The 219535-nt window shown below is 71.6% G+C and carries 232 protein-coding genes and 5 tRNA genes (1 of these 237 cut by a window edge); 99 read left to right on the forward strand and 138 right to left on the reverse strand.

The features are described 5' to 3' along the window. Positions 1-440: 440 nt before the first annotated feature. Genes rpsQ through rpsJ form a run of 11 tightly spaced genes read right to left on the reverse strand, consistent with a single transcriptional unit; the run spans position 441 to position 5667 of the window. On the reverse strand, positions 441-725 hold the full coding sequence (gene rpsQ, locus ACM9LD_RS04645) for a 30S ribosomal protein S17 (RefSeq protein ID WP_126196445.1): 285 nt from the start codon (positions 723-725) through the stop codon (positions 441-443). Continuing rightward, positions 722-952, reverse strand: a complete 231-nt coding sequence (rpmC, locus tag ACM9LD_RS04650; RefSeq protein ID WP_013128010.1) for a 50S ribosomal protein L29 — start codon at positions 950-952, stop codon at positions 722-724. The genes rpsQ and rpmC overlap by 4 nt, the downstream gene beginning before the upstream one ends. Next, positions 952-1368, reverse strand: a complete 417-nt coding sequence (gene rplP, locus ACM9LD_RS04655) for a 50S ribosomal protein L16 (RefSeq protein ID WP_224647303.1) — start codon at positions 1366-1368, stop codon at positions 952-954. The genes rpmC and rplP overlap by 1 nt, the downstream gene beginning before the upstream one ends. Before the next feature lie 4 nt (positions 1369-1372). Next, complete coding sequence (gene rpsC / locus ACM9LD_RS04660) at positions 1373-2182, reverse strand: 30S ribosomal protein S3 (RefSeq protein WP_068522668.1); 810 nt, start codon at positions 2180-2182, stop codon at positions 1373-1375. A 2-nt stretch (positions 2183-2184) separates the two neighbouring features. After that, the gene (gene rplV / locus ACM9LD_RS04665; protein ID WP_068522669.1) at positions 2185-2583 is read right to left on the reverse strand and encodes a 50S ribosomal protein L22; all 399 of its coding nucleotides are present in this window, start codon (positions 2581-2583) and stop codon (positions 2185-2187) included. Continuing rightward, the gene (gene rpsS, locus ACM9LD_RS04670) at positions 2583-2864 is read right to left on the reverse strand and encodes a 30S ribosomal protein S19 (RefSeq protein ID WP_068573204.1); all 282 of its coding nucleotides are present in this window, start codon (positions 2862-2864) and stop codon (positions 2583-2585) included. The genes rplV and rpsS overlap by 1 nt, the downstream gene beginning before the upstream one ends. A gap of 14 nt (positions 2865-2878) precedes the next feature. Next, positions 2879-3715, reverse strand: a complete 837-nt coding sequence (gene rplB, locus ACM9LD_RS04675) for a 50S ribosomal protein L2 (protein WP_415675606.1) — start codon at positions 3713-3715, stop codon at positions 2879-2881. Further along, positions 3716-4027: a 50S ribosomal protein L23 gene (gene rplW / locus ACM9LD_RS04680; protein WP_068522672.1), complete on the reverse strand. Its 312-nt coding sequence runs from the start codon at positions 4025-4027 to the stop codon at positions 3716-3718. It abuts the gene before it with no gap. After that, the gene (rplD, locus tag ACM9LD_RS04685; protein ID WP_415675607.1) at positions 4027-4680 is read right to left on the reverse strand and encodes a 50S ribosomal protein L4; all 654 of its coding nucleotides are present in this window, start codon (positions 4678-4680) and stop codon (positions 4027-4029) included. Before rplD ends, rplW begins: the two co-directional genes overlap by 1 nt. Beyond that, on the reverse strand, positions 4677-5342 hold the full coding sequence (gene rplC / locus ACM9LD_RS04690) for a 50S ribosomal protein L3 (protein ID WP_415675608.1): 666 nt from the start codon (positions 5340-5342) through the stop codon (positions 4677-4679). Before rplC ends, rplD begins: the two co-directional genes overlap by 4 nt. Before the next feature lie 19 nt (positions 5343-5361). Next, positions 5362-5667, reverse strand: coding sequence for a 30S ribosomal protein S10 (rpsJ, locus tag ACM9LD_RS04695; RefSeq protein ID WP_003938093.1), 306 nt, complete (start codon positions 5665-5667; stop codon positions 5362-5364). A gap of 364 nt (positions 5668-6031) precedes the next feature. On the opposite strand from rpsJ, the gene ACM9LD_RS04700 reads away from it, so the two are divergent. The 3 genes from ACM9LD_RS04700 (at position 6032) to ACM9LD_RS04710 (ending at position 8397) form a co-directional block, all read left to right on the forward strand. Beyond that, positions 6032-7045 (forward strand): alpha/beta hydrolase family protein, encoded by a 1014-nt coding sequence (locus ACM9LD_RS04700; RefSeq protein ID WP_415675609.1) that lies wholly within the window; start codon positions 6032-6034, stop codon positions 7043-7045. A gap of 38 nt (positions 7046-7083) precedes the next feature. Then, the gene (locus ACM9LD_RS04705) at positions 7084-7566 is read left to right on the forward strand and encodes a hotdog fold domain-containing protein (RefSeq protein WP_415675610.1); all 483 of its coding nucleotides are present in this window, start codon (positions 7084-7086) and stop codon (positions 7564-7566) included. Positions 7567-7686: 120 nt separating this feature from the next. Next, positions 7687-8397, forward strand: coding sequence for a chymotrypsin family serine protease (locus ACM9LD_RS04710; protein WP_415675611.1), 711 nt, complete (start codon positions 7687-7689; stop codon positions 8395-8397). Positions 8398-8400: 3 nt separating this feature from the next. On the opposite strand, the gene ACM9LD_RS04715 is transcribed toward ACM9LD_RS04710, so the two are convergent. Next, positions 8401-9795: a serine/threonine-protein kinase gene (locus tag ACM9LD_RS04715; protein ID WP_415675612.1), complete on the reverse strand. Its 1395-nt coding sequence runs from the start codon at positions 9793-9795 to the stop codon at positions 8401-8403. A gap of 130 nt (positions 9796-9925) precedes the next feature. Next, the gene (locus tag ACM9LD_RS04720; protein WP_415675613.1) at positions 9926-11023 is read right to left on the reverse strand and encodes a CaiB/BaiF CoA transferase family protein; all 1098 of its coding nucleotides are present in this window, start codon (positions 11021-11023) and stop codon (positions 9926-9928) included. A gap of 33 nt (positions 11024-11056) precedes the next feature. On the opposite strand from ACM9LD_RS04720, the gene ACM9LD_RS04725 reads away from it, so the two are divergent. Next, on the forward strand, positions 11057-11668 hold the full coding sequence (locus tag ACM9LD_RS04725; RefSeq protein ID WP_415675614.1) for an alpha/beta hydrolase family protein: 612 nt from the start codon (positions 11057-11059) through the stop codon (positions 11666-11668). Here ACM9LD_RS04725 and ACM9LD_RS04730 read toward each other — a convergent pair. Next, positions 11653-13140, reverse strand: coding sequence for a flavin-containing monooxygenase (locus ACM9LD_RS04730; RefSeq protein WP_415675615.1), 1488 nt, complete (start codon positions 13138-13140; stop codon positions 11653-11655). The genes ACM9LD_RS04725 and ACM9LD_RS04730 overlap by 16 nt on opposite strands. A 94-nt stretch (positions 13141-13234) precedes the next feature. After that, positions 13235-13987 (reverse strand): M50 family metallopeptidase, encoded by a 753-nt coding sequence (locus ACM9LD_RS04735; RefSeq protein WP_415675616.1) that lies wholly within the window; start codon positions 13985-13987, stop codon positions 13235-13237. Positions 13988-14109: 122 nt separating this feature from the next. On the opposite strand from ACM9LD_RS04735, the gene ACM9LD_RS04740 reads away from it, so the two are divergent. Together ACM9LD_RS04740 and ACM9LD_RS04745 are read left to right on the forward strand one after the other, a co-directional pair. Beyond that, positions 14110-15132: a 2Fe-2S iron-sulfur cluster-binding protein gene (locus ACM9LD_RS04740; protein WP_415675617.1), complete on the forward strand. Its 1023-nt coding sequence runs from the start codon at positions 14110-14112 to the stop codon at positions 15130-15132. After that, positions 15132-16247: an alcohol dehydrogenase catalytic domain-containing protein gene (locus ACM9LD_RS04745; protein WP_415675618.1), complete on the forward strand. Its 1116-nt coding sequence runs from the start codon at positions 15132-15134 to the stop codon at positions 16245-16247. Before ACM9LD_RS04740 ends, ACM9LD_RS04745 begins: the two co-directional genes overlap by 1 nt. A gap of 1 nt (position 16248) precedes the next feature. Here the strand turns inward: ACM9LD_RS04745 and ACM9LD_RS04750 are convergent, their stop codons facing one another. Then, positions 16249-17067: an SDR family oxidoreductase gene (locus ACM9LD_RS04750; RefSeq protein ID WP_415675619.1), complete on the reverse strand. Its 819-nt coding sequence runs from the start codon at positions 17065-17067 to the stop codon at positions 16249-16251. Between the two features lie 98 nt (positions 17068-17165). Between ACM9LD_RS04750 and ACM9LD_RS04755 the strand changes: the two genes are divergently transcribed. Both ACM9LD_RS04755 and ACM9LD_RS04760 read left to right on the forward strand, forming a co-directional pair. Continuing rightward, entirely contained in the window at positions 17166-17324 is a 159-nt protein-coding gene (locus tag ACM9LD_RS04755; RefSeq protein WP_415675620.1) for a DUF5302 domain-containing protein, read from the forward strand. Positions 17325-17521: 197 nt separating this feature from the next. Then, on the forward strand, positions 17522-18337 hold the full coding sequence (locus ACM9LD_RS04760; protein WP_415675621.1) for a hypothetical protein: 816 nt from the start codon (positions 17522-17524) through the stop codon (positions 18335-18337). A gap of 7 nt (positions 18338-18344) precedes the next feature. On the opposite strand, the gene ACM9LD_RS04765 is transcribed toward ACM9LD_RS04760, so the two are convergent. The 9 genes from ACM9LD_RS04765 to ACM9LD_RS04805 all read right to left on the reverse strand — a co-directional run bounded on the left by ACM9LD_RS04765 (position 18345) and on the right by ACM9LD_RS04805 (position 26569). Continuing rightward, positions 18345-18704, reverse strand: coding sequence for a DUF732 domain-containing protein (locus ACM9LD_RS04765; protein ID WP_415675622.1), 360 nt, complete (start codon positions 18702-18704; stop codon positions 18345-18347). 177 nt (positions 18705-18881) lie between these two features. Continuing rightward, the gene (gene tuf, locus ACM9LD_RS04770; RefSeq protein WP_146434931.1) at positions 18882-20072 is read right to left on the reverse strand and encodes an elongation factor Tu; all 1191 of its coding nucleotides are present in this window, start codon (positions 20070-20072) and stop codon (positions 18882-18884) included. Positions 20073-20195: 123 nt separating this feature from the next. Then, positions 20196-22301 (reverse strand): elongation factor G, encoded by a 2106-nt coding sequence (fusA, locus tag ACM9LD_RS04775; protein ID WP_415675623.1) that lies wholly within the window; start codon positions 22299-22301, stop codon positions 20196-20198. An 85-nt stretch (positions 22302-22386) separates the two neighbouring features. Then, a complete protein-coding gene (gene rpsG / locus ACM9LD_RS04780; protein WP_068522691.1) occupies positions 22387-22857 on the reverse strand; it encodes a 30S ribosomal protein S7 in 471 nt (156 codons plus the stop codon). Continuing rightward, entirely contained in the window at positions 22857-23231 is a 375-nt protein-coding gene (gene rpsL, locus ACM9LD_RS04785; protein ID WP_068522692.1) for a 30S ribosomal protein S12, read from the reverse strand. The genes rpsG and rpsL overlap by 1 nt, the downstream gene beginning before the upstream one ends. 343 nt (positions 23232-23574) lie before the next feature. Further along, complete coding sequence (locus ACM9LD_RS04790) at positions 23575-24453, reverse strand: DNA-3-methyladenine glycosylase family protein (protein WP_415675624.1); 879 nt, start codon at positions 24451-24453, stop codon at positions 23575-23577. A gap of 9 nt (positions 24454-24462) precedes the next feature. Continuing rightward, positions 24463-24858 (reverse strand): DUF5313 family protein, encoded by a 396-nt coding sequence (locus ACM9LD_RS04795; protein WP_415675625.1) that lies wholly within the window; start codon positions 24856-24858, stop codon positions 24463-24465. A 50-nt stretch (positions 24859-24908) separates the two neighbouring features. After that, the gene (locus ACM9LD_RS04800; protein WP_415675626.1) at positions 24909-25691 is read right to left on the reverse strand and encodes an ABC transporter permease; all 783 of its coding nucleotides are present in this window, start codon (positions 25689-25691) and stop codon (positions 24909-24911) included. Continuing rightward, positions 25688-26569: an ABC transporter ATP-binding protein gene (locus ACM9LD_RS04805; RefSeq protein WP_415675627.1), complete on the reverse strand. Its 882-nt coding sequence runs from the start codon at positions 26567-26569 to the stop codon at positions 25688-25690. Before ACM9LD_RS04805 ends, ACM9LD_RS04800 begins: the two co-directional genes overlap by 4 nt. Positions 26570-26676: 107 nt before the next feature. Here ACM9LD_RS04805 and ACM9LD_RS04810 point away from each other — a divergent pair, with 107 nt between their 5' ends. Next, positions 26677-27582, forward strand: a complete 906-nt coding sequence (locus tag ACM9LD_RS04810; RefSeq protein WP_415675628.1) for a hypothetical protein — start codon at positions 26677-26679, stop codon at positions 27580-27582. Between the two features lie 36 nt (positions 27583-27618). Here ACM9LD_RS04810 and ACM9LD_RS04815 read toward each other — a convergent pair whose 3' ends face one another. After that, a complete protein-coding gene (locus ACM9LD_RS04815; protein WP_415675629.1) occupies positions 27619-27906 on the reverse strand; it encodes a DUF2277 domain-containing protein in 288 nt (95 codons plus the stop codon). Between the two features lie 31 nt (positions 27907-27937). Next, positions 27938-28855, reverse strand: a complete 918-nt coding sequence (locus tag ACM9LD_RS04820) for an FAD-dependent oxidoreductase (protein ID WP_415675630.1) — start codon at positions 28853-28855, stop codon at positions 27938-27940. A gap of 131 nt (positions 28856-28986) precedes the next feature. On the opposite strand from ACM9LD_RS04820, the gene ACM9LD_RS04825 reads away from it, so the two are divergent. The 3 genes from ACM9LD_RS04825 (at position 28987) to ACM9LD_RS04835 (ending at position 32318) form a co-directional block, all read left to right on the forward strand. Continuing rightward, a complete protein-coding gene (locus ACM9LD_RS04825; protein ID WP_415675631.1) occupies positions 28987-29583 on the forward strand; it encodes a DUF1269 domain-containing protein in 597 nt (198 codons plus the stop codon). Between the two features lie 25 nt (positions 29584-29608). Further along, positions 29609-30442, forward strand: a complete 834-nt coding sequence (locus tag ACM9LD_RS04830; protein WP_415675632.1) for an acyl-[acyl-carrier-protein] thioesterase — start codon at positions 29609-29611, stop codon at positions 30440-30442. 118 nt (positions 30443-30560) lie between these two features. Continuing rightward, on the forward strand, positions 30561-32318 hold the full coding sequence (locus ACM9LD_RS04835; protein ID WP_415675633.1) for an MFS transporter: 1758 nt from the start codon (positions 30561-30563) through the stop codon (positions 32316-32318). A gap of 1 nt (position 32319) precedes the next feature. On the opposite strand, the gene fdhD is transcribed toward ACM9LD_RS04835, so the two are convergent. The 6 genes from fdhD to ACM9LD_RS04865 are packed head-to-tail and all read right to left on the reverse strand — an operon-like array spanning position 32320 to position 38261. Continuing rightward, positions 32320-33156: a formate dehydrogenase accessory sulfurtransferase FdhD gene (gene fdhD, locus ACM9LD_RS04840; RefSeq protein WP_415675634.1), complete on the reverse strand. Its 837-nt coding sequence runs from the start codon at positions 33154-33156 to the stop codon at positions 32320-32322. 41 nt (positions 33157-33197) lie between these two features. Further along, positions 33198-33953 (reverse strand): MerR family transcriptional regulator, encoded by a 756-nt coding sequence (locus ACM9LD_RS04845; protein ID WP_415675635.1) that lies wholly within the window; start codon positions 33951-33953, stop codon positions 33198-33200. Between the two features lie 9 nt (positions 33954-33962). Continuing rightward, on the reverse strand, positions 33963-35447 hold the full coding sequence (locus tag ACM9LD_RS04850; protein ID WP_415675636.1) for a flavin-containing monooxygenase: 1485 nt from the start codon (positions 35445-35447) through the stop codon (positions 33963-33965). 17 nt (positions 35448-35464) lie between these two features. After that, on the reverse strand, positions 35465-36388 hold the full coding sequence (locus ACM9LD_RS04855; RefSeq protein WP_415675637.1) for a ferritin-like domain-containing protein: 924 nt from the start codon (positions 36386-36388) through the stop codon (positions 35465-35467). 38 nt (positions 36389-36426) lie between these two features. Further along, complete coding sequence (locus tag ACM9LD_RS04860) at positions 36427-37281, reverse strand: SDR family NAD(P)-dependent oxidoreductase (RefSeq protein WP_415675638.1); 855 nt, start codon at positions 37279-37281, stop codon at positions 36427-36429. Then, complete coding sequence (locus tag ACM9LD_RS04865) at positions 37281-38261, reverse strand: alpha/beta hydrolase fold domain-containing protein (protein WP_415675639.1); 981 nt, start codon at positions 38259-38261, stop codon at positions 37281-37283. The genes ACM9LD_RS04860 and ACM9LD_RS04865 overlap by 1 nt, the downstream gene beginning before the upstream one ends. 87 nt (positions 38262-38348) lie before the next feature. On the opposite strand from ACM9LD_RS04865, the gene ACM9LD_RS04870 reads away from it, so the two are divergent. Beyond that, positions 38349-39410: a 2Fe-2S iron-sulfur cluster-binding protein gene (locus ACM9LD_RS04870; protein WP_415675640.1), complete on the forward strand. Its 1062-nt coding sequence runs from the start codon at positions 38349-38351 to the stop codon at positions 39408-39410. Positions 39411-39432: 22 nt separating this feature from the next. On the opposite strand, the gene ACM9LD_RS04875 is transcribed toward ACM9LD_RS04870, so the two are convergent. The 7 genes from ACM9LD_RS04875 to ACM9LD_RS04905 all read right to left on the reverse strand — a co-directional run bounded on the left by ACM9LD_RS04875 (position 39433) and on the right by ACM9LD_RS04905 (position 42789). Then, the gene (locus tag ACM9LD_RS04875) at positions 39433-40371 is read right to left on the reverse strand and encodes an LppP/LprE family lipoprotein (protein WP_415675641.1); all 939 of its coding nucleotides are present in this window, start codon (positions 40369-40371) and stop codon (positions 39433-39435) included. Between the two features lie 98 nt (positions 40372-40469). Then, a complete protein-coding gene (locus tag ACM9LD_RS04880; protein ID WP_415675642.1) occupies positions 40470-40658 on the reverse strand; it encodes a hypothetical protein in 189 nt (62 codons plus the stop codon). Between the two features lie 257 nt (positions 40659-40915). Further along, on the reverse strand, positions 40916-41401 hold the full coding sequence (locus ACM9LD_RS04885) for a DUF6264 family protein (protein ID WP_415675643.1): 486 nt from the start codon (positions 41399-41401) through the stop codon (positions 40916-40918). A 78-nt stretch (positions 41402-41479) separates the two neighbouring features. Further along, positions 41480-41553, reverse strand: a tRNA-Phe gene (locus ACM9LD_RS04890). A 42-nt stretch (positions 41554-41595) separates the two neighbouring features. Next, positions 41596-41672, reverse strand: a tRNA-Asp gene (locus ACM9LD_RS04895). A 25-nt stretch (positions 41673-41697) separates the two neighbouring features. After that, positions 41698-41770, reverse strand: a tRNA-Glu gene (locus tag ACM9LD_RS04900). 167 nt (positions 41771-41937) lie between these two features. Beyond that, positions 41938-42789, reverse strand: coding sequence for a sigma-70 family RNA polymerase sigma factor (locus ACM9LD_RS04905; RefSeq protein WP_415675644.1), 852 nt, complete (start codon positions 42787-42789; stop codon positions 41938-41940). Between the two features lie 78 nt (positions 42790-42867). On the opposite strand from ACM9LD_RS04905, the gene ACM9LD_RS04910 reads away from it, so the two are divergent. From ACM9LD_RS04910 to ACM9LD_RS04920, 3 genes are read left to right on the forward strand one after another with little or no spacing between them, the layout of a single operon-like run. After that, positions 42868-43248, forward strand: coding sequence for a DoxX family protein (locus tag ACM9LD_RS04910; protein WP_415675645.1), 381 nt, complete (start codon positions 42868-42870; stop codon positions 43246-43248). 40 nt (positions 43249-43288) lie between these two features. After that, entirely contained in the window at positions 43289-43615 is a 327-nt protein-coding gene (locus ACM9LD_RS04915; RefSeq protein ID WP_415675646.1) for an ArsR/SmtB family transcription factor, read from the forward strand. After that, positions 43612-44106, forward strand: a complete 495-nt coding sequence (locus tag ACM9LD_RS04920) for an SRPBCC family protein (protein ID WP_415675647.1) — start codon at positions 43612-43614, stop codon at positions 44104-44106. The genes ACM9LD_RS04915 and ACM9LD_RS04920 overlap by 4 nt, the downstream gene beginning before the upstream one ends. A gap of 56 nt (positions 44107-44162) precedes the next feature. On the opposite strand, the gene ACM9LD_RS04925 is transcribed toward ACM9LD_RS04920, so the two are convergent. From ACM9LD_RS04925 to ACM9LD_RS04940, 4 genes are all read right to left on the reverse strand, one after another. Beyond that, positions 44163-44732 (reverse strand): YdeI/OmpD-associated family protein, encoded by a 570-nt coding sequence (locus ACM9LD_RS04925; protein ID WP_415675648.1) that lies wholly within the window; start codon positions 44730-44732, stop codon positions 44163-44165. 7 nt (positions 44733-44739) lie between these two features. Beyond that, positions 44740-45003, reverse strand: a complete 264-nt coding sequence (locus tag ACM9LD_RS04930) for a hypothetical protein (protein ID WP_415675649.1) — start codon at positions 45001-45003, stop codon at positions 44740-44742. Further along, entirely contained in the window at positions 44996-45310 is a 315-nt protein-coding gene (locus ACM9LD_RS04935) for a FitA-like ribbon-helix-helix domain-containing protein (protein ID WP_415675650.1), read from the reverse strand. Before ACM9LD_RS04935 ends, ACM9LD_RS04930 begins: the two co-directional genes overlap by 8 nt. Positions 45311-45515: 205 nt before the next feature. Beyond that, positions 45516-45588: transfer RNA gene (locus tag ACM9LD_RS04940), tRNA-Lys, on the reverse strand. Positions 45589-46133: 545 nt separating this feature from the next. Here ACM9LD_RS04940 and ACM9LD_RS04945 point away from each other — a divergent pair. Next, a complete protein-coding gene (locus ACM9LD_RS04945) occupies positions 46134-46355 on the forward strand; it encodes an HNH endonuclease (protein ID WP_415675953.1) in 222 nt (73 codons plus the stop codon). Here the strand turns inward: ACM9LD_RS04945 and ACM9LD_RS04950 are convergent. After that, positions 46333-46752 (reverse strand): VOC family protein, encoded by a 420-nt coding sequence (locus ACM9LD_RS04950; RefSeq protein ID WP_415675651.1) that lies wholly within the window; start codon positions 46750-46752, stop codon positions 46333-46335. The two genes, ACM9LD_RS04945 and ACM9LD_RS04950, sit on opposite strands and share 23 nt — an antisense overlap. Positions 46753-46852: 100 nt before the next feature. Between ACM9LD_RS04950 and ACM9LD_RS04955 the strand changes: the two genes are divergently transcribed. After that, positions 46853-48079, forward strand: a complete 1227-nt coding sequence (locus ACM9LD_RS04955; RefSeq protein WP_415675652.1) for a glycosyltransferase — start codon at positions 46853-46855, stop codon at positions 48077-48079. Here ACM9LD_RS04955 and ACM9LD_RS04960 read toward each other — a convergent pair. From ACM9LD_RS04960 to ACM9LD_RS04975, 4 genes are read right to left on the reverse strand one after another with little or no spacing between them, the layout of a single operon-like run. Next, positions 47993-49063 (reverse strand): ABC transporter ATP-binding protein, encoded by a 1071-nt coding sequence (locus ACM9LD_RS04960; protein WP_415675653.1) that lies wholly within the window; start codon positions 49061-49063, stop codon positions 47993-47995. The genes ACM9LD_RS04955 and ACM9LD_RS04960 overlap by 87 nt on opposite strands. A gap of 45 nt (positions 49064-49108) precedes the next feature. Beyond that, on the reverse strand, positions 49109-50425 hold the full coding sequence (locus ACM9LD_RS04965; RefSeq protein ID WP_415675654.1) for an ABC transporter substrate-binding protein: 1317 nt from the start codon (positions 50423-50425) through the stop codon (positions 49109-49111). A 38-nt stretch (positions 50426-50463) separates the two neighbouring features. Continuing rightward, positions 50464-51243 (reverse strand): carbohydrate ABC transporter permease, encoded by a 780-nt coding sequence (locus ACM9LD_RS04970; protein ID WP_415675954.1) that lies wholly within the window; start codon positions 51241-51243, stop codon positions 50464-50466. Positions 51244-51293: 50 nt separating this feature from the next. Further along, positions 51294-52226 carry a carbohydrate ABC transporter permease gene (locus ACM9LD_RS04975; protein ID WP_415675655.1) on the reverse strand — a complete coding sequence of 311 codons (933 nt, stop codon included), beginning with the start codon at positions 52224-52226 and terminating at the stop codon, positions 51294-51296. Between the two features lie 192 nt (positions 52227-52418). On the opposite strand from ACM9LD_RS04975, the gene ACM9LD_RS04980 reads away from it, so the two are divergent. From ACM9LD_RS04980 to phoU, 8 genes are all read left to right on the forward strand, one after another. Beyond that, entirely contained in the window at positions 52419-52700 is a 282-nt protein-coding gene (locus tag ACM9LD_RS04980) for a hypothetical protein (protein ID WP_415675656.1), read from the forward strand. Next, positions 52697-53650, forward strand: coding sequence for an ABC transporter ATP-binding protein (locus ACM9LD_RS04985; RefSeq protein WP_415675657.1), 954 nt, complete (start codon positions 52697-52699; stop codon positions 53648-53650). The genes ACM9LD_RS04980 and ACM9LD_RS04985 overlap by 4 nt, the downstream gene beginning before the upstream one ends. Beyond that, positions 53647-54477 carry an ABC transporter permease gene (locus tag ACM9LD_RS04990; RefSeq protein WP_415675658.1) on the forward strand — a complete coding sequence of 277 codons (831 nt, stop codon included), beginning with the start codon at positions 53647-53649 and terminating at the stop codon, positions 54475-54477. Before ACM9LD_RS04985 ends, ACM9LD_RS04990 begins: the two co-directional genes overlap by 4 nt. Continuing rightward, positions 54474-55628 carry a sensor histidine kinase gene (locus ACM9LD_RS04995; protein ID WP_415675659.1) on the forward strand — a complete coding sequence of 385 codons (1155 nt, stop codon included), beginning with the start codon at positions 54474-54476 and terminating at the stop codon, positions 55626-55628. The genes ACM9LD_RS04990 and ACM9LD_RS04995 overlap by 4 nt, the downstream gene beginning before the upstream one ends. Then, a complete protein-coding gene (locus ACM9LD_RS05000; protein ID WP_415675660.1) occupies positions 55625-56263 on the forward strand; it encodes a response regulator in 639 nt (212 codons plus the stop codon). The genes ACM9LD_RS04995 and ACM9LD_RS05000 overlap by 4 nt, the downstream gene beginning before the upstream one ends. 156 nt (positions 56264-56419) lie before the next feature. Continuing rightward, entirely contained in the window at positions 56420-57406 is a 987-nt protein-coding gene (locus ACM9LD_RS05005) for an acyl-ACP desaturase (protein ID WP_415675661.1), read from the forward strand. A 130-nt stretch (positions 57407-57536) separates the two neighbouring features. Then, entirely contained in the window at positions 57537-58739 is a 1203-nt protein-coding gene (dusB, locus tag ACM9LD_RS05010; RefSeq protein WP_415675662.1) for a tRNA dihydrouridine synthase DusB, read from the forward strand. A 65-nt stretch (positions 58740-58804) separates the two neighbouring features. Further along, entirely contained in the window at positions 58805-59467 is a 663-nt protein-coding gene (gene phoU / locus ACM9LD_RS05015) for a phosphate signaling complex protein PhoU (protein ID WP_212553810.1), read from the forward strand. Between the two features lie 69 nt (positions 59468-59536). On the opposite strand, the gene ACM9LD_RS05020 is transcribed toward phoU, so the two are convergent. The 7 genes from ACM9LD_RS05020 to ACM9LD_RS05050 all read right to left on the reverse strand — a co-directional run bounded on the left by ACM9LD_RS05020 (position 59537) and on the right by ACM9LD_RS05050 (position 66419). Beyond that, complete coding sequence (locus ACM9LD_RS05020; RefSeq protein WP_415675663.1) at positions 59537-60676, reverse strand: FHA domain-containing protein; 1140 nt, start codon at positions 60674-60676, stop codon at positions 59537-59539. 49 nt (positions 60677-60725) lie between these two features. Beyond that, positions 60726-61502 (reverse strand): phosphate ABC transporter ATP-binding protein PstB, encoded by a 777-nt coding sequence (gene pstB / locus ACM9LD_RS05025; protein ID WP_415675664.1) that lies wholly within the window; start codon positions 61500-61502, stop codon positions 60726-60728. A gap of 17 nt (positions 61503-61519) precedes the next feature. Next, positions 61520-62434, reverse strand: a complete 915-nt coding sequence (pstA, locus tag ACM9LD_RS05030; protein ID WP_415675665.1) for a phosphate ABC transporter permease PstA — start codon at positions 62432-62434, stop codon at positions 61520-61522. Continuing rightward, the gene (gene pstC, locus ACM9LD_RS05035; protein ID WP_415675955.1) at positions 62431-63339 is read right to left on the reverse strand and encodes a phosphate ABC transporter permease subunit PstC; all 909 of its coding nucleotides are present in this window, start codon (positions 63337-63339) and stop codon (positions 62431-62433) included. Before pstC ends, pstA begins: the two co-directional genes overlap by 4 nt. Positions 63340-63555: 216 nt before the next feature. Continuing rightward, complete coding sequence (gene pstS / locus ACM9LD_RS05040; protein ID WP_415675956.1) at positions 63556-64641, reverse strand: phosphate ABC transporter substrate-binding protein PstS; 1086 nt, start codon at positions 64639-64641, stop codon at positions 63556-63558. A 167-nt stretch (positions 64642-64808) separates the two neighbouring features. Next, the gene (mshD, locus tag ACM9LD_RS05045) at positions 64809-65684 is read right to left on the reverse strand and encodes a mycothiol synthase (RefSeq protein WP_415675666.1); all 876 of its coding nucleotides are present in this window, start codon (positions 65682-65684) and stop codon (positions 64809-64811) included. Beyond that, the gene (locus tag ACM9LD_RS05050) at positions 65685-66419 is read right to left on the reverse strand and encodes a winged helix-turn-helix domain-containing protein (protein WP_415675667.1); all 735 of its coding nucleotides are present in this window, start codon (positions 66417-66419) and stop codon (positions 65685-65687) included. Positions 66420-66529: 110 nt separating this feature from the next. On the opposite strand from ACM9LD_RS05050, the gene ACM9LD_RS05055 reads away from it, so the two are divergent. From ACM9LD_RS05055 to ACM9LD_RS05100, 10 genes are all read left to right on the forward strand, one after another. Beyond that, complete coding sequence (locus ACM9LD_RS05055) at positions 66530-67345, forward strand: LmeA family phospholipid-binding protein (RefSeq protein ID WP_415675668.1); 816 nt, start codon at positions 66530-66532, stop codon at positions 67343-67345. A 71-nt stretch (positions 67346-67416) separates the two neighbouring features. Beyond that, a complete protein-coding gene (locus ACM9LD_RS05060; protein ID WP_369123335.1) occupies positions 67417-67500 on the forward strand; it encodes a putative leader peptide in 84 nt (27 codons plus the stop codon). A gap of 132 nt (positions 67501-67632) precedes the next feature. After that, positions 67633-68460: a sulfurtransferase gene (locus ACM9LD_RS05065; protein WP_415675669.1), complete on the forward strand. Its 828-nt coding sequence runs from the start codon at positions 67633-67635 to the stop codon at positions 68458-68460. A gap of 11 nt (positions 68461-68471) precedes the next feature. Then, positions 68472-68777 (forward strand): DUF1416 domain-containing protein, encoded by a 306-nt coding sequence (locus ACM9LD_RS05070; RefSeq protein ID WP_415675670.1) that lies wholly within the window; start codon positions 68472-68474, stop codon positions 68775-68777. Positions 68778-68921: 144 nt separating this feature from the next. Further along, positions 68922-69965, forward strand: coding sequence for an alpha/beta fold hydrolase (locus ACM9LD_RS05075; protein ID WP_415675671.1), 1044 nt, complete (start codon positions 68922-68924; stop codon positions 69963-69965). Between the two features lie 83 nt (positions 69966-70048). Then, positions 70049-70582 carry a methylated-DNA--[protein]-cysteine S-methyltransferase gene (locus tag ACM9LD_RS05080; RefSeq protein WP_415675672.1) on the forward strand — a complete coding sequence of 178 codons (534 nt, stop codon included), beginning with the start codon at positions 70049-70051 and terminating at the stop codon, positions 70580-70582. Continuing rightward, positions 70579-71049, forward strand: coding sequence for an RNA polymerase sigma factor (locus ACM9LD_RS05085; protein WP_415675673.1), 471 nt, complete (start codon positions 70579-70581; stop codon positions 71047-71049). Before ACM9LD_RS05080 ends, ACM9LD_RS05085 begins: the two co-directional genes overlap by 4 nt. After that, on the forward strand, positions 71046-71648 hold the full coding sequence (locus tag ACM9LD_RS05090; RefSeq protein WP_415675674.1) for a methylated-DNA--[protein]-cysteine S-methyltransferase: 603 nt from the start codon (positions 71046-71048) through the stop codon (positions 71646-71648). Before ACM9LD_RS05085 ends, ACM9LD_RS05090 begins: the two co-directional genes overlap by 4 nt. Then, positions 71645-72343 carry a 2OG-Fe(II) oxygenase gene (locus ACM9LD_RS05095; RefSeq protein ID WP_415675675.1) on the forward strand — a complete coding sequence of 233 codons (699 nt, stop codon included), beginning with the start codon at positions 71645-71647 and terminating at the stop codon, positions 72341-72343. Before ACM9LD_RS05090 ends, ACM9LD_RS05095 begins: the two co-directional genes overlap by 4 nt. A 1-nt stretch (position 72344) precedes the next feature. Then, complete coding sequence (locus tag ACM9LD_RS05100; protein WP_415675676.1) at positions 72345-73013, forward strand: alpha-ketoglutarate-dependent dioxygenase AlkB family protein; 669 nt, start codon at positions 72345-72347, stop codon at positions 73011-73013. 8 nt (positions 73014-73021) lie between these two features. On the opposite strand, the gene ACM9LD_RS05105 is transcribed toward ACM9LD_RS05100, so the two are convergent. From ACM9LD_RS05105 to ACM9LD_RS05125, 5 genes are read right to left on the reverse strand one after another with little or no spacing between them, the layout of a single operon-like run. Further along, a complete protein-coding gene (locus tag ACM9LD_RS05105) occupies positions 73022-73645 on the reverse strand; it encodes a nucleoside/nucleotide kinase family protein (RefSeq protein ID WP_415675677.1) in 624 nt (207 codons plus the stop codon). After that, positions 73627-74460, reverse strand: a complete 834-nt coding sequence (locus ACM9LD_RS05110; RefSeq protein WP_415675678.1) for a PfkB family carbohydrate kinase — start codon at positions 74458-74460, stop codon at positions 73627-73629. The genes ACM9LD_RS05105 and ACM9LD_RS05110 overlap by 19 nt, the downstream gene beginning before the upstream one ends. Continuing rightward, positions 74450-75244: an ATP-binding cassette domain-containing protein gene (locus ACM9LD_RS05115; protein ID WP_415675679.1), complete on the reverse strand. Its 795-nt coding sequence runs from the start codon at positions 75242-75244 to the stop codon at positions 74450-74452. Before ACM9LD_RS05115 ends, ACM9LD_RS05110 begins: the two co-directional genes overlap by 11 nt. Then, positions 75241-76230: an ABC transporter permease gene (locus tag ACM9LD_RS05120; protein WP_415675680.1), complete on the reverse strand. Its 990-nt coding sequence runs from the start codon at positions 76228-76230 to the stop codon at positions 75241-75243. The genes ACM9LD_RS05115 and ACM9LD_RS05120 overlap by 4 nt, the downstream gene beginning before the upstream one ends. Further along, the gene (locus tag ACM9LD_RS05125) at positions 76197-77201 is read right to left on the reverse strand and encodes a substrate-binding domain-containing protein (protein ID WP_415675681.1); all 1005 of its coding nucleotides are present in this window, start codon (positions 77199-77201) and stop codon (positions 76197-76199) included. The genes ACM9LD_RS05120 and ACM9LD_RS05125 overlap by 34 nt, the downstream gene beginning before the upstream one ends. Before the next feature lie 133 nt (positions 77202-77334). Between ACM9LD_RS05125 and ACM9LD_RS05130 the strand changes: the two genes are divergently transcribed. Both ACM9LD_RS05130 and ACM9LD_RS05135 read left to right on the forward strand, forming a co-directional pair. After that, on the forward strand, positions 77335-78354 hold the full coding sequence (locus tag ACM9LD_RS05130) for a LacI family DNA-binding transcriptional regulator (protein ID WP_415675682.1): 1020 nt from the start codon (positions 77335-77337) through the stop codon (positions 78352-78354). A gap of 115 nt (positions 78355-78469) precedes the next feature. Then, positions 78470-79117: a heme-binding beta-barrel domain-containing protein gene (locus tag ACM9LD_RS05135; protein ID WP_415675683.1), complete on the forward strand. Its 648-nt coding sequence runs from the start codon at positions 78470-78472 to the stop codon at positions 79115-79117. A 207-nt stretch (positions 79118-79324) separates the two neighbouring features. Here the strand turns inward: ACM9LD_RS05135 and ACM9LD_RS05140 are convergent, their stop codons facing one another. Further along, positions 79325-80011 carry a DUF899 family protein gene (locus ACM9LD_RS05140; RefSeq protein ID WP_415675684.1) on the reverse strand — a complete coding sequence of 229 codons (687 nt, stop codon included), beginning with the start codon at positions 80009-80011 and terminating at the stop codon, positions 79325-79327. Positions 80012-80060: 49 nt separating this feature from the next. Further along, positions 80061-80594, reverse strand: a complete 534-nt coding sequence (locus ACM9LD_RS05145) for a pyridoxamine 5'-phosphate oxidase family protein (protein ID WP_415675685.1) — start codon at positions 80592-80594, stop codon at positions 80061-80063. A 54-nt stretch (positions 80595-80648) separates the two neighbouring features. Between ACM9LD_RS05145 and ACM9LD_RS05150 the strand changes: the two genes are divergently transcribed. After that, on the forward strand, positions 80649-81245 hold the full coding sequence (locus ACM9LD_RS05150) for a TetR/AcrR family transcriptional regulator (RefSeq protein ID WP_415675686.1): 597 nt from the start codon (positions 80649-80651) through the stop codon (positions 81243-81245). Between the two features lie 58 nt (positions 81246-81303). Here ACM9LD_RS05150 and cydC read toward each other — a convergent pair whose 3' ends face one another. The 6 genes from cydC to ACM9LD_RS05180 all read right to left on the reverse strand — a co-directional run bounded on the left by cydC (position 81304) and on the right by ACM9LD_RS05180 (position 89531). Beyond that, entirely contained in the window at positions 81304-82869 is a 1566-nt protein-coding gene (gene cydC, locus ACM9LD_RS05155) for a thiol reductant ABC exporter subunit CydC (protein ID WP_415675687.1), read from the reverse strand. After that, positions 82862-84466 carry a thiol reductant ABC exporter subunit CydD gene (gene cydD / locus ACM9LD_RS05160; RefSeq protein WP_415675688.1) on the reverse strand — a complete coding sequence of 535 codons (1605 nt, stop codon included), beginning with the start codon at positions 84464-84466 and terminating at the stop codon, positions 82862-82864. Before cydD ends, cydC begins: the two co-directional genes overlap by 8 nt. Next, a complete protein-coding gene (gene cydB / locus ACM9LD_RS05165) occupies positions 84459-85493 on the reverse strand; it encodes a cytochrome d ubiquinol oxidase subunit II (protein ID WP_415675689.1) in 1035 nt (344 codons plus the stop codon). Before cydB ends, cydD begins: the two co-directional genes overlap by 8 nt. A gap of 9 nt (positions 85494-85502) precedes the next feature. Beyond that, complete coding sequence (locus tag ACM9LD_RS05170; protein WP_415675690.1) at positions 85503-87008, reverse strand: cytochrome ubiquinol oxidase subunit I; 1506 nt, start codon at positions 87006-87008, stop codon at positions 85503-85505. Positions 87009-87224: 216 nt separating this feature from the next. Next, the gene (locus ACM9LD_RS05175) at positions 87225-88607 is read right to left on the reverse strand and encodes an amino acid permease (RefSeq protein ID WP_415675691.1); all 1383 of its coding nucleotides are present in this window, start codon (positions 88605-88607) and stop codon (positions 87225-87227) included. Between the two features lie 60 nt (positions 88608-88667). Next, positions 88668-89531, reverse strand: a complete 864-nt coding sequence (locus ACM9LD_RS05180) for an aminodeoxychorismate lyase (protein ID WP_415675692.1) — start codon at positions 89529-89531, stop codon at positions 88668-88670. An 80-nt stretch (positions 89532-89611) separates the two neighbouring features. Here ACM9LD_RS05180 and ygfZ point away from each other — a divergent pair, with 80 nt between their 5' ends. From ygfZ to ACM9LD_RS05195, 3 genes are all read left to right on the forward strand, one after another. After that, a complete protein-coding gene (gene ygfZ, locus ACM9LD_RS05185) occupies positions 89612-90640 on the forward strand; it encodes a CAF17-like 4Fe-4S cluster assembly/insertion protein YgfZ (RefSeq protein WP_415675693.1) in 1029 nt (342 codons plus the stop codon). After that, on the forward strand, positions 90637-91275 hold the full coding sequence (locus tag ACM9LD_RS05190; RefSeq protein ID WP_415675694.1) for an MOSC domain-containing protein: 639 nt from the start codon (positions 90637-90639) through the stop codon (positions 91273-91275). The genes ygfZ and ACM9LD_RS05190 overlap by 4 nt, the downstream gene beginning before the upstream one ends. A 135-nt stretch (positions 91276-91410) precedes the next feature. After that, positions 91411-91611: a DUF3073 domain-containing protein gene (locus tag ACM9LD_RS05195; protein WP_068533291.1), complete on the forward strand. Its 201-nt coding sequence runs from the start codon at positions 91411-91413 to the stop codon at positions 91609-91611. A gap of 71 nt (positions 91612-91682) precedes the next feature. Here ACM9LD_RS05195 and purM read toward each other — a convergent pair whose 3' ends face one another. Both purM and purF read right to left on the reverse strand, forming a co-directional pair. Next, positions 91683-92759: a phosphoribosylformylglycinamidine cyclo-ligase gene (gene purM / locus ACM9LD_RS05200; RefSeq protein ID WP_415675695.1), complete on the reverse strand. Its 1077-nt coding sequence runs from the start codon at positions 92757-92759 to the stop codon at positions 91683-91685. Positions 92760-92827: 68 nt separating this feature from the next. Next, the gene (purF, locus tag ACM9LD_RS05205; RefSeq protein WP_415675696.1) at positions 92828-94390 is read right to left on the reverse strand and encodes an amidophosphoribosyltransferase; all 1563 of its coding nucleotides are present in this window, start codon (positions 94388-94390) and stop codon (positions 92828-92830) included. Positions 94391-94522: 132 nt separating this feature from the next. Between purF and ACM9LD_RS05210 the strand changes: the two genes are divergently transcribed. Further along, positions 94523-94876, forward strand: coding sequence for a sterol carrier family protein (locus tag ACM9LD_RS05210; protein WP_102103408.1), 354 nt, complete (start codon positions 94523-94525; stop codon positions 94874-94876). 3 nt (positions 94877-94879) lie between these two features. Here the strand turns inward: ACM9LD_RS05210 and ACM9LD_RS05215 are convergent, their stop codons facing one another. Next, positions 94880-95917: a LacI family DNA-binding transcriptional regulator gene (locus tag ACM9LD_RS05215; RefSeq protein WP_415675697.1), complete on the reverse strand. Its 1038-nt coding sequence runs from the start codon at positions 95915-95917 to the stop codon at positions 94880-94882. A gap of 127 nt (positions 95918-96044) precedes the next feature. On the opposite strand from ACM9LD_RS05215, the gene ACM9LD_RS05220 reads away from it, so the two are divergent. Together ACM9LD_RS05220 and ACM9LD_RS05225 are read left to right on the forward strand one after the other, a co-directional pair. Continuing rightward, the gene (locus ACM9LD_RS05220; protein ID WP_415675698.1) at positions 96045-97505 is read left to right on the forward strand and encodes a purine-cytosine permease family protein; all 1461 of its coding nucleotides are present in this window, start codon (positions 96045-96047) and stop codon (positions 97503-97505) included. Positions 97506-97508: 3 nt separating this feature from the next. Then, positions 97509-99128 (forward strand): amidohydrolase, encoded by a 1620-nt coding sequence (locus tag ACM9LD_RS05225; RefSeq protein ID WP_415675699.1) that lies wholly within the window; start codon positions 97509-97511, stop codon positions 99126-99128. Positions 99129-99144: 16 nt separating this feature from the next. On the opposite strand, the gene ACM9LD_RS05230 is transcribed toward ACM9LD_RS05225, so the two are convergent. Then, positions 99145-99858, reverse strand: a complete 714-nt coding sequence (locus ACM9LD_RS05230; RefSeq protein WP_415675700.1) for a hypothetical protein — start codon at positions 99856-99858, stop codon at positions 99145-99147. A gap of 142 nt (positions 99859-100000) precedes the next feature. On the opposite strand from ACM9LD_RS05230, the gene ACM9LD_RS05235 reads away from it, so the two are divergent. Further along, positions 100001-101509: a glutamate-cysteine ligase family protein gene (locus tag ACM9LD_RS05235; protein WP_415675701.1), complete on the forward strand. Its 1509-nt coding sequence runs from the start codon at positions 100001-100003 to the stop codon at positions 101507-101509. A gap of 2 nt (positions 101510-101511) precedes the next feature. Beyond that, positions 101512-102087: a putative glycolipid-binding domain-containing protein gene (locus ACM9LD_RS05240; RefSeq protein WP_415675702.1), complete on the forward strand. Its 576-nt coding sequence runs from the start codon at positions 101512-101514 to the stop codon at positions 102085-102087. 21 nt (positions 102088-102108) lie between these two features. Here ACM9LD_RS05240 and ACM9LD_RS05245 read toward each other — a convergent pair whose 3' ends face one another. Further along, complete coding sequence (locus ACM9LD_RS05245; protein ID WP_415675703.1) at positions 102109-102648, reverse strand: DUF4334 domain-containing protein; 540 nt, start codon at positions 102646-102648, stop codon at positions 102109-102111. 40 nt (positions 102649-102688) lie between these two features. Continuing rightward, positions 102689-104035, reverse strand: a complete 1347-nt coding sequence (locus ACM9LD_RS05250; RefSeq protein ID WP_415675704.1) for a TIGR01777 family oxidoreductase — start codon at positions 104033-104035, stop codon at positions 102689-102691. Positions 104036-104130: 95 nt separating this feature from the next. On the opposite strand from ACM9LD_RS05250, the gene ACM9LD_RS05255 reads away from it, so the two are divergent. The 6 genes from ACM9LD_RS05255 (at position 104131) to ACM9LD_RS05280 (ending at position 109497) form a co-directional block, all read left to right on the forward strand. Beyond that, positions 104131-105393, forward strand: coding sequence for an NAD(P)/FAD-dependent oxidoreductase (locus tag ACM9LD_RS05255; RefSeq protein ID WP_415675705.1), 1263 nt, complete (start codon positions 104131-104133; stop codon positions 105391-105393). A 14-nt stretch (positions 105394-105407) separates the two neighbouring features. Beyond that, on the forward strand, positions 105408-106130 hold the full coding sequence (locus ACM9LD_RS05260; protein ID WP_415675957.1) for a DUF1365 domain-containing protein: 723 nt from the start codon (positions 105408-105410) through the stop codon (positions 106128-106130). Continuing rightward, positions 106127-107413 (forward strand): class I SAM-dependent methyltransferase, encoded by a 1287-nt coding sequence (locus ACM9LD_RS05265; RefSeq protein WP_415675706.1) that lies wholly within the window; start codon positions 106127-106129, stop codon positions 107411-107413. Before ACM9LD_RS05260 ends, ACM9LD_RS05265 begins: the two co-directional genes overlap by 4 nt. 82 nt (positions 107414-107495) lie before the next feature. Beyond that, a complete protein-coding gene (locus ACM9LD_RS05270; protein WP_415675707.1) occupies positions 107496-108092 on the forward strand; it encodes a lipocalin family protein in 597 nt (198 codons plus the stop codon). 86 nt (positions 108093-108178) lie between these two features. After that, a complete protein-coding gene (gene sigK, locus ACM9LD_RS05275; RefSeq protein WP_415675708.1) occupies positions 108179-108745 on the forward strand; it encodes an ECF RNA polymerase sigma factor SigK in 567 nt (188 codons plus the stop codon). Next, complete coding sequence (locus ACM9LD_RS05280) at positions 108742-109497, forward strand: anti-sigma factor (RefSeq protein ID WP_415675709.1); 756 nt, start codon at positions 108742-108744, stop codon at positions 109495-109497. Before sigK ends, ACM9LD_RS05280 begins: the two co-directional genes overlap by 4 nt. 44 nt (positions 109498-109541) lie before the next feature. Here the strand turns inward: ACM9LD_RS05280 and ACM9LD_RS05285 are convergent, their stop codons facing one another. Then, positions 109542-110459: an MBL fold metallo-hydrolase gene (locus ACM9LD_RS05285; RefSeq protein WP_415675710.1), complete on the reverse strand. Its 918-nt coding sequence runs from the start codon at positions 110457-110459 to the stop codon at positions 109542-109544. Positions 110460-110484: 25 nt separating this feature from the next. After that, positions 110485-111312 (reverse strand): SAM-dependent methyltransferase, encoded by an 828-nt coding sequence (locus ACM9LD_RS05290; protein WP_415675711.1) that lies wholly within the window; start codon positions 111310-111312, stop codon positions 110485-110487. Positions 111313-111385: 73 nt separating this feature from the next. On the opposite strand from ACM9LD_RS05290, the gene ACM9LD_RS05295 reads away from it, so the two are divergent. After that, positions 111386-112705, forward strand: a complete 1320-nt coding sequence (locus tag ACM9LD_RS05295; RefSeq protein ID WP_415675712.1) for a diguanylate cyclase domain-containing protein — start codon at positions 111386-111388, stop codon at positions 112703-112705. Here the strand turns inward: ACM9LD_RS05295 and ACM9LD_RS05300 are convergent. From ACM9LD_RS05300 to ACM9LD_RS05320, 5 genes are all read right to left on the reverse strand, one after another. Then, complete coding sequence (locus tag ACM9LD_RS05300; RefSeq protein ID WP_415675713.1) at positions 112675-114069, reverse strand: amino acid permease; 1395 nt, start codon at positions 114067-114069, stop codon at positions 112675-112677. The genes ACM9LD_RS05295 and ACM9LD_RS05300 overlap by 31 nt on opposite strands. Then, positions 114069-116336: a phosphoribosylformylglycinamidine synthase subunit PurL gene (gene purL / locus ACM9LD_RS05305; protein ID WP_415675714.1), complete on the reverse strand. Its 2268-nt coding sequence runs from the start codon at positions 116334-116336 to the stop codon at positions 114069-114071. Before purL ends, ACM9LD_RS05300 begins: the two co-directional genes overlap by 1 nt. A gap of 22 nt (positions 116337-116358) precedes the next feature. Further along, the gene (cysC, locus tag ACM9LD_RS05310; RefSeq protein ID WP_415675715.1) at positions 116359-118191 is read right to left on the reverse strand and encodes an adenylyl-sulfate kinase; all 1833 of its coding nucleotides are present in this window, start codon (positions 118189-118191) and stop codon (positions 116359-116361) included. Continuing rightward, entirely contained in the window at positions 118191-119105 is a 915-nt protein-coding gene (gene cysD / locus ACM9LD_RS05315) for a sulfate adenylyltransferase subunit CysD (protein ID WP_415675716.1), read from the reverse strand. Before cysD ends, cysC begins: the two co-directional genes overlap by 1 nt. A gap of 83 nt (positions 119106-119188) precedes the next feature. Next, the gene (locus ACM9LD_RS05320; RefSeq protein WP_415675717.1) at positions 119189-120109 is read right to left on the reverse strand and encodes an IclR family transcriptional regulator; all 921 of its coding nucleotides are present in this window, start codon (positions 120107-120109) and stop codon (positions 119189-119191) included. Positions 120110-120201: 92 nt separating this feature from the next. Here ACM9LD_RS05320 and ACM9LD_RS05325 point away from each other — a divergent pair, with 92 nt between their 5' ends. Genes ACM9LD_RS05325 through ACM9LD_RS05340 form a run of 4 tightly spaced genes read left to right on the forward strand, consistent with a single transcriptional unit; the run spans position 120202 to position 123861 of the window. Then, positions 120202-121365, forward strand: a complete 1164-nt coding sequence (locus ACM9LD_RS05325) for a hypothetical protein (protein WP_415675718.1) — start codon at positions 120202-120204, stop codon at positions 121363-121365. Continuing rightward, positions 121365-122144 (forward strand): SDR family oxidoreductase, encoded by a 780-nt coding sequence (locus tag ACM9LD_RS05330; protein WP_415675719.1) that lies wholly within the window; start codon positions 121365-121367, stop codon positions 122142-122144. Before ACM9LD_RS05325 ends, ACM9LD_RS05330 begins: the two co-directional genes overlap by 1 nt. Continuing rightward, positions 122137-123294, forward strand: a complete 1158-nt coding sequence (locus ACM9LD_RS05335) for a sulfotransferase family protein (RefSeq protein ID WP_415675720.1) — start codon at positions 122137-122139, stop codon at positions 123292-123294. Before ACM9LD_RS05330 ends, ACM9LD_RS05335 begins: the two co-directional genes overlap by 8 nt. A 27-nt stretch (positions 123295-123321) precedes the next feature. After that, complete coding sequence (locus ACM9LD_RS05340) at positions 123322-123861, forward strand: SecDF P1 head subdomain-containing protein (RefSeq protein ID WP_415675721.1); 540 nt, start codon at positions 123322-123324, stop codon at positions 123859-123861. Between the two features lie 38 nt (positions 123862-123899). On the opposite strand, the gene ACM9LD_RS05345 is transcribed toward ACM9LD_RS05340, so the two are convergent. Further along, positions 123900-125327, reverse strand: coding sequence for a cation:dicarboxylate symporter family transporter (locus ACM9LD_RS05345; RefSeq protein WP_068522793.1), 1428 nt, complete (start codon positions 125325-125327; stop codon positions 123900-123902). A gap of 18 nt (positions 125328-125345) precedes the next feature. Between ACM9LD_RS05345 and ACM9LD_RS05350 the strand changes: the two genes are divergently transcribed. Together ACM9LD_RS05350 and ACM9LD_RS05355 are read left to right on the forward strand one after the other, a co-directional pair. Continuing rightward, the gene (locus ACM9LD_RS05350) at positions 125346-126899 is read left to right on the forward strand and encodes a sensor histidine kinase (protein WP_415675722.1); all 1554 of its coding nucleotides are present in this window, start codon (positions 125346-125348) and stop codon (positions 126897-126899) included. Beyond that, on the forward strand, positions 126896-127582 hold the full coding sequence (locus ACM9LD_RS05355; RefSeq protein WP_068522795.1) for a response regulator: 687 nt from the start codon (positions 126896-126898) through the stop codon (positions 127580-127582). The genes ACM9LD_RS05350 and ACM9LD_RS05355 overlap by 4 nt, the downstream gene beginning before the upstream one ends. Here the strand turns inward: ACM9LD_RS05355 and ACM9LD_RS05360 are convergent, their stop codons facing one another. The 10 genes from ACM9LD_RS05360 to ACM9LD_RS05405 form a co-directional block, all read right to left on the reverse strand. Further along, positions 127583-129124 carry an ABC transporter substrate-binding protein gene (locus ACM9LD_RS05360; protein ID WP_102102816.1) on the reverse strand — a complete coding sequence of 514 codons (1542 nt, stop codon included), beginning with the start codon at positions 129122-129124 and terminating at the stop codon, positions 127583-127585. It abuts the gene before it with no gap. Continuing rightward, positions 129121-130674 (reverse strand): ATP-binding cassette domain-containing protein, encoded by a 1554-nt coding sequence (locus tag ACM9LD_RS05365; protein ID WP_415675723.1) that lies wholly within the window; start codon positions 130672-130674, stop codon positions 129121-129123. The genes ACM9LD_RS05360 and ACM9LD_RS05365 overlap by 4 nt, the downstream gene beginning before the upstream one ends. Beyond that, on the reverse strand, positions 130671-131462 hold the full coding sequence (locus ACM9LD_RS05370; RefSeq protein WP_415675724.1) for an ABC transporter permease: 792 nt from the start codon (positions 131460-131462) through the stop codon (positions 130671-130673). The genes ACM9LD_RS05365 and ACM9LD_RS05370 overlap by 4 nt, the downstream gene beginning before the upstream one ends. Further along, complete coding sequence (locus tag ACM9LD_RS05375; RefSeq protein ID WP_415675725.1) at positions 131459-132412, reverse strand: ABC transporter permease; 954 nt, start codon at positions 132410-132412, stop codon at positions 131459-131461. Before ACM9LD_RS05375 ends, ACM9LD_RS05370 begins: the two co-directional genes overlap by 4 nt. 74 nt (positions 132413-132486) lie before the next feature. Then, on the reverse strand, positions 132487-134364 hold the full coding sequence (locus ACM9LD_RS05380; protein WP_415675726.1) for an SDR family oxidoreductase: 1878 nt from the start codon (positions 134362-134364) through the stop codon (positions 132487-132489). A 79-nt stretch (positions 134365-134443) separates the two neighbouring features. Continuing rightward, positions 134444-135481, reverse strand: coding sequence for a proline racemase family protein (locus tag ACM9LD_RS05385; protein ID WP_415675727.1), 1038 nt, complete (start codon positions 135479-135481; stop codon positions 134444-134446). Next, a complete protein-coding gene (locus ACM9LD_RS05390; RefSeq protein ID WP_415675728.1) occupies positions 135468-136562 on the reverse strand; it encodes an alcohol dehydrogenase family protein in 1095 nt (364 codons plus the stop codon). Before ACM9LD_RS05390 ends, ACM9LD_RS05385 begins: the two co-directional genes overlap by 14 nt. A 96-nt stretch (positions 136563-136658) precedes the next feature. Beyond that, positions 136659-137207 carry a hypothetical protein gene (locus tag ACM9LD_RS05395; protein WP_415675729.1) on the reverse strand — a complete coding sequence of 183 codons (549 nt, stop codon included), beginning with the start codon at positions 137205-137207 and terminating at the stop codon, positions 136659-136661. Then, positions 137194-139032 carry an alpha/beta fold hydrolase gene (locus ACM9LD_RS05400; protein ID WP_415675730.1) on the reverse strand — a complete coding sequence of 613 codons (1839 nt, stop codon included), beginning with the start codon at positions 139030-139032 and terminating at the stop codon, positions 137194-137196. Before ACM9LD_RS05400 ends, ACM9LD_RS05395 begins: the two co-directional genes overlap by 14 nt. A 55-nt stretch (positions 139033-139087) precedes the next feature. After that, on the reverse strand, positions 139088-139282 hold the full coding sequence (locus tag ACM9LD_RS05405) for a hypothetical protein (protein WP_068522804.1): 195 nt from the start codon (positions 139280-139282) through the stop codon (positions 139088-139090). 305 nt (positions 139283-139587) lie between these two features. Between ACM9LD_RS05405 and dinB the strand changes: the two genes are divergently transcribed. Together dinB and ACM9LD_RS05415 are read left to right on the forward strand one after the other, a co-directional pair. Beyond that, positions 139588-140799 carry a DNA polymerase IV gene (dinB, locus tag ACM9LD_RS05410; RefSeq protein ID WP_415675731.1) on the forward strand — a complete coding sequence of 404 codons (1212 nt, stop codon included), beginning with the start codon at positions 139588-139590 and terminating at the stop codon, positions 140797-140799. 75 nt (positions 140800-140874) lie between these two features. Then, positions 140875-143085: a molybdopterin-dependent oxidoreductase gene (locus ACM9LD_RS05415; RefSeq protein WP_415675732.1), complete on the forward strand. Its 2211-nt coding sequence runs from the start codon at positions 140875-140877 to the stop codon at positions 143083-143085. A gap of 1 nt (position 143086) precedes the next feature. Here the strand turns inward: ACM9LD_RS05415 and ACM9LD_RS05420 are convergent, their stop codons facing one another. Further along, positions 143087-144559: an amino acid permease gene (locus ACM9LD_RS05420; RefSeq protein ID WP_415675733.1), complete on the reverse strand. Its 1473-nt coding sequence runs from the start codon at positions 144557-144559 to the stop codon at positions 143087-143089. Positions 144560-144751: 192 nt separating this feature from the next. Between ACM9LD_RS05420 and ACM9LD_RS05425 the strand changes: the two genes are divergently transcribed. From ACM9LD_RS05425 to ACM9LD_RS05435, 3 genes are read left to right on the forward strand one after another with little or no spacing between them, the layout of a single operon-like run. Beyond that, positions 144752-146221 (forward strand): MFS transporter, encoded by a 1470-nt coding sequence (locus ACM9LD_RS05425; RefSeq protein ID WP_415675734.1) that lies wholly within the window; start codon positions 144752-144754, stop codon positions 146219-146221. 9 nt (positions 146222-146230) lie between these two features. Next, on the forward strand, positions 146231-147001 hold the full coding sequence (locus tag ACM9LD_RS05430) for an SDR family oxidoreductase (protein ID WP_415675735.1): 771 nt from the start codon (positions 146231-146233) through the stop codon (positions 146999-147001). Between the two features lie 11 nt (positions 147002-147012). Next, positions 147013-148044, forward strand: coding sequence for a zinc-binding dehydrogenase (locus tag ACM9LD_RS05435; RefSeq protein WP_415675736.1), 1032 nt, complete (start codon positions 147013-147015; stop codon positions 148042-148044). Positions 148045-148066: 22 nt separating this feature from the next. Here the strand turns inward: ACM9LD_RS05435 and ACM9LD_RS05440 are convergent, their stop codons facing one another. Genes ACM9LD_RS05440 through purS form a run of 3 tightly spaced genes read right to left on the reverse strand, consistent with a single transcriptional unit; the run spans position 148067 to position 150251 of the window. Then, positions 148067-149344: a M18 family aminopeptidase gene (locus tag ACM9LD_RS05440; RefSeq protein WP_415675958.1), complete on the reverse strand. Its 1278-nt coding sequence runs from the start codon at positions 149342-149344 to the stop codon at positions 148067-148069. Continuing rightward, on the reverse strand, positions 149341-150015 hold the full coding sequence (gene purQ, locus ACM9LD_RS05445; RefSeq protein ID WP_224649714.1) for a phosphoribosylformylglycinamidine synthase subunit PurQ: 675 nt from the start codon (positions 150013-150015) through the stop codon (positions 149341-149343). Before purQ ends, ACM9LD_RS05440 begins: the two co-directional genes overlap by 4 nt. Then, positions 150012-150251: a phosphoribosylformylglycinamidine synthase subunit PurS gene (gene purS, locus ACM9LD_RS05450; protein WP_224649716.1), complete on the reverse strand. Its 240-nt coding sequence runs from the start codon at positions 150249-150251 to the stop codon at positions 150012-150014. The genes purQ and purS overlap by 4 nt, the downstream gene beginning before the upstream one ends. A gap of 82 nt (positions 150252-150333) precedes the next feature. Here purS and ACM9LD_RS05455 point away from each other — a divergent pair, with 82 nt between their 5' ends. Beyond that, positions 150334-150978: an MBL fold metallo-hydrolase gene (locus tag ACM9LD_RS05455; RefSeq protein ID WP_415675737.1), complete on the forward strand. Its 645-nt coding sequence runs from the start codon at positions 150334-150336 to the stop codon at positions 150976-150978. Between the two features lie 10 nt (positions 150979-150988). On the opposite strand, the gene ACM9LD_RS05460 is transcribed toward ACM9LD_RS05455, so the two are convergent. Together ACM9LD_RS05460 and ACM9LD_RS05465 are read right to left on the reverse strand one after the other, a co-directional pair. Next, positions 150989-151687: a DUF2334 domain-containing protein gene (locus ACM9LD_RS05460; RefSeq protein WP_415675738.1), complete on the reverse strand. Its 699-nt coding sequence runs from the start codon at positions 151685-151687 to the stop codon at positions 150989-150991. Positions 151688-151755: 68 nt separating this feature from the next. Further along, positions 151756-152247, reverse strand: a complete 492-nt coding sequence (locus ACM9LD_RS05465; protein ID WP_224649725.1) for a glutathione peroxidase — start codon at positions 152245-152247, stop codon at positions 151756-151758. 82 nt (positions 152248-152329) lie between these two features. Here ACM9LD_RS05465 and ACM9LD_RS05470 point away from each other — a divergent pair, with 82 nt between their 5' ends. Both ACM9LD_RS05470 and ACM9LD_RS05475 read left to right on the forward strand, forming a co-directional pair. Next, entirely contained in the window at positions 152330-152824 is a 495-nt protein-coding gene (locus ACM9LD_RS05470) for a MarR family winged helix-turn-helix transcriptional regulator (RefSeq protein ID WP_415675739.1), read from the forward strand. Then, on the forward strand, positions 152821-154428 hold the full coding sequence (locus ACM9LD_RS05475; RefSeq protein ID WP_415675740.1) for a DHA2 family efflux MFS transporter permease subunit: 1608 nt from the start codon (positions 152821-152823) through the stop codon (positions 154426-154428). Before ACM9LD_RS05470 ends, ACM9LD_RS05475 begins: the two co-directional genes overlap by 4 nt. Before the next feature lie 60 nt (positions 154429-154488). Here the strand turns inward: ACM9LD_RS05475 and ACM9LD_RS05480 are convergent, their stop codons facing one another. Genes ACM9LD_RS05480 through ACM9LD_RS05490 form a run of 3 tightly spaced genes read right to left on the reverse strand, consistent with a single transcriptional unit; the run spans position 154489 to position 157970 of the window. Beyond that, positions 154489-154983, reverse strand: coding sequence for a hypothetical protein (locus ACM9LD_RS05480; protein ID WP_415675741.1), 495 nt, complete (start codon positions 154981-154983; stop codon positions 154489-154491). 9 nt (positions 154984-154992) lie between these two features. Further along, the gene (locus tag ACM9LD_RS05485; protein ID WP_415675742.1) at positions 154993-157083 is read right to left on the reverse strand and encodes a S9 family peptidase; all 2091 of its coding nucleotides are present in this window, start codon (positions 157081-157083) and stop codon (positions 154993-154995) included. Beyond that, on the reverse strand, positions 157080-157970 hold the full coding sequence (locus tag ACM9LD_RS05490) for a phosphoribosylaminoimidazolesuccinocarboxamide synthase (RefSeq protein ID WP_415675743.1): 891 nt from the start codon (positions 157968-157970) through the stop codon (positions 157080-157082). The genes ACM9LD_RS05485 and ACM9LD_RS05490 overlap by 4 nt, the downstream gene beginning before the upstream one ends. 100 nt (positions 157971-158070) lie before the next feature. Here ACM9LD_RS05490 and ACM9LD_RS05495 point away from each other — a divergent pair, with 100 nt between their 5' ends. Beyond that, on the forward strand, positions 158071-159021 hold the full coding sequence (locus ACM9LD_RS05495; protein ID WP_415675744.1) for a DUF559 domain-containing protein: 951 nt from the start codon (positions 158071-158073) through the stop codon (positions 159019-159021). Positions 159022-159078: 57 nt separating this feature from the next. Here ACM9LD_RS05495 and purB read toward each other — a convergent pair whose 3' ends face one another. The 3 genes from purB to purD all read right to left on the reverse strand — a co-directional run bounded on the left by purB (position 159079) and on the right by purD (position 162470). Beyond that, on the reverse strand, positions 159079-160506 hold the full coding sequence (purB, locus tag ACM9LD_RS05500; protein WP_415675745.1) for an adenylosuccinate lyase: 1428 nt from the start codon (positions 160504-160506) through the stop codon (positions 159079-159081). Positions 160507-160540: 34 nt separating this feature from the next. Further along, a complete protein-coding gene (locus tag ACM9LD_RS05505) occupies positions 160541-161143 on the reverse strand; it encodes a TetR/AcrR family transcriptional regulator (protein ID WP_415675746.1) in 603 nt (200 codons plus the stop codon). Between the two features lie 88 nt (positions 161144-161231). Beyond that, on the reverse strand, positions 161232-162470 hold the full coding sequence (purD, locus tag ACM9LD_RS05510; protein WP_415675747.1) for a phosphoribosylamine--glycine ligase: 1239 nt from the start codon (positions 162468-162470) through the stop codon (positions 161232-161234). A gap of 39 nt (positions 162471-162509) precedes the next feature. Here purD and ACM9LD_RS05515 point away from each other — a divergent pair, with 39 nt between their 5' ends. Continuing rightward, positions 162510-162911 carry an HIT family protein gene (locus tag ACM9LD_RS05515; RefSeq protein ID WP_415675748.1) on the forward strand — a complete coding sequence of 134 codons (402 nt, stop codon included), beginning with the start codon at positions 162510-162512 and terminating at the stop codon, positions 162909-162911. A 6-nt stretch (positions 162912-162917) separates the two neighbouring features. On the opposite strand, the gene ACM9LD_RS05520 is transcribed toward ACM9LD_RS05515, so the two are convergent. From ACM9LD_RS05520 to ACM9LD_RS05535, 4 genes are all read right to left on the reverse strand, one after another. Next, complete coding sequence (locus tag ACM9LD_RS05520; protein WP_415675749.1) at positions 162918-164324, reverse strand: sensor histidine kinase; 1407 nt, start codon at positions 164322-164324, stop codon at positions 162918-162920. Between the two features lie 6 nt (positions 164325-164330). Then, positions 164331-165014 carry a response regulator transcription factor gene (locus ACM9LD_RS05525; RefSeq protein WP_415675959.1) on the reverse strand — a complete coding sequence of 228 codons (684 nt, stop codon included), beginning with the start codon at positions 165012-165014 and terminating at the stop codon, positions 164331-164333. 94 nt (positions 165015-165108) lie between these two features. After that, positions 165109-165435, reverse strand: coding sequence for a GNAT family N-acetyltransferase (locus tag ACM9LD_RS05530; protein WP_415675750.1), 327 nt, complete (start codon positions 165433-165435; stop codon positions 165109-165111). Beyond that, complete coding sequence (locus ACM9LD_RS05535) at positions 165432-166436, reverse strand: pirin family protein (protein WP_415675751.1); 1005 nt, start codon at positions 166434-166436, stop codon at positions 165432-165434. The genes ACM9LD_RS05530 and ACM9LD_RS05535 overlap by 4 nt, the downstream gene beginning before the upstream one ends. Before the next feature lie 18 nt (positions 166437-166454). Here ACM9LD_RS05535 and ACM9LD_RS05540 point away from each other — a divergent pair, with 18 nt between their 5' ends. Continuing rightward, positions 166455-166919 carry a carboxymuconolactone decarboxylase family protein gene (locus tag ACM9LD_RS05540; protein ID WP_415675752.1) on the forward strand — a complete coding sequence of 155 codons (465 nt, stop codon included), beginning with the start codon at positions 166455-166457 and terminating at the stop codon, positions 166917-166919. A gap of 73 nt (positions 166920-166992) precedes the next feature. Here ACM9LD_RS05540 and ACM9LD_RS05545 read toward each other — a convergent pair whose 3' ends face one another. Then, the gene (locus tag ACM9LD_RS05545) at positions 166993-167358 is read right to left on the reverse strand and encodes a hypothetical protein (RefSeq protein WP_415675753.1); all 366 of its coding nucleotides are present in this window, start codon (positions 167356-167358) and stop codon (positions 166993-166995) included. A gap of 269 nt (positions 167359-167627) precedes the next feature. Here ACM9LD_RS05545 and ACM9LD_RS05550 point away from each other — a divergent pair, with 269 nt between their 5' ends. Both ACM9LD_RS05550 and ACM9LD_RS05555 read left to right on the forward strand, forming a co-directional pair. Then, the gene (locus ACM9LD_RS05550; RefSeq protein WP_415675754.1) at positions 167628-168467 is read left to right on the forward strand and encodes an alpha/beta fold hydrolase; all 840 of its coding nucleotides are present in this window, start codon (positions 167628-167630) and stop codon (positions 168465-168467) included. Positions 168468-168604: 137 nt separating this feature from the next. Then, on the forward strand, positions 168605-168898 hold the full coding sequence (locus ACM9LD_RS05555; RefSeq protein WP_415675755.1) for a hypothetical protein: 294 nt from the start codon (positions 168605-168607) through the stop codon (positions 168896-168898). A 23-nt stretch (positions 168899-168921) separates the two neighbouring features. Here the strand turns inward: ACM9LD_RS05555 and ACM9LD_RS05560 are convergent, their stop codons facing one another. The 3 genes from ACM9LD_RS05560 to ACM9LD_RS05570 are packed head-to-tail and all read right to left on the reverse strand — an operon-like array spanning position 168922 to position 170761. Beyond that, positions 168922-169410 (reverse strand): GNAT family N-acetyltransferase, encoded by a 489-nt coding sequence (locus ACM9LD_RS05560; RefSeq protein ID WP_415675756.1) that lies wholly within the window; start codon positions 169408-169410, stop codon positions 168922-168924. Positions 169411-169419: 9 nt separating this feature from the next. Beyond that, complete coding sequence (locus ACM9LD_RS05565; RefSeq protein ID WP_415675757.1) at positions 169420-169830, reverse strand: VOC family protein; 411 nt, start codon at positions 169828-169830, stop codon at positions 169420-169422. 52 nt (positions 169831-169882) lie between these two features. Further along, positions 169883-170761, reverse strand: coding sequence for a crotonase/enoyl-CoA hydratase family protein (locus ACM9LD_RS05570; protein WP_415675758.1), 879 nt, complete (start codon positions 170759-170761; stop codon positions 169883-169885). A gap of 41 nt (positions 170762-170802) precedes the next feature. On the opposite strand from ACM9LD_RS05570, the gene ACM9LD_RS05575 reads away from it, so the two are divergent. Then, a tRNA-Thr gene (locus ACM9LD_RS05575) sits at positions 170803-170877 on the forward strand. A 13-nt stretch (positions 170878-170890) separates the two neighbouring features. Further along, positions 170891-171058 carry a hypothetical protein gene (locus ACM9LD_RS05580; protein WP_415675759.1) on the forward strand — a complete coding sequence of 56 codons (168 nt, stop codon included), beginning with the start codon at positions 170891-170893 and terminating at the stop codon, positions 171056-171058. Between the two features lie 33 nt (positions 171059-171091). On the opposite strand, the gene ACM9LD_RS05585 is transcribed toward ACM9LD_RS05580, so the two are convergent. Next, positions 171092-172798: an aldehyde dehydrogenase family protein gene (locus tag ACM9LD_RS05585; RefSeq protein ID WP_415675760.1), complete on the reverse strand. Its 1707-nt coding sequence runs from the start codon at positions 172796-172798 to the stop codon at positions 171092-171094. 166 nt (positions 172799-172964) lie between these two features. Between ACM9LD_RS05585 and ACM9LD_RS05590 the strand changes: the two genes are divergently transcribed. The 6 genes from ACM9LD_RS05590 to otsB all read left to right on the forward strand — a co-directional run bounded on the left by ACM9LD_RS05590 (position 172965) and on the right by otsB (position 179583). After that, positions 172965-174161, forward strand: a complete 1197-nt coding sequence (locus tag ACM9LD_RS05590; protein WP_415675761.1) for a PucR family transcriptional regulator — start codon at positions 172965-172967, stop codon at positions 174159-174161. A 92-nt stretch (positions 174162-174253) separates the two neighbouring features. Beyond that, the gene (locus ACM9LD_RS05595) at positions 174254-175588 is read left to right on the forward strand and encodes a flavin monoamine oxidase family protein (RefSeq protein WP_415675762.1); all 1335 of its coding nucleotides are present in this window, start codon (positions 174254-174256) and stop codon (positions 175586-175588) included. Positions 175589-175724: 136 nt separating this feature from the next. Beyond that, entirely contained in the window at positions 175725-177152 is a 1428-nt protein-coding gene (locus ACM9LD_RS05600) for a threonine/serine exporter family protein (RefSeq protein WP_415675763.1), read from the forward strand. Between the two features lie 55 nt (positions 177153-177207). Continuing rightward, complete coding sequence (locus ACM9LD_RS05605; protein WP_170181081.1) at positions 177208-177369, forward strand: hypothetical protein; 162 nt, start codon at positions 177208-177210, stop codon at positions 177367-177369. Between the two features lie 7 nt (positions 177370-177376). Beyond that, entirely contained in the window at positions 177377-178822 is a 1446-nt protein-coding gene (locus ACM9LD_RS05610; RefSeq protein ID WP_415675764.1) for an alpha,alpha-trehalose-phosphate synthase (UDP-forming), read from the forward strand. Beyond that, on the forward strand, positions 178819-179583 hold the full coding sequence (gene otsB, locus ACM9LD_RS05615; RefSeq protein WP_415675765.1) for a trehalose-phosphatase: 765 nt from the start codon (positions 178819-178821) through the stop codon (positions 179581-179583). The genes ACM9LD_RS05610 and otsB overlap by 4 nt, the downstream gene beginning before the upstream one ends. A gap of 41 nt (positions 179584-179624) precedes the next feature. Here otsB and ACM9LD_RS05620 read toward each other — a convergent pair whose 3' ends face one another. Genes ACM9LD_RS05620 through ACM9LD_RS05630 form a run of 3 tightly spaced genes read right to left on the reverse strand, consistent with a single transcriptional unit; the run spans position 179625 to position 182693 of the window. Then, positions 179625-180470, reverse strand: a complete 846-nt coding sequence (locus ACM9LD_RS05620) for a transglutaminase-like domain-containing protein (RefSeq protein WP_415675766.1) — start codon at positions 180468-180470, stop codon at positions 179625-179627. Further along, positions 180437-181612, reverse strand: coding sequence for a L,D-transpeptidase (locus ACM9LD_RS05625; RefSeq protein ID WP_415675960.1), 1176 nt, complete (start codon positions 181610-181612; stop codon positions 180437-180439). Before ACM9LD_RS05625 ends, ACM9LD_RS05620 begins: the two co-directional genes overlap by 34 nt. Before the next feature lie 19 nt (positions 181613-181631). Continuing rightward, positions 181632-182693, reverse strand: a complete 1062-nt coding sequence (locus tag ACM9LD_RS05630; protein ID WP_415675767.1) for a UDP-N-acetylmuramate dehydrogenase — start codon at positions 182691-182693, stop codon at positions 181632-181634. Between the two features lie 24 nt (positions 182694-182717). On the opposite strand from ACM9LD_RS05630, the gene ACM9LD_RS05635 reads away from it, so the two are divergent. From ACM9LD_RS05635 to ACM9LD_RS05660, 6 genes are all read left to right on the forward strand, one after another. Beyond that, positions 182718-183233: a DUF2505 domain-containing protein gene (locus tag ACM9LD_RS05635; RefSeq protein ID WP_415675768.1), complete on the forward strand. Its 516-nt coding sequence runs from the start codon at positions 182718-182720 to the stop codon at positions 183231-183233. Between the two features lie 18 nt (positions 183234-183251). After that, positions 183252-183761: a DUF2505 domain-containing protein gene (locus tag ACM9LD_RS05640; protein ID WP_224649790.1), complete on the forward strand. Its 510-nt coding sequence runs from the start codon at positions 183252-183254 to the stop codon at positions 183759-183761. Positions 183762-183765: 4 nt separating this feature from the next. Continuing rightward, the gene (locus ACM9LD_RS05645; protein ID WP_415675769.1) at positions 183766-184533 is read left to right on the forward strand and encodes a class I SAM-dependent methyltransferase; all 768 of its coding nucleotides are present in this window, start codon (positions 183766-183768) and stop codon (positions 184531-184533) included. A gap of 127 nt (positions 184534-184660) precedes the next feature. After that, on the forward strand, positions 184661-185467 hold the full coding sequence (locus tag ACM9LD_RS05650) for a carbon-nitrogen hydrolase family protein (protein WP_415675961.1): 807 nt from the start codon (positions 184661-184663) through the stop codon (positions 185465-185467). Between the two features lie 17 nt (positions 185468-185484). Further along, positions 185485-186558, forward strand: a complete 1074-nt coding sequence (locus ACM9LD_RS05655) for an LmeA family phospholipid-binding protein (protein ID WP_415675770.1) — start codon at positions 185485-185487, stop codon at positions 186556-186558. After that, on the forward strand, positions 186555-187862 hold the full coding sequence (locus ACM9LD_RS05660) for a cytochrome P450 (protein ID WP_415675771.1): 1308 nt from the start codon (positions 186555-186557) through the stop codon (positions 187860-187862). The genes ACM9LD_RS05655 and ACM9LD_RS05660 overlap by 4 nt, the downstream gene beginning before the upstream one ends. A 43-nt stretch (positions 187863-187905) precedes the next feature. Here ACM9LD_RS05660 and deoC read toward each other — a convergent pair whose 3' ends face one another. Then, on the reverse strand, positions 187906-188610 hold the full coding sequence (gene deoC / locus ACM9LD_RS05665; RefSeq protein WP_415675962.1) for a deoxyribose-phosphate aldolase: 705 nt from the start codon (positions 188608-188610) through the stop codon (positions 187906-187908). A gap of 7 nt (positions 188611-188617) precedes the next feature. Here deoC and purU point away from each other — a divergent pair, with 7 nt between their 5' ends. After that, positions 188618-189493 (forward strand): formyltetrahydrofolate deformylase, encoded by an 876-nt coding sequence (gene purU / locus ACM9LD_RS05670; protein ID WP_415675772.1) that lies wholly within the window; start codon positions 188618-188620, stop codon positions 189491-189493. Positions 189494-189581: 88 nt separating this feature from the next. Here the strand turns inward: purU and ACM9LD_RS05675 are convergent, their stop codons facing one another. The 5 genes from ACM9LD_RS05675 to ACM9LD_RS05695 all read right to left on the reverse strand — a co-directional run bounded on the left by ACM9LD_RS05675 (position 189582) and on the right by ACM9LD_RS05695 (position 193336). Beyond that, positions 189582-190634, reverse strand: a complete 1053-nt coding sequence (locus ACM9LD_RS05675) for an alpha/beta fold hydrolase (protein ID WP_415675773.1) — start codon at positions 190632-190634, stop codon at positions 189582-189584. 24 nt (positions 190635-190658) lie between these two features. After that, a complete protein-coding gene (locus ACM9LD_RS05680; protein WP_068522851.1) occupies positions 190659-190958 on the reverse strand; it encodes a DUF2516 family protein in 300 nt (99 codons plus the stop codon). A 74-nt stretch (positions 190959-191032) separates the two neighbouring features. Continuing rightward, positions 191033-191650 carry a heparin-binding hemagglutinin gene (locus ACM9LD_RS05685; RefSeq protein WP_415675774.1) on the reverse strand — a complete coding sequence of 206 codons (618 nt, stop codon included), beginning with the start codon at positions 191648-191650 and terminating at the stop codon, positions 191033-191035. Next, the gene (locus ACM9LD_RS05690; RefSeq protein ID WP_415675775.1) at positions 191647-192027 is read right to left on the reverse strand and encodes a helix-turn-helix domain-containing protein; all 381 of its coding nucleotides are present in this window, start codon (positions 192025-192027) and stop codon (positions 191647-191649) included. Before ACM9LD_RS05690 ends, ACM9LD_RS05685 begins: the two co-directional genes overlap by 4 nt. Positions 192028-192112: 85 nt before the next feature. Continuing rightward, a complete protein-coding gene (locus ACM9LD_RS05695; protein ID WP_415675963.1) occupies positions 192113-193336 on the reverse strand; it encodes a DUF445 domain-containing protein in 1224 nt (407 codons plus the stop codon). A 167-nt stretch (positions 193337-193503) separates the two neighbouring features. Between ACM9LD_RS05695 and ACM9LD_RS05700 the strand changes: the two genes are divergently transcribed. After that, on the forward strand, positions 193504-194358 hold the full coding sequence (locus ACM9LD_RS05700) for a polyphosphate kinase 2 family protein (RefSeq protein ID WP_415675776.1): 855 nt from the start codon (positions 193504-193506) through the stop codon (positions 194356-194358). A 469-nt stretch (positions 194359-194827) separates the two neighbouring features. On the opposite strand, the gene ACM9LD_RS05705 is transcribed toward ACM9LD_RS05700, so the two are convergent. Together ACM9LD_RS05705 and ACM9LD_RS05710 are read right to left on the reverse strand one after the other, a co-directional pair. Continuing rightward, positions 194828-196057, reverse strand: coding sequence for a low temperature requirement protein A (locus tag ACM9LD_RS05705; RefSeq protein ID WP_415675777.1), 1230 nt, complete (start codon positions 196055-196057; stop codon positions 194828-194830). Positions 196058-196147: 90 nt separating this feature from the next. After that, positions 196148-196897, reverse strand: a complete 750-nt coding sequence (locus tag ACM9LD_RS05710) for an SDR family oxidoreductase (protein ID WP_415675778.1) — start codon at positions 196895-196897, stop codon at positions 196148-196150. A 123-nt stretch (positions 196898-197020) separates the two neighbouring features. Between ACM9LD_RS05710 and ACM9LD_RS05715 the strand changes: the two genes are divergently transcribed. Continuing rightward, entirely contained in the window at positions 197021-197905 is an 885-nt protein-coding gene (locus tag ACM9LD_RS05715; RefSeq protein WP_415675779.1) for a LysR family transcriptional regulator, read from the forward strand. Positions 197906-197918: 13 nt separating this feature from the next. On the opposite strand, the gene ACM9LD_RS05720 is transcribed toward ACM9LD_RS05715, so the two are convergent. From ACM9LD_RS05720 to aceA, 4 genes are all read right to left on the reverse strand, one after another. Next, complete coding sequence (locus ACM9LD_RS05720) at positions 197919-198671, reverse strand: class I SAM-dependent methyltransferase (RefSeq protein WP_415675780.1); 753 nt, start codon at positions 198669-198671, stop codon at positions 197919-197921. 35 nt (positions 198672-198706) lie between these two features. Further along, positions 198707-199654 carry an NAD(P)/FAD-dependent oxidoreductase gene (locus ACM9LD_RS05725; RefSeq protein ID WP_415675781.1) on the reverse strand — a complete coding sequence of 316 codons (948 nt, stop codon included), beginning with the start codon at positions 199652-199654 and terminating at the stop codon, positions 198707-198709. Positions 199655-199734: 80 nt separating this feature from the next. Beyond that, positions 199735-200604 (reverse strand): 3-hydroxybutyryl-CoA dehydrogenase, encoded by an 870-nt coding sequence (locus ACM9LD_RS05730; protein ID WP_415675782.1) that lies wholly within the window; start codon positions 200602-200604, stop codon positions 199735-199737. A gap of 170 nt (positions 200605-200774) precedes the next feature. Next, positions 200775-202067, reverse strand: a complete 1293-nt coding sequence (aceA, locus tag ACM9LD_RS05735) for an isocitrate lyase (RefSeq protein WP_415675783.1) — start codon at positions 202065-202067, stop codon at positions 200775-200777. Between the two features lie 403 nt (positions 202068-202470). On the opposite strand from aceA, the gene ramB reads away from it, so the two are divergent. The 3 genes from ramB (at position 202471) to ACM9LD_RS05750 (ending at position 204840) form a co-directional block, all read left to right on the forward strand. Further along, positions 202471-203871 carry an acetate metabolism transcriptional regulator RamB gene (gene ramB, locus ACM9LD_RS05740; protein ID WP_224651743.1) on the forward strand — a complete coding sequence of 467 codons (1401 nt, stop codon included), beginning with the start codon at positions 202471-202473 and terminating at the stop codon, positions 203869-203871. 88 nt (positions 203872-203959) lie between these two features. Then, the gene (locus tag ACM9LD_RS05745) at positions 203960-204484 is read left to right on the forward strand and encodes a carboxymuconolactone decarboxylase family protein (RefSeq protein WP_415675784.1); all 525 of its coding nucleotides are present in this window, start codon (positions 203960-203962) and stop codon (positions 204482-204484) included. A 2-nt stretch (positions 204485-204486) separates the two neighbouring features. Beyond that, positions 204487-204840 (forward strand): VOC family protein, encoded by a 354-nt coding sequence (locus tag ACM9LD_RS05750; RefSeq protein ID WP_415675785.1) that lies wholly within the window; start codon positions 204487-204489, stop codon positions 204838-204840. A gap of 80 nt (positions 204841-204920) precedes the next feature. On the opposite strand, the gene thpD is transcribed toward ACM9LD_RS05750, so the two are convergent. Further along, the gene (thpD, locus tag ACM9LD_RS05755) at positions 204921-205793 is read right to left on the reverse strand and encodes an ectoine hydroxylase (RefSeq protein ID WP_415675786.1); all 873 of its coding nucleotides are present in this window, start codon (positions 205791-205793) and stop codon (positions 204921-204923) included. Positions 205794-206006: 213 nt separating this feature from the next. After that, positions 206007-207389 carry a dihydrolipoyl dehydrogenase gene (gene lpdA / locus ACM9LD_RS05760; protein WP_415675787.1) on the reverse strand — a complete coding sequence of 461 codons (1383 nt, stop codon included), beginning with the start codon at positions 207387-207389 and terminating at the stop codon, positions 206007-206009. Here lpdA and ACM9LD_RS05765 point away from each other — a divergent pair. From ACM9LD_RS05765 to ACM9LD_RS05780, 4 genes are read left to right on the forward strand one after another with little or no spacing between them, the layout of a single operon-like run. Next, complete coding sequence (locus ACM9LD_RS05765; RefSeq protein WP_415675788.1) at positions 207378-209459, forward strand: prolyl oligopeptidase family serine peptidase; 2082 nt, start codon at positions 207378-207380, stop codon at positions 209457-209459. The genes lpdA and ACM9LD_RS05765 overlap by 12 nt on opposite strands. Then, on the forward strand, positions 209459-210043 hold the full coding sequence (locus ACM9LD_RS05770; RefSeq protein ID WP_415675789.1) for a hypothetical protein: 585 nt from the start codon (positions 209459-209461) through the stop codon (positions 210041-210043). The genes ACM9LD_RS05765 and ACM9LD_RS05770 overlap by 1 nt, the downstream gene beginning before the upstream one ends. A gap of 11 nt (positions 210044-210054) precedes the next feature. After that, the gene (locus ACM9LD_RS05775) at positions 210055-210369 is read left to right on the forward strand and encodes a thiamine-binding protein (RefSeq protein WP_415675790.1); all 315 of its coding nucleotides are present in this window, start codon (positions 210055-210057) and stop codon (positions 210367-210369) included. Then, positions 210366-210752 carry a VOC family protein gene (locus ACM9LD_RS05780; protein ID WP_415675791.1) on the forward strand — a complete coding sequence of 129 codons (387 nt, stop codon included), beginning with the start codon at positions 210366-210368 and terminating at the stop codon, positions 210750-210752. The genes ACM9LD_RS05775 and ACM9LD_RS05780 overlap by 4 nt, the downstream gene beginning before the upstream one ends. A gap of 15 nt (positions 210753-210767) precedes the next feature. On the opposite strand, the gene ACM9LD_RS05785 is transcribed toward ACM9LD_RS05780, so the two are convergent. Next, positions 210768-211205, reverse strand: a complete 438-nt coding sequence (locus ACM9LD_RS05785) for a DoxX family protein (protein ID WP_415675792.1) — start codon at positions 211203-211205, stop codon at positions 210768-210770. Between the two features lie 101 nt (positions 211206-211306). Here ACM9LD_RS05785 and ACM9LD_RS05790 point away from each other — a divergent pair, with 101 nt between their 5' ends. After that, positions 211307-211999: a L,D-transpeptidase family protein gene (locus ACM9LD_RS05790; protein ID WP_415675793.1), complete on the forward strand. Its 693-nt coding sequence runs from the start codon at positions 211307-211309 to the stop codon at positions 211997-211999. A 377-nt stretch (positions 212000-212376) separates the two neighbouring features. Here ACM9LD_RS05790 and ACM9LD_RS05795 read toward each other — a convergent pair whose 3' ends face one another. From ACM9LD_RS05795 to ppk2, 3 genes are read right to left on the reverse strand one after another with little or no spacing between them, the layout of a single operon-like run. Beyond that, entirely contained in the window at positions 212377-213216 is an 840-nt protein-coding gene (locus tag ACM9LD_RS05795) for an alpha/beta fold hydrolase (protein ID WP_415675794.1), read from the reverse strand. After that, on the reverse strand, positions 213213-214079 hold the full coding sequence (locus tag ACM9LD_RS05800) for a hypothetical protein (protein WP_415675795.1): 867 nt from the start codon (positions 214077-214079) through the stop codon (positions 213213-213215). Before ACM9LD_RS05800 ends, ACM9LD_RS05795 begins: the two co-directional genes overlap by 4 nt. A 52-nt stretch (positions 214080-214131) precedes the next feature. Next, a complete protein-coding gene (gene ppk2, locus ACM9LD_RS05805; protein WP_415675964.1) occupies positions 214132-215070 on the reverse strand; it encodes a polyphosphate kinase 2 in 939 nt (312 codons plus the stop codon). 87 nt (positions 215071-215157) lie between these two features. Between ppk2 and ACM9LD_RS05810 the strand changes: the two genes are divergently transcribed. Then, positions 215158-215808 carry a TetR/AcrR family transcriptional regulator gene (locus ACM9LD_RS05810; RefSeq protein WP_415675796.1) on the forward strand — a complete coding sequence of 217 codons (651 nt, stop codon included), beginning with the start codon at positions 215158-215160 and terminating at the stop codon, positions 215806-215808. A 15-nt stretch (positions 215809-215823) separates the two neighbouring features. On the opposite strand, the gene ACM9LD_RS05815 is transcribed toward ACM9LD_RS05810, so the two are convergent. The 3 genes in view from ACM9LD_RS05815 to ACM9LD_RS05825 are tightly spaced (at most 2 nt apart) and all read right to left on the reverse strand, a layout consistent with a single transcriptional unit that may run on beyond the window. Further along, positions 215824-217602, reverse strand: a complete 1779-nt coding sequence (locus tag ACM9LD_RS05815; protein WP_415675797.1) for an ABC transporter ATP-binding protein — start codon at positions 217600-217602, stop codon at positions 215824-215826. Further along, complete coding sequence (locus tag ACM9LD_RS05820) at positions 217599-219308, reverse strand: ABC transporter transmembrane domain-containing protein (RefSeq protein WP_415675798.1); 1710 nt, start codon at positions 219306-219308, stop codon at positions 217599-217601. Before ACM9LD_RS05820 ends, ACM9LD_RS05815 begins: the two co-directional genes overlap by 4 nt. Positions 219309-219310: 2 nt before the next feature. Then, positions 219311-219535, reverse strand: partial view of an isochorismate synthase gene (locus tag ACM9LD_RS05825; protein WP_415675799.1) — the final stretch only. It continues 900 nt past the right edge of the window; 225 of the gene's 1125 nt are visible here — the last part of the coding sequence; its start codon lies beyond the right edge, outside the window — the gene reads right to left on this strand; the stop codon is at positions 219311-219313.

The following is a 219535-nucleotide window of genomic DNA, read 5'->3' on the forward strand; positions in this document are numbered from 1 at the left end:
GCAACCACACTGCGCACCCGCGGCCGCCCATCCACACCCCGGACTCTAGCGGCTCAGGGCCCCACTCAGGTGGGGCCGAATGAAACCGCCCTACCGGGGCCAGATCAACTTGACATAGCCACAGGGCACTCTGCCGGGCACGATCAACCGCGCGGCCACCGTCCCGACGGTCGCGAACGCGCTGCGCGCCTACCAGGCCCGCCTGGGCGAGTACGGCGCTGCGCTGAACAACGACCGCAACGCGCGCGGTACCGGCGATCGCACGTGGCCGACCGCGAACGCCGCCGGCAAGCGCCTCAGCGCCGCGGGCCAGACCGTCTACGACGCAGTGCGCGCCGTGCGCTGACCCGGCACCGCGCGACGGTCACGCACCGGCGGACGACGAAACCCCGGCCTCCTCGCGGAGTGCCGGGGTTTCGAGTCTGTGGAGCCGGAGGGCCTTACTTGGCCTTCTCCAGCACCTCCACCAGGCGCCAGTGCTTGCTGGCGCTCAGCGGACGGGTCTCCATGATCCGGACGCGGTCGCCGACACCGGCGACGCCCTCTTCGTCATGCGCCTTCACCTTGGAGGTGGTGCGGATGATCTTGCCGTACAGGGAGTGCTTCACGCGGTCCTCGAGCTCGACGACGATGGTCTTCTCCATCTTGTCGGACACGACGTACCCGATACGGACCTTGCGGCTGTTGCGCTGCTCGGTGGTCACATTGCTTCCGTTCTCACTCATGCGGCGTCACCCTCCGGGCCCGAGGCCAGGCCGAGCTCCCGCTCGCGCAGGATCGTGTAGATCCGGGCGATGTCGGTACGCACGGTGCGCAGGCGACGGTTGTTGCTCATCTGCCCGGTGGCCATCTGGAACCGCAGGTTGAACAGCTCCTCCTTGGCCTCGCGCAGCTTCTCCACCAGCTCGTCCGCGGTGAGACCGCGAAGATCAGCGGCGACGGTGTTCGACATCAGAACTGCTCCTCTCGGGTCACGATGCGGGTCTTGCAGGGGAGCTTGTGCTGGGCGCGACGCAGGGCCTCGCGAGCGGTCTCCTCATTGGGGTAGGTCATCTCGAACAGCACGCGACCGGGCTTGACGTTCGCGACCCACCACTCGACCGAACCCTTACCGGAACCCATGCGGGTCTCGGCGGGCTTCTTCGTGAGGGGGCGGTCCGGGAAGATGTTGATCCAGACCTTGCCGCCACGCTTGATGTGCCGGTTGATGGCGATACGAGCGGACTCGATCTGACGGTTGGTGATGTAGGCGGGCTCGAGGGCCTGGATGCCGTAGTCACCGAACGTCACATGGTTGCCGCCCTTGGACTGGCCGGAACGGCCGGGGTGGTGCTGCTTGCGGTGCTTGACGCGACGGGGGATCAACATGGCGTCAGCCCTCCTGGTTCGTTGCAGCCGGAGCCGCCGCCACCGGAGTCTCCTCCGTTGCGGCGCGACCGGCCTCGGTGCTGGTGGCGGTCGTGCCCGACGCGCCGCTGCGACGCGGGCGCTGCGGGCGCTCACGACGCGGGCCGCGACGGTCGTCGTTCGACGGTGCCGCCAGCTCGCGCCGGCCGCCCACGACGTCGCCCTTGTAGATCCACACCTTGACGCCGATCCGCCCGAAGGTGGTCTTCGCCTCGTGCAGGCCGTAGTCGATGTCGGCGCGCAGCGTGTGCAGGGGCACGCGGCCCTCGCGGTAGAACTCGCTGCGGCTCATCTCCGCGCCGCCCAGGCGACCCGAGCACTGGACCCGGATGCCCTTGACGTTCGGCTGACGCATCGCCGACTGGATCGCCTTGCGCATCGCGCGGCGGAACGCCACACGGTTGCTCAGCTGCTCCGCGATGCCCTGTGCGACGAGCTGGGCGTCGGCCTCGGAGTTCTTCACCTCGAGGATGTTGAGCTGCACCTGCTTCTTGGTGAGCTTCTCCAGCTCCGAGCGGATGCGATCGGCCTCGGCGCCGCGGCGGCCGATGACGATGCCCGGACGCGCGGTGTGGATGTCCACCCGCACGCGGTCCCGGGTCCGCTCGATCTCGATCTTGCTGATGCCGGCACGCTCGAGGCTGTCGGTCAGACGCTTACGGATCTGGACGTCTTCCTTGACGTACTCCGAGTACTGCTTGTCGGCGTACCAGCGGGACTTCCAGTCCGTGGTGATGCCGAGGCGGAAGCCGTGGGGATTGATCTTCTGACCCATGCTTACGCTCCCTTCCGGTTCCGGCTGGCGGCGGGCTTCTTCGACTCGACCGACTCGACCACCACGGTGATGTGGCTGGTGCGCTTGCGGATCCGGTACGCGCGGCCCTGGGCCCGCGGCTGGATGCGCTTCATGGTCGGGCCCTCGTTGGCGTACGCCTCCGAGACGACCAGGGTGCGCGGGTCGAGGCCCAGGTTGTTCTGCGCGTTGGCGATGGCCGACGCGAGGACCTTGGCGACGGGCTCGCTCGCGGCCTGCGGCGCGAACCGCAGGATCGCGAGCGCCTGCTCGGCGTCCTTACCGCGAACCAGATCGATGACGCGACGGGCCTTCATGGGCGTGACGCGCACGAAACGTGCGGTCGCCGACGCCGAGGTCTGTGCTGCTGTGTCGTTGCTCATTAGCGGCGCTTCGCCTTCCGGTCGTCCTTGATGTGGCCCTTGAACGTCCGCGTCGGGGCGAACTCGCCCAGCTTGTGTCCCACCATGTTCTCCGAGACGAACACCGGCACGTGCTTGCGACCGTCATGGACGGCGAAGGTGTGACCGATGAAGTCGGGGATGATGGTGGAGCGACGCGACCAGGTCTTGATGACCTGCTTGGTGCCCTTGTCGTTCTGGACGTCGACCTTCGCGAGGAGGTGGTCGTCGACGAACGGGCCCTTCTTGAGGCTGCGTGGCATTCTCTAACTCCCTCCTAGCGCTTGTTCTTACCGGACTTGCGGCGACGCACGATCAGCTTGTCGCTCGCCTTGTTCTTGCGGGTGCGGCCCTCGGGCTTGCCCCACGGGCTCACCGGGTGGCGACCACCGGAGGTCTTACCCTCACCACCGCCGTGCGGGTGGTCGACCGGGTTCATGACGACACCACGGACGGTCGGGCGCTTGCCCTTCCAGCGCATACGGCCGGCCTTGCCCCAGTTGATGTTGCTCTGCTCGGCGTTGCCCACCTCGCCGACGGTGGCGCGGCAGCGCACGTCGACGCGACGGATCTCGCCGGAGGGCATACGCAGGGTCGCGTACGCGCCCTCCTTGCCCAGCAGCTGGACGCTGGCACCGGCCGAGCGGGCCATCTTGGCACCGCCACCGGGACGCAGCTCCACGTTGTGGATCACCGTGCCGGCGGGGATGTTCCGCAGCGGCAGGCAGTTGCCCGGCTTGATGTCGGCGTTCGGGCCCGACTCCACGATGTCGCCCTGCTTCAGGTCCTTGGGGGCGAGGATGTAACGCTTCTCGCCGTCCAAGTAGTGCAGCAGTGCGATCCGCGAGGTGCGGTTGGGGTCGTACTCGATGTGCGCGACCTTGGCGTTGATGCCGTCCTTGTCGTGACGACGGAAGTCGATCAGACGGTAGGCACGCTTGTGGCCGCCACCCTTGTGCCGGGTGGTGATGCGGCCGTGCGCGTTACGGCCACCACGGCCGTGCAGCGGACGGATCAGCGACTTCTCCGGGGTCGAACGCGTGACCTCGTCGAACGTCGAGCCCGACGAGCCGCGGCGACCCGGAGTGGTCGGCTTGTACTTACGGATAGCCATTTAGCTCGCGCCTCCGAAGATGTCGATGGGCTTGCTATCGGCACTCAGGGTCACGATGGCGCGCTTGGTGCTCTTGCGCTGACCGTAACCGGCACGGGTGCGCTTGCGCTTGCCCTGGCGGTTCAAGGTGTTGACGCTGTCGACCTTGACGCCGAAGACCTTCTCCACGGCGATCTTGATCTGCGTCTTGTTCGCGTCCGGGTGCACCACGAAGGTGTACGTGTTCTCCTCGATGAGGCCGTAGGCCTTCTCGGAGATCACCGGCGCGAGCAGGATGTCCCGCGGGTCGGCGGGGATGGTTGCGGTGGCCATCAGGCGTTCGCCTCCTCGGTCTTCGTGGCGCTCGCGATGAACGAACCCAGAGCCTCGCGGCTGAACACCAGGTCATCGGCGTCCAGGACGTCGTAGGTGTTGAGCTGATCGGCGTAGATCCACTTCGCGTTCGGCAGGTTCTGGACGCTGCGCTGCGCGGTCAGGTCCTCGCGGCCGACGACCACGAGGAACTTCTTGCGCTCCGACAGCGCGGCCAGGAACAGGCGGGCGGTCTTGGTCGACGCCTCCTGGCCGGCCACCAGCTCGGTGACGACGTGGATACGGTCCTCGCGAACCCGGTCGGTGAGGGCACCGCGCAGGGCGGCGGCCTTCATCTTCTTCGGGGTGCGCTGGCTGTAGTCGCGCGGCTGCGGGCCGTGGACGGTGCCACCGCCGTTGAACTGCGGCGCGCGGGTCGAGCCCTGGCGGGCGCGGCCGGTGCCCTTCTGGCGGTACGGCTTGCGGCCACCGCCGCGGACCTCGCCGCGGGTCTTGGTGGCGTGCGTGCCGGCGCGCGCAGCGGCGAGCTGCGCGACGACCACCTGGTGCATCAGCGCGATGTTGGGCTCGACGTCGAAGATCTCGGCGGGGAGCTCGACGGTGCCGTCGACCTTGCCGTCGGCGGTCTTCACATCAAGAGTCAGCTTGCTCATGCGCGAGCACCACCCTTCACTGCGGTACGGACCATCACGAGGCCGCCCTTGCGGCCGGGGATGGCGCCCTTGATCAGCAGGACGCCGGCCTCGGCGTCCACCTTGAACACGGACAGGTTCTGCGTGGTGACGTTGTCCGAGCCCATGCGGCCGGCCATCCGGACGCCCTTGAAGACGCGGCCCGGGGTGGCGCAGCCACCGATGGAACCGGGCGCACGGTGCACGGCCTGCACACCGTGGCTGGCGCCGAGGCCCGAGAAGCCGTGGCGCTTCATGACGCCCGCGTAGCCCTTGCCCTTGCTGACGCCGGTGACGTCGACGAAGTTGCCGGCCTCGAACACGTCGGCGCCCAGCTCCTGGCCCACCTCGTAGTCGGCGGCGGCATCGGCGTCGGCGAGCCGCAGCTCGGCGATGTGGCGACGCGGGGTGACACCGGCCTTGGCGAACTGGCCCGAGACGGGCTTGTTCACCTTGCGGGGGTCGATCGCGCCGAAGGCGAGCTGCACGGCGTCGTAGCCGTCGTTGGCCTGGGTACGGATCTGGGTGACCACGTTCGGCCCGGCCTTGACGACGGTGACCGGGACGACCCGGTTGTTCTCGTCGAAGACCTGGGTCATGCCGAGCTTGGTGCCCAGGATTCCCTTGATCTTGTTCTCAGTCATATCGTTTCTCCGCAGCCGCTTACTGGATGTTCACGTCGACGCTGGCCGGCAGGTCGATGCGCATCAGCGCGTCGACCGTCTTCGGCGTCGGGTCCAGGATGTCGATCAGCCGCTTGTGCGTACGCATCTCGAAGTGCTCGCGCGAGTCCTTGTACTTGTGCGGCGAGCGGATGACGCAGTACACGTTCTTCTCCGTCGGCAGCGGCACGGGACCGACGACACGGGCGCCGGTGCGAGTCACGGTCTCGACGATCTTCCGAGCAGACGCGTCGATCGCCTCATGGTCATAGGCCTTGAGCCTGATGCGGATCTTCTGTCCCGCCACGCTGTGTCCTCTTCCGTCAAGTGTTCAAACGTATTGCCAGACACACGGACAGCTGAATCACCTGCGGGAACGTATCCCGCTTGAAGTCGATCGACGCTGTTCATGTATCAAATTGCTCCGGTCCACGCGGTCGGGCGTGTCGCGCTGGCGCTCATGCTCCGCCGTGTGTTCCGGTGGCTCCCACGAGGGGTGCCGGGCGATACCGAAGCCGGTGGGACGGCCCCATACGGGACCGCGCCGCCCGACAAGGCAACCCGACCAGTATGCACTGCTCGGGCCGCATCTTCAAATCGAACCGGTCGATCCCGTCGCTGCGATTCGCGTCACACGCGTCGCAGGGGCGCGCTCTGGAAGAATGTTGGGCATGACCGAACGGAGCGTCGCGCCGAGGCCGGGCGCGCTGCTCCTGGCCGTGCTCCTGTGTGCCGGTGTCCTTCTGGGCTCCGGCTGCGCGGTGAACCCCACCGGCGGCACCGCTTCATCGTCCTCGGCCGCTGCCTCGAAGTCCCGGGCCGTGCCGCGCCCCGTCGCCGCGGTGCGGGACGACGCGATCCGCTACCGCTACCCCGCCCCGAACGCGGACCCCCGCCAGAACTACGGCAACCTCTACCTCCCGCGCGGCGCCCACGCGCCGCGCAGCCTGCCCGTGGTGGTGCTGATCCACGGCGGCGGCTGGAAGAACCGGTCGAGCGCCGGGTACATGGCCGAGGTCGCGCGGGCGCTCCAGGCCCAGGGCCTCGCGGTGTGGAACGTCGAGTACCGACGGGTGGGCTCGGGCGGCGGCTGGCCGACCACGTTCACCGACGTGGGCCACGCCGTCGATTTCGTCCCCACCCTCGCCGAGTCCGCGCCGGCCCTGGATCCGGCGAACGTGATCCTGGTCGGGCACAGTGCGGGCGGCCAGCTCGCTGCGTGGGCGGCCACGCGGCGCACGCTCCCGGCGGGGTCGCCGGGCGTGACGTGGCCGGCGGGCGGCGGCCCGACGGTGACCCCCCGCGCCTTCGTCTCCATGGCGGGGGTGCTCGACATGCGCACCAGCTCGCGCCTCAACGACCACGTGCGCAAAGCCCTCGGCGGCATGCCCGACCGCGTGCCGGAGCGGTACGCGCTGGCGAACCCCATCCAGCGGATCGACCCGCTCATGCCCTCCGTCGCCATCCACGGCTCGGAGGATTCGATCGTGCCCGCCTCCGAGTCGGTGGACTTCGTGGCGGCGGCACGGGCGCTCGGCGCACCGTCGCTGCTGATGGAGCTCGACGGGGCGAACCACGGCTCCCCCGTCAACGTGCGCTCGCCGTACTGGCCGCGGATCCGCGAGACCATCGTCACGCTGGCCCGCGAGGGCTTCGGCGCGCTCGCCGCCGACCCGCCCCGCTGAGCCGGCCGTCGAACTTACCGTGGAGTAAGGTAGCGGCCATGACCGACACCTCCACGTACAAGATGTGGCGCACGCTGAGCGACAAGCCCCTCGGCAAGCTGGCCTTCTCCGCCGCCGCGTCGCTCAAGGCGCCGTACTTCGCCTCCGTGACCCCGTACATCTCCGAGATCGAGTACGGCCGCGCCGTGGTCCACGGGCCGAAGTGGTGGTTCGTGCAGAACCACATCGGCACTTTCCACGCCATCGCGGCCTGCAACCTCGCCGAGGTGGGCATGGGCATGGTGATGGAGGCCTCCACGCCGGGCACGCACCGCTGGCTGCCGAAGTCGATGACGGTCGACTACCTCGCGAAGGCGGAGTCGTCGCTGGTGGCGACCGCGACGCTGGCCGAGGAGATCGACTGGGACGCGATCACCACCGGGCGCGACGTGGTCGTCGAGATCGCCGTCCGCGACAAGAAGGGCACCGAGGTGGTGCACGCGAAGATCACGACCTGGGTCACACCCAAGCCCTCGAAGTAGGGAAAATTCGCAACTCGAGTCACTCGAGTTGACCTGCGCATCGTCGTTCACTCGGTTTACAGGCGGTGTGGCGTGTGGCACGCTACCGTCGCACAGTCTTGCGCCGACCCGAGGAGGATCATGCGCCGCACCATCACGTCGTTCCCGAGGAACGCCGCCGCATCCGTGGCCGTCCTCGGAGGCGTCGCCGCGCTGATCCTCCCCGCCTCCGCGCAGGCGGAGCCGGTCGCGACCGTTTCGCCCGGCAGCTCCGTGCTCACCGTCACCAAGCTGGTCGGGAACGTCGCCGACGGCCGCGGCTGCACCGTCGGGTTCGTCGGGCAGCGGCCCGACGGCACCCGCGTGGGCCTGTACGCCGGGCACTGCGGCGCGCAGGGCCAGCAGGTGGTCGTCAACGGCCGGATCGTCGGCGTGAACACCGGTTCGTCGGCGCCCGCGCTGACCAAGTCCGACACCTTCGTCGTGCCCGACGCCCCCGACTGGGGCGTCTTCACCCTCGACCCGAAGCTCGCGAAGGCCGCCCCCGGCGGCCGGGTCCGGCCCACTTCGGTGGGAACCGCCCGCCCCGGCGACGCGGTGTGCAGCCAGGGCGTCTCGTCGGGCTGGCGCTGCGGCTCGGTGGTGAGCGTGGACGGCGGCTACATCGCCACCACGATCCCCGTGCAGGTCGGCGACAGCGGCGGCCCGCTCATCCGCAGCTCCGACAACGCCGCGCTCGGCATCGCCAGCCGCGCCGCGACGTTCGACGGTCCGCTCGCGCGCAGCGGCTCGCTGTTCTACGACCTGGGCTCCACGCTCCGCGCCACCGGCACCTCGCTCGTCGTCGGCTAGCTCCTACTCGCTGTACCAGGCCCGGACCGGCTTCGGGCCCCACAGCAGGATCGGGACCAGCACGGTCGCGATGAGGCCCGAGCACGTGGCGCCGAGGATCACCGCCGACGCCGTCGCGACGATCAGCGCCGTCCGCGTCCGCTTCGCGAAGAGCAGGCCGGCGCCGACCAGGCCCACCACGGAGGTCACCAACCACAGCACGCCCACCGCGGCGCCGATCTCCGGGTCCGCGAATCCCGAGATCCCGAGCAGCACGCCGAAGATGCCGCACAGGATCAGGATGATGGCCGCGATGATCGCCTGCCAGGGCAGCTTCGCCGGCGCCGCCGCGGCGCCGAACGCCGGGAACGAGGGCCGCGAGCCGTAGAGCCCGGGCTGCGCGCCCCCGGGCCCCGGCATCGCCGCCTGCCCGTACGGCGCGGGCGTCGACACCTGCCCGTACGGCGGCGGAGTGTGCACGGTCGGCGGGGCCTGCGGCCGTGGCGGCTGCGGCGGCGGCGTGGTCTGCGCCCGCGTCGGCTGCGGCGTCGCGGGCGGCACCGGACCCGAGCCCGGGTGCGCCGCCTCGGCCTCGAGGGCGCGGGCGAAGTCGGTGCAGGTCCGGAACCGCCGGGCCGGGTCGGCGGCCATTCCCGTGGACAACGCGCGGTCGAGCGGCGCGAGGCGCGGATCGGTGTCGGCGGCACGCGGGATCTCGCCGCGCATCTTCCGACTGATCACCGCGCCGGGCGTAGTGCCGGCGAAGGGGCTGCGGCCCGTGAGCAGGGTCAGCGCCGTCGCGGCGAGGGCGTACTGGTCGGTGCGGCCGTCGACGGCCTCGTCGGCCAGTTGCTCCGGCGCCGCGTAGGTCACCGTGCCCACCGCGGTGTTCGTGGCGGTGAGGCCGGCGTCGTCGTCCATGCGGCGGGCGATGCCGAAGTCGGCGAGCAGGACGCGGCCGCCCGCGTCCGCACCCGACTCGGCGAGGAGGATGTTCGCGGGCTTGACGTCGCGGTGGATCAGCCCCTTGCCGTGCGCGTGGTCGAGCGCGGACGCGACCTGGGTGATGACGGAGACCACGTCGGCGACGGGGAGCCCGCGCGGGTGCCGGTCGCGCAGCAGGGCGTCGAGGTCCACGCCGGCGACGTAGTCCATCGACAGCCACAGCTTGCCGTCGGCCTCCCCGCGGTCGTGCACGCCCACGATGTTCGGGTGGAAGAGGGTGGCCGCCAGGTCGGCCTCGCGGTTGAACCGCACGCGGTAGGACTCGTCCGTCGAGAGGTCCTGCGGGAGGATCTTCAGCGCCTCCTCGCGCGGCAGCCGCGGGTGCGCGACGAGGTAGACCTCGCCCATGCCACCCGCGCCCAGCCGGCGGACCACCCGGAATCCGGCGAATTCTGCACCGGCCTGCATCGACATGCGCGAATCCTAGCGGCCACCGCCGACGGCTTCCGGCATACCTCCCGAAACCGGCGTTATTTGCGATCGCGCCGCGAATAGCGCGGCGCGACCGCGATTTCCGCCGGTTTCGGAAGCGGCTACCGGGCGATCAGTCGCGCCAGAGCGTCGCCGGGTCGACGGCCTCGGGGTTCGGCGCCTCGGGCGTCGCGGCGGGCGTGCGGGAGAAGCGCGGCGCGGGCATCGGCGCCATCGCTCCCCCGACTTCCTGCAGGTTCTGCCGCGCCGCCATGTGCGGGTGCTTCGAGGCCTCCTCGAAGGTGAGGATCGGCGCGACGCACGCGTCGGAGTCGAAGAAGACCTCGGCCCATTCGTCGCGGGTCCTCGTCTTCAGCGCGGCCTCCAGCGCGGCGCGCAGCTCGGGCCAGCGGGCCTGATCGAGCTGGTAGGGCAGGTCCTCCTGCTTCAGGCCCAGCTTGTCGAGCAGCTCGGCGAAGAACTGCGGCTCGATCGCGCCCACGGAGACGTACTTGCCGTCCGCGGTCTCGTAGGTGTCGTAGAACGGCGCGCCGCCGTCGAGGGTGTTCACGCCGCGCTCGTCGCTCCAGATGCCCTGGCCCCGGAAGTCCCACTGCATCTGCCCGATGAGGGACGCACCGTCGACCATGGCAACGTCGATGACCTGCCCCTTGCCGGAGGTGTTGCGCTCGTAGAGCGCCGCGAGCACGCCGAAGACGAGGAACATCGAGCCGCCCGCGAAATCGCCGACGAGGTTGAGCGGCGGCACCGGCCGCTCGCCCTTGCGGCCGATGGCGTGCAGCAGGCCGGTGAGGGAGATGTAGTTCATGTCGTGGCCGGCGCGCTGCGCGAACGGGCCGTCCTGGCCCCAGCCGGTCATCCGGGCGAAGACGATGCGGGGGTTGCGCTCGAGCACCACGTCGGGGCCGAGGCCCAGGCGCTCCATGACGCCGGGGCGGAAGCCCTCGACGATCACGTCCGCGCGGTCGATGAGCTCGAGGATCGTGGCGATGTCGGCCGGGTTCTTCAGATCCGCCTCGACGATGGTGCGGCCGCGCTTGACGCCCGACGGCGTGCCGGTGATGCCGTTGACGCCGATGCCCGGGCGCTGCACCGAGACGACGTCGGCGCCCTGGTCGGCGAGGAGCATCGCGGCGTGCGGGGCGGGGCCGAGACCTGCGAACTCGACCACCTTCAGTCCCGCGAGGGGACCCTGCTTCGAATCAGTCATGAATGCACGTTAACTTGCCCGTAGGCTGGGCGGGTGACCTGGCTCTCGATTCACGACCCCGAAGGCGACGTGCGGGCGAATCTCGTGCTCGCGCACGGCGCGGGCGGCAACCGCGACCAGGCGATGCTGCGGCTGCTGGGCGAGGAACTCGCGCAGCGCGGCGTCCGCACGGTACGCATCGACCTCCCGTTCCGGCGGCTGCGGCCGAAAGGGCCGCCGTCGCCGTCGGGCCAGCCGGCCGACCGGGCCGCCTTCGCGGAGACGGCCCGGCTCCTGGAACTGGAGGGCCCGATCCTGTGGGGCGGGCACAGCTACGGCGGGCGGATGGCGTCGATGGCCGTCGCGGAGGGACCGGAGCGGCCCGACGGCCTGCTGCTGCTCTCGTACCCCCTGCACCCGCCCGGGCGGCCGGAGAAGGCGCGCACGGCGCACCTGCCGGACATCACCGTCCCGACGGTGCTGGTGCACGGCCGGCGCGACCCGTTCGCGTCGCCGGAGGAGATGGCGGAGGCGGCGGCGCTCATCGGCGGCCCGACGACGACCGTCGAGGTCGCGGCCGCGCACGACTTGGCGCCCGCGAAGTCCGGCGCGCCGGCGAAGGCCGCCGACGCGGTGATCGCGCTGCTCGATCAGGCGAACGCGTAGTCCTCGATCGGGAACGTGCGGGCGTCGCGCCGGGCGCCGATCACGGAGCTCGGCCGCAGCAGCGTCGCCTCGCCGTGCGGGTCGAAGTAGTAGCTGCGGCTGCCCTCGCACGCGCCGAGCTGGAAGACGGACCGCCCGAGCCGCGACGACATCGTCTCCAGGAACTTCGCGTTCGCCTGCTCCGTCACCTCGACGGTGCGCGCGCCGGTCCGGTCGATCTCGTCGAAGACGCGGCGCAGATGCACCATCTGCGCCTCGATGGTCCAGAAGTAGCTCAGGCCCGTGTAGCTGTACGGGCTGTGCAGGCTGAAGAAGTTGGGGAACTTCGGCACGGCCATGCCCTCGTAGGCCTGGAAGCGTCCCTCGCGCCAGAACTCGCCGAGGTTGCGGCCATCGCGGCCGGTCACGTCGATCGCCGGGAAGTTCTTCTCCCACAGGGAGAACCCCGTGGCGAGCACGAGGGTGTCGAGCTCGTGGACGGTGCCGTCGGCCATCTCGATGCCGTGCGGCAGCACCCGGGCGATGGACGAGGCCTCGAGGATCACGTTGTCGCGGCTGAAGGTCGGGAAGTAGGTGTTGGAGAAGGTGGGCCGCTTGCAGCCGAAGGAGTACGACGGGGTGAGCGCCGCCCGCGTCGTCGGGTCCGAGACCTGCGCGCGCAGGTGCGCCTTGGCGAGCAGCGCCGCGACGTCGTTGAACCGGTGGCCGTACTTGTAGTTGAGCACGCCGACGATGCTGAGCACCTCGAGCGCCGTCGAGTTCGCGAGCCGCGCCGCGCGCTGCGTCACGGGGAGTCGGCCGAACAGGGCCTTCACCGGGCCGGGGACCTCGAAGTCGACCTTGGGCACCACCCAGATCGGGGTGCGCTGGAAGACCGTGAGGTGCCCCGCGACCTTCGCCAGCTCCGGGACCAGCTGCACGCCGGTCGCGCCGGTGCCGATGATCCCGATCCGCTGCCCGGCGAGGTCGGCGTCGTCGTCCCACTTCGCGCTGTGGATGACGGTGCCGGCGAAGTCGTCGATGCCCTCGATGTCGGGGAGCTTGGGCTGGCTGAGGAACCCCGTCGCGGTGATGAGGTAGCGGGTGCGGAGCTTCTGCTCGAGGCCGCCGTCGCGCACGACGGTGACCTCCCACTCGGCGGCCTGCGGGTCCCACGCGGCGCCGGTGACGTCGACGCCGAAGCGCATCAGCGGCCGCAGCCCGTACTTGTCGGCGACCCGGCTCGCGTAGGCCTTGAGCTCGGAGCCGGGCGCGTACAGCCGCGACCAGTTCGGATTGGGCTCGAAGGAGTACGAGTAGGTGACCGAGGCGATGTCGACCGCGAGGCCCGGGTAGTGGTTGACGTGCCACGTCCCGCCCAGGTCCTCCTCGCGCTCGAGGATGAGGATGTCGCTGCGGCCGCGGCCGAGCAGCTCGATCGCGGCGCCCATGCCGCCGAAGCCGGCTCCCACGATGATGACGTCGTGCGCCATGTCCGCTCCCTCCATGTCCACTCGGTTTTTGTGAGCGGAACGTCAGTTGAAATCTAAATCAGTGTAGAACCTGGCTTTGCCCCTCGCATCCTGCTCAGGGCGGAGAGAGCCCGGCCCGCGCGGTCAGCAGCACGGCACCCAGCACCGCTCCCCCGACGGTCGTCGCCGCGAACAGCGCCACCCACGCGCCGCCCGGGATCCGGGTCAGCCGCGCCAGCTGGTCGGCGTCGCTCTCGTGACCGAGCCCGCGGCGGCGCAGCCCCTGCAGCTCGACGACGGCGCGCGGCGCCCCGAACAGGAGGAACCACGTGCCGAGGTGGGCCAGCGCCACCTTCACCTCGGGCGTCGCCGACCAGGAGACGGCCACCACCACGGCGGCGGCGAGGAGCACCACGTACAGGCCGAAGACGTTGCGGATCTGCAGGAGCAGCAGCGCCAGCAGCAGCACCGCGGCCCAGAGCGCGGCCAGGGCGTAGCCGCGGGAGAGCAGCACGGCGGCGACCAGGCCGACCGCCGTCGGCGCCGGGTAGCCGGCCGCGAACGTCGCGACCATGCCGGGCCCCCGGGGTCGCCCGCGGGAGACGGTGAGCCCGGAGGTGTCGGAGTGCAGGCGGATGCCGCTGAGCCGGCGCCCGCAGACCACGGCGGTCACGGCATGGCCGCCCTCGTGGGCGATGGTCACCACGTGCCTCGCCCGTCGCCACGCGGGCCGCGACAGGACCAGGACGAGGGCCGCGACGGCCGTGCCGGCCAGGACGGCGGCGCTCGGCGCGGGCGACCGGACCGCGATGTCGGCGACGACGCGGTCCCACGCGTGGGCGAGGACATCGGGGAGCGTGTGATCCACCGGATGCACGGTAGTCAGGGCCGCTGTGGGGACGCTGAGTCCGCTCTCTCCCGGCCCGTGCGGTCGATAGTGCCCGCTGGGCGGGCAGAATCCACCGCACGCTCGGCCGATAACCTGGACGCATGAGCCTCACCCCCCATTCGAGCCGCAGCCAGATCGTCACCGTGACCGAGGTGATCGACGAGACGGCGCTCGCGAAGTCCTTCGTCTTCGACGCGGAGTGGGACTACCGGCCCGGACAGTTCGTCACGGTGCGGGTCCCGTCGGAGCGCACCGGGTCGGTCGCCCGCTCCTACTCGCTGTACACCTCCCCCTTCGACGACGCGAAGCCCGGCGTGACCGTCAAGCGGACCGTCGACGGCTACGCCTCGAACTGGCTCTGCGACAACGTCGCCGTGGGCGACGAGCTCGAGGTCCTGCCGCCGTCGGGCGTCTTCGTGCCGGAGAGCCTCGACGTGCCGCTGCTGCTGCTCGCGGCGGGCAGCGGCATCACGCCGATCATGTCCATCCTGGCGGCCGCGCTCAAGGCCGGGACGCAGCCGATCACGCTGCTGTACGCGAACGCCGACCCGGACGCCACCATCTTCCGCTCGGAGATCGCGCGGCTGGAGGCGGAGCACGAGCGGCTCACGGTGATCTGGTGGATGGAGTCCGAGCGCGGCGTCCCCGACGCCGACATGCTGGCCGCGCTGCTCACGCCGTACCACTCGCGCGCGACGTACCTGTGCGGCCGCGACGAGTTCATGGCCGCCTGCAAGGAGGCCGCGCGGGTGATCGGGACCCCGCGGGAGCAGGTGCACCAGGAGATCTACGCCTCGCTCACCGGCGACGCCTTCGCCGACATCGTGCCGCACGAGGTCGAGGTCACGGCGGACGCGCCGCAGGTGACCGTCCACAACCTGGGCGCGACCTTCACCGTGCCGTGGCCGGAGGGCGAGTCGCTGGTGGACGTGCTCATCAACAACGGCCACGACGTGCCCTACTCCTGCCAGTCGGGCGAGTGCGCCACGTGCCTGTGCAAGCTGACGAAGGGCACCGTCGCGATGGCGGTGACCGACGGACTGGACCCCGACGACGCCGAGGACGGCTACATTCTGGGGTGCCAGGCGAAGCCGACGTCGCCGGAGTTGGAGGTCGAGTACTGATGCGGATCCGCGGAGCGGTGCTGGAGGAGATCGGGCGCGCGCGTCCGTACGCGCAGTCGACCCCGATCTCGGTGAGCGAGCTGGAGCTCGCGCCGCCGGGCCCCGGCGAGCTCCTCGTACGCATCGAGGCTGCGGGACTGTGCCATTCGGATCTGTCGGTGGTCGACGGCAACCGCGTGCGCCCCGTGCCGATGCTGCTGGGCCACGAGGCGGCCGGCATCGTGGAAGCGTTGGGCGAGGGCACGTCCGGAGTCGCGGTCGGCGACCGTGTGGTCATGGCCTTCCTCCCCCGCTGCGGCGAGTGCGCGAACTGCCGCACCGACGGCCAGCTTCCGTGCACGCCGGGCAGCGTCGCCAACAACGCCGGCGAGCTGTTGGGCGGCGGACGCCGCCTCTCCCGCGACGGCACGGAGGTGCACCACCACCTCGGCGTCTCCGGCTTCGCGACGCACACCGTGGTGGACGCCCGCTCCGTGACCCCCGTGGATGCCGATGTGCCGCCGGAGATCGCGGCCGTCCTCGGCTGCGCGGTCCTCACCGGCGGCGGCGCGGTGCTCAACGCCGGCGCACCGTCGAACGGCGACGACGTGATCGTCGTCGGCCTGGGCGGCGTGGGCATGGCCGCCGTCCTCACCGCCCTGTCCCTGCAGGCCGACGGTGCCGTCGGCCGCGTGATCGGCGTCGACGCGCAGCCCGCGAAGCTGGAGCAAGTGCGGGCCCTCGGCGCCGACGCCGCCTACACCCCTGCGGAACTCGCCGAGGCCGGCGTGCGCGCGCCCGTCGTGATCGAGGCGGCGGGCCACCCGAAGGCCTTCGAATCCGCGGTCGCGGCCACCGCCGTCGGCGGCCGGACGGTGACCGTCGGGCTGCCGAATCCCGCTGCGCGGTCGGAGATCAGCCCGCTCGTGCTCACCGCGGAGGCCCGCACCATCATCGGCAGCTACCTCGGCTCCGCCGTCCCCCAGCGCGACATCCCGCGGTACGTCGAGCTGTGGCGCGCCGGCCGCCTACCGGTGGAGAAGCTGATCAGCGGCGTCATCACCCTCGATGAGATCAACGAGGGCATGGACTCCCTGGCCGACGGCGCCGCCGTCCGCCAGGTGATCCGGTTCTGACCTACGCGTCGGGAGCCTCCGGCGGCGACGCGGGCCGCGGCCAGTCCGTCGGGCGCTGCTGGGCGTCGAGGCCACCGTCGGCGAAGACGACGGAGCCCACGCAGTAGCCCGAGTCGGGGCCGAGCAGGAACTGCGCGAGCGCGGCGATCTCCTCCGGCTTCCCGGCGCGGCCGGCGGGGATCAGCTCGAGGAAGGCGTCCATCGCGGCGCCGAGCTGTGGGTCGGCGCGGCCGGCCTGCGTCATCGGGGTGTCGATGAGCCCCGGCGCGATGGCGTTGAGCCGGATGCCCTGCCGCACGTACTCGGCGGCGTGCGTGCGCACGAAGTACGCGAGGGCGGCCTTCGTCGCCGGGTAGGCCAGGATCGAGGCGTACTCGCCGTAGGAGTCGGCGAGGTCCGCCGCGGCGTGCTCGTCACCGTCGAGGCACGTCTGCGCCAGCTCCAGGGGCCAGCCAGGCTGCGTGGTCGTGGAGTTCGAGCTCACCAGCAGCGCCGACGACGGCCCGCGCGCGAGCAGCGGCCGCAGCCCCACGAGCAGGTCGACGGCCCCGAAGTAGTTCACCGCGACGACCGACGAGCCCGACCGTCCCGCCGCGGGCCCGAGGCCCGCGAACGCGGCGAACCCCGCCAGCGGCGCCGACCCGACGAGCTCGCCGACCCGGGCGACGGCCTCGAACCGGCCCCCGGGCGTCCCCAGGTCGGCCTCGACGTCGGTCCCCCGCAGGTCGACGCCGATGACCCCGTGCCCCGCGGCGTGCAGCCGCTCCGCCGTCGCCGCGCCGAGTCCCGACGCCGCTCCTGTGACCACGTACATGCTCATGACCCCATCCTTCCCCCTGCGAACGGCCTTCCGGCAAATCGGGTGACATCCGTCCCTGCCCGGTTTAGCGTGAACCCACGCCGACGAGAGGAGACACCATGACCGCCGACGGTATCGCCGACAAGTTCAAGGAAGCACTCGAACGCAAGAACGCGTCGAATCGCAAGGGTTCCGCCCACCTGGACGGGGCTGCCAAGCCGCAGACCCCGCACGGGTCGGAGAGCCACCAGCAGCAGTTCCGCCGCAAGAGCGGATAACCCGGAGCGACACGGAGGCCCGGCGAATCCACAGGGGTGCGCCGGGCCTCCGGCGTTCCCCCGCCCGCGCCGCGTCCGATAGACTTGCGATCGCACTACGACGGTCGCGCGAGGAGGGCGTCATCGACCTTCCCATTCTGATCCCCGTACCGATCGTGCGCCGCCCGGTACCGGAGGGCGCGCCACCGGAAAACCCTGTGATTCACCAGGTCCGCGGCGTCATCGCCTCGATCCTCGGGTCGCTCCGCGGCGGTCCGCACCTCCCGGAGTCGGGCCTGAACTGGGCCTGCGCCTACCTCACACGGGGCCACAAGCCCCTGCTCATCGTGACCACCACCGACGCCGGGTGGCTGCCGCTCGGCACCATCGTCCCCGCGGGTGTCCGGGTGCTGTGGAACGTCCCCACCGCGGCGGCATGGGCCACCGTCGACGACCCGGTGCGTCAGCTGGTGGAGTTCGCGGAGGCCGAGGGGTACACGATCCACGCGGTGGCCACCACCCACCCGAGCCGCGCGCACCACATCCCGAACGGCCCGTGGAAGCTCGTCGGCGAGCGCCATCCGGGGCAGGTGCTGCCCCACCGGGTGACCCGCTTCGAGGTCGTCGCCTCCCCCGACCGCGTCGCGCACATCCGCACCCTGCACCCCGACGAGGCCGATCGGCAGTCCCGCGCGCTCCTGCGCGACCTGGAGCGGATCACCATCGAGCCCGAGTACGCGATCGGGGTCGACGAGGCCCGCACGGAGGTGCGCCGGTACCTCGCGGCCGGCCGGGAGATACCCGCGGCGGTCGGCGACCAGCTGCTGCTCGACCAGGACGCCCTCGCCGACGCACTGAACCTGGCTCGCACACCGCCCCGGTCGCTGACGGCCGGCGGGGGCCCGCCCGACGGTGCCGCGCTCCGGTCCCGGCTCGTCGAGCGCGCGCTGGTGGAGGTCACGATCGCCGCGGCCCGGCACGACCTGGAGTCCGCGGTGTACGGCTGGACCTTCGCCCGCTACCTGGCGCGCTGAGCGCCCCTCAGGGGTACGTCTTGTACCGGTCCCAGTGGCGGACGCACAGGTACTGCGCGGCGTAGAAGACCAGCTGCTGGCGCTCCCACAGGGGGAAGGCCCGCTCGTCGTTGTAGAGGTCGCGTGTCGCGCCGGCGGTGCTCGCCGGGTTCCGGTCCAGCGCGGCGCACGCGCGGTAGCCGAACCGCACCATCTGGGCGTCGGTGGTCCGATCGCCGAAGGGCTTCGTGAAGTCGTGGAGGTTCTTCGTGACCACGACGAACCGGCCCTCGTCGAGCCGGCCGTCCGCCTGCGCGGGCGCCTGCACCAGTGCGGCGCAGCCCAGCGCCGCGGCCACGACCGCCACCGCCCTCATCAGCTTCGGCATCGTCTCGCTCCTCGCCTCCGGTGGGCCGGGGCCCACATCTCGTGGCGATTATGGCCGATGGCGGCCCCGCGCGACGGCGTTTCCCGGACCCCGGGCACCGGCAGCGTCGGACCCCGGAAACGCGGAACGGCGCCCCTCCCCGAAGGGAGAGGCGCCGTTCACGGCTGGTTACCTAGATCAGGCGATGATCTTGGTGACGCGGCCGGCACCGACGGTGCGGCCACCCTCGCGGATCGCGAAGCGCAGGCCCTCGTCCATGGCGACCGGCTGGATGAGCTTGACGCTCATCTCGGTGTTGTCGCCGGGCATGACCATCTCGGTGCCCTCGGGGAGGGTCACGACGCCGGTCACGTCCGTGGTACGGAAGTAGAACTGCGGACGGTAGTTGTTGAAGAACGGGGTGTGGCGGCCGCCCTCGTCCTTCGACAGGATGTACGCCTGGCCCTCGAACTCCGTGTGCGGGGTGGTGGTGCCCGGCTTCACGACGACCTGGCCGCGCTCGACGTCCTCGCGCTTGAGGCCACGGACCAGCAGGCCGACGTTGTCGCCCGCCTGGCCCGAGTCGAGCAGCTTGCGGAACATCTCGATGCCCGTGACGGTGGTCTTGGTCGACTTCTCGCGGATGCCGACGATCTCCACCTCCTCGTTCACGTTGATGATGCCGCGCTCGACGCGACCGGTGACGACGGTGCCACGACCGGTGATCGTGAAGACGTCCTCGACCGGCATCAGGAAGGGCTTGTCGGTCTCACGCTCGGGGTCCGGGATGGACTCGTCGACGGCGTTCATCAGCTCGACGATCGACTCGACCCACTTGGCATCGCCCTGCAGGGCCTGGTAGCCGGAGACGCGGACGACGGGGGCGTCCTCGTCGAACTCCTGCGAACCCAGCAGCTCGCGGACCTCCATCTCGACGAGCTCGAGGATCTCCTCGTCGTCGACCATGTCGCACTTGTTCAGGGCGACCAGGATGTAGGGCACGCCGACCTGGCGGGCGAGCAGCACGTGCTCACGCGTCTGGGGCATCGGGCCGTCGGTGGCGGCCACGACGAGGATCGCGCCGTCCATCTGAGCGGCACCGGTGATCATGTTCTTGATGTAGTCGGCGTGACCCGGCGCATCGACGTGAGCGTAGTGGCGCTTCTCGGTCTGGTACTCGACGTGCGAGATGTTGATCGTGATGCCACGAGCCTTCTCCTCGGGCGCCTTATCGATCTGATCGAACGCCGAGGCCTCGTTGAGGTCCGGGTACTTCTCGGCCAGAACCTTGGTGATGGCAGCCGTCAGGGTGGTCTTGCCGTGGTCGACGTGACCGATGGTGCCGATGTTCACGTGCGGCTTGGTCCGCTCGAACTTCGCCTTCGCCACTTTGTGTCCTCCTGGACTTGAGTAGCCTGCGGGCCGGTTGCCCTGCAGGGGTCTTTCTTACTGGTTGGTTTCGACGCCGAGGCGCCAGGCGCGTGAGCGCCACGCTCCGGAGAGCGGGGAGATCTACTCCCCGTTCACCTTCGCGATGATCTCCTTCGACACGTTCGCCGGAACCTCGGCGTACGAATCGAAAACCATGGAGTAGTTCGCCCGGCCCTGGGTCTTCGACCGGAGGTCGCCGATGTAGCCGAACATCTCCGACAGCGGGACCTGAGCCTTCACGAGGCGGGCACCGCTGCGTTCCTCCATGGCCTGGATCTGGCCACGGCGGGAGTTGAGGTCGCCGATCACGTCACCCATGTAGTCCTCGGGGGTCGTGACCTCGACAGCCATGATGGGCTCGAGGATGACGGGACCGGCCTGACGGGCGGCCTCCTTGAAGGCCTGCGCGCCGGCGATCTTGAACGCCATCTCGGACGAGTCCACGTCGTGGTACGCGCCGTCGAGCAGCGTGACCTTGACGTTCACCAGCGGGTAGCCGGCGAGCACGCCGTACTGCATCGCGTCCTGCGCACCGGCGTCGACCGAAGGGATGTACTCCTTCGGGACGCGGCCACCGGTCACGGCGTTGACGAACTCGTAGGTGGCGCCGTCCTCGGCGTCCTCCAGCGGCTCCAGCTTGATGATGACGCGCGCGAACTGGCCCGAGCCACCCGTCTGCTTCTTGTGGGTGTACTCGTGCTTCTCGACGGGACGACGGATCGTCTCGCGGTAGGCCACCTGCGGCTTGCCGACGTTGGCCTCGACCTTGAACTCGCGACGCATGCGGTCGACGAGGATGTCGAGGTGCAGCTCGCCCATGCCGCCGATGACGGTCTGGCCGGTCTGCTCGTCGAGCTCGACGGAGAACGTGGGGTCCTCCTCGGCGAGCTTCTGGATCGCGACGCCGAGCTTCTCCTGGTCGGACTTGGTCTTCGGCTCGATCGAGACGTTGATGACCGGGTCCGGGAAGGACATGGACTCGAGCACGATCGGGTTCGCCGGATCGCAGAGGGTGTCACCGGTCGTGGTGTTCTTCAGACCGATCATCGCGTAGATGTGACCGGCGGTCGCATCCTCGACGGGCATCTCCTTGTTGGCGTGCATCTGGAAGAGCTTGCCGATGCGCTCCTTGTTGCCCTTCGTGGCGTTGAGCACGCCGGTGCCCGAGTCGATGTGACCCGAGTACACGCGGACGAAGGTCAGCTTGCCGAAGAACGGGTGCGCGGCGATCTTGAAGGCCAGGGCCGCGAAGGGCTCGTCCTTGCTGGGCTTGCGCGAGAGGATCTTCTCCTCGTCGCCCACGGCGTGCCCCTCGATGGAGGGCACGTCGAGCGGGCTGGGGAGGTAGTCGATCACGGCGTCGAGCATCGGCTGGACGCCCTTGTTCTTGAACGCCGAGCCGCACAGCACGGGGTAGAGCTCGCGCGCGACGGTGAGCTTGCGGATCTGAGCCTTGATCTCGTCGATCGAGAGCTCCTCGCCGGCGAAGTACTTCTCCATCAGAGCCTCGTCGGACTCGGCGACGGTCTCGAGCAGCTTCTCGCGGTACTCGGCGGCCTTGTCGGCGAGGTCGGCGGGGATCTCCTCGATGGTCGGCTCGGCGCCGATCTCGACGACGCCGCGCCAGGTGATGGCCTTCATCTCGAGCAGGTCGACGACACCGTCGAACTCGTCCTCGGCGCCGATCGGCAGCTGCAGGACGAGCGGCTTCGCACCGAGGCGGTCCTCGATGGTGCGCACGGTGAAGTAGAAGTCGGCGCCCAGCTTGTCCATCTTGTTGACGAAGCAGATACGCGGGACGTCGTACTTCTCAGCCTGACGCCACACCTGCTCCGACTGGGGCTCGACGCCCTCCTTGCCGTCGAAGACGGCGACGGCGCCGTCGAGCACGCGGAGCGAACGCTCCACCTCGACCGTGAAGTCGACGTGCCCGGGGGTGTCGATGATGTTGATCTGGTTCTTCTTCCAGAAGCAGGTCACGGCGGCGGAGGTGATGGTGATACCCCGCTCCTTCTCCTGCTCCATCCAGTCGGTGGTCGAGGCACCGTCGTGGGTCTCACCGATCTTGTAGTTCACACCGGTGTAGAAGAGGATGCGCTCGGTCGTGGTGGTCTTACCGGCATCGATATGCGCCATGATGCCGATGTTGCGGACCTTCGTGAGGTCGGTAAGCACTTCCTGTGCCACGGTGGTAAGCCTCGTTCTCGTAAAAGGATGGTTGGAACTCCGGTGTCCCGCGGGCCGGCCGGTGGGGCCGGCCCGCGGGATCAGATCACCAGCGGTAGTGCGCGAACGCCCGGTTGGCCTCGGCCATCTTGTGGGTGTCCTCGCGACGCTTCACGGAAGCGCCCAGGCCGTTGCTCGCGTCGAGGATCTCGTTGGCGAGCCGCTCGACCATGGTCTTCTCGCGACGCTGCCGCGTGAAGGTCACCAGCCAGCGCAGCGCGAGGGTGTTGGCACGACCGGCCTTCACCTCGATCGGCACCTGGTAGGTGGCGCCACCGACGCGGCGGCTCTTCACCTCGAGCGACGGGCGGACGTTGTCGAGCGCCTTCTTGAGGGTGAGAACCGGATCGGTGCCGGTCTTCTCACGGGTGGCCTCGAGCGCGCCGTAGACGATGCGCTCGGCGGTCGACTTCTTGCCGTCCAGCAGCACCTTGTTCACGAGCTGCGTGACGACCTGCGAGCCGTAGACGGGGTCATTGACGACGGGGCGCTTGGGCGCCGGTCCCTTACGAGGCATCAGCCCTTCTCCTTCTTCGCGCCGTAGCGGCTCCGCGCCTGCTTGCGGTTCTTGACACCCTGGGTGTCGAGCGAACCGCGGATGATCTTGTAGCGAACACCCGGGAGGTCCTTCACACGACCGCCACGGACGAGCACCATCGAGTGCTCCTGAAGGTTGTGACCTTCGCCGGGGATGTACGCGGTGACCTCGACCGAGCTCGTCAGGCGGACGCGGGCGACCTTACGGAGAGCCGAGTTCGGCTTCTTCGGGGTCGTGGTGTAGACGCGGGTGCAGACGCCACGACGCTGCGGCGAGCCCTTCAGGGCGGCCACCTTCGTCTTGGAGGCCTTGTCCCGGCGGCCCTTGCGGACCAGCTGGTTGATAGTTGGCATAGAAGCGCTGTTTCCTTCGTTTCGGCTGTCGCCGGCCACACGGCCGGCTCTTCCTACTGCTGCGGTTGTAGCTCCGGGCAAGTCGCGCACCCCGTGAATGGAGTGTCCGATCTTCCGCAGCGCGGCCCCACCGGCTTCGGCGACTCGCGTCGTTTCCGCTGGTCAGTCCCGTTTCCGGGAAGTAGCTACCCGCCTCGCACGTACCCCGAGGTCGGGCGTGTCGCGTGTCCGTGGGCGGTTCCGGAGGTCCGGCCTAGCCATGGACACGTGTGAATAGTCCTGGTTACCCAGGCACGGCGACCTAGCTTACCCGCCTGAACTCACACTGGTCAAAATGCATTGCCTACAGGCCACGATAGTCGCGCACGGACACCCGCGGCCCGCGGCGTTCACGGTCGACGCCCGCGCGGACCAGCAGCCGGATCACCCGTCCGCGCTGGCCGCGGTACGGCTCGAGCACGTCGAGCATTCCGGCATCGTCCAACGCCTCGCCCGCGAGCGCTATTCCCACGATCCGCGGCAGGTGGTAGTCGCCCACGGGCACGGCGTCCGGGTCGCCGCACGCCCTGCCCAGCAGGTCACCGACGGTCCACGGTCCGATGCCGGGGAGGGCCCCGAGCTTCGCGGGCCGGTGCTCGACCTCGACGGCGCTCGCCCCGACGATCGTGCGCATCCGCACGGGCTCGACGCCGGCGCGGTGCCACTCCCATGCGGGGATCGCGGCCCACTCGGCACGCGGCGGCGGCACCTGCAGGCCGGGACCGCCCGTCGGGCCCGGGGCGACCGTGCCGAATCGTCGGACCAGGTACCGCCACGAGGGCCACGCCTCGGCGCCCACGACCTTCTGCTCCAGCACCGTCGGAACGAGGGCCTCCCAGACCCGGTTCGAGCGGGTCAGCCGCAGGCCGGGCGAGGCCGCGACGGCCCGCTCGACGACGGCGTGGCGCGGGACCAGGGCCGACGGTTCGTCGTCCGCGCCGGCCATCGCCGGGGCCTGGTCGAGGAGCCAGTCCGCACCGCTCCCCCAGGCCCGCGCGGTCATCCTCCCGCCGGCGAGGTGCAGCCGGAGCGTCCCCGGCCCGTCCGGGGTGTGCACGGCCCGCCAGAGCGCGCCGTCGGGCGTGCGCGCGTAGGCCGGATCGCCCGCGCCGCGGCGGAGCACGCCGACGGTGCCGTGCAGGTCGAGGTGGTACCCCGGGGCCCATGAGCGTTCTGCCGTCACCCGGCGAGGCTACGCCGCCCGGTGCCGGTACTTCTCCTCGTACACCTGCGCGCGGCGACGGTGCTCGGCGAGCTGGCTGCCGCTCTCGGTGTGCGGGTCGATCCCGTTGTCGGCGAGCAGTTCCTGCAGGTAGATCGAGCGGAGGCCGCCGACGAAGACGATGGCCGGCAGGGCCATCATCCCGACGAGCGCCAGCTTGACCCACAGCGGCGAGGGCAGGATCAGCGCGACGACGAGGAAGGGGACGAACATCAGTGCCCCGCGGATGAAGAAGCGACGGTTGTGGCCGGGGCCGGTGGCGTCGTTGACCACCCAGTCGTGCATGGAGTCGGGCAGGCGCATCCCCATGAGGTACTTCACCCGCTGGACGAGGTTCGGTGTGGTTTGTGGAGTGTGCGTGGACATGCCCCCAGGTTACGCCGGTGTGACGCAGGTCACAATCGAGCGGAAGCGGGTCATCGCTCCGCGCTGCGCCGGTAGGCGAGCGCCGCGGCGCCGGCGAAGACGGCGAACCAGACGACCACGTTGACGACGGCCGCGGCCAGCGAGGTGTGGGCTCCGGTGAGGGTCTCGCCGCCGGTCAGCGGGTACCGGGCGAGGGCGGTGATCCCGTACATGGGCGTGAACTGCGCAGCGGTCAGCATGCCGCCCGAGAGCGGGAAGAAGACGTTGCCGCCGAAGGCGAGGACGGTGAGCAGCAGGCCCGGCACGTGCATCACGATCTCCGGCCGCAGCGCGAGGCCGAGCGCGAGCCCCAGCGCGCCGAACAGCGCCGAGCCGAGCCACGCGACGAGGAGCGACGCCACCCAGACCTGCGGCTCCGCGTCCGCGCCGGTCGCCGCGGCGAGTCCCGCGATCACGACCACCGGGAGCGCCGACACGGTCAGGGCACTCACCACTTTCGAGGCGATGTAGCCGGGCGGGCGGAGCGGCGTGAGGCGCAGCGTCCGCACCCAGCCGGTCGAGCGCTCGCCGGCGACCTGGGCGGCCGTCGTGGTGGCCGCGGCGGCTGAGCCGTAGAGCGCGAGACCGATCATCATCCACGAGGCGAAGTCGCCGTGCGCGAACCGCGCGTCCGGCCCGGCCTGGGCGTGCAGCGCCAGGTAGAGCACCACGGGCAGGATCGTGGTGATGATGAGGGTCTGCCGGTTGCGCAGCTGGCGCCGCACGTCGAGCAGCAGGAAACGGGGCGTGAGGCCCCAGGCGGGCGCGGTCGCGGCGGTCGTGGTGGTGGTCATGCCTTCTCCTCGGTGAGCTGCAGGAACGCCTCTTCGAGACCGTGAGTGCGGGTCTCCACGTCGCGGGCGTCGGTGCGGGTGAGCAGGAAACGGAGCGCGTCGTCGGACGTGCGCGGGTCGCCGTCGACGGCGAAGACGGTCCGCTCGCCCCGCACCTCCGCCACCCGGACGCCGGGCACGGCCGCGACGAGGGCGGCGGCGCCGTCGGGGCCGAGGACGGCGGAGACGCGGCGGCCGGTGGCGGCGGCGCGGACGTCGGCGGTGGCGCCGTCGGCGACGATCCGCCCGCCCGCGATCATCACGACGCGGTCGGCGAACCGATCCGCCTCCTCGAGATAGTGGGTGGCGAACAGGACCGTCGTGCCGCGGCGGGCGTCGGATCGGACCTCGTCCCAGAACCGGCGCCGCGCGTCGACGTCCATACCGGCGGTGGGCTCGTCGAGGACGAGCAGGTCGGGCTCGGCGAGCAGGGCCAGGGCGAACCGCAGGGCCTGCTGCTGCCCGCCGGAGCACTTCCCGACGGTGCGCCGCCGCAGGTCGCCGAGGCCGGCGCGGGCGATCGCGGCGTCGGGGTCGGAGCCCGGGTGCAGCGCGGCGATGAGGTCGACGGTGTCCTGCACGGTGAGGGTGGGCAGGAGCCCGCCCGACTGCTGCACCGCGGCGACGGTGCCGGCGTGCGTCGCGGTGCCGGAGTCGGGGGTGATGAGGCCGAGGATCATGTCGATGGTGGTGCTCTTGCCCGCTCCGTTGGGGCCGAGGAACGCGACGACCTCGCCCTGCCGGACGGTGAGGTCGACGGCGTCGACGGCGGTGAAGCGCTCCCCCGTCGCGGTCGCGTAGGTCTTGGTCAGAGATCTGAGTTCCAGTGCCGGTGTCATGCCGTCGACGATGCCGGTGACCTGCGCCGATCGGATCCACCCGCGGGTGGAGGCCGGGGTGGAGATCGTGCTGTGATATGGGTCACAGTCGGAGTAGATTCACTGCCATGCGTGTGCGGCTCTCCCTTCCCCTCGCGGCGGCTCTCGCGCTCTGCGCGGCCGCCCCGGCGTTCGGGGCGTCGCCGCCGCCGGGCGCGCTGCTCGGCGAGTTCGCGCAGAACCAGGTGGAGAACTGCGCCGCGATCTGCCCGTACGCGCTGCAGGGCGCGATCGGCGTCCCCACGGGGGTGGTCGCCGCGCCGGGCGCGGCGCTCGCCGCCGCCCCGGGCGGCCCGTTCCGGGCGCTCGGTGCGGGAGCGGCGGCGGTGACCGGGCCCGCGGACGCCGCGATGACCGGCATCATCGGCAACGACCTCAACCAGGTGGTGCCGCGGTTCCAGAACGGCGTGGTCATCGGCCTGCTCGACCTGATGCGGATCGGGGGCGGCACCGGATCGGTCGGAGCCCTGCGCACGGACCTGCTGGCCGCGCTGCAACAGCCGCTGCCGCCGGTCGCCCCGACGCCGCCCCCGCTCACGACGCCGCCGCCCTTCGGCATCACGCCGGCGCCCCAGGGTCCGGCGGAGACCGCGGCGGTGCAGGCGACGAACGCCTTCTTCGCAGCGGCCTTCTACGTCCCGGAGCTGTCGCTGCTCGGGGCGACGCAGACCGCGAACGCCGCCGCGACGACGCTCGCGGGAACCGGCGACCCGGTCGCCGCGGTGCAGGCAGGGCTGGACGCTGCGGGCGCGGTGGCGGCGGAGAACACGCGGATCCTGGAGCGGGCGCTCTCGTCGCCGTCGACGAGCGGGACCGGCGCAGGCGCGCGGTCGACGAGCTCCGACGGTGCAGCGGGCGCGGCGGACGCCGGGCAGAGCGCGGCGGCCACCGTCGACACCGGAACGAGCGCCCCCACCGTCACGAGCACCACGGACGCGGCGGACGCCACCGGGTCCGCGGACGACGGGGACTGAACCACCGCCGACTCGCTGCGGCGATCTGCGCTTCGCTCAGGCGGACTCGGCCGCGGCCGCGCGGGCCTCGATCCGCGCCCGGACCTCCGGTCGGCGGAGCGGCGGCACCGTCTTCGGCGGCTGCCGGCGCGCGGGCAGCGCGTCCAGCAACTCCTCCGTGGCGGCGGTGACCTTGGCGACGGCTTCCTCGAAGGCGTCGCGGTTGGCGTCGCTGACCTTCTGGACGCCCGAGACCTTGCGCACGTACTGTCGCGCGGCGGCCTCGATCTCCTCGTCGGTGGCGGCGGGCTCGAGCCCCCGCAGTTCAGTGATGTTCCGGCACATACTCCGACGGTAGTCCCGTCGCCCGCTCCCGTCAGCCGATGAGCGCGGCCACCTCGTCGGCGCATCCCCAACTCAGGGTCACCCCGGCGCCGCCGTGCCCGTAGCAGTGGACGACGTCGCCCTCGCGCTCGAGGCGCACCGCCGGGCGGGAGGGCCGCAGGCCGATGTTGTGTCCGAGCACCGGCGCGTCCGCGAGCTCGGGAACGAGCGCACGGGCCCGGGCGAGGATGGCGTCGGCGGTGGCCGGATCGACGGTGAGGTCCTCGGCGCCGTGGTCCTCGGTGCCGCCGACCACGATGTCGTTCGAGCGCGGGACGACATAGGTGGTGACGCCGAGGTCGAGCGCGGAATCGTCGATCCACCACCGGTCCACGCCCACCTGCTCGAGGTAGACCACCTGCCCGCGGACCGGCTCCAGGGTGGTGTCGCCGACGAACTCGCGCGCGCCCAGGCCGGTGGCGTTGACGACGGTGCCGTCCAGCTCCTCGAGGGACGCGACGTCCCGCTGTTCGACGGTGCCGCCGAGCTCGCGGACGCGACCCGCGAGCCACGGCAGGTAGACGGGCATCTCGATGACGGGCGAGACGAAGCTCCAGCCCTCGGCGTACCCGGGCCGCGGCGCCGGGACCCGCTCGACGGACGGCACGGCGGAGGTCCACCAGGGTTCGGGCACGGGCTCGCGGAAGATCTCGGTGCCGGGCGTCATGACGACGCCCTCGACGCCGCGCGCGGCGAGCGCGGTGAACTCCGCGAGCGTCGCGGCGGACCAGCCGGTGACCCGATTGCGGGGCTCGGCGAGGTAGGGGTACCAGACGGCGGCCGCCACGGCGGAGGTGATCGCGGGCGAGAGCTCCCGCCCGTACACGCGCACCTCGTGCCCCGCCTCGAGAAGGCGCACCGCGCACGACAGTCCGATCACGCCCGCACCGACGATCGTCACTTCAGCCATGGGAACACCCTGTCATGCCGGGCGCCGGATGCGGCGGCCGTTCCCGCGATGCCACCGCCTCTTCGCGATTGCAGCGTAGGCTCTGCGGTGGCACCACCCGATCGAATCACTCACTGACACAAGGACCTGCCATGAGCGAATACGTCGCCGTCATCTCCCTGCCCACCCGCGCCGCGACCTACGAGGAGTTCTCGGAGCTCAAGAACACCGCCGACACGTACGGGATCGTCTCGTCGGCGATCGTCGAGCGCAACGCGGACGGCACCTACGACATCCCCGAGACCACCGACGGCACCACGGGCACGGGCACGCTCAGCGGTTCCCTCATCGGCATGCTCGTGGGCGTGCTCGGCGGCCCGGTGGGCATGCTGCTCGGCATGTCGGTGGGCACCGCGACCGGCGCACTCGTCGACGCGAGCAACCTCGACGACAGCGACGACGTGATCTCACTGTTCGCGCAGCAGCTCCCGCCCGGGAACAACGCCATCATCGTGCAGACCGAGGAGCCCACGACCGATGCGCTCGACGCGCAGGTCGCCCGGGCCGGCGGCCGCATCGCGCGCCGCCCGCTCGACGAGGTGATCAGCGAGCTGGAGGCCCAGCAGGACGCCGCGGACGCCGCCGCGAAGGCCGCCCGTAAGGCGGCGCACGAGCAGAAGAAGCAGGAGCGCCACGACAAGAACGAGGACCGGATCAACGCCCTCAAGGCGAAGTTCCAGCGCGACTGAGTGCCCGTCTCGTTAGGCTCGCCGTGTGAGTGATTACGAGTTCCTGCAGGCAGCGCCGCCCGGTCCCTCCTTCGAGAGGAGCTGGCCCGTCCGCACGGGCGATGTCGACCCCGAGCGTCGGGTCCGGCTCGACGGGATCGCGCGCTACCTGCAGGACATGGCGAACGACGAGATGTTCCATCGCGGTTTCGACGCCACCGACCCGTACTGGCTGGTGCGGCGGAGCATCATCGACGTGCTCGAGCCACTGCACTGGCCGTCGGAGGTGACCCTCCTGCGGTGGTGCGAGTCCACCAGTTCGCGCTGGTGCAACATGCGGATCACGCTGCGCGGCAGTGCCGGTGGGCACATCGAGACGGAGGCCTTCTGGATCCGGTTCAGCGCGGACTCGGGGATGCCCACCCACATCAGCGACGGCGGCATGGAGTACCTGCAGCAGTACGTCACCGAGACGCGGCTGCGCTGGAAGGCGCTCAACACCGCCACGCCGCCGGAGCCGTCGGCGAGCGACTACACGGTGAAACTCCGTGCCACCGACTTCGATCCGTACCAGCACCTCAACAACGCCGCCTACCTGCAGCTCGTCGAGGACGATCTCAACGGCGACCCGCTGCTCGCCGCACCGCACCGCGCCATTATCGAGTACCTCGCGCCGATCCCGCTGGGCTCCAGCGTGCAGGTGCGCTCCGAGCGCGACGATGCCGGCTACCGGCAGTGGCTCTACCTGCTCGACGACGACGGAGCCCCCGCACGCAAGCCCGCCTCGGCCGTCTCCGTCGTCGCGCTCGCGGGCGAGCCCTTCGCCCCTCCCGCGCCGTGGCCGCCGGAACAGGTCGACCGGATCGAATGGCGGGACTGACGGCCCCGGAATCGGTCGAAAGGGCACGCCGCTCCCACCCCGCGTGGCGGCGCCCCCTTCGCAGGCCTAAGCTCCCTGAGGTAGATATGTAAGATCTTCTAACCTTAAGGACGGAACGGTGGCTCCGGCCCTGCTCGACACCCCCGCATCGACGCCGCACAGCGACTCGTACAAGTGGATCGCCCTGTCCAACACCACCCTTGGGATGCTGATCGCGACGATCAACAGCTCGATCGTGCTGATCGCTCTGCCCGACATCTTCAAGGGCATCCACCTGAACCCGCTGGAGCCGGGCAACACCAGCTACCTGCTGTGGATGATGATGGGTTTCCTGGTCGTGACCGCGGTGCTCGTGGTCGCGTTCGGCCGGCTCGGCGACATGTTCGGGCGGGCCCGCATGTACAACATGGGCTTCCTGATCTTCTCGGTCTCGTCGATCTTCCTGGCGGTGACGTGGTTCGACGGGCACGCCGCGGCCCTGTGGCTCATCGGTTGGCGCGTGGTGCAGGGCATCGGCGGCGCCTTCCTCATGGCGAACAGCTCGGCCATCCTCACCGATGCCTTCCCACCCGACCAGCGCGGGCTCGCGCTCGGCATCAACAGCGTCGCGGCGATCGCCGGCTCGTTCCTGGGCCTGATCATCGGCGGCCTGCTCGCGCCGATCAACTGGCACCTGATCTTCCTGGTCTCCGTGCCCTTCGGGGTGATCGGCACCGTCTGGGCGTACCTGAAACTGGAGGACCGCGGCGCCCGCGTGCCGGCGACGATGGACTGGTGGGGCAACCTGACCTTCGCCGTCGGCCTCATCGCGGTCCTGGTCGGCATCACCTACGGCATCCAGCCCTACGGCGGCCACGCGATGGGCTGGACCTCGCCGTTCGTGCTCGCCTGCCTGCTGGGCGGCGCGGCGGTGCTCGCGGTCTTCTGCGTCATCGAGCTGCGGGTCGACTCCCCGCTGTTCGACCTGCACCTGTTCCGGAACCGGGCGTTCGCATGGGGCAACGCCGCGAACCTCTGCGGCTCGCTGGGCCGCGGCGGGCTGCAGTTCATGCTCATCATCTGGCTGCAGGGGATCTGGTTGCCGCAGCACGGCTACGACTACACGCAGACCCCGCTGTGGGCGGGCATCTACATGGTGCCGATGACCGTCGGATTCCTGCTCTCCGCGCCGATCTCCGGCGCCCTCTCGGACCGGATCGGCGGCCGCGCGCTGAGTTCCGTGGGCCTTGTCATCACCGCGCTCACCTTCCTCGCGCTCATCGCCCTGCCGGTCGACTTCGCCTACTGGGCCTTCGCCGTCATCCTGTTCGTCAACGGCGTCGGCATGGGGATGTTCGGCTCGCCCAACCGCGCGGTCGTGATGAACTCGCTGCCCGCGACGTCCCGCGGGTCCGGCTCGGGCATGATGACTACCTTCCAGAACTCGGCCATGGTGCTCTCGATCGGCCTGTTCTTCTCGCTGATGATCGCGGGCCTGTCGGGCTCGCTGCCCGGCGCGATGTCGACGGGGCTCCAGGCCAACGGCGTTCCCCCGCAGTACGCCTCGGAGATCGCCGCGCTGCCGCCGGTGGCGGTGCTGTTCGCGGCCTTCCTCGGCTACAACCCGGTGCAGGAGCTGCTCGGCCCGCACCTGGCGCAGCTGCACCTCACGGCCGAGCAGACCCAGCACCTCACCGGCCTGCAGTTCTTCCCGCACCTCATCGCCGAGCCCTTCCGCTCGGGCCTGGAGCTCGCCTTCTCCTTCGCCGCCGTGGTCTGCCTCCTCGGCGCGGTCGCCTCGCTGCTGACGGGCGGCAAGAGCGCCGACGCGCCCGGCGACGCCGCAGAGACCCTCGAGTCCGAGGCCGACGACGTGGAGACGATCGCCCGGTACTGATTCAGGCGGTTCGGATCCGGTGGGTCGCCGTGTAGGCGTTGAAGTGGTCGCCGCGGACGAAGCCGAGCAGGGTGAGGCCGGCCTCGTCGGCGAGCTCCACGGCGAGCGACGACGGTGCGGATACCGCGGAGAGCACCGGGATTCCGGCCATGGCGGCCTTCTGGACCAGTTCGAAGCTGGCGCGGCCCGACACCTGGAGCACGGTGCCGCGCAGGGGCAGCCGCCCCTGCAGCAGCGCCCAGCCGATCGCCTTGTCCACGGCATTGTGCCGCCCGATGTCCTCGCGCAGCACGAGCAGCTCGCCGGAGGCGGCGTCGAACAGCCCTGCGGCGTGCAGCCCACCCGTCTTGTCGAAGACGGCCTGGCCCGCGCGGAGCCGGTCCGGGAGCGCGACGATCCGCTCGGGCGAGATGGTGACCGGGTCCTCGCGTACGTCGAAGCGGGAGACGGTGCGGACCGCGTCGATGCTCGCCTTGCCGCACACCCCGCACGAGCTGGTGGTGTAGAAGTTACGGGTCACGTGGGGCGAGGGCGCGCGGACGCCGGGCCCGAGCGCGACGTCGAGCACGTTGTACTCGTTGAGCTCCCCGCCCGTGCCGGGCCCGCCGCAGTGGATGGCGGAGCGGAACTCCTCGGCGGCGCCGATCACGCCCTCGGAGACGAGGAAGCCGGCGGCCAGCTCGACGTCGTCGCCGGGGGTGCGCATGGTGACCGCGAGCGGCACGCCCGCGACGCGGATCTCCAGCGGCTCCTCCGCGGCGAGGGTGTCGATCCGGCGCACGGGATCGCTTCCGACGGTGACCTTCTCCACCGCCCGCCGCACCGTGATCCGTCCCATGCGCCCGACGTTACACCGGGCGCCGCGCGGCGCGGCCGGGCCTAGGGAGCCTCCACGTCGTCCTCGGCCCGATTGCCGGCGGCGACCTTGTGCGCACGCAGCTCCTGGTCGAGGGCGGCGTCCAGTGCCCGGTCGAGGGCGGCGTGCGCGTTCTCGGTGCCTGCTCGGCGCATCGCGCCGAGCAGGCCGACGGCCCACGCGACGTCGTCGTCGGACGTGGGCAGCCAGCCCGGGCCGCGGCGGCGGTCCACCTCGTCGTGCGCGGCGGTCATGAGGATCTCGGCGGCCTCGTTCATCTTGGCGACGAACCGCTGCTGCACGTCCACGAGCACGGCGAGGTCCATGCCCTTGGCCACCAGGCGCGCGAGGTTACCGATGATGTGCCGGTCGGCCGCCTCGTACCGCCCCGGTTCCGTGGTCTCCGTGACGATGCCTGCGCCGAGGAGTGCGGAGAGCGCGTCCTCGTCGAGCGGCCCGAGCCGCGCCTCGAGCTCCTCCCGGCTCAGCACGGGCCGCTTCGCCGAGGCCCACGGCTCGTCGAGGATCTCGTTCAGGTCGAGCGCATCGCCGATCCGGGCGCCGGGGTTGGTGAGGAAGGTGGCGATGTGCCCCAGGTTGAAGCCGTTGCCGAGCAGCTTGTTGATGGCCAGCAGGTTGCGCAGGTGCTTCTCGGTGTAGATCGCGACCCGGCCGCGGCGCAGCGGCTGGGGCAGGAGCCCGCGCTCCTGGTAGCCCCGGATGTTGCGCGTCGTCGTCCCCGACACCCGGGCCAAGTCGTCGATCCGGTACTCGGTCATGCCCGCATGCTATCCGGCCGCGACCGCCGCACCCGCCTCCTCGTGCACCAGGATGCGGTAGTCCCGCAGGTCGACGGTGCGCAGCTGGCCCACGTACTGCGAGGCGAAGCCCGGGTACATGGTGGCGTTGAAGCCGTCGTCCGTGAGGTACCAGCTGCTGCAGCCGGAGTTCCAGGTGGTGGCGGCGAGCCGGCGCTGGATGTCGCGGTTGTACGCCTCCTGGACGTCGGCGCGCACGTCGAGCGCCTTCCATCCGTTGCGGAGCAGCTGCGCGATCGCGTCGGTGATGTAGTCGATCTGCGCCTCCATGTAGACCAGCGCGGAGCTGTGCCCGGGACCGGAGTTGGGTCCGAACGTGACGTACAGGTTCGGGTACCCGGAGACGGCGACGCTGCGGTAGGCGTAGGCCCCGCCGCTCCACTCGTCGGCGAGGACACGGCCGTCGAGTCCGGTGACGGGGACCGGCGAGCCGGTCTTGGAGACGTCGAATCCGGTGGCGAAGACGATGCAGTCGAACCGGTGCTCGACCCCCTCGACGGTGCGGATGCCCCGCGGCGCGATCCGCGCGATGGGCCACGTGACGAGCGTGCAGTTGTCGCGCTGGAGCGCCGGGTAGTAGTCGCTGGTCATGAGGAGGCGCTTGCAGCCCGCGGCGAAGTCCGGGGTGAGCTGGCGGCGGAGCCACGGGTCGCGCACCTGCAGGCGCAGGTGCAGCTTGCTGACGGCCTCCACCACGCGGGTGAGCGGGGTGTTCCACACGACGCCGAGCGCGACGGACTCGTGGCCCCAGAACCAGAGGGCGCGCGCGAGCTGCTGCGCACCGGGGATCCGCCGGTAGATCGACTTGGTGAATTCCCCCGTCTCGGTGTTGATCCGGGGCAGCACCCACCCCGGGGTGCGCTGGAAGACCTTGACGGAGGCGGCCTTCTTGACCAGCTCGGGCACGATCTGGACGCCGCTGGCGCCGGTGCCGACGACGGCCACCTTCTTGCCGGTGAAGTCGTAGTCGTGGTCCCAGCGGGCGCTGTGGATCTTGTGGCCCTCGTAGTCCTCGATGCCGGTGATCGCGGGGAAGGAGCAGTTCGCGAGGGGGCCGGAGGCGAGGATCACGGACCGGGCGCGCAGCGGCTCGCGGCCCTCGAGGGCGATGGTCCACTCCCCCGCGTCGGCGTCGTACTCGAGTCCGGTCACGGTGTGCTCGAACCTGATGTGCGGTGCGACGCCGCTGGTCTCGACCATCCGGTCGATGTAGCCGAGGATCTCGGCGCTCCCGGAGTAGGTGTGCGACCAGTCCGGGTTGGGGGCGAAGCTGTAGGAGTACAGGCGCGACGGGATGTCGCAGGCGGCGCCGGGATAGGTGTTGTCGCGCCAGGTGCCGCCGACGCGGGTGTCGCGTTCGAGGACGACGAAGTCGTCGATGCCCTTGTCGCGGAGGCGGATGGCGGCGCCGATGCCGGCGAAGCCGGCGCCGATGACGGCTACGGAGTGGGTCATGGCTGATCAGATCCTCGTCAGGCGGTGGGCTCGTAGGTCAGTTCCTGCGACCAGGTGGGCGTGCGGTGCACCAGGGGGAACGGGATGAGGGAGGTCGCCTTCACCAGCGTGTCCGCGGGCACGTGGTAGAGCCGGTTGGTGCGGTTGATCACCCAGCTGCCGTGCCAGGCCACCACGCGGAACATGGGCAGGCGCTTGATGTACTCGCTGCGGTCGCCGGCGGCGCGGTAGCGCTTCATGGCGCCGTACAGCCGCTCCTCGTCGACGCCCATATCGACGATGTTGTCGCGCATCTTGTTCAGCAGCGGGACGTAGCTGAGGAAGCCGATGAGCAGCGAGGGCTTGACCCATCCGCCGACGAAGTCGATGGTGCGCTTGCGCAGGTCCGCGTGGCCGAGCATGTCCATGACCTCGAAGTCGACCGCGAGGTGGCGGGATTCGTCGGCGTTGATCCGCTTGAACACCTCCTGCGCTACCGGGTCCTTCACCTCGTCGGTGATGAACTTGATGAGGGCGCCGTCGAGGGCGACCTCGAGCATGGGGATCACGGTGCCGAGGAAGGAGAGCGACATCCCGTCGGAGTGCTGGTCGAGCCAGTTGATCACGAGCTGCACGTTGATGTTCGGCGACGGGATCTCGTCGTCGTCGAGCATGCCCCACCGGCGCATGAGGGCGAGCTCGGCGTTGGCGTGCTTCTGCTCCTCCGCGTGGAAGTGCTCGTAGATGCTCTTGAGGGTGGGCGTCGGGGCCTTGCGCGCCATCGCGGCGAAGCCGCGGGCGCCCACGTTCTCGATCCACATCAGGTCGGAGAGGAAGGGCTTGAGCTTGGCGTGCAGCTCGGGGTCGATGAGCTCGGCGCCGGGTGCGTCCCAGTCGATGTCGACGAGGGCCCACTGCCGATCCTTGATCATCTGGAGCATGTTGTCGAGGTCCATGGCCATGAGAGCGGTCCTTTCGGGGTGGCGGAGAGGGTGTCCGGTCAGGAGGCGGGGAGCAGCCGGGTGAGCAGGCCCAGCCCGCGGACGTAGGGCGTCGGGAAGTGGCGCTTGAGGTGCCAGATGACGTTCGCGTCCAACTGGGGCACCACGTAGAGGCGGCCGAGGTCGAGTGCGTCGAGGGTCTGCGCGGCGACCCCGTCGGGCGAGATGCCCGTGAGCTTCATGAGGGCGCCGGCGAGGTTCTTGCTGCCCTCGGTGATCCGGCCGTCGCGCGCGACATTGGTCTTGACGAAGGTGGGGCACAGCACCGTCACGTTCACGCCGGTCCCGGCCAGCTCGGCGGCGAGGGTCTCCGACAGCGACATGACGCCGGCCTTGGAGACGTTGTACGGCCCCATCGACGGCGCGGCCGCGAAGCCGGCGGCGGAGGCGACGTTGATGATGCCGCCGCGGCCCGCCTCGCGGAGCATCGGCGCGAACAGCTCGCAGCCGTGCACCACGCCCCACAGGTTGATGCCGAGGGCCCAGTTCCAGTCGTCCAGCCCGATGTCGCCGACGGGGCGGCCGCCGATGCCGACGCCCGCGTTGTTGATCACGAGGGTGGGCGGACCGTCGAAGACGGTGCGCGCGAACGCCGCGAGGGACTCGACGGCGGCCCGGTCGGCGACGTCGACGACGGCGGCGTGCGCCCTCCCGCCACGGGCCTCGATGAGCCCCACGGTCTCCTTCGCGCGTCCCTCGTCGATGTCGGCGCACACGACCTCGCCTCCGCGGCCGGCGAGTTCGAGCGCGAAGGCGCGGCCGATGCCGCTGCCGGCGCCGGTGACGACGGCCTTCGCGCCGACCGTGATCGGGTCGCGGACGAGGTGGTGCAGGAGTCGGTCGATACCGAACATCAGGAGGCCTCCGAATCGGTGTGGGCGGCGGCGCGGTCGAGCCCCGCGAGGAAGTCGCGCACCCGCAGGAGCGCGGCGTCGGCCTCCGGTGCGAGCCGGGGCAGCGCCTGGAAGACGTGCATGAGGCCGGGCCAGATCTCGAGCGTGCTCGCGCCGCCGTGCGCGCGGAGCTCCCCGTCGAGGTGGCGGGCGTCGGCCGAGAGCATCTCGGCGCCGCCGGCCTGGATGAGGAAGGGCGGCAGCCGGTCCGAGCGTTGGAAGTCCAGGCGTAGGCGCGGGTGCTCCGGATCGATCCCCGCGGTGTAGAGGTCGACGAGGCGCTTCGCCGCAGCGGCGGAGATGGCCGGGTCGCGCCGCACGCGTTCCTGCTGCGCCGCGAGCGCGAAGGTGAGGTCGATGAGCGGGGAGAAGAGCACGGCGGCCGCGGGCTGCGGGCGATCGGCCGCGGCGTGCTGCAGCAGCAGGTCGCAGATCAGGTGGCCGCCGGCCGAGTCACCGGCGATCACCAGGTCCTCGGCCGCGTAGCCCTGGGTGAGCAGCCAGTTCCAGCCGGCGGCGACGTCGCCCGCGGCGGTCGGAAACGGGTGCTCGGGGGCGAGCCGGTAGTCCACCACGAAGACCGGCAGCCCGGTGACGGCGGACAGCCGCGCGGCGAGGCTGCGGTGGGTGCGCGCCGAGCAGATCGCGTAGGCGCTGCCGTGCACGTAGTAGATCGCGCGCCGGCCGTAGGTGATGCCGGGACCGAGGACCCAGTCGCCGCGGACGGGAGCCCGCACCGCGGTGACGGCGGTCCCCCGCGGGGTCGAGCCGAGCGCCCCCATGATCGCGGCGACGAGGCCGCGGGCGAGCCGGACCCCGGGCGCGTTCATCGGGATCAACCCGGTGGCCGCGCCGAATCCGTAGCGGGTCAGCGCGGCTGCGAGGTCGGAACGGGTCGTCGAGGCCGACGGGACCGGCGGCGCCGGTGTCGTTGTTCGCATGACATTCACACCACCAGCAATCGTGCCATTTGTCAATGGCACAGTTATCACGGTAGCGTCCGGGTCCCCGACGAAGGAGCAGAGCACGTGGATTCATCGACGCCCGCGACGTCGCATCCGCTCGAGATCATCGACGTGATCGAGGAGACCGCCAGCGCCGTCTCCCTCGTCTTCGCGCGTCCCGACGGGGAGCGCTTCGACTACCTGCCCGGGCAGTTCCTGACGCTGCGCGTGCCGGGCACGCCGGAGGACGGCACCACCTGGGCTCCGCGTTGCTACTCGCTCTCCAGCGCCCCCGCGCTCGATGCGCACCTGCAGGTCACCGTCAAGCGGACGGCCGGCGGCTACGCGTCGAATTGGCTGTGCGACAACGCGAAACCGGGGATGACCCTCGACTCCTTGCGCCCCGGCGGGCGGTTCACGGTGCGTGACGACCCCGATGCGCTCGTGCTGTTCGCCGCGGGGAGCGGCATCACGCCGGTGATCTCGATCCTGCGGGCCGCCCTCACGGAGTCCACCGCGCCGGTCCTGCTCGTCTACGCCAACCGGGACCGCGCCTCCGTCATCTTCGACGCGACCCTCGCGGAACTGTCGGCCGCGCACCGCGACCGGCTGCGCGTCGAGCACTGGCTCGAGTCCGAGCGAGGGCTGCCCGACACCGCTTCGCTCGCCGCTCTCCTGCCGGCGCCGACCGCCGCGACGTCGGCGTACCTGTGCGGCCCCGCCCCGTTCATGGACCGCGCCACCGAGGCCGCCGCGGCCGCGGGCATCGACAGTGCGCGCATCCACCGCGAGGCCTTCGCGTCACTGACCGGCGATCCGTTCGCCGCCGTCCCCTCAGGGGCTCCGGCCGGCGTTCCGCCATCGCCGGGCGGCGCCGCGACCGTCACCGTCGGCCTGAACGGCGAGAGCACCGTTCTCGCCTGGCCCCGCGACCAGGTGCTGCTCGACGTGCTCCTCGACGAGGGCCTCGACGCGCCCTACGTGTGCCGCGAGGGCAACTGCGGCGGCTGCGCCTTCACGCTGCGCCGCGGCGAGGTGCACATGCTGGTCAACGACACCCTCGACGACTACGAGCTCGGCAACGGCGTCCGCCTCGCCTGCCAGTCACTCCCCCGCGCCGACGATCTGGAAGCCGAGTTCGACTGACCGATGAGTTCCGGGCGCTGCGCTAGCAGCCGAGGCGGGCGGCCGTCGCGGCCGGAACGCCCTTCTCCGAGCACGAGAAGCCGCTGCCGAACGCGACGCCGCTCCACCCGCCGCCGGTGTAGCGGAACAGTAGCTTCGTGTTCTGGGGGTACGCGTCGCGCGCCGGGATGCGGGCGGTGGCCCAGTCGTCGACGCAGACGACGGAATCCACGGTGAAGGGCTTCGCGATCTGTGCGCCCCAGTTCATCTCGGCGTTGGCGCGCAGGGTCTCGGGCGTCGCCTCCGAGCAGTGCGAGACCGGCGCGGGAGCGGCTGTAGTGGAGGGCGGGGCCGTGGACGCGGCGCCACCGTCGAAGACCTGGGGCGGAACGTCCTTGTCGGGCGTCACGGCGCGGCCGGACAGCGTGTAGGTGACGATGACGGGCCCGCCCGAGACGCCGGCGGTGCTGTCGCCCGGGTTGAGCCAGCGATACGAGACCGCGACCGAGTCGTCGGTGCTGCCGACGACGCCGGTGAACGTGGTGTACCGGCTGGTCGCCGTGCCGAGATAGCCCTGGCGGTCGAAGAACAGGATCCACACGGGCGAGCTCCCCGTGCCGCCGGTCAGGTCGGCGCGCGCCCACATCAGGGCGGGGCAGGAGCCCTCCCTCGCGTCGGTGCCGCGCGTGGCGGTGAAGCCGTTGCCGCGGAACGACGGGAGCTTCGCCACGGCGTCCCGGACCGTCGCCGACCCGAGATCCAGGCACTTCCCGTTCCCGGCGGTGACCGGGCGAGTAGCGCTTCCCGGGGTGACCGGCAGCGTCGGAGCGCCCTTCCCCTGCCCGGTCCCGGCGAACGCGCTCGTCGACGGTCCCGCGAAGGTCGACGGTGCGCCTCCCGCGGTGGTGGATCCGTCGCCGCACCCGCCGGTGAGAGCGAGTGCGGCGACGAGCGCGATGGCGGCCTTCGATGTCCTGGTCATGCATTCCCCCGAACGACGGTCGGCGCAGCCCCCAGCGGTGCGCCGTCGTTCTTTCGTTCGGTGATCACCAGGTGATCGTTACCACCGTGTAGTGCAGCTCAGTCGACGACCTTCGACGCGGCGTGCTCCGAGATCCGCGAGATGCGGTCGACCGGGACGCGGATCGCCCGGCCGTCGTCGAGGCGCACGGAGGCCTCCTCGTCGTACGGCACGGAGAGGAGGGTGCCGAAGGCGGCGGGTTCCTCGAGGTATCGAACCCGGTCGCCCGGATACAGTCGCACTGCCACCACTGCTCGTTCCTTCGTCGTGCGGCCCACGCGGTTCGCGGGCCTGGCCCCACGGAGACGTTTCGCGGAGAGAACGACATGATTGCTGCCTGCATGCATGACGTGCAACCGTACATGTACGGAGCAGAACCCTTGTTTCACTTGATCGCATCAGGGCTGGGGTCGAGCTCCGGAGCCGTGACCAGTACGAACGTCCCGTCCATCACTCTCGCGACGGCGACAACCCACGTACCCCGACGGGGCGGGAGCCGGGACGCCTACGCCGCGGTCACTCCGCTGAGCTGGCTCATGGCGGCGAGCAACAGCCCCACCTGGACGGCGCCGCCGACGAGCGGCAGCCAGAACGCGGGCCGTCGCCGCACCACGAGGATCACGGCCACGACGAGGGCCACCACGTACACGACGACCCCGCCGATGTCGTTCAGCACGTACGCGGTGCCGAGCTTGTCGTAGTCGCAGTCGTTCGCGCCACACGAGTCCGTCGCCATCACCCAGAAGATGCTGAAGTAGAGGAGCCCGAGGACCCCGACCGCGTACACGACGAACAGGGCGATCGTCGCCACCAGGTCGACGATGCGCCACGCCGGCCAGTGCGTCGGTGGGGCCGGCATCGGGGCGGGATACGGCGAGCGGCAAGTGGACTGATCCATACATCGATCATGGCCATCCTGCGCGCACCGCGAATCGGTAGCAGTGCGCGTCCCGACATAGGTGGAAGTACTCACCGCGCCCCGCGGTCCCACGACGAAGTGCCCGGCCCCGATGACTGCCCGAATCCTCCGGGCACAAGAAAACCCCCTGCGAACAGGGGGTTTTGCTTGTGGCCAGAGCCGGGATCGAACCGGCGACCTACCGCTTTTCAGGCGGTCGCTCGTACCAACTGAGCTACCTGGCCGTGCCGGTAAAACCGTCACCGCCGAGTTCTTCCGAACTCGGATGGCGACCCTGACGGGACTCGAACCCGCGACCTCCGCCGTGACAGGGCGGCGCGCTAACCAACTGCGCCACAGGGCCATATGTAATTTTTCGTCTTGCGACGTACCCCCTACGGGATTCGAACCCGCGCTACCGCCTTGAAAGGGCGGCGTCCTAGGCCACTAAACGAAGGGGGCTCGCTTCGGGCGACTTGAAGCCGCTCTCCGCACCGCTTCCGTGTTCCGTTGGGAGCTGGGATAGCTTATGGCACATTCCACCCAGTTCCCAAATCGGCTGGTCAGGGGCCAGAAATCGACAGCCTCGGGCCGCGGCGATGAACAGCGGCTGAACAGCCCCGAAGCGATCACCGCGCGGGCAGGTCCATCCGCGCCAGCCGCGCCGGGTCGATGAGGGAGACCACGTCGACGATCCGGCCGCCGACCACGGTGCACGCCATGAGCCCGACCGGCTTCCCCGTGGGCCCCCAGACCAGGATCCCGGGCGACCCGTTCACGTTGACCCGGCGTGCCTCGATCCGGCTCGGGTCGCCCCGTCGAACCGCCTCGAGCACCGCGTTCGCGCCGATGGTGACCACCTCGCCGCGGGGCGTCCGGCGGGTCCAGGTGAGGTCGGGATCCAGCACCTGAAGCAGGGCCTCGAAGTCGCCGCCGCGCGCGGCGGCGAGGAAGGCGTCCACGACCGCGCGTTGCTCGCGGCGCTCGGCGATCGGCCGCGGGCCACCCTGCACCCGGCGCCGCGCCCTGCTCGCCGCCATCTTCGCGGCGTCGGGCGAACGGCCGACGATGGCGCCGACCTCGGCGAACGGCACCGCGAACAGGTCGTGCAGGACGAAGGCCAGGCGCTCGTCCGGTTTCAGCGAGTCGAGCACCACCATCAGCGCGAGCCCGACGGCGTCCGCGGCGACGGCGACGTCCTCCGGCCCCTCGTCGGCGGTGACGATGGGGTCGGCGTCGTCGAAGTCCGTCTCGGGATGCGCCGTACGGGCGCGCAGGACGTCGATGCAGATCCGTCCGACCACGCGGGTGAGCCAGCCGCCCGGGTTCTCGATCGGCGGACCGTCGTACCGATCCAGCCGCAGCCACGCCTCCTGGACCGCGTCCTCGGCGTCCGCGCGGGACCCGAGGGCGCGGGTGGCGACCGCGATCAGTCGCGGCCTGTGCTGCTCGAACTGCGCCGTACGTGTCGTGCGGTCCATCGTCGTTACCTTTCCATGCGGTGATCCGTCAGACCTGTGACGAGCCCGAACGGGCGAAGGTAACGAGAGGACACCGCCATGAACATCGCACTGTGGATCACCACCGCCGTCCTGGCCCTCGGCTTCACCGCCGGCGGCCTGGCCCTGCTCGCGCTCCCCCGCGATCGCTACCGGGCCCTCGGCGCGAACCAGCACTGGGTCGACGACTTCGGCGACGCCCACCTGAAGGCGATCGGGGCGATCAAGGTGACGGGCGGGCTGGGGCTGATCCTGCCCGCCGTCACCGGAGTGGCGACGGTGCTCTCGCCACTCGCCGCGTGCGGGCTCGCCCTGTTCATGTCGGGCGCCGCGACGACGCGGTTCCGCCGCAACGAGTGGGGGTACATGGCCGGCGACATCGTGTTCATCGCCGCCCTCGCGTTCGTGGCGTGGGGCCGGTTCGCGCTCGCGCCGTACTGACCCGTTGACCACCCAACGCGTAAGTAGTAACTTACGTATTGTGCCCGTCGCAGCCGACCCCTGGTCCGCCCTCGCCGATCCCACCCGGCGAACGGTCTTCGCGCGGGTGGCGGCGGGCCCCAGCTCGGTCACCGAGATCGCGCGGGACCTGCCGGTCAGCCGGCCCGCCGTGTCGCAGCATCTCCGCGTCCTCCTCGACGCGCACCTCGTCGACGTGCGCAAGCAGGGGCGTGAGCGCCTCTACCGACCCCGGCCCGACGGGCTGGCCGCGATGCGCCGCGAGCTCGAGGGCTACTGGACGCAGACGCTGACCACGTTCAAGCAGCTGGCCGAACAGGCCTACGCCGAAAAAGGGAATCCGTCATGAGTGCCGCATCGTCCGCCCCCACCGCACTGCAGGTCGACATCACCGTCGACGCGCCGGTCGACTTCGCGTATCGCGTCTTCACCGAGCGCTTCGACGAGATCAAGCCGCGCGATCACAACCTGCTCGCCGTGCCGATCGAGAGGACCGTGCTCGAACCGCACGTCGGCGGCACGATCTACGACGTGGGGACGGACGGGACCATCTGCACCTGGGCGCGCGTACTCGCGTGCGATCCGCCGAACTCGCTGACGATCAGCTGGGACATCAGTCCGCACTGGCGGATCGAGACCGATCCCACGCGGACCAGCGAGGTCGAGATCCGCTTCATCGCCGAGACTCCGGAGCGGACCCGGGTCGAGATCGAGCACCGTCACCTCGACCGGCACGGCGAGGGCTGGGAGCAGGCGTCCGCCGGGATCGGTGGCACCAACGGCTGGCCGCTGTACCTGGACCGCTTCCGCGCGGTCGCCGAGGGCAAGTCCGCGAAGTAGTCGCCCCTACCTCAGGAAGTCGACTTCTCGGGGCGCGGACGTGCGCCTGAGCACGTCTACGTGTCCTGGACTCGAATTCCTGAGGCATTCAGGTCGGCGACGGCCCGCGAGACGAGCTCGGCGCGCCGCTGCGGAGTGCGGGCCTTGAGCAGCGTCAGGATCACGGCGTAGCGATCGGACCGGCTCAGCGCCTCGAACGCCGCAGCGGCGGCGGGGTTCTCGGCCAGCGCCGCCTTGAGATCGGGTGGCGTCTCGGCGGTGCGCTGGGACTCGTACGCGGCGTCCCAACGCCCGTCCGCCTGCGCGGCGTCGCGCTGCGCGAAGCCCGAGGGCCGCACCCGCCCCGCGGCGGCGAGCGCCTCGAACTTCTCCACATTGATCCGCGACCAGGAGCTGGTGCGGCGGCGCGGCGAGTAGCGCTGCAGGAAGGAATCCGCGTCGTTCGACCTGCGCTGCCCGTCGATCCACCCGAAGCAGAGCGCCCCGTCGAGAGCTTCCTCGATCGTCAGCCCCGGGACGGCGGAGCCTCGTCGCGCGATCCGCAGCCACGCCTCAACGGCGTCCGCATGATGCCGATCGAGCCAGGACTCCCACTCGTCGACGGTGGCGAATTCGAGTACGTCCATCCGTGAGTCAGTCGATCGCCCGCACGACGTGGATGGTCACGATCTCGGCACGCTCGGAGTCTTCGTGCACCGTGTACCAGAGTTCGACGCCATCTCCGGGCAACTCGAGCTCGAAGGCGCCGGGCAGATCAGGCACTGCAACGGCCAGACCTGGCATGGGTTCATCGAGTAGGTGCAATACCGCCAGTTGGATCGCCCGGCGGTAGGGCTGTGGCATGGCAGCGATCTGATCCCAGGTGTTTCCGGCGAACTCGACTCGCCGATCAGGCATCGATCCCCCAGGCCTCTGCCAGTTGGTCGCGGCGGAAGGTCTTGACCGGCCCCCCTTCGGCGATGCTCTCCGCGAGTTGCCGGCGACCTTCCAGCTTGCGCAGTCGGCGAACCTCGGCCTGGAGGGCGTCGTAGCTGCCCCTGGAGATCACGACCGCCCCGGTCGCGTCGGGAGCTTCATGGTCACCGGCGATTCGGTCGAGGTGGCGTTTCAGATAGGCCGTCAACGACACGCCCTCAGCCGACGCGCTAGCCCGCAGCGCCTCGTAGGTCCGCTCGTCGACATCCCGGATCTGGATGACCTTCATGCACCCAACCTAGCATCGCAGCATGCACGACTGCATGCACTTGTTGGACGAGGTCGCACCCGGCGGCCGCACTCGGCCCGCAGCCGCGAGCGTCTCTCGTCTCCCGGCGAACTCCAGCACGCCCACATCTCGCTGAATCTCAGCGACGTCGGGCCGGCCGAAGAAACCTGTCAGTGGTGACCGCGAGAATGAGGATAAGTGCGAGTGCCCCCCGTGGGACTCGAACCCACAACCAGCCGATTAAAAGTCGGATGCTCTGCCAATTGAGCTAGGGGGGCGCGATGCGAGAGTACCAGCGCCCCGGGAACACCGAGAGTACGAGGGCATCGTGGATAGCACTCAGGTATGCGTCGACTGTAAGCGCGAGCTACGCCTGTCCGACTTCTATCGACGCAAGGGTCGCGCCAGGCCGTATCGATTCTGCCGACAATGCCAATCGGCGCGCAGCCGGGCGTACCGCCAAATCAAACCTGATGTAGGCGCTGCGGAACGCGCACGCCGAGCACGGGCGAGGGACCCCGAGCGATTCGCTGAGAAGGATCGCGTTCGTGCGCAGTCCGACCGGTTCAAGGAGAAGCGTCGCCGTCGGGCGGCCGCGCAGTCCGCGTACTACAAGGACTGGTACGCGGACAATCGAGAACGCGTGCTCGCGTTGCATCGGGCGTATCGCGACGATCCGTCCATACGTGCGACCCTCGATGCCCGCAAACGCGCGTGGTACGCAGCCCATCCTGAAAACCGGCGGCGCGAACGCCACCGGCGGGCGGCGCGCCTGAAGAACGCAACAGCGGTGCCGTTCACGAGTGACCTACTCAGTGCGCGCATGTCCTTGTGGTCGGGATGCTGGGTCTGCGGCAAGCCCTTCACCACGAATCGGGTCCTCACCGTCGATCATGTGAAGCCACTGTCGAAGGGCGGGCCGGACATGCTTGCGAACCTCCGACCCGCCTGCAAGTCCTGCAACTCCCGAAAGGGAAACCGATGGCCGTTCCCCCACGGGGCTGCAGGACTTCGTCGACAGGTCAGCTCGGCGCCGCGGCGTTGACCATCCAGTGCACGCCGAAGCCGTCGATGCACATGCCGAAGGTGTCACCCCACGGTGCCTGCACGAACGGGACGGTGACGGAGCCGCTGGCCGACAGCTTCTCCCACCACCCGGTGAGCTTCGCGAGGTCGTCGCCCGACAGGGAGACGGACACGTCGTCACCGACGTTCCGCGGCATCCCGGTCGGCGTATCGGCGCACATGAGGGTGAAGCCGTCCGCCGTGGTGAGCTGGCCGTGCATCACCTTGGTGGCGTCGGACGGATCGTGGAGCATCTCGGGCGGCATGCCCTCGAAGGTGGAGATCTCGAGCTCGCCACCGAAGACGTCCCGGTAGAACTCGAGCGCCTCACGGGCGTTGTCGGAGAAGCTGATGTAGGGGTTCAGGCGTACGGTCATGCCCCTGATTCTGCTCCCGTGGACCGACAAGTTCATACAGTTCGTCCAGCGGATTCCGCCCGTTCACCCCCGCGACCGCCCCCGCGGGCAGCCTGGCGGGATGCAGCCGATGCACATCGTCCAGTTGGCGAACTTCTACGGGCCCCGCTCCGGCGGCCTGCGCACGGCCGTGGACCAACTGGGCGCGGGCTACGTCGACCGCGGACACGCCGTCACACTGGTGGTCGCGGGCCGCGGGCACGACGACGAGGTCCTCGACTCCGGCGTCCGCCGCATCACCGTCCCGGGCCGCAAGTTCTTCAAGGTGGAGGGCTACCGGGCCGCCAGCCCGGTCCTCATCCGCCGGCTCCTCCCCCGCCTCGGCGCCGACAGCCTCGAGGTCTCCGACCGTCTCACGCTGCGCGGCATGGGCCCGTGGGCGAAGGCGCACGGCATCGGCTCGATCATGATCAGCCACGAGCGCCTGGACCGGATGATCGAACTGGGGGCACCGTCGGGCGTCGCGACCTGGGCCGCCGACGTCGCCAACCTCGGCACGGCCCGCAGCTACGACTCGGTCGTCTGCACCACCGCCTTCGCCGGCGAGGAGTTCGCCCGCGTGCAGGCGCCCAACGTCGAGACCGTGCCGCTCGGCGTCGACCTCGCGACCTTCCGCCCGGACCGCGCCACACCGCAGGCCCGGGCGCGCTGGGCGGACGGTGCGGACGTCCTCCTCGTACAGTCCTGCCGGCTGTCGATGGAGAAGCACCCGGCGCGCGGGATCGAGGTGGTGCGGGCCCTCGTGGCCGACGGTGTCCGTGCCCGCCTGGTGATCGCGGGCGACGGTGCGATGGCCGACGAGCTGCGGCGGCAGGCCCGCGGTCTGCCGGTCGCGTTCACCGGGCACCTCGCGGACCGCGACGCCCTCGCCGACCTGCTCGCGGCGGCGGACGTCGCGATCTGCCCCGGCCCGCACGAGACTTTCGGGCTCAGCGCGATGGAGGCACTGGCCTCCGGCACGCCGATCGTGGTGTCCCGCAACAGCGCCCTGGCCGACGTGACCCGCGACGGGTGCGGACTTCCGGCGGCCGACACGGGGGCCGCGTTCGCCGCGGCGGCGCGGGCGGTGCTGGAGCGCGACGAGTACCGCACGGCCGCGCGGGCCTGTGCCGAGCAGTACACCTGGGACCGCGCCGTGGACGCGATGCTGGACCTGCACCGGGCGACGGCGCAGCGGCGGATGTTCCTGCGCGGCGGGCGGTCAGCGCAGCCGGTCGCCCGTTTCCGCGTGGAAGAACAGCGCCTGCTCCGCCGCCGGGACGAGGCCGGTCTCCTCGCCGGCTCGTAACGTCGAGGCGCGGTCGGCGCGCGCCACGACGGGCTTGTCCTGACCGTCCACGGTGACGTAAACAAGCGCCTCCGCGCCCAGCTCCTCGACCAGCGCGACGGTGCCCTTCGCCGCGCCGGGCGTGCCCGCCGCGACCACGTCGAAGGCCTCGGGCCGCAGGCCGACGGTCACCGTCCCACCGGATTCGACGGTGCGCGGCACGGGCACGGTCGCGCCGCCGAGGTCGGCGCCGGCGTCGGTGCGGGGGACGGTGAGCAGGTTCATGCCGGGCGAGCCGAGGAAGCCCGCGACGAAGGTGTTGACCGGGTCGTCGTACAGCTCGCGGGGCGGCGCGGCCTGCTGCAGCAGGCCGTCCTTGAGCACCGCGACGCGGTCGCCCATGGTCATGGCCTCGACCTGGTCGTGCGTCACGTAGAGCGTGGTGACGCCGAGTCGCCGCTGCAGCGCGGAGATCTGCGATCGGGTCGAGACCCGCAGCCGCGCATCGAGGTTCGACAGCGGCTCGTCCATCGCGAAGACCTTGGGGTGGCGCACGATGGCGCGCCCCATGGCGACACGCTGGCGCTGCCCGCCCGAGAGCCGCGCGGGCTTGCGGTCGAGCAGCGGCTCCAGTTCGAGCATCGCGGCGGCCTCGGCCACCTGCTTCGCCGTGTCCTCCTTGGAGACGCCGGCGTTGCGCAGCGCGAAGCCCATGTTCTGCGCCACCGTCATGTTCGGGTAGAGCGCGTAGTTCTGGAAGACCATGGCCACGTCGCGCTTCTTCGGCGAGACCGCCGTGACGTCGACGTCATCGATGAGGATCCGCCCCTCGGTGACCGCCTCGAGCCCGGCCAGCGCCCGCAGGCTGGTGGACTTGCCGCAGCCCGACGGGCCGACCAGCACGACGAACTCGCCGTCGGCGATGTCCAGGTCGAGCGAGCTGACCGAGGGCCGCTCGGCGCCCGGGTACTGGACGGACGCACCGTCGAAACGCACCGTTGCCATGGTCTTCCTTGACTCCTAGTTCCTACGAAAGCGCGCTTGCCGGAATTACTTCGGCAGCTTGGGCTTGATCTGCGAGTCGATCTTGCCCTGGATGGTCTTCTGCAGCGCCCCGAGCACGGCCGCGGTGTCGCCACCCGTCGCGATCTGCTGCAGCGCCCGGCCGATGTCCTCGCCGCCGCCCGGCACGAAGACGCGGGCGTTGTCCTGGCTGCGGGTCAGCGGGAGCTGCTTGACGGCGGTGCCGAAGTTCGGGTTCTTCTCGATGAAGGCCTTCATCGAGGGCTCGTCGACCGCGGCCTTGCGCACCGGCATGTAGCCGGTGGCCTGCGAGAACTTCGACGTGTTCGCCGTGTTGGTGAGGAACTCGATGAACTTCACCGCCGCGGCCTTGCGCTCGGCCGAGATGCCCTCGGCCACCGCGACGCCCGCGCCGCCGGTGGGGCACGACTTGCCGGCGGGGCCGGGCAGGAAGGCGGTGCCGAGGTCGAACTTGGCGGTGGTGGTGATCGTCTTGAGGGAGCCGGTGGACTGCAGGGTGACCGCGGCCAGGCCCGCACCGAAGTCGTTCTCGGGGGTGGTGGCCAGGCGGCCCCACTTGCCGATGACGTCCTTGAGCTGGTTGGCCGCGGCGATCGACTCCGGGGTGGTGAACTTCAGGTCCCAACCGTCGGAGTAGGCGCCGCCCTTGGACCAGTTCCAGCCCTCGAAGACCCAGTCGATGTAGTTCTCGCCGTCGGCGATCACGATGGCCTTCTTGTCGCCGCCGATGGCCTCCTGGATGCGGGGCGCCCACTGCGCGAACTCGTCCCAGTCCTTGGGGCCGCGGTCCTCAAGGCCGGCCTTCTTCCAGACGTCCTTGTTGTAGTAGAACAGCGGCGTCGAGCGGGCGAAGGGCACCGCGTAGTGCTTGCCCTCGAACTTCGTGTCGGCGAGCAGGGAGTCGACGTAGTCCTCGGGCTTGAGGCCGGCGGCGCCGAAGAGGTCGTCGAGGGGCGCGATCTGCTTGTTCAGCGCGAAGTTGAACCAGGTGACGTCGGAGACGACGATGATGTCGGCCTTGTCGCCGCCGGACAGCGAGGTCTGGAACTTCTGGGCGACCTGCTCGTAGTTCTTGCCGCCGTCGAGCAGCTCCACCTTGATGCCGGGGTTGGCCTTCTGGAACTCCTCGATCAACGCCTGCTCGGTGGCCTTCGAGCTGCCGGGGTGGTTGCTGAGGAAGCGCAGCGTGATGTCGCCGCCGCCCCCACCGCTGCCCGAGTTCGACGAGCCGCCGCCCGAACCCGAGCCCGCGCACGCCGCCGCCACCGCCGCGGTCGCCGCGAGGCCGGTGACGAGGAATCCGCGCCGTGTGAAGTCGCCCATGAGTTTCTCCCTTGGTGTTTCTTCTGTGGTGGTCCCGGTCAGCCCTTGACGGCGCCGGAGGTCAGGCCCTTGATCATCTGCCGCTGCAGGATCAGGAAGACGATGAGCATCGGCAGGGCGGTGAGCAGGGTGGCCGCCATGACGGGCCCCCAGTTCACCCCCTGCTCGGTGTTCTGGAGCAGGGTGAGGCCGACGGGCAGCGGCGCGACGGCGGCGTTGTCCGACATGAGGAACGGCCAGAGGTACTCGTTCCACTCGTTCACCAGCGTGATGACCGCGAAGGCCACCATCGTGGGGATGGAGATCGGCAGGATCACCCGGAACAGCAGCCGCAGGTGGCCGGCCCCGTCCATGCGCGCCGCCTCCACGATCTCCTTGGGCAGCGAGAGGAAGTGGTTGCGCATGAGGAAGGTGCCGAAGGCGACGCCCGCGAGCGGCAGGATGATGCCGACGAAGGTGTTGCGGTAGTCCGCCATGAGCGCGTAGTTCGAGATGACGGTGATCTGGTTGGGCACCATGAGCGCCGCGATCACGACGAGGAACAGCAGCTTCTTGAACGGGAAGCGCAGGAAGACCAGCGCGTAGGCGGTGCTCACGCCGAGGACGAACTTGATGGTCCCGGTGACGAGGGTGATGATCGCCGAGTTCCGCAGGTACTGCCAGTACGGGATCTCCTGCGTCACGTAGCTGTAGTTCTCGGGGTACCAGGTCGGGGGCCACCACGTCGCGGGCGAGACGAAGATGTCCGGCCGGTCCTTGAACGAGGTGATCACGATGAAGTAGACCGGCACCGCCACGAGGAGCAGCGTGGCCGCCATGCCGAGGTAGCCGAGCGCCTTCATTCCGGTGGTGCGCGTGGGCGATCCGCTCACTTGTCGTCCCCCCGATCCATCATCCGCACCTGCACCACGGTCACGATGAGCAGCACGAGGAACATGATCGTCGCGATGGTCGCGCCGTAGCCGGCGCGTTGGTTGCGGAAGGTCTGCCAGTAGATGTCGAAGACCATCGTCGTGGTACCGCCCTGCGGGCCGCCCGCGGGGAACATGATGTTGATGATGTCGAAGACCTGAAGGCTGTTGAGCAGGACGGTGATCGACAGGAAGTACGTCGCCGGGCGCAGCTGGGGCAACGTGACGCGCCAGAACTTGCGCCACGCCGGCGTCCCGTCGATCGCGGCGGCCTCGTCGAGGTCCTTGTTCAGGCCCTGCAGCGCGGCGAGGTAGATGACGAAGGTGTAGCCCAGGTTCTTCCAGATGTAGGTGAAAGTCACCAGGAACAGCGCCCAGCCCGGGTCCTGGTAGAAGTCCGGGCTCTCGATGCCGAACCACGCGAGGATCGAGGCGGTCGCGCCGAACTGCGGGTTGAAGACGAAGTAGAAGGCCGCGCCGATCGCCGCGCCCGAGATCACGAAGGGCGCGAACACCGCGGAGCGGACCAGGTTGCGGCCCTTGAGGTTCTGATCCAGCAGCATCGCCAGGGCGAGGCCCAGCACCATGGAGAAGACCACGGCGCTCACGGTGAAGATCAGCGTGATGGTGACGACCTGCCAGCTCTCCGCCTTGCTGAAGAACTCGCGATAGTTGTCGAGACCGATCCACCGCGCCGGGTCCACGCTGGCGAGCGACCAGTCATGGAAGCTCAGGCGGACGTTGTCGATCAGCGGGCGATAGGTGAAGACGGCCAGCAGCACCAGGTTCGGCACGACGAACAACAGGAACAGCAGGTTGTCCTTGAGTACCAGGTTGGCGGCCAGCCCCGTCTTGGGTGATGGCTCCACCCGTTCGGTCGTGGCGGTCACTGCCGTAGCGTGCTGCACTTCCCCGTCCGGCGGACGAAAACCGGGAAAAGATTCGGTAACGAATTCATGATCGCACGGGGCTCGTGCAGCCCGACGGCATGACAGATGTCACCGCGAATCGGTGACAACCAGCGGAAAAGCCCTGACAGTGCGCACTACTGGGCGGACCGGATCGCGGCGAAGCTTGATCACATGAACGCCAACGACCTCCACACCGTCCACCGTCCCGACCATCCGCACCCGACTCCGTCCCGAAACGGGCTGCACGACTTCTTCGTCGACGTCTGCCGTCTCGGCCCCGCCCCGACCCGGGCCCGCGAGGGCGCCGTCATCGTCGCGACGGTCGTCCTCATCGCTCTCGTCGTGGTCGTGCTGCAGCCGCCCGTCGTGCTGGCCTCGATCGTGGCCGGCGTCGCCGCACTGCACCTCGCGGTCCGCTGGGTGCTCGGCATGCGGAAGTGGCACCGTCGATGAGCGCGCCCATCCCGGCCCCCGTCATCGAGGCCACCGGCCTGCGCCGCACCTACGGCGCCGGCGCCGACGCCTTCGAGGCCGTGCGCGGCGTCGACCTGCGCGTCGAGGCCGGCGAGGTCTTCGCCCTCCTCGGCACCAACGGCGCCGGCAAGACCTCGACGCTCGACCTGCTGGAGGGCCTCGCCCGGCCCACCGCCGGCGACCTCGCCGTCTTCGGCCTCGACCCGCACGCCGAGCGGCGCAGGGTCCGCCCTCTGACCGGCATCATGCTGCAGTCGGGCGGCCTGCCGGCCGAGCTGACCGTCCGCGAGACCCTCGAGATGTGGCGCGGTACCTGCAGCAACCCCACCACCGCCGACGCCGTGCTCGACCGCGTGAACCTGCGCGAGCGCGCCGACGTCCGGGTGGGCGCCCTGTCGGGCGGCGAGCAGCGGCGCGTCGACCTCGCGTGCGCGCTCATCGGGCAGCCGCGTCTGCTGTTCCTCGACGAGCCGACCACCGGCCTCGACCCCGAGAGCCGCCGCGCCACCTGGAAGCTGCTCGACGAGCTCAAGCGCGACGGCGTCACGATGGTGCTCACCACCCACTACCTCGACGAGGCCGAGGCGCTCGCCGACCGCATCGCGATCATGCACCGCGGCGCGATCGCCCGGCTCGGGACGCTCCGCGAGATCGTCGAGGGCCACCCCGCCGAGATCGGCTTGGACGACCCCGGCGTGCCCCTGCCGTCGCTCGCGGGCGGCTGGTCCGCCGGTGCCGACGGGGCCGGCCGCGTCACCCTGCGCACCTTCCGGCTGCAGGACGACCTGCACGCCCTCCTCGGGTGGGCCGCCGACCGCGGCCTGGCGCTGTCCGGGCTGCAGGCCCGTCATCCCTCCCTCGAGTCCGTCTTCCTCACCATCGCGAGCGACGACGTCGTCGCCGACGATCCGATCGGAGCCCCCGCATGACCGCCACCGCCGCCAGCACACCGGCCGCACCCGCCGTCGGATACGGCCGGCACCCGCTGCGCGCCCTCGCGCACGCCGAGTTCCTCCAGTTCCGGCGCAACAAGACACTGCTCTTCATGGGCACGGTCGTCCCCATCGGAATGCCGCTGCTCCTGTTCTTCCTCGCCCGCGGCGACGCGGCCCCGAAGCCGCTCGGCGTGGCGGTCACGATGGAGATGTTCGCGGTCTTCGCGCTCCTGTTCGTGCAGTACTACTCGGTGCTGTCGATGGTCACCACCCGCCGCTCCGAGGGCGTGCTCAAGCGCCTGCGCACCGGCGAGTCCTCCGACCTGCAGATCCTCGCCGCCCCCGCGGTGCCGGGCATCGCCCTGACCGTGCTCGGCGCGGTGATCGTGGCCGGCGCGGTGTACGGCGCGGGCGGGCCGCTGCCCGTGAACGCCCTGCTCATGGTGTTCGCGCTCGCCGCGGGCCTGGTGATCTTCACGCTGCTCGCGCTGGCCACCAGCGCCATGACCAAGAACGCCGAGGCCGCCCAGATCACGTCGATGCCCGTCATGGTGATCTCGATGGTGGGCATGGCGAACATCCGGCAGATCCTCCCCGACCGGCTCGCCCTGATCGCCGACTGGACGCCCTTCGCCGCGATCTCCGATCTCATCCGGCTGGGGCAGGCGGGCCTCGCGCCCGGCGCGCCCGACGACGCCGCCGCGCTCGGCTTCGCCGCCACCTTCGGCGAGACCGGCCGCCCGCTTGCGACACTGGCGGTATGGACCGTGATCGCAGTCGTTCTGGCCAAGCGGTGGTTCCGCTGGGACGACCGCGGGTGATCCCCGCCCCGCTGCGCCGCGCCGTGGCGTGGTGGCGGGACATGCCGGGTGTGGAGAAGTACCGCCTCTACACCCGGCTCGTCCTGCAGAGCGTGATGGTCGGCGTGGTCACCATGCTCCTCATCAGCGGCACCCGCGCCTGGCCGGCGATCGGCATCGTCATCGCCGGTCTCGCCTCGATCGCGGGCATCGAGGCGCAGCCCGACCTCGCGATCCGCGCGACCGACCGGCAGCGGCGCCTCGCCTGGCGGTTCGCCGTCGCCGGCGTCGTGGGCGCCTGGCTGGCGACCGTGGCCGCCGCCCGGTTCGACGGCGTGGACACGAACGAGGCCGCGGTCACCGCGTCGATGACCTTCTTCATGGCGTGCGCGGGCGTGATCCCGTTCGTGCGGCACCGCTGGTTCGTCCTCGTCGCCGGCGCGGTCCTCAGCCCGCTGCTCACCCGCGGGCCCGACGCCTGGCAGGTCAGCGCCCTTCTGCTGGTGGTGGGGGCCGCCCTGATGTGGACCTCGCGGAGCACCGTCTGGGGCATGCAGATCCTCACCGAGCTCGAGAACGGCAAGCGGCTCGCGGCCGAGCTCGAGGTCGCCGAGGAGCGCCTGCGCTTCTCGCGCGACCTGCACGACGTGGTCGGCCGCGCCTTCTCCGCCATCTCCGTCAAGAGCGAGCTCGCGGCCACTCTCGCCCGGGCCGGCGCCGTCGAGCGCGCCGCCGGCGAGATGGACGAGGTCAAGGCCCTCGCGGTCTCGTCCATGGAGGACGCCCGCGCGCTGGTCCGCGGCTACCGCGCCATCGACCTCGCCACCGAGGTCGCCGGCGCGCGGTCGCTGCTCTCCGCCGCCGGGTGCCACCTCCGCGTCATCGGCGAACCCGACGAGATCCCGCCCGCCCTCCACGAGGCCGCCGCCTGGGTCGTCCGGGAGGGCACCACCAACATCGTCAAGCACTCCACGGCCACGCAGGCCGTCCTCACGCTGCGCCCCTCGGGCCTGGTCCTGCGCAACGACGGTGCCGGCCCCTCGACCGGGGGCGACGGCGCACCGTCGGGCATCGACGGGCTGCGCGGTCGGCTCCGGGCGGTGGGCGCCTGCCTGGACGCCGTGCACGACGGCGACGAGTTCACCCTGACCGCGACGTGGGAGGCGGCATGACCGACACACCGGCGATCGAGGTGGTGATCGCGGACGACGAGCACCTGATCCGCACGGCCGTGGCCGCGCTGCTCGAGCTCGAACCGGACATCACGGTGGCCGCGGAGGCGGCGTCGGGCACCGAGCTGATCGCGCTGTGGGAGCGCCGCGCCGCGGAGGGGAAGGAACCCGCGGTCGCGGTGATCGACCTGCAGATGCCCGGGCCCGACGGCATCGACACCGCCGCCGAGCTGCTGCGCCGCACGCCCGGCGCCGCGACCCTCATCGTCACCAGCCACGGCCGGCCCGGCTACCTCAAGCGCGCCCTCGCGACGGGGATCCGCGGCTTCCTGCCCAAGACGGTGCCCGCTGCAACGTTGGCGCAGGTCATCCGCACCGTCCACGGCGGCGGGCGGTACGTCGACCCGGAGCTCGCGGCCGAGGCGATCAGCGCCGGCGACTCCCCGCTCACGGCCCGCGAGGCCGACGTCCTGGAGTTCGCGGTCGACGGGGCGTCGGTCGACGAGATCGCCCAGCGGGCGCACCTGAGCGCGGGGACGACGCGCAACTACCTCTCGTCCGCGATGGCGAAGCTGGGAACGTCGAACCGGTACGAGGCGGCGGTGCGGGCCCGCGAGCTCGGCTGGATCCTGTGACCCCCGTCTCGGTGTAACGTACCCACGTCCCATGGCGATGCACCTGGTGCGTCCCCTACCCGAAAGGGTCACTTTCCGCTGGGGACGTTGAGTACAACGACCGAAGTGCGTAGACTTTCGGGATAATCTGGAACTGATCCAAACGTCGAAAGAGGAATGATGTCGACCCGCCAACTGACCCAGCTGGAGCTCCTGCAGGAGCTCTCCGGTGTCGCCGAGGACAACGTCAACCGCCATCTCTCGATGACGAAGGACTGGAGCCCCCACGACTACATCCCGTGGTCGGACGGCAAGAACTACGCCGCCCTGGGCGGGTCGGACTACGACCCCGAGGAGAGCCAGCTCGACGAGGTGGCCAAGGCCGCCATGATCACGAACCTCCTCACCGAGGACAACCTCCCGACCTACCACCGGGAGATCGCCGCGAACTTCTCCATGGACGACGCCTGGGGCCACTGGGTCGGCCGCTGGACCTCCGAGGAGAACCGCCACGGCATCGCCATGCGCGACTACCTCGTCGTCACCCGCGGGGTCGACCCGGTGAAGCTCGAGCAGGCCCGCATGATCCACATGACCAACGGCTGGGACCCCCAGGGCAAGGTCGCGCAGCACACCGAGCAGAAGATGACGATGCTGCACTCGGTGGCGTACGTGACCTTCCAGGAGCTCGCCACCCGCGTCAGCCACCGCAACACCGGCAAGGTCTGCCAGGACCCCATCGCCGACAAGATGCTCCAGCGCATCGCGGCGGACGAGAACCTGCACATGATCTTCTACCGCAACATCTCGGCGGCCGGCCTGGACCTGGTCCCCGACCAGGCGATCCGGTCGATCACCGACACCATCAAGCACTTCGAGATGCCCGGCGCCGGCATGCCCGACTTCCGCCGCAACGGCGTCCTCATGGCCAAGCACGGCATCTACGACCTGCGCCAGCACAAGGACGAGGTCGTCATGCCCGTCCTGCGCAAGTGGAAGATCTTCGAGCGCGAGGACTTCGGCCCCGAGGGCGAGCGCACCCGCGAGGAGCTCGCGGCCTTCCTCGACGAGCTCGAGGCCGCGGCCGTGAAGTTCGAGGAGATGCGCGACCGCTCGCTGGCCCGCGAGGCCGCGAAGCGCGAGAAGGCCGGCCTGGCCGTCTAGTACCGACGCACACCGGAACCCGTCGCGCCTCGCCGAGGCCCGGCGGGTTCTTCTCGTTCGGGACCGCCGCGGTTTGCCGGAACCGGCCGCCGCCAGCGATCATGGAATGAACGACCACGGGAGAGCACTGATGACCACAGCCACCACGACGCAGCCCAAGCTGCGCATCGGGCGGTTCGAGCTCGACTCCCCCGTCGTGCTCGCGCCGATGGCCGGCGTCACCAATGTGGCCTTCCGCAGCCTCTGCCGCGAGCTGGAGCGCGCGCGCACCGGCACCGTCGCGGGGCTGTACGTGTGCGAGATGGTCACGGCCCGAGCGCTCGTCGAGCGGCACCCGGTCACGATGCACATGACCACCTTCGCCCCCGACGAGGACCCGCGCAGCCTGCAGCTCTACACCGTCGACGCGAAGTGGACCTACGAGGCCGCGCGGATGATCGCCGAGGAGGGCCTCGCCGACCACCTCGACATGAACTTCGGTTGCCCCGTCCCCAAGGTCACCCGCCGCGGCGGCGGCTCCGCGCTGCCCTACAAGCGGAACCTGTTCGCGAGCATCGTCGACGCGGCGGTCCGCGGCATCGCCGACGGCTCCCCCGCGGGCTCCCCCGAGATCCCGGTGACGGTGAAGTTCCGCGTCGGTATCGACGACGAGCACCACACCCACCTCGACGCCGGCCGGATCGCCGCCGAGCAGGGCGCGGTCGCCGTCGCGCTGCACGCCCGCACCGCCGCGCAGCGCTACTCGGGCCAGGCCGACTGGGACGAGATCGCGCGGCTCAAGGACCACGTGCACCACCACTTCGGCGACACCGTCCCGGTGCTCGGCAACGGCGACATCTTCGCCGCCGAGGACGCCGTGACCATGTTGGAGCGCACCGGCTGCGACGGCGTCGTCGTGGGCCGCGGCTGCCTCGGCCGCCCCTGGCTGTTCTCCGAGCTCTCGGCCGCGATCAACGGCACCCCGATGCCCGTCCCGCCGCACCTGGGCGAGGTCACCGACATCATGTACCGCCACGGCGAGCTCCTCGCCGCGCACCACGGCGAGGACAAGGGCATGCGGGAGATCCGCAAGCACGTCGCCTGGTACCTGCGCGGCTTCCCCGCGGGCGGCGAACTGCGGACGCGGCTCGCGACCGTCAAGACCCTCGCCGACCTGCGCGCACTGCTGGACACCCTGCCCCACGACGTGCCCTTCCCGAAAGACGCCGAGGGCCCCCGCGGCCGCCAGGGCACGCCCGGCAAGGTGGTGCTCCCGGAGGGCTGGCTCGACGATCCGTGGGAGTCCGACGCCGCGGCGATGCCGGGCGCCGAGGAGGAGACGAGCGGCGGTTAACCGTCGTTCACCCGTCGTTCATCCAACGCTGCGGTCGTGTATGAAAAGGCCGATATACTGCGCACATGCGTAATGCGTACATCCAGCAGATGGCTGCTTTCAACGACATCCTCGGTGATATCTGCGACAAGTCGGGTATCGCCATGGAGAAGGCGACCAACTCGCTGCTCCAGGCCGACCTCGCGCTCGCCGAGGAGGTCATCACCGAGCACGACGAGATCGTTCGGCTCAGCCGCCGCGCCGAGGAGGAGGCGTTCTCCCTCCTCGCGCTGCAGGCGCCCGTCGCCAGCGACCTGCGCGTCGTGGTCTCCGGCTTCCAGATCGTGGCCGACGTCGACCGGATGGGCGCGCTCGCCCTGCACGTCGCGAAGGTGACCCGCCGCCGCTTCCCGAACAAGACCCTCCCCGAGGAGGTCAACGGCTACTTCGCCGAGATGGGCCGTCTCGCGGTCGAGCTCGCGAACTCCGCCCGCGAGGTCCTGGTCACCCAGGACCCGAAGCAAGCCGCGGAGATCGAGGAGCAGGACGACGCGATGGACGACCTGCACCGGCACCTGTTCACCGTGCTCATGGACCGCGAGTGGAAGCACGGCGTCGCCGCCGCCGTCGACGTGACGCTGCTGGGCCGCTACTACGAGCGCTTCGCCGACCACGCCGTGGAGATCGGCCGCCGCGTGATCTTCCAGGCCACCGGCAGCCCCGAGCCCACCGCGGACATCTCCAAGTAGGTCCACGCCCCCGCACGGCCGCCCTCCGGGGCGGCCGTTGCGCTGTCCGGGGTCAGGCCGGGCCCGCGCTCAGGCACCCACGCCGTCCTGCAGCTGCAGGATGCGGCCGCCGAGGTGGATGTCGGACCCCACGCCGAGGGGCACCGGCTGGCCCGGCGGCAGGCGCAGGGGCTGCGGCGCGCCGGGCGGCCGCACCCAGGTGCCGTTCGCCGAGCCCACGTCGACGGCGAGCACCTGCCAGCCGTCGATCCGGATCTCCAGGTGCGCGCGCGACAGGGCGCCGGTACGGTCCGGCAGGACGACGGGCGCGAGCCGCCCGGTACCGCCCTGCGACCGCCCCGAGCGCTGCGCGACGAAGGCGGCGGGGTCGCGGCCGATCACCATGTCGTTCTCCACGACGAAGGCGGTGCCGTCGTCGGCGACGAGCAGCCCCAGCGGCGGCCGCGGGCCGCTCTCCAACGGAGCCCGTCGATCGACGAGGGCGCCGCAGCGGGTGCAGTACGCGGCGACGGGCGCGTTGAGGTGCCCGAAGGCGCAGCGCCGGCCCTCGACCGTGGGCCCGGCCGCCACGGCGGCGCTCACGTCGCCGACGTCCACCTCGTAGTCGGTGGCCGCGAAGAGCGGGCTCACGCCGGTGGGTTCCTCGTTGGTGGGCGCGTCGGCGGGGAAGACGTCGGTCGCGATCTCGCCCTCCGCGTCGGGCCGCACGGACGCCTCCGACCACAGCACGACGCCCGCGCCGGGCACGGCACCGTCGTCGAAGCGGAGTGCGCCGGGCCCGCACACGGGGGCGGGCGGGGGCGGCGGCCCGACGGTGACGGTGACCACCGAGCCCGGGGCCAGAGGCGCGACGCGCTCCGCGAAGTCGGCGCCGGCGTGCAGCACGTGACCGGGCGTGGCCGCCGCGGCGGACGGGAAGATGGCGAGGGTGATCGCGAGCTCGGCGTCCGCGCCCGCGACGCCGCGCAGCAACGCCCGGGCCGTGCCGTCCCGCAGCTCGACCACGGCGAAGGGCGGGCCGGTGATGGCGCTGAGGGCCGGGGCGATGTCACCGTCGACCTCCAGCGCCGCGCGCAGTTCCGCGACCGCAGCGGGCCCGCCGACGGCCGGCGCGTCCACGAACAGGAGCCGCTCGTGCGCGCGGGCCACCACGCGGTCGCCGGGCAGCACGGTGCTGTACCGGTCGCCGGTCGGGGGCTGCGATGTCATCCCCATAGGATACGGCCGATATCCGACAACGCCGTGTCGGTGTGACCCGTCAGCCGAAGCGGCCCGAGATGTAGTCCTCGGTGGCCTGCTCGTCCGGGTTGGAGAACATCTTCTCGGTCGGGTTGATCTCGATGAGCCTGCCAGGCTTGCCGGTGGCCTCGAGGTTGAAGAACGCGGTCTGGTCGGAGACGCGGGCCGCCTGCTGCATGTTGTGCGTGACGATGACGATCGTGTACTTCTGCTTGAGCTCGCCGATCAGGTCCTCGATGGCGAGGGTCGAGATCGGGTCGAGCGCCGAGCAGGGCTCGTCCATGAGCAGCACGTCGGGGCTGACCGCGATCGCGCGCGCGATGCACAGGCGCTGCTGCTGGCCGCCGGAGAGTCCGCCGCCGGGCTTGTTCAGGCGGTCCTTGACCTCGCCCCAGAGGTTCGCGCCGCGCAGCGACTGCTCGGCGACCTCGTCGAGCTTGGACTTGCTGCGGATGCCCTGCAGCTTGAGCCCGGCCACGACGTTGTCGCGGATCGACATGGTGGGGAACGGGTTGGGCCGCTGGAAGACCATGCCGATGGTCTTGCGCACGCCCACCGGGTCGACGCCGGTGCCGTAGATGTCGGCACCGTCGAGGGTGATGTGCCCGTCGACGCGGGCGCCGGGGGTCACCTCGTGCATGCGGTTGATCGACCGGAGCACCGTCGACTTGCCGCAGCCGGACGGCCCGATGAACGCCGTGACGGAGTTCGGCGGCACCGTCAGCGAGACGTCCTGCACGGCGTGGAACGCGCCGTAGTAGATGTTCAGGTCCTTGATGTCCAGGCGCTTCGCCATGACTGATCTCCTTGTACTTACTTCGTCTTGGGGGCGAGCAGCCGGGACATGAGGGCGGCCAGGCCGCTCGCGATGCCCACGAGGATCACCAGGGTGAGGGCGGCGCCCCACGCCCGGTACTCGCCGACGGCGCCGGGGTTGTTGCGGTACTGGTCGTAGATGAACAGCGGCAGCGACGACATGTTGCCGTTGAAGAGGTCGTAGTTCATCCGGTCGCTGATGCCCACGAGCAGCAGCACGGGCGCGGTCTCGCCGACGACGCGGGCGATGGCGAGGAAGACGCCGGAGACCATGCCGGACGCGGCCGTCGGGAGCACGATCCGCACGATGGTCTTCCACTTGGGCACGCCCAGCGCGTAGGAGGCCTCGCGCAACTCGTTCGGCACGAGCTTGAGCATCTCCTCGGTGGAGCGCACGACGACGGGCACCATGAGCAGGATCAGCGCGAGGCTCACCGCGAAGGCGGACTGCGGCATGCCGAAGGTGGTGATCCAGATGCCGAAGATGAACAACGTCGCGACGATCGACGGGATGCCGGCGAGCACGTCGACCATGAAGGTGGTGATCTTGCCCAGGCGCGTGCCCTCGGCGTACTCGACGAGGTAGATGCCCACCATCACACCGATCGGCACGGAGAACAGCGCCGCGATGCCGGCCTGCACGAGCGTGCCGTACAGGGCGTGGCGGATGCCGCCGGCGTAGGAGTCGGGCGCGACGCGGACCATCGACTTGGTCCACCACTCGGGTTCGAGGATCGCGGGCAGGCCGTTGGCGATCACCATGTACAGCAGCGAGACCAGCGGCGCGAGGGCCAGCAGGAAGCAGGCACCGAAGATGATCGCGGCGGCGTTGTTCTTGATCCGGCGCGCGGTCGACGTGCGGTGGAAGACGGTGCCGCTCTTGGCGACGTCGTCGAGCTCGGTGGCGGTCATCCGTTCACCCGTCCCCCGCCGATCCAGCGGGCGACCGCGTTCACCACGAAGGTGAGCACGAACAGCACGAGGCCGGCGGCGATGTAGGCGCCGCGCTGGTCGACGTTGTCGAACTCAGCGGCGGCGGAGGCGATCTTCGAAGCAAAGGTGTAGCCGCTGTCGAACAGCGACCAGATGGAGGTCTTGGTGGCGGCGAACAGGATGATGAGCACCGCGATGGTCTCGCCGAGCGCGCGGCCCAGGGCCAGCATCGAGCCGGCGACGATGCCGGACCGGCCGTAGGGGAAGACGGTGAGGCGGATGACCTCCCACTTGGTGGCGCCCAGGGCCAGCGCGGCCTCCTGGTGCGCGACGGGGGTCTGCCGCAGCGCCTCGCGCGTGATCGACGTGATGATCGGCAGGATCATGATGGCGAGCACGATGCCGGCGGTGAACACCGTCGAGCCCAGCGAGAGTTCGACGTTGCCCGTCTTGAACAGGAAGAACCAGCCGAGATTCTCGTTGAGCCACTTCTGCAGCGGCACCAGGAAGGGCGCGAGCACGAAGATGCCCCACAGGCCGTAGATGATCGACGGGACCGCGGCCAGCAGGTCGATCACCGCGCTCAGCGGCCGCGAGAGCCGCTGCGGCACGTACTGCACGAGGAAGGTGGCGATGCCCACGGCCACCGGCACGGCGAGGATCAGCGCCATCACCGACGAGAGGACCGTGATCTTCAGCAGCTCGAGGATGCCGAACCGCATGTTCGACGGGTTCGTCTGCCACTCGGAGCTGGTGAGGAAGTTGGCGTTGTTCTTGGTGAGCGCCGGGACCGCCTGCACCACGAGCTGCAGGAAGATCAGCGCGATCACCACGACGAGCAGGACGCCCGAGGCGTACGCCGCCCATTTGAAGATCTTCTCCATGCGGTCGTGACCGCCGGCGAAGGTGGTGCGGGTGCCCGCGTCAGTGGTCGCCACGGCACTCGCAGCGCCGTCCGCGTCGCGGTCCGTCGAATCCTCAGTCGCCATGTTTCCCCGTTGTTCCGCCACGCGAAGTCGTCCTTCCGGCTGCGCCGTACGTCGTGCGAGTGCCATTGTGCCTGGCCGCCCGCACGACGCCCGGTGCTTCAGCTGCCTCTGTTACTGGATGGAGTCGATCGACTCGTTGAGCGTGGTGCGGAAGGACTCGGGGATCGGGGCGTAGCCCTGGCCCTCGAGCTGGTCCTGCGCCTGCTTGCTGGCCGCGACCTTGAGGAAGGTCTTCAGGCCCTTGCCGACCTCGGCGTCCGCGTACTTCGAGCACACGATCTCGTAGGTCGCGAGCACGATCGGGTAGGCGCCGGCCGCCGCGGGCTTGTAGAAGCCCTCGGTGTCGATGACCAGGTCCTTGCTGCCCGGGGTCTTGAACTTCGCCGACTCGATGGTCTTGCCCACCGACTCGTTCGACAGCTTCACGGCCTCGGGGCCGGCGGAGGTGATGATGTTCGCGACCTGCAGCTTCTGCGCCTTGGCGAAGCTCCACTCGGCGTAGGTGATGGTGCCCTCGGCCTTGTTCACGGTCGCGGCGACGGCGGCGTTGCCGCTCGCGCCCTGGCCGGTGCCGCCCTTGAAGGCCTTGCCCTTCTTGTCGGCGGACCACTCGGCCGGCGCGGCCGAGCCGAGGTACTTCTGGAAGTTCTCGGTGGTACCCGACTCGTCGGAGCGGAAGACGACGGTGATCGGCAGGTCGGGCAGCGTGGCGCCCTTGTTCTCGGCGGCGATCTCGGGGGCGTTCCACTTGGTGACGACGCCGCTGAAGATCTTCGCCAGGGTCGGGGCCGACAGGTTCACGGAGACATCGCCGGGGAGCTTGTAGGCGACGGCGATCGGGCCGAAGACGAGCGGCAGGTTCAGGGCGGGGGCCCCGCACTTCTCCTCGGCCTTCTTCGCCTGGTCGGCGTTGAGCGGCGAGTCGGAGCCGCCGAAGTTGGTCAGGCCCGAGGTGAACTCGGTGATGCCCTGGCCCGAGCCGTTGCCGCTGTAGTCGACGTTCGCGCCGGAGCAGTCCTGGGCGAAGGTGTTCTTGAAGACGGTCATGGCGTTGGCCTGCGCCGTCGAGCCGCTGCCCTTGAGCTGCAGCTTGCCGTCGCACTGCACGCCCGAGCCGCCACCGGCGGAGCTGCCCGCGGCCTCGCTCGACTCCTCGCCGCCGCACGCGCTCAGGGTCAGGGACAGGGCGGCCACCATGGCAAGGGCCGATACGGATCCACGCTTGAAGTTCACCGAGATTCCTCCGGGTCGAGTCAGGACTGATCACCCCGGCACTGCGGGTGTCATCCAGCAACATAGGGAGGCCGGGTGTCCGAATCGGGTGTCCCGGATGAACGGAGGGGAAACTCGCCCGGTCGAGTGGATTACCGTAGCGCGTACGCGACGTGTCTTTCGCGTTCCTCAAAACTCAGGCCGGTATAGGTGCGGAGCGCCGCCGTGTTGTCGCCCTCCACGTACAGCTCCACCTCGGCGAGGCCGCGTCCGGCGAGGTACTCGAGCCCGACGGCGGTCAGCAGCCGCCCCAGCCCCTTGCCCTGCCCCGCGGGGGCGACCGCCACTATGTACACCTCGCCCAGCCCCGCGGCCGGGTCGGCGACCTTGGTCCAGTGGAACCCCAGCAGCCGGTCCTGCTCGTCGACGGCGAGGAACAGCCCGGCCGGGTCGAACCAGTCGGCGCCGGTCCGCTCGTCGATCTGCTCGCCGGTCCAGCCGCCCTGCTCGGGGTGCCAGGAGAAGGCGGCGTTGTTCACCTCGAGGATCGCGGCGTCGTCGGTCGGTCCCGCGTAGGTCCGCACGGTCACCCCGGCGGGGGCCGACGGTGCCGGGTCCAGCCCGGCGAGCGGCCGCCGCAGGTTCAGCAGGGTGCGCACCGCGGTGAGGCCGAGGTCCGCGGCGAGCGCGTGCGCGGCCGGCAGGTCGCCGTGCGCCCACACGGTGCCCCCGTCCCCCGCGAGCTCGAGGGCCCCGGTCACCAGGGCGCGGCCCAGGCCCCGTCGGCGCTCCGACGGCGCGACGACCACTTCGGCCGCGCCGGGCCCGCCGGCCGGCGGCACGACGATCCCGGCGTAGCCCGACGGTGCGCCGTCCACGCCACGGGCGAGGAGGTGCGGGCCGTCCCCGGTGACGCCGAGGCGGAACTGCTCCGAGAGCGGGCCGATGCCGTCCGCGGCCTCCGCGGCGCCGGCGATCGCGAGCACCGCCCCGGCATCGTCGACCGGACCGCGCACCACGTCGACCATCTACAGCTCCTCGAGATCCTCGTCCGTCGGTTCCATGTCCTCGACGGGCCGCTCGCCCTTGCCGCGCACCGGCCGGACCGCCTTGTAGCCCACGTTACGGACCGTGCCGATCATGCCCTCGTGCTCGGCGCCGAGCTTGGCGCGCAGGCGCCGCACGTGCACGTCGACGGTGCGGGTGCCGCCGAAGAAGTCGTAGCCCCACACCTCCTGCAACAGCTGGGCGCGGGTGAAGACGCGGCCCACGTTCTGCGCGAGGAACTTGAGCAGCTCGAACTCCTTGTAGGTGAGGTCGAGCGGCTTGCCGCGCAGGCGGGCGGTGTAGGTGCCCTCGTCGATGACCAACTCGCCGAGCGTGACCTTGTCGGCCACCTCGTCCTCGCCGCCGGCGTCGCGGCGCGCGACGACGAGCCGGAGCCGGGCGTCGATCTCGGCCGGCCCGATCGTCGGCAGGAGGAAGTCGTCGAGGCCCCAGTCGGCGCTCGCGGCGACCAGCCCGCCCTCGGTGAGCACCGCGACCACGGCCATCCTGCCCCCGCCCGTGCTGCCGAGCAGCCGGCACAGGCCGCGCGCGGTCACCAGGTCGGTGCGCGCGTCCACGAGGGCGACCTCCGCCGGCCCGACCTCCAGCAGCGACGAGACGTCGGCGGGCAGCGTCCGCACCGTGTGCGGTAGCAGCGACAGCGACGGCAGCACCGTATCCGGCTCCCGGTCGGATGTGAGCAGGATCAGATCCACATGCCCTCCCCACGGGTGCGCGGCGGTCTCGGTCGAAAAGTCGAATGTCAGAATAGCGGTGGTCAGGACGCCGTGCGGAACGGCGTCGCCGTGAGGGAGAGGGTGCGAGTGTGACGCAGGGGCAGGGACGGGCGTGGATCAGGCGGGTTCTGATCGCCCTAGCGACGCTCCTCACGGTCGCGCTGCTCGCCGAACTCGGCTCCGCCGCAACGGCGGAGTACCGCCTGTCGCGCGAGCTGCGGGCGGCCGCGGGTCTCTCCGACGATCCCGAGGTGACGATCGGCGGCTTCCCGTACCTGACCTCGGGCGGGGCGCACCCGAAGCTGACGATCGCCGCGCCCGCGACGGTGCACGACCGCAGCGCGCGCATCGAGGCGGAGATGGCCGACGTCCGGATCCCGGGTGGCCTACTGCCGACGTTCGCGCCGGACACCCCGATCGCGGCCGGCCACGTTGAGGCGCGCGTGCGGCTGGACCAGAAGGCCGTGGGCCGGTTCATGGACATCGTCGACCTGCAGGTGCACACGCCCGCGCCGAAGCGCGCCGGCGCGGGCAGCCCGGCCGACGGCTACGTGAAGGCGTCGAAGGGCATCGTCCTCACCGGCACCGTCCCGCTGCCCACCCCCGCCGAGCCGAAGCGCACCGTGCTGATCTCGGTCGCCGCGGACTTCGCGAACGAGGGCGACGCGATCTCGGTGCGCGCCACCGGGATCTACTCGGGGCCCGAGGACCACGCGAAGGCCGACCTGCTGCCGGGCGAGGACCGGACGGTCCTGGCCGCGTTCACCCGCGTGCTGCCGCGGATGGCGCTGCCCTTCGGCATCGCGCCCACCGGCGCGCGGGCGGAGAACGCCGATGTCGTGCTGCTCGGCGAGGCCGACGGGGTGACCGTCACCCCGGGCGCGTTCTACCGGCCCCTGGCCTGAGCGCCGCGCGCCGCTGAGGGTCCCGTGACCCTCCCGTGACGGAACGGCGCGGGTTGGGTATTCTCGGTCTCATGCGCAACCGCTGTGAGCTGCTGCTCACCCGCCGTCTGGCGGTCGATCTGTGCCGTATGGCCGGTTGTTGCTGTCTGGGCTAGTCCCGCCTCCCTCCGGGCCGGGTGCCCGATTCTCGGTGCATCCCCATGCCCTCCCAGCGCATCCGCGCACCCTTCGAAGTGGCGATCTCGCTTCTCACTTCACGTCCATAGGTATCAACGAAAGGGATCCTCATGGCTCGCTCCGACGTCCTGGTCTCCGCAGACTGGGCTGAGCAGAACCTCGACACCCCGGGTGTCGTCTTCGTCGAGGTCGACGAGGACACGTCGATCTACGACGACAACCACATCAAGGGCGCCGTCCGCCTCGACTGGCGCAAGGACCTGCAGGATCCGATCCGCCGCGACTTCCTCGACCAGGAGGGCTTCTCGAAGCTGCTCTCCGAGCGCGGCATCGGCAACGACGACACCGTGGTGCTCTACGGCGGCAACAACAACTGGTTCGCGGCCTACGCCTACTGGTACTTCAAGCTGTACGGCCACCAGGACGTGAAGCTGCTCGACGGTGGCCGCAAGAAGTGGGAGCTCGACGGCCGCCCGCTGTCGACCGACGCCGTGACCCGTCCGGCCACGAACTACCAGGCCAAGCCCGTCGACCTGTCGCTGCGCGCCTTCCGCGACGAGGTGATCGACTCGATCGGCAAGAAGAACCTTGTCGACGTGCGTTCGCCCGACGAGTTCTCCGGCAAGATCTCCGCGCCGGCCCACCTCCCGCAGGAGCAGGCGCAGCAGCGCGGCCACGTCCCCGGCGCGATCAACATCCCGTGGTCGACCACCGCGAACGAGGACGGCACCTTCAAGTCGGACGACGACCTGGCGACGCTGTACGCCGAGAAGGGCTTCGACGACACCAAGGAGACCATCGCGTACTGCCGCATCGGCGAGCGTTCCTCGCACACGTGGTTCGTGCTGCAGGAGCTCCTCGGCAAGAAGAACGTCAAGAACTACGACGGCTCGTGGGTCGAGTACGGCTCCCTCGTGGGCGCCCCGATCGAGAAGTAAGGAAGAGCAACATGTGTGGAGCACCCAAGCAGGGCCAGGTCCTGCCCGCCGGCGTCGATGTCGAGAAGGAGACCGTGCTGACCGGTCAGGTCCTCGACGGTGCCGGTAACCCCGTCGCGGGCGCGTTCGTGCGCCTGCTCGACGGCACCGGCGAGTTCACCGCCGAGGTCGTGGCCTCGGGCACCGGCGACTACCGCTTCTTCGCGGCGCCGGGCACCTGGACGCTGCGCGCCCTGTCCTCCGTGGGCAACGGCGACATCCAGGTCTCGCCCGAGTCGAACGGCGTCTACAACCAGGACATCACCATCTCGAAGTAGAGATCGCTCGCGAAGGGCGCGCATCCGGATTCCGGGTGCGCGCCTTTCCGTTTTCCGCTACCCGGCGGAAATCGGACGGGTAGCGTCGAGAGTCAGTACCGATTCGGTACTACGTCGCGAATCCGCTACCCGAGGAGTCCCACCGTGCCCGCTCCCTCCGACGCCGAGTACTTCGAGCTCGGCGACGTCACGCTGCAGTCCGGCCACACCCTGCGCGGCGCCCGCCTCGCGTACAAGACCTTCGGCACGCTCAACGCCGACAAGTCGAACGTGATCGTCTACCCCACCTGGTACTCGGGCTGGCACACCGACAACGAGTGGCTCGTGGGCACTGACAAGGCGCTGAACCCGGACGAGTACTTCATCGTCATCCCCAACATGCTGGGCAACGGCCTCTCGACCTCCCCGTCGAACGCCGCCTCGCCGTACGACCACGCCCGCTTCCCGCTCGTCACCTTCTACGACCAGGTCGAGGCCCAGCACCGCCTGCTCACCGAGAAGTGGGGCATCTCGACGATCGGGCTGGTCACCGGCTGGTCGATGGGCGCGGGCCAGACCTATCAGTGGGCGGTGAGCCACCCCGAGATGGTGCAGCGCGCAGCCCCGTTCTGCGGTTCCAGCCGCACCGCACCGCACAACCAGGTGTTCCTCGAGTCGCTGCGCGAGGCGCTCCGGGCCGACGCGACGTGGGCCGACGGCGACTACGACCCCGCGCGCCCGCCGATCAAGGGCCTGCGCGCCTTCGCCCGGATCTACTCGGGATGGGGCTTCTCCCAGGCCTTCTACTGGAACGAGACGTGGCGCGAGCTGGGCTTCACCTCGCTCGACGACTTCCTCTACGGCTTCTGGGAGCAGTTCTTCCGCGACGGCCGCGACCCCAACAACCTGATCGCGATGATCGGCACGTGGCACGCCGGGAACGTCGGCAACACCCCCGGGTTCGACGGCGACCACGAGGCCGCGCTGCGCTCGATCAGGTGCCCCTTGCTGGCGATGCCCGCCGAGAAGGACCTCTACTTCCCGCCGGAGGACGAGGCCTGGGCCTCGCAGTTCATCGAGCACGGCGACGTGCGGGTGATCCCCGGCGTGTGGGGCCACTTCGCGGGCGGCGGCAAGAACCCCGTCGACACGGCCTTCATCGACGCCGGACTGCGGGAGCTGCTCGCCCGCCCCGGCTACACGGGGTAGCCGCTCGCATCTCCTGGAGATCCGGATCTCACGTTCCGCCCGCCCGCGGCGTCTACAGGGCAGGATCGAGACGAGGAGAGATCATGAGCACCAGGCACATCGTGGCGGAGACCACCCTCGGCGAGCTGACGCTCGTCGCCGAGGGACGCGCCGTGACCGGCGTGTACTTCCGCCACCACATCCGCCGGCCGGCGGCATCGTCGTTCGGGGAGCGCGTCGCCACCGACGTCCTGCTCGACGAGGCGGCGCATCAGATCCGTGCCTACCTCGCCGGGGAGCGCCGCGGCTTCGACCTGCCGCTCGCCACCGCCGGCGACGAGGTCCAGGAGGCCGTCTGGGCGGCGCTGCAGGAGATCCCGTACGGCACCACCACGACCTACGGCGCCCTCGCGGAGCGGCTCGGCTTCGTCACGTCGGCGTGGGGCGTGGGGCGGGCCGTCGGCGCGAATCCGCTGTGCGTCCTGATCCCGTGCCACCGCGTGGTCGGGTCGAACGGCACGCTCACGGGGTACGCGGGCGGCCTGCACCGCAAGCGGGTCCTGCTCGACCTCGAGGCCGCCGCCAATGGCGAGCCGTGGCTCCCCGGCATGGGCGCCCACACCCCGGGGGCGGCGTGAAACCACCGTTCGAGCGCCTCGTCGACGAGCACGCCGGCACGGTGCTGCGCGTCTGCCGCGCGATCCTCGGCCCGCACGACGCCGAGGACGCGTGGTCGGAGACATTCCTCTCCGCGCTGCGCGCGTACCCGGACCTGCCCGAGTCGGCCAACGTCGAGGCCTGGCTCGTGACCATCGCGCACCGCAAGGCGATCGACCAGGTGCGGGCGGCGCAGCGCCGCGCCGTGCCGGTCGACGCAGTGCCGGAGCGCCCCGTCACCGCCTCCCCACCCGACGGTGACCTCTGGGTCGCGGTGGCGGCCCTGCCGGACAAGCAGCGGCAGGCCGTCGCGTACCGCTACGCGGCGGACCTGCCCTACGCCGAGATCGCCGAGATCCTCGGCGGCACCGTCGACGCCGCGCGCCGCGCGGCCGCCGACGGCCTCAAGAAACTCCGAACCACTCGCACGAGGGAGGAACTCTCATGAGCGAGAAGATCACCGACACCCTCTCGGCCCCGGCCGATACCGACGCCCTCGCCCGGCTCCGTGCCCGCCTCACCGCGAACGCGGAAGCGGACGGCCTGCTCGACATCGCCTACACCGTCGTCGACTCCCCCGTCGGCGGGCTGCTGCTCGCGGCGACCGAGCGCGGCCTGGTCCGGGTGGCCTACGCCCGCGAGGACCACGACGCCGTCCTGGAGACGCTGGCACAGAAGGTGAGCCCGCGGGTGCTGCGCGCGCCGCGACGGCTCGACGCGACGGCTCGCGAGCTCGACGAGTACTTCGCCGGCACGCGCACCGCGTTCGACCTGCCGCTCGATCACGCCCTGTCGCACGGCTTCCGGCAGCTGGTGCAGAGCCGGCTGCCCGACATCGGCTACGGGACGACGCTGAGCTACAAGCAGGTGGCCGAGCTCGTCGGCAGCCCGGCGGCGGTCCGCGCCGTCGGCACTGCCTGCGCCACGAACCCCCTGCCCGTGGTGGTTCCGTGCCACCGCGTCGTGAAGTCCGACGGCGGCATCGGGCAGTACGTCGGCGGCGTGGAGGCGAAAGCCGCCCTGCTGGAACTGGAGTCGGCCGCATGAGCGCGATCGACTCCGCCGACTGGGACGCCGTCGCCGCCGAGCTCGACGCGGTGGGCGGGGCGCTGCTGCCCCGTCTGCTGTCCGACGAGCGCACCGTCGAACTGCGGGAGCTGTACGGGCGGGACCAGTTGTTCCGCAGCACGATCGACATGGAGCGGTACCGGTTCGGCGCCGGGGAGTACCGCTACTTCGACCGGCCGTATCCGGAGCCGATCGAGGAGCTCAAGCACGCGCTGTATCCGCACCTGCTGCCGATCGCGCGACGCTGGTGGGAGCGGCTGGGCCGCGAGGCGCCGTGGCCCGACGACCTCGACGAGTGGCTAGCGATGTGCCACGAGGCGGGGCAGCGGAAGTCGACGGCGATCCTGCTGAAGTACGGCGCCGGCGACTGGAACGCGCTGCACCGGGACCTCTACGGCGACCTCGTCTTCCCGCTGCAGGTGGTGATCGCGCTCAACGATCCCGGTATGGACCACGAGGGCGGCGAGTTCCTGCTGCTCGAGCAGCGGCCCCGCGCCCAGTCCCGCGGCACGTCCTTCGCGCTGCCGCGCGGGCACGGCTTCGTCTTCACCACCCGCGACCGCCCGGTCCGCTCCGCGCGGGGCTGGTCCGCGGCCCCCGTGCGGCACGGCGTCTCGACGGTCCGCTCCGGCGAGCGGCACACGCTGGCCCTGGTCTTCCACGACGCGGCGTGACATGGGCTCCGACATGTTGTTCCCGCCCGACCGAGCCGTAGTCGACCTCGCGCCGGGCGCGTACCTGATCCGCGGCTGGCTCGACCTCGCGCAGCAGGAATGGATCGTCCGCCGGTTCCGGGAGTGGGCGACCGGGCCGGTGCCGATCCGCGCGGCGACGGTGCGCGGGCACCCGATGTCGGTGCGCACGGTGTGCCTGGGCTGGCACTGGCAGCCCTACCGCTACTCGCGGGACGCGACGGACGTGAACGGCGCTCGCGTGCTGCCCTTCCCGGACTGGCTGGTGCGGGCCGGCCGGAGCGCGCTCGCCGACACGGGGCACGACGCCGACGAGGTCGAGCGGTACACGCCCGACACCGCGCTGGTGAACTTCTACGACGAACAGGCCCGCATGGGCATGCACCAGGACAAGGACGAGATCTCCCGCGCGCCGGTGGTCTCCCTGTCGATCGGCGACAGCTGCACCTTCCGGCTCGGCAACACGGAGAACCGGAACCGCCCCTACGCGGACGTGACGCTCGCATCCGGCGATCTCGTGGTCTTCGGCGGCCCGTCCCGGCTGGCCTTCCACGGCGTGACCGCCGTCCAGCCCGGGACGGCGCCGCCCGGCTGCGGCCTGGAAACGGGTCGGATCAACCTCACCCTCCGCGAGACCGGCATGGAGGGCTGAGCCCGCCGCTACGCCCCGGCGACGATGCGGTCCGCGCGCCGCGCCGTGCCCTCGATGAGCCGGGCGTTGGCCTCGTCGGTGCCGTCGGCGCGAGCGCGTGCCTCCTCGGGGCCGCGGCCGAACCGCATGTGCCGCTCGATGAGTCGCTGACGACGCAAGGCGGGGTCGATGCGCAGGAACCACACCTCGTCGAGCGCGGCACGGGCGCGGGGCCACGCGCCGGACTCGGCGAGCAGGTAATTGCCCTCGGTGACCACGAGCGGGACGTCCGGCGCCACCTCGATGGCGCCGCCGATCGAGGCCTCGAGTGCGCGGTCGAACCGCGGGGCGTAGACGGTGCCGTCGGCCGCGCGCAGGCGGTGCAGCAGCTCGGCGAAGCCCGCGTCGTCGAAGGTGTCGATCGCGCCCTTGCGCTCCCAACTGTCGTGCCGGCGCAGGACGGCGTCGTCGAGGTGGAAACCGTCCATGGGGACCAGCACCGCGTTGTCGCCGAGCGCGGCCACCAGCTGCTCGGCGAACGTCGACTTGCCGGACGCGGGCGCCCCGGCGATGCCGAGCAGAGCGCGGCCCGGTCGGGCGATCAGTTCCCGTGCGCGAGCGAGCAGCTCGTCCGTCACAGCGTCGCCAGCCACGCCCTCACCCCCGGGTATCGGCACTTCGCGGAGGCGTGAACCGCCGCGAAGCGCAGTGCGTCGGCGACCGCCTCGCCCCGCGCGATCGCGAAGGCGTACGCGCCGTGCAGCACGTCGCCCGCCCCGAGCGTATCGACCACCGGCACCGCGGGGACGTCGACGGTGCCCTCGGCCCCGTGGTCGCGGTAGTGGATCGGCCCGGCACCGTCGGTCACGGCGAGGACCGGCGGCGTCGGAACATCCTCGGGCAGGACGAAGTCCGCGGAACAGACGGCGTGCCCGGCGAGCGGGAGCAGATCAGCGTAGACGGGGCGCCAGCGCCCGGCGTCGAGGATCGTCGTGACGCCCCCGGCTACGGCGCTGCGCATCGCGGACCGCGCGGCGGCGGGGCCGTGCCCGTCGAGCAGCACCACGTCGAAACCCCGCGCGTGGAGGGGAGGCACGGCATCGGGGTAGCCGGAACCGTCGAAGGAGACCACCTGCCGGTCGCCCGACGAGGCGTGGACCGCGACCGACGAGACGGGCGGCGCGAAACCCGGTGGGGCGAGGTCGAGGAGCTCGACCCCGCACGCGGCGAGGTCCTCGCGCACGAGACGGCCGAGGGCGGTGTCGCCGACCGGCGCAGCGAGCACGGCGCGCCCGCCGAGGGCGGCGAAGACCGCCGCGGCGTTCAGGGCGGGGCCGCCGCCGGAGACGTCCTGCCGGACCGCGGTGACCTTCCCGTTGCGGGGCGGCGATTCGTCGACGCGGGAGATCACGTCGACGGTGGCGAGCCCCACGAAGAGGCCGCGCGGAAGGCCGCCGCTAGGGGCCACCCGCCGCCTCCTCGTCGGTCGGCGCCAGCGCACCCGTCATCAGCGCCACCACCTCGGACATGCTGCGCTGCTTCGGATCCACGACGGCGGCGCGACGGCCGAGCCGGTGCACGTGAATGCGGTCGGCCACCTCGAAGACGTGCGGCATGTCGTGACTGATGAGGATCACCGGCGTGCCCCGGTCCCGGATCTGCCGGATGAGGTCGATGACCTGGCCGGATTCGCGGACGCCGAGGGCGGCGGTGGGCTCGTCCATGATGATCACCTTCTTGCCGAAGGCGGCGGCGCGCACCACCGCGACGCCCTGCCGCTGCCCACCGGAGAGGGTCTCCACCGCCTGCGTCGGCGACGTGATGCCGATCTTCAGGTCCGCGAGGTACTCGGCCGCGGCGTCGCGCATGGCCCGCCGGTCGAGCTGCCGGAAGACCGAGCCGAGGACGCCGGGCCTGCGGATCTCCCTCCCCAGGTAGACGTTGGCGGCGATGTCGAGGGCGGGGATCACCGCGAGGTCCTGGTACACGGTCTCGATGCCCGCGTTGCGGGCGTCCAGGGTGCTGCGGAAGTGGACCGGCTCACCGTCGAGCAGGATCTCGCCCTCGCTCGGGACGAGCGCCCCGGAGAGGGCCTTGATGAGGCTGGACTTGCCGGCGCCGTTGTCGCCGATCACCGCGAGCACCTCGCCCGCCCGCAGCTCGAAGTCCGCGCCGGCGATGGCCCGGACCTGTCCGTAGTTCTTCACCAGGCCGCGGGCCTGGAGCACCGGCGTGCGGTCGGCGGTGGTCACTGCAGCCTCCTGCGGGAGATCTGGTCCAGCGTGACGGCGGCGATGACGAGGACGCCTGTCGCGATGTTCTGGTACAGGTTGTCGATCCCCACCAGCGTGAGCCCGTTGCGCAGCACGCCGACGATGAGCGCGCCGACCAGCGTGCCGAGCACCGAGCCGCGGCCGCCGAACAGGCTGGTGCCGCCGATCACGACCGCCGTGATGGTGTCGAGATTGGCCGTCTGGAAGGCGTTCGGGTCCGCCGTGGGAATGCGGCCGAGCGCCGCCCACGCCGCGATCGCGGCGATGAGTCCGGACACCAGGTAGACGCCGAAGACCGTCTTGGAGGTCTTGATGCCGGCGAGCGACGCGGAGACGGGGTTGCCGCCCACCGCGTAGACGTGCCGCCCCGTGGCGGTGCGGTTGAGCACGTACCAGGCGGCGGCGTACACCACGAGCAGGGCGAGCAGGCCGAGCGTGAGCGGGAAGCCCGCGACGTCGAACCCCTTGCCCAGGAAGGTGAGCGGGCCGTCGGCCACGCGGTAGGTCTGCGAGCCCGCGTACAGCTGGGTCGCCGCCGCCACGATGGTGAACATGCCGAGCGTGACGATGAACGGCGGCAGCTTGAGCAGGGTCACGAGCGCCCCGTTGACCGCGCCGATGAGGAGGCAGACGCCGAGGGCGGCCACCATCGCCAGGATCGGGTCGGTGCCCGCCACCTTCGCCAGGACGACGGTGCCGAGCACGCACGTCGCGCCGATGGACAGGTCGATGCCCGCGGTGAGGATGATGAGTGACTGGGCGACGGCGAGGATCCCGATCACCATGGACTGCTGCAGGATCAGCGAGATGTTGTAGCCCGTCGCGAACTGCGGGGTGAGGATGAAGAAGACCACGCAGGCGACGACGAGGGCGGCGAGCGGCCCTGCGAGGGGTTCCCGCAGGACGCTCGCCAGGGACGGTCGGGCCAGGCTCACGCCTGCCCCCAGCAGTTCTGCGCGCCCCACGCGGTGTCCTTCGATTCGACGCCCGCGACCGGCTTGTCCGTCACCAGCTGGGATCCCGTGTTGGTGAACCCGGTCGGCTTGGTGCCGTCCTTGGCGAAGGCGACCACGGCGTCCACACCCTGCTCGGCCATCTTCGCCGGGAACTGCAGCACGGTGGCGCCGATGACGCCCTTCTTCACGTTGTCCACGCCCGTGCAGCTGCCGTCGATCGAGCCGATCGCGAGCTGCGCCGCCTTGCCCGCCTTCTTCGCCGCCTCGTAGCCGCCGGCCGCGGCGGGCTCGTTGATCGTGTAGAGCGCGTTGGCGTCCGGGACGCGCTGCAGCAGGTTCTCCATCGCCGTCTGCGCCTTGGTCTGGTCGCCGTTCGTGGTCTCCTTGCCCGCCACCTCGGGCGCGTTCTCCGCGAGCCCGATGCCCTGCAGGAAGCCCTGGTGACGGAACTCGGAGACGGTGCTGCCCGGGGTGCCGTCGAGCATGAGCAGCTTCGCCGGCTTGCCGGCGAGCGCGCCCTTGACCCACGCACCCTGGAGGCGACCGGCCTCCTTGTTGTCGGTGGCGAAGGTGGCGTCCACGGCGCTCTCCGGGTCGGTCGCGGTGTCGAGGGCGATGACGACGACGCCCGCATCGCGGGCCTTCTTGATCGCCGCGAGGATGCCGGTGGACGAGTTCGGGGTGATGAGGATGCCCTTGACCCCCTGGCTGACCAGGTTCTCGATCGCGGCGACCTGGCCCTCGTTGTCCCCGTCGAACTTGCCGGCGAGCGCGACCAGGCTCGCACCCTTCGCGTCGGCCTGTTTCTTGGCGGCCTCGCGGATCTTCACGAAGAACGGGTTCGTATCGGTCTTGGTGATCAGGCCGACCTTCACGTCGCCCGACGAACCGCCGTCGCGGTTGCAGGCGGCCACCGAGGTGAGGCTGACCGTGAGGGCGCAGCACACCGCCGCGATGCGCAGGCTCTTCCGATTCGACATGAGGACTCCGTTCGACTGTGTTGTGGATCACATGACTGGCGAATGGTTGCGACGCTATACCCGCTGCTGAAGACCCCGCAAGGGTTTGCGCAAACGCTTGCGCGGCCGTTTCCGCGGCGGGCAGACTGGGCCGATGGGAAACATGGCCGACGTCGCCGCCGCCGCCGGCGTATCGATCAGCACCGTCTCCCACGTCATCAACGAGACGCGGCGCGTGGACCCCCGTACTCGCGATGCGGTACTCGCGGCGATCGCGGCCACGGGCTATCGGCGGAACGCCCTGGCGGCCGCGCTCGCGACGTCGCGATCCGGCGTCCTCGCGCTGAGCATCGCCGCCGGACGCAACCCCTACTTCGGCCCTCTCATGCGCGCGATCGAGTCGCGCGCGAGCGAGCTCGGCTACACGCTGATGATGGGCGACTCCCACGACGACACCGAGATCGAGCACCGTCTCGTCGGCTCGCTGCTCGACCGCCGCGTGGACGGGCTGATCATGGCGCCGTCGCCGGGATCCGAGGAGAGGACCATCCCGACCGTCCAGGCGGCGGGGACGCCCCTGGTGCTCATCGACCGGCTCTCCCCCGCCGACGTCGACCAGGTGGCGTCCGAGGGCGCCGAACCCGTCGTCCGGCTCACCGCCCACCTCGCCGAGCTCGGGCACCGGCGCATCGGCGTCCTCACCGGCCGCCCCGGCATCCAGTCCACGGAGGAGCGGATCGAGGGCTTCGTCCGCGCCATGGACGTCGCCGGGCTGCGCGCCGCGCCCCGGCACGTGCGCTGCGGCGACTCCCGCGCCGACGAGGCCCGCATCCAGACCCTGGCCATGTTCCGCGCGCGGGCGCCGCGGCCCACCGCGCTCGTCGTCCTCAACAACGAGATGACGGTGGGCGCGATGCGAGCCCTGCGCGAGCTGGACCTGCGCGTTCCCGACGACGTGGCCCTGGTCGCCTACGACGACTTCGAGTGGTCCGACCTGTTCTCCCCCGGCCTCACTGCGGCGGCCCAGGACGTCGAGGCCATCGGCCGGCGGTGCGTCGACCTGCTCGTCGAACGGATCGGGGGTTTCGACGGTCCGCGGCGGGTCGAGAGATTGCCCACAGCCTTCCACCACCGGGACTCGTGCGGTTGCGAGCGCCCACGAGCCGGGGGTTAGTATCGAGGCCATGGTCATCTTCTTCGAGATCCTCATGGCGGTGGCGTCGGTCGCGATCTTCGCGTTCGCGATCTTCGTGATGTACCGCGTCCTCACCGACGGTCAGTAAGCCGCCGTGAGCGACGAGGCCACCCCCGACGCCTCCCCCTCCGCCGGCACCGGCCAGGAGGCGCTGGACGCGGCGATCGAGCGCGCCGAGACCACGTCGTCGCGCAACATCTCGAACCTCCCCGGGCTGCCGCTCGCCGACGACACGGCGAACCTGCGGCAGGGCCCGGACCTGCACTCCGGCCTGCTCGGCCTGCTCCCCCTCGTCGGCGTGTGGCGCGGCGAGGGCGAGGGCCACGACGCCTCCGGCGACTACCACTTCGGCCAGCAGATCGTCGTCAGCCACGACGGTCAGAACTTCCTCTCCTGGGAGGCGCGGTCCTGGAAGCTGGACGACAAGGGCGAGTTCTCCGAACCCGACCTGCGCGAGGCCGGCTTCTGGCGCATCGGCGAGGACGACGAGATCGAGTTCGTCGTCACCCACGCCAGCGGCATCGTCGAGCTGTACTACGGCAAGCCCGTCTCCCAGACCGCGTGGGAGCTCGAGGCCGACGTGGTGATCCGCTCCAAGACCTCGCCGCTCGCCGGCGCCGCCAAGCGGCTGTACGGCCTCGTCGAGCAGGGTGGCGCGCTCGCCTACGTCGAGGAGCGCATCGACGCCGACGGCGAGCTCATCCCCCGCCTGAGCGCCAAGCTCAACCGCTACGCGGGATAGTCGAGAACGCAACAGGCCCCGGGTGCGTGAACATCACGCGCTCCCGGGGCCTGCCGTATTCCAGGCGGGTGGCCGCCTAGCGGTCAGCCACCTCCTTGATCCTGAAATTCACCATTTCTTGGATCACCTCCTTTCCGTTGACGTCTTCGACGCTACGCCCGCTCCGAGGCGTCGGCAACGGATTTATCCGGAGGGCGAACGCACTGTTCAGGAGGCGTTCTCGCCGTACCATTCGGCGAACTGCTTCGACGACGCCCAGCGCGAGTAGGTCGGCCCCTGCGGCCAGCCGTCGGGGGCGTCCTGCCACTCCTCCTGGCGCCCGTAGGGCAGCACGTCGAGCAGGCCGAAGGTGTAAGACACCTGTTCCGCACCGCGGCTGAAGGTCTGCCACACGTGGTAGACCTTCTCGCCGTCGCGGACGAAGGTGTTGTACGCGAAGCCACCACCGGGAGGCGCACCCACCTCGGCCCCGAAGTCGGAGCCGGCCGACGAGTACCAGGTCATCGTGTTCCCGACGCGCTTCTTGTAGGCGAGGATCTCGTCCATCGGTCCGTTGGTGATCACGACCATCCGCGCGTCCCAGTTCCCCAGGAAGTCGGTCCGGGTGTACTGCGAGGTCACGCCCGTGCACCCCGGGCACTGCCACTCGTTCCCGTCGGTCCACATGTGGTGATAGGTGATGAGCTGGCTCGCACCGTCGAAGACCTCGGCGAGGGTGACGGTGCTGCCGTCCTCGGCGGTCAGCCGGTACTCCGGCAGCTCCACGGCGGGCAGGGCGCGCCGCTGTGCGGCGATGGCGTCGAGCTCGCGGGTCGCGGCCTTCTCGCGGATGCGCAGCGCGTCGAGTTCCTTCTGCCAGGTCTCGCGGTCGACGACGGGTGGGATGGCGGTCATGACGGGTTCCTCTCTCGGGGTGGAAGTCTCGGGGCGGACGTGGCGGCGCTCAGGGCCGGAAGCGGGTCTGCGCGAAGTGCGCGCCGCGGGAGAACGACAGGATCTTGTCGGGGCGCACGCGGAAGACGGGGAGCGAGGCCGCGTCGGGGTTGGGCGCTAGCCCGTCGGCGTGGTGGCGGAAGCCGTCGTCGTCGACGTCGTAGGGCCAATCCAGCCGGTCGCGCCACATCCGCGCGAGCGTCTCGAGCACGGCGCGATCGGTACAACGCTCGGCGCGGCCCTCGACGACGACGTCGAGTCCGCTGCGGTACGCGTCGGTCCCCGTCGTGAGGACGCAGCGCGGATCGTGCACGAGGTTCCGCGCCTTCTGCTCCTCCCAGCCGGTCACGAAGTACAACGCGCCGTCGAGCCACATCGCAGGCAGGGGGCACACGTGCGGCCTCCCGTCCGCGCGGACGGTGCTGAGCCGGAACATCTCGGCACCGTCGAGCGCCGCGGCGACCTCCGCCCACGACGTGGCGAGGGCGCCGGGGCTGCTGAACTCCGGGTGCAGGACCGGCTCGGGCGTCGTGCTGGTGGTCATCGCGCCTCCTGGCATGTTCACAGCGTCCACATCTGTTATGTTCACACCGTACACTTGGCGGACGGGGGACACAAGGGCATGGCGTACCACCACGGTGACCTGGCACAGGCGCTGGTCGACGCGGGTCTCGAGGTCACGCGCGCCGGCGGACCGTCGGCGCTGACCATCCGCGAGGTCACCCGCCGCGTGGGGGTCAGCCCCAACGCCGCGTACCGCCATTTCCCCGACCGCCTCGCGCTGCTGCGGGCCGTGAGCGCCGCGATCCAGCAGCGCATGGCCGACGCGATGCCCGTGAGCCCCGGCCAAGGCCCCGTCGAGCGCCTGCGAGCCGTGGGGCTCGGCTACATCGCCTTCGCGCTGGCCGAGCCGGGCTGGTTCTCGGTGTGCTTCTTCGGCGACGAGGCGCCGGACCCGGAGTCGCTCAGCGGGATCCCGCCGTACGTCGCGCTGTCGGAGGCCCTGGACCTCCTGGTGCACGCGGACCTGCTGCGCCCCGAGGCCCGACGGTCAGCCACGTGGTCCTGTTGGTCGATGGTCCACGGCTTCGCCGAGATGGCCCTGCGCGGGCCGCTGCACCACCTACCCGGCGATCAGCAGTGGCCGCTCGCCGAGGCCGCGGTGGAGGCGGCGATCCGCGGCGTGATCGCCTGAGCGCCTCACGATGTCGAGCTGAGAGGGCGCGGACAGGTTCAGGTGCACCTCCGACCGCTCAGAACCCCACATCGTGAAGCGGGACGCCGTCGGGCGGCGCGGCGTGCCCCGCCACGACGACGGTGCGCCCGGGGAAAAGCCCGGCGGGGTCGAGGATCTCGGCCAGCAGCCGCTCCGCGTCGGCGGCGTCCAGGTGCTCGGTCGGCTCGTCCAGCAGGACGACGCCCGCGGGGCTGAGCAACGCCCGCGCCAGCAGCAGCCGGCGGCGCTGGCCCCCGGAGAGGGAGTCGGCGCCGTCCCCCAGCGGGGTCCGCACGCCGTCCGGGAGGCCGTCGATCCACTCCCCCAGCCCGACCCGGCGCAGCGCCGCGTCGATCTCGGCGTCGGTGGCGTCGCCGCGCGCCACGCGGCAGTTCTCCGCCACCGTCGTCGCGAAGACGTGGGCGGCCTCGCCGAAGAAGCCCACCGACGCGGGCAGGTCCGCGCAGGCGCGCGCGGGCGTCCCGTCGACGAGGACCTCGCCGCCGCGGTCGTCGAGACCCGCGAGGGCGAGCAGCAGGGTCGTCTTGCCCGCCCCGGAGGCGCCGCGCACCACCAGGCGGTCGCCGGGTTCGAGCGTCAGCGCGCCCAGCTCCAGCCGCGGGTGCGGGGCGACCGACACGGTACCGGCCGGCACCGAGGGCAGGGTCAGCAGTGGCGCGATCCGGCCCGCGGCATCGGCGGAGCGCACGTACTGTCGCGCCGCGTCGGGCAGCACGGAGACGGCCTCGAAGGCGCTGAGCGGCAGCAGGACGAGGATGCCGAGCGTGGTCGCGGCCGCCGAGTCGATCCGGGCGACGGCGACGAGCAGCGCGGCGACCACGGCGATGCCGACGGCGAGCGGGATCGCCGCGTCCGCCAGCGCGCCGGTGCGGGCCGCGCGGTCGACGGCGGACCGTCGGGCGTCCTCGGCGCGGGCGGCGCGGGCGCGCACCTCGTCGAGGCGCCCCGCGACGGCGAGCTCGCCCGCGTGGTCGAGCACGGCCGAGGCCGCGGCGCCGAAGGCCTCGCTGCCCGCGGCCTCCGCGGCCGCGCGGTCGCGGGTGGCGCGCGCCGTCAGCCACGGCGCAGCCCCGCCGGCCACCAGCAGGCAGGCCGCGAGCGCGATCCCGGCGCGAGGATCGAGGAACCACATCCAGCCGGTCGCCGCGACCGAGACCGTCGCCGCGACCGCGGCGGGGATCACGATGCGCACCAGCGCATCGCCGACCGCGTCGACGTCGGCGCCGGTGCGGGCGAGCAGCTCGCCGCCGGAGAGCCGCACGGACTCCGCCGGCGCGGCCCCGGCCAGCCGCAGGTACAGCGCGGCCCGCAGCTCCGTGAGCCCGCGCAGCGCGACCCGGTGCGACGCGAGCCGCTCGACGTACCGCATGAGGCCCCGGGTGATGCCGAGCCCGCGTACCGAGGTCACGGCGAGCGAGAGCGCCAGCACGGGCGGCATCGTCCACGCCTTGGTGATGAGCCACGCGGAGAGGCCCGCCAGCGCGAGGGCGCTCGCCGCCGTGAGCACGCCCGCGGCCACGGCGCCGAGGGCGGCGAGGGGACGGGTCCGCATGGCCCGCAGGCAGATCAGCAGGTCATGCACGCGCCACCTCCAGCACTTCGTCGGCGGCGGCCAGTACCTGCGGGTCGTGCGCCGCGATCACGACGGTCGCGCCGGCGTCCGCGCGGGCGCGGAGCTCGGCGAGGACGCGCGCGGCGAGCTCCTCGTCGAGGTGCGCGGTGGGCTCGTCGAAGAGCAGGACCTCGCGTCTGAGGGCGAGGGTGCGGGCCAGCGCGAGCCGCTGCCGCTGCCCGGCGGACAGCCCGGCCCCGCCGGTGCCGACGGGCCGCTCCCAGCCGCGCTCCGCGACCACCTCGTCGAGGCCCGTCGCGGCGAGCACCTCGGGCACGGAATCCGGTGCGGGGGCGCCCAGCAGCGTGAAGTTGTGTTCCAGGGTGCCGGGCTCCAGGTACGGGTGCTGCGGGCACCACGCCACGTGCGCCCACCAGTCCGGGCCCCCGGCGAGCAGCGCACCGTCGACGGTGACCTCGCCCGCGTCCGGCGCCGCGAGGCCCGCCAGGACCGTGAGCAGCGTGGACTTGCCCGCGCCGTTGGGCCCCGTGAGCACGGTGAGCCGGCCGGGGGCGAAGGCACCGTCGAAGCCCGACGGTGCCGCCCCGTCCCGCCCGTCGACGGTGACGCCGCGGGCGACGAGCACGCCCGGGCCCGCGGTGCCGCTCACCGGAGCGGGCGCGGGGGCGTCGAGCAGGGCGAAGACCCGGCCGGTGGCCTCGAGCCCCTGCTCGGCGGCGTGGAAGCCGGCGCCGACCGCGCGCAGCGGCCGGTACACCTCGGGCGCGAGGATCAGCGCGAAAACACCGGCGAACAGGGTCATCTCGCCGTAGACGAGCCGCAGGCCGATGCTCACCGCGACGAGCGCGACGCACAGGGTGGCGAGCAGCTCCAGGGCGAAGGAGGAGAGGAAGGCGATCCGCAGCGCGCCCATCGTCTCGGTCTCGTTGCGCGCGCCGAGCTCGCGGACCGTGCGCTCGGGTCCGCGCTCGCGGCCCAGGGCCCGCAGCGTGGGCAGGCCGGCGACGAGGTCGAGCAGCCGCGCGGAGAGCCGCGACATCGCCTCCAGGCGGCGCCGCGTGCGGTCGCGGGTGAGCAGGCCGATGAGCACCATGAAGATCGGCAGCAGCGGGAGGGTGCCGAGCGCGATGGCGCCGGAGACCCAGTCCGCGAGGAACATCGCGAGGATGAGGACCGGCGTCGCGATGGCGCTCAGCGCGAGGGCGGGGACGTAGCCGGTGAGGTAGGGCGGGAGGTCGTCGAGGCCGCGGGTGAGCGCGGTGCGCAGTTCCTCCCGGTCGACGGGGGACCGCCCTGGACCGACGGCGTCCAGTGCGGCGGAGCGCAGTTCGGAGACCACCCGGTCGGCGGCGCGTCGCTCGATGCGGGATCGCAGGTGGCTCACCGCGACCCGCACCGCCACGGCGGCCACCGCCAGCGCGACGGGCTGCGTCACGTCGGCGTTGCCGGTCACGAGCCGCGCCAGCGCCGTCGCGAGCGCGTAGGCCAGCGCGATCACCGCAGCGGTCTCCACGACGCCGCACGCGACCACGGTGACCATCAAGCCGCGCGAGCTGCGCGCGTACCGGAGCAGCCGCGGATCGACGGGTGCCCGGGTGTCAGGCACGGGGGCTGAGGCCGATCGACGGCGGGATCTGCGCGACGGAGATCCGCTGGCGGAAGACCCAGTAGGTCCACGCCTGGTAGATCATCACCAGCGGCAGCAGCACGACGGTGCACCAGGACATCACGACCAGCGTGTAGTGCGAGGACGCGGCGGCCTCGATCGTGATCGAGCGCGCCGGGTCGGTGGCGTTGAGCACGTTGGGGAACAGCGCGCCGAACAGCAGCACGCTCACGCCGATGACGGTCAACGACGTCGCGAGGAAGGCCGCCAGCTCCCGCCCGGCGCGGACGAGCGGCCCCGCGGCGAGCAGCCCCGCGGCGGCCAGGACCACCATCGCCCAGGTCCACGCCTTGCCGTGCTCGAGCTGCGTCCACACCGCGAAGACAGCGCCGATCGCGGCGACGGGCAGCCACATCCGCACGGCGAGGCTCCGGGCGTCCACCCGGACGTCACCGTCGGACTTGAGCGCCACGAAGATCGCGCCGTGCAGGAGGAACAGGCCGAGGGTCGCGATCCCGCCGAGCAGCCCGTAGGGATTGAGCAGGTCCCAGACCTCGCTGGTCATGCCGCCGCGCTCGTCCAGGTCGACCCCGTGCACGATGTTCGCGAAGGTCAGGCCCCACGCGAAGGCGGGGATCCAGGAACCGAGTCCGATCCCGACGTCCGCCCAGCCGCGCCACCGCGGCTCGTCGATCTTGCCGCGCCACTCGATCGCGCACACGCGGGTGATGAGACCCACCAGGATCGCGAGCAGCACGAGGTAGAAGCCGGAGAAGACCTCGGCGTACCAGACGGGGAAGGCCGCGAACATCGCCGCGCCTGCGGTGATGAGCCACACCTCGTTGCCGTCCCAGACGGGGCCGATGGTGTTGAGCAGCACGCGGCGCCGCTGCTCGGAGTCGGCGTGGGAACGCTTGCGGCCCAGGATCGGCATGAGCATGCCGACGCCGAAGTCGAAGCCCTCCAGCACGAAGTAGCCGGTGAAGAGGAAGCCGATGGCGAGGAACCAGTAGTCGGGCAGTGTCATGGCGGCCTCCTAGTACGCGAAGGAGAGGTGGTCGGACGTGGCCTTCCGGCCCGGCTCCGCGCCCTCGGGGGCGTCGGTGTCGGCGGGCGGATCATCGTCGTCGTGCGGCGGATCCAGCGGGCTGTGCAGGTTCGGGCCCTTGATCACGTACCGCCGGAGCAGGAAGAACCACAGCAGGTAGAGCGTGCCGTAGACCGCGGCGAAGGTGAGGAGGGAGAAGGCCATCATCGTCACGGAGTGGCCGGAGACGGCCTGCCCCACGGTGAGCCGGATCGTGGGGTCGCCGTTCGGGTTGGGCACCACCACCCAGGGCTGGCGTCCCATCTCCGTGAACACCCAGCCGGAGGTGTTCGCGAGGAAGGGCGTGGGCAGCGCGATGAGGCAGATCCGGCTGAACCATTTCTGGTTCGGCACGCGGCCGCGGCGGGTGACCCACAAGCCCGCCAGCGCCAGCACGCCCGAGCCGATCGACCACCCCATCATGGCGCGGAAGGCCCAGTACGAGACGAAGAGGTTGGGGCGGTAGTCGCCGGGACCGAACTTCTCGACGGCCTCGGCCTGCAGCTCGGTGACGCCCTTGAGCGTCGAGTTGGGGTCGCCGTTGGCGAGGAAGGAGGTCACGTACGGCACCTGCAGCACGTGCGTCACCGACTCGCAGTTGTTGTGCGTGCCGATGGTGAGCAGGGAGAAGCTGGCGCCGGTCTCGGTGTGGCAGAGCGATTCCGCCGAGGCCATCTTCATGGGTTGCTGCTCGAACATGAGCTTGGCCTGCGCGTCGCCGGTGATGCCCAGGCCCACGGCCGAGACGATCATGACGCCGAGGCCGAAGCGGGTGACGGGGCGCATCGACTGCGCCAGCTCGATCGCGGCGGGGTCGCCCTTGCGCATGCCCCGTACCATCCACCAGCCGCCGATCGCGGCGACGAAGGTGCCGGCGGTGAGCCACGCGCCGAAGACGGTGTGCGGGAACGCCGCGAGGGTGGTCGAGTTGGTGAGCACCTCCCAGATGCTCGTGAGCTCGGCGCGGTTCTTCTCCGGGTTGAAGGTCGCGCCCACGGGGTGCTGCATCCAGGAGTTCGCGGCGATGATGAAGAAGGCGGAGGCGTTCACGCCGAGCGCGACCATCCAGATGCAGCCCAGGTGCACGAGTTTCGGCAGCCTGGTCCAGCCGAAGATCCACAGGCCGAGGAAGGTCGACTCCATGAAGAAGGCGACGAGGCCCTCGAGCGCGAGCGGCGCGCCGAAGACGTCGCCGACGAACTTGCTGTACTCGCTCCAGGCCATGCCGAACTGGAACTCCTGGACGATGCCGGTGGCCACGCCCAGGGCGAAGTTGATGAGGAAGAGCTTGCCGAAGAAGTTCGTGGCCTTGAGCCACGCCTGCTTCCCCGTCACCAGCCAGATGGTCTGCATCGTGGCCACCATCGGCGCGAGGCCGATCGTGAGCGGCACCAGGATGAAATGCATCACCGTGGTCATGCCGAACTGCCAGCGGGCGATGTCCAACGCGGTCATGCGTACTCCCTGGGCCGAGGGGTCGGGCCGGCATCGTCGCCGACCCTTCTACTACGTTCAGTAGTAATTACTACCGATGGTAGTAGAGATCGCCTCCGATCCCAAGTGTTGAGACACAGCACACGTCGCGCACCGTGGCCAACCCGTTGTGTCCACCGTAGGCCGGGCGCGCCCCGGCCGCGGGGCGCACGGCGGATTCGCTGACGCCCTTCGCGCTCAGCCCGGGGCGACCGCGGACCGTCGATCCATGCGCTTCTGATGCGCGACGCTGGCGGCGACCACGATCACGGCGAGCGCCGTCGACAGGCCGACCGCGCTGCGCTGGTCCGGGTCGACGATCATCGCGACGATGACGAAGACGATGAAGGCGATCACCGCGTACGTCGCCCAGGGGAAGAACCACATGCGCAGCGGCGACGGGGTGCTCTCCCGGCGGCGCAGGGCGATCTGGCTCACCGCGATGACCAGGTAGACGAACAGGGCCACCGCGCCCGTCGTGGCCAGAAGATAGCCGAACAGCTTCTCGGGCAGCACGTAATTGCCGATCACCGCGAGGAAGCCGAGGATCATCGACGCCAGGACCGCGACGGCGGGGACGCCCCGCTTCGTGGTCCGGCCCGCGGCCCGGGGAGCGTCGCCGCGGCTGGCGAGCGAGTACAGCATCCGCGAGGCGGTGTAGAGCGCGCTGTTGAGGCACGACGCGACGGCCACGAGGACCACGACGTCCATGATCCCCGCGGCGGCCGGGATGTTCATCGCCTGCAGGACCGCCTGGTACGACCCCGTCGCCGAGTCGAGGGTGTTCCACGGGACGAGCGCCACCACCACGAAGATCGAGCCGATGTAGAACAGGCAGATCCGCCAGACCACCGAGTTCACGGCCTTGGTGATGCCCTTGGCCGGCTCGGGCGATTCGGCGGCGGCGATCGTCACGATCTCCGAGCCCATGAACGTGAACATGGTGGTGAGCATCGCCGCGATCACCGCCCCGGCCCCGTTCGGCATGAACCCGCCCGTGTCCCAGAGGTGGCTCACGCCGGAGACCCCCGAACCCGGCAGCAGCCCGAAGATCGCGAGCGCACCCAGCACCAGGAAGGCCGCGATCGCGAGCACCTTGATCAGCGCGAACCAGAACTCGAACTCGCCGTAGTTCCCGACGGAGAACAGGTTCGTCACGGTGAGGAGCACCACCACCAACAGGGCCCACGACCACTGCGGGCCGCCGACCGTCTTCGACAGGATCACCGCGGCGGCGGTCGCCTCGACGGGGATCACCAGCACCCAGAACAGCCAGTACAGCCATCCGATGCTGCAGCCCGCCCAGCGGCCCAGCGCCCGCTCGGCGTAGGTCGAGAAGGAGCCCGTGTCCGGGTGCGCCGTCGCCATCTCGCCGAGCATCCGCATCACCAGGATCACCAACAGCCCGGCGAGGCTGTAGGAGATCAGCACCGCCGGCCCCGCGAGCTTGATCGCGTTCGCCGAGCCGACGAACAGGCCCGCGCCGATGACGCCGGCGATCGAGATCATCGTGATGTGCCGGGGTTTGAGACTGGTGCCGAGTTGATCTCCCTCGGTGCCGGTGTCCTCGCGCGTACTCATCCCGCGACGCTATGCCCGTCGCGGCGCCGCCGCAGGCCGTGCCCGGATTGTCCGGAAACGCTACGGGGTGTTCGCGATTCCCGCCTCGATGAGGGAGCGGACCGTCGCGTCCATGGGCGCGTCGGGCAGGGCGCGGCCATCCAGCGTGTGCACCCGCGCGCACAGCGTGATCGACGAGACCAGCCACACCCCGTCGTTCATGACCAGGTCCACGGGGAAGAGCGGCTCGACGGCGGTGGCGACGCCCTTGTCCTCCGCCGCGTCGAAGAGGGCGCGCGCAGTGGTGCCGGGCAGGATGCCCTGTTCCGCGGGCGGGGTGACGAGGGTGCGGCCGCGGGCGATCACGACGGTGGCGCGGGGCGCCTCGAGGACGCGGCCCTCGCTGGAGGTGAAGATCACGTCGTCGGCGCCCTGCTCCTCCGCGTACCGCGCGGCGGCCATGTTCACGGCGTAGGAGAGGGTCTTGGCGCCGAGCAGGAGCCACGGCGCGTCGGTGCCGAGCCCCGTCGAATAGCCCCGGCTCAGCGTGATGGCCGAGATCCCCTCGGTCCGCGCGCGACGCGCCCGGTCGGGCAGCGGCGAGACCGAGACGTACGCGGTGGGCGTGCCGGGCGCGGACTCGCGGCCGCGCGTGTAGACGAGCCGCAGCGCGCCCTCGGCGCTCCCCGCCTCCTCGCCGTAAAGCATCGCGGCGCGCTGCATCGCGGCCCACCAGGCGCCGTCGTTGGGCGCGGGGAGGCCGAGTGCGGCGGCCGAACGGCCCAGCCGGTCGAGGTGGGCGCGGCCCTTGAGCGGGGCGCCGTCGCGGACCAGGACGGTCTCGAAGCAGCCGTCGCCGCGGACCGCGCCGAGGTCGTCGGCATAGAGGAGAGGCGCGTCGGGAGCGCGCACGGAACCGTCCAGGGTGACCACCACGGATGCCATGGCGGCAACAGTATTCGACGCCCCGAAGCGCCGCGCGGCCAGCGGGGTAGGCTTGAGGAGTGTCGACTGAAGAACATTCCATGTCCGGCATCATGAACCCCGAGGACACGCCGGACACCGGTGTGACCTGGCATTTCGGGGATCCGTTCGGGGAGCAGCGCGCGGCCGAGCGCGGCGCCGCGGTGATCGACCGCTCGCACCGCCGTGTGATCACCCTGACCGGGTCCGAGCGCCTTTCCTGGCTGCACTCGATCACCAGCCAGCACCTCACGCACCTGCCGGATCGCACCGCGACGCAGAACCTCAACCTGGACGGCAGCGGTCGCGTGCTCGACCACTTCCACCTCATCGACGTCGACGGCACGACCTACCTCGACACCGAACCCGCAGCGCTCGCGCCGAAGGAGGCCCCGCTCAGCCCGGACCTCGCGACGTACCTGCAGCGCATGGTCTTCCGGTCCGACGTGCAGGTGCAGGCGCGGGACGACCTCGCGGTGCTCACCGTGATCGGGCCCGAGGCCGAGACCGTCGCCGCGCAGGTGGAGGGCGTGCGGCGGACCGAGCCCGGCGAGGTGAACCTCATCGTCCCGCGCGAGCGGCTGGGCGCGGACTTCGCCGCCCTCGTCGCCGCCGGGGCGCGCCCGGCCGGCACCTGGGCCTACGAGGCCCGACGGGTCGCCGCCGCCCGCGCCCGGCAGGGCGTCGACACCGACGAGAAGACCATCCCGCACGAGGTGGACTGGATCGGCACCGCCGTGCACCTCGACAAGGGCTGCTACCGCGGGCAGGAGACCGTCGCCCGGGTGCACAACCTGGGCCGGCCCCCGCGCCGCCTCGTGCTGCTGCACCTCGACGGTTCCGCCGACGCCCGGCCCGCGACGGGCGACCCCGTGACGCTGGACGGACGCACCGTCGGGCGGCTCGGCACCGTCGTCGAGCACGCCGACTACGGGCCCATCGCCCTCGCGCTGATCAAGCGCTCGATCCCCGACGACGCGAAGCTCGACGCCGGCGGCGCCGCCGCCGCGATCGACACCGACGTCACGCCCTCCGCGGACGCCGGCGAACAGGCCGGGCGGTCCGCCGTCGACCGTCTGCGCGGCCGGTGACGCCCACCAGGGTCGTCGCGGTCTGCGTGGTCGCCGAGGAGCGGCGGCTCGACCCGCGCAAGCCCGAGCAGCGCACGGCCATCGACAAACGCCCCGTCGAGGACGCCGTCGACGTGGGCCCGCTGGGCCCGGTCACCGACCACGTCTGCGACACCCGCCACCACGGCGGCGAGGAGCAGGCCGTGTACGCCTACTCCGAGCACGAGGCGCGGCGCTGGGCGCAGGAGCTCGGCCGCGACCTGCCGCCCGGCTGGTTCGGGGAGAACCTGCGCCTGGACGGCGACACCACCGACCTCGTGGTCGGCACCCGGCTGCGGATCGGCGCCGCGCTGGAGCTCGAGGTGACGATCCCCCGCACCCCGTGCCGCACCTTCGCGCTGTGGTCCGGCGAGGACGACTGGCTGGCGCGATTCCTCGCCCGCGGCGACTCCGGAGCCTACTTCCGCGTGGTCACGCCCGGGCCCGTGGCGGCGGGCGACCCGATCGTCGTCGCGGCGGTCCCGGCGCACGGAGCGACCGTGCGGGACCTGTTCCGCGCGACGCGGCCGGACCGGCTGCGGGCCCTCCTGCGGGCCGGTGACCTGCCCCCGAAGGTCGAACGGGACGCCACGAAGGCCCTCAAACGCGCCGACTGACACCCAGGCGGCAGCACCATCGGCGCGAGCACGCTAAACTGGACGGCAGGAAGAATTACTACACGGAGAAAGGGGCCGCCACCCACCGGTTGATCCGGTAGCTGGCCGCCCCTTCATTGCGCAAGGGGGTCCCCCATGGGCCGCGGCCGGGCAAAGGCGAAGCAGACCAAGGTTGCACGGGAGCTGAAGTACAGCACCCCGAGTACTGACCTGAAGAGGCTGCAGGACGAGCTGGCGGGTGGCGTGACCGACGAGGCCGACGTACTCGCCACACACCCCGAGTGGAGCGACATCGCGGGCGATCCGTACCGCGAGGACGAGTGGCGCCGCGCCTGACGCGGTTCGCACCTTCCGAAACACCACGCCGATAGGCACCGTGACCCCCGGTCACGGTGCCTACGGCGTTCCTAGAACTTCGGGTGCGAGCCGCTCAGTACGGCCCGCTCGCCCGCACCGTCGGACTTCTTGATCGTCCCCAGGACCCAGCTGTCGATGTGGCGTGCGGTGAGCACGGCCAGCGCGCGGTCGACGTCCTCGGGCGCGACGATCGCGACCATGCCGACGCCCATGTTGAAGGTCTTCTCCATCTCGACCTGCTCCACCCGGCCGCGCTGGGCGATGAGCGCGAAGACGGCGGACGGGCTCCACGTGTTGCGGTCCAGCTCGGCGACGAGCCCCTCGGGGATCACGCGGCCGAGGTTCGCGGCGAGCCCGCCTCCGGTGACGTGGCAGAAGGTGCGCACCTGCGTCTCCTGCGCGAGGCGCAGGCAGTCGAGGGCGTAGATCGCCGTGGGCTCGAGCAGCTCCTCGCCGAGCGTGCGGCCGAACTCCTCGACGTAGCCGCCGAGGTCCATGTGGCCCCAGTCGAGCAGCACCTTGCGGGCCAGGCTGTAGCCGTTGCTGTGCAGGCCGGAGCTCTTCATGGCGATCACGACGTCGCCCGCGCGCACGTTGTCGGGGCCGAGCACCTCGTCGGCCTCGACGACGCCGACGCCGGTCGCGGAGAGGTCGTACTCGCCCTCGGCCATGAGGCCGGGGTGCTCGGCGGTCTCGCCGCCCAGCAGCGCGCAGCCCGCGCGGACACAGCCCTCGGCGATGCCGCCGACCAGCTCGGCGACGGTCTCGGGGACCACCTTGCCGACGGCGATGTAGTCCTGCAGGAAGAGCGGCTCGGCGCCGGTCACGACGAGGTCGTCGACCACCATGGCGACGAGGTCGATGCCGACGGTGTCGTGCTTGCCCAGAGCCTGGGCCACCGCGATCTTGGTGCCGACGCCGTCGGTCGACGCGGCGAGCACGGGCTCGCGGTACTTCTTGAGCGCGAACAGGCCGGCGAAACCGCCGAGACCGCCGAGGACCTCGGGGCGGGTCGCGCGCTTGGCGTGCGGCTTGAAGAGCTCGACGGCCCGGTCACCGGCCTCGATGTCGACTCCTGCAGCGGCGTACGAGGCACCCTGCGGCGGGTGGGTGTTGGAATCCGTCACGGATTCATAGGCTACCGGACCGGGAGCCCACGGGCGCCCGGCGGAGTCGAGGACCCGCCGGGACGCGCTCAGGGGCGGCGCAGCGCCGAGGCGTTGTCGTTGTCGGCCTGCAGCGGGTCGCCCTGCGAGCCCGCCTTGAGCATGTTCTCCAGGACCGCCTTGCCCATCGAGGTCGACTCGGGCAGCGGGATCGGGTAGACCCCGTCGAAGCAGGCGCGGCACATGGACTCGCCCGCGTGCTCGGTGGCGGCCGTCATCTCGTCGAGGGAGATGTAGCCCAGCGAGTCGGCGCCGATCGCGGCCCTGACCGACTCGACCATGGCCTCCATGGAATCGGCGCCGCCGCCGTTGGCGATGAGCTCGGCCGGGGAGGCGAAATCGATGCCGTAGAAGCACGGCCACTTCACCGGCGACGAGGCGATGCGCACGTGGATCTCGGCGGCGCCGGCCTCGCGGAGCATCCGGATCAGCGCGCGCTGGGTGTTGCCGCGGACGATCGAGTCGTCGACCACGACGAGCCGCTTGCCGCGGATCACCTCGCGCAGCGGGTTGAGCTTGAGCCGGATGCCCAGCTGGCGGATGGTCTGCGAGGGCTGGATGAACGTGCGGCCCACATAGGCGTTCTTCATCAGGCCCTGCCCGTAGGGGATGCCGGACGCCTGCGCGTAGCCGACGGCCGCGGGCGTGCCGGACTCGGGCACCGGGATCACCAGGTCGCCGTCGGCGGGGTGCTCACGGGCCAGGCGACGGCCGATGTCGACGCGGGTCGAGTGCACGGACCGGCCGTGGATCACCGAGTCGGGGCGGGCGAGGTAGACGTACTCGAAGATGCAGGTCTTCGGGGTGGCCTCGGCGAACCGGGTGGAGCGCACGCCGTCCTCGTCGATGGCGAGCAGCTCGCCCGGCTCGATGTCGCGCACGAAGGACGCGCCGACGATGTCGAAGGCCGCCGTCTCGGACGCGACGACCCAGCCGCGGTCCAGGCGGCCCAGGCTCAGCGGGCGCACGCCGTGCGGGTCGCGCGCGGCGTACAGCGTGTGCTCGTCCATGAAGGTCAGGCAGAACGCGCCCTTCACGGTGGGCAGCAGCTCCATGGCCGCCTGCTCCAGCGTGCGGTCGGCGGCGGCGTGCGCGAGCAGCGCCGTGAGGATGTCGGAGTCGGACGTGGCGGCCTTGCTCGGGCGCCCGCCGGCGACGCCGAGCTCGACGGCGCGCTCCGCGAGCTCCGCGGTGTTCACCAGGTTGCCGTTGTGACCGAGCGCCACGCCGTTGCCCGCGCTGGTGGTGCGGAAGATGGGCTGGCTGTTCTCCCAGGTGGTGGAGCCGGTGGTCGAGTAGCGGCAGTGGCCGATCGCGACGTGGCCGGGCATCGAGCTCAGCGTCTGCTCGTCGAAGACCTGGCTCACCAGCCCGAGGTCCTTGAAGACCAGTACCTGCTGGCCGTCACCGACCGCGATGCCGGCGGCCTCCTGGCCGCGGTGCTGCAGGGCGTAGAGGCCGTAGTAGGAGAGCTTCGCCACGTCCTCCCCTGTGGCCCAGACGCCGAAGACGCCGCACTCCTCCCGGGGCTCCTGCTCCTCACCGTCATCGAGCGGGGCGTTGTTGACGACGCTGAGCGGAAGCTGCTGCACGGCTGACTCCTGGGGCTGGGGGCGTGGCCTGATCCGATTGTAGGACCGATCCGCCAGCGGAAACGAATCGCCGAGTAGGTTTCTTCCCGGAGACAGGGGGTTCGCGTGGCGAAGACGATCGATCCGGCGGAGATGCGGGCCGCCGTACTGGCCGTCCGGGACTGGATCGTCGACGACGACGCGCCCGCTCCCCCGCGCGCCGCGATCGCCGCCGCGGTCCGGTCCACGGCCCGCACCCTGGCGCAGGACGCGCCGGGCGGATCCGTCGAGGTGCGGGTGCCGCCCTTCGTCGCCGTGCAGTGCATCGAGGGACTGCGGCACACCCGCGGGACGCCCCCGAACGTCGTGGAGTGCGCGCCCCGCGTCTGGCTGCGGCTCGCGACGGGCCTCGTCACCGTCGACGAGGCGACGGAGGCCGCCGACCTCGCGGCCAGCGGCTCCCGCGCGGGCGAGATCGCGCGCTACCTGCCCATCCTGCGGCTGTAGCGCTCAGCGCGCCGTCGAGCCGCGGGGCACGAGCCGCCCGACGCCGGCGGGCTGGTCGGGCGCGCCCTCGTCCCGCAGCACCGCGACCAGCGTCGTCACCGCCCGCCTGGCCAGCTCCTCGGGCTGCAGGTCGACGGCCGTGATGTCCGCCGCGCGCGCCTCCTCGGCGTCGGAGCCCGCCGCGATCCGCACCGCGGCCGGCACCGCGTAGCCCCGCTCGCGCAACCGCTCGGCCGCCCCGGCGGCGGGCGCCGCGGCGAGGCAGTACAGCGCGTCGGGCACGCCGCCGACGCCCGGGACGGAGCCCGGCGGGAACCACCGGTCGACCGCGTCCACGCCCGCCTCCGCGCCCAGCGCGTCCGCGTGCACGATCACCGCGGCGGGCATCCCCCGGTCGGCGCACCAGGCGCGGTAGACCTCGATCGAGCGCAGTGACCACTCGTCCTGTTCGTCGGCGGCGAGGAAGGCGATCGCGCGGCTGCCCGCGGCCGCGAGGTGCTCGAGCACGTCGTGCGTGATGCGCTCGGTCTCGATCCCCACGTGCCCCGGCGCACCGTCGTCCCAGGTCCCGTCGTCGCGCGGGGGCAGCCCGACGGTGACGCAGGGCGTGCCGATCCGCTCGCACAGGTCGAGCAGCGGGTCGTCGCGGGTCGGCTCGGTCAGCAGGATCCCCTCGGCGGCGAGGGCGGCCGACGGGGCGTCGTCCCGCGCGGGGTCCCCGACCAGCATGAGGCAGTAGCCGGCGTCGAGCGCGGCCATCGCGGCGGCGCCCGCGAGCCGGAGGAAGTAGTCCACGCCGTGCAGCTGGCCCGGGTCGATCCGGTCCAGCGGCCGCACGACGAGCGCGAGCACGCTGAGCCGGTTGCGGCGCAACCCCTGCGCCAGCACGTCGGGCCGGTATCCCAGCGCGTGGGCCGCTGCGCGCACCCGTTCGCGCGTGTCCGCGGCGACGACGCCGTTGCCGCTGAACGTGTGCGAGACCGTCGTGACCGAGACGCCCGCACGACGGGCGACGTCGGCGATCCGGGGCCGGCTGGTCATGGCACCCACGCTAGACCCTCCGGTGATTCCACCCACACCCTTGTCCAAATCGTTTTGGCTACCTAGCGTGACTCGCGCCACACAGCGCCGCCGCCCCGCGCGGCGCGACCGATCCCGTGGAGGCCCGATGACGCCGATCCCGAAGCCCGCCCCGCCGGGACCGCCCGTGCCCGCCGCACCGTCCGCACCCGCGGCGACCCCGTCCCGGCCCCGGGTCGAGGCCCGCGGCATCGACGTCATCCCCGACGACGAACGCCACGGCCGCGCCCGCGACCTGTTCGCGCTGTGGTGCGCGCCCAGCATCAACTACCTGTCCGTCGTGGTCGGCGCGGCGCTCGTGCTCATGGGCCTCGAACTCTGGCAGGCCGTGGCCGTCGGAGTCGTCGGCTGCCTGTTCGCCGTGGTCACGGGGATCGTCGCGATCCCGGGGCCGGTATCGGGCACGCCGAGCCAGGTGACCACCCGCGCGATGTACGGGGTGCGCGGCAACCGGGTCGCGATCGCGGTCAACGGATGGTTCGTCTCGGTCTGCTACATCGCCATCAACTGGGCCGCGGCGGCCGCCGTCGGCTACACCCTGCTGCAGCATTTCGGGGTGCCGCTCGGAACCCCGGCCCAGCTCGTCGTCATCGCGGCCATCGCCACGGCGACGGTGACCGTCGCCGTCTTCGGGCAGGGCGTGATCAGCCGCCTCTACCCGCTGCTGTCGCTGATCCTCGGCGTCGTCTTCCTGGTCATGTCGGGCTTCGTGGCCTCCCGCGCCGACCTCGGCTTCGCGCAGCCGGCGCCGCTGCACGGCTTCGACCTGTGGGTCGCCGTCCTCGGCGGCCTCACCCTGGTGGCCGCCGCCCCGCTGTCGTACACGATCAGCTCCGACTTCGCGCGCTACCTCCCCGCGGACACCAGCGGATTCTCCGTCGCGGCGGCCACGGCCCTCGGCGGCGCGATCCCCGGCGTCGTCCTCGTCGCGGTGGGCGCCCTCGCGGCGACCGCGGTCGACATGTCCGACCCCCAGGCGGGCCTCATCGCACTGATCCCGTCGTGGTTCGTGCCGGTCTTCCTCGTCGCCGTGATCGTGAGCACCATCAGCAACAACGCGCTCACCTCGTACAGCGCCGGGCTCGCCCTGCAGTCGGTCGGCGTGCCCCTGAGCCGGGCGCGGGCGGTCGCTGTCACGGGCCTCCTCGGCGCGCTGCTGACCCTGTACGCGCTGTTCGTGTCCGACTTCCTCGGCGCGGTCAGTAGCGCCCTGTCGATGCTGGTCGTCCTCGTGGGACCGATCATGGCGGTGTACGTGACCGACATCGTGCTGCGCCGCGGCCGCTACGACGGGACGGCGCTCAGCGACGTCTCGCCCGCCTCGCGGTTCTGGTTCACGCGCGGCGTGAACGCGGCCGGCGCGGTCTCGGTCCTCGCCGCGGCCGGCCTGGCCCTGCTGTGCGCGCACACCGTCGAGTTCCGCGGGCCGATCGCCGTCGCCCTCGGCGGGATCGACCTCTCGCTCCCGGTCGGCGTCCTCGTCGCCGCCGGCCTGTACGCCCTGCTCACCCGCATCCTCTACGGATTCCCCACCCCTGAATCGGAGTAGTCCATGACCACCACCCTGCACCGCGGCGGCCGGATCTTCACCGCCGACCCGGATCGCCCCTGGGCCGAGGCCCTCGTCGAATCCGCGGGCGCACTGCGCTTCGTCGGTTCCGACACCGACGCGCGCGAGCACGTCCGCGGCATCGACGACCTGCGGGTCGTCGAGCTCGACGGTGCCGTGGTCCTGCCCGGCTTCGTCGACGCCCACACCCACCTCGTCCACCTCGGCTCCTCGCTCGGACACCTCGACCTCCTCGGCGCCCGCGACGCGGCCGACCTGCAGGAGCGCCTGCGCGCCTACGCCGCGCAACATCCCGACGCGCCGCGCCTCATCGGCGGGCAGTGGCTGTTCGAGCCGCTCGCCGGGCGCGCCCCCGACCGGCACCTGCTCGACGAGGCCGTCGCCGATCGCCCCGTCTACCTGCACTCGAACGACATGCACTCGATCTGGGTCAACACCGCCGCCCTGGCCGAGCTCGGCATCGACGACGCGACCCCGGACCCCCTCGGCGGCACCATCGGCCGCGACGCGGCCGGCGCGGCCACGGGCATGCTCTACGAGACGGCGGCCCTGGGCCTGGCCGAGGACTTCCTCGCGGGCCTGGTCACCGACGCCGACCGTGACCGCGCCCTCGACGCCGCGGTCGCCGCCTACCTGGCGGCGGGCGTGACGGGCGCCGTCGACATGGGGATGCGCGGCGACGACCTCGCCGCCCTCGAGCGCGCCGCGGCCGACGGCCGGCTGGGGATCCGGGTCGCCGCGCACTGGCTCATCGCGCCGACGGGCGACACCGCGGCGGACCTGGCGCAGGTCGGCGAGGCGCGCGCGCACGCCGAACGGCTGGCCGGCGGGCCGATCCGGATCGCGGGCGTCAAGATCATGGTCGACGGCGTCATCGACAGCTGCACCGCCGCCATGCGGGCGCCCTTCGCCGACGGCAGCCGGCCCGGCCCCATCTGGCCGCTGGACGCCCTGGAGCCGGTGGTCCGGGCCGCCGACGCCGCGGGCCTGCAGGTGGCGATGCACGCCATCGGCGACGAGGCCTCCGACATCGCGCTCACCGCGCTCGAGCGGGCGATCGAGGCCAACGGCCCGCTCGATCGGCGGCACCGGCTCGAGCACCTGGAGACGGTCGCGGAGGAGAACGTCGCGCGGCTCGCCCGGCTGGGCGCCGTCGCGTCCATGCAGCCGGTGCACGCCGACCCGGCGATCCAGGCGACCTGGCGCGCCAACCTGGGCGATCACCGCGTGGAGCGGGGCTACCCGTGGCCCGAGTTCACCGCCGCCGGCGCCGTACTGGCCTTCGGTTCCGACGCCCCCACGGCGCCGCACCCGCCCCTGCCGAACATGTTCGTCGCGTCCACCCGGCGGTCGGCGATCGACCCGTCGCTGCCGGCGAACCTCCCGGAACTGGCCCTGCCACTCGCCGCGGCCCTCGGGCACGGGACCCGCGACGCGGCGTACTCGTGTCGGTGGGAGGACGTCGCCGGGACGCTCCGGGCCGGCCTGGCCGCGGACTTCGTCGTGCTCGACGCCGATCCGTTCGTCGCGGGCGAGGACGCCCTGCTCACGGCGAAGGTCGCGCGGACCGTCGTGGGCGGCCGGACGGTGGCCGGGAGCTGAGCCCCGGCAGGGCCGCCTACTTCGCGGTGCGGACCTTGTTCGTCGCCGCGGTGAGGGCCTGCGTGAAGCCCGCGCGGTCGGCGCGTCCGGTGTCGCTCACCGTGGTCGAGACCAGGAGCACGGCGTAGCCGCGGACCTGCTCGCCGCCGATGAGCTGCTCCTGCACGAAGCGCGTGTCCTCACCGTCGACGGTGACGGTGCCCGTGGCCCGGGTGAACACGGCCCGCGCGCCCTTCGGCGCGCCCGGGAGCGCGACGGGCGCGGAGGTGGCGTTCATGACGACCCGGTCGGCCGAGCCGGGCTTCGGGTTCATCTCGATGCGGATGTTCTCGCAGCCGGCGGGGATGCGGAGCGCGTTGTCCAGCGAGCCCGCCGAGGAGAGCGTCTCCGACAGGGCGGTCCGCTTCGCCTCGTTGACCGCCACGACGATCGGCATGCCCGCGGCGCGGCCGAGGGCCGCGCGGTCGATCGTGGGCGCACAGTGCGCCGGGGTCACGCGGGCGCCGGAGATGCCGGTGCCGACGGAGTCGGTGATCTCGGACAGCTCCTTCGGGCTCACCTTCTGCACCTGGTAGCCGGCGGGGAACTCGCCCTGGGTCAGCAGGAGCTTCGCCGCCGGCGTGGTCGGCTTCGCGGGCGCGGCGGACGCGATGCCCGACGGGGCCAGGGCCGCCGGGGCGGCGAGGGCGAGGGCCGTGACGGCCAGGGCGGAACGACGGACGGCGCGCATGAGGATCCCCTATCGGTTCGGCATCGATGATGGCGACGATAGTTCATCACCCATGCGCGTGGGTGAACAACCGACAGTGCGGGCGCGGCCGATGACTCCATTCGCCCCCGCGCGCCGCGCCGCTTCTGCAAAGCTGCGAGCCATGGGTGCCGATGTCGATGCCAGGGTGTTCACACGCGAGGACCGCATGCGGTTCCGCCGTCAGGTCCAGCGCGGAACGGACGCCATCGCGCGCATGCTGGCAGAGGGCCTGTTCACGGACGACGGTGCGCCGCCGGAGCCGCTGCTCGGCATGGAGGTCGAGCTGAACCTCGTCGACGACGAGATGGAGCCGGCGATGGCGAACGCGGAGGCGCTGGACGCCATCGCCGATCCGGACTTCCAGACCGAGCTGGGTCAGTTCAACATCGAGATCAACGTGGCCCCAAGGCCGTTCGTCGACCAGAGCACCGAGAACCTCGAGGACTCCCTGCGCGAGTCGCTGAACCGCGCCGACGAGCGGGCCCGCGCCGCGGGCTCGAACCTGGTCATGATCGGGATGCTCCCGACGCTCGACGAGGAGCACTTCGGCAAGCAGTGGTTCTCCGCGAATCCGCGCTACGACCTGCTCAACGAGCAGGTCTTCGCCGCCCGCGGCGAGGACATCGAGATCGACATCGAGGGCGCCCCGCTGCCCGGCGCGGTGGTCGGCGAACGGCTCGACATCACCTCGGACACCATCCTCCCCGAAGCGGCGTGCACGTCTCTGCAGCTGCACCTGCGGGTGGCGCCCGAGGACTTCGCGGCGCACTGGAACGCGGCACAGGCGATCGCGGGCGTGCAGGTGGCGATCGCCGCGAACTCGCCCTTCCTCGCGGGGAAGGCGCTGTGGCACGAGACCCGCATCCCGCTCTTCGAGCAGGCCACCGACACCCGCCCCATCGAGCTGCGCAATCAGGGTGTGCGGCCGCGGGTCTGGTTCGGCGAGCGGTGGATCACCTCCACGTTCGACCTGTTCGAGGAGAACACCCGCTACTTCCCCGCGCTGCTGCCGGTGTGCAGCGACGTCGACCCGCTCGAGGTGGTCTCCCGCGGCGAGTCCCCGGAGCTGCCCGAGCTCCGCATGCACAACGGCACCGTCTACCGCTGGAACCGCCCCGTCTACGACGTGGTCGACGGGCACGCCCACCTGCGGGTGGAGAACCGGGTACTGCCCGCGGGCCCGACGGTGGTGGACACCATGGCGAACGCCGCCTTCTACTACGGCGTGGTCCGCGCGCTGGTGGAGGCCGACCGCCCCATCTGGACCCAGATGAGCTTCGACGCCGCCACCGAGAACCTGCACTCCGGCGCCCGCGACGCCTTCGACGCCGGCCTCTACTGGCCGAACGTCGGCTGGATCCGGCCCGACGAGCTGGTGCTCCGCCGCCTGCTGCCGCTCATGGACGCCGGCCTCAAGTCCTACGGCGTGGGCTCCAAGTCGCGCGAGCGGTACATGCAGGTGCTCGAGGGGCGCTGCGTCCAGCGCCAGACCGGCTCGTCGTGGCAGCGGCAGGCCGTCGCGAACCGCGAGGCCGCGGGCGAGTCCCGCGAGCAGGCGCTGCGCGGCATGCTCGCCGACTACGTGCAGCTCATGCACGAGGGGAACCCGGTGCACACCTGGGAGGTGTGACCGTGCGCCTCGACCCGGCACCTCCGAGCGCCTCGTGGACGCATCGGGAGGCCCGCGCGGGGTTCGAGATCGTTTTCTTCCGAACCGGTTCCGGCGGCACGCTCGTCACCGGCCGCACCACCGCCGACGAGGCCGGGGCGCTCTGGTCGGTCGGGTACGCGATCGAGGTCGACGAAGCGTGGGCGACTCGCACGGTCCGCGCCACGGGGCTGATCGACGGGTCCGACCGCTCGACGGAACTGCGACGCGGCCCGGACGGTCGGTGGACCGTCGACGGCCGCCACCGACCCGAGCTCGACGGTTGCGTCGACGTGGACTTCGAGTCCTCCGCGGTGACCAACACGCTGCCCGTCCATCGGATCGACTTCGTCCCCGGGACCGCGGTCGACGTCCCCGCGGCGTTCGTCCGCGCCGACCTCACCGTGCACCGGCTCGAGCAGAGCTACGCCCTGATCGACACCACCGACGGACCCCGCTTCGACTACGCGTCATCGACGTTCGACTTCGCGTGCGAACTGCGCTACGACACCGCGGGACTCGTGCTCGACTACCCGGGGATCGCCGTCCGCTACTCCTGAGCGGTCCGGCCCCGCGCACGCTCAGCGGCGCAGCACGAAGAAGAACGGCGGCACGTCGCGCAGGTCCATGACGCCCAGCAGGGTGCCGTCGTCCACGCGGCGGAAGTGGTCGTTGATGGGCAGCGCGTCGTAGCTCATGGTCGCGGTGACGACGCCGCGGTGCTCCATCATCCGCAGCCGCGCACGGGGTTTCGACGTGCGCACGAGCCGCAGCCCGCGGCGGGCCAGCGGCGCGGTCGCGGTGAGCAGCGCCCTGGGCAGCCGCATCGACGCGCCCAGCGGCATGGCGGCGGGATTCACCGGGTACGGCCCGCGCGGACCGTCGAAGACGAGCGGCTGCACGTCGTTCGCGGAAGCGAAGCGCTTGCCGTGCCAGCCGTACAGTTCCAGCAGCCCGTCCATGGGGTGACCGGTGTCGAGGCCCTCGCCGCGCCAGTCACCGAGGATGTCGGCCACCTGCACCGCGGGCAGCGCGTCGTAGAGCGCGAAGGCCTCGGTCGCGGTGCCCGCGGCCTGCAGGCGGGCCAGTTCCGCCGCCGGTACTCCGGGTGTCGTGGTCATCGGTCCTCCTCGTCGGCGCCGTCGCCCCGACGGTACGCGCTCAGCCGCCGAGCAGGTGCGAGAGCGCGTCGTCGACCGCGGGGTACCGGAAGGCGTGGCCCCTCTGCTCGAGCACGGCGGGCCGCACGCGCTGGGAGGCGAAGGCGAGGTCGTCGGCGCCCTCGCGTCCGAGGAGGAGCGCCGGGCCGAATGCGGGGACCGGGAGCAGGGTCGGCCGGTGCACGGCCCGCCCGAGGGCGCGGGTGTAGGCCGCGTTGCGCACCACGCCGGGCGCGACGGCGTTGACGGGTCCCGACAGACCGGTGTCCCACAGCGCCCGGTGGTAGACGTCCACGAGGTCGTCGATGCTCACCCACGGCTGCCACTGGCGGCCGTCGCCGAGCCGGCCCCCGAGTCCTGCGCGGAACAGCGGCAACAACAGCTTCAGCGTCCCGCCCTGCGGCGCCTGGACGATGCCGGTACGCACCGTGACCACGCGGGTCCCGTCGCCGGCCCCGTCGTGCGCGGCGGCCTCCCAGCGGCGCACCACGTCCGCAAGGAAGTCGGGCTCCGCGGGCGCCGCCGACTCCTCGGTGAGGATCTCATCGCCCCGGTCGCGCCCGTACCAGCCCACGGCCGAGGCGCTGACGAACACGGGCACGCCGGCCCGGGCGGCGGCGCGGGCCAGCAGGCGGGTCGGCTCGATCCGGCTCTCGGCGATCCGTTCCTTGTGCGCCGGCGTGAACCGCCCGGCGATGCTCGCGCCGGCGAGGTGGACGACGGCGTCCACCCCCTCCAGGGCGGCGGGGTCGGGCGCGGCGGGGTCCCAGCGGCGTTCGTCGTCGGACCGCGGCTCGCCGCGGACCAGCCGCAGCAACCGGTGCCCGCCGGTACTGAGGAACGCCGCGAGGTCGGTGCCCACGAGGCCGGACGCGCCCGTCACGGCGATCGTCGAGGACGCCAGGCCCGCGTCGGCCGCCCGACGGTGCGCCGCGAGGTCCCCGGCGAGGCGCCGGTAGCGGAAGGCGATGACCTCCGAGAGCAGGCGTTCGGGCACGGGGGTTCGCACCTCGTCGGTCACCCGGGTGCGGGTCGCGTCGACGGGCTCGAAGCCGTGGACGTGCCGCCACGGGAACAGGCCCGCGGGAAGGGAGCGGGCGCCGCCCGCGGAGACCTCGTCGACGAAGCGCCGCCCGGCCACGTACTCCGACGGGTCGTGCACGGCGCGCCACTGCAGGCCGCCGGGGAGGTCGATCACCGTCACCCCGTCGGCGAGCGACGTCGCCTGCGACCGGAGCCGCATCGGCAGCCAGGGCGCCTGGAGGCGGGCGAACGCCCCGGGGCGGGAGAACCAGTCGAAGACCTCGTCGACGGGGGCGTCGACGACTGCGGATCCGTGTATTCCCATGGCTCCACGCTAGCCCCGGGACACCGCGAGCACACGGTGGGAAATCTCTCCGCGCCCGTTCCCATCCGGCGGCGCCGCGGCTCCGAATGACGGGCATGAACGATGCGAACAAGCGCTTCGCGGTGATCGGCAGCGGCGTCAGCGGGCTGATGGCCGCCCACGAGCTGAGCCGGTCGGCGCGGGTCACGCTCTACGAGCGGGACGTCCGTCTCGGCGGACACGCCCACACCCACACGGTCGACCTCGGGTTCGACGACCCGGTGCAGGTGGACTCCGGGTTCATCGTCCACAACGACCGCACGTATCCGGTGCTGTGCGGCCTGTTCGAGGAACTCGGCGTCGCCACCCGGGACGCCGAGATGAGCATGTCGATCCGCGACGACGCGCGCGGCGTCGAGTTCGCGGGAGGCAAGGGGATCCGCGGCCTCCTGCCCACGCCGCGTCACCTCATCGACGCCGGTCACCTGCGACTCCTCGCCGAGGTGCCGCGGTTCCACCGGCGTGCACGCGCCCACCTCCACGGCGGGACGGCGGACCTGCCGCTCGGCGCGTTCGTCCTGCGCGAGGACTTCAGCGAGCGCCTCGTGGAGGGCTTCCTCCGCCCGCTGGTGGCGGCCGTGTGGTCGTGCCCGCCCGACGACGTCGACGCCTACCCGGCCCGCCACCTGTTCCGGTTCCTCGACAACCACGGCATGCTCACCGTCGGGCGGTCGCTGCAGTGGCGCACCGTCGTCGGGGGATCCGCGCGGTACGTGGAGAAGGTCGCGGCCGGGGTCGCCGACGTGCGGACCGGTACCGGGGTGCGCAGCCTGGCACGCACGGACCGGGGCGTGCGGATCGTCGACGACGCCGGGACCGCGGAGGAGTTCGACGGTGCCGTGGTCGCAGTCCACCCGCACCAGGCGCTGGCGCTCCTCGACGGGCCGACCGCCCTCGAGCGCGAGCTGCTGGGCGCGATCCGGTACACCCCGAATCCCGCTCTGCTGCACACGGACACCTCGCTGCTGCCGCGCACCGAGAACGCCCGCGGTTCGTGGAACTACCTCGCCACCGGCGACGGGCGGCCGGTCTCGGTGACCTACGACCTGACCCGCCTCATGGGCTTGCCCCGCGGGCGCGAGACCGCGCTGGTGACGCTCGGGGGCGCGGACCTCGTCGACCCCGCGCGGGTGCTCGCCGAGCTGCCCTACGAGCATCCCTCGTTCACCACGGATTCCGTCGCCGCGGCCCGGCGCCTGGACGAGATCTCCGGCCCGGGGCTCGCTTTCGCGGGGGCGTATCACGGCTGGGGCTTCCACGAGGACGGCGCGGCGTCGGGCCTGCGCGCCGCCCGCCGCCTGGTCGGGGAAGCGCCGTGACCCGCCCGCCCGCGATGTACGACACCGAGATCGGGCACCTGCGGCGCTCCCCCGTCGAGTACGGCTTCCGGCACCGGAGTGCGAGCTGGTTCATCGACGTCGACGCCCCGCCCACCGTGCCGTGGTGGCTGCGCCCCCTGGTCTCGTTCCGGGCCGCCGACCACCTGTCCCCCGTCGCCGACGGTGCCGACACCCTCCGGCGCCGGGTCGAGCAGACGCTGCGCGACAACGGCGCCGAGGTCCCCGGCGGGCCGATCACCGCGCTCCTCAACGCGCGCTGCCTGGGCTACGTCTTCGACCCGCTGACGGTCTTCTGGTGCCACGACGCCGCCGGGGAGGTCCGGGCGATCGTCGCCGAGGTGCACAACACCTACAGCGGGCGGCACGCCTACGTGCTGGGCCCCGGGGCGCATGCCGGCGCGTCGGTCGCCAAGGAGTTCTACGTCTCCCCGTTCCACCCCGTGGACGGCGTGTACCGCCTCCGCATGCCCGAGCCGGACGGGGAGCTGTCCATCGACGTGGTGCTCGAACGGCCCGGCAGGGCCCCGTTCACCGCCCAGTGGCGGGGCACCCGCCGCCCCGCGACGCCGGGACGGATCCTGTTGTCGCAGCTGCGCGCCCCGCTCGTGCCGCTGCTCGTCGCCGTCCGGATCCGCCGGCACGGCATCCGCTTGTGGGCCTCCGGCCTGCCGCTCGTCCCCCGCCCCGGCTCCACCGACCAGAAAGCGCACCCGTGACCGTCGATCTCGCACCCCGCAGCTCCGACGCCGGCCACCTCGGCGTCCCCGTCCCCGCCGGGCTCCGCGGGCGCCTCCTGGGCCGCGCGGCCCGCGGTCTCCTCGCGCGCGCCGCCGGCCGCAGCGGGGTGGAGATCCTCGCCGCGGGTGCTCCCGCCCCCGCGGGTCCGGCGATCGTGCTCCACGCCCCGGACGCCGTGCACCGCAGGATCGGAACGTCTCGCCTCATCGGCTTCGGCGAGGCCTACGTGGCCGGGGAGTGGGACTCCCCGGACCTGGTCGCGGCCCTCACCGCGCTGGCGGAGCGGATGCCCGAGCTGGTGCCGCGGTGGCTGCAGTCGCTGCGCCGCCTCGCCGCAGTCGCGCGGCCCCGCACCGAGCTCGGCACACCCGACCACGTCCGGGACAACGTCTCCCACCACTACGACCTCTCGAACGAGCTGTTCGCGACGTTCCTCGACGAGACCCTCACCTACTCGAGCGCGCTGTTCTCCCGCGACGAGATCCCGGACGGGGAGCCCGGCGTGACCCGCGCGGGGGACGCCGGAGCACCCCGCCGGCCGGCGCTGAGGGACGCGCAGCACGCCAAGATCGACCGCCTGCTGGACGCCGCCGGTGTGGGCCCCGGCACGCGCCTGCTCGAGATCGGGACCGGCTGGGGTGAGCTCTGCCTGCGCGCGGCCGCGCGGGGCGCGACGGTCCGCTCGGTGACGCTCTCGACGGAGCAGCGCGCCCTGGCGCTCGAGCGGATCGCCGCGGCCGGGCTCGCCGATCGGGTGCGGGTGGACCTGCTCGACTACCGCCGCATCGACGGCGTCTACGACGCGGTCGTCTCCGTCGAGATGATCGAAGCCGTCGGCGCCGCGCACTGGGACGAGTACTTCGCGACGCTGGCGCGGCTCGTGGAACCGCACGGTCGGATCGCGCTGCAGGCGATCACGATGCCGCACGACCGGATGCTCGCCACGCTGCGCACGTACACGTGGATCCAGAAGTACGTCTTTCCCGGCGGGATGCTGCCGTCCACCGAGGCGATCGCCGCGGCCGCCGGAACCGCCGGGCTCGGCATCCGCGCCCGGCACCGGTTCGGGGCGCACTACGCGCACACGCTGCGCCTGTGGCGCGAGCGCTTCCTCGCCGATCCCGACACGCTGCCGCCGCCCGCGGACACGCCCGGGTTCCGCCGCCTGTGGGAGTTCTACCTCGCGTACAGCGAGGCCGGCTTCCGGTCGGGCTACCTGGACGTGCAGCAGATCGTGCTCGCGCCGGCAGGGGCGCGATGAGCGGCCTCCTCCTGGCCACCGCCGCCTCGCGCGCGGCCCGCACGTCCTTCTTCGTCCCCCGACCTCCCCGAGGAGAGAACCGATGAACCGCACCGCCCGCTCCGCCGCCATCGCCGGCACCGCTGCCCTCGCCGTCGCGACAGCCGTCGCCGCCCCCGCCGCCGCGTCACCCCTCGGCCCCGTCGCGAAGGTCGACGTGGCCCGCTACGCCGGGACCTGGCACCAGCTCGCCGCGATCCCCGCGCCGTTCAGCGTGCAGTGCGCGCGCGACACCACGGCGACCTACCGGATCGTCGACGCGACGAACGTCTCCGTCCACAACACCTGCACCACGTGGACCGGGGCGACCTCCTCGATCCGGGGCAACGCCCGCGTCACCGATCCCCGCACGACGGCACAGCTCCACGTCTCGTTCCCGGGTGTCCCCACCCAGGAGGCCCTCGACGGTCCGCCCAACTACGTGGTCGCGGCCCTGGCGCCCGACTACTCGTGGGCGTTCGTCGGCGATCCGGCGCGCCGCAGCGCCTTCGTCCTGTCCCGCACGGCGGCGGTGCCGCCCGCCCGGTGGGCGGAGCTGCGCGCCACCGCGGAGCGGCTCGGCTACAACGCGTGCACGATCCTGAGCACGCCCACCACCGGGGGACTCGAGCGGATCGCGCCGCTGTGTGCGCTCCCCTGACGGTGCTGCGCCCCGCGGTCGGGGGCGGAATCCGGTCCGGTGCGCCGGGAGCCGGTAACGTACCGCGGGACGAAGGAGGCACCTGGATGACTCGTGCGCGAACCGAGGCCGACGACCTGCTCGAACGCACCGCGGCCGGCGACGTCGGGGCCTTCCGCGAACTGTACGAGCGCACCGGTCGCCTGGTCTTCGGCACGGCGCTGCGGGTGATCGGGGACCGCGGTTACGGCGAGGAGATCACCCAGGAGGTGTATCTCGAGGCGTGGCGCAAGGCCGCCGATTTCGACGCCGCCCGCGGCTCGGCCGAGGCGTGGCTCGTGACGATCGCGCACCGCCGGTCCGTCGACCGGGTCCGCGCCGAACGCTCCCGCGGCGAGCGCGAGAACACCTTCGCGCACGCCAGCTACCAGCGCCCGCACGACGTGGTGTCCGAGACCAGCGAACGGCGCGAGGACTCCGGCGCCGTGGTCGACTGCCTCGACACGCTGAGCGACCCGCAGCGCGACGCCCTCACCATGGCCTACTACGGCGGTCACACGTACCGCGAGGTCTCGGAGCGGCTGGACGCCCCGCTCGCCACCGTGAAGAGCCGCATTCGCGACGGCATCGCGCGCCTGCGCCGGTGCCTGGAGCCCCTCGGAGTGCTGTCATGACCGACGCGCCGGAGGGGACCGGGGGCGAGGACGTCCTCCTCGACGACGCGGAGGTCTACGCACTGCACGCCGTCGACGCGAACGAGCGGTCGGGCATCGAGGCGGCGCGCGAGGCGGCGGCCGCCGACGTCCGCGAGGAGTTCGACGCCCGGGTGGGCGCGGTGCGCGAGACCATGGCGGCGCAGGCCGCCCAGCACGGGGTCGAGCCGCCCGCGGAGGTCTTCGAGCGCGTCCTCGCCGAGGTCGTCGACGACCCGGGGGTCACGCCGATCCGCCGGCGCCGCCGGCCGTCGCGCACGGCGCTGCGCGCGGTCGCCGCGGCGGCCGTCGTGGTGGTCGCCGTCGCGGCCGGCGTCGTCCTCGGCCGCTCGGTCCTCGCCGGGCAGGACGGCCGGGCACCGTCGGAGACGGAGATCGTGCTCGCGGCGCCCGACGCGCGGACCGCGCAGGCGCGGGTCGGCGACGCGACGATCTCGTTCATCTACTCGCGCGAGCGCAACGCCGGCGTGGTGCTGATGAACGACGTCCCGCCGCCGCAGGACGGCACCGTCTACCAGATGTGGCTGATGGATCCGGGCGGCAGCGCCCGCTCCCGCGGCACGATGACGCAGGCCGACGTGCGCCCCACGACGACGGCGGCGGTCACGTCGATCGACGGCGCGGTGACGTTCGGCATCTCGATCGAGCGCCCGGGCGGCGCGGCCACCCCGTCGGACCGGATCGTGACGACCCTGCCGATCGCGCCACGCTGACCCGCGCCGGCCGGCCGGGCGGCCGCGGCGGGCGCGCGGCCGGCCTAGTCGCGCCAGGGGTCGGTGCGCCGCCACGGCGTCGGAAGGTGCAGGGGCACAACGTCCTCGGCCGCCAGCCGGGTGAGTGCCGCCATCGACACGTCGAGGTCGTCGCCCGCGTAGGGCAGGGCACGCAGGCCCCGGTCCAGCGGCCGGAAGAAGTCGTCCCAGTGGGTCAGGACCACACGCCGGGCGCCCACCGTGCGGACCGTCTCGGACCAGTACTGCTCGATGTAGGCGCCGGACTGCAGGCCCAGCTGCCCGATGCCCAGGTACGCGACCTCCGCGCTGCGGCCGGTCAGCGCCCCGGCCACGAACCCGGCGCTCCCGACGACGAGTGCCGTGCGCTCGGTCGCGCGGTGGCGCACCAGCATCGACCACGCCTCCCCGCAGCGATAGGCCGACGCGCGCACGGGCGGGATGACCGGGCGGGTGATCTGCCCCGGGTACCGGTCGGGCGGGCAGTGGTGGCCCTCGATCAGGGTGATGTCGAAGCCGCCGAAGGCTTGCGGTGCAGTGTCCCGGACGACCCTGACCTGCGTGCCGGGCAGCGCGTGCCCCAGGTGCGCGACGGATGCGCCGCCGACCAGGACGGCCCCGGTCCGCTCCGCGATCGCGGCGGAATCCATCGCGTGGTCGAAGTGCGTGTGCACCGGCACCACCGCGTCGAGGCGCTCGGCGCCCAGCCGCCGCAGCCCGGCCTCGATACGCGGGACGGACGGCTCCAGGCGCCGCACTCCCACCGACAGGAGCGACGGCCGCGAGAAGAAGCCGTCCGTCATGATCGCCGACGTTCCGTCGCTGATCAGCAGGGTGGTCACGCCGGCCCACGTCACGGTGACGGGCGCCGCCGGCGACGCCGTGGAGTCGTCGACGAACGACGCGTAGTCCGACAGCCGCGGCCGCCCGGGCTTGATCCTCATCGGCCCATGATGGCACCGCGCCGGATCACACGACCCGGCCCACGCCGACGTAGCCGTAGTCGCAGCGCAGCTGCGCCTCGGTGAGCGGGTACTCGGGACGCCACCGGCCGTAGCGCACCAGGCCCGGCTCGAGGATCTCCGTGCCCTCGAGCCAGGAGAGGATCTCCGCGCGGGGCCGAACGTTCAGCGGGGTACTGGTCTGCTCGTATCGCCGACGCACCCACCGCAACTCGGCGGCGATCTCGGGGTGGGCGGAATCGTCGGAGACGTGCGACAGGGCGATCATGCTGCCCGGGACGGCGGGCTCCCGGTACCGGCGGAGCAGCCCGGCCGGGTCGTCCCCGTCGCCGACGAAGACGAACGTCCCGACCGCGAGCAGCCCGACGGGGCGAGTGAAGTCGATGAGCCCGCGGGTCACGGGGTGGTTCAGAACGGCGTCGGGGTCGCGGATGTCGACCTTGAGCACCCCCGCGTGCGGATCGTCGCCGACGAGTTGGCGCCCGAGCTCGAAGGCGATCGGCTCGCGATGGACGAAGACGGTCCGCGCCTCGGGGTTGACCAGCCGCGCCAGCTCGTGGACGGTGCCGCCCGCCGTGATGCCCGAGCCGAGGTCGAGGAACTGGTCGATGCCCGCGTTCGCCATCGTCTGCACCGCGCGGCGAGCGAAGGTCCGGGTGAGCCGAGCGCCGAGCGCCCAGTGCGGGGCTTCCCGGGCGATCTCCTCGCCGGCGTCCCGGTCGACCGGGAGGTAGCTGGTGCCGCCCAGGAAGTAGTCGTAGAGCCGCGATCCGTTGGGGCGGTCCATGTCCAGCGGGATCGTCGACGGTGCGTCTGGCGGTTCGAGATTCGTCATTGCAACGTCGAATCTAACCGAACTCGGCGCCCCGCGTAGAGTGCTCGGACAGAACCGGGATCGAGGAGGGGCAGTGGGGGAATCCTCGTCACCGCTGGGCTTCCTCGCGCGCGGTGAGTCCGTCGTCGCGTTGCTCGTGGACGAGTTCCTCATGGCGATCGCGGACGACGTCTACCTCCCCCTGCCCGCCGCCGTTGTCCGCGCGGACCTGCTGACGGCCTTCCAGTCCGTGATCGCCGCGCTCGGAGCCGACGACTTCGACCCGGCGGTGGGCCGCGACGTCGGTCGCCTGCTGGTCTCGCTGCAGATCACCGTGCCCGCGGGCGCCGCCGCGGGCGGCCGGGCGATCGCGACCCTGCCCGACGCGCTGGTCCGGGAGCCGACGGCGGAGGTCCGGCGCCGGACGGCCCTGATCCTCGCGGAGTACACCGCCGGCTACGCCGAGGCCCTCACGCGCCGGATCATCGACGGGCAGGCCGTGGTGCACCGGGCGGCGCAACTGGCCCGGCGGTCGGCCGAGGAGGGCGAGCGGCAGGCGCAGGCGCGGCTGCGCGTGATGTTCGAGCACGCCCGCTCCCCCGTCTTCGTCGCCGACGAGAACGGCCGCATCCTCGAGGCCAGCTCGGCGATGACCCGCATGATGCAGGCCAACCCGACCCTGCTGGGACCGTCGGGCGACGACGTGCGGCCGCTGCTCTCCGACGATGCCGTCGACGTCGAGCGGGTACTGCGGGAGCTGGCCGAGGCGGACGACGAGAGCGTCACCCGGTTCCTCGAGCACCGCCGGCTGCGCTTCCTGGGCGACACGAGCGTCGGCCGCTGGGCGCTGAGCCGGGTGCCCGCCGAGGGCGACCGCCCGCCGCTCCTGGTGGGTGTCGGGCACGACGTCACGGAGCTGCGCGCGACGAACGCCGAGCTCAGCCATCTCGCCCACCACGACGCGCTGACGGGGCTGCCGAACCGGCGCCGGCTGCGCGAGGACCTGGCGGACGCGCCCGCCGGCAGGGTCGGCTTCTGCCTCGTCGACCTCGACGGCTTCAAGGCGGTGAACGACCGGCTCGGGCATGCGGTGGGCGACCGACTGCTCGGGGCGATCGCGGCGCGGATCCGCACCGCGCTCACGGGCGTCGGCATCCTCTACCGCGTGGGCGGCGACGAGTTCGCGGTCCTCGTCTCCCCGCCCTTCCGGCCCGGCGACGCGGCGCAGCTCGTGCACCGCTCCCTGTCGACGCCCGTCGAGCTGCCCGCGGCCGAGGGCGCCGAGGCGCACGTGGTGCGGATCGGCGCGAGCATCGGCACCACGACGACCGCGGAGGCCGGGACCTCGGTGGAGGCGCTCATCGTCGCGGCGGACGCGGGGCTCTACCGCTCCAAGGACGCGCGCCGGGCCTGACCGCGCGCGTGCACGGTCCCGGCGATCCACAGCAGCGCGACGATCGCGGAGGTCGAGAGCACCTGGTACCGGACGTCGTCGTTGGCGATCGCGAGGACCACGATGCCCAGCAGCACCACGAGGACGGCCCACGAGAGGTACGGGTAGCCCCACATCGTCAGCGGTAGGCGGGTCCCGTCGCGCTCGGCGCGGCGACGCAGCACGATCTGCGAGGCGATGGTGGCGAGCCAGGTGACGATGAGCGTCGACCCGACGACGGCCAGCAGCCGGTCCAGCACCTCGGAGCCCCACACGTACGTCGCGGGCACGGCGAGGAAGCCGATCGCCGAGCTCGCGAGCACCGCGAGGACGGGCACGCCCGACGGGTTCGCGCGCCCGAAACCGGCGGGCGCCATCCTCCGCTCGGCGAGCGAGTAGAGCATCCGCGAGCTGCCGTACAGGTTCGCGTTGAGGGAGCTGAGCAGCGCGACGACGATGACCACGCCGAGAGTGGTGCCCACCGCGGGCAGCCCCGCGGCCTGGAGCACGGCGACGAAGGGCTCCTTCGCGACGGCCGGGTCGTCCCAGGGCAGCGCGAGCAGGATCACGGCGACGCTGCCGACGTAGAAGACCAGGATCCGCCAGACCGTGGCGCGGATGGCCCGCCCGACGGTGCGCTCGGGGTCCCGGGTCTCGGCCGCCGCGACGGCCACGATCTCGATGCCGCCGAAGGCGAAGGCCACCACGAGCAGCGCGGCGACGACGCCGCTGATGCCGTGCGGCGCGAAGTCGGTGAGGTTGCCCAGCCCGGGCGACGGTGCGCTCGTCCAGCCGAGCAGGTAGCCGACGCCGATGACCAGGAAGAGCGCGACGAAGACGACCTTGATCAGCGAGAACCAGAATTCGAACTCGCCGAAGCCGCGGACCCCGGCCAGGTTGAGCGCGGTCAGCGCGACCATGAAGACGAGCGCCCACCCCCACACGGGCGGCCCGCCGGGCAGCAGCCCGTTCAGGATCGCGGCGGCGGCGACGGCCTCCGCGGCCACCACCAGGCACAGCTGCACCCACCAGAGCCAGCCGACGGCGAACCCGGCGCCGGGCCCGAGGGCGCGGCCGGCGTAGTAGGAGAAGGCGCCGGGGTTCGGGTCGGCGGCGACCATCTCGCCGAGCATCCGCATGACGGCGATCACGACGAGCCCGGCCACGGCGTAGGCGATGAGCACCGCCGGGCCCGCCAGCGCAATGCCCTTGCCGGCGCCCACGAACAGGCCCGCGCCGATCGCGGAGCCGAGGCTCATCATGATCAGGTGCCGGGCCCGGAGGCCGGCGTGCAGGCCCTCCTCGGGCGCGGCCGCTGCGGTGTTCTCGCCCGACGGTGCCGCCATCAGGCGAACAGCGCGGGCAGCGTGCCCTCGTGCGCGGCGCGCAGGTCGGCCAGCGTCACGCTGAACCGGCCCTGGACCTCGACGGAGTCGCTGCCCTGGTCGACCACGCCGATGCGCACGGCCGGGAGCTCGCGGGCCGCGCACATGGCGGCGAACCGGGTCTCCTCGGTGCGCGGCACGGCGACGAGGACGCGGCCCGTCGACTCCGAGAACAACTGGACGAAGGCGTCGGAGCCCTCGGGCAGCAACAGGCGGCAGCCCGTCTCGCCGGCCAGCGCCGCCTCGACGACGGCCTGCCACAGGCCGCCCTCGGAGAGGTCGTGCGCGGCGGACACGAGGCCGTCGCGCGAGGCGGCAGTGAGCACGTCGGCGAGCAGCTTCTCGCGGCCCAGGTCCACGCGGGGCGGCACGCCGCCGAGGTGGTCGTGCTCGACCTGCGCCCAGATGGAGCCGTCGAACTCGTCATGCGTGTCGCCCAGCAGGTACAGCGTCTCGCCGGGCTCGGTGCCGAGGCCCGTCGGGATGCGGCGCCGCACGTCGTCGATCACGCCGAGCACGCCGATCACCGGAGTCGGGAGGATCGCGGTGCTGCCGGTCTGGTTGTAGAAGCTGACGTTGCCGCCGGTCACGGGGATGCCCAGTGCGACGCAGCCGTCGGCGATGCCGTGCACGGCCTGCTGGAACTGCCACATCACGCCCGGGTCCTCCGGCGAGCCGAAGTTGAGGCAGTCGGTGACGGCCTTCGGCGTCGCGCCGGTGACGGCGACGTTCCGGTAGGCCTCGGCGAGCGCGAGCTGCCCGCCGACGTAGGGGTCCAGGTAGGTGTAGCGGCCCGAGGCGTCGGTGGAGAGGGCGATGCCGCGCTGGGTGCTCTCGTCGATGCGGATGACGCCGCCGTCGGCGTGCTCGGCGAGCACGGTGTTGCCGCGGACGTAGCGGTCGTACTGCTCGGTGATGAACTTGCGCGAGCACAGCGCCGGCGAGGCGAGCAGCTTCAGGGCGGTGGCGCGCAGCTCGTCGTCGGAGGCGGGGCGCCGCAGGCCCGCCGTGGTGTCGGCGATGAGCGCGTCCATGAACGCGGGCCGCTCGACGGGCCGGGTGTAGACGGGGCCGTCGTGGGCGATCGTGCGCGCGGGGGCGTCGACGACGGTCTCGCCGTGCCAGTCGATGACCAGGTGCTCGCCGTCGGTGACCTCGCCGATGACGGTGGCGAGCACGTCCCACTTGGCGCACACGGCCATGAACTCGTCGACGTTCTCCGGGGTCACCACGGCGCACATGCGCTCCTGAGACTCGGAGGAGAGGATCTCCGCGGCGCTCATGCCCTGCGCGCGGCAGGCCACCTGGTCGAGGTCGACGTACATGCCGCCGTCGCCGGCGGCGGCCAGCTCCGAGGTGGCGCAGGAGAGGCCGGCGCCGCCGAGGTCCTGGATGCCGACGACGAGCTTCTCGCGGTACAGGTCCAGGCAGCACTCGATGAGCACCTTCTCCATGAACGGGTCGCCCACCTGCACCGACGGCAGCTTCTTGGGCTTCTCGTCCGCGTCGAAGCTCTCGGAGGCCAGCACCGAGACGCCGCCGATGCCGTCGAGGCCGGTGCGGGCGCCGAACAGGATGATCTTGTTGCCCTTGCCGGAGGCGAAGGCCAGGTGCAGGTCCTCGGTGCGCAGCACGCCGGCGCACAGCGCGTTGACCAGCGGGTTACCGGCGTAGGAGGCGTCGAACACGGTCTCGCCGCCCACGTTGGGCAGGCCGAGGGAGTTGCCGTAGCCGCCGACGCCGCGCACGACCCCGTCGAGCACGCGGCGGGTGTCGGGGGCGTCGGCCGGGCCGAACCGCAGCTGGTCCATCACGGCGATCGGGCGGGCGCCCATGGCCATGATGTCGCGGACGATGCCACCCACGCCGGTGGCCGCGCCCTGGTAGGGCTCCACGTACGACGGGTGGTTGTGCGACTCGACCTTGAAGGTCACGGCCCAGCCGTCGCCGATGTCCACGACGCCGGCGTTCTCGCCGATGCCCGCGAGCATCGTCGAGCGCATCTCGTCGGTGGTGGTCTCGCCGAAGTACCGCAGGTGCACCTTGGAGCTCTTGTAGGAGCAGTGCTCGGACCACATCACCGAGTACATGGCGAGTTCGGCGTCGGTGGGCCGGCGGCCGAGGATCTCGCGGATCCGCTGGTACTCGTCGTCCTTGAGTCCGAGCTCGCGGTACGGCTGGTCGACATCGGGCGTGGAGGCGGCGTGGGTCACCGTGTCTACGTGCACCAGCCCAGTTTAGACGGGTGTTTCACGGCCGGAGTTTCAGCCAGCGGTCCAGCACCACCAGCGCCTGTTCCGCGGGCTCCCCGTCCTCGGGCCGCAGCACCAGCTCGGGCCGCTCCGGCGCCTCGTAGGGCGCGCTGATCCCGGTGAACTCGGGGATCTCGCCGGACCTCGCCTTGGCGTACATGCCCTTGGGGTCGCGCTGTTCGCACAGCTCGACGGGGGTGTCCACGAAGACCTCCACGAAGGGCAGGCCGGCCTCCTCGTGCTGCGCGCGGATCCGGTCCCGGTCCTCGCGGTACGGGCTGATCAGCGAGGCGATCGCCACCGTCCCGGCATCGGCGAGCAGCTGCGCGACGGCGCCCACGCGCCGCACGTTCTCGGCCCGGTCGGCGGCGGAGAATCCGAGGTCGGCGTTGAGGCCGTGCCGCAGGTTGTCGCCGTCGAGCCGATAGGCGGGCACGCCGCGCGCCACCAGCAGGCGCTCGAGCTCGCAGGCCACCGTCGACTTGCCGGACGCGGAGAGCCCCGTCAGCCAGACGGTGCCACCGCGCGTCGCGCGGTCCTCGCGGCGGACGGCCGCGCCGTGCCAGACCACCGCGCTGGAGCGCAGCGTGGGGCCCGTGATCATTCCCGCGGCGACGGTCTCGTTGGTGTGCGGGTGCACCAACACGAAGCTACCGAGGGTCCGGCCCCGCCGGTAGGGGTCGAACAGCACGGGCCGGCGGGCGGTGAGCCGCACCCGGCCGATGTCGTTGAGCCCGAGTGCGGTGGCGTCCTGGTCGCGGTGCAGGGTGCTGGTGTCCAGCCGGTAGTCCAGCGCCTCTACCCGCACGGTCTCGGAGCTGTGGGCGTGCAGCATCCGGTACTCGGCCCCCTCGGTGAGCGTCGCGATGTCGGAGAACCAGCACACGGTCGTGTCGAGGTCGGTCGCGGACTGCGGACGGTTCGCGGGCCGGCAGAGCACGTCGCCGCGGCCCACGTCGAGGTGGTCGGCGAGCCGGACGCACGCGGCCTCCCCCGCCTCCAGCCGGTCGGCCTTCGCCCCGCCGGGCCGGTACAGCTCGGCCACCGTCGTGGTGAAGCCCGACGGCAGCGCGACCACCTCGTCGCCGACCGCGAACGCCCCGGAGGCGACGGTGCCGGCCACGCCCCGGAAGTCGCTGTCGCGGGGGCGGATCACGTACTGGACGGGCAGCCGCGCGTCGATGAGGTTCTTATCGCTCACCACGTGCACGTTCTCGAGGTGGTAGAGCAGCGACGGGCCGTCGTACCACGGGGTGTTCGCCGAGCGCTCGGTGACGTTGTCGCCCAACAGGGCCGAGACGGGGATGGCCTCCACGTCGTGCACCTCGAGCTTGGCCGCGAACTCGGCGAACTCGGCGCGGATCGCGTCGAAGCGGCCGCGGTCGAAGCCGACCAGGTCCATCTTGTTGACGCACAGCACGACGTGCTCGACGCCGAGGAGCGAGGTGAGGAAGGCGTGCCGGCGGGACTGCCGGGTGAGGCCGTGGCGGGCGTCGACCAGGATGAGCGCCACGTCGGCCGTCGACGCCCCGGTGACCATGTTCCGCGTGTACTGTTCGTGCCCCGGCGTGTCGGCGAGGATGAACTTCCTCGTGGCGGTGGCGAAGTAGCGATGGGCCACGTCGATCGTGATGCCCTGTTCCCGTTCGGCCCGCAGGCCGTCGGTGAGCAGCGCCAGGTCGACGCCCTCCTCGCCGCGGGCGGCGGTGGTGGCGGCCACGGCGCTGAGCTGGTCCTCCAGCACGGCCTTGGATTCGAACAGCAGCCGCCCGATGAGCGTCGACTTGCCGTCGTCCACGCTTCCGGCCGTCGCGATGCGCAGGATCTCCATCAGAAGTAGCCCTCCTTCTTACGGTCTTCCATTCCGGCCTCGGAGATCCGGTCGTCCGCGCGGGTCGCGCCGCGCTCGGTGATCCGGGTGGTCGCGACCTCGGCCACGACGGCCTCGGGCGTGGTGGCGTCCGATTCCACGGCGCCGGTGCACGTCGCGTCGCCGACGGTGCGGAACCGCACGGTCCGGCGTTCGGGCGTCTCGCCGGGCAGGGGTGCCACGAGCGGCCCGGTGGACAGCAGCATCCCGTCGCGCTCGATCACCTCGCGCTCGTGCGCGTAGTAGAGGGACGGCAGAGCGATCGCCTCGGCGGCGATGTACTGCCAGATGTCGAGCTCGGTCCAGTTCGAGAGCGGGAAGACGCGGATGTGCTCGCCCTTCTGGTGCAGGCCGTTGAAGATGTTCCACAGCTCGGGGCGCTGGGCGCGGGGGTCCCACTGGCCGAAGCGGTCGCGGAAGCTGAAGATCCGCTCCTTGGCGCGCGCCTTGTCCTCGTCGCGGCGCGCCCCGCCGAAGGCGGCGTCGAAGCGGTGCTCGCCGAGGGTGCGCAGCAGCGTGGCCGTCTGCAGCCGGTTGCGGGTCGCGCCCGGGCCGGTGGGCTCGACGACGGCGCCGGAGTCGATGTCGTCCTGCACGCTGCCGACGACGAGCCGCAGTCCGCGGTCGGCGGCCAGTTCGTCGCGGAAGACGAGGACCTCGTCGAAGTTGTGCCCGGTGTCGATGTGCAGCACCGGGAACGGGATCGCCGCGGGCCAGAAGGCCTTGGCGGCGAGGTGCACCATGACCACCGAATCCTTGCCGCCCGAGAACAGCAGCACGGGCCGCTCGAAGGTGGCGGCGACCTCCCGGAAGACGAACACCGCCTCCGCCTCGAGAGCCCGCAGATGATCCGCGGCGACCGTCGTCTCCACCACTCGAACCTCCGGTTCATATTTGGACCGTAACGGTCCATCCTTGTTCCGAAGATTAGAACCTGTTCTCGCTGACTGTCAACACCTCAGCGCCGCGGCTTGCTGCCCCCGATCCGGACGGTGATCCGGTCGGCGGCGGCGACGAGCGCGGTCGCCCGCTCGGCGATACCCGCCTCGTCGAGCTCGGCGCTCACGTAGATGCTCGCGACCATCGCCTGCGCGCCGTCGCCGTCGTAGACGGGCGCCGAGATCACGCTGACGTTCTGCGCCTCGCCCGTCTCCGTCGCTTCCCCGCGCAGGTGGACGCGGTCGCCGATGCCCGCGACCACCTCCCCGAGCAGCGCGCGCAGCTCCGCCGGGATGTCGCCGGGCACGCCCGCCATGAGCCGGTACAGCTGCTGCCCCGCGGGGGTGAGCAGCTCCACGAGGTAGCCGTCGGCGCGGCAGGTCTCGATGACGCGGGCGAGCCGGTCGCCGTCGGCGCGGACGTGATCGCGCGCGAGCCACCGCTCGAGCCGGCCGGTGCGGTCCCAGAGCACGTACATGAGCCCGATCGGCGGGGTGAACGGGTAGCTGTCGCCCACCTTGACCATCGCGGGGCGCCCCGGGTCGACTGCCACGTCGAGCACCGTCACTCGGTCGCCGACGACGCCCGACAGCGAGACCGGGTGCCCGAAGGCCTCCCACAGCCCCGCGAGCACGTCGCCGCCCGCGGGGTCGGCCCGCAGCGACGTGCGGGCGGCCCGCCCGAGAGGGATCAGCGCCGGCCCCAGGCGGTAGGTCTTGTCCCGCTCGTCCCGGATCAGATACCCGGATTCGACCAGCGTGGCGGCGATGCCGAGGCACGTCGGCTTGCTCAGCCCCACGCGCCGCGCGAGCTCCGAGATGCCGAACCGCTCCCGCTCGTGCCGCGAGAGGAAGTCGAGCACCGCCACCACGCGCGCGGTCGGCGGCGAGGTGCGTCCCGCCGCGCCGACCGCCTCCGCCGACTCCACCGCATCCGTCATCGCCACTCCTTGACACTCGCCGACACCTGCGCCTACGGTCTGGAACAGGTTCTACCGCATTGGTCCACATTTGTACCACTACCGGAGGTGGAATGTACAGCGATCCGCTCGTCGCGGCGATCACCGAGGCCGAGGGCCTCGTCGCCGCGGCACCGCACATCGAGACCGAGGCCGACCTGCTGGAGGGGCTGCAGTACCTCGCGCAGGGCGTCGCCGCCTGCGTCCACGGCGCCTTCCACTTCGACAAGGACCATCCGTTCCTGCTCAGCGGCACGGGACCGTTCACGAAGATGGGCCTCGACAACCCGGACACGCTGTACTTCGGCGCGCGGGTCGACGGCGCGCACGAGTACGTGGTCACCGGCCGGCGCGGCACCACGTGCGACATCAGTTTCCAGGTGCTGGGCGGCGGCGAGTACACCGACGACAACGTGCCCGCCAGCACCGTCGCCTTCGACGACCGCGAGCTGACCGTCGACGCCGACGGCCGGTTCGCGGTCCGCTTCGGCCCCGGCGAGCCCGGACCCGACTACTACCGGCTCCCGCCCGGCAAGGCGCAGCTGGTGATCCGCGAGGTCTTCGACGACTGGGCCGCGGAGCGCAGCACCTTCGCCATCGCCCGCGCTGACACCGCGGGCACCGCCCCACCGCCGGTCACCCCCGAGCTCATGGCCAAGCGCTACGCCGCCGCGGGCAAGCAGCTGGTGAACCGCGTGAAGACCTGGCTGCAGTTCCCCAAGTGGTTCTACGACCCGCTCCCGGTGAACACGCTGACGGCCCCGCGGCTCACGCCCGGCGGCCTCGCCACCCAGTTCTCCTCGGTCGGGCACTACGACCTCGCCGACGACCAGGCGCTCATCATCACGGTGCCCCGCGGCGACGCGCCGTACCTGGGCTTCCAGCTCGGCAGCCTCTGGTACATCTCCCTCGACTACATCCACCACCAGACCTCGCTCAACGGGTCACAGGCGCAGGTGGACCCGGACGGCATGATCCGCATCGTGGTGTCGAACGACGATCCCGGCGTCGCCAACTGGATCGAGACCCTCGGGCACCGTCGCGGCTACCTCCAGTTCCGCTGGCAGCGCACCGCTTCCCCGCTCACCGCCGCCGACGGTCCCACCGCACAGGTGGTCCCGCTCGCGGAGGTCGCGCAGCACCTCCCCCACCACGCGTCCAACCGCATCGAGGGCGCCGCGTGGCGCGCCCGGATCGCGGAACGGGCGCGACTCATCGGCGAAAGGATGGTCGGCTGATGGCCGGACTGGGACTGGACGGCAGGGTCGTCGTCATCGCAGGGGCCGGGCCGGCCCTCGGCGCCGTGCTCGCCCGACGGTTCGCCGACGAGGCCGCGCGCGTCGTCCTCGTCGCGCGGACCGCGGAGCGCCTGGAGGCCATGGCCGCCGAGATCGACGGTGCCGTCGCGATCCCCGCGGACATCACCGACGAGGACTCGCTCGCCGCGCTGGCGACGCAGGTGCAGGAGCGGTTCGGCCGGGTCGACGCGGTGATCAACAACGCGTTCACGTACCCGTCGATGCAGCGCCTGGTGAAGACCGATCCCGCGCACATCCTGCAGAGCGTCGACCTCATGGCGCTCGGCGCGCTGCGCACTGTGCTCGCCTTCCGCGAGGCCCTCGCCGCAGCGGACGGCGGCGGCGCCGTGGTGAACGTGAACTCGATGGTGATCCGCCACTCCGACCTGCGCTACGGCGGCTACAAGGCCGGGAAGACGGCGCAGCTCGCACTCGCGCAGTCGCTCGCCACCGAGCTCGGCCCCGAGGGCATCCGGATCAATTCCGTGGTGCCGGGCTGGATCTGGGGCGACACGCTCAAGGCCTACTTCGAGTACCGCGCCAGCACCAAGGGCGTCACGGTGGAGGAGGACTACGCCGACGCGGCGAAGAACTCCGACCTGCGGCGCCTGCCCACCGAGGACGAGGTGGCCTCGGCCGTCCTGTTCCTCGCCTCACCCCGCGCGTCCGGCATCACCGGCCAGACGCTCGACGTCAACTGCGGAGAGTTCCATGTCTGAGATCACCACCTCCGTCGGCACGGTCGACGATCTGCACGAGTCCGCGATGCGGCGCACCGGGCTGAGCGACTTCGGCGACCCGTCGGACGGCTATCGCGACGCCCTGCAGGTCCTGCTGGACTCCTACCGCGACGAGGCGGCGCTCACCGAGCTCGGCTCGAAGCTCTCGCGCGTCTTCCTCCGGGGCGCGCTCTCCGCGCGCCTCATCAGCGAGGCGGCGTTCACGGCGAACCCCGGCCATGCCGACGTCGCCGTCGAGCGGCCGATGTTCGTCACCGGCCTCCCCCGGTCCGGCACGACGGCCCTGCACCGCCTGCTCGACGCCGACCCCGGCAATCAGGGCCTGCAGATGTGGCTGGCGGAGGTCCCGCAGCCGCGGCCCCCGCGCGAGACGTGGGCGGAGAACCCCGTCTACACGCTCCTCGACGAGCAGTATGCACAGCACCACACCGAGCACCCCGAATTCATGGGGCTGCACTACATGTCGGCGTCGGAGGTCGAGGAGTGCTGGCAGCTGCTGCGCCAGTCCGTGCACTCCGTCTCCTACGAGTGCCTCGCCCACGTCCCGTCGTACGCGGCCTGGCTGGCCGAACAGGACTGGACGCCCGCGTACCGCCGGCACAAGCGGAACCTGCAACTGATCGGCATGAACGACCCGGGCAAGCGGTGGGTTCTCAAGAACCCGAGCCACCTGTTCGCGCTCGACGCGGTCCTCGAGGTGTACCCGGACGCCCTGATCGTCCAGTGCCACCGGCCGGCCGAGACGATCATCGCCTCCGTCTGCTCGCTCGCGCAGCACGCCACGGAGGGCTGGTCGACGGCGTTCACCGGCGCGACCATCGGCGCGGACCAGTTGGACACCTGGGCCCGCGGGCTCGCCGCCTTCGACCAGGCCCGCGCGCGGCACACCGCCGCGGGGCGCGGCGCCCAGTTCGTGGACGTGGACTACCGCGACCTCGTCGCCGACCCGCTCGGCACCGTCGGGAACATCTACGGATCGTTCGGCCTGGACCTGACCGGCGATGCGCAACAGGCGATGTCGGCGATGCACGACGCCAGCCGATCCGGCGCCCGGCGCCCCAACCACACCTATGCACTGGAAGACTACGGGCTCACGGAGGATGCGGTTCGCGCGCGCTTCGCCCACTGAGCGCCCGGCGGGCCTACCCTCGGGACCATGGCGAATCGAGGAGGAATCCGGACCGCGACCACCGCGACTGTCGTGGCGGCCGCCCTCACCGCGACCGCCGCGTGCGGCCAGTCCGGAAACGGCGGGCACGAGAGTCCTCCGAGCAGCGCGTCCCCCGCGGCGGTGGCGCCGCAGCTGCGCGTGGTGACCTCCGCCGAACCCGTCGGATCCAGGACATGTCCCACCGCGACCCCGGCACCGTCGGCGAGGGCGGAGCTCTGCGAGCGCACCGGCCCGATGCTCTACCGGCTCGAGCCGTCGGTGACGCACGCGCCCGCGACCGACGCGGGCGTCACGGAGCAATCCGGGCAGTGGCTCGTCACGTTCCAGCTCGACGCCGCCGACAGCCGCGCGGTCGCCGAGACCACCGCCCGCAATGTGAACAAACAGCTGGCGATCGTGGTCGGGGCGCGCGTCGTGTCCGCGCCGGTGATCCGCAGCGGCATCGACGGCGGCCGGATCCAGCTGGCGGGCGGCTTCACCGAGCAGCAGGCCCGCGACCTCGCACAGCGGCTGAAGCCGTCCTGACCGCGGGCGGTCGGGACGGCTTCGACTGTGGGAGAGGGTCAGTGCGCGGCGGCCACCTTCGTATCCGGGCCGGCGGGTCCCTCGGCGCCGTGGTCGTCGACCATCGTCGCCTCGTCGAACGGGTCCTGCTTGTCGAGCACGCGCTGGGTCTGCGCCAGGTCGACCGTGGAGGTCCACTTGCCGATGAGCAGCGTGGCGATCGCGTTGCCGGAGAAGTTGGTGAGCGCGCGGGCCTCCGACATGAACCGGTCGATGCCGACGATCACGCTGACGCCGCCGAGCAGCTCGGGGCGGTGGCTCTGCAGGCCGCCCGCCAGGGTCGCCAAGCCGGCTCCGGTGACGCCCGCAGCGCCCTTGGACGCGATCATCATGAACAGCAGCAGCGAGAACTGCTCCGCGTAGCTCAGCGGCGAGCCCATCGCGTCGGCGATGAACAGCGAGGCCATGGTCAGGTAGATCGCGGTGCCGTCGAGGTTGAAGGAGTAGCCGGTGGGCACCACGATGCCGACCGTCGTCTTCTCCACGCCGGCGTGCTCCATCTTGGCGATGAGCCGCGGCAGGGCCGACTCGCTCGAGGACGTCGCGACGATGAGCAGGTACTCGCGGCCGAGGTACCGCGCGAGTTTGAACACCGACAGGCCCGTGACGAAGCGCAGCAGCGTGCCGAGCACGACGAAGACGAACAGCGCACAGGTGATGTAGAAGGCGAGCATCAGCCAGCCGAGCTGGATGACGGCGTCGAAGCCCGTCGCCCCGACCACGGCCGCCATCGCGCCGAAGGCGCCCACAGGGGCCAGCCAGAGCACCATCACCAGCACGCGGAAGACCAGCTTCTGCAGCACGCCGATCGCGCGCACCACCGGCTCACCCGCGGGGCCCATGGCCTGCAACGCGAAGCCCACGAGCAGGGCGACGAACAGCGCCTGGAGCACGCTGCCCGCGGTGAGCGCCGAGAACAGCGTCTCCGGGACGATGCCCTGGATGAAGCCCCAGGTTCCGCCCGCGGCGTGCGCCTGGTCCGCGTACTTCGCGCCGACGGTCGGGTCGGCGTGGATGCCGAGCCCGGTGCCGGGCTTGAGCAGGTTGCCCACCACGATGCCGATCCCGAGCGCGAAGGTCGACATGCCGATGAAGTAGCCGAGCGCCAGGCCGCCGATCTTGCCGACGCTGGCCGCGGCCCGCACCGAGCCGATGCCGAGCACGATGGTGCAGAAGATCACCGGGCTGATCATCATCTTGATCAGGCTGACGAACAGGTCGCCGAGGGGTTTGAGCCCCTTGCCGAACTCGGGGGCCACCAGGCCCACGATCACGCCGGCCACCACGGCGATGATCACCGCGATGTAGAGCCAGTGCGTCCGGTCGCGTTTTCCTTGAGCCGCCACGGCGTCCTCCTTGATCGATGGGCTGAAAGAGCCTGGATAGATCTTGCGAGAACTGTGACCTGCAGCACAGCTTGTGTTCATTGTGTAAACGTCGTACCTGTGAGGAACAGAGCACGCAGCGTCGCCGCCCAGTCGTTCCTGGCCCAGGTGGCGATCCTGCTGACCATCGCCGTGGGCGCGTCGTGGCTGGTCGTGACCCAGGCGCGGGACGACGGTGACCGTACCGCCCGGGCGCAGACGCGGGCCGCCGCGGTGGCGCTGGCCGCGTCCCCGTCGACGGTGGCGGCGCTCGCCGCCCCGGACGGGCCGGCGGTGATGCAGCCCGTCGCGGAGCGGGTCGGGGCACTGGGCGGCCTCGACTTCGTCGTGGTCATGCGCCCCGACCGCACCCGCCTGAGCCACGCCGACCCCGCGCTCATCGGCGGCAAGTTCACCGGCAGCATCGACCGGGCGCTCGCGGGCGAGACGTTCACGGAGACCTACGCGGGCAGCCTCGGCCCGTCGATCCGCACCGTCACGCCCGTGCACGACGCCTCCGGCACCCTCGTCGGGCTGGTCTCCGCGGGCGTGACCCGCGCCCGGCTCGGCGACCAGGTGCGCGACGCGCTGCCCCGGATCCTCGCCGTCGTCGCAGCGGCGCTGCTCCTGCTGGTCGCGCTCTCGGCCCTTGCGCAGCGGCGGCTGCGCCGCCAGACCCTCGGGCTCTCCGCGCACGACCTGCGTGGCCTGTACGAGCACCACGACGCGGTGCTGCACACCCTCTCCGAGGGCCTCATCGTCTTCGACGCGGACGCGCCCGACGGTCCCGCCCGGGTGGTCAACGACGAGGCACGACGGCTCCTGGAGCTGCCGGACGGCGACGTCGGGCAGAACGACCTGCCGCCCTCGCTGCGCGGCGCCGCCGACCTGGAGGACGAGCTGCACGTGACCGGCAACCGGGTGCTCCTGGTGAACCGCCGCCCCGTCACCGGCCCGACCGGCCCGATCGGCACCGTCCTCACCGTCCGCGACCGCACCGAGTTGCAGACGGTCCTCGGCGAGCTCGACACCGCCCGGTCCCTCGCCGACGCCCTGAGCGCGCAGGCGCACGAGCACGCCAACCGGCTGCACTCCGTGGTCACGATGATCGAGCTCGGCGAGGACGCCGCGGCGGCGGACCTGGCGGTCGCCGACCGGTCCGCCTCGCAGCAGCTCATCGACCGGCTCGCCGGGGACCCCGCGCCGTCCGCCGTCGCGCTGCTCGTGGCGAAGACCGCCGCGGCGTCCGCGCTCGACGTCGAGCTGACCGTGGCGGAGGGCACGGACCTCGCCCGCGCCCCGCTCCCCGACGTCCAGCTGCTGACGCTCCTGGGCAACCTGGTGGACAACGCGATCGACGCCGCGGGGGCGGGCGGCTGGGTGGAGCTCTCGGCGTCGAGCCCCGGCGGAGCGTGGGAGCTGCGCGTAGCCGACAGCGGCCCGGGCATGTCGGCCGACGAGTTCGGCCGTGCCCGCACGCGCGGCTATTCGACGAAGGACCGCAGCGGTCGCCTGCACGGCGGCGGGCTCGGTCTTGCGCTGGTCGATCAGGTGGTGCGGCAGGCGGGTGGCACGATCGAGGCGGAGCGCGCGCCGTCGACGGTGACGGTGCGCCTGCCGGAAGGAGAGCGATGACGATCCGGGTGCTGGTGGTCGACGACGAACCGCAGATCGCCCGCGCGCACGCCGAATACGTCCGGCGCATGGACGGTTTCGAGGTCGCCGGGGTCGCCGGAACGGCCGCCGCCGCGCTCGGCGAGGTCCGACGGTCCGCCGTCGCGGGCCCGCCCGTCGACCTGGTGCTCGCGGACGTGGGCTTGCCGGACCGCAGCGGGCTCGACCTCGCCGCGGACCTCGCCGCCGTCCGCCCGCGGCCCGACGTCATGGTGATCACCTCGGCCCGCGACATGGAGACGGTCCGCGGCGCGATGGCGAGCGGCGCGATCCTCTACCTCATCAAGCCCTTCACCTTCGCCGCCTTCGCGGACCGGCTGCGCCGCTACCTCTCCTTCCGCGACGCGCTGGGCGGCGGCGACGTCGGCCAGCGGGAGGTGGACGCCGCGTTCGCCGCGCTGCGCGAGGCCCCCGCCGAGACGACGGCCCCGAAGGGGCTGGCACCGTCGACCCTGGAGGCCGTCACCGGCGCGCTGCGGCACGCCGACGGGCCCCTCGGTGCCGCCGACGTCGCCGCCCGGACGGGGATGTCGCGGGTGACCGCCTGGCGCTACCTCGAGCGCCTCGCGGACGACCGGCTGTGCGAGCGGGTCACCGAGTACGGCGGCCGTGGACGCCCGGAGGTGCGCTACCGCTGGTTGTGATCAGCGGACGGTCGCGCCGTGCAGGTCGATGTACTTGTAGAGGTTCCAGTCCAGGCCCTTGACCCGCGCTGGCGAGACGTACGTGGCCGGCGAGACCACGAGGTCGATGATGAACTGCTGGTCCAGCAGGTAGTCCGTGTACTCCCGCAGCGCCGCCGGCCGGCCCGGCCCCTCCTCCGCCAGCCGCGCGACGAGGGCCGTGTACTCGGGCGCGGAGAACCCCGACAGGTTCCCCTTCGGCTTGAAGGGGGCGGCGCCGGCCGCGAGGGTCAGCGGGTCGGACTGGCCGAAGCCGTGCGGGCCCACCCACAGTTCGTGCTTCCCGGACTTGAGGAACGGCGAGAACGACGCCTGTTCCCGGGGGTCGAGTTCGACGGTGACCCCAACCTCCGCCAGGTCGTTCTGCACGATCGCGGCGATCGCCGGTGCCGCGGCCAATCCGGTCGGGTAGCTCAGGGCCAGGCGTCGGGGACCGCCGGCCTCGGCGAGCAGCGCGCGGGCCCGCCCGGGATCCTTCCGGTAGTGGGATGCGGCCGCCCCGTCGTAGCCGGGCGAGCTCGCCGCCCACGGCGACGCGCTCGCGACCGCTGCACCCGCGAAGACCTCCGCCGCGATCCTGTCCCGGTCCACGGCGTAGGAGATCGCCTGCCGCACCCGCTTGTCCGCCACAGCGGGCGCGGCTACGTTGGCACCCACGTAGTACGCGGCGTCGTGGACGTCGCCGGTCGTGATCCGGTACAGCGACCGGTCCCGGAACTGCCGCAGCGCCCGCGGCGCGGCGTCGAGAACGAGATCGGACTGTCCCGCCCGGATCGATGTGAGGAGCGCACCGGCGTCGCGGACCACGCGTAGCGTCACGCCGTCGAGGCGAGCGGGCCCTCGCCAGTACCCGTCGAAGCGGCGGAAGCGAGCGCTCGCCGCCACCTCGCGACCGTCGAACCGGAACGGCCCGGTGCCCACGAAGCTCGTCCCCGCACGCAGCTCCGCGGCCGATTCGGAATCGACGAGCAGCATGAACTCCAGCAGGTCGAAGACGTTCGGCACGGTGGCGGCGAACCGCAGGACGGCGGTGTGCGGATCCGGGGTGTCGACCGCAGTCACCGCTTTCGCCGCCGACTGCAGTTGGGAGCCCGCGGCGTCGGATGCGTAGACCGACACGGCGTACGCGACGTCCTTCGACGTGAGAGGGCGGCCGGTGTGGAAGCGGACGTCGTCCCGCAGGTGCAGAGTCAGGCTCCGGCCGTCGGGTGTGGCGTCCCATGACCGGGCCACCGCGGGACGGGGTGTGCGCGTGCTCCGGTCGTACCGGATCAGGGTGTCCCACACCAGGAGGCCGATCGCCATCGTCGTGACCGACTGGCTGTAGATCGACTTCGGGTCGATGTCGGCCAACGAGCCGAGCACCAGTGTGCCGCCGGCGCCGCCAGGCGCGGCGTTGGCGTCCCGCGCCCGCTGGACGGCGGACGTGCACCCCGACAGCGCTCCCGCCGCGCCGATACCCAACGCCCCCAGCAGAACCGATCGCCGCGTGACGCCGTTCATCGCCGCTCCTCCCGCCGTGCCCGTTGGACCTCCGGGTCGGGCACCGGCACCGCGGCCACGAGCGCCTGCGCGTACTCCGAGCGAGGCGCCGCCAGCAGGGACCGCGCCGGTCCCTCCTCGACGACGCGGCCGTGTCGCAGCACCACCGCCCGATCCGCGACCTCGCCCACCACCGCGAGGTCGTGGGTGATGAACACCGCCGCGAAACCGAACTCCGCGTGCAGTTCCCGGAACAGGTCCAGGACGCCCGCCTGCACGGACACGTCCAGTGCGCTGGTCGGCTCGTCCGCCACGACGAGCTCGGGCGAGCCCGCCAGGGCACGCGCGAGGGCCACGCGCTGCCGCTGCCCTCCGCTCAGTTCGGCGGGCCGCCGCCGCAGCACGTCCGCCGGGAGCCGGACGGCGTCGATCAGGTCGGCGGCGCGTTCCCGCAGGATCCGGTTGTCGCGCTGACCGGCGATGTGCAGCGGCTCCACCACGATCCGGCCGACGTCCCAGCGCGGGTCGAGCGCGGCGTACGGGTCCTGGTGAACGAGCCCGAGCGTCGTCGCGCGCACGTCGACGAGGCCCGCATCGGCGCCCTGAAGGCCGACGAGGACGCGCCCCAGCGTCGTCTTCCCCGAGCCCGATTCGCCGACGAGCCCCACCACCTCACCGCGCCCCACCGTGAGATCGACGCCGTCGAGGGCGGCCGCACCGTCGAACATCACGCGAAGTCCTTCGACCCGCACGACCGGTTCCAACGCCGGGGTGTCCTCCGCCTGCCCCGCCCCGGTGGGGAGACGAGGAACGGCGGCGAGCAGCTCCCGGGTGTACGCGGCCCGCGGGTGCGCGAAGATCTCGTCGACCGGCGCGGTCTCGACGGTCTCGCCCGCGCGGACGACGGTGACGGTGTCGGCGAGGTCGGCGACGACTCCCAGGTTGTGCGAGATGAGCAGGACCGCAAGGCCCTTCCGGTCGCGCAGGTCGCGCAGCAGCGCGAGGATCTGTGCCTGGACGGTGACGTCGAGCGCGGTCGTCGGCTCGTCGGCGATGAGGAGCGCGGGCTCGGCGGCGAGGGCGAGCGCGATGACCACGCGCTGCTTCTGCCCGCCGGAGAGCTGGTGCGGGTACCAGTCGGCGCGGACTTCCGGATCGGGGATGCCGACGTCGGTGAGCAATTCGATCGCCCGGCGCCGACCGTCGGCGCGCCCCACCCGCCTGTGGGCGCGCAGGACCTGGAGGATCTGCCGCCAGATCCGCTGCGACGGATTGAGTGCCGACTGCGGTTCCTGGAAGACCAGTGCCGCGCGCGTCCCACGCAGTGGTCGCAGTTCGCGCTCGCTGCGCCCGATCACCTGCTCCCCGCCGAGCTCGATGCTGCCCGTGGCGGAGAGCCCCGCGGGCAGGAGGCCGAGGATCGCGAGGCCGGTGAGCGTCTTGCCCGAACCGGATTCGCCGACGAGGGCCGTGACGGAGGCCGCCGAGACGGTCAGGTCGAGGCCGTCGACGAGCACCCGCCCGTCGGGGCCGGTGACCGTGAGACCGGCGATGGTCAGCGGCGCAGTCATCGGCGGGCCCCCGCGAATCCTCGGGCGATGAGCAACAGGGCGAGCGACAGGGCGACGATCGCGACCAACGGCCCCCAGGCGTACGCGGCGTTGGCGTCCCAGTTGTTCACCGCTCCCGCCAGCACCGAGCCCAGGGACGGCGTCGGCGGGCGCACTCCGACCCCCACGAAGCTCAGCCCGGACTCGACGAAGACACCGAGGGAGAGGGCGAGCGCCACCTGCACTGCGAGCGGCTCGAGCGCGTTGGGAAGAACGTGTTTGGCGAGGACGGTGCCCGGCGACGCGCCGGCGACCCGTGCCGCCTCGACGTAGGCCGTTCCCCGCAGACGCAGGATCTCGGCCCTGGTCAGCCGGAGGAACACCGGTGCCTCGGCGACGGCGATCGCGAGCACGACAGTGACGATGCCCGGGCCCCGCAGCGCCGTGAGCAGGATCGCGAGGATGAGCGCGGGGAAGGCCAGGACGACGTCGGAGGCGCGGGCGAGGACGGTGTCGACCGCCCGATGGGCGGTGCTCGCGACGCCCAGCCCGACGCCGACCAGCGCGGCGATCGGAACCGCGCTGAAGATCACGAGCAGACTGGTCCTGATCCCGTACAGCACGCGACTGAGGACGTCCCGGTTCAGGTCGTCGGTGCCCAGCGGGTGGCCGGCTCCGGGAGGCAGCAGGTTCGCTCCGGGGATCTGCCGGAGGGGGTCCTCGGGCGCCAGCAGCGGTGCGGCGACGCCGAGAACCACGAGGAGAAGGAGCAGTGCGGCCCCGGCGAGCAGTGTGCGCGAGCGCGTCATGCCGGCCTCCGGGTGGGGTCGAGGAGGCGGTACGCGGCGTCGGTGAGCAGCGCGATGACGATGAACACGGTGACCGCGAGCAGAAGGACCGCCTGCACCACCGGGTAGTCGCGCGCCGCGATGCCCTGGCCGAGGAGTTGCCCCAGACCGGGCCACGCGAAGATCGCCTCGACCAGCACCGCCGAGCCCAGCAGCTGGCCGGCCTGGATGCCGAACACCGTGACCACCGACGGCAGGGCGTTGCGCGCCGCACCCCGCACCAGGATCCGGCCCGCGGGGACGCCCGCGGCGCGCGCGGTCAGGACGTAGGGCCGTGCCCACTCGGTGCGGAGCGCCTCGGAGAAGAACCGGGTGAGGGTCGAGGCCACCGGGATCGCGAGGCAGACGGCGGGCAGCAGCAGGTACTGGAGCGTGATACCCACGTCGTCGGTGTAGCCGCGCGGCGGCGTGCCGCCCGCGGGCAGCACCGGCCACACGACGGCGAAGAACTCGACGAGGAGAACGCCGGTCACGAAGGGCGGTACCGCGATCCCGATCACCTCGAACCCGGCGATCGCCGAACGCACCCACGTCGTGCGGGAGGCGACGGCGACGAACGACAGCGCCGCGGCGGCCACGACCGCGATCGCCAGGGCCGTGAGCCCCAGGGCAGCGGTATTGCGCAGGCCGTCGGCGAGGAGCGCGTCGATCCTGCCCCCGATGACGTAGGACCGACCGAGGTCACCCGTGAGCGCCCCGCCGAGCCACTGCAGGTACTGCACGACCAGCGGCCGGTCGAGGCCCAGCTCGTGGCGGAGAGCCTCCAGGGTCGCCGGCGACGCGTCGGCACCGGCGAGTGCCACGGCGGGATCACCCGGAACCGCGTGCAGCACTGAGAAGATGACGATGGACGCCAACAGCAGGGTCAGTACCGCGATACCGACACGCCGCACCACCGCCACCCATCCCACCGCTCCAGTGAACACCGGAGCCGTGTCGCGCGCGAGCGTTCGAGTCGAGCTGAGCGCAAACGCCCGCTCCGCCCCTACGCCGACACGCCCTTCGCCGCGGCCGAGTCGCGCGTCGTGAGGTAGTCCTGGTGGAGCATCCGCCGGGTGATCCGCGGGGTGAACGTGCGGCCCAGCGCGCCGACCACGCCGAGCGGCGTGTTCACCCGCGTGGGCCGCTCGCGCATCGCGCGGATGATGATCCGGGCCGCCTTCTCCGGGCTGATGACGTGCGCATCGTCGTAGGCCTCGGTCGGGGCGATCATCTCGGTCCGGACCAGCGGCATGTGGACGTTGGTGAACGTGACGTGGTCCGAGAGGGTCTCGGTGGCGGCGATGTCGGTGAACGCATCGAGGGCCGCCTTGCTCGCGACGTACGCCGAGAATCGCGGGCCCCGCGCGAGGACGCCGATGCTGGAGATGTTCACGACGTGCCCGAAGCCGCGCTCCCGCATGTGCGGCAGCAGCGCCAGGATCATCCGCACGGCCCCGAAGTAGTTCACGTCCATGGTGCGCTCGAAGTCGTGCATCCGGCCGGTGGAGGCCTTGACGGACCGCCGGATCGATCGGCCCGCGTTGTTGATCAAGTAGTCGACGTGGCCGTGGTCCGCGAGGATCCGCCCGACCGTCGCGTCGACGCCGTCGCCGTCGGTCACGTCGCACACGTAGGTGGCGGCCTCGCCGCCGTCCGCCCGTACCTGATCCGCCGTGGCCTCGAGTTCGGCGGCGTTGCGCGCCAGTAGGATCACGCGCGCGCCCCGCTCGCCGAGCTCGATCGCCGTCTGCCGGCCGATGCCCGACGAGGCGCCCGTGATGACCACGTGGCGTCCGGCGATCGGGTCGCGGCGACGCAGGCGCGCGGGGTCGAGCTGCTCGCGCCAGTAGCGGAACAGCGCGGGTCCGTACTCCTTCAGCGGCGGGACCTCGATCCCGGTGCCCTGCAGCGCCCGCTGCGTGGGCTGCGAGGTGTAGGTCGCCGTGAAGCCGAGGTTCTCGAAGGCCTTCGGCGGGATGCCGGCCTGCTTGAGGGCGGTGTCGCGCAGGACGCCCACCTTGCCCGCGCCGCTGGCGCGCAGGGCGGGGTCCACCACGCGGCGCGGCACCCGGCCCACCGCGCGGGGCGCGCCCGCGGGCCGGGCGATGGCCCGGTAGAGCTCCAACACGCTCTGCGGTTCCGGGTTCACCAGGTGGTACGTCCGACCCGTTCCATCCGGCCGGAGCAGGAGCTCGACCATCGCCGCGGCGACGTAGTCGACCGGAACGACGTTCGTATCGCCCGTGTCCGGCAACACCATCGGGATCATCGACGGCACGCGCCGCAGCGCGTCGAACGCCGGGAAGAAGTAGTACGGCCCGTCGATCTTGTCCATCTCACCGGTACGCGAGTCCCCGACCACGATGGCGGGCCGGTAGACCCGCCACCGCAGCCCCTCGGCCTCGCGCACCAGCTTCTCGGACTCGAACTTGGTGCGGTGGTACGGCGAGGGGAAGCCCTGCCCGAGGTCGAAGTCGTTCTCGCCGAAGCTTCCCCGGTAGTCCCCCGCGACGGCGACGGAGGACACGTGGTGCAGCTCGGCGCCGGCGCGGCGCGCCAGATCGATGACGGCGCGGGTGCCCTCGACGTTGATCCGGTCGTTCGCCTCCGCGCTCGCGCCCATGTCGTAGACGGCGCCCAGGTGCAGGACGGCGTCGACACCCTCGGGCTCCGCGGAGAGGCCCAGGCCGGGCGCGCCGAGGTCGCCGAGCAGCGGGCGGACGCGGTCCTCGCCCCACCGGGCGCGCCATTCGTCCAGCTTGGACGCGGAGGACGGGCGCACGAGCAGGTGCACGACCGCCTCGGGGTCGCGCTCCAGCAGCAGGGGGACGATCCGACGGCCCAGGAAGCCGGTGGCGCCGGTGATCAGGTAGGTACTCATGTGTGCGACTCCTCGGGGAGGCTCTCAGCAACTGACTTTGAAGTAACCTTACTCGAAAGTCAGTTATCCGCCAGCCCCCTCATCCGGCTGTGAGGAGCACCTCGAGGTCGGACGCGTCGACGAGCGGATCCTCCAGGTCCACCACCAGTCGCGAGTGCGCGATCAACCGGGCATGGCCCGTGATCGCCGAATGCAGGGCGTCGTACCGCCCGACCCGCCCCGCACCCCGGACGGTGCCGACGAACCGATTGCCACGCGGCGAGACGGTCTCCAACGATTGACCGTCCGCGATCTCGCCCCGCCGGTACATCAGCGCCAGCCGCGCGGAGGTCCCGGTCCCGGTCGGGCTTCGACACAGCACGCCCGGATGCACGTAGGTCGCCGAACGGGACTCGAATCGGCCGTCGGCCAGGTCGTGCACCGGGCCCATGAAGTGGGCGAACGGCAGCGGCCCGACGTCACCGATATCGGGGTGCTCCTGCAGCAGCCCCGGCCTCGCCGCTCGCACGAAGGCGTCGCCGAAGGCGGTCAGCGCGATCTGCTCGTCGGCGGTCAGCCGGAAGTCCCGCTCCGCCGCGTCGATCATCGCGAAGTACGCACCGCTCCACACCAGATCGAAGCCGACGGTCCCGTAGTAGGGCACGTCCACCGCGAGGCCCTCCTGCGCGACGTACGCCGGCTCGCTCTGCGTGGTGATCGATTCCACCCGGTCGCCGCGTACCTCGGCACGGATCCGGGCCAACCCGGCCGGCGACTCGAGGACCACGTCCTGGCCACCCTCGTGCATCGCGATCGCGCCGCTCTGCAGGAGGGCCGTAGCCGTGCAGATCGTGTTGGACCCCGAGTACATCGGGTATCCCATGGCCTCCATGATGATGTAGCCGGCCTGTGCTTCGGGATGCCCCGGCTCGACGATGAGATCGACCGACATCGCGGGGTCGCCGTAGGGTTCGGAGAGCAGCAGGCGCCGCAGCCCGTCGCCCTCGGCCTGCAGGTACCGAGCCTTCTCGCGCACTGTCGTCCCCGGAATCGGCCCGATCCCCGCAACGACGATGCGGCTGACATCGCCGCCGGACTGGGTGTCGATCAGTTCGAGCGACCGCTCACGCCGCAGCATGGGGAGCCCCCACGTCCGCCCAGTGCCGGTCGGGGACGACCACGAGGTTCCCCACGTAGGTCTTCGCCATGAACTCGCGCTGCGCGTCCGGGAGCCTCGACAGCCGGTAGGCGCCGTGCAGCAGCGGGCGGATCGCGCCCGCCTCGATATACCCCAGCAACCGGCGGAACGCCGTGCGCGTGCCCTGCGAGGAGCCGTGCAGTTCCAACTGCTTCAGGTACATCGTGCGCAGGTCGAGCTGCACGACGGGCCCGCCGATCGCTCCCGCGGTGGTGTACCGGCCCTCGGGCCGGAGGATGCGCAGCAGGTCGTTGAACAGGGGGCCGGCGACGAGGTCGGCGACCACGTCCACGGGACCGTCGACCGCCCGCTCGACCGCGTCGACCAGATCACCGCCGTCGTCGCGCGCGACCACCCGCTCCGCCCCGATGCCGAGCAGCGCCTGCTCCTTGCCGCGGCTCGAAACCGCGTAGGGGACCGCGCCCCGCACGCGCGCCAGTTGGACGATCGCCGAGCCCACGCCACCGGAGGCTCCCGTCACCAGAACCCGCTCCCCCGAGGACAATCGGGCGCGCTCGAGCATCTGCTCCGCGGTGAGGTACGCGCAGCAGAACGTCGCCAGCTCGGCGTCGTCGATCGGCGCGTCCGTGCGGTACGCGTTCTCGGCCGGGACCGCGACGTATTCGGCGTAGCCGCCGTCGCGGCCGTGGCCGATGTAGTCGATGTCGGCCAGGCTCTCATCGCCCTCGGGCCGGTTGTAGATGCTGAAATCGACGATCACGCGCTCGCCGATCCGATTCGCGTCCACCCCGTCGCCGACCGCGGCGATCCGGCCGACGATGTCAGCGCCCTGGATGCGCGGGAAGGTCAACGTGGAGCGGCCACGGCGCCACGTCGACACCGATCCGGGGTCGGTCTCGGTGCCGTACGCCCCCTCCCGCACCCAGACGTCGGTGTTGTTCATGCCGCAGGCGTGGACGTCGATGAGCACCTCGCCGGGGGCGGGGTCGGGAACGGGTACGTCCTCGCGGTAGACGAGGTTGTCCAGGCCGCCGTGGGCGACCAGCTGAACGGCCCTCATCGTCCGAGGAGCACCGGGTGACGCTGATGACTCCATCTCTTCGATGCTAACCGCGCGTCCGTCCGTCGTCAGTCGTTTCGTGACGCCAGCTACAGATCAGGCGAGTGGGACGAACTCCGAGACCAGGACGTGCTGAGGGTCCTCGGAGTCGTCGTACCCGGAGTACCGGATCACCGCGAATTGGAAGCCCTCGAGGTCGGGGCCGCAGTCGTCCGCCGCGGCGCCCACCACCGACCCCCGGACGAACTCCCGCAACATGCGGTACGAGGCCCTCGTCTCGACATCGCCGCGGGATGCGGCCACCCCCACCTCCGTACAGACGTCGGACAGGGCCTTGTCGCGGCGCCGCTCCGGGAAGAAGAGGGCGTGCCGCCACGTCCTCCGGCGCGACGGGACCGTCTCCCGCCAGTCGGTCACCGCCCCGTCGGTCCCGACGGTCCGGTGGACGACGTGGAAGTCGTGCCGGGCGGGCTCCGGCGCGAAGAAACGCCAGTTGGGGATGAGGATCCCGATCGGATCCAGGCGCCGCACCCGGTCGAACATCTTGTTGGGATGCTGGGCCGCCGCGGTGACCAGCAGCGCGCCCGCCAGGCCCCACTCGACGGAGCGCGCGGGCAGCCGGGTGGGGCCGTCACGCCCGGACATGCTCGCCCCCCACCGCCGACTCGGACGCCACGAACGCGCGGATCTCCGACGCGACCCGGCGTGCGTATGCACGGTCGTAGAGCAGGCCGTCGTGGTCCGCCCCGTCGATCACGGCGCGCCGGGACCGGACCCCGCCGGCGGCGTACTCGTCCTGGAGCTCGCGGTGCACGGGGTCGTTGGCCTCGCTGGTCTCCGCCGTGAGGACCAGGCGGGGGACGCCGGTCGCGGGCGGCGCGCCGCCGCACGCCGCGAAATCCGCAACGAGGCCCCGCCATTCGTGCCGCGCGGTCACCCACAGCCCCTGCTCGCGGAACCGGTCGAGCGCCGCGGCGCGCACGGCCCGGGGCAGGCGGTCGAGGGACGCGGGGCGCTGCGCCAGCGGGCCCAGGCCCAGCCGCATGGACCAGGCGATGACGCCGAGCGCGGGTCCCAGCCTGGCGGTGCCGGTCGCCTGGGCCGGCGAGCGGCGTAGTTGGTCCGGGTGACTCGCGTCGAGCAGGCTGACGGTGCCGACGGCGGCACCCACCTCGCCGGCGGCGCGCAACGCGAGGTATCCGCCGACCGAATGTCCCACCAGGTGAACGGGCCTGCCGTCGCCCTCCGCCCGCGCCAGGTCGACGAGCCGCCCCACCTCCGCGTCGAGACCGGGGCCCGAGGGCGGGGCGGCGGCCCGGTCGACGATGACGACGCGGTGGTCCTCGGCGAGGTCGGCTGCGATCCACTCCCACCCCTCCGGCACCGCGCCCAGGCCGTGCACGAGGATCACCGCCGGTGCGTTCGGACCGGCCGCCCCGTCGGCGACCCGGTAGCGCAGCGCTCCGCCGCGGGTGGCGAGGACGCGCTCGTCCCCACGTCCGGCGCGGACCCGGCGGCGGCGACGCGCGTTCTCCACGGCGAGCAGGGCCGCTCCGCCCACCGCGGCGAGGGCGAGGGTGCGCGGGAAGGCTTCGCTGCGTGGGGATTCGCCCGCGCGTGCGCCACCGGGCCGGTATTCGCGATCGGTCGCGTACAGCAGCGGCGGGTACATCGCGGTGAACGCCCAGAGGAACCGCCCCAGCCCCATCACCCTGGTGTTGGCGAGGTGGAAACAACCCATCGCGAGTGCGAAGAACGGCGCGGGACGACCACCGAGCAGGTGTGCGGCGGGGAACAGGCACTCGCACGCGAGGACCCCGCGCTCGAGGAGGGCCGTCGTGCGGGGGTGTTCGTGGAACAGCCTCCACGCCAGGGGATCACCGTAGGTACGGGTGCGGGTCACCTCGATCACCGCGCGCCCCGACCGCCACACCGGGCTGGTGAGCTTCACCCAGCCGGAGGCGCCGTAGGACAGCGTCGCCTGGGCGGCCAGGTACCACAGGCAGGCGTCCACCCACCGCGCATCGCCGCCGCGGAGGCGCGCGAGGGCACAGGTCGCGGACACGAGGAAGGAGACGTGGTCGGCGCCGTCGGCGCCGAAATGGTTGCGCGGCTGCAGGACCGCAGAGGTAGCGCCGAGCGTCGCGTTCGCCGCGCACCGGACCCGCGGCGCGGTGGGAGCCAGCACTGCAGCGGCGGCCGCGAGCCGCAGTACGTGCAGCGCGTTCGTCGCGGCGGGACCGGAGACGGCGTCGACCGGCGGCCCGAGGCGCGGTGCGCGGGCGAGGAAGTCCTCGCGGTCGAGGCGCCAGTCGGCGAGGCCGCCAGGGCGGCGGTCGATGTCGCGAGCGAGGTACTCGGCGGAGGCGATCGCATGACAGGCGGCAGCGAGACGCTCGGCACCGTCGAGCGCACCGTCCCGCCCGATCGACGTCCGGCGCAACGGGATCCGGTTCAGCATCGAGAGCATGACGCGGGAAGGGCCGCGCCCCGCGGGGGACGGGACGCGGCCACCTGCCGTCCGGTCAGAACGCGCCGGCCGCCGCCGCGAAGTTGGCGTCGCCGCCCATGCCCGCGACATCGACACCGCCCCCGCCGCCGGCCGCGAAGCCCACGCTGGTCACGGGCGCGGTCGCGCCCACGTACGCCGGCCGATCGAGGTCCACGGGGGTCCCCGCGAGGACAGCGCTCCGGTTCACCTTCGAAATCATCTCCGTCATGAGAAAACCCTTCGTCTCCCGCCGCCGAGCGGCGTCGTCGGATGGTGGGTGAACGTCCCCGCCCTGCTGCTCGAATCGGGAACGGCGCGAAGGTAGCTCCGCCCGCGTGGGAGCGTCAACGGCTTCGCGGCGCGCGGGCGCACCGATCACGGGGCGCGCGGGCCTGCATTCGCTTCCCGTACAACGTCCGAGCAGTGGCTTTACCGCCCGATTACGCTGCACGGATCGGCGCGGAGCACGGTTGCCCTTTTCCCAACCCAGTGTGCCTCAGATCACTTGTCGGACCTCGGCGCGATACTGCCGCCATGAGCATGGACGCGCGAGCCGAGGCGTCGATCCTGCATGCCGATCTCGACTCGTTCTACGCCTCGGTCGAGCAGCGCGATCATCCGTGGCTGCGCGGCCGGCCCGTGCTCGTCGGCTCGGGTGTCGTGCTGGCCGCCAGCTACGAGGCGAAGGCGAAGGGCGTCCGCTCCCCCATGCCGCACCGCGAGGCCCTCGCGCTCGCGCCGTTCGCGATCACCCAGCCGCCCCGGTTCGACGCCTACATGGAGGCCAGCCGCCGGGTCTTCGAGATCTTCCGGGACACCACCCCGCTGGTGGAGGGCCTGTCCGTCGACGAGGCCTTCCTGGACGTGGGCGGCCTCCGCGCCATCCGGGGCACCCCGGTGCAGATCGCGGCCCGGTTGCGCGAGCGGGTCCGCACGGAGGTCGGGTTGCCGATCACCGTCGGCGTCGCGCGGAGCAAGTTCCTCGCCAAGGTGGCGAGCGCCGTCGGCAAGCCCGACGGTCTGCTCGAGGTCCCGCCCGGCACGGAGCTGCAGTTCCTGCACCCGCTGCCGGTTCGGCGGTTGTGGGGCGTGGGCCCGAAGACCGAGGCCCGGCTGCACGAGGTGGGGATCGCCACCGTCGGGCAGATCGCGGAGCTGGGCGAGCACCGCCTCGCCGCGTTCCTCGGGCGGGGCACCGCCCGGCACCTGTACGCGCTCTCCATGGCGCACGATCCGCGCCGCATCGACACCGGCCGGCGGCGCAAGTCCATCGGCGCGCAGCGCGCGCTCGGCCGGCGGAGGACGTCGGAGGCCGAGATCGAGGGCACGGCGCTGGCGATCGTGGATCGCCTCGGCGAGCGGCTCCGCGCCGCCGGGCGCGTCACCCGCACCGTCGAACTCCGACTGCGGTTCGACGATTTCTCCTCCGTCACCCGGTCCCGCTCCCTGCGCGAGCCCACGGATGCGACCGAGGTCGTACTCGCCACCGCGCGCGCCCTGCTCGACGAGGCGATGCCCCTGGTGCGCGATCGCGGGTGCACCCTGATCGGGCTCTCCCTGGCGAACCTCGAGAACCACGGCGCGGTGCAGCTCGCGCTGCCCTTCGGCGGCGGCGAACACGACGCGGACCTCGACCTCGCCATGGACTCCCTGCGCACCCGGTTCGGCCGGGCGGCCGTGACCCGCGGCTCCCTGCTACATCGCCCGCTGGGGCCGGACGCGCCGATGCTCACCGAGCAGGATTGAGAATATTCATTCACATAATGGCAACGGCAGCCCTCCTTTGCGATTACCGTGGGCCGAGCAGACCGAGGAGGAGCCATGCCCGCGACCACCCGCCCCACTCACTGCTGCCTGTGTGAGGCGCACTGCGGAATCCTTGTCACCGTCGACGAGGACCAGCAGGTCACGCGCATCACCGGCGACCCCGATGACGTGCTGTCGAAGGGGTACATCTGCCCGAAGGCCACGGCGATGGGCGGGCTGCACCATGACCCCGACCGGCTGCGCACGCCGATGCGTCGCGTGGGCGAGACGTTCGAGCCGGTCGGTTGGGACGACGCCTTCGACGAGATCGGCCGGCGGCTGCGCGCGATCCGCAAGGAGCACGGCTTCCGCGCCCTGGCGATGTACCTGGGAAACCCGGCGGCCCACAACACCAGCGTCGCCCATGGGCTGACACTCAGGCTGGCGCTGGCGACGCCGAACTTCTACACCGCCTCGTCGATCGATCAGTATCCGCACGAGTTCACCGCCTGGCGCATGTTCGGGTCCAATGCGCTGGTACCCGTGGTCGACATCGACCACAGCGATCGCCTGGTGATCGTCGGCGCCAACCCCGCGGTCTCCAACGGCTCGCTGTCGACGATGCCCGGCGCGCCCCGGCGGATCAAGGCGATCCGCGACCGGGGCGGGAAGGTCGTCGTGATCGACCCCCGCCGCACCGAGACCGCGAAGCTGGCCGACCAGCACGTGGCGGTGGAACCCGGCGGCGACGTCTACCTGCTGATGGGGATGCTGCACGTCCTGTTCGCCGAGAACCTCTGCGACGACGCCTTCCTCGCCCGCTCGGCCCGCGGTCTCGACGCGCTCCGCGACCTCGTCGCCGACGCGACCCCGGCCGCGATGGCGCCGCTCGCCGGGATCCCCGCGGAGACGATCATCGAGCTGGCGCGCGAGCACGCGGCCGCGCGATCGGCGGCGATCTACTGCCGGATCGGCATCTGCCAGCAGCAGACCGGAACGCTGGTCACGTGGCTGATCTCCGCGATCAACATCGTCACCGGGAACCTGGACCGGCCCGGCGGCATGATGTTCCCGACCCCTCCGGTCGACGTCCCGCGGCTCGCCAGGTTCATCCCCGTGGCCTACGGCCGGTGGACCGACCGCTCGGGTCGCTACCCCGCCTTCCGCAGCGAGCTCCCCATCGCCGCCCTCACCGACGAGCTCACCACTCCCGGCCGGGGCCGGATCCGCGCGATGGTCACCTACGCCGGCAACCCCGTCTCGTCGGTACCGAACCGCGGCCGCATGGACGCCGCGCTCGCGGACCTGGACCTGATGGTCTCCGTCGACATCTACCTCACCGAGACCACGCGGCACGCCGACTTCGTCCTGCCCCCGATCTCGCACCTGGAACGGGGCGGTTTCAACCTCCTGGTCTCGGCGTTCAGCGTGCGCAACAACGCGCGGTACACCCACCAGATCTTGGACAAGCCCGCGGACGGCTTCGACGACTGGCAGATCCTCAACCGCCTGATCCTCGAGGTGCTGCCGATCCCTGCCCGGCGCCTGGTCGGCCGCCCGCTGCGCCGCCTGACCGACGTCCTCACCCCCGAGCGGATGCTGGCCCTACCGATCGCTCTGGGCCCGTACGGGGTGCTCCGCCGCGGGCGGCGCGGCCTCACGCTCAAGCGAATGCGCGAGAGCGTCGGCGGCATCGACCTCGGCGCCCTCAGGCCCCGGTTGCGCGAGGTGATCGCCACCCGCGGGCGCCGGATCGAGTTGGCGCCGGAATCCTTCCTCGAGGAGGCCCGCCGAATACTTCCGGACGCCCTCGCGGGCCGATCGCACACGGCGGCGAGCGACGGATACGACCTCAAGCTGATCGGCCGCCGCCGCCAGCGCAGCAACAACTCGTGGCTGCACAACGTGCCCACGATGGTCACCGGATCGAACCGATGCACGGTGCTGATGCACCCCGCGGATGCGGAACGCCTGGGCATCGCGGCGGAACAGGACGTCACCGTCGCCTCGACGACCGGGTCCATCGACGTGGCGCTCGAGGTCTCCGACGAGATCCGTCAGGGCACCGTCGCCATCCCCCACGGATGGGGCCACGGCGGGACCGGCTGGCGCGTCGCGGACGAGCTCGCGGGCCAGAACGTGAACCTGCTGCACGATCCCGCTCGCGTGGACCGGCTCTCGGGCAACTCCGCGGTCAACGACACCTGGGTCCGGGTCACCCCCGTCGGCGCCGCCGCCGTGCGCAGCGCGCCGGCGGCCGAGTCCCGCACGGCGACCCGCGCCTGACTCAGCCCCGGGCGGCCCGCCACTGCGCGGCGGCCTTCTTCTCCTCCTCGACGCGGGCGGCGAAGGCCCGCCGCGCGGCGAGGTGCTCCGGGTTGCGGCGCAGCACGAGGTACGCGGCGCCGACGATGAGGAACCAGATCGGCGTCACGAGCATGGCCTGCAGCGTGTCGGTCTCGCGGGTGAAGGCCCAGAGCAGGAACAGGAAGAACGCGAAGATCACCCAGGGCATGACGGCGCCGAGCGGCATCTTGAAGGCGCTCTCCGCGTGCGCCTGCGGGCGCCGCGACCGGTACACCAGGTAGCTGACCAGGATGATCGTCCAGACGAACATGAAGCACAGCGACGAGACCGTGGTGACCACCGTGAAGCCGGCGGACTTGTCCAGGCCGAAGCCGAGCAGCACGACCGAGGACAGCATCATCACGCCCGTGAGGAAGAGCGCGTTCTGCGGCACCTTGCGGCCGGAGAGCTTGGCGAAGACCTTCGGGGCGTCGCCCTCGGTGGCGAGGCCGTAGACCATGCGCGAGGTGGAGTAGATGCCCGAGTTCGCCGACGACATGGCCGAGGTGAGCACGACGGCGTTGACCAGGTGCGCGGCGGCGCCCAGCCCGGCCAGGGTGAAGAGCATGACGAACGGGGACTCGTCCTTGCTGAACCGGTCCCACGGCACGACCGACATGAGGATCACCAGCGAGCCGACGTAGAAGAGCAGGATGCGGATCGGGATGGCGTTGATCGCCCGGGGCAGGTTCTTCTCGGGGTTCTTCGTCTCGGCGGCCGCGGTGCCCACGAGCTCGATGCCGACGAAGGCGAAGACGGCGATCTGGAAGCCGGCCACGAAGCCCATGAAGCCCTGCGGGAAGACGCCGCCGTGCTCCCACAGGTTGGCGACCGAGGCGCGGGCGCCGTCGTGCTCGAAGCCCGTGATGACGAGTACGGCGCCGACGATGATGAGCGCCACGATCGCGACGATCTTGATCATGGCGAACCAGAACTCGGTCTCGCCGAAGGCGCGGACCGTCGGCAGGTTGAGGCCGATGAGCAGCACGATCACCGCGACCGCGGGGATCCACGGCGGAATGTCCTTGGCCCAGAACGTGATGTAGACGGAGGCGATGACGACCACGTCGGCGACGGCGGTGACCACCCAGCAGAACCAGTAGGTCCAGCCGGTGAAATGCGCGGCCCACGGGCCGAGGATGTCGCCGGCGAAGTCGGAGAAGTTGCGGTACCCGGTGCGGCTGAGCAGCAGCTCGCCCATCGCGCGCATGACGAAGTACAGCATGAAGCCGATCACCATGTACACGAGGATCACCGACGGCCCGGCGACCGAGATCGTCTTGCCGGAGCCCATGAACAGGCCGGTGCCGATGGCGCCGCCGATGGCGATGAGCTGGATGTGGCGGTTGCTCAGGGCTCGGGTGAGGTGCTCACCCTCCTCCGGGTCCGACGGTGCCGCGGGCGAGGTGGTCATGCTTCGGGACACTAATCGATCCCGGTGAGTCGCAGTTCACTCGGGAGGCGCGAGAGGGCCTCCCGAACCGGTCCCGCGGCGCACCGTCGACACCGATATCGTTCAGCTGGTTGTACAGCGTTCGATCTAGTGTTAGCTTCGAGGCATCGAATGTGACGCCGGTCACGAGCCGATGGTTCGAAGGAGACGCCGTTGTCGACCACCACCACCTCGCCCGAGCATGACCCCGAGTACGCCGCCAACCTCAAGCGCGCGACCCTGGCCTCCAGCATCGGCAGCGCCCTCGAGTACTTCGACTTCGCGCTGTACGGCCTCTCCACCGCCCTGATCTTCAACGTGCTGTTCTTCCCGCAGGGCGATCCGGCGATGGCGACGGTGGCGGCCTTCGCGACCTTCGGCGTCGGCTTCGCCGCCCGCCCCTTCGGCGGCCTGTTCTTCGGCCGCCTCGGCGACAAGGTCGGCCGCAAGGCGGTGCTGGTCATCACGATCATGCTGATGGGCGGCGCCTCCACCCTGATCGGCCTGCTACCCACCTACGAGTCGATCGGCATCTGGGCGCCCGTCATGCTGGTGACGCTGCGCCTCCTCCAGGGCTTCGGCGCCGGCGCCGAGCAGGCGGGGTCGACGGTGCTCATGGCCGAGTACGCGCCGGTCAAGCGCCGCGGCTTCTTCTCGGCGCTGCCGTTCATCGGCATCCAGGCCGGCACGCTGCTCGCCGCGCTGGTCTTCACCCTGATCAGTCAGCTGCCCGAGGAGGCCATGCTCAGCTGGGGCTGGCGCGTGCCCTTCCTCTCCTCGTTCCTGCTCATCCTGCTGGCCGTGGTCATCCGGATGAAGCTGCAGGAGACGCCGACCTTCGTCGAGCTCGAGAAGCACGAGCAGGTCGCCGACAAGCCGGTCCGCGAGCTGTTCAAGCACGGCTTCCCGGGCGTCCTCGTGGGCATCGGCCTGCGCATGGCGGAGAACGGCGGCTCGTACATGTTCCAGGCGCTGGCGCTGTCCTTCTTCGTCAGCGTCACCGGGCCCGGCGCCGACAAGGGCGTGCTCACGTGGGGCGTCACGATCGGCTCGCTCATCGGCGTCTTCTCCGTCCCGTTCACCGGGCACCTCTCCGACCGGTTCGGCCGCCGCATCGTCTACCGGGCCGGTGCGCTGTTCCTGCTCGTCTACGCGTTGCCGGCCTGGTGGGCGCTGACGTTGCACAACCACGCCGTCGCGGTCGCGGTCATCGCGATCGGCATCGGCGTGGGCGTGAACTCGATGCTCGGCCCGCAGTGCGCGCTCATCCCCGAGATGTTCGGCGCGCGGCACCGCTACCTGGGCGTCGCGATGGCCCGCGAGATCTCCGCGGTCCTCGCCGGCGGCGTGGCCGGCGTGCTCGGCGCCTACCTGATCAAGGTCACCGACGGGAACTGGCTCATCCTCGGCCTGTACATGGTCGCGCTGTGCACCATCACCACCGCGAGCACCTTCCTGGTGCCCGAGACCGTGGGCCGCGACCTCACCCGCACCGACGACGCCGTGAAGATCTCGGACGCCGAGGCCGGCGCCGGCTACGCGGTGCCCGGCACCGCCGCCCTGAGCACCCTCGACTTCCCCTCCCCCGCCGCGGTCTCCGCCCCGTCGGCTCCGATCTCGTCCGCCGCTCCGGCCGCGCACTGAAAGGCCCCCATGCCCAGCGACACCTCCGCCTTCGCCCTGACCGGCCGCACGGCGCTCGTCACCGGCAGCACCCGCGGCATCGGCCGCCGCCTCGCCGAGGGCCTCTCCGCGGCCGGCGCCACCGTGATCGTGCACGGCCGCGACCTGGAGGCGGCCCGTCGGGCGGCCGGGGAGATCGGGACAGGGAATCCCGTGCACGCCACCGCCTTCGACGTGACCGACGAGGCCGCGGTCGACGCGGCGATCGGCGCGATCGAGGCCGAGCACGGCACCCCGGACGTCCTGGTGAACAACGCGGGTATGCAGATCCGGCACCCGCTGACAGAGTTCCCCGTCGCCGACTGGAACGCCCTGGTATCGACCAACCTCACCAGCGCCTTCCTCCTCGCCAAGCGGGTCGCGCCGGGCATGATCGCGCGCGGCAGCGGCCGGATCGTCAACGTCGGCTCGGTGCAGTCCCAGCTCGCCCGCCCGAACATCACGCCCTACGCGGCGACCAAGGGCGGCATCGTCATGCTGACCAAGGGGCTGTGCGCCGAGCTCGCGCCGCACGGTGTCACCGCCAACGCGATCGCCCCCGGCTACTTCGCGACGGAACTGACGCAGGCGCTGGTCGACGACGCCGAGTTCTCCGCGTGGGTGGCCGGCCGCACCCCCGCCGCGCGCTGGGGCGATGTCGCGGACCTGGTGGGGCCGTTGGTCTTCCTCGCCTCCGAGGCGTCCGCGTTCGTCAACGGGCAGGTCCTGTACGTCGACGGCGGCATGACGGCCGTCGTATGAAGGAGAGCAGTGTGAATCTGGGTGTCGTCGCGCGTGCGGCCGAGGACCTCCGCGTGGAGGCGCTCCCCGAACCCGTGCCCGCCGCCGACGAGGCCGTGATCGCGATCTCGTACGGCGGGGTCTGCGGCTCCGACCTGCACTACTGGCTGCACGGCGCCGCCGGGACCTCGATCCTGCGCGCCCCGATGGTGCTCGGGCACGAGGTGGTCGGCACCGTCGAGAGGGCGGCGGCGGACGGGTCCGGGCCCGTGGCGGGGACGCCCGTCGCCGTGCATCCGGGCACGCCGCACGGGGTCGACGGGGTGCCCTACCCCGCCGACCGCCCGAACCTCGCGCCCGCATCCACGTATCTCGGCTCGGCGGCGCACGTCCCGCACTGCGACGGGGCCTTCGCCCGCCGGGTGGCGCTCCCGACGCGGATGCTGCGCGTCCTGCCCGCGGGGATCGACCCGCGGGACGCCGCGCTCATCGAGCCGGCCGCGGTCGCCTGGCACGGCGTGGAGCGGGCCGGGGACGTCGCGGGCAAGCGGGTCGCGGTGATCGGAGCGGGACCGATCGGGCTGCTCGCCGTCGCCGTGGCGCTGCACCACGGCGCCGCCGAGGTGGTGGCCACCGACATCGCGGCCGAGCCGCGGGAGCGCGCGCTGGCGCTGGGCGCCGCGACGGTTCTCGACGCCCGCGAGTCCGCCGCGATCGCGGCGCTGCACGCCGACGTCGTGATCGAATCCTCCGGCACGGTGCCGGGCCTGCACGCCGCCGTCGACGCGGCGGCGCGCGGCGGCGTCGTCGTGCTGCTCGGGCTGCAGCGCGCGGGCGACATCGACTTCCCCGCGGCGCAGGCCATCACCCGCGAGCTGGACCTGCGCGGTGCGCTGCGGTTCAACGACGAGATCGACGACGTGATCGCGGCGCTCGCCGACGGCTCGCTGAACGTGCGCGGCGTGGTGACCCACGTCCTGCCCGCCACCGACGCCCTCGAGGCCTTCGCGATCGCCCGCGACTCCGCGGCGTCCGGCAAGGTGCTGCTGGACTTCCGGGGCTGAGCCCGGCGCAGGTCGGCCCGACTCAGGCGGGCGCGAGGAAGGCGGCGAGCGCCGCCGAGTAGTAGCCGATGTCGGCGGAGCCCATCAGCTCGCGCGCGCTGTGCATCGCGAGCTGCGGGGCGCCCACGTCGACCGTGGTCAGGCCCGTGCGGGCCGCGGTGATCGGGCCGATGGTCGAACCGCAGGGCAGGTCGGCGCGGTGCACGTAGCGCTGCAGCGGCACGCCGGCCTGCTCGGCGGCGAGGGCGAACAGTGCCTCGCCGTCGGAGTCCGACGCGTAGCGCAGGTTCTGGTTCACCTTGAGCACCGGGCCGCCGTTCACCGCGATGTGGTGCGCGGGCTCGTGCCGGTCCGGGTAGTTCGGGTGCGTCGCGTGCGCCATGTCGCCGGACGCCACCGCGGACAGGCTGAGTGTGCGCAGGAAGTCTTCGCGGCTGAGGCTGTGCGACAGGCCGATCCGCTCCAGTACCGTGATGAGGAAGTCGGACGCGGCGCCGCGATCGGAGCCCGAGCCCACCTCCTCGTGGTCGAACAGCGCCAGCACGGGCACGATCCCGTCGACCGGGGCGACCGCCAGCAGCGCCTCGGTGCCCGCGTAGCAGGTTCCCTGGTTGTCGAGCCGGGGCGCGGAGACGAGGGCACCGTCGGCCCCGACGGTGCGCGACGGTGCCAGGTCGTGCGTCATCAGCTCGAAGCCGAGCACATCCTCGGCGGCGTAGCCCTCCGAAGCGGCGACGCGCGCCAGGAAGCCTCCGGCGCCGGCGGCGCCCCAGATCGCGTGCAGGTGCCGCTGGGGATCGAGCTCGACGCCCTTGCGGTTCTCCGAGAGGTGGATCGCCAGCTGGGGCACGCGCAGCAGCGGCTCGTCGATGCGCACCAGCGTGTGCACGACCCTGCCGCCCTCACGCACCGCGATCCGCCCGGACACCCCGAGGTCGCGGTCGAGCCAGGAGTTGAGCCACGCCCCGCCGTAGGGCTCCAGGAGCACCTGCGCCAGCCCCGCCGATTCCGCGTCGTGATGCTGCTTGACCCGCAGGTTGGGGCTGTCGGTGTGGCCGCCGACGATGCGGAACGCCGGGAGCTCGCCGTGCTCGCAGTGCGAGGAGTCGAAGGCGATGATCGAGCCGCCGCGCACCACGAAGTACTTGCCGGGGCCGGGCCACACGTCGTGCTCGACGAGCTCGGTGTACCCCGCGTCACCGAGCCGGCGGGCCACCGTCTGGCAGACGTGGAAGGGCGACGGGGAGGCGTCGACGAAGGCGCACAACCCGTCCGCGGTGGCTCGGCCGGTAGCCATCAGGCCGACAGCACCGCGTCCAGCGCGGAGTAGAAGATGCCCAGGCCGTCGTCCGACGGTCCGGTGAGCGCCTCGGTGGCGTGCTCCGGGTGCGGCATGAGGCCGACGATGCGCCCGTCGGCCGAGCTGATCCCGGCGATGTCGCGCTGCGAGCCGTTCGGATTGCCGCCCACGTAGCGGAAGGCGACGCGGCCCTCGCCCTCCAACTCGTCGAGCACCGCCTCGGACGCCTGGAAGCGTCCCTCGGCGTTCTTGACGGGGATCAGGATCTCGGCGCCGGACTCGTAGCGCGAGGTCCACGCGGTGTTCGTGGCCTCGACCCGCAGCCACTGGTCGCGGCAGACGAAGTGCAGGCCCTCGTTCCGGGTGAGCGCGCCGGGGAGCAGGCCCGCCTCGCACAGGATCTGGAAGCCGTTGCAGATGCCCAGCACCGGCATGCCCTTGCCCGCGGCCTCGACGACCTCGGTCATGACGGGGGCGAGGGACGCGATGGCGCCGGCGCGCAGGTAGTCGCCGTAGGAGAAGCCGCCGGGCACGACGACCGCGTCGACGCCCTGGAGGTCGTGGTCCTTGTGCCAGAGGGCGACGGCCTCGCCGCCGGCCCGCTCCACCGCGCGCGCCGCATCGACGTCGTCGAGCGTGCCGGGGAAGGTGATGACGCCGACGCGGGTCATGCGTCGACCCGGGTGACGGTGAAGTCCTCGATGACGGTGTTGGTGAGCACCTCGGCCGCGATCTTCTCGAGCTGGTCGTCGCTCAGGTCGCCGTCGACCTCGAGCTCGAACCGCTTGCCCTGCCGCACATCCGCGACACCGGCGAAGCCGAGGCGGTCGAGTGCGCCGACGATCGCCTTCCCCTGCGGGTCCAGGATCTCGGCCTTCGGCATCACGTCCACCACAATCCGTGCCACGTTGCGGCTCCCTCTCGATTCGACCGCGCGCTCGGGTGTCGATCGCGCTGTACGGGTCAGCTTACCGGCGCATACTGGCGACATGCGACTCACCCACTTCCACCATTCGTGCGTCCTCGTGGAGATGTCCGAGACGCGCGTCCTCTTCGACCCGGGCACGTTCTCATACGGCTTCGAGGGGCTCACCGGGCTGGACGCGATCGTGGTCACCCACCAGCACCCCGATCACATCGACCCCGCCCGGATCGACGCCCTCGTCGACGCCAATCCCGACGCGCAACTGTTCGCCGATCCCACCACCGCGGCCGCGCGCGGCGGGCGCTGGATCGCGGCGCTCCCCGGCCACGACTACGGCATCGGCAACCTCATCGCGCGGGCCGTGGGCGGCACGCACGCCGTCATCCACCCCGACCTACCGACGATCGACAACACGTCGATCCTGCTGGGCGACGAGGAGCGCATCGGCCGCTTCTACCACCCCGGGGACGCGCTCTTCGTGCCCGACGTCCCCGTCGACGTGCTCGGCCTCCCCGTGAACGCGCCGTGGTGCCGGATCAGCGAGACCGTCGACTTCTTCCGGGCCGTGAATCCCGCCGTCGCGGTCCCCATCCACGACGCCCTGCTCTCCGCGGAGGGCTCGGGGATCTACCTCGGCCGGCTCGCGGACATGCGCCCCGACGGTGCCGACTTCGTCCCGTGGGGCACGGAGGAGACGCGCGAGTTCTGATCGGCGCAGATCAGGCGGCGAGGAGGACCCGGGTGCGGTGCTCGTAGACGGTGGCCGCCGCGCCGTGGTGCAGGGCGAGGTCGACGGCGTCGAGCATCGTGCGCGAGACGGTCGACGAGGCCAGCCGGCGGGCGTCGACCGCGAGGCGGAGCGTGCCGCCCCGTCGGGCGATGCGGTTGGCCTGGGCGAGCAGGGCCCGGCACCACCAGGGCTCGCTGAGGAAACCGTCGCCGATGCCGAGGACGCGGGCCTTCTCCTCCTCGCCGGTGACGAGGTCGGTGATCGCGGAGTAGCCGAGGTTGAGGCGGAAGCCGGCGTCGGGCAGCGCGAGGACCGCGCCGGTGGAGGCGTTCCAGCGGGGCGCGGCGAAGACGCGGGTGCGCAGGCCGACGGTCTCCAGGACGCGGTCGGCGGCGGCGAGGCGCAGCGCGGCCTCGTGGGCGCCGAGGGTCGAGAACTCGGCGCGGCGGCGCTTCGTCGCGGCCTGGTCGTAGCCGTTGAGCACGATCGCGTCGCCCGCGGCGCGGCGCTCCCGCAGGAAGGACTGGGTCGACGGGTCGTCGACCAGCTTGTACTTGCCCTTCAGGCGGGGCGCCACGAGCAGCGAGACGGGCACGCCACGCTCGTCCATCTGTGCCGCGAACCGTTCCGCGTCCGCGCGGGTGGCGTCGGAGAGGGCGGAGACCGAGACGTACAGCGGCGAACTCATATCCGCAGTGTGCGCGCCCCAGGTGTCCCGTTCGGGGACGACAGGTTACGTGTCGCCCAACTGGCCGGTCAGGCGGGGAGAACGGCCTCGATCGCGCCGACGACCTCGTCGGACTCGGGCTCCGTGCGCGGGCGGAAGCGCTGCACGCTCGCGTGATCCGGCGCGATCAGGAACTTCTCGAAGTTCCACTGGATGTCGCCTGCCTCGCCCTCGGCGTCGGCGGTCTTCGTCAGCTCCGCGTAGAGCGGGTTCCGGTTCTCGCCGTTGACCTCGGTCTTCTCCAGCAGCGGGAAGGTGACGCCGTAGCTCGTGGAGCAGAACGTCGCGATCTCCTCGGCGGTGCCGGGCTCCTGGCCGGCGAACTGGTTGCAGGGCACGCCGAGCACCGTCAGGCCGCGGTCGGCGTAGCGGGTCGCGAGGGCCTCCAGGCCGGCGTACTGCGGGGTCAGGCCGCACTTGCTGGCGACGTTGACGACGAGCACGGCCCGGCCGGCGTAGTCGGCGAGGGAGGTGGCGGCACCGTCGAGCGTGGTGAGGGCGATGGAGTCGAGAGCGGTCATGCGCCCGAGCCTACGCGGAGGTGTAACGCAGGACACATCTATCTCGATTGCGCAATGGTTGCGCCAGAGTTATCGTTTTTGGGTGCAAGCAACCTCCACGGACGTGACTCCCGAGGACCTCACCGCGGTCTTCGGCGAGTTCATGGGCCGACTCATGTGCAATGTCACGCAGGAGAGCCTGGGCACGATGCTGTCGTCGGACATCACCGCGCACCAGTTCCACATCCTGCTGCAGCTCACGGCCGCCGAGGCCCCGCTCCCGATCAACCGGCTCGCCGATGATCTGGGGCTGTCCGTCGCCGCAACGGGGCGGAACGTGGAGAAGCTTGTCCAGCTCGAGATGGTGGATCGGCGTGAGGACGCCTCGGACCGCCGGATCAAGAACCTGACCATCACCGACCTCGGGCGAAAAACAGTTGCGTCCGCGGTCAGCGACAAGCACCGTGAGGTGCTGAGTTTCGCGGAGCGGCTGCCGCTCGCGCTGCGCGTCCGGCTGCACGACGTGATGGTCGAGATCCTCGACGAGGGCCTGATCCCTCCGAACCCCTTCTTCACCGCAATGAAAGAGAACGCATGAGTACCGAGAACACGCTCGACAAGAGCGGGATCCCGCACGCGGGTGAGGGCCTCGACCGTCGCGTCCTGATGGTGGCCGGCGTGGTCGTCCTCGGGTCGATCATGGCCATCCTGGACATGACCATCGTGGCCGTCGCGCAGAACACCTTCCAGGCGCAGTGGGGCGCATCGCCCGCCACTGTGGCCTGGACGATGACCGGCTACACCCTGGCGCTCGCCGCCGTCATCCCCGTGACCGGTTGGGCCGCGGACCGATTCGGCACCAAGCGGCTCTACATGGCCGCGACCGCGATGTTCGTGGCGGGTTCGGCGCTCTGCGCCACCGCGACGTCGATCGACCTGCTGATCCTGTACCGGGTCCTCCAGGGCCTCGGCGGCGGCATGCTCATGCCGCTCGGCATGATGATCCTGACCCGGGCCGCCGGCCCGGAGCGCATCGGCCGCGTCATGGCCGTGCTCGGCATCCCGATGCTGCTCGGCCCCATCGGCGGCCCGATCCTCGGCGGCTGGCTGATCGAGTCCTTCTCGTGGCACTGGATCTTCCTGATCAACGTCCCGATCGGCGCGCTCGCCATCGTCTACGCCTGGTTCGTGCTCGACAAGGACGAGCCCGTCAAGGGCCAGAAGTTCGACCTCGTCGGCTTCGTGCTGCTCTCGCCCGGCCTCGCGCTGTTCCTGTTCGGCGTCTCCTCGATCCCCGAGGCGCAGTCGGATTCGTCGATGTACACCGGCCGGGTCATCCCCGCCACCGTCGTCGGCCTCGTTCTGATCGTCGGGTTCGTGTTCTGGGCGCTGCGCGCCAAGCTGCCGCTGCTCGACCTGCGGCTGTTCAAGAACCGGAACATGACCGTCGCCATGATCACCTTCGCGATGTTCGCGATGGCGTTCTTCGGCAGCTCGATCCTGTACGCGCAGTACTTCATCGGCATCCGCGGCGAGTCGACCCTCATGGCCGGCCTGCTGCTCGCCCCGCAGGGCCTCGGCGCCATGCTGACGATGCCGGTCGCCGGCGTGCTCACCGACAAGATGGGCCCGGGCAAGTTCGTCATGACCGGCCTCGCGCTGATCACCGGCGGCATGATCGCCTTCACGCAGCTCACCGCGGAGACCCCGTACTGGATCCTGCTGGGCTCGCTGCTCATCCAGGGCCTCGGCATGGGTATGACGATGATGCCGACCATGTCGGCCGCGATCCGCACCCTGGCACCCGAGTCCATCTCCCGCGGTTCCACGCTGACGAACATCGTCCAGCAGATCGCCGCGTCGATGGGTACCGCGATCTTCTCGGTGCTGTTCACCAACTGGCTCACCAACGCGGGCCCGGCGATGCAGACGCCGCAGGGCGAGAAGCACACCGGCGCGCTGGCCTTCGGCCTGAACTCGAGCCCCGAGGCCCGCGAGGGCGGCATCGCGATGTTCCAGGGCGAGACCGGCTTCTCGAAATTCCTGCACGACAACCTGCCGTTCGCGGCGGAGGCCTTCGGGAACACCTACTTCGTGGCCGCGATCCTGGTCGCGCTGTGCATCATCCCGGCGTTCTTCCTGCCCCGCACCCACGAGGCTGACACCGAGGCCGCCGAGCGGCAGATGGTCATGCCGCACTGATCATCGCCTGATACGACGAGTGCCCGGTCCCCCTTGGGGCCGGGCACTTCTCGTATCGTGCTATCGGGTGACGGTGAAGGTCACGCCCGGCAGCACGGTGAAGAGCTTCTCGACGGGCGCCATGTAGCGGCTGATCGCCGCGGCGTCGCCCCGGTCTCCCGCGGCGCAGTTGTAGGCGACGGTCTTCCGCGGTGCGGCCCAGCCCATCTCGTAGGTCAGCCGACTCGTGGACGCTCCTGGGCAGGGCGTGCCCGTGGCCGGGGCGGGGATCGACGGGGCGGTCTGCACGAGCGCCCGCTGCGTCGCGTAGTCGAGCCGCTTCGTCTCCGTCTTCGCGGGTTCGGCCGTCCCGTCGACGGTGCCGTACCCGCCGACCTTCGCCGTGGCGACGCCGCCGCGCACGGTCACGACGTACTCGACGTGGTACTCGGGCGCGGTGGACGGGCCGACGTGCGAGTAGGTCACCGTCGGGCCCGCCGCGCCGGGCTCCCCGGACGCGGGTGCGGCGAGCGGGAGCAGCGCGATGCAGGCCGCGGCCGCCAGGAGCTTCTTCATGACTGCAAGCTACTGCGCGGCGCCCAGCCTGTCGAGGACCCAGGCGTACTCGAAGGCGGTCTCGCGCCACTTCGCGTACCGCCCGCTGACGCCCGCGTGACCGGCGACCATCTCCGTCTTGAGCAGGATCTGCTCACCGGACGTGCTGTGGTCGAGGAGCTTCGCCACCCACTTCGCGGGCTCCGTGGGGAGCACGCGGGTGTCGTTGAGCGAGGTGGTGGCCAGGATCGCGGGATAGGGCTTCGCAGCGACGTTCTCGTACGGCGAGTAGTCGCGCATGTACCGGTACACCTCGGCGCTCTCGAGCGGGTTGCCCCACTCGTCCCACTCCCCCACGGTGAGCGGCAGGCTCGGGTCGAGGATCGAGGTGAGCGGGTCCACGAAGGGCACGTCGGCGACGATGCCGGAGAACAGCTCCGGCGCCAGGTTCGCCACCGCGCCGACGAGGAGGCCGCCGGCGCTGCCGCCCATCGCCACCAGCCGCCGCGGCTCCGCGCGGCCGGTGTCCACGAGATGTCGTGCGACGTCGACGAAGTCGGTGAAGGTGTTCCGCTTCTCCAACTGCTTGCCGTGGTCGTACCAGGCGCGCCCCATCTCGCCGCCGCCCCGCACGTGCGCCACGACGAAGGCCACGCCGCGGTCCATGAGCGAGAGCCGGGCGACGGAGAACCAGGGATCGAGGGTGGCCTCGTAGGAGCCGTAGCCGTACAGCAGGGTGGGCGCCGGCCCGTCGCCGACGTCCTTGCGGCGCACCACTGAGACCGGGATCTGCGCGCCGTCGCCGGCGGTCACCCAGACCCGCTCCGCGGTGTACAGCGCGGCGTCGTAGCCCGGGACGTTGGCCCGCTTGAGCACCGTCTGCTCCCCCGTCGCCGGGTCGAGCTCGAGGACGGTTCCCGGGGTCACGAAGGACTCGTAGGCCAGCCGGAGCCGCGGCGCGTCCCACTCCGGGTTCGCGGCGGGACCGAGGTTCACCAGCTCCTCACCCGGGTCCCACTCGGTGAACTCCGGTGCGGCCGTGGCCGCGGCGAGCGCGAGGCGGGGCAGGCCGCCCCGTCGGTACCCGAGCGCGAGCCGTCGGGCGAAGGCGTCCACGTACTCGAGCCGCACGTCGTCGCGGTGCGGGACGAGGACCGTCCACTCCTCGGGGGCGTCGACGGGGGCCGACGCCAGCTCGAAGTTGATGCCGGTGCGGTTGTGCAGGAACAGGAACCGGTCCTCGCCGCCGAGCACCGCGTGCTCCACCGAGTACTCGACGTCCTCCTCTCGCGGACGGAGGACTCGGAACTCGCCCGTCGGATCGGTGGCGTCGAGGACGTGCGTCTCCGAGCTCAGCGTCGACGAGGCAGCGATCATGAGGTACTTCTCGCTGCGGGTGAGCCCGATGCCCACGCCGAAGCGCTGGTCCTCCTCGTGGAAGACGCGCACGTCCTCGGCGGCGGAACCGATCTCGTGCCGCCAGATGCTGTCGGCGCGCCACGCATCGTCGACGGTGGTGTAGAACAGGTGCCGACCGTCGAGTGCCCAGGTGGCGCCGTAGAACACGCCCTCGACGGTGTCGGACAGCGCCTCGCCGGTGTCGATGTTCCTGACGCGCAGGGTGAACCGCTCGTCGCCCGAGGTGTCGAGCGAGTAGGCCAGGAGGGCACCGTCGGGCGAGACGGACGCAGCGCCGACGGCGATGTACTCGTGCCCCTCGGCCTCGACGTTGAGGTCGAGCAGGACCTGCTCGCCGGGCAGCGGCTCGTCGGAGAGGACCGGCGGGGTCCAGTCGTCGGGGCCGGCGATCGGCGCGCGGCAGTGGATCCCGTACTGCTTGCCCTCGACCGTGCGGGCGTAGTACCAGTGGCCCTTGCGGCGCTGCGGAACCGACATGTCGGTCTCCTGGGTGTGCGCCTTGATCTCACCGAAGATCGCCTCGCGCAGCGGCTCGTGAGCCGCGGTGGCCGCCTCGGTGAAGGCGTTGTGAGCGCGGAGGTAGTCGAGCACCTCCTCGTCGGAGGTGTCGGCGAGCCAGGCGTAGTCGTCGATCACGGTGTCGCCGTGGAAGGTCCGCGGCGCCGGGACCTTCTTCGCGACGGGCTGGGCCGGGGCGCTCATGCCGCTCCGCCCGGCCAGTCGGCGAAGCTCAGGCCCGAGATGCGCTCGTACGCCTCGATGTAGCGGGCGCGGGTGCGCTCCACCACGTCGGCGGGAAGGGGCGGCGGCGGGGTGCCGGCGTCGGTCGACCAGCCGGATTCCTTGGTGAGCCAGTCGCGCACGATCTGCTTGTCGAAGCTCGGAAGGGCGGATCCGGGAGAGTACAGCTCGCCGTCCCAGTAGCGGGAGGAGTCGGGCGTGAGCACCTCGTCGGCGAGGAGGAGGTCACCGTCGGAGCTGCGACCGAACTCGAACTTAGTGTCCGCGAGGATGATCCCGCGCTCGCGGGCGATGTCGGCGCCGCGCGCGTAGACGTCCAGGGTGAGCTCGCGCAGCCGCGTCGCCAGCTCGAGGCCGACATCCTCGGCGACGCGCTCGAAGGAGACGTTCTCGTCGTGGTCGCCCACGGCGGCCTTGGTGGCGGGGGTGAAGATCGGCGGGTCGATGCGGCTACCGTCGAGGAGGCCCGCCGGGAGGGGCACGCCGCACACCTCACCGTTCGCGCGGTACTCCTTGAGGCCGGAGCCCGTGAGGTAGCCGCGAGCGACGCACTCCACCGGCACCATGTCGAGCCGGCGCGTGACGAGCGCGCGGCCGAGCACCGACTCGGGGATGCGCGGATCATCGGCCGGCCCGGCGAGGTGGTTCGCCACCCCGAGGGCGTCGAAGAAGAAGACCGACATCGCCGTGAGCACGCGCCCCTTGTCGGGGATCGGGGTGTCCAGGATGTAGTCGTAAGCGCTGATCCGGTCGCTCGCGACGAGCAGCAGGTGCTCGTCGTCGATCTCGTACAGCTCGCGGACCTTGCCCGAGTAGATCGGCGTGTATTCGCTCAGTTCAGGACGCACTCCGCCACCCTATCGCCTGACGGTTCCCTGCGGTTTCGGCGGGCGAATCGCAGGTCGCAGGCGCCGAAACAGCAGGGAATGTGTCGAAGGGGAACCGTGCGTGCGGGTGGTGCGTCCAATTCATATGATCCGCCGAACGCGCGACCTGCTGCGGACGGGCAGCCAGCACGCGATGCGGCACGACTCGATATCCGTCATTCAGGGCGTCCGACGCGATGGCGCAGCCGCAGCTACCGCCCGCGACGTGCGCAACGCGCTTGCCATCGCGTACCCCGATGCCGTGTTCACCGGTTGGACCGCAGCGGCCCTCCACGGCGCCCTCTACACCGAGGGCCACGCACCGGAGATCCGCCTACCGCAACAGCGCACCCGGAAGGGAGTGATCATCCGCGTGGGCCGGCTGGACGACGAGGACGTCGAGATCGTCCTGCGCCGACGGGCTACGTGCGGGGCCCTCACGGCCGCGGACATCGCTCGGCACACCACCGACGACGAGGCGATCGCGGGCTTCGACCAGTGCCTTCGCGTCGATCGCTACGGCAGGTCGGTGACCACGAAGGGGGCCGTCCAGGCGTACCTCGACGCACATCCCCGGTTCTACGGCGCACGTCGGGTGCGGGCCGTACTCGCCGAATCGAGCACCGGCACCGACTCGCATTGGGAGACGTACACGCGTCTCGCCGTCCATCGCTCGGGGCTGACCTTCTTCACGCCCCAGTCACCGGTTCCCGGCACCCGGTACCACGTGGACCTCGGAGACCGGGAGCACCGGATCGCGATCGAGTACGACGGCGGATATCACCGCACAGTCGCCCAGCAGCGAAAGGACATTCGGCGCTGGAACGCGATCACCGACCAGAAGTGGGCGATCATCAGGGTCACATCCGCGACGTTGACCGACGATCGTGCGGCGTTCATCGCGAGGATCGAATCGGAGCTGCGACGGCGCGGTTGGAACGGCCCGGCACCGACGGAGTCCCGTCTCCGGCTCCCAGCCGGCGCCATGACCAAGCCAGTGGATCCGGAACCACCGGGATCACTCGGTTCCTAGCGGTTTCGGCGGGCGAATCGCAGGTCGCGGCCGCCGAAACAGCAGGGAACCGGCGGGTCAGAGGATGGGGGCGGGGGTGTAGCCGGCGGCGTCGGGGTATTTCGCGACCAACTGCTCGACGTCGGCGACGACCTGGGCGACCTGGGCCTCGGCGGCGCCGGTGAAGGCGGCGCGGTCCGCCAACGCGGCATCCAGATCCGCGCGCGAGAGGCCGAGGCGGGAGTCACCGGCGAGGCGATCCAGCAGGTCGGGCTCCTTGCCCTCCTCGCGCATCGCCAGCGCGACGGCGACGGCGTGCTCCTTGATCGCCTCGTGCGCGACCTCGCGGCCGACGCCCGCGCGCACCGCGGCCATGAGCACGCGGGTGGTGGCGAGGAAGGGCAGGTAGCGGTTGAGCTCGTTCTCGATCACGGCAGGGTAGGCGCCGAACTCATCGAGGACGGTCAGGAAGGTCTCGAAGAGGCCGTCGATCGCGAAGAACGAGTCCGGCAGGGCCACGCGGCGGATCACGGAGCAGAAGACGTCGCCCTCGTTCCACTGCGAGCCCGCCATCTCGGCCGCCATCGAGCCGTAGCCGCGCAGGATCACGGTGAGGCCGTTGACGCGCTCGCAGGAGCGGGTGTTCATCTTGTGCGGCATCGCGGAGCTGCCCACCTGGCCGGGCTGGAAGCCCTCGGTGACCAGCTCGTGCCCGGCCATGAGCCGGATCGTCGTGGCCATCGACGACGGTCCCGCCGCCACCTGGACCAGGGCGCTCACCACGTCGTGATCGAGCGAGCGCGGGTACACCTGGCCGACGGAGACGAAGGACTGCGAGAAGCCCAGGTGCTCCGCGACGCGCGACTCGAGCGAGGCGAGCTTGGCCGCGTCGCCGCCGAGGAGGTCGAGCATGTCCTGCGACGTGCCCATCGGGCCCTTGATGCCGCGCAGCGGGTAGCGGCCGATGAGGTCCTCGAGGCGGGCGATCGCCACGAGCAGCTCGTTGGCCGCCGACGCGAAGCGCTTCCCCAGCGTCGTGGCCTGCGCCGCGACGTTGTGCGAGCGGCCCGCCATCACGACGGACGAGTACTGCGCGGCCCGCTCGGCGAGCCGGGCCGCCACGGCCACGGCGTGGTCGCGGACGTACTCCAGCGACCGCAGCACCTGCAGCTGCTCGACGTTCTCCGTCAGGTCGCGCGAGGTCATGCCCTTGTGGATCTGCTCGAACCCCGCGAGGTCGCTGAACTCCTCGATCCGCGCCTTCACGTCGTGCCGGGTGATCCGCTCGCGCTCCGCGATCGACGCCAGGTCGACCTGGTCGACGACCTTCTCGTAGGCCTCGACGGCACCGTCGGGCACGTCGATCCCGAGGTCGCGCTGCGCCTTGAGCACCGCGATCCACAGCTGGCGCTCCAGCACGATCTTGTACTCCGGCGACCACAGCTCGCGCATGCGCGGGCTGGCGTACCGGTTGGCGAGGACGTCGGGGATGCGGGGAGTGCTCACCCCCCGATTCTCTCATGTGCGGGCGCGGGGCCCGTCACGGAAGGGCGGGCGCCAGATCATCGACGACGGTGGCGAGGGCGTCACGGACCGCGCGGGGCACGTCCGCCCCGTGGGTGGTCAGCGCCGCGAGGACGGCGCCGTCCTCGATGGCCATCAGCCGATCGACGCCCGGCCCCGTCGCCCGGCGTCCCGAGCGGGTGAGCACCTCGACGTGCAACTCCGCCAGGACGTTCCGCAGCTGCGCCTGCAGGCGGGTGAGCTCGGGATCGCGGGCGCACAGCACCATCCGCTCGTACCGCGAGACGAGGGCCCCCCGCTCCGCCGCGGTGTCGCAGGCGAAGAAGACCGACGCCAGGAGCTTGGCCAGGGCGGAGTCGCCGCGCTTGCGCCGGCTCACCGCCTCCACGCGGCCGCGAACCGCGGCGACGTCCAGCTGACCTGCGTAGGCGACGGCGTTCGAGAGCAGGTCGCCCAGCGACTCGAAGTAGTAGGTCGTCGCGGCCAGCGGGATGTGCGCGCGGTGCGCGACCGCCCGGTGCCGGACCGATTCGAAGCCGCCCTCGACGAGGAGCTCTCCGGCCGCCGCCACGAGGGCCGCGCGCCGGCGCTCACCCTTGGGCGTGGTCGCGGCTGTCATCTGGGACATGCTGCCAGCACGTCCCGCCCGGCCTGAGGGTTTCGACCAAATCGTCGGAACCCATCCGCTCCGACATCGGACAAATGCGCTACTGCAAGGCCTGGTGGCCGATGTCCGTGCGGAAATGACTGCCCGGCAGCTTGATCCGCTCGAGCTTGGCGTAGGCGTCCGCGCGGGCCGCCCCCAGGTCGTCGCCGACGCCGACCACGTTGAGCACGCGGCCGCCGTTGGAGACCAGGCGTCCGTCGGCGTCGACGGCCGTCCCGGCGTGGTAGATCCCGGCGCCGTCGGCACCGGTGATGACGTCGCCCTTGCGGGGCGACGCAGGGTAGTTCTCGGCGGCGAGCACGACGGTGATTGCGGCACCGTCGCGCCACCGGAGCGGAGGCAGCGCGCCGAGCGCGCCCGTCGCGGCGGCGTTCAGCGCCTCGCCGAGCGGCGACTCCAGGAGACTCAGCACCGCCTGCGTCTCGGGGTCGCCGAAGCGGCAGTTGAACTCGACGACGGCCGGCCCGTCGGAGCCCATGGCGAGGCCCGCGTAGAGCAGGCCGGAGAACGGGGTGCCGCGGCGCACCATCTCGCGCGCGACGGGCCGCACGACCGTCTCGACGATCTCGTCGACCGCGCCGTCGGCGAGCCAGGGCAGCGGCGCGTAGGCGCCCATGCCGCCGGTGTTGGGGCCGGTGTCGCCGTCGCCGACGCGCTTGTGGTCCTGCGCGGGCAGCAGCGGAACGACGTCCTCGCCGTCGACGAGGCAGAACAGGGAGACCTCGGGGCCGTCGAGGAAGGACTCGAGCAGCGCGGGCCGTCCGGACTCGAGGAGGTCGGCGGCGTGCGCCCGGGCCGCGGCGCGGTCGGCGGTGACGACGACGCCCTTGCCCGCGGCCAGGCCGTCGTCCTTGACGACCCAGGTGGGGCCGAAGCGGTCGAGCGCGGCGTCGATCTCCGCCGGGCTGTCGACGATCTCGCTGCGCGCGGTGCGCACGCCGGCGGCGTCCATGACGTCCTTGGCGAAGGCCTTCGAGCCCTCGATCTGCGCCGCGGCGGCGGACGGGCCGAAGACGGCGATGCCGCGCGCCCGGACCGCGTCCGCGACGCCGAGGACCAGCGGGACCTCGGGGCCGATCACCACGAGGTCGGCGCCGAGGCGCTCGGCGAGCGCCGCGACCTCGTCGCCGGAGGAGGCGTCGACGTCGTGGTTCGTCGCGATCGCCGCGGTACCCGGGTTGCCCGGGGCCGCGTGGAGCTCGGTGACCTGCGGGTCACGGGTGAGCGCGTCGAGGAGGGCGTGTTCGCGGCCGCCGGTGCCGATGACGAGTACTCGCACGGCCATGACACTACCGGGCACCTCCACTAGCCTGGCCCCATGGCATCCGTCTTCTCGAAGATCATCGCCGGCGAGCTCCCGGGCCGGTTCGTGTACCAGGACGATTCGGTGGTGGCGTTCCTGACCATCGGCCCCCTCACGCAGGGCCACGTGCTGGTGGTGCCGCGCGAGGAGGTGGACCACTGGGAGTCGATCGACGACGCGCTGTGGCAGCACCTCAACGACGTCGCACGCAAGATCGGTCGGGCGGTCAAGCGCGCTTTCGACGCGCCGCGCGCGGGCCTGATCGTCGCCGGGTTCGAGATCCCGCACCTGCACCTGCACGTCTTCCCGGCCTACGGCCTCACGGACTTCGACTTCACCAACGTCGACCCGAACCCGAGCGCCGACTCGCTCGACGAGGCGCAGACGAAGATCGTCGAGGCGCTCGCCGCGGAGTAGCCCCGCTCAGCGGGGCAGGCGCACGGTGAAGGTCGCGCCCTCCCCCGGCGCGGTGTCGACGGTGACGGTGCCCCCGTGCCGTTCGACGATGCCCGCCACGATCGACAGGCCCAGCCCCGCGCCGCCGCTGCCGCGGCTGCGCGAGGAGTCGGTGCGGTAGAACCGCTCGAAGACGCGCGCGGCTTCGTCGGGCTCCATCCCCGGCCCCGTGTCGGCGACGGACAGCACCACCGCGCCCGGCTCCTCGGCGAGCCGGACGCGCACCGTCGCCTCGTCGGGCGTGTGCCGCAGCGGGTTCGAGACCAGGTTGGTCACCACCTGGTGCAGGCGGTCCCGGTCGCCGGTCAGTTCGACGGGGCCGGCACCGTCGACCTCGAGCGCTATGTCCCGGCCCGGCTCGCGGGCCTGCGCGGCGTGCACCACGTCGTCGGCGACAGCGGTGAGGTCGACGGTGTCGGCGGCGAGCGGGCGGCGGGCGTCCAGGCGCGCGAGCAGCAGCAAATCCTCGACGAGCAGGCCCATCCGCTCCGCCTCGGACTCGATGCGCGACATGACGAACCCCGTGTCGTCGGTGGCGCCCTGCCGATACAACTCGGCGAAGCCGCGGATCGACGTCAACGGGGTGCGCAGCTCGTGCGAGGCGTCGCCGACGAAGCGGCGCATGCGCTCCTCGTCGGCGCGGGCCGTCTCCTCCGACGCGGCGACGCGGTCGAAGGAGTCCTGGACCTGGTGCAGCATCGTGTTGATCGACGTCGACAGGCGGCCGACCTCGGTGTGCGGCGGCGCCTCGGGGACGCGGCGCGTGAGGTCGCCCGCGGCGATGGCCTCGGCGGTGGCCTCGACCTCCTCCAGCGGGCGCAGCGAGCGGCGCACCACGAGGTAGCCGAGGCCGCCCGCGATGACGAGCACGCCGCAGCCGATGAGCAACTCCAGCACGATCATCGCGCGCAGGGTGGAGTCGACATCGGTGAGCGTGACGGCGACGAAGGCCACGCCGTAGTCGGACGAGGACTGCACGACCCGCCACTGCGGTCCCCCGCCGCCGACGGAGCGCACGGTGACGGCGTCGCCGTGCAGGTCACCGAGTTGTGAGAGGTCCGGCCGCTCTGTGAAATCGGGGTTGCTGATCTGGAGCTGGCGGCCGTCCGGGAGGAAGACCGCCTGGTAGAAGCGCGTCGGCGGACGCCCGGTCCGGGGCGGCTCCGGCAGGATCGGCGGCTTGGGCCGGGCCCACGTCTCCGCCGCCTGGCGCAGGGCCTGGTCCTCGCGCGAGAGGAGCTGGTCCTTCATCGCGGCGGTGAGCGCGGTGCCGGAGGTCAGCAGGCCCAGGAAGACCAGGCCGACGACGACCGCGACCAGGGAGAGGCGCAGCGGCACGCGGGCGGCGAACGAGGTACGGGAGGTCGAACCCATGCGGGCCTACCGGGGTTCGCGGAGCACGTACCCCACGCCGCGGAGGGTGTGGATCAGCCGCTTGTCGCCCGTGTCGATCTTGCGTCGCAGGTAGGAGACGTAGGACTCGACGACGTTGACGTCGCCGCCGAAGTCGTAGTGCCAGACGTGGTCGAGGATCCGCGGCTTGGACAGCACCACGCCCGCGTTGACCATGAAGTAGCGCAACAGCGTGAACTCGGTGGGCGAGAGCGAGACCAGCTCGCCCGCCTTCCACACCTCATGCGTCTCGTCGTCCAGCTCCAGGTCCGCGAAGGTCAGGCGGGTCGACGCCTCGTCCTCGCCGAAGCCGTGGCGCCGCAGCAGCACGTTGATCCGGGCCACGACCTCCTCGAGGCTGAAGGGCTTGGTGACGTAGTCGTCGCCGCCGAGCGTGAGGCCGGCGACCTTGTCCTCGACCGAATCGCGCGCCGTGAGGAACAGCGCGGGTGCCTCGATGCCGTCCTGGCGCAGCCGCTTGAGCAGGCCCAGGCCGTCCATGCCCGGCATCATGATGTCGAGCACCATGACGTCGGGCCGGAAGGTGCGCACGCGGTCGAGCGCGGCGGGGCCGTCCGGGGCCACGGCCACGTCGAAGCCCTGGAACTTCAGGCTGACCTGCAGCAGCTCGCGGATGCTCTGCTCGTCGTCGACCACGAGCACGCGGGGCATCGGTTCGTCTTTCGCACTGGACACACCGCCATAGTGCACCGTCGGGCGCCCGGGACTCTGACGACTCGCTGTCAGTTCCCTGTGAACGTCGCGCTCACTGCAGCGAGGCGAGGATCTCCGGCGTCACCGGGTCGACGATGTCCTGCACCTCGGGGTGCTTGGAGACGTACCGCTTGACCAGCGGACACACCGGGACGACGCGCTTGCCCGCGGCGCGGGTGTCCTCCAGCGCGTCGTGCACCAGGATGCCGCTCAGGCCGCGGCCGGAGAACTTCTCGTCGAGCTCGGTATGCGGGAAGATGCGCTGCTCACCGCGGTCGATGAACACGGTGAAGCCGGCGAGCTCCCCGTCGACGGTGATGTCGTAGCGGCCCTCGGCATCGTTGCGGGCGACGGCGACGGTCTCGGTGTTCTCGGTCATTGCGGGTTCCTCCTGCGGGGCTTGAGCCGGGTGGTCGGAAGCGGGGGCGCCGGCAGGTACTGATCGTCGCGCCATCCGCTCACAGTGCCGAAACGCGCGGCGCGCGCCTGCCATTCCTCGCGGTACTCGACGATCTCCTCGTGGGTGCGGCCCACGAAGTTCCACCACATGACGATGTCCTCGTCGAAGGGGACGCCGCCGAGCAGGACCACCCGCGCGTCCTCCTCGGTGGGGTTGTGCAGGCGGAGGCCGCCGAGGCCCGGGCCGGCGTAGCCGAGGTCGCCCCAGGAGAGGGAGACACCGTCGAACAGGAGTTTCTGCGTGTCGAGGAGGACGCCGTGCTCGAAGGCGGGGTCGACGGCGAGGCTGACCCGCGCGCCCGGGCGCAGGATCAGCTCCGCGCCGAGCAGCGGGGTCGCCGTGACGATCGGGGACGTGCTGCCCGCGAGCTCGCCGATGAAGACGCGGGCGGTGCCGCCCGGGCCCCCGGACCGCACGTCGGGCAGGTCGACGGCGGGCGGCGCGTAGTGCTGGAATCCGTTCGGCGCGTTGCGCGCCCGGTCCGGCAGGGCGAGCCACAGCTGGACGCCGTGCAGGCGGCGGGTCTCCGGGGTGGAGACCTCCGAGTGGCTGATACCGAAGCCGGCGGACATCAGGTTGATCTCGCCCGGGAGGACCGGCGCCTCGACGCCGGCGCTGTCGCGGTGCTCGATCTCGCCCTCGAAGAGCCAGCTGACGGTCTGCAGGCCGGTGTGCGGGTGGGGCGGGACGTTCATGCCGCCGGAGCGGTCCACCTCGTCGGGCCCGTAGTGATCGGCGAAGCACCAGGCTCCGACCATGGAGCGTTCGTGCGTGGGGAGGGTGCGGCGCACCGTCATCGCGCGGGGGCCGCCGAGCGGGACCTCGCGGGGTTCGATCACCTCCACGCCGGCAGCGGGGGCCGGCCCGTCCACGGTGGCCCCGCACTCGACCTCTTCGGGCTGTCGGTCGACGTTGCTCATGACCGCTAGCCTAGTGCCATGCCAGCCCAGCGCGTGCGGATCGACAAGGCCTCCCCCCGGATCTACAAGCAGTTGATCGCGGTCTCGACGGAAGTGGCGGAGGCGGCCGCCGCCGCCGGAATCGGCCGTGACGTGGTCGAATTGGTGAACCTGCGGTGTTCGCAGCTCAACGGCTGCGCCTACTGCCTCGACCTGCACGCCCGCGCCGGCCGCGCGGCGGGCCTGACCAGCCAGCAGCTCGACGTGCTGGCCGCGTGGCGCGAGGCGCCCGCGCTGTTCGACGACGTGCAACGCGCCGCGCTCGAGATCGCCGAACTGGTGACGCAGTTGCCTCCGCACCACGCGGCGGACATCGCCTACGACCGGGCCACCGACGTGCTCGACGAGGCGCAGACCTCCGTGCTCATCTGGGCCGCTGTCACGATCAACGCCTTCAACCGGGTGTCCGTGATCAGCGGGTACGAGGTGCGCCACCGCGTGTGAGCGCGGCGGCGTGTGTGAGCGCGGCGGCGCGTGTGAGCGCGGCGGCGCGTGTGAGCGCGGCGGCGCCGCGCGATCAGAGGGCCGGCTCGTAGGAGATCTGGTAGCCGTTCGGGGCGATGACCGCGAGGCCGCGGCCCACGTCGACGCGGTAGGTATAGCCGTTGTTGACGGCGCTGTACGACGCGCCGTTCGACCAGACGACCGGCGCGGTCACGGCGAGGCCGTTGCCCTTGCCGAAGCCGCGGTACTCCGTGCGCCCGTCGCCCTGCCAGCGGCAGATCGACACGCTGGAGCTGGGGGTCTCGAGGTGCGTGACGGTCCATTGATGCGCGTCGCAGCCGTTGGGCGAGGCGTTGGCGGCACCCGGCGCGACGGCGGCGATCCCTGCAGCTGCCGCCAGGGCGGCGGTGGCGGCGACGATCTTCTTGCGGATGATCATGACGGCTCCTTCTCCGTGGACGTTCGCTGACCTCCCCACCGTCGCGCGCGGGTCTTGAGCCTCGCTCAAGAGACGCTTAAGAGCCAGGTCAGCGCACGCAGCACGGGGAGCGATGCCGCGCACCCGGCGCGACTGTGCGGACGCGGCGCGTGCGCACAGCCGCGAGGCGTGCGCGGTCCGGAACCGCGGACGCGGCGCGTGCGCGGATCCGCGTCGACCTCCTCCCCAGGGCGGATGCCGCGCACCGTCGGGCGTGGTTGGGTGAGGGCATGACGGAACGGATCACGGAGTTCACGCGCTCGGGACTCACCTTCCCGGTGGTCGACACCGGGCCGATCGACGGCGAGATCGTCGTACTGCTGCACGGCTTCCCGCAGACGCCCACCTCGTGGGCGGCGACGGCGGAGCACCTGCACGCGCAGGGGTACCGCACCGTCGTGCCGTGGCAGCGCGGGTACGCGCGGACGGCGCGCCCGGCGCGGCGCTGGCAGTACCGCAGCTCCGAGCTCGCCGCCGACGCCGCGGCGCTGCTGGAGCGGACGGGGCCGGCGCACCTCGTCGGGCACGACTGGGGTTCGTCGACGGCGTGGCTCACGGCCGCCACCTACCCGGACCTGGTGCGCACGCTGACCGCCGTCTCCGTGCCGCATCCCTTCGCCTTCCTGCGGGCGTTCCTCCGCTCAGACCAGGCGCTGAAGTCGTACTACATGTATCTCTTCCAGATCCCCGCCGTGCCGGAGCTGCTGGCCCAACGGTTCCCCGGGCGCTTCGAGGCCTTCCTCCGCGGGAGCGGCATGCCCGACGATGCGATCCGCACCGTGGTGGACGAGGTGCTGACGCCCGGCCTGCTGGGTGGCGGCCTGAGCTACTACCGCGGGATGCCCTTCACGACGGTGAAGCCGGGGCAGAACACGCGGATCGCGTGCCCGGTGACGTACATCTGGAGCACCGACGACGTCGCGTTGACCAGGGCCGGAGCGGAACTCGCGGGCGAGTACGTCGACGGGCCGTACCGGTTCGTGGTGCTCGACGGCGTGAGCCATTGGATCCCCGACGAGCGGCCGGAGGAGCTCGCGGCCGAGATCGCGGGCACGGCGGCGCTGGCCTGAGCAGGATTCCGCGCGGCGAGCACCCTCCCCGCGACCAACGAATCGTTCGAATCACATTCGAATTCGTTATTGATTCGTGATGTTGCGATCGAATATCGATGGTAGGCTAGGGGCATCATCGAACGCGGGGGTGCGTCATGAACGGCAGCGCAGGAAACGAACACATCACCTGGCTCGAAGCTGCCGAGAGAAGCATTGCGGAACTCGCTCTCGCGACCGCCATCGCCGACGAGATCGCCGAGCTCGACGCCGCGGAATCCGCAGCGTATGAGGATGCGTCGACGTCGAGCGAGATGTCCGCGAGGATCCGCACGCCATCGCGAGTGCGGCCCACTGGGGTCGCCGTCCGTTCGACGCTCCGCCCGGGGGAACGCCCCGTCGGCCGGCGGCGGCGCACGGCCGCGGAGCCCGTCGCGGCGCGCTCCCCGTAGACGCGGGTGTTCGAGCGCTCCGGCTAGAGGATGCGCTGCATCAGGACGAGGTCCAGCCAACGGCCGAACTTGATCCCCACCTGGGGCATCTGACCGGTCACCCGGAATCCGAGCTTGCGGTGCAGGGCTACCGAGGCGTGGTTGGACTCCTCGATCGCCGCGACGACGACGTGCACGTCGGACTTCTGCGCGCGCTCGATGAGCGCGTTCATCAGGGCCTCGGCGATGCCGCGGCGGTAGAAGCCGTCGGCCACGTACACCGAGTTCTCGACGGTGTGCCGGTACCCCGACTTGGCACGGAAGGGCCCGTACGAGGCGTAGCCGCCCAACTCACCGTCGACGATGGCGACGAGGACGGGGAATCCGCCTGCGCGTCGCTCGGCCAGCCAGGCCTCGCGCTCGGCGAGGTCGGCCTTCTCCTCGGACCAGATGGCGGTCGAGTTCTCCACGGCATCGTTGTGGATGACGAGGATCGCCGGCAGGTCGGCCGGCTGGGCGTCGCGGATCTCCATGCGGTCAGCTTATTGCTCGGCCACGAAGATGCAGAACGGGTGCCCGTCGAGGTCGGCGTAGACCCGCAGCGGGTCCTCCGAATCGTCGAGCCGGTCCTCGATGAGCGTGCCGCCGAGTTCCAGGACGCGGCGATGGTGCTCCTCCAGCTCGTCGTCGTCGCGGACAGCGAAGTCGAGGTGCAGCTGCTGCGGCACGTCCATGGACGGCCACGTCGACCGGGCGAACGCCGGCACCGTCTGGAAGCCGAGCAGGCGGCGGCCGTCGGCGCCGAGCAGCACGATGAAGGCGGGATCCGCCGCGCCGTCGCGCGGCTCGTCGCCGGGGAGGTACTCGAGACTGAGGAGGGCGCGGTAGAACTCCGCGGACCGTCGGGCGTCCGCGGCGTCGATCACCAGTTGCCGGAAGCGGGGAGGTGCCATGGCTCCAGGCTAAGCGCGCTCCCCGGCCCGGCGCTGCCGGTCCTCGTGACAGCTAGTCGGCGACGATGCGGGGCGTCTCGGAGGCCTTGGCGGTGAACTCCGGTGCGCGCTTCTCGAGGAAGGCGGCCACGCCCTCCTTGCCGTCGCCGATCGACGAGTAGTACATCGCCAGGGAGTCGGCGAGGTGCGCGTCGAGTGGCTTCGCGGAGCCGAGGCCGCGGTAGATCAGCTGCTTGTTGAGCGCGACGCCGGCGGCGGAGCGGCCCTTCACCCAGGAGCGGGCGAGCTCCTGCGCTGCGGGCACCAGCTCGTCGGGCTCGTGCAGGCTGCGGACGAGGCGGCCCTCGCGGGCCTGCTCGGCGGTGAGGATGTCGGCGGAGTAGACCCACTCCAGGGCCTGCGCGGGGCCGACGATGCGGGGCAGGAACCAGCTGGAGCAGGCCTCCATCACGATGCCGAGGCGGCCGAAGACGAAGCCGATGCGCGCCGTGGTCGACGCGAGGCGGGTGTCCATGGCAAGGGTCATCGTCGCGCCGATGCCCACGGCAGGGCCGTTGATCGCGGCGATCACGGGCTTGGGCAGCGAGTAGATCGCCAGCGTGAGCTTGCCGCCGGTGTCGCGGACGCCGTCCTGGTACGGGGCCTCGTCGAAGTGGGCCGCGAACTCCTCGGGCGTCGGCTGCACGGACTCGTCGAGCCCGAAGACGTTGCCCTCGCCGGTGAGGTCCATGCCGGCGCAGAAGGCGCGGCCGGCGCCCGTGACCACGACGGCGCGCACCTCGTCGCGCCGGGCGTGGACCTCGAAGAACTCCGTCAGCTCCCGCGCCATCGTGACACTGAAGGCGTTGAGCTGATCCGGGCGGTCGAGCACGAGGGTGGCGATGCCGTCGTCGTCGAGCGTCCAGCTGATGGTCTCGAAGGAGTCAGTCATGCTGGTCACGATATGCTGGCGCCGCGGCCGTGAGGCCGCGCGCCTCCCTAGCTCAGTGGTAGAGCACCGCTCTTGTAAAGCGAAGGTCGTCGGTTCAATCCCGACGGGGGGCTCCACGAAAGGGGCGGTATGTCGACGACACTGCAGGTCCTGCTCATCACCGCACTCGTCCTCGGCCTCGTCGCCGTGGTCTTCGGGCTCGTGCACCTCTGGAACACCAAGGTCGAGGGCACCGCGCGCGAGAAGAAGATCGACGGCTTCTTCGACCGGCTCAGCGATCGGTTCTTCGACCGCTGAGCCGAGCCGTTCGGCCGACCGTCAGCCGGACCGTCAGCCGCGCAGGGCGGAGGCGAAGATGCCGGGCAGCTTCAGCCACGACGGCTTCGCGGCGAACTCGGTGAGCCGGCGGCCCGTCGTCGCGCCGGTGCGGTTGGTGACGAACCACGGCGGCTTCGGCGACATCGACAGCTCGCCGCCCGCGAACGAGCGGGGCGACGGACGGAAGGGCCCGCGCACGACGGTCCGCTCCACGTCGTCGAGGAGCAGCGCGTTGTGGACCACGCCGATGCCGCTCTGCACGTCGTCGATGGTGTGCCCGGGGAAGGCGCCCCACGTCGCGCGGGCGGTGAGGTAGCCGACGCCGGTCCACGCGTTCACCGCGATCGTGCCGTAGCGCAGGTCCTCGATCGCCCGGTCGAACGCCGAGCCGAGGGCCTTGATGGTCGCGGGATCGGCGACGAGGTTCACGCCGAGGGTGCCCTCGAAGTCCTCGTTCGCGGCACGGACGGCCGTCGCGAGGAAGGACGCGGCGTCGCCGGGCAGCTCGAGCACGCCGTACACCGGCGAGAAGTACTCGGTGTGCAGGGCCTCCTCGGCGCCGTCGGCCCGGAGGCCGAAGACGAGGGTGCGGGCACCGTCGGGCCCGACGGCCTGCGCCCGCTCGCCGTACCCGGCCCGGGCGGCGGCCACGCGATCGGCGGAACCCGGGTAGTAGTCGCGGCGCGACGGTGCGCGGTCGAAGGCGTCGCGCAGCTCGCGGAGGAACTCGTCCTTCTGCGGCCAGTCGGCGCTGATGACGGCGACCTGCGAGGCGACGCAGTTGTAGCCGTTGTTGTGCAGGCGCTGCGTGGCGAGGTGCTCGGCCTGGAAGCGCAGGTCGGCGGCCGACCACTCGCCCGGCACGACGATCGTCGGCGAGACGCCGCCCAGCTCGCTGGTGATCGTCTTGTCGAGCAGCGGCCGATTCTCGGCCTTGCGCTGCGCCCCGTCGGAACCCGTGCCGAACACGATGGCGTCGTGGGTGCGGGCGCTGCCGGTCATGTGCACCGTCGTGATGCCGGGATGATTGACCAGAGCCCCGCCGACGTCCGCGCCGCCGGTCACGATGCGGACCACGCCGTGGTCGATGAGCGGCGCGAACGCGGCGCGGTACGTGTCCAGCAGCGGGTCGGTCACCGGGTTGAGCTTGAGCAGCACCACACGGTTGTCGGCGTAGAGCTGGTAGAGGGTGTCGAGCGGCGGGATGGAGAAGATGTTGCCCGCGCCGAGCACGCCGGCGATGCCGTGGGTCACCGTCGGATCGAGGGAGCCGAGGCCGGCGCGCTCGCGCACCGCGGCGGCGTCGACGCCCGGGACGGTCCAGACCTGCGCGCTGAAGCCGCTGAGCAGGAGCTGGTCGAAGGCGCTGTGCGGCAGCACCTCGACGGCCGAGCGACCGCCGGGCCCGGGGCTGATGGTGAAGCCGTCGACGGGGCTGCGGCCCTCCTCGAGCGCCGCCAGCGAGGTCGCGAGGGCCTCGCAGGCGGTGATCACCGAGTAGGGGCCGGAGAGCCACTCCTCGCCGAGCAGCGTGGAGTCGGCGGGCAGGCCCTTGATGCCGGCGGCCGCGTCGACCCACTGCTGCGCGACGCCGGCGGTGGCCTCGCGCACCTCGTCGAGCAGGGCGCGACGTTCCGCGAGCGATGTGGCGGCCCAGGCGCGCTCGCCCTGCTGCAGGTCGGCGACGGCGGCGTCGAGGACGGATTCGGTCGTGGTCATGGCGCGCTCCGGTGTCGGTTCGGTCCGGCGTGAGCCGGGTCACTGTTCCCCTTCGAGTCTGGTCGCCGGCGGCGCCGCGGGCATCGTGCCGGGGTTCCGCCTCCTGCCCCGTCGCGTTGTGCTCACGCACAACGACCGGCACGGGAGGGACGGCTACCATCGAGGGGTGTCCGCGATCACAGAACCGGCCGGCGCCTCCCCCGCGACCGTCGCCCGACTCCTGGTGGGCGACCTCGACGCGCTGACCGACGAGCTCGTCGACCGCATCCTCGCCGGCGAGCACGCCTACGCCGAGAGCACGCTCATCACCCCCGTCGAGCTCCGCGAGGCTGTGCGCGCGAACCTCGACTCGGTGCTGCGGCAGCTGAGCGGCGAGCTCGGCGACGACCTGCACGCCGCCCGCGCCACCGGCCGCCTCAAGGCCGAGTACGGCTTCCCGCTGGCGGCGATCCTGCACGCGTACCGGCTGGCCGGGCGCCTGGTCTGGGATCACATGCGCGCCGCGTGCGTCGATCAGCCCGAACTCCTCCCCGACATCGGCGCCGACGTCTGGCGCATCATCGACGACTACTCGACGGCCGCGGCGGAGGAGTACGGGTTCGCGGTCTCCGAGCGCACGACCCGGCACGCCGAACTGCTGCAGGTCGAACTGCGCGCCCTGTTCGACGGGGTGCTCGAGCCCGGCCGCCTGCACACCGCGGCGCAGATGCTGCAACTCCCCGCCACCGGCACCTTCCTCGTGGTGTGCGCCGAGGCCGGCGCCGACCCGGCCGGCGCGGAGGGCGAGCCGTACGCGGGCCTCGACCGCCGGCTGCGGGACAGGCTCGTCGCCTCGCACTGGATGTCGGACGTGCAGACGAGGATCGGGCTGCTGAGCCTGAGCACCCCGCACGTGCTGCCGCCGGTCCTGGAGCTGCTGCGCACCGAGGCGGTCGGGCGCGTGGGCATCAGCGCGCCGTTCACCGCACCGCTCGATGCGCGGGGCGGGCTCCGGCAGGCGGAGCTCGCGATGGCGAGCCTGGTCCCGGGCGCGGCGACGACCGAGACCTACGGCCGGTCCGCGCTGCCGCTCGCGCTCGCGCACTCCCCCGCCGCGGCGCGGGAGCTGCGGGACGCGGTCCTCGGTCCCGTCCTCGCCCTGCCGGAGGCCGACCGGGACGCGCTCATCGACACCGTCCGCGCGTGGTTCGACTGCGGCGGCTCGCTGGCCGCCACCGCGGAGCGGCTCCACTACCACCGGAACACGATCAACCACCGCTTGGGCCGGATCGAGCAGCTCACGGGCCGCGATCGTTCCGACCCGCGGGCCGCCGCGGAGCTGTACGCCGCGGTCCTCGCCGACCGGCTGTTCGGGCGGGAGTAGCCGGCGAGCCGGCCCGCGCGGGGCGAACTCTCCCTATAATCAGTCATACGACCGACTTTATTGCGGCGTCCGCCGCGGAACGGAGAGACGCCATGCCGGACCAGCCCGAGGCGCACCCCGAGGAGAACACCGCAGTGGAGCGCACCGTCGTCGTGGTCGGGGCGGGCGTCGCCGGCCTGCGCACCGCCCTCGGCCTGCACGACCGCGGCGTCGACGTCCTCGTCCTCGAGGCCGCGCCCCGCGTCGGCGGCCGCGTCCTCACCGAGACCACCGCGCTCGGCACCCACGTGGACCTGGGCGGGCAGTGGATCGGCAAGGGCCACCACCGGTTCACCGCGCTCGCCGCCGAGTACGGCGCGCAGGTCTACGCAATGGAGACGCCCCGGATGCCGCGGCTCGTGGACGGCCCGCGGACCGTCGGCGTCACGAGCCCGACGTTCCTGCTCGCCGGCGCTGCGCTCGCCGCGTGGGAGGGCCTCGTCCGCCTCGGCGGGCCGCACGTCGGGCGCGACGCCCTCGTCGCCGACCTGCTGCGCCGCGTCCCCGGCCGCACCCGCCGCCTGCTGCAAGTCCTCTTCGAGATCGCCTCCACCGCCGACCCGGAACGGCTCACCCTGCGCGACTTCGCCGCCACCGTCCGCACCATGGAGGGCCTGACGACCGCGATGACCACGCGGGGTGGGGCGCAGGACTCCCTGGTGGTCGACGGTGCCGGCACCCTCGCGGTCCGCATGGCCGGGCGGCTCGGGGACCGCGTCCGCACCGACAGCGCGGTACTCGCGATCCACCGCGACGACGCGGGCGCGACGGTGCACACCGCCACGGGCGCCGTGCGCTGTCGTCGCGTCGTGGTCACCGCACCCCCGCCGATCGCGGCGGCGATCGAGCACCGTCCGCCCCTGCCCGGCGAGCGCGCCCGCGCCGAGCGGGGCATGTACATGGGCTCGGTCTACAAGGCGCTCGCCGTGTACGAGCGGCCCTTCTGGCGCGAGCGCGGGCACGCCGAGCTGATCGCGATCGACGGCCCGGGCGTGGGCGTCTTCGACACCTCGCCCCCGTCGGCCGACGGCCCCGGGCACCTCTGCCTGCTGGTCGGCGGCACCGACGCGCGCACGCTCGACAGCCTGAGCCCGGCGGACCGTCGGGACGCGTTGCTCGGGCGCCTCGCCCACCACCTCGGCGACGACGTGCGCAGCCCGGCGGGCTGGCACGAGAAGTCGTGGCACCTCGACGAGTACGTCGGCGGCGGCTACCTCGCCTTCCCCGCCCCGGCCGCCGGCGGGATGCCCTTCCCCCTCGGCCACGCGCCCGCGGGGACCGTGCACTGGGCCGGGACGGAGACCGCCGGCGAGCACGCCGGGTACGTCGAGGGCGCCCTCGAATCGGGCGAGCGGGCCGCCGCGGAGGTGCTCGCCGCGCTGGGCTGAGACGGGCGTGGGCGCGGCGCGGATCCGACGCGGATCACAGCGTCGCGAGGGGGCCGGAAACGGGCGTGATCTGGCACAGTAACGAACGAGGTCCGTGCCACGACACCGACGTGTTACCCCGAGGAGGTGCCCCACCGTGAAGCCCGCGTTCCGCGATCGCCTCGCGCACGCAGTCCAGGCCGTGACCGGCCGGAACGCCGCGACCGTCGACACCGCCGGAATGCCGGTCCTGACGCCGCTGCAGCCCGTCGACCTCCGCGACAACGAGACCGTCGGCGAGGTCCTCGAGGTCGCGATGAAGGTCGGCGAGGTGTTGCTGGACTCCGGGACCGGCGCCGTCGACACCGAGGCGCAGGTGCGGTACGTCGCGGCCACCTACGGCATCGACGACGTGACCGTCACCGTGACCTACAACGCGATCACGGTGAGCGTGCAGCGCGGGCGCGGCCTGCCCCCGTCGACCTACACGCGCACGGTGAGTCACCGGTCCCTCGACTACACCCGGCTCTCCCAGGTCGACACCCTGGTCCGGCGCATCGGCCGCGGGCGCATCCGCCCCGACCAGGCGCTCGCCGCGCTCGAATCGATCATGACCGCCGGACACCCGTACCCGCGCGCCGTCGCGACCTTCGGCTGGGCGCTCATGGCCGGCGCGCTGACGCTGCTGCTCGGCGGGAAGCTCCCCCTGGCGGGCGTGGCCTTCGTGACCACGGCATTGATCTACGTGGTCAACGTCCGGCTGGGCAACTGGGGCCTGCCGTACTTCTTCCAGCAGGTCGTCGGCGGGTTCCTCGCGACCCTGCCGGCCGCGCTCATCTACCGCCTGTCCATCGAGTACGGGTGGGACGTGCAGCCCTACCGCGTGATCGTCGCCGGCATCATCGTGCTCATGGCCGGGCTCTCCCTGGTCGGCTCGGTGCAGGACGCCATCACCGGCGCGCCCGTGACCGGCGCGGCCCGGTTCTTCGAGGTCGTGGTCTTCACCGGCGGCGTCGTGGCCGGCGTCGGCATGGCGCTGAGCGTGACCGCCCAGCTCGGCGCGACCCTCCCGCCGCTGCAGCAGCAGCCCTTCGACTACGCCCCGCTGCCGATCCTCGTCGGGTCCGGCGGTGTGGCCGCGGCCGCGTTCGCGCTCGCCGGGTACGCGCAGCTGCGCGCGCTCACCGCGTCCTTCCTCGCGGGCTGCGCCGGCGCGCTCGTCGCCGGATCCGTCCTCAATCTGGGCCTCGGCCCGATCGTCTCGTCGACGGTGGCCGCCACCGTCGTCGGCCTCGCCGGCGGTCTCCTCGCCCGACGGGCCGTGGTCCCCCCGCTCATCGTCGCCGTCGCGGGCATCACGCCGCTGGTCCCGGGCCTCGCGGTGTACCGCGGCCTGTCGGAGCTGATGGAGGGGCAGACCACCTCCGCGCTGACCAACATGGCGACCGCGCTGACCGTCGGCTGCGCCCTCGCGGCGGGCGTCACGCTGGGCGAATGGGTCGCCCGCACCCTGCGCCGGCCGCAGCTCCCGCCGAACCTGCGGCCGCACATCGGGGGCATCACGTTCCGCCGGGTCCGCGACTGAAACGTTTCGCGGGTAAACTGTCCTTGCTCGTCAATTCCCGAACGAAGGTGCGTTCATGCCCCCGAAGACCACGCAGGACATCAGCGAAGACGAACTCGAGCCCGTAGCGGACGAGACGGCTTACCAGGCCCAGCGGGTCGTCGCTGCGTACGCAGAGGACGCCGACGAGTGCCGGATGCTGCTGTCGATGCTCGGCATCGGCCCCAAGGAGGCGTAGCTCACCCATGTCCGCTGCGGCGTTCGGAACATCTGATTTCATCGTCGTGGCGAACCGGCTGCCGGTCGACGTCGAGAAGGCCCCCGACGGGACGCTGACCTGGAAGGAATCCCCGGGCGGCCTCGTCACGGCGCTCAAGCCGATCCTCAGCGCGCGGAACGGCGCCTGGGTCGGCTGGCCGGGCGCTCCCGATGTCGGCGGTGAGCCCATCGCCGGCGAGGACATGCTCCTCATGCCGGTGAAGCTCAGCGCCCAGGAGGTCGAGGAGCACTACGAGGGCTTCTCCAACGGCAGCCTGTGGCCGCTGTACCACGACGTCATCGTCAAGCCCGAGTACCACCGCGAGTGGTGGAACACCTACGTCGAGGTCAACCGGCGCTTCGCCGAGGAGACCGCCAAGGTCGCGGCCGAGGGCGCGACCGTGTGGGTGCAGGACTACCAGCTGCAGCTGGTCCCGAAGATGCTCCGGATGCTGCGGCCGGACGTGAAGATCGGCTTCTTCCTGCACATCCCCTTCCCGCCCGTCGAGTTGTTCATGCAGATGCCGTGGCGGCGCGAGATCATCGAGGGCATCCTCGGCGCCGACCTCGTCGGCTTCCACCTGCCCGGCGGCGCACAGAACTTCCTCTACCTCGCCAGCAAGCTGGCCGGGTACCCCACCAGCAAGAACTCGATCGGCGTGCGCTCGAAGTTCGGCGTGGTCACCGTCGGCTTCCGGTCCGTCCGCGTGGGCGCGTTCCCCATCTCGATCGAATCGGCAGAGCTCGCGGCCACCGCGAAGCTGCCGGAGACGAAGCAGCGGGCCCGGGCCCTGCGCAAGGAACTCGGCAATCCCGAGAAGATCCTGCTCGGCGTCGACCGCCTGGACTACACCAAGGGCATCGACGTGCGGCTGCGCGCCATCGGCGAGCTGTACGCCGAGGGGCGGCTGGACCCGGAGCGGCACGTCTTCGTGCAGCTGGCGACCCCGTCGCGCGAACGCGTGGAGTCCTACAAGGTGATGCGCGACGACATCGAGCGGCAGGTCGGCCGCATCAACGGCGACTTCGGCCGCGTCGGCCGGCCCGTGGTGAGCTACGTGCACCGGCCCGTGCCGCGACGCGAGCTGCTGGCCTTCTTCGCGGCCGCCGACGTCATGCTCGTCACCCCGCTGCGCGACGGCATGAACCTGGTGGCGAAGGAGTACATCGCCTGCCGCAACGACTCCACCGGAGCGCTGGTGCTCAGCGAGTTCACCGGAGCCGCCGCCGAGCTGCGCCAGGCCTACCAGTGCAACCCGCACGACCTCGAGGGCGTGAAGAACGCCATCGACGAGGCCGTGCACCAGGATCCCGACGACGGCAAGCGCCGCGTCCGCGCCATGCGGCGCCAGGTCCTGCAGTACGACGTCGACCGGTGGGCCCGCTCCTTCCTGCAGACGCTCGCCGGCACCGTCGACGAGACGCCGGCGTGAGCCTGCCCGCCGAGCTGTCGCAGGCGCTGGCACGGTTCGCCGCGCTGCCGACGGTGCTCGTGACCACGGACTACGACGGCGTCGTCGCGCCGATCGTCGCCGATCCCGCGGCCGCGTTCCCGCTGCCGGGGACCGTCGCCGCGCTGGAGTCCCTCGCCGGGCTGCCCGGCGTGACGGTGGCGCTCGTCTCCGGCCGCGACCGCGCGACGCTGGGCCGGTTGTCCGGCGCGCCGGCGTCGCTCGTCACGGTGGGCAGCCACGGCGCCGAGTGGGACGAGGGCTTCGAGGGCGCGCTGACCGCCGACCTGGTGGAGCTGCGGGCGACGGTGCTGTCCGGCCTCACCGCGATCGCCGGGCGCTTCCCCGGCGCGGCCGTCGAGCCCAAGCCGCTGGGCGCCGCGCTGCACGTGCGCAACGTCGTGGATCCGTCGGCGGGGCCGGTCGCGCTGGAGGAGGCCCGACGGGGCCCCGCCGCCCTGCCCGGCGTGCACGCCACGGACGGCAAGGCCGTCCTGGAGCTGACGGTGCTCGACGCCTCCAAGGGCCGCGCCCTGCAGACGCTGCGCGAGCGGACCGGCGCCGCCGCGGTGCTCTACCTCGGCGACGACGTCACCGACGAGAAGGCCTTCGCGGTGCTCACCGAGGCCGAAGACGTCTCGGTCAAGGTGGGCGACGGTGCCACCGCCGCCCGCTTCCGCGTCGACGGCCCCGTCGACGCGCGCGCGGTCTTCGAGGAGCTGCTCGCGCTGCGTCGCGGCTGAGTCCCGTCGACGCGCTCCGTCGGAGGCGGGGTAGCCGCGGCTCAGGCGATGGGGATCAGCGCGCGGGGGTCGTCGGAGGGCAGGGGCGCGGCGGACTCGGCGGTCACCGTCAGGCGGTCGAAGCGGATGGCGCCGCCGTGGTTGTCGAGGAAGGCGATGTCGGCGGCGTCGCGGCCCGTGGCGATGCGCACCATCGCGGCGCGCGGGGCGAGCCCGGTCGCGTCGAGCACCCACCAGCGGCCGTCGACCATCACCTCGGTGACGGCGTGGAAGTCCATCGGGTCGCAGCCGGGCGCGAAGACCGCGCTCATGCGGGCGGGCAGCTTCAGGGCGCGGAGCAGCGCGATCGTCAGGTGCGCGTAGTCGCGGCACACGCCCGCGGAGGCGAGCAGGGTGTCGGAGGCACCGTCGACGGAGCGGCTGGCGCCGGGCAGGTAGTCGAGCCGGTTCGCCACGAACTCCCGCACCGCCACAGCACGTTGTGCATCCCCGGTCACGCCGGCGAACTGCTTCGCGGCGTAGCCGTAGAACCGGTCCACCTCGCAGTAGCGCGAGGGCCGCAGGTACAGGGACCGCAGGTACTGGTCGACGGGCTCCGGCGCGGCGAAACCCGCGACCTGCGCGTGGTACTCCAGCAGGACGGTCCCCGCGCCGGCGTCGACGCGGTGGATCCGGCCGCCGTGCGGCCCGACGACCTCGTGGACCGGCAGGGGCGCACCGTCGAGCGTGACGCCGAGCGACTCCTGCACCTGCAGGCCCGGCACCCGGGCGACGGTGGCCTGATACTCCAGCACGGTGGGGGCGAGCACGGTGCACGCCACCCGCGCGGACATCCTCCGCGCGCCGGGGACGATCAGTTCTTCGCTAGCGCCGACATCGATTGCCACGTGGGCCAGTCTAGGGTCCAGTCGTAGATGTCCCCGTCGGCCTCCGAGAGCGGGATCGACGTGCCCGTGACCTCGACCGGATCCCCGAACAGCGCGCTGGCGAAGTAGCGCTGCGCGTCCTCGAGGGAGAGGTTGATGCACCCGTTGGTCACGTTCGAGGCGCCCTGGTTCCCGACGGTGTTCGGGTTGGCGTGGATGAACTCGCCGTTGTTGGAGATCCGCACCGCCCAGCGTTCGCGCACGTTGAAGTACCCGGCGGCGGGGTTGGACATGGCGAAGTCCTCGTGCTTCTCGCTCACCACGTGGATGCCCGACCGGGTGACGTTGCGCGGCAGGTCGCCCTCGCCGTACGAGCACGGCAGGTCGAGGTACACCTGATCGCCGCGCATCACCCGGATCCGGTGCGACGGGGCCGAGGCCTTGACGATCTGCGACCGCCCGACGACGAAATCGCTGGTCACGTCACTGGCGCCGTACTGGCCGCCCCCGTGGTCCAGGCCGTAGAGCTTGGCGTTCATCGCCACCTTGGTGCCGGGCGTGAAGTACTCGCGCGGGCGCCAATGGGCGCGGGAGCCGTTGTCCTCGGGCAGCCAGGCCCAAGCGCCCTCCGTGTGCGGGGTGGTGGTGACCTCGAGGGCCTTCTCGACGGCCGCCTTGTTCTCGACGGTGCCCGCGAACTTGAGGATGAGCGGCGCGGCGATGCCGACCTCGGCACCGTCGGCGATGTTGACCTGGACGGACATCGTCGCGTCGGGCGAGACGACGGAGACCTCGCCGTCGAGGCTCGACCACGTGCCGCCCTCGCCGTCGGCGGCGCCGGACCAGCGGTAGGTGGCGCCGAAGCCGAGGGGCTCGCTCGCCGAATAGGTCACACCGTCGGGCGACGCGGTCAGTTCGACCTTTTTGCCCGTTTGGGTGTTGGTCAGCGCGACGCCGGGACGGAAGGTGCCGCCGCGGACCCGCACGGAGACGGTGTCGCGGGGGCCGATCCTCTTCCCGGCCCCGGGCGCGTACTCGAAGGTGGGGGCATCGGCCCTGGTCTCACCGATGCCGCCGTCACGGGTGCAGGCGGTCGCGGCGACGGCCACCGTCGCCGCGGCACCGCCGAGGAAGGCACGCCGACGCACGGGCGCGCGAAACATGTCGAACACCGTGTGAATTCTACTGGCGCAGCGGGGGTAGCTCCGCACCCACGAGCACGGGCTCGGGCCTCAGCTCGACGCCGAACCGGGCGAACACCCCATCCCGGACCTCACCCGCGAGGGCGAGCAGTTCGGCCGTCGTACCGGTGCCGCGGTTGGTCAGCGCGAGGGTGTGCTTCGTCGACAGCGAGACGCCGGCGCGGCCACCGTCGTAGCCCTTGCGGAAGCCGGCCCGCTCGATGAGCCAGCCGGCGGACAGCTTCACCCCGTCGGGCGCGGGGTACTGCGGCGTGCTCTCCCCCGTCGCCTCCTCGATGCGCCGCACCGTCGCCGCGGCGGTCGCGGCCGACACCACGGGGTTGGTGAAGAAGGAGCCGACGCTCCAGGTGTCGTGGTCGGCGGGGTCGAGGACCATGCCCTTGCCGCGGCGCAGCGCCAGCACCTGCTCGCGCGCGAGCGCGGGGTCGACGGTGCCGCCGGGCTCGACCCCCAGGGCCCGGGCGAGCTCGCCGTACCGGATCGGGGCGGAGGCACCGTCGGACAGGGCGAACCGCACCCGGAGCACGACGTCGGCGGGGCCCGAGGTGGCGTCGTGCTGCTTGAGGCGCGACGTGCGGTAGCCGAGGCCCAGCGTCTCGGGCGCGACCCAGGCGGTCTCGCCGGTGGCGCGGTGGAACAGCTCGACGGCGTCGAGCCAGGCGGACACCTCGACGCCGTACGCGCCGACGTTCTGCACCGGCGTCGCGCCCGCGGACCCCGGAATGCCGGACAGGCACTCGAGACCCCCCAGCCCGGCGTCGACGGACGCGGCGACGACGTCGTCCCAGACCGCGCCCGCGTCGGCGGTGAGCACGGTGCCGTCGATCGCGATCGTGTCGTGCGCCAGGTGCACGACGGTCCCGTCGAAGCCCGCGTCGGCGACCACCAGGTTGGAGCCGCCGCCGACCAGCAGCACCGGCTCGCCCGCGGCGTCGCAGCGCGCGACCGCCTCGGCGACCGCCGCGGCGGAATCGCACCGCAGGTAGGCGCGGGCGGGGCCGCCCAGACGCAGCGTGGTCAACTCCGATAGCAGTTCAGGCACCCCGCAACGGTAACGTGTCCGGCTATGACCACCCGTCTCGAGCGCTCGCTCGACTACGCCACCAGTCCGGCCGCGCTGCACGGCGCGTTCACCGACGATGCGTACTGGCCCGCCCGCGTGGCCGAGGTCGGCGGCGAGGGCGCCCGCGTCGCGGAGCTGTCCATCACCGGCGAGGGCGCCGCGCGCGCGGTGCGCGTGCTCGTGGTGCACGTGATCGGCGAGGACAAGCTGCCGCCCGTGGTGACCGCGATCCGCCCGGGCGGGCTGGAGATCCACCGCGTCGAGGAGTGGGGCCCGTTCGACGGCACCCGCTGCGAGGGCCGCTTCTCCGCCGAGATCCAGGGCGTTCCCGCGCAGCTGTCCGGCACGGCCGTCCTGGAGGCGGGCCCCGACGGTGCGCGCATCACCGCCGACGGCGAGGCCAGCGTGTCCATCCCGTTCGTCGCGAAGAAGGTCGAGTCGCTGGTGGTCGAGAACCTGCAGGAGCTCATGGAGAGCGAGCGGGAGTTCACCCTGCAGTGGATCGCGGAGCATCCCTGACCGGTAAGGTTCCCCCACATGGCACGACGTCTCAGCTACTCGGCGCGCTTCCCGTTCCCCGCCGACGTCTTCTACAACGCGTACTCCACCAAGGAGTACTGGACCGAGAAGATGACGGACTTCCGCAACCTCACCCCGCTGTCGGAGCTCTCCGAGTTCGACGTCGACGACGAGGGCATCACGGTCGTCCAGAAGCAGAACCTGCCGCACGAGTACCTGCCGCCGATCGCGCAGGGCGTCGTGAAGAAGGACATGATCATCACGCGCGAGGAGTTCTACGGCGCGTGGGACGGCGAGAGCTCGATCGGCGACTACAAGGCGTCGATCCCCGCGGGCCCCGGCTCGCTCAAGGGTGAGGCCTCGCTGTTCAACACCGAGACCGGCTGCACCATGCGCTACACCACGGTGGTGAAGGTCTTCGTGCCGTTCGTGGGCACCAAGCTCGAGCAGCTCATCCTCATCAACCTCGTGGACCTGTTCCGCGCCGAGGCCGAGTACCTCAAGTACTGGGTCGACAAGAACAACTGAGCACGTGCCCTCCCCCGAGGGACGGATCACGCGCGGCACCACGGGGCTGAACCGTCTTCGGCGGAGCGACCGCTGGTCGGTGCACTCGCCCGCGGTGACCGCCGCGCTGGGCGGGCCGTCGCCGCTGGCCGTCGACGTGGGTTACGGGGCCCGCCCGAACACCACCCTCGAGTGGGCGTGCTGGCTGCGGCGCATCGCCCCGACGGTCCGCGTGACGGGCCTCGAGATCGACCCCGATCGCGTGGTGCCCGGCCGCGACGGCGTCGAGTTCGCGCGCGGCGGCTTCGAGCTCGCGGGGCTGCGCCCGAACCTGGTGCGCGCCTTCAACGTGCTGCGGCAGTACGACGAGTCCGAGGTGGCCGACGCGTGGGCGATGGTCACCTCGCGCCTCGCGCCGGGCGGCGTCTTCGTGGAGGGCACCTGCGACGAGCTGGGCCGACGGTGCTGCTGGCTCACCCTCGACGCTTCCGGCCCGCGGACTCTCACCCTGGCCTGGCACCCCGGGTACACCGGCCACCCGTCGGACCTGGCCGAGCGGCTGCCGAAGGCGCTGATCCACCACAACGTGCCGGGCGAGAAGATCCACACCGTGCTCGCGCTGGCGGATCGCTGCTGGGACGAGGCCGCCGGCTACGCGCCCTACGGCAACCGGATCCGCTGGCGCGCGGCGGGGATCGCGCTCGCGGAGCGCACCGGCGGCGCCGCCCGCCCGCCCCGTCGCCCCGTGCGCGACAACCTGCTCACCGTCGACTGGTCCTTCGTCGCGCCGTAGTGGCTCAGGATGTCGAGGTCTGCGGCATCGGGGGTGTTCTCACGCACGTCCGTGTGCGCAGAAGTCGACATCGTGAGGCACTGTCACCTATCGAGCGCGAGTCAGTAGTGTGGTGCGCATGACATCGCTGACCGTCGCGCTGGCGCAGATCGAGGCCACGACCGACCCGGCGGCCAACGCCGCGCTGGTCGAGGACGGTCTGCGTCGTGCGGCCGACGCCGGCGCGGCCCTGGCCGTCTTCCCCGAGGCCACGATGTGCCGGTTCGGGGTGTCGCTCACGCCGGTCGCCGAACCGCTCGACGGGCCGTGGGCGAACCGCGTCGCCGAGGCCGCGCGGGCCACCGGCGTGCACGTGGTCGCGGGCATGTTCACCCCCGCCGCCGACGGCCGCGTCCGCAACACGCTGCTCTCCGCCGCCCCCGACGGCACCCGCACCGCCTACGACAAGATCCACCTCTTCGACGCCTTCGGCTTCGCCGAGTCGCGCACCGTCGCGCCCGGCGAGCACGCGGTGCTGATCGACGTCGGCGGGGTCACCGTGGGGCTGAGCACCTGCTACGACCTGCGCTTCCCCGCCCTCTACCAGGGGCTGGCCGACGCCGGTGCCCGCGTGATCGTCGCGCCCGCGTCGTGGGGCGACGGCCCCGGCAAGCTCGACGCCTTCACCACGCTCACCCGCGCGCGGGCCCTGGACACCACCACCTACGTCGTCGCCGTCGACCAGGCGCGGCCTTCCGACCCGGAGCCCGGCACCGCGCCGCGCGGGGTGGGCGGCTCGCTCGCCGTCGGGCCCGACGGTGCCGTGCTCGCGTCCGCCGGCGACGGGCCGGAACAGATCGTCGTCGACCTGCCGCTCGCGCGCGTCGACGAGGTGCGGGCCGCGCTGCCCGTGCTCGCCAACCGCAGGGACTTCACCGTCGCCACCCAGGGATGAGGAACAATCTAACGCCGATGGACACGAACCCGAACGCCCCGCAGAACCCCGGCCCCCCGAACGGCCCGCAGAACGGCCCGCAGGATCCGAACCTGACGCGGCCGATGACCCCGGCCGACCGGCAGCCGCCGCAGGCACCGCAGCAGCCGCAGGCACCCCAGCAGCAGCCGCAGGGACAGCAGACCCCGCAGGCCCCCGGCCCGCAGGACGGCCTGACCCGGCCGATCGAGTCCGCGGCGCGGCCGTCGGGCGCGCACGCGCGCCCGGAGCCGGGCCAGCAGCCGCCCGTGCCGCCGGTGCCGCCGACGCAGATCCCGCCCGGCGGACCGTCGGGCCAGGGCGGCCAGGGCGGCCCCGCCAAGCCCGCCAAGCAGCGCTCCACCGGCAAACTCATCGGCCTGGCGGCCGCGGGCCTCGTCGCGGTGCTCGTGATCGTGCTCGTCGGCTCCGAGCTGTACATCCGCAACCACGTGCAGAACTGCCTCGCGGACAACATCAAGAAGGGCACCAGCGCCACCGACGTCAAGGTCAGCTTCGAGAAGACGCCGATGCTGATCCAGAACGCGAGCGGCAAGATCCCGTCGATCGACATCCAGGTCGACGGCATGCAGGGCACCGCCGGGCTGAACGCGCACCTCCTCCTCAAGGGCGTCGAGCCCAGCGGCGACAACAAGATCGACGACGCGACCATCCTCGGCACCTTCACCGCCGACGGCATCAAGAACAAGGTCGTGAGCTCGCAGGTCATCTCCGACCCGACGGTCACGCTGAACACCGCCGCGAACCAGATCGAGATCAGCGGCACCGCCGTGATCCTGCCGGTCACCGTGAACCTCAAGCCCACCATCAAGGACAACAAGGTGGTGCTCACGGCGAGCAAGGCGTCGGTCTTCGGCATCGGCGTCCCGGACGACCTGGCGCAGCAGCTGATCACCGCCGTCGCCGACATCCCGACCCCGAAGGGCCTCACCGCCAGCGACCTGAAGATGACCGACCAGGGCATCTCGCTGCGCTACTCGGGCCAGAACGTCCTGCCGAAGGACATCGAGAGCGGCTCCGACGTCGGCGCCACGAACTGCTCGGTCGTGTGAACCCGCTGAGCGCCGCCCGAGCGGACCTGCAGCTGCGGGTCCGCTGGGCGGTGCTGCACGGGCTGCCGCGCTACGCGCTCCCCCGCCGCGCGGCCCGCGGCGACACCATGGCGGAGATGCTCCTCGGCTACCGCGGCGCGCCCGGCGGCCAGTACGAGCGGCTCGACCGCATCCGCGAGCAGGGCCGCATCATCGGCACCGAGGCCGGCGCGGCGACGGCCGACCACGCGCTGTGCCGGGCCGTGCTGCGCGACCCCCGGTTCGCGACCATCCAGCCGAAGGACTTCGGCTTCCCGCGGCCGCTCCTCCCCGTCCTCGAGCGGTCCGACCCGCACCTGCCCAACCCCGTCGAGCCACCGTCGATGCTGGTGAGCGAGCCGCCCGCGCACACCGCGTACCGGCACCCCATCGCGCGGACCTTCACCCCCAAGGCGATCGCGACCCTGACCGATCGCGCGCGGACCGTCAGCGAGGAACTCCTCGACGAGCTCGCCGCAGCGCCCCGCCCCGACCTGGTCACGGGCTACGCCGCGCGGCTGCCGGTCACGATGATCGGGCGGCTGCTCGGCCTGCCGGAGGCCGACGACGAGTACATGCTCGAGTGGGGCGAGGCCGCGGCACCGCTGCTGGACCCGGGCCTCGACTGGCCCGTCTACCGGCGCGCGCAGACCGCGCTCCGCGGCCTCGACGACTACCTCACCGCGCACTTCGCACGCGTTCGCGCGAACCCCGCCACGGACGATCCCTTCGCACTCCTCGCAGCCTCCGGCGAGCTCACCGACCGCGAGCTGGTGACGAACGCGGCGCTGCTCATCGGCGCGGGCTTCGAGACCACGGTGAACCTCATCGGCAACGGCGTCGTCGCGCTGCTCGAGCACCCCGCGCAGCTGGAGCGGCTGCGCGCGGAGCCCGAGCTGTGGCCGAACGCCGTCGAGGAGATCCTGCGCTACTCCAGCCCCGTCCAGCGCACCGCGCGCGTCGCGCGGGAGGCCGGCGAGATCGAGGGCTTCGCGTTCGCGGAGGGCACCGTGATCTCGCTGCTGCTGGCGGGCGCGAACCGCGACCCCGCCGTGTTCGACCGGCCGCACGAGTTCGACGTCGCGCGGCCGGAGGCGAAGAAGAACGTCTCCTTCGGCTACGGCATCCACGCCTGCATCGGCGCGGCGCTGGCCCGGATGGAGGGCGTCGTCGCGCTCTCCGCGCTGTTCGAGCGGTACCCCGGGCTCTCCCTCGACGGGCCCGGCACGCACCGCGGGCTCTCCACGCTCTACGGCTGGGCCTCGCTGCCCGCGAAGCTCACCTAGCCCGACGGGGCCCGGCGGCACCGTCGAGCAGGGGGCGCGGGCGCTACTCCGGGAAGCCGGCGAGCACCGCGCGGGTGCCGGAGAGGCCGAGGCGGTTCGCGCCGGCGTCGATCATCTCCTGCGCGGCCTCGGCGGAGCGGATGCCGCCCGAGGCCTTGACGCCCACGCCGGGCCCGACGGCCGCGCGCATGAGCGCCACCGCCTCCGCGGACGCGCCGCCCGACGGGTGGAAGCCGGTGGAGGTCTTGACGAACGTGGCGCCGCCCTTGACGGACCGCTTGCACACCTCGGTGAGCAGGTCGGCGTCGCCGAACTCGAGCAGCGCCGCGGACTCGACGATCACCTTGAGCACGGGGTCGGCGCCGATGGCCTCGCGGACGGTGAGCACGTCGGAGAAGACGCGGTCCAGCTCGCCGGCCAGCGCGAGCCCGACGTCGATCACCATGTCGACCTCGTGCGCGCCCTCCTCGATCGCCATCCGCGCCTCGGCGGCCTTGATGAGCGTGTGGTGCTTGCCCGACGGGAAGCCCGCGACGACGCAGACCTTGGGCGCGCGGCGGTCGGCCTCGTGCGCGTCGATCGCGGCGCGCAGCGGCAGCATCGACGGGGAGAGGCAGACGGCGTAGACGCCCAGGTCCAGGCCCTCCGCGTAGGCCGCGGCGGCGGCGGCCTCCGTGGCCTCGGGCTTGAGCAGCGTGTGATCGACGAGGGCGGCGACTTCGGAGCGTGTGAGCACGTCTGAGACGATACCGGGCGTGACCCGCGATACCCGCTATGTGCTCACGCTCGGCTGCCCGGACACCACCGGCATCGTCGCGCGCATCTCGACCTTCCTCGCCGACGTGGGCGGGTGGATCGTCGAGGCCGGTTACCACTCCGACGCCGACTCCGGCTGGTTCTTCACCCGGCAGGCCGTGCGCGCCGACAGCGTCGCGATCCCGCTCGACGAGCTGCGGGCGCGCTTCGAGGCCGAGGTCGTCGCCGAGCTGGGCCCCGAGACCGAGTGGCGGCTGACCTCCAGCGCGGAGCCCAAGGACATCGTCGTGCTGGTCAGCAAGGAGGGGCACTGCCTGCACGACCTCGTCGGCCGGGTGGCGACGGGCGAGCTGAACGCGCGGATCGCCGCGGTGATCGGCAACCACGAGGACCTGCGCGACTTCGTGGAGCGGCTCGACATCCCGTTCCACCACGTGCCCTTCCCGGGCGTGGGCGAGGACAAGTCGGCGGCGTTCGCGCGCGTCGCGGAACTCACCGATGCGCTGAACCCCGACGCGGTGGTGCTGGCGCGGTTCATGCAGGTGCTGCCCGCGGACCTGTGCGCGGCGTGGGCCGGGCGGGCGATCAACATCCACCACAGCTTCCTGCCGAGCTTCGTCGGCGCGCGCCCGTACCACCAGGCCTTCGCCCGCGGCGTGAAGTTGATCGGCGCGACCTGCCACTACGTGACGGCGGACCTCGACGCGGGCCCGATCATCGAGCAGGACGTCGCGCGCGTGGACCACGCCGACGCCGCGACCGACATGGTGCTGCGCGGCCGCGACATCGAGAAGGTCGTGCTGGCCCGCGGCCTGCGCTGGCACCTGGAGAACCGGGTGCTGGTGCACGGCCGCAAGACCGTCGTCTTCTCCTGACCCGCTCGCCGCGATTGAACACCGTTTCTGTCCGGCGCGACCTGCGGTTTCGCCGTACAGAAACGGTGTTCAATTCCCGACGGGGTGCTTACTCCGGCGCCCCGGAGGCGACGGGGCGGCCGTCGAGGATGGAGTCCAGGAGGGCGTTGAACTTCTCCGGCTGCTCCAGGGGCAGCATGTGGCCGGAGTCGCGGATCACGGCGAAGCGGTCCAGCTTCCCGGCGACGCGGAGCTCGCCGGCGATGATGTCGGCGTCCGCGGGCGGGGTGAGGTGGTCGAACTGGCCGACGGCGACCGACGTGGGGATCGTGATCTTGCGCAGGCCGGCGGTCACGTCGACGTTCGCGAGCACGTGGCCCCACTCGGCGCGCACGTCCGACGGACAGGAGGCGACCATGTCCTCGGTGTACTTGACCGCGCCGTAGGAGGCGTAGCCGCACAGCGCGGTGTACCGGATCACCGCGGTGTGCGCGCGGTTGTGCCGGACCTTGACGTTGGCGCCGAGGATCCCGTCGCCGAGCTTCTGGGTGAACCGCGGCGCGACGCGCGGGAGCGCGGCCAGCGGGGTGGCCCCGGCGAAGCCGGCGACGGCGTCGCGCGCGTAGGTGGAGGAGAGCACCGCGTGGTGGGCGCGCTCGGCGACCTCGTCGGTGTACTTGTCGGCCCACGCCATGATGGTGATCGCGCCCATGCTGTGCCCGACGAGCAGCGCCTTCTTCCCCGCCGGCACGTGGGCGGCGAGGACGGCGTGCAGGTCGTCGGCGAGGACGGCCGCGGAGAACGCGAAGGCGCCCGCCTCGGACTCGCCGTGCCCGCGCTGGTCGTAGGCGACCACGCGGTACCCGCGGCCGACGAGGTGCTCGACCTGACGCGGGAAGTTCTTCAGGTTGCAGGTCCAGCCGTGGATGAGCACGGCGATCGGCCCGTCGGCCGGTCCCCACACCCTGGTGTGCAGGCGGGTGCCGTCGCCGGAGACGACGACGCGGTCCTCGTGCGGACCGTCGTAATCCTCGATCAGCTTGGCGTTCGCCGGCTCCGCCGGGGACGACAACGCGTAGGCGGCGACGCTCGCGGCGATGGCGGCGGCACCGGCGCCGAGGGCGCCCGCGGCGCCGACGACGAGCTTCCTGGAGATCTTCATGCGAGCAACCTTACTAACTAATACTCAATAACGCGGGCGGCGGACCTCGTCGAGCTTCGGCTTCACGTCGAGCAGGTACACCAGGATGCCGATCGCACCGATGACCGTACCCATGTAGTTCAGGCCCGCCAGCACGAGAACCTCGCACGCGACCAGCGTGATCACCCAGTAGTTCTTCTGCCACTTCCCCGCGGCCGTGAAGGCATCGGCCGGGGCGCGCAGGGCGTGGATGAGGCAGAAGGCACCCGTCGCCAGCAGTGCGACCGTGACCAGGAGCGAGGCGAGCAGGCTGAGGGTGCCGAATCCGTAGAGGAGGACGTCCATGACACCAGCCTAAAGGTCGGGCGCCCNGCGGCAGTGCCGCCGGGCGCCCGGGGTGGAGCTATCGGTGACGCGGATTACGCGTCGGTCTTCTTCGCGGCGACCTTGGGAGCGGCCTTCTTGACCGCGGTGGCGGCCTTCGCGGTGGTCTCCTCGACGGCGGCCTCGGCCTTGTCGGCGGCGGCCTCGACCTCGTCGCCCGCACGGCCGACCAGCTTGGCGGCGCGCTCGCCGACCTGCTTGGTGGCGGTGGCGACCTGGCCCAGCGAGGACTCGGTCAGCTCGACGGCCGAGTTGTAGGCCTTGGTGGCCTGCTCGGTGGCGTCCTCGATGACGGAGCCGGACTTGAGGCGCTCGAAGGCGGTCTCGCCGCGCTCGGCGAGCGAGTCGTAGATGTCGGTGGCGACCTGGATGTAGGCGGCGGCGACCTTGCGGAGCTCGTCGGCGGTGAACTTCGCGCGCAGCTCGTCGACGTCCTTGGGCAGGCCGTCCTTGGCCTCGGTCAGCTTGGTGGTGGCGGTGCCGGTGGCGTCCTCGAACTTGGCCTTGGCCTCGGCCACGCGGGCGTCGAAGTCCTTGGACGCGTCGGTCGCGGCGGCGCGCAGCTTCTCGATCACCTCGGACACGGCCTCGTACGCGTAGTCGCCGGCGCCGATGGTGGCGAACAGCGGGGTCTTCAGGGTCTGCTCGGTCATGACTGGATCTCCTTCTGTGCAGTCTCGTTCTCGCGGCGGAAGCTCTCGTAGATCTCGAGAAGTGCCTGCTTCTGCCGCTCGGTGATGGCCGTGTCCGCTATCAGCGCGTCGCGCACCGGGGATTCCGGGCGCTCTTCGAGGATCCCGGCCTGCACGTAGAGCACCTCGGCCGAGAGCCGCAGTGCTTTGGCGATCTGCCCGAGCACGTCGGCCGACGGTCGTCGGAGCCCCCGCTCGATCTGACTGAGGTACGGGTTGGAAACCCCCGCCCGCTCGGCCAGCTGCCGGATGGACACCTCCGCCGCGAGACGCTGCGCCCGAATGAACGCTCCGATGTCAGATCCCGAATTCTCAACGGTCTCTTCGTCGCTCGTCATATCCGGTCTCCCGTCTGCGCGGCTGATTCCACGCTAACAGCCAGTGCTAGCTCTTGCAAGCAGTTTGCTAGCAGGGTGATTCCAATCAGAAGAAGATCTGGGTGATCGAGTAGATCACCAGGCCCGCAATGGACCCCACGACGGTGCCGTTGATCCGGATGAACTGCAGGTCACGACCCACGGCGAGCTCGATCTTGTCCGAGGCCTCGTCGGCGTCCCAGCGCGCGACGGTGTCCGTGATGATCGATGTGATCTGGCTCGCATAGTTCTCGACGAGGTGCCGCACCGACCGGTCGACCCAGAAGTCGACCTTGTCCCGCAGCGCCTGATCGTCGCGCAGCCGGACGCCGAACCGCGCGGCCGACTCGCTGAACTTCTCCCGCAGGGTGGAATCGGGATCCTCGACGGAGGCCTCGATCATCCGCTTCGCGGCCCGCCACGCCGCCTGCGCCGCGGTGCGCACCTCCTCGCGGCCCATCAGCTCGGCCTTGACGTCCTCGACCTTGGCAATGGTGCGCGGATCGTGCTGCAGGTCCGACGCGAAGTCCCACAGGAAGGTGCTCATGGCCTGCCGGACCTCGTGATCCGGGTCGCTGCGCACCTTCCACGTGAACTCGACGAGCTCGCGGTAGATCCGCTCCCCCAGCAGCGAGTTGACGAACTTGGGCGACCACTGCGGACCGTCGGTGTCGACGATCTTGTCGATCACACCCTGGCTGCCCAGGGCCCAGTGGTGGGCGCGTTCGGCGAGCAGGTTGATCAGCGGCAGCTGGCGCTGCTCCTGCAGCAGCGTCTCCACCAGGCGCCCGATGGGCGGGCCCCATTCGGGCTCCGCCAGCCGCTTGATGATCGTCGAGTTGAGCACCGCCTCGACGTCCTCGTCGCGCAGCACCTCGCTCATCACCTTCACCAGCTTCGCCGCCTCGCCGCCCAGCTTCTGCGAGTTGTCCGGGTCGGCCATCCAGTTCGCCACGCGGCCGCTCAGGTCGAGCGAGCCGACCTTCTCGGCGATCACCTCGGGGGTGAGGAAGTTGCTCTCCACGAAGCCGCCGAGGGCGTCGCCCAGCTGGTCCTTCTTGCGCTTGATGATCGCCGTGTGCGGGATCGGCAGGCCCAGCGGATGCCGGAACAGCGCGGTCACCGCGAACCAGTCCGCGAGGCCACCGACCATGCCCGCCTCGGCCGCCGCCTTGACGTAGCCGACCCACGGGCCGGCGATGGGTAGGTTCGCGCCCTTCGTGTCCAGGTACTCGCAGAACAGGTAGATGATCGCCGCGCCGATGAGGAACGAGAGGGCGAGCGCCTTCATCTTGCGCAGGTCGCGCTGCTTCTGCTCGTCGGGCGTGCCGCCGAACGGACTCGCCGGGACGCGGGACGAACCCGTCCCGGACGACTGCGGGGTTCCCGCGGGAGATGACACCGTCACGAGTCGATCTTGCCCGAAGATCACCCCGATGCGCCGGATAGGGTGACTCCATGGCGAACGACAACGGTTGGTCCGGTTCCGCGTCCGCAGCTCTGCGCTGGCAGCCGGGGTCCACGGTCCAGGACATCGACACCTCCGGCAAGCCGGGTTTCGACGGCGACAAGGCCCTCGGCGAGAAGCTGCTCGCCGAGCGCGGCCAGCGGCTCTCGGAGCTGCAGGAGCTGCTCTACGCCAACGGCCGCGCAGGCGATCACCGCTCCGTCCTGCTGGTGCTGCAGGGCATGGACACCGCCGGCAAGGGCGGCATCGTCCGGCACGTGATCGGCATGGTCGACCCGCAGGGCGTCAAGACCGCGTCCTTCGGCAAGCCGACCGAGGAGGAGCTCGCGCACGACTTCCTGTGGCGCATCCACAAGCAGACCCCGAAGGGCGGCCAGATCGGCGTCTTCGACCGCTCGCACTACGAGGACGTGCTGGTGGTGCGCGTGCACGACCTGGTGCCGCCCGCCGTCTGGGAGCCGCGCTACGACATCATCAACGACTTCGAGGACGACCTCATCGCCGCCGGCACGACGATCGTCAAGTGCGCGATGTTCGTCTCCCTCGACGAGCAGAAGAAGCGGCTCGCGGAGCGGCTCGACCGCCCCGACAAGTTCTGGAAGTACAACCCCGCCGACATCGACGAGCGCGGCTACTGGCCCAAGTACCAGGAGGCCTACCAGGCGATGCTCGACCGCACCAGCGTCGACAGCGCGCCCTGGCACATCATCCCCGCCGACCGGAAGTGGTTCAGCCGGCTCGCGATCACCGAGCTGCTCATCGAGGCCCTCGAGGGCCTGGACCTGGACTGGCCGCCCGCCGACTTCGACGTCGAGCACGAGAAGGCGCGGCTCGAGAAGGCCTGACCGCTCCGCCCCGTCGGGTCCGACGGTGCCTGTCCGCCCGGTCCGACGGTGCCGGGCGGCGTCGACTGGGGGAGAAACGTCGCGCGGGGGGGACGACCGCTCCCCCACGGCGCGTAGCGGGGGACCAAACGCCGCGCAGGGGACAACCGAGCCCCCACGGGAAGCGCGGCTTCTCGTGGGGGCTCGAACGCGAGAGCCGCGGATCGGCGCGGCGCGGGGGACGACGGTGCTGCAGCTTCCGCCTGTCGGGTCCGCGCACGCCGCGGTGCCTGGATCGCCGCACGAGGCGCCCGAGGCGGGGTATGCATCGGAGGCATACCCATACCCTCCCCGGAACCACATCTGAACTGCATCGATAGGGGTATGCGCGGCGCGCATAGCCCACCGAAGCGACATGGTCATCGCTGGCGCGCGCCCGGGGCCCGCGATGTCACGGCCGGGGTCGCCACCGCGCCCCGCCACCGTCGGGCTACGCGAGGCGCTCGGCCCGGCGCTTGCCGGACCACAGCTCCTCGACGACGACCTGCACCAGCAGCGCGATCGCGCTCCACACCAGTGCGGCGAGCGGCGTGGCCCCGGCGGCGACGGCCGCGACGCCCGCGCCGAGCAGGGCAAGGGTGATGCCGACGGTGACGGCGCGGTGGCCGTCGAACCCGGTGAGGTAGGCGTCCATGATCTCGATCCCGAGCACCGCGACGGCCAGCGGGATGACGAACGCCGACGCGACCACCACGTTGCTCACGTGCGCCTCGTGCGAGATGCCGAGCGCCTCGACGTGCAGTCCGGCGCCGAAGGCCGCGATCGCCATGAAGATCACGATGTGCCCGTACCCCCAGGCGAAGCACTTGTTCGTGTTGCGGACCAGCGCGTGGCCGACGGGGATCGAGAAGTAGATCCACCAGATCGACAGGTTCAGCACCATCGCCGCGACGCCGAGCACGGCGATGTCGAGGCTCCAGCCCTGCGCCTTGAGCAGCGCCTGCAGCGCGATGACGGTGCCGACCACGCCCTCGCCGAGCGTGATGATGGTGAGCAGCCCGTAGCGCTCCGCGATGTGGTGCGGGTTCCACGGGGTGCGCTGCCGCCGCTCGGCGACGTACGGCCCGCCGAGCTCCACGACGTACAGGACCAGGCCGGCCGCGATGATCTGCCCGAGGGTCAGCGGCGCGAAGGCGGTGATCAGCCAGCCGATCTGAGCGATGGTGATCGCGATGATGTAGGTGATCGCCGCCGTGCGGTACTGCGGCGAGGAGACGGCCACGCGCGCCCACTGGGCCAGCAGCGCCACCCGCATCACGACGTAGCCGATCACGAGCACCGTGTTGTTCGGCCGGTCGCCGGCGGTCACCGACGTGAAGAAGGGCTCGATGCCGAGGGCCATGATGCAGACGCCGATCATCTGCAGCATGGTCACGGCGCGGAAGAGCCAGTCGTCGGTGTCGAAGGCCGAGGCCATCCACGTGAAGTTGATCCACGCCCAGACGGCCGCGAAGGCGCAGAACCCGAAGCCCAGGAAGGCCGTGAAGTAGTGCGCCTCCGCGATCGCGTCGGCCAGCTGCACCCCGGCGAGGGAGAAGACCACCACGAAGGTGAGGTCGAAGAACAGCTCCAGCGTGGTGGCCGTCCGCCCCTCCTCGTGGGGGTCGCGCCCCGCCATCCGGGTCAAGCGGCGGCGCACCGCCGACGGTCCATCGGTCACGGAAGATCTCCTGCTCGTCGCCCAAAGTGTTCGTGATCGCACGAAACGTCGATCATCGTAGGCCGCGTGGACCGTCGGCGCGCGCCGATGTCAGCGCGTGGTGTAGCCGCCGTTCGCGAACAGCGTCTGGCCGGTGATCCAGTGGCCGTCGGTGGAGAGGAAGTCGACGATCGGCGCGATGTCCTCGATGAACGTCAGGCGGTTGCCCATGCCCTGCGACTTGTGGAACTCGACGCGCTCCGGCGTCTCCTGGCCGTAGAAGAAGGGCGTGTCCATCGGGCCGGGTGCGATGGCGTTGACGCTGATCCCGCGGACGCCGAACTCCTTGGCCGCGGCCCGGTTGAAGTGCTCCACCGGCGACTTGCCGCCCGCGTACGTGGAGTAGCCGTCGGTGAACGCGCCGAGCAGCGCGGTGACGATGGTGATGAGCGTGCCGTCGTCGTTCAGCGTGCGGCCGGCCTCCTTGATGAAGAAGTAGGCGGCCTTCGCGTTGATGTCCAGCATGGAGTCGTACTCCTCCTCGCTGGTCTCGAGGATCGGCTTGCGCAGCACCTTGCCGACGGTGTTCACCGCGACGTCGACGCCGCCGAACTCGGCGACGGCCGCGTCGAACAGCTCGGTGACCTTCGCGGGGGCGGTCAGGTCGCCCTGGAAGAGCAGCGCCTTGCCGCCCGCGGCCTCGACGGCGGCGGCGGTCTCGCGCGACTCCGCCTCCGACGACGGGCTGTTGTAGTGCACGACCACGTTCGCGCCGAGGCCGGCGAGGTGGCGGCTGACCAGGCCGCCGAGGTTCTTGCCGCCACCGGCGACGACCGCGGTCTTCCCTGCGAGCTTCGTCATGGATGTCTCTCCTTCGTCGAATGGGGATACCCTTTGCAATACCCAACGTACGCAGCGAACACACAAGCAACAATCGAATCTTTCCGAAGAATTCACCACTGTTGCTTGTGGAATGCTGGTGGGGTGACCACCCCCGATCTCCGCCGCCTGGAGCAGTTCGTCGCTGCGATGGAGGAGCCCTCCCTCGCCGCCGCGGCCGCCCGCCTGCACCTGAGCCAGCAGGCCCTCTCCGCCGCGCTCCGCCAGCTCGAGCGGGAGCTCGGCACGCCGCTGTTCACCCGCTCCGGGCGCCGCCTCGCCCCCACCGCCGCCGCCCGCTCCCTGTACGACGGTGCGCCGTCCGTCCTGTCCGGCGCCCGGCTCCTCGCCGCGCGGGCCCGGGCCGCTGGCGCCGAACGCCCGCGGGTGTTCGGCGTGGGGCGCAGCCCGGCGGTGACCGCCGAGGAGGCCTACGAGCTGCTCGAACCGCTCATCGATCGGCCGGAGTCACCGTCGATCACCGTGCGAGAGCTGTTCCCGTCGGCGATGGTCGACGAGCTGGAGGCGGGCACCGTCGACCTGGTGCTGCGACGGGGCGTCGCCCTCCCGGACCGGCTGGCCGGGGGCACGCTCACGTACCACCGGATGCGGGTCGCGCTGCACCACGACCACGAGCTGGCCGGCCGGGAGTCGCTGGCGCTGGCGGACCTCGCCGGCGCGCCCATCGTGGTGTGGGCGCCGCCGCACGCCTCGTTCTACACGGACTTCCTCGTCGCGCAGTGCCGGCGCGCGGGCTTCGAGCCGGACCTGCTGGTCAACCGCGTCCAAGGGACGCCGCCGGCGACGGCGGTGCTGACCTCGCCGCACGCGGCGGCCTTCGTCACCGACCCCGCCGGACCGCGGTTCGGGGGCCGGGTCACCGTCGTCGAGCTCGACGACGCCCCGCAGGTCCCCGTCCAGGCGCTGTGGGCGCCGCACACGACGGACCCGCTGCGCGCGGAGCTGCTCGCCGCCTATCCCCCGGCGTGACGGCCGGGCCGGGTCATTGCGCCTTGCGGGCCGTGACGAACTGCCCCTGCCCGCTGACGGTCTGCTGCACGTCGACGAGGCCGTAGTCCCGCAGCCAGCCGGTGATCTCGTCCTTGCCGAACCAGCGGAAGCCGGAGACGCGCTCCGCGGTCGACGAGCCGAGCACCGACGTCAGCGGCGTCTGCAGCGAGGTGAACAGCGCCACCCGGCCGCCGGGTTTCGTGACGCGGCAGATCTCGCGGACCGCGAGCCGCGGCGCCGGGATCAGGTAGAGCGCGGCGAGGCACACCACGGTCTCGAACGTGTCGTCCGGGAAGGGCACCTCGAGGGCGCTGCCGCGCACGTAGGCGACGCGGTCGTCGGTGTTGTCGCGCACCGCGCGCTGCAGCATGGCCTCGGAGACGTCGAGGCCGACGACGACACCCTCTCCGCGCAGCTTGCGGGCCAGCGGCTTCGTGTACAGGCCGGGCCCGCAGGCGACGTCGAGGACCTTCTGCTCCCCCCGGCCGGTCAGCTCCTCGAGCAGCACGTCGGTGCGGCTGAGCGTGCCGCTCCCACCGAGGCTGAACAGCCGGGTGAAGGCGGGCCGCCACGCCTTCTCGTACACCGCGGCCAAGGCGGGGTTGTGCATCAGCGCGTTGCTCAGGCCCGTCGGCTTCGCGGTGTCGGGGGCGAGGACGTCGAGGTAGCCGTGGCTGCGGTCGGGCTCCCGGCCGAGCCGGCCGGGGTCGAGGAGTGCCTCCACCCGGTCGAGTGCGCTGGTCATGCGGCCACGCTAGCGCGCCGCCCTCCCGGGCCGGGTCAGATCGCGGGCGCGACCCGGGCGAGGTCCGCCGCGATGTCACGCTCGAGCAGGTGTGCGCTGATCGCGGTCGCGGCGACGGAGCCCGCCCCGGCCGCGACGATGACCTGCGCCATCGGGTTCACGACGTTGCCGGCCGCCCACACGCCCGGCTGCCCGGCGACCGCACCCATCGGGTCGACGGGGACCGTCGGGAAGGGTCCGGCGGCGCCGCGCTCGGCGCCCAGCTGCAGGAGCAGGTCGTCCTGCGGCACGAATCGAGGGCCGACGAAGACGGCCTCGCGCGGGATCTCGGTGCCGTCGGCGAGGCGGACGGCGCGCAGGGCATCGTCCTCGATGACCAGGCCGGCCACGGCACCGTCGACGATGCGGGTCCCGCGCGCCTCGATCCGCGCCCGGTCGGCATCGTCGACCTCGAGGCCGTTGGTGAAGAAGACCAGGTCGCGCGACCACTGCGGGATCATCAGCGCCTGGTGCACCGACATGGCGGGGTTGTCGCCGCCGAGCACCGCCAGCGGGCGGTCGCGCACCTCGTAGCCGTGGCAGAAGGGGCAGTGGATGGCGTCGTGGCCGAAGCGCTCGGCGACACCGTCGACCGCGGGAAGCACGTCCGTGAGGCCCGTCGCGACCAGCAGGGTGCGGGCGCGCAGCACCTCGTCGCCGGCGACGACCTCGATCAGGTCGCCGTCCCGGCGCACGGCGGTCGCGGCGCCCGAGAGGATGCGCACCCCGTAGGCCTGCGCCTCGCGGCGGCCGATCGCGAGGAGCTCGGCGGGATTCAGGCCGTCGTGGCCGAGGTAGCCGTGCATGTGCTCGGCGGGGGCGTTGCGGGGCGCGCCCGCGTCGACGACGGTGACGGCCCGTCGCGCCCGACCGAGGACCTGCGCGGCGGTGAGGCCGGCGGCCCCGCCGCCGACGATGACGGTGTCGATGATGTTCTCGCTCATGCACCCACCGTGCGCCGGAAACGGCTGAACCGGCAAGTTTCCTTGCCGGTTCAGCAACCTTTTCCGCTTCGGGGCGAGTCCTACTTCGCGGGGTACTCGTAGATCCCGCGGCCCGACTTCTTGCCGACGTAGCCGGCCTCCACCAGGCGCAGCAGCAGCGGCGGCGCGGCGTAGGTGGGCTCCTTGTACTCGGCGTACATCGCGTCGGCGATGAACTTCACCGTGTCCAGGCCCACGAGGTCGGCCAGCTTGAGCGGGCCCATCGGGTGGGCGCAGCCGAGCATCATGCCCTTGTCGATGTCCTCGGCGGTGGCGAAGCCCGACTCGTACATGCGGATCGCCGAGAGCAGGTACGGCACCAGCAGCGCGTTGACGATGAAGCCGGAGCGGTCCGTCGCGCGCACGACCTGCTTGCCCAGCACCTCGGACGCGAACTGCTCGGCGCGGGCCGCCGCGGCCTCCGACGTCGACAGCGAGCTGATCACCTCGACCAGCGGCAGCACGGGCACCGGGTTGAAGAAGTGCAGGCCCAGCACGCGGCCGGGGTTCTTCGTGGCGGTGGCGATGCGCTGGATCGGCAGCGACGAGGTGTTGGACGCGAGCACGGCGTCGGGGTCGGTGATGACCGCGTCGAGCTTGCCGAAGATCTCGGCCTTGACGGCCTCGTTCTCGACGATCGCCTCGACCACCAGCTGGCGGTCCGCGAAGTCGGCGAGGTCGGTGGTGAACGTCAGCCGCTCTGCAGCCTGGTCGCGCTCACGCTCGGTGATCTTGCCGCTGGACACGGCGCGGTCCAGCGACTTGAGGATGCGGGCGCGGCCGCCGGCCGCGAGCTCCTCGGTGGCCTCCCAGACCAGCACGTCGGCGCCCGCGCGCGCGGACACCTCGGCGATGCCGCCGCCCATCTGGCCCGCGCCGACGACGCCGACCCGCGAAACAGCTTCAGTCATAACATTTCCGCCTCTCCGAAACTTCTGCCGATATGCAGGCGGCCCGCAACGTCTCGTTGCGGGCCGCCTGTCAGGTATTCGGGCACGTTCTGGGCGTACCCCTGTGGGGTTACCCCCGTCTCACCTCACGCACTCGTCGCGAGGCAGGACCGAGTCCCCGGACCGAGTTCCTAGTGGAACTGGCCCTCTTCGGTCGAGCCCTTGAGCGCCGCGGTGGACGTGTTGGGGTCGACGGTGGTGGCGATGCGGTCGAAGTAGCCGGCGCCGACCTCACGCTGGTGCTTGGTGGCGGTGTAGCCGCGCGCCTCGGACGCGAACTCGCGCTCCTGCAGGTCGACGTAGGCCGTCATGCCCTCGCGGGCGTAGCCGTAGGCCAGGTCGAACATCGAGTGGTTGAGGGCGTGGAAGCCGGCCAGCGTGATGAACTGGAAGGTGAAGCCCATCGCGCCGAGCTCCTTCTGGAACTTGGCGATGGTCGCGTCGTCCAGCGCCTGCTTCCAGTTGAAGGACGGCGAGCAGTTGTAGGACAGCAGCTGGTCCGGGAACTCGGCCTTGACGCCCTCGGCGAACTTCTTGGCGACCTCGAGGTCCGGAACGCCGGTCTCCATCCAGATCATGTCCGCGTACGGCGCGTAGGCCTTGGCACGGGCGATGCAGGGCTCGATGCCGTTCTTGACGTTGTAGAAGCCCTCGGCGGTGCGCTCACCGGTCACGAACGGCTTGTCGCGATCGTCGACGTCCGAGGTGATCAGGGTGGCGGCCTCGGCGTCGGTGCGCGCGATGACGACGGTGGGGGTGTTCGCCACGTCGGCGGCCAGGCGGGCCGAGGTCAGGGTGCGGATGTGCTGCTGGGTGGGGATGAGCACCTTGCCACCGAGGTGGCCGCACTTCTTCTCCGAGGCGAGCTGATCCTCCCAGTGGGTACCGGCGGCACCCGCGGCGATCATGGCCTTCTGCAGCTCGTAGACGTTCAGGGCGCCACCGAAGCCGGCCTCGCCGTCGGCCACGATCGGCACGACCCAGTTGTCGACGGACTTGTCACCCTCGACGCGGGCGATCTCGTCGGCGCGGAGCATGGCGTTGTTGATGCGACGCACGACCGACGGCACCGAGTTGGCCGGGTACAGCGACTGGTCGGGGTAGGTGTGGCCCGAGAGGTTCGCGTCACCGGCGACCTGCCAGCCGGAGAGGTAGATCGCCTTGAGGCCGGCGCGCACCTGCTGCACGGCCATGTTGCCGGTGAGGGCACCCAGGGCGTTGATGTAGGAGCCGTCACCCTTGGTGACGCCGTCCCACAGGATCTCCGCGCCGCGGCGAGCGAGGGTGTTCTCCTCGACGACGCTGCCCTGCAGCTCGGCGACCTGCTCGGCGGTGTACTCGCGCGTGATGCCCTTCCAACGCGGGTTGGTGTCCCAATCCTGCTGGATCTCGGCGGCGGTCCGCGGCTGTCCGACGGTGCTCATTGGCTCCCCGTTCTTCTCTGCGTCGATGTGGATCTGATCGGCCACCGGGAGGCTGAGCGAGGGCTATCGCTAACCCGATTCGCTGTCCCGGCGTTGCGCCTTCGCCTACTGTGCCACACCTAAAGCCGCAGGCCAAGGCGGTCGACGATGCCAAAGCAAGCCATGAAATCACGCCGATCCTGCTAATCCTGCGAAGGTTCACGGCGAGCCTCAGCGAAAAAAGTACGCCCGTACTGGGAGTTTGCCGGCGCCGGGCGCCACGCCTCCGACCCCCGATCTCCGACGGTCCGCCGCCGCCCGCCGCCCGCCGCCGGCGCACGGATGTGACACACCTCACTGCAAAGCTCCGTCCGAACCCTCGTAACCCGTCGGTAGCTGCGACTCCGCGACTAAACTTCGCCGCATGTCCAAGACCTTCGTGGGGGCACGACTCCGCGGCCTGCGCAAGGAGCGCGGGCTGTCGCAGGCGTCCCTGGCGGAGGCGCTGGAGATCTCGCCGTCGTACCTGAACCAGATCGAGCACGACGTGCGGCCGCTCAGCGTCCCGGTGCTCCTGAAGATCACCGACGTCTTCGGCGTCGACACCTCCTTCTTCAACTCCCAGGACCAGACGCGGCTGATCGCGGAGTTGCGCGAGGTCACGATGGACGTCGACGCGCCCACCAGCACCGACGAGCTGTCCGAGCTCGCGCGCGACCACCCCGGCTTCGCCCGCGCGATGGTCGCCCTGCACCGCCGCTACCTCGGCGCCGCCGATCAGCTGGCCCAGGTGACGGACGGCCGCAACGACCCCGGCGCGCGCGGCAGCATCCCGAATCCGCACGAGGAGGTGCGGGACTTCTTCTACCAGCGGCAGAACTACTTCCACGAGCTCGACGTCGCCGCCGAGGAGCTCACCGCGCGGATGCGCATGCACAACGCCGACGTGCGCACCGAGATCGTCACGCGACTCGAGGCCGTGCACAACGTCTCCATCCGGCGCCGCGTCGACCTCGGGGAGACGGTGCTGCACCGCTACGACCCGCGCACCCGCGTGCTGGAGATCAACCGCCACCTGTCGAGCGGGCAGCAGGTCTTCAAGATGGCGGCCGAGCTCGCGTACCTGGAGTGCGGCCGGGAGATCGACGCCCTGGTCGATGGCGCCGCCTTCGGGTCCGACGAGGCCCGCGCCCTCGCCCGGCTGGGGCTCGCGAACTACTACGCCGCCGCCGTCGTGCTGCCGTACACGCAGTTCCACGGCGCCGCCGAGGAGTTCGAGTACGACATCGAACGCCTGTCGGCGTTCTTCTCGGTCAGCTACGAGACCATCGCGCACCGCATGTCCACGCTGCAGCGGCCGAACCTGCGCGGCGTGCCGCTGTCCTTCGTCCGCGTCGACCGCGCGGGCAACATGAGCAAGCGGCAGAGCTCCACCGGCTTCCACTTCTCCGCGTCCGGCGGCACCTGTCCGCTGTGGAACGTCTACGAGACCTTCGCCTGGCCGGGCAAGATCATCACGCAGATCGTCGAGATGCCCGACGGACGGAACTACCTGTGGGTCGCGCGCACCGTCGAGCGGCGGGCCGCGCGGTACGGCCAGCCCGGCAAGACCTTCGCCATCGGGATCGGCTGCGAGCTGCGGCACGCGCACCGCCTGGTCTACGCCCGCGGCCTCGACCTCTCCGACGCCAACGCCACCCCCATCGGCGCCGGCTGCCGCGTCTGCGAGCGTGCCGGCTGCCCCCAGCGCGCCTTCCCCGCCATCGGCAAGGCGCTCGACATCGACGAGCACCGCTCCACCATCTCGCCCTACCTCGTCCGCTAGGCCCCGCCCTCGACCTCCCCACCAACCGCTCCGCGATCTCGCCCTACCTCGTCCGCGAGGAGTGCCCGCTGAGCGGTAGCGTCGGGTCATGACACCGCGCGTGACTCCCGGCGGACTCCGCCAGCTCGGCCCCCTCAACTACGCCATCGCCAAGATCGGCGCGAAGGCCATCCGCGCCGACGACATGCATCTGTTCTCCACCCTCGGCCGCACCAAGCGGCTGTTCGTCGGCTGGCTCGGCTACTCGGGCATGCTCATGCCCTTCGGCGCGCTCAAGCGCGCGGAGTCGGAGACGGTCATCGTCCGCGTCGCCTTCCTGCGGGAGAACGCCTACGAGCTGGGCCACCATCGCCGCATCGGCGCGCGGGCCGGCCTAACGGACACGCAGTTCGAGCGCATCTTCGACGGCTCCGGCTGGGACGAGCGCAGCGCCGCATTGCTCGACGTAGTCACCGAGCTGGTCGAGGAGAAGGCGGTGACCGACGAGTCGTGGGCCCGCCTCGCCGCCTTCTACGACGACCGCAAGCTGGTGGAGATCGTCATGCTCGCCACCAACTACGACGGCCTCGCCACCGCGATCGACGTCCTCGGCATCCAGCCGGAGAAGGCCTGATCATGCGGGTGCACAAAGTGATCCCGAACATCACCGTCGACGACATCGCCACCGCGCGCGGCTTCTACGCCGACTTCCTCGGCTTAGGCGACGAGGAGTTCAACCTCGGCTGGGTCGCCCGCTTCTCCTCCCCCGACCACGCCGCCAGCGTGCAGCTGGTGACCGGCGACCGTACCGCGGAGGTCGACTCGGACCTGTCGGTGATGACCGACGACGTCGAGGCGGCCTACGCCGAGGCGCAGCGCTCCGGCTACGAGATCGTCCACCCCCTCACCAGCGAGGAGTGGGGCCCGCGCCGCTTCTTCGTCCGCGCCCCCGACGGCACCGTCGTCAACGTCGTCGGCCACCCGCACTGACCGCTCACGATGTCGAGTTCTGCGGCACCACAGGTGCTCAGGAGCACACGTGACGCCGCAGAACTCGAATTCGTGAACTACTACCGCGCCGCCAGGTAGTCGGGGCGACGGGCGTCGGCGGCGAAGGGTTCCTGCAGCCCGTTGGAGACGGCGTTGAACACGACGAACAGGTTGGACCGCGGGTACGGCGAGATGTTCCCCGCCGAGGCGTGCAGGCAGTTGCAGTCGAAGTACAACGCGCTCCCTGCACCGCCGGTGACCTGCTCGATCCCGTACTCATCGGCCATCGCGGCGATGTCCCGCTCCTCCGGCGTGCCGAACGGCGGCCGGTAGGACTTGAGCGACTCGCGGTGGTACTCGCCGGGCGTGCGCCCCACGCAGGAGACGAACCGGCGGTGCGAGCCGGGCATGATCATCAGCGAGCCGTTGAACGGGGTGTTCGGCGTGAGCGCCAGCGAGACGCTCACCGCGCGCGGCGTGGGCATGCCGTCCTCGGCGTGCCAGGTCTCGAAGTCGCTGTGCCAGTAGAAGGGTCCGCCGGCGAAGCCGGGCTTGAGGTTGACGCGGCTCTGGTGCACGTAGACGTCGTCGCCGAGCAGCTGTCGGGCCACGCCCGCGATCTCCTCGCGCGCGATGATCGACGCGATCTTCTCGCTGAGCTCGTGCACCGCGAAGACCGACCGCACGCTGCCGTCGGAGGTCTCGCGGATCACCCGCTCGTCGGTGCCGAGCCGGGTGGTCACCGCGTCGATCTCGGCGCGGACGTCGCGGATGTCGCCGGCGCCGAGCACGCCCTCCACGCTGCGGAAGCCGTGGGCGGCGAAGTCGTCGACGGCACCGTCGGGCCAGGGGCCCGATCGTCCGGGCCAGACGACGGGGTCGTGCCGGTCGTGGATCTCGCTCTGGTCTACGCGCGTCGGGTAGTGGTCGGTGAGCGTCGCTGCGTTGTTCATCGATTCCTTCCGTCCGGGCAGTGCGCTTTCCACTGCGTGCCTCGCGGCGCGGACGTGAAGACGGTGACCGATGCCCTTTCTCGACCCGGCGCCGTGGCCACGCCACGCCGCGATCCCGACCCTGCCAGGGTCCGGCGCGAGTGTCCAACCCGCTGGAAGCGCACGGCGGCCCGGCACCGTGCATCGGTGCCGGGCCGCCGGGAAGTGCGATGCCTACAGGTTGATCATGTGGCCGGCGAGGCCGTGGATCGACTCCTGCAGCGCCTCCGAGAGCGTCGGGTGCGTGTGCACGTTGCGGGCCAGCTCGTTGACCGTGAGGTCCCACTTCTGCGCGAGGGTCAGCTCGGGCAGCAGCTCGGAGACGTCGGGGCCGATGAGGTGGCCGCCGAGCAGCTCGCCGTACTTCGCGTCCGAGACCAGCTTCACGAAGCCGACGGCGTCGCCGAGGCCCTGGGCCTTGCCGTTCGCCGAGTACGGGAACGTCGCGGTCTTGACGTCGTAGCCCTCGTCCTTGGCCTGCTGCTCGGTCAGGCCGAACGAGGCGACCTGCGGCTGGCAGAAGGTGGCGCGCGGCATCATGCGGTAGTCGCCCAGCGTCTGGGTCTCCGCGCCGGCGATGGTCTCGGCCGCCACGACGCCCTGCGCCTCGGCGACGTGCGCCAGCTGCAGCTTCGCGGTGACGTCGCCGATGGCGTACACGCCGGGCACGTTGGTGCGCATGTAGTCGTCGATCGCGATGGCGCCGCGCTCGGTGAGCGCGACGCCCGTCTTCTCCAGGCCGAAGCCCTCGACGCGCGGCGCGAAGCCGATCGACATGAGCACCTTGGAGACCGTGATCTCCCCGGCGCCCTTCGGGCCGGTGTACTTCACGACGACCTGCGAGCCCTGGTCGTCGACCGACTCGACCTTGGTGGAGGTCAGGATGTTCACGCCCAGCTTCTTGTACTGCTTGGCGATCTCCTTGGAGACGTCCGCGTCCTCGTTGGGCAGCGCGCGGTCCAGGAACTCGATGATGGTGACGTCCACGCCGTAGTTCTTGAGGACGTACGCGAACTCCATGCCGATGGCGCCGGCGCCGACGATGGCGATCGACTCGGGCAGGTCGCGGGTGAGGATCTGCTCCTCGTAGGTGACCACGTTGTCCGACAGCGTGACGCCCGGCAGCAGGCGCACCGTCGAGCCGGTGTCGATGATGATGTTGTCGCCCGTCACCGTCTGGTCGCCGACCTGGATGGTCTTGGCGTCGACGAACGTGCCGTAGCCGTTGATCTCGGTGATCTTGTTCTTCTTCATCAGGAAGTGAACGCCCTTGACGATCCCCTCCGACACCTTGCGGCTGCGGTCGAACGCCGCCCCGAAGTCGAACGAGACGTCACCGGAGATGCCGAACAGCTGTGCCTTGTGCGTGAAGGTGTGCGCCAGCTCGGCGTTCTTCAGGAGCGCCTTCGACGGGATGCAGCCCACGTTCAGGCACACACCGCCCCAGTACTTCTCCTCGATGACCGCGACCTTCTGCCCGAGTTGGGCGGCGCGAATAGCGGCGACGTAGCCTCCTGGGCCGGCGCCGAGTACAACAGTGTCAAAGTGATCAGCCACGGCTTTCAGCCTAGCCCTAGTGTGGAGTCCATGGACCAGTACGCATGGCTCGAAGAAGTGGAATCCGCCACTGCCCTGGATTGGGCCCGGGAACGCAACGCCGCGAGCACCGCGCGCCTGACCGGACCGAGGTTCGACGAGCTCGAGGCGGGCGTGCTCGCCATCCTCGACACCGACCAGCGCATCCCCTACCCGGTGTGGCGCGGCGAGTACCTGTGGAACTTCTGGCGCGACGCCGACCACCCGTACGGCCTGTGGCGCCGCACCACCCTCGAGTCCTTCCGCACCGACAGCCCCGAGTGGGATGTCGTCATCGACGTCGACGCCCTCCGCGAGGCCGAGGGCGAGAACTGGGTGTGGGGCGGGGCCGCCGTCCTCCGCGCGGAGTCGCCCGACGGTGCGCGGTACGACCGCGCCCTCGTCTCCCTCTCCCGCGGCGGCGCGGACGCGACGGTCGTGCGGGAGTTCTCCATCTCGCGCCGGGAGTTCGTCGACGGTGGCTTCTCCCTCCCGGAGGCGAAGAGCCGGATCTCGTGGATCGACAAGGACACCGTCTACGTGGGCACCGACTTCGGGCCCGGCTCGCTCACGGATTCGGGGTACCCGCGGCTGGTCAAGCGGTGGCGCCGCGACACCCCGCTCGGGCACGCGGACCTGGTCTACGAGGGCCATCACTCGGACGTGTCGATCGGCGCCGGCTACGACGACACCCCCGGCTACGAACGGCACTTCGTCTCACGCGCGATCGACTTCTACAACAGCGAGATCTACCTGCTCTCGCCGGACACGCTGGCGCTGGAGCGGATCGACGTCCCGACCGACGCCGATGCCGACGTGCACGAGTCACGCCTGCTGGTGCGCCCGAAGTCCGCGTGGGAACTGCCGACCGGGACGGTGCCCCCGGGCGCGTTGGTGGCCTTCGACTTCGACGCCTACCGGGCGGGCTCGCGCGAGTACAGCACCGTCTTCACCCCCGACGCGCACACGGCCCTCGCGGGGTACTCGTGGACCAAGTCGTACCTGCTGTTGTCGACGATGCGGGACGTGCGCTCGGAGCTGCACACCCTCGAGCCCGGCACGTGGGAGAAGCGGGAGACCCGCGGTTTCCCGGAGCTGGCCGAGATCGGCGTCTACTACACCGATCCGCGCGAGGGCGACGAGATCTTCGCCACCGCCAGCGGTTTCACCCTGCCTCCCACCCTGCTGCACGGCACCGCCGGCGGCTCGGTGGAGCCGCTGAAGTCGGCACCGGCCTTCTACGACGCCACGGGCGTCACGGCCGAGCAGTTCTTCGTCACGAGCGACGACGGCACGCAGATTCCCTACTTCGTCGTGCGCAAGCCCGCGGAGGGCCCGCAGCCGACGCTGCTCTACGGCTACGGCGGCTTCGAGGTCTCGCTCACGCCGGACTACACGGCGGTGTCCGGGACGTCGTGGATCGAGCGCGGCGGTGTCTACGTGCTGGCGAACATCCGCGGCGGTGGCGAGTACGGACCCGACTGGCACACGGCCGCTTTGAAGGAGAACCGGCTGCGCGCCTACGAGGACTTCGCCGCCGTCGCGAAGGATCTCGTGGCCCGCGGCATCACGACGCGCGAGCAGCTGGGCGCGCAGGGCGGCTCGAACGGCGGTCTGCTCATGGGCGTGATGTACACGCGGTACCCGGAGCTGTTCGGCGCCATCGTCTGCCAGGTGCCGCTGCTCGACATGCGGCGCTATCACCAGCTCCTCGCCGGCGCGTCGTGGATGGCGGAGTACGGCGATCCGGACGACCCCGCGCAGTGGGCGTACATCAGCGAGTACTCGCCGTACCAGAACCTGCCGGACGGGCCGGGTGAACCCGGCGACCTGCCCGCCCTGCTGGTCACCACGTCGACCCGGGACGACCGCGTCCATCCCGGCCACGCCCGCAAGTTCGTCGCGGCCCTGCGCGAGCGCGGCATCGAGGTGGACTACTACGAGAACATCGAGGGCGGCCACGGCGGCGCAGCCGACAACAAGCAGGCCGCCTTCAAATCCGCTCTCGCGTACGAGTTCCTGTGGCGCGAACTGGGATCATCGGGGAACTGATGCCCGCCCACAAGGCGCGCTCGCTGGCGGTCTTCATGGGCGCGATGACGGTACTGTGGTCGGTCCTGGGGTTGCACGCGGTGCCGGTCGTCGGTGCAGTGCTCGCGGTGGCGGGCGCCGGGGTGATCGTCGCCGCCGTCGCGCTCGCGCGCGGGCGGGCGGACGCCACGGCGGCGGAGCGCGGAGGGGCCGGCCGACCGCGAACCGGCGGTGCGTCCGGGTCCGTGTTCCGGCTCGCCGTGGCGGGCGAGGCAGTGGCCGCCGTGATCGCCGTCGTCGCGCTCAACCGGACCGGTCACCCCCAGTACATCACGCCTGCCATCGCCCTGGTCGTCGCGCTGCACTTCTTCGCCTTCCTGCTCGACGGCCCGCAGCCGATGCACCTCGCTGCCGGCACCGTGGGAACCGTCGCCGCCGCGACGGCGATCGGCCTCATGGCAGCGGGCATCGTCACGCCTGGCACCGGCCACGCGATCGCGGGCGGCGCACTCGCCCTGTGCACCCTCGGCTACGGCCTCGGATTCGTCCGCCTCCTGGCGGACTCGCCCCGCTCGACCACCGAACCCGGCACCGCCCGGAACTGAAAGGACTCCTCATGCTCGCTGCATTCTCGATCAGCCCGATGGGCGGCGACCAGGGCGCGGACGGCGGCGTCGCCGCCGCCGTCGCGGAGGCCGTCGCCATCGTCCGCGCCTCCGGCCTCCCCAACGAGACCACGGCGATGTTCACCACCATCGAGGGCGAGTGGGACGAGGTGATGGCGGTCATCAAGGCGTGCGTCGACCGCCTCGCCGAGAGCGCACCGCGCGTCTCCCTCGTGGTCAAGTGCGACATCCGTCCCGGGCACACCGGCCAGCTGACCGCGAAGCTCGAGCGGGTGGAGCAGCACCTGCGGGACTCGGGGCGATGACGCTCCGCTCCGTCGAGCCGCAGCTGTTCGTCGCCGACGTCCTCGCCGCGGTCGCGTACTACGTCGACCGCCTCGGCTTCGAGGCGCGGTTCGTGCACGGCGAGCCCGCGTTCTACGCGCAGGTGGCGCGGGACGGACTGGCGCTCAATCTCCGCCATGTCGACGAGCCGGTGATCCCGCCGGAGCTCCGGGACCGCGAGCACCTGCTCGCGGCGACCTTCGGCCTCGCCTCTGCGGCGGATCTCGCCGCGCTGGCGGACGAGTTCGTCGCGCGGGGCGCGGAGATCGCCGAGCCGCTGACGCAACAGCCGTGGGGCTCCGACACCGTCACCGTCCGCGATGCGGACGGGAACCTCCTCCTGTTCGCGGCTCCGTCGGACTGATCCGCCGGATCGCACTCACCGGCGCTGCAGCCGGGCCTCGATGCCGAACGGTTCGTCGAGGGCGAAGCGGCCCGGCCCCGCGCCCGCGAGGGCGAGAAGAATCAGGAGCAGCAGCCACTCGGGGCTGTAGAAGAACTGACTCAGGAAGCCGGGGACGGTGGTCGACGCCTCGACCGCCGTGGGCCACACCGAGTAGTAGATCGCGCCCACCATCGTGACCGCCAGCCCCGCGGCCGCGAACCGGCTGAGCAGCCCCAGCACGAGAAGGGCACCGAGGACCAGCTCCGCCCACGCCGTCACGGTCGACGCCAGATCGGGCTCCGGGATGCCCCACGCCGCGAAGTCGGCGACGAAGCGCTTCGGGTTCGCCGCCTTCCCCCACCCGCTGAGGAAGAACATCACCCCGACGCTCGCCCGCGCCACCAGCAGCCAGAGGTCCCTCGTCGTGTTCACGCCCCCGAAGGTACGGAAGTCGAGCCCCCATCGCACCGCGCCATGCGGCAGTGGAGTCGCCGGCTTCACGTGAAACCCCAGCTCGTGCCATACTGTGACGCATGTTGCTCAAGAGGCGTCAGGTGCTAGTGGGACTTGCCGCGCTGCCCGCCGCCGCGGTCGCCACGTCCCTGACCGTCCCGCACGCCGCCGCGGCCGACGCCGACAAGGCACTGCTCGACGCCGCCGTCGCGGCCGCGCCGACGGCCCGCGAGGTGATCACGGTGGCGGCACCGTCGTTCTCCTCCACCGACGTCCAGGTCTCGGCGTGGGCGCTGCTCGCGCAGGGCTGGACGAAGGTCTACGGGCCCGTCCCGGGCAAGGTCGGCCAGCAGGGCATCGGCGAGGGCAAGGACGGCGTGCCCCGTACCCCGTTCGGCGTCTTCAAACTCGACCTCGCGTTCGGCCGGCAGGACAACCCCGGCACCACGCTGCCGTACACCAAGGTGACGAATCAGCACTGGTGGGACGGGAACGTCAACTCCCCCACCTACGACCGCATGGTCGTCCAGGCCGCCAGCCCGGGCCCCGAGAGCGAGAACCTCTACGACATCGGCCCCGTCTACGACTACGCCGTGCACTTCGACAACAACCCGAGCCACACGCCGGGCAAGGGCGGCGCGATGTTCCTGCACGTCACCGACGGCAAGCCGACGCTCGGCTGCGTCGCGATCAGCCGCGACGGCATGATCACGCTCCTGAAATGGCTGGCGCCCGCACACAACCCGGTCCTGGTCACCGGCCTCGCGGGCTGATCCTCCCGGCGCGCACTACCGAGGTGCCCGGCGTCCACCGGGGGACCGAACGCCGCGCGGGGGTAGTCCGCTCCCCACCGAACTGCCCCGGCGTCCAGCGGGGGAGTGAACGCCGCGCGGGGGTAGACCGCTCCCCTACCGCACGCGCGGCCTCCGGCGAGGGAGCGAACGGCGGGCCCGCGGATCGGCGTCGCGCGGGGGACGAACACGGGCAGACACGCCACCGACGGGGGCTGCGCCGCTCACGTCAACGGACCGGTGATGCCCCGCGCGCATCACCCCAACTCTCAGAAACGTCGCTGATCTGCTCTTTCAGAGGGTATGCGCCAGACGCATCACCGTCGCGACCGACTACACCCACCAGGCGCCGACGGCCCTCAGCCGCGCGGCACGGACTGCGCGATCCACCCCGACAGCGCGGGGATCACCGCACCGGGCGAGAGGATCCATTGGTTGTGCCCCAGCGGATCCGCGATCCGCCGGTGCACGGACGACGGGAACTTCTCCCCCACGAACCGCGACTGCCGATCCGAGACGAGCTCGTCGCCGGCGATCGCCACGGTGAGCACGGGCGTCCTCGTCCCCGCCAGACGCGCCTCGTAGTCCACGTCCGCGCCGGCGACGTTGAAGTCGCCCGTCTGCACGAGATGGTCGAAGTCGGCCACGATCCCGGCGGGCACCTCGCCGAGGCCGTCGGGCCCGGACCAGTGGCCCCGTCGAGCGGCGGCAAGGGCGGCGACGGACGTCCCGATCCGGCGCGCCGTCCCCGACAGCCCGTCGAGCTTGTAATACCCCGTGCCGCAGGCGATCAGGATCACCCCGGCCAGGTTCCGCCGGGCCCGCGCGGCGTACATGACGCCCATCAGCCCGCCGAGGCTGTGTCCCAGCAGGATCCGCGGCGCGCCGGGGAACTTCTGCCGGGCCAGCGCGGAGACGGCCGGGTAGTCCTCGACCACCACGTCCTGGAAGCCGTGCTTCCCCCCGGCGCCGCGGGGCCGCGAATCGCCCTGTCCGCGCAGCTCGGCGACGACGGCGTTGAATCCCGCGTCGATGAGCCCGCGCCCGAAGTCGTCGAAGTAGCCGGCGGGCACGTTCACGCCGGGCCAGATCATCAGCACTGGCGCCGTGGGATCGGGGCCGCGGAAGATCCGGACGGGATTGGTGGTGCCGTCCTTGTACGTGAGCGTCGCGACGGTGGGCCGCGCCGTCGACGTCACCAGGCGCGCCGTTCCGCCCGCCGCGCGGCCACGGCGCCGAGCCCGCCGAAGATCAGCCCCAGCAGTGCGAGCGCGCCGCCGACCGCGGCCTCGGTCGCGATCCACGGCGTCAGGCTCTTCGTCACCTGGTCGAGCGCGGCGTCCACCACGGGGCTGAGCCCGCCGGTCCCGCTGCGGCTCGACACGTACGACGGTGCCGCCACGCACAGCATCCACGTCACGCCCGCGGCGACGGCGACGCCGAGCCCCAGGTAGAACATCATGAAGCCGCGGCGGTGCGCGGCCAGCAGCGCGAGCAGCGCCGCGGCGAGCGCGGTCAGGGGCGCGATCCACGCCGCCGACCGGATGGTGTCGGCGACGGACGCGTACCGTCCGGCCCGGAACAGGTCCCGGTTGGCGCCGGTCCCGGACAGGTCGATGGTGACCCGCTCCGGCACGGTCACCTTCACGTTGTTCGCGGCGGCGACGTCGCGGATCATCGGCGCCAGGTCGATCTCCGCGGTGGTCGCGCCGCGCAGCCGCTGCTCCGCGGTGGGCCGCACCAGCAGCCAGGTGTGCACCTGGCCGACGGCCTCCGTGAAGGCGCCCGGGAACTGCGGCCCGTGCACGTAGGTCGAGACGTAGGGCGTGATCGCGTCGAGCGGCGGCCGGGCGTCGCCTTGCTCGGTGAGCAGCCGCTGCACCTGCTGGGCGATCTCCTGCGCCATCGCGTCCTGCACCGCGCTGTCGCGGCCCAGCGGCTCCATGAGCTTCATGAACTCGGCGCGATCGAGCACCGTGCTCTTCGCCCACGCCGCGGGGACCGCCACGAACGTGGCCGCGATCGCCACGAGAACGAGGAGGAAGGCCGTCAGAGAACGCACGGCGACAACGGTACTCGACGGTGCCGTCGGCCCCGGTCGGCTCGGGCCACCGTCAGTCGCTGATCAGGTCGCGACCGCGGCCGACGATGAGCGGATCCGGGCCGGTGGCCAGGACGTCCATGTCCTTGTTGTCGTAGTCGAACTTGTCGAGGATGTAGCGCATCGCGTTGAGGCGGGCGCGCTTCTTGTCGTTGCTCTTCACCACGGTCCACGGCGCGTAGTCGGTGTCCGTCGCGGTGAACATCTCCTCCTTGGCCGCGGTGTACCCGTCCCACTTGTCGAGCGAGGCGAGGTCCATCGGCGAGAGCTTCCACTGCCGCACGGGGTCGATCTGGCGGATCGCGAAGCGGGTGCGCTGCTCGAGCTGGGTCACGGAGAACCAGAACTTGGTGACGTCGATGCCGTCCTCGACCAGCATCTTCTCGAACAGGGGTACCTGGTGCGTCCAGCGCTCGTGCTGTTCGTCGGAGCAGAAGCCCATGACCCGCTCGACGCCGCCGCGGTTGTACCAGGAGCGGTCGAACAGGACGATCTCGCCCTTGGTCGGGAAGTGGTCGATGTAGCGCTGGAAGTACCACTCGCCGGCCTCGCGCTCGGTGGGCTTGACCAGCGCCACCACGCGTGCGCCACGGGGGTTGAGATGCTCCATGAAGCGCTTGATGGTGCCGCCCTTGCCGGCGGCGTCGCGGCCCTCGAAGACGATGACCAGCCGCTGCCCGGTGTCTTTGACCCAGCGCTGCAGCTTGAGCAGCTCGATCTGCAGCAGGCGCTTGTCCCGCTCGTACTCGGAGCGGGCGAGGCGCTCCGAGTACGGGTAGCCCTCGCGCCACGTGTCCACGACGTGCCGCTCGGGGGTGAGCAGCACCGGATCGTCGTCATCGTCGTCGTTCACGGAGAAGCCCTCGGTCGCCCGCAGGTCGACGATCTTCTGCAGCGCCTCGCGGCCGCTGACCGCGCTCAAGTCGATGCCCACGGGCAGGTCGAGATCCATCACGCGCCGAAGGTTACGGGCAGGCACGGACCGGCGGGTGAACGTGGCGTGAACGCGGGGTGCGCTGTGATCGGTAAACTGTGCGGGATGCCCACCACCGCCAACCGCGGACGCCGGCGCGCCGAACACCTCGGGCCCGAGCGTCGCCGCCCCCAGGTCCTCGACGCCGCGCTGGAGATCGCCGCGCGCGACGGGCTCGCCGCCGTGACCATCGGCACCGTCGCCGACCGCCTGCAGGTCACCCGCCCCGTCATCTACTCGTGCTTCCCGGACCGCGTCGCGCTCATCACCGAGCTGCTCGACCGCGAGACCGAGACGATGATGACCTACGTCCTCACGTCGCTGCACAACGCGCACGGCGAGGACCCGGAGACCGCGTTCATCATCGGCATGCGCGGCCTGCTGGCCGCGGTCAACGAGCGCGCCGACACCTGGCAGCTGCTGTTCTCCGGCGTCACCGACCCGGAGGTCGTGCACCGCGTGCAGGGCGCCCGCGCGACCCTGGCGAAGCAGGCCGAGGACTGGATCCGGCCCGCGCTCATCCGCTGGTGGGACATGCAGGACCTCGACGCCAAGCTGCCGATGCTCATGGAGCTGTTCGTCTCGGCGTGCGAGGCCGCCGTCCGCTCGATGCTGGCCGACCGCCCCGACGACGCGGGAAAGGATTGGCGCGGCGACTCCGAGCGGATCGGCGCGTTCTACGGCTCCGCCGTCTACCGCGCCTTCCACGGCGCCTGACGGTCCGCCGTCACCTCACCGGTGACGGCTCCACGCCGCCCAGAGGGCGGCGTACCGTCCGCCCGCGCTGCGCAGTTCGTCGTGCGTGCCCTGCTCGACGATGGCGCCGCGCTCCATCACCAGGATCCGGTCGGCCCGGGCGGCCTGGCTGAGACGGTGCGCGACGACGAGGGCGGTGCGCCCGGCGAGCGCGGCCTGCGCGGCCTCCTCGAGCAGGTCCGCGTCGGCGCTGTCGGCGTCGGCGGTGGCCTCGTCGAGGATCGCGACGGGCGGGTCGAGCAGCACGAGACGGGCCAGCGCGAGCTGCTGCTCCCGCTGCGGGGTGAGCGCCTGTCCGCCCGCGCCGACGACGGTGTCCAGCCCGGCATCGAGCAGGGACACCCACTCCCGCGCGCCCACCCGCTCCAGGGCGGCGTCCAGCTCCGCGTCCGACGCCGACGGCGCCGCCATCCGCAGGTCCTCGGCGAGGGTGCCGGCGAAGACGTGGACGTCCTGCGTGAGCAGTACCGGCGCAGCGGAATCCGGCAGCGTCGCGAGGTCGGTGCCGCCGATCCGCACCGCGCCCGCGTCGGGCACGTGCACGCCGGCGATGAGCGCGGCGAGGGTCGTCTTCCCCGCGCCGGACGTGCCGACCACGGCCACCGTCTCCCCCGGCTCGAGGCGCACGGTGACCCCGTCGAGCACGCGGCGCCCGCCGCCGTACCCGAAGGCGACCCCGTCGACCTCGACGCGGGGCGGCCCGTCGCGCACGTCCACCACGCCCGACGGTGCCGGTCCCGACGCCTCGTCGTCGGCCACCCCGATCACCCCGACGATGCGGGCCAGGGAGGCTCCGGCGGACTGGATGTCGTCCATCACCAGCAGCAGCGCGCCGATCGGCCCGAACAGGCGCAGGAACAGCAGCATCGCGGTGGTGACGGCACCGACGGTGACGAGGTCCCCGTCGACGAGGGCGAAGCCGAGCACGAGGATCGCGGCCATGCCGACGAACTCGGCGAGATTGACCCGCCCGAAGAGCCGGTTCTGCACGATCCGCGCGCGCATGGTCCAGCGCACGACCCGCCACGAACCGTCGCTGACCCGCAGGCTCGCGTGGTCCATGAGGTCGTAGGCGTGCACGGTCGGCAGGCCGCGGATCGACCCGAGCATGTGGTGCGCCCGCTCCGCCATGGCCGCCCGCTCGGAGCGGTAGACCGGCGGCGCGACGCGCACGTACATCCGCGCGCCGAGCACGTAGACGGGCAGCACGACGACCACGACCGCCAGGAACCGCCAGTCGAGCGCGGCGAAACCGGCGACGGTCACGGCGACGGAGAAGCCGGACCGGGCGAGCGCGGGCACGCCGCGGGAGATGGCCTGGCTGACCGCGCCGACGTCGTCCGTCGCGCGGGAGACCAAGTCGCCTGACCCGGCCTCCTCGACCCGCGACTGGGCGAGCCGCAGCGCCGCACCGACCATCGACTCGCGCAGCCGGGCGAGCGCGGTCTCGAAGACCTGCGCGGAGAGGGCGATACCGAGGCCGGTGAAGACCGCCGAGGCGATCGCGGCGGCCGCCATGAGCCCGCCGATCCGCAGTACGTCGGGGTAGCCGCGGCCGTCGATCGCGACGTCGACCATCGCGCCGAAGCCCCACGGCACGGCCAGGCCGAGGGCGGCGCCCGCGAGCAGGACCACGAACACCAGCGCGAGGGCGCCGCGCTTCCCCGCGAGCAGGCCGCGGGCGAAGCGGAAGGTCTCCGCCCCGTCGGCGATCGGGAGGGCGCCGGCGGTGCCGGCCGTGCTGGGGGCGCTCATGCGCGGACCTCCGCCCCGGCGGGGCTGACGGTGAGCACGGTGTCGGCCGCGGCGATCAGCGTCGGGGAGCCGGTGAAGACGACGGTGGCGAGGCCCTCGCGGGCCGCGCCCAGCCGGTCGGCGATCGCGGCCTCGGTGACGGAGTCGACCGCGCTGGTCGGGTCGACGAGCACCAGGGTGCGGGTATCGGTGGCGAGCGCGCGGGCCAGCGCGACGCGCTGACGCTGGCCGCCCGAGAGCAACCGGCCGGCCTCGCCCACGGAGGTCTGCAGCCCGTCGGGCAGGACCTCGAGGACGTCGTCGCAGGCGGCCGCGAGGAGCGCCGCCGCGACCCGGTCGGGGGCGCCGCCGGCGGCGACGTTCTCCTCGACGGTGCCCTCGAACAGGGTGGTCGCGTGCGGCGCGACGCGCACGGTCCGCAGCGCCACGGGCTGGGTGAGCGTGTACAGGTCGGTGCCGCCGACGGTGACCCCGGCGCCCGGCCGCGGTGCCCCGGACCGCGCGAGCAGCGCGGTCGCGGCGGCGGTGGTCTCGGCGCCGCACACCACGGCGGTGACCCCGGTGGGCGGGAACTCCAGGTCGACGACGCCCTCGCCCGCGGGGACGCCGGTGAGCCGCACGGGCACCTCGTCGCCGTCGTGCGCGTGCAGCACGCCCTCGTCGCGGGCGAAGGGCGCCTGCAGCACCATCAGCACGCGCTTGGCGGAGGCGTTCCCGGCGACCCAGAACTTGCCGACGTTGGTGCCCATGGCCTGCAGCGGCGCCATCACGACCTGGGTGAGGCCCACGACGGTGATGAGCTGGCCGACGGTGAGGTCGCCGTGCACGGTCTGGACGCCGGCGAGCACGCCCACGAGCACCACGAACGCCGCGGCGACGGCCTCCATCGCGCCCACGTAGGCGCCCTCGGAGCGGCGGGCCTTGATGACGGCCGCGAGGGCGCGGGCGCTCGCCGCCCGGTACCGACGGTCGGCCTCGGCCTCGGCGTGCATGCCCTTGACCACACGGAATCCGGCGACCAGGTCGGCCGCGGACCCCGCTGCCTCGCCGGCGGCCCGCTGCTCGGCCTCGCTGCGGGCACGCAGGGCGCCGCCCGCCTTGTCGAGGCACCACAGCATCGCGGGCGCGCCGAGCAGCACGAGCAGGCCCAGCTGCCAGGAGATCGACAGGAGCACGACGCCGCAGAAGACGATCGCCGCGAGCTCGCCCACCGGGTAGAGGCCGAGCGCGACCGACATGGCGAGGCGCTGCACATCGGAGGTGGCGATGGACAGCAGCACGCCGGGCGAGTGGCCGCCGCCCAGGCCGCGCGGGTCCAGGATCCGGTCGGTGACCTGGGTGCGCAGCCGGTGCTGCACGGTGTTCATCCCGAGGAAGCCGATGCGCGAGCCGAACCGGAAGCTGAACGAGAGGAAGGCGAACAGGGCCGCGAGCACGAGGACCCAGCGGATCGTCGCCGCCCAGTCCCCGGTCTGGATGGCCCGGTCGATCGCGAGGCCCATCACCACGGGCACCAGCGCCTCGCCGACCTGGTGGCCGATGATGAGCAGGCCCGCGGGCAGTGTCCGCGACGGGTTGCCGAACATGGTGCGCAGCACCAGCTGCCGCGGCGTGGTGTCGGCGTCGACCGCGAGCGGCCGATGGTCGGGCTGCTGCTCGGGCGCCTCGAAGAACACCGGCAGCCGGCTGCCGGTCCAGTCCGCCACCCTCAGCTCCGCGCGGACTCGGTGAGCCGGAACGGGCCCAGCACGGTGCGCAGCTTGTTGCGGGTCTCGGCCAGCTCGGCCTGCGGGTCCGAGGCCCCGACGATGCCGCCGCCCGCGTAGGCGCGCAGCCGCGCACCGTCGAGCTCGGCGCACCGGATGCTGACCCGCCAGTGCCCGTCGCCGTTCGCGGCGGTCCAGCCCACGGCGCCGGCGTAGAAGCCGCGCTC

This window comes from Tsukamurella hominis (genome assembly GCF_965137015.1).
Lineage (GTDB): Bacteria > Actinomycetota > Actinomycetes > Mycobacteriales > Mycobacteriaceae > Tsukamurella > Tsukamurella hominis.

Excerpts from the sequence above, each read along its gene's own strand:
- pstC (WP_415675955.1), bottom strand. The coding sequence starts at position 63,339 with ATGGAGAAGATCTTCAAATGGGCGGCGTACGCCTCGGGCGTCCTGCTC.
- ACM9LD_RS05100 (WP_415675676.1), top strand. The coding sequence starts at position 72,345 with ATGGGCTCCGACATGTTGTTCCCGCCCGACCGAGCCGTAGTCGACCTC.
- ACM9LD_RS05385 (WP_415675727.1), bottom strand. The coding sequence starts at position 135,481 with ATGCTGCGGCGTGAGCGGTCGCTCGAACTGATCGACACCCAGTCCGGC.
- ACM9LD_RS05770 (WP_415675789.1), top strand. The coding sequence starts at position 209,459 with ATGCCCGCCCACAAGGCGCGCTCGCTGGCGGTCTTCATGGGCGCGATG.
- rplW (WP_068522672.1), bottom strand. The coding sequence starts at position 4,027 with ATGGCCACCGCAACCATCCCCGCCGACCCGCGGGACATCCTGCTCGCG.
- ACM9LD_RS05340 (WP_415675721.1), top strand. The coding sequence starts at position 123,322 with ATGGCGAATCGAGGAGGAATCCGGACCGCGACCACCGCGACTGTCGTG.
- ACM9LD_RS05260 (WP_415675957.1), top strand. The coding sequence starts at position 105,408 with ATGTACGACACCGAGATCGGGCACCTGCGGCGCTCCCCCGTCGAGTAC.
- ACM9LD_RS05300 (WP_415675713.1), bottom strand. The coding sequence starts at position 114,069 with ATGGCGGCACCGTCGGGCGAGAACACCGCAGCGGCCGCGCCCGAGGAG.
- ACM9LD_RS04910 (WP_415675645.1), top strand. The coding sequence starts at position 42,868 with ATGAACATCGCACTGTGGATCACCACCGCCGTCCTGGCCCTCGGCTTC.
- ACM9LD_RS05750 (WP_415675785.1), top strand. The coding sequence starts at position 204,487 with ATGCGGGTGCACAAAGTGATCCCGAACATCACCGTCGACGACATCGCC.
- purQ (WP_224649714.1), bottom strand. The coding sequence starts at position 150,015 with ATGACCCGCGTCGGCGTCATCACCTTCCCCGGCACGCTCGACGACGTC.
- ACM9LD_RS05020 (WP_415675663.1), bottom strand. The coding sequence starts at position 60,676 with ATGACATCGCAGCCCCCGACCGGCGACCGGTACAGCACCGTGCTGCCC.
- ACM9LD_RS05505 (WP_415675746.1), bottom strand. The coding sequence starts at position 161,143 with ATGACAGCCGCGACCACGCCCAAGGGTGAGCGCCGGCGCGCGGCCCTC.
- ACM9LD_RS05515 (WP_415675748.1), top strand. The coding sequence starts at position 162,510 with ATGGCATCCGTCTTCTCGAAGATCATCGCCGGCGAGCTCCCGGGCCGG.
- rpsL (WP_068522692.1), bottom strand. The coding sequence starts at position 23,231 with ATGCCAACTATCAACCAGCTGGTCCGCAAGGGCCGCCGGGACAAGGCC.
- rpsS (WP_068573204.1), bottom strand. The coding sequence starts at position 2,864 with ATGCCACGCAGCCTCAAGAAGGGCCCGTTCGTCGACGACCACCTCCTC.
- ACM9LD_RS05270 (WP_415675707.1), top strand. The coding sequence starts at position 107,496 with ATGAACCGCACCGCCCGCTCCGCCGCCATCGCCGGCACCGCTGCCCTC.
- ACM9LD_RS05170 (WP_415675690.1), bottom strand. The coding sequence starts at position 87,008 with ATGACCGCGTTGGACATCGCCCGCTGGCAGTTCGGCATGACCACGGTG.
- ACM9LD_RS05730 (WP_415675782.1), bottom strand. The coding sequence starts at position 200,604 with ATGACTGAAGCTGTTTCGCGGGTCGGCGTCGTCGGCGCGGGCCAGATG.
- ppk2 (WP_415675964.1), bottom strand. The coding sequence starts at position 215,070 with ATGGATCTCGACCTGCCCGTGGGCATCGACTTGAGCGCGGTCAGCGGC.
- ACM9LD_RS04950 (WP_415675651.1), bottom strand. The coding sequence starts at position 46,752 with ATGACCGTACGCCTGAACCCCTACATCAGCTTCTCCGACAACGCCCGT.
- ACM9LD_RS05220 (WP_415675698.1), top strand. The coding sequence starts at position 96,045 with ATGACGCCGATCCCGAAGCCCGCCCCGCCGGGACCGCCCGTGCCCGCC.
- ACM9LD_RS04990 (WP_415675658.1), top strand. The coding sequence starts at position 53,647 with ATGACCGCCACCGCCGCCAGCACACCGGCCGCACCCGCCGTCGGATAC.
- ACM9LD_RS04955 (WP_415675652.1), top strand. The coding sequence starts at position 46,853 with ATGCAGCCGATGCACATCGTCCAGTTGGCGAACTTCTACGGGCCCCGC.
- rplV (WP_068522669.1), bottom strand. The coding sequence starts at position 2,583 with ATGAGCAACGACACAGCAGCACAGACCTCGGCGTCGGCGACCGCACGT.
- ACM9LD_RS04815 (WP_415675629.1), bottom strand. The coding sequence starts at position 27,906 with ATGTGCCGGAACATCACTGAACTGCGGGGGCTCGAGCCCGCCGCCACC.
- ACM9LD_RS05420 (WP_415675733.1), bottom strand. The coding sequence starts at position 144,559 with ATGACCACCTCGCCCGCGGCACCGTCGGACCCGGAGGAGGGTGAGCAC.
- ACM9LD_RS05815 (WP_415675797.1), bottom strand. The coding sequence starts at position 217,602 with ATGAGCGCCCCCAGCACGGCCGGCACCGCCGGCGCCCTCCCGATCGCC.
- rplP (WP_224647303.1), bottom strand. The coding sequence starts at position 1,368 with ATGTTGATCCCCCGTCGCGTCAAGCACCGCAAGCAGCACCACCCCGGC.
- ACM9LD_RS04860 (WP_415675638.1), bottom strand. The coding sequence starts at position 37,281 with ATGTTCGGTATCGACCGACTCCTGCACCACCTCGTCCGCGACCCGATC.
- ACM9LD_RS05570 (WP_415675758.1), bottom strand. The coding sequence starts at position 170,761 with ATGACTGACTCCTTCGAGACCATCAGCTGGACGCTCGACGACGACGGC.
- ACM9LD_RS04905 (WP_415675644.1), bottom strand. The coding sequence starts at position 42,789 with ATGGACCGCACGACACGTACGGCGCAGTTCGAGCAGCACAGGCCGCGA.
- ACM9LD_RS05720 (WP_415675780.1), bottom strand. The coding sequence starts at position 198,671 with ATGACCAGCGCACTCGACCGGGTGGAGGCACTCCTCGACCCCGGCCGG.
- ACM9LD_RS04865 (WP_415675639.1), bottom strand. The coding sequence starts at position 38,261 with ATGCGAACAACGACACCGGCGCCGCCGGTCCCGTCGGCCTCGACGACC.
- ACM9LD_RS04800 (WP_415675626.1), bottom strand. The coding sequence starts at position 25,691 with ATGACCACCACCACGACCGCCGCGACCGCGCCCGCCTGGGGCCTCACG.
- ACM9LD_RS05480 (WP_415675741.1), bottom strand. The coding sequence starts at position 154,983 with ATGAAGAAGCTCCTGGCGGCCGCGGCCTGCATCGCGCTGCTCCCGCTC.
- ACM9LD_RS04875 (WP_415675641.1), bottom strand. The coding sequence starts at position 40,371 with ATGACCAGGACATCGAAGGCCGCCATCGCGCTCGTCGCCGCACTCGCT.
- ACM9LD_RS05005 (WP_415675661.1), top strand. The coding sequence starts at position 56,420 with ATGATGTCGACCCGCCAACTGACCCAGCTGGAGCTCCTGCAGGAGCTC.
- rplB (WP_415675606.1), bottom strand. The coding sequence starts at position 3,715 with ATGGCTATCCGTAAGTACAAGCCGACCACTCCGGGTCGCCGCGGCTCG.
- ACM9LD_RS04980 (WP_415675656.1), top strand. The coding sequence starts at position 52,419 with ATGAACGCCAACGACCTCCACACCGTCCACCGTCCCGACCATCCGCAC.
- ACM9LD_RS05360 (WP_102102816.1), bottom strand. The coding sequence starts at position 129,124 with ATGAACGGCGTCACGCGGCGATCGGTTCTGCTGGGGGCGTTGGGTATC.
- rpsQ (WP_126196445.1), bottom strand. The coding sequence starts at position 725 with ATGAGTGAGAACGGAAGCAATGTGACCACCGAGCAGCGCAACAGCCGC.
- ACM9LD_RS05405 (WP_068522804.1), bottom strand. The coding sequence starts at position 139,282 with ATGACGGAGATGATTTCGAAGGTGAACCGGAGCGCTGTCCTCGCGGGG.
- ACM9LD_RS05230 (WP_415675700.1), bottom strand. The coding sequence starts at position 99,858 with ATGCGCGCCGTCCGTCGTTCCGCCCTGGCCGTCACGGCCCTCGCCCTC.
- ACM9LD_RS04845 (WP_415675635.1), bottom strand. The coding sequence starts at position 33,953 with ATGACCGAGTACCGGATCGACGACTTGGCCCGGGTGTCGGGGACGACG.
- ACM9LD_RS05285 (WP_415675710.1), bottom strand. The coding sequence starts at position 110,459 with ATGAGGATCAAGCCCGGGCGGCCGCGGCTGTCGGACTACGCGTCGTTC.
- ACM9LD_RS05520 (WP_415675749.1), bottom strand. The coding sequence starts at position 164,324 with ATGGGTTCGACCTCCCGTACCTCGTTCGCCGCCCGCGTGCCGCTGCGC.
- ACM9LD_RS05545 (WP_415675753.1), bottom strand. The coding sequence starts at position 167,358 with ATGATCATCCGCAAGAAGATCGTCGCCGCCACCGCCGCCCTGGCGGCA.
- ACM9LD_RS05380 (WP_415675726.1), bottom strand. The coding sequence starts at position 134,364 with ATGAGTACCTACCTGATCACCGGCGCCACCGGCTTCCTGGGCCGTCGG.
- ACM9LD_RS05625 (WP_415675960.1), bottom strand. The coding sequence starts at position 181,612 with ATGTTTCGCGCGCCCGTGCGTCGGCGTGCCTTCCTCGGCGGTGCCGCG.
- pstA (WP_415675665.1), bottom strand. The coding sequence starts at position 62,434 with ATGACCGCCACCGAGCTCGACGACGTCGCCAAGAGCGGCACCGTCTTC.
- phoU (WP_212553810.1), top strand. The coding sequence starts at position 58,805 with ATGCGTAATGCGTACATCCAGCAGATGGCTGCTTTCAACGACATCCTC.
- ACM9LD_RS04820 (WP_415675630.1), bottom strand. The coding sequence starts at position 28,855 with ATGGCTGAAGTGACGATCGTCGGTGCGGGCGTGATCGGACTGTCGTGC.
- ACM9LD_RS05780 (WP_415675791.1), top strand. The coding sequence starts at position 210,366 with ATGACGCTCCGCTCCGTCGAGCCGCAGCTGTTCGTCGCCGACGTCCTC.
- cysC (WP_415675715.1), bottom strand. The coding sequence starts at position 118,191 with ATGGAGATCCTGCGCATCGCGACGGCCGGAAGCGTGGACGACGGCAAG.
- thpD (WP_415675786.1), bottom strand. The coding sequence starts at position 205,793 with ATGAACAACGCAGCGACGCTCACCGACCACTACCCGACGCGCGTAGAC.
- ACM9LD_RS05225 (WP_415675699.1), top strand. The coding sequence starts at position 97,509 with ATGACCACCACCCTGCACCGCGGCGGCCGGATCTTCACCGCCGACCCG.
- ACM9LD_RS05565 (WP_415675757.1), bottom strand. The coding sequence starts at position 169,830 with ATGGCACCTCCCCGCTTCCGGCAACTGGTGATCGACGCCGCGGACGCC.
- ACM9LD_RS05550 (WP_415675754.1), top strand. The coding sequence starts at position 167,628 with ATGACGGAACGGATCACGGAGTTCACGCGCTCGGGACTCACCTTCCCG.
- ACM9LD_RS05745 (WP_415675784.1), top strand. The coding sequence starts at position 203,960 with ATGACACCGCGCGTGACTCCCGGCGGACTCCGCCAGCTCGGCCCCCTC.
- ACM9LD_RS05250 (WP_415675704.1), bottom strand. The coding sequence starts at position 104,035 with ATGGGAATACACGGATCCGCAGTCGTCGACGCCCCCGTCGACGAGGTC.
- ACM9LD_RS05610 (WP_415675764.1), top strand. The coding sequence starts at position 177,377 with ATGTCCGCTGCGGCGTTCGGAACATCTGATTTCATCGTCGTGGCGAAC.
- rpsC (WP_068522668.1), bottom strand. The coding sequence starts at position 2,182 with ATGGGTCAGAAGATCAATCCCCACGGCTTCCGCCTCGGCATCACCACG.
- ACM9LD_RS05395 (WP_415675729.1), bottom strand. The coding sequence starts at position 137,207 with ATGTCCGGGCGTGACGGCCCCACCCGGCTGCCCGCGCGCTCCGTCGAG.
- dinB (WP_415675731.1), top strand. The coding sequence starts at position 139,588 with ATGAGCATGGACGCGCGAGCCGAGGCGTCGATCCTGCATGCCGATCTC.
- ACM9LD_RS04930 (WP_415675649.1), bottom strand. The coding sequence starts at position 45,003 with ATGCCTGATCGGCGAGTCGAGTTCGCCGGAAACACCTGGGATCAGATC.
- ACM9LD_RS05130 (WP_415675682.1), top strand. The coding sequence starts at position 77,335 with ATGGGAAACATGGCCGACGTCGCCGCCGCCGCCGGCGTATCGATCAGC.
- ACM9LD_RS04750 (WP_415675619.1), bottom strand. The coding sequence starts at position 17,067 with ATGAGCATGTACGTGGTCACAGGAGCGGCGTCGGGACTCGGCGCGGCG.
- pstB (WP_415675664.1), bottom strand. The coding sequence starts at position 61,502 with ATGGCGAAGCGCCTGGACATCAAGGACCTGAACATCTACTACGGCGCG.
- ACM9LD_RS05355 (WP_068522795.1), top strand. The coding sequence starts at position 126,896 with ATGACGATCCGGGTGCTGGTGGTCGACGACGAACCGCAGATCGCCCGC.
- aceA (WP_415675783.1), bottom strand. The coding sequence starts at position 202,067 with ATGAGCACCGTCGGACAGCCGCGGACCGCCGCCGAGATCCAGCAGGAT.
- ACM9LD_RS04810 (WP_415675628.1), top strand. The coding sequence starts at position 26,677 with ATGCGTGTGCGGCTCTCCCTTCCCCTCGCGGCGGCTCTCGCGCTCTGC.
- ACM9LD_RS05175 (WP_415675691.1), bottom strand. The coding sequence starts at position 88,607 with ATGAGTACGCGCGAGGACACCGGCACCGAGGGAGATCAACTCGGCACC.
- ACM9LD_RS05710 (WP_415675778.1), bottom strand. The coding sequence starts at position 196,897 with ATGACGAAGCTCGCAGGGAAGACCGCGGTCGTCGCCGGTGGCGGCAAG.
- ACM9LD_RS05790 (WP_415675793.1), top strand. The coding sequence starts at position 211,307 with ATGTTGCTCAAGAGGCGTCAGGTGCTAGTGGGACTTGCCGCGCTGCCC.
- ACM9LD_RS05465 (WP_224649725.1), bottom strand. The coding sequence starts at position 152,247 with ATGACCGCTCTCGACTCCATCGCCCTCACCACGCTCGACGGTGCCGCC.
- ACM9LD_RS05585 (WP_415675760.1), bottom strand. The coding sequence starts at position 172,798 with ATGACCACGACCGAATCCGTCCTCGACGCCGCCGTCGCCGACCTGCAG.
- ACM9LD_RS05415 (WP_415675732.1), top strand. The coding sequence starts at position 140,875 with ATGCCCGCGACCACCCGCCCCACTCACTGCTGCCTGTGTGAGGCGCAC.
- ACM9LD_RS04855 (WP_415675637.1), bottom strand. The coding sequence starts at position 36,388 with ATGGCCATGGACCTCGACAACATGCTCCAGATGATCAAGGATCGGCAG.
- ACM9LD_RS04850 (WP_415675636.1), bottom strand. The coding sequence starts at position 35,447 with ATGACCCACTCCGTAGCCGTCATCGGCGCCGGCTTCGCCGGCATCGGC.
- ACM9LD_RS05475 (WP_415675740.1), top strand. The coding sequence starts at position 152,821 with ATGAGTACCGAGAACACGCTCGACAAGAGCGGGATCCCGCACGCGGGT.
- ACM9LD_RS05345 (WP_068522793.1), bottom strand. The coding sequence starts at position 125,327 with ATGAACACAAGCTGTGCTGCAGGTCACAGTTCTCGCAAGATCTATCCA.
- ACM9LD_RS05325 (WP_415675718.1), top strand. The coding sequence starts at position 120,202 with ATGTACAGCGATCCGCTCGTCGCGGCGATCACCGAGGCCGAGGGCCTC.
- ACM9LD_RS05195 (WP_068533291.1), top strand. The coding sequence starts at position 91,411 with ATGGGCCGCGGCCGGGCAAAGGCGAAGCAGACCAAGGTTGCACGGGAG.
- ACM9LD_RS05280 (WP_415675709.1), top strand. The coding sequence starts at position 108,742 with ATGACCGACGCGCCGGAGGGGACCGGGGGCGAGGACGTCCTCCTCGAC.
- ACM9LD_RS05065 (WP_415675669.1), top strand. The coding sequence starts at position 67,633 with ATGGCTCGCTCCGACGTCCTGGTCTCCGCAGACTGGGCTGAGCAGAAC.
- ACM9LD_RS05555 (WP_415675755.1), top strand. The coding sequence starts at position 168,605 with ATGAACGGCAGCGCAGGAAACGAACACATCACCTGGCTCGAAGCTGCC.
- ACM9LD_RS04715 (WP_415675612.1), bottom strand. The coding sequence starts at position 9,795 with ATGTCGATGCAGGCCGGTGCAGAATTCGCCGGATTCCGGGTGGTCCGC.
- ACM9LD_RS05140 (WP_415675684.1), bottom strand. The coding sequence starts at position 80,011 with ATGACCGCCATCCCACCCGTCGTCGACCGCGAGACCTGGCAGAAGGAA.
- ACM9LD_RS04945 (WP_415675953.1), top strand. The coding sequence starts at position 46,134 with ATGTCCTTGTGGTCGGGATGCTGGGTCTGCGGCAAGCCCTTCACCACG.
- ACM9LD_RS04710 (WP_415675611.1), top strand. The coding sequence starts at position 7,687 with ATGCGCCGCACCATCACGTCGTTCCCGAGGAACGCCGCCGCATCCGTG.
- ACM9LD_RS04795 (WP_415675625.1), bottom strand. The coding sequence starts at position 24,858 with ATGTCCACGCACACTCCACAAACCACACCGAACCTCGTCCAGCGGGTG.
- ACM9LD_RS04805 (WP_415675627.1), bottom strand. The coding sequence starts at position 26,569 with ATGACACCGGCACTGGAACTCAGATCTCTGACCAAGACCTACGCGACC.
- ACM9LD_RS04700 (WP_415675609.1), top strand. The coding sequence starts at position 6,032 with ATGACCGAACGGAGCGTCGCGCCGAGGCCGGGCGCGCTGCTCCTGGCC.
- mshD (WP_415675666.1), bottom strand. The coding sequence starts at position 65,684 with ATGGTCGACGTGGTGCGCGGTCCGGTCGACGATGCCGGGGCGGTGCTC.
- cydB (WP_415675689.1), bottom strand. The coding sequence starts at position 85,493 with ATGACACTGCCCGACTACTGGTTCCTCGCCATCGGCTTCCTCTTCACC.
- ACM9LD_RS05090 (WP_415675674.1), top strand. The coding sequence starts at position 71,046 with ATGAGCGAGAAGATCACCGACACCCTCTCGGCCCCGGCCGATACCGAC.
- ACM9LD_RS04705 (WP_415675610.1), top strand. The coding sequence starts at position 7,084 with ATGACCGACACCTCCACGTACAAGATGTGGCGCACGCTGAGCGACAAG.
- ACM9LD_RS05255 (WP_415675705.1), top strand. The coding sequence starts at position 104,131 with ATGAACGATGCGAACAAGCGCTTCGCGGTGATCGGCAGCGGCGTCAGC.
- ACM9LD_RS04755 (WP_415675620.1), top strand. The coding sequence starts at position 17,166 with ATGACCGCCGACGGTATCGCCGACAAGTTCAAGGAAGCACTCGAACGC.
- ACM9LD_RS04720 (WP_415675613.1), bottom strand. The coding sequence starts at position 11,023 with ATGACTGATTCGAAGCAGGGTCCCCTCGCGGGACTGAAGGTGGTCGAG.
- ygfZ (WP_415675693.1), top strand. The coding sequence starts at position 89,612 with ATGTCCGGCATCATGAACCCCGAGGACACGCCGGACACCGGTGTGACC.
- ACM9LD_RS05685 (WP_415675774.1), bottom strand. The coding sequence starts at position 191,650 with ATGACCGAGCAGACCCTGAAGACCCCGCTGTTCGCCACCATCGGCGCC.
- ACM9LD_RS04970 (WP_415675954.1), bottom strand. The coding sequence starts at position 51,243 with ATGGCGGCCACGCTGCTCCTCGTGGCGGTGCCGGTCTACTTCATCGTG.
- ACM9LD_RS05485 (WP_415675742.1), bottom strand. The coding sequence starts at position 157,083 with ATGAGCGCCCCGGCCCAGCCCGTCGCGAAGAAGGTCCCGGCGCCGCGG.
- ACM9LD_RS05215 (WP_415675697.1), bottom strand. The coding sequence starts at position 95,917 with ATGACCAGCCGGCCCCGGATCGCCGACGTCGCCCGTCGTGCGGGCGTC.
- ACM9LD_RS05070 (WP_415675670.1), top strand. The coding sequence starts at position 68,472 with ATGTGTGGAGCACCCAAGCAGGGCCAGGTCCTGCCCGCCGGCGTCGAT.
- ACM9LD_RS05080 (WP_415675672.1), top strand. The coding sequence starts at position 70,049 with ATGAGCACCAGGCACATCGTGGCGGAGACCACCCTCGGCGAGCTGACG.
- ACM9LD_RS05125 (WP_415675681.1), bottom strand. The coding sequence starts at position 77,201 with ATGTCGAATCGGAAGAGCCTGCGCATCGCGGCGGTGTGCTGCGCCCTC.
- ACM9LD_RS05180 (WP_415675692.1), bottom strand. The coding sequence starts at position 89,531 with ATGGCATCCGTGGTGGTCACCCTGGACGGTTCCGTGCGCGCTCCCGAC.
- ACM9LD_RS05000 (WP_415675660.1), top strand. The coding sequence starts at position 55,625 with ATGACCGACACACCGGCGATCGAGGTGGTGATCGCGGACGACGAGCAC.
- ACM9LD_RS05095 (WP_415675675.1), top strand. The coding sequence starts at position 71,645 with ATGAGCGCGATCGACTCCGCCGACTGGGACGCCGTCGCCGCCGAGCTC.
- ACM9LD_RS05335 (WP_415675720.1), top strand. The coding sequence starts at position 122,137 with ATGTCTGAGATCACCACCTCCGTCGGCACGGTCGACGATCTGCACGAG.
- ACM9LD_RS05060 (WP_369123335.1), top strand. The coding sequence starts at position 67,417 with ATGCGCAACCGCTGTGAGCTGCTGCTCACCCGCCGTCTGGCGGTCGAT.
- ACM9LD_RS05535 (WP_415675751.1), bottom strand. The coding sequence starts at position 166,436 with ATGAGCAACGTCGACCGACAGCCCGAAGAGGTCGAGTGCGGGGCCACC.
- ACM9LD_RS04825 (WP_415675631.1), top strand. The coding sequence starts at position 28,987 with ATGAGCGAATACGTCGCCGTCATCTCCCTGCCCACCCGCGCCGCGACC.
- ACM9LD_RS05725 (WP_415675781.1), bottom strand. The coding sequence starts at position 199,654 with ATGAGCGAGAACATCATCGACACCGTCATCGTCGGCGGCGGGGCCGCC.
- ACM9LD_RS05775 (WP_415675790.1), top strand. The coding sequence starts at position 210,055 with ATGCTCGCTGCATTCTCGATCAGCCCGATGGGCGGCGACCAGGGCGCG.
- ACM9LD_RS05525 (WP_415675959.1), bottom strand. The coding sequence starts at position 165,014 with ATGCCCCGCGTGCTCGTGGTCGACGACGAGCAGAGCATCCGCGAGCTG.
- ACM9LD_RS05330 (WP_415675719.1), top strand. The coding sequence starts at position 121,365 with ATGGCCGGACTGGGACTGGACGGCAGGGTCGTCGTCATCGCAGGGGCC.
- ACM9LD_RS04765 (WP_415675622.1), bottom strand. The coding sequence starts at position 18,704 with ATGCCGAAGCTGATGAGGGCGGTGGCGGTCGTGGCCGCGGCGCTGGGC.
- ACM9LD_RS04920 (WP_415675647.1), top strand. The coding sequence starts at position 43,612 with ATGAGTGCCGCATCGTCCGCCCCCACCGCACTGCAGGTCGACATCACC.
- ACM9LD_RS04935 (WP_415675650.1), bottom strand. The coding sequence starts at position 45,310 with ATGAAGGTCATCCAGATCCGGGATGTCGACGAGCGGACCTACGAGGCG.
- ACM9LD_RS05235 (WP_415675701.1), top strand. The coding sequence starts at position 100,001 with ATGGGTGCCGATGTCGATGCCAGGGTGTTCACACGCGAGGACCGCATG.
- ACM9LD_RS04740 (WP_415675617.1), top strand. The coding sequence starts at position 14,110 with ATGAGCCTCACCCCCCATTCGAGCCGCAGCCAGATCGTCACCGTGACC.
- ACM9LD_RS05810 (WP_415675796.1), top strand. The coding sequence starts at position 215,158 with ATGCCCACCACCGCCAACCGCGGACGCCGGCGCGCCGAACACCTCGGG.
- ACM9LD_RS05680 (WP_068522851.1), bottom strand. The coding sequence starts at position 190,958 with ATGGACGTCCTCCTCTACGGATTCGGCACCCTCAGCCTGCTCGCCTCG.
- rpmC (WP_013128010.1), bottom strand. The coding sequence starts at position 952 with ATGTCGAACACCGTCGCCGCTGATCTTCGCGGTCTCACCGCGGACGAG.
- ACM9LD_RS05540 (WP_415675752.1), top strand. The coding sequence starts at position 166,455 with ATGCCAGCCCAGCGCGTGCGGATCGACAAGGCCTCCCCCCGGATCTAC.
- ACM9LD_RS05460 (WP_415675738.1), bottom strand. The coding sequence starts at position 151,687 with ATGAGTTCGCCGCTGTACGTCTCGGTCTCCGCCCTCTCCGACGCCACC.
- ACM9LD_RS05605 (WP_170181081.1), top strand. The coding sequence starts at position 177,208 with ATGCCCCCGAAGACCACGCAGGACATCAGCGAAGACGAACTCGAGCCC.
- ACM9LD_RS05365 (WP_415675723.1), bottom strand. The coding sequence starts at position 130,674 with ATGACTGCGCCGCTGACCATCGCCGGTCTCACGGTCACCGGCCCCGAC.
- pstS (WP_415675956.1), bottom strand. The coding sequence starts at position 64,641 with ATGGTGGCCGCCCTGTCCCTGACCCTGAGCGCGTGCGGCGGCGAGGAG.
- rpsG (WP_068522691.1), bottom strand. The coding sequence starts at position 22,857 with ATGCCTCGTAAGGGACCGGCGCCCAAGCGCCCCGTCGTCAATGACCCC.
- ACM9LD_RS05400 (WP_415675730.1), bottom strand. The coding sequence starts at position 139,032 with ATGCTCTCGATGCTGAACCGGATCCCGTTGCGCCGGACGTCGATCGGG.
- ACM9LD_RS04730 (WP_415675615.1), bottom strand. The coding sequence starts at position 13,140 with ATGGCGCACGACGTCATCATCGTGGGAGCCGGCTTCGGCGGCATGGGC.
- sigK (WP_415675708.1), top strand. The coding sequence starts at position 108,179 with ATGACTCGTGCGCGAACCGAGGCCGACGACCTGCTCGAACGCACCGCG.
- ramB (WP_224651743.1), top strand. The coding sequence starts at position 202,471 with ATGTCCAAGACCTTCGTGGGGGCACGACTCCGCGGCCTGCGCAAGGAG.
- ACM9LD_RS05560 (WP_415675756.1), bottom strand. The coding sequence starts at position 169,410 with ATGGAGATCCGCGACGCCCAGCCGGCCGACCTGCCGGCGATCCTCGTC.
- ACM9LD_RS05695 (WP_415675963.1), bottom strand. The coding sequence starts at position 193,336 with ATGAAGGCGCTCGCCCTCTCGTTCCTCATCGGCGCGGCGATCATCTAC.
- ACM9LD_RS05370 (WP_415675724.1), bottom strand. The coding sequence starts at position 131,462 with ATGACGCGCTCGCGCACACTGCTCGCCGGGGCCGCACTGCTCCTTCTC.
- ACM9LD_RS05455 (WP_415675737.1), top strand. The coding sequence starts at position 150,334 with ATGCGACTCACCCACTTCCACCATTCGTGCGTCCTCGTGGAGATGTCC.
- ACM9LD_RS05690 (WP_415675775.1), bottom strand. The coding sequence starts at position 192,027 with ATGACGAGCGACGAAGAGACCGTTGAGAATTCGGGATCTGACATCGGA.
- ACM9LD_RS05675 (WP_415675773.1), bottom strand. The coding sequence starts at position 190,634 with ATGAAGATCTCCAGGAAGCTCGTCGTCGGCGCCGCGGGCGCCCTCGGC.
- ACM9LD_RS05430 (WP_415675735.1), top strand. The coding sequence starts at position 146,231 with ATGCCCAGCGACACCTCCGCCTTCGCCCTGACCGGCCGCACGGCGCTC.
- ACM9LD_RS05655 (WP_415675770.1), top strand. The coding sequence starts at position 185,485 with ATGGACACGAACCCGAACGCCCCGCAGAACCCCGGCCCCCCGAACGGC.
- ACM9LD_RS04965 (WP_415675654.1), bottom strand. The coding sequence starts at position 50,425 with ATGGGCGACTTCACACGGCGCGGATTCCTCGTCACCGGCCTCGCGGCG.
- dusB (WP_415675662.1), top strand. The coding sequence starts at position 57,537 with ATGACCACAGCCACCACGACGCAGCCCAAGCTGCGCATCGGGCGGTTC.
- ACM9LD_RS05530 (WP_415675750.1), bottom strand. The coding sequence starts at position 165,435 with ATGACCGAGAACACCGAGACCGTCGCCGTCGCCCGCAACGATGCCGAG.
- ACM9LD_RS05145 (WP_415675685.1), bottom strand. The coding sequence starts at position 80,594 with ATGACCACCAGCACGACGCCCGAGCCGGTCCTGCACCCGGAGTTCAGC.
- ACM9LD_RS05700 (WP_415675776.1), top strand. The coding sequence starts at position 193,504 with ATGGCGAACGACAACGGTTGGTCCGGTTCCGCGTCCGCAGCTCTGCGC.
- ACM9LD_RS04745 (WP_415675618.1), top strand. The coding sequence starts at position 15,132 with ATGCGGATCCGCGGAGCGGTGCTGGAGGAGATCGGGCGCGCGCGTCCG.
- ACM9LD_RS05210 (WP_102103408.1), top strand. The coding sequence starts at position 94,523 with ATGCGGGCCGCCGTACTGGCCGTCCGGGACTGGATCGTCGACGACGAC.
- ACM9LD_RS04960 (WP_415675653.1), bottom strand. The coding sequence starts at position 49,063 with ATGGCAACGGTGCGTTTCGACGGTGCGTCCGTCCAGTACCCGGGCGCC.
- ACM9LD_RS05580 (WP_415675759.1), top strand. The coding sequence starts at position 170,891 with ATGTCGACGACACTGCAGGTCCTGCTCATCACCGCACTCGTCCTCGGC.
- ACM9LD_RS05245 (WP_415675703.1), bottom strand. The coding sequence starts at position 102,648 with ATGACCACGACACCCGGAGTACCGGCGGCGGAACTGGCCCGCCTGCAG.
- fdhD (WP_415675634.1), bottom strand. The coding sequence starts at position 33,156 with ATGGGACGGATCACGGTGCGGCGGGCGGTGGAGAAGGTCACCGTCGGA.
- rplD (WP_415675607.1), bottom strand. The coding sequence starts at position 4,680 with ATGAGCAAGCTGACTCTTGATGTGAAGACCGCCGACGGCAAGGTCGAC.
- ACM9LD_RS05390 (WP_415675728.1), bottom strand. The coding sequence starts at position 136,562 with ATGAGGGCCGTTCAGCTGGTCGCCCACGGCGGCCTGGACAACCTCGTC.
- ACM9LD_RS04925 (WP_415675648.1), bottom strand. The coding sequence starts at position 44,732 with ATGGACGTACTCGAATTCGCCACCGTCGACGAGTGGGAGTCCTGGCTC.
- ACM9LD_RS05320 (WP_415675717.1), bottom strand. The coding sequence starts at position 120,109 with ATGACGGATGCGGTGGAGTCGGCGGAGGCGGTCGGCGCGGCGGGACGC.
- ACM9LD_RS05635 (WP_415675768.1), top strand. The coding sequence starts at position 182,718 with ATGACCACCCGTCTCGAGCGCTCGCTCGACTACGCCACCAGTCCGGCC.
- ACM9LD_RS04985 (WP_415675657.1), top strand. The coding sequence starts at position 52,697 with ATGAGCGCGCCCATCCCGGCCCCCGTCATCGAGGCCACCGGCCTGCGC.
- rplC (WP_415675608.1), bottom strand. The coding sequence starts at position 5,342 with ATGACTGAGAACAAGATCAAGGGAATCCTGGGCACCAAGCTCGGCATG.
- ACM9LD_RS05290 (WP_415675711.1), bottom strand. The coding sequence starts at position 111,312 with ATGACGAATCTCGAACCGCCAGACGCACCGTCGACGATCCCGCTGGAC.
- ACM9LD_RS05595 (WP_415675762.1), top strand. The coding sequence starts at position 174,254 with ATGCCGGACCAGCCCGAGGCGCACCCCGAGGAGAACACCGCAGTGGAG.
- ACM9LD_RS05640 (WP_224649790.1), top strand. The coding sequence starts at position 183,252 with ATGGCACGACGTCTCAGCTACTCGGCGCGCTTCCCGTTCCCCGCCGAC.